Source organism: Sphingomonas palmae, assembly GCF_900109565.1.
GTDB lineage: Bacteria > Pseudomonadota > Alphaproteobacteria > Sphingomonadales > Sphingomonadaceae > Sphingomonas > Sphingomonas palmae.
The window spans coordinates 218,141-441,003 of the sequence record NZ_FNZZ01000003.1; the positions used below are offsets into that span (position 1 = coordinate 218,141).

The 222,863-nt window shown below is 67.6% G+C and carries 231 protein-coding genes, 1 tRNA gene and 1 pseudogene (2 of these 233 running past the window's edge); 158 read left to right on the plus strand and 75 right to left on the minus strand.

Annotated features, from left to right (window positions below; all coding sequences use genetic code 11):
* The 3 genes in view from sdhA to sdhC are tightly spaced (each overlapping or abutting the next) and all read right to left on the minus strand, a layout consistent with a single transcriptional unit that may run on beyond the window.
* On the minus strand, window positions 1-1,634 hold the 5' portion of the coding sequence (gene sdhA / locus BMW51_RS08930) for a succinate dehydrogenase flavoprotein subunit (RefSeq protein ID WP_093005575.1). 166 nt of this gene lie to the left of the window's left edge; 1,634 of the gene's 1,800 nt are visible here — the first part of the coding sequence; the start codon lies at window positions 1,632-1,634; its stop codon lies off the left edge, out of view.
* Window positions 1,634-2,011, minus strand: a complete 378-nt coding sequence (gene sdhD, locus BMW51_RS08935) for a succinate dehydrogenase, hydrophobic membrane anchor protein (protein ID WP_093005577.1) — start codon at window positions 2,009-2,011, stop codon at window positions 1,634-1,636. The genes sdhA and sdhD overlap by 1 nt, the downstream gene beginning before the upstream one ends.
* Window positions 2,011-2,445, minus strand: a complete 435-nt coding sequence (sdhC, locus tag BMW51_RS08940) for a succinate dehydrogenase, cytochrome b556 subunit (RefSeq protein WP_093005579.1) — start codon at window positions 2,443-2,445, stop codon at window positions 2,011-2,013. Before sdhC ends, sdhD begins: the two co-directional genes overlap by 1 nt.
* Before the next feature lie 113 nt (window positions 2,446-2,558).
* On the opposite strand from sdhC, the gene BMW51_RS08945 reads away from it, so the two are divergent.
* The 3 genes from BMW51_RS08945 to BMW51_RS08955 are packed head-to-tail and all read left to right on the plus strand — an operon-like array spanning window position 2,559 to window position 5,623.
* Window positions 2,559-3,935 carry a methyl-accepting chemotaxis protein gene (locus BMW51_RS08945; protein WP_093005581.1) on the plus strand — a complete coding sequence of 459 codons (1,377 nt, stop codon included), beginning with the start codon at window positions 2,559-2,561 and terminating at the stop codon, window positions 3,933-3,935.
* A 52-nt stretch (window positions 3,936-3,987) separates the two neighbouring features.
* Complete coding sequence (locus BMW51_RS08950) at window positions 3,988-4,686, plus strand: SDR family NAD(P)-dependent oxidoreductase (protein ID WP_093005583.1); 699 nt, start codon at window positions 3,988-3,990, stop codon at window positions 4,684-4,686.
* A complete protein-coding gene (locus BMW51_RS08955; RefSeq protein WP_093005585.1) occupies window positions 4,676-5,623 on the plus strand; it encodes a 50S ribosomal protein L11 methyltransferase in 948 nt (315 codons plus the stop codon). The genes BMW51_RS08950 and BMW51_RS08955 overlap by 11 nt, the downstream gene beginning before the upstream one ends.
* 6 nt (window positions 5,624-5,629) lie before the next feature.
* Here BMW51_RS08955 and BMW51_RS08960 read toward each other — a convergent pair whose 3' ends face one another.
* The 3 genes from BMW51_RS08960 to BMW51_RS08970 form a co-directional block, all read right to left on the minus strand.
* Entirely contained in the window at window positions 5,630-6,232 is a 603-nt protein-coding gene (locus BMW51_RS08960) for a DedA family protein (RefSeq protein WP_093005587.1), read from the minus strand.
* A gap of 45 nt (window positions 6,233-6,277) precedes the next feature.
* Window positions 6,278-7,243 (minus strand): glutathione synthase, encoded by a 966-nt coding sequence (gshB, locus tag BMW51_RS08965; RefSeq protein WP_093005991.1) that lies wholly within the window; start codon window positions 7,241-7,243, stop codon window positions 6,278-6,280.
* A 189-nt stretch (window positions 7,244-7,432) separates the two neighbouring features.
* On the minus strand, window positions 7,433-7,813 hold the full coding sequence (locus tag BMW51_RS08970) for a YraN family protein (RefSeq protein WP_093005588.1): 381 nt from the start codon (window positions 7,811-7,813) through the stop codon (window positions 7,433-7,435).
* Window positions 7,814-7,937: 124 nt separating this feature from the next.
* Here BMW51_RS08970 and BMW51_RS16340 point away from each other — a divergent pair, with 124 nt between their 5' ends.
* Entirely contained in the window at window positions 7,938-9,701 is a 1,764-nt protein-coding gene (locus tag BMW51_RS16340; protein WP_093005590.1) for a methyl-accepting chemotaxis protein, read from the plus strand.
* A gap of 25 nt (window positions 9,702-9,726) precedes the next feature.
* Here the strand turns inward: BMW51_RS16340 and rsmI are convergent, their stop codons facing one another.
* Window positions 9,727-10,575, minus strand: a complete 849-nt coding sequence (rsmI, locus tag BMW51_RS08980) for a 16S rRNA (cytidine(1402)-2'-O)-methyltransferase (RefSeq protein WP_093005592.1) — start codon at window positions 10,573-10,575, stop codon at window positions 9,727-9,729.
* Here rsmI and BMW51_RS08985 point away from each other — a divergent pair.
* Entirely contained in the window at window positions 10,574-11,782 is a 1,209-nt protein-coding gene (locus tag BMW51_RS08985) for a penicillin-binding protein activator (protein ID WP_093005594.1), read from the plus strand. The genes rsmI and BMW51_RS08985 overlap by 2 nt on opposite strands.
* Window positions 11,783-11,801: 19 nt before the next feature.
* On the opposite strand, the gene hemW is transcribed toward BMW51_RS08985, so the two are convergent.
* The gene (hemW, locus tag BMW51_RS08990) at window positions 11,802-12,992 is read right to left on the minus strand and encodes a radical SAM family heme chaperone HemW (protein WP_093005596.1); all 1,191 of its coding nucleotides are present in this window, start codon (window positions 12,990-12,992) and stop codon (window positions 11,802-11,804) included.
* A gap of 11 nt (window positions 12,993-13,003) precedes the next feature.
* On the opposite strand from hemW, the gene BMW51_RS08995 reads away from it, so the two are divergent.
* On the plus strand, window positions 13,004-13,570 hold the full coding sequence (locus tag BMW51_RS08995) for a CAP domain-containing protein (protein WP_093005598.1): 567 nt from the start codon (window positions 13,004-13,006) through the stop codon (window positions 13,568-13,570).
* 62 nt (window positions 13,571-13,632) lie between these two features.
* On the plus strand, window positions 13,633-15,120 hold the full coding sequence (locus tag BMW51_RS09000) for an aminotransferase class I/II-fold pyridoxal phosphate-dependent enzyme (protein WP_093005600.1): 1,488 nt from the start codon (window positions 13,633-13,635) through the stop codon (window positions 15,118-15,120).
* Window positions 15,121-15,122: 2 nt separating this feature from the next.
* Here BMW51_RS09000 and BMW51_RS16080 read toward each other — a convergent pair whose 3' ends face one another.
* The 4 genes from BMW51_RS16080 to rph form a co-directional block, all read right to left on the minus strand.
* The gene (locus BMW51_RS16080) at window positions 15,123-15,278 is read right to left on the minus strand and encodes a hypothetical protein (protein WP_177171607.1); all 156 of its coding nucleotides are present in this window, start codon (window positions 15,276-15,278) and stop codon (window positions 15,123-15,125) included.
* A 61-nt stretch (window positions 15,279-15,339) separates the two neighbouring features.
* Window positions 15,340-16,293 (minus strand): hypothetical protein, encoded by a 954-nt coding sequence (locus tag BMW51_RS09005; protein WP_143051841.1) that lies wholly within the window; start codon window positions 16,291-16,293, stop codon window positions 15,340-15,342.
* Window positions 16,294-16,419: 126 nt separating this feature from the next.
* Window positions 16,420-17,046 (minus strand): RdgB/HAM1 family non-canonical purine NTP pyrophosphatase, encoded by a 627-nt coding sequence (gene rdgB / locus BMW51_RS09010; RefSeq protein ID WP_093005604.1) that lies wholly within the window; start codon window positions 17,044-17,046, stop codon window positions 16,420-16,422.
* Window positions 17,043-17,756, minus strand: a complete 714-nt coding sequence (rph, locus tag BMW51_RS09015; RefSeq protein WP_093005606.1) for a ribonuclease PH — start codon at window positions 17,754-17,756, stop codon at window positions 17,043-17,045. The genes rdgB and rph overlap by 4 nt, the downstream gene beginning before the upstream one ends.
* Before the next feature lie 113 nt (window positions 17,757-17,869).
* Between rph and BMW51_RS09020 the strand changes: the two genes are divergently transcribed.
* From BMW51_RS09020 to BMW51_RS09040, 5 genes are all read left to right on the plus strand, one after another.
* Window positions 17,870-18,364 (plus strand): DUF6438 domain-containing protein, encoded by a 495-nt coding sequence (locus BMW51_RS09020; RefSeq protein ID WP_143051842.1) that lies wholly within the window; start codon window positions 17,870-17,872, stop codon window positions 18,362-18,364.
* Between the two features lie 43 nt (window positions 18,365-18,407).
* Window positions 18,408-19,451 (plus strand): heat-inducible transcriptional repressor HrcA, encoded by a 1,044-nt coding sequence (gene hrcA, locus BMW51_RS09025; protein ID WP_093005993.1) that lies wholly within the window; start codon window positions 18,408-18,410, stop codon window positions 19,449-19,451.
* A gap of 33 nt (window positions 19,452-19,484) precedes the next feature.
* The gene (gene grpE / locus BMW51_RS09030; RefSeq protein ID WP_093005610.1) at window positions 19,485-20,030 is read left to right on the plus strand and encodes a nucleotide exchange factor GrpE; all 546 of its coding nucleotides are present in this window, start codon (window positions 19,485-19,487) and stop codon (window positions 20,028-20,030) included.
* Between the two features lie 106 nt (window positions 20,031-20,136).
* A complete protein-coding gene (locus BMW51_RS09035) occupies window positions 20,137-21,360 on the plus strand; it encodes a threonine synthase (RefSeq protein WP_093005612.1) in 1,224 nt (407 codons plus the stop codon).
* Window positions 21,361-21,424: 64 nt separating this feature from the next.
* The gene (locus tag BMW51_RS09040) at window positions 21,425-23,203 is read left to right on the plus strand and encodes an aspartyl protease family protein (RefSeq protein WP_093005614.1); all 1,779 of its coding nucleotides are present in this window, start codon (window positions 21,425-21,427) and stop codon (window positions 23,201-23,203) included.
* A 13-nt stretch (window positions 23,204-23,216) separates the two neighbouring features.
* On the opposite strand, the gene BMW51_RS09045 is transcribed toward BMW51_RS09040, so the two are convergent.
* Both BMW51_RS09045 and BMW51_RS09050 read right to left on the minus strand, forming a co-directional pair.
* Window positions 23,217-24,215 (minus strand): Gfo/Idh/MocA family protein, encoded by a 999-nt coding sequence (locus BMW51_RS09045; protein WP_093005616.1) that lies wholly within the window; start codon window positions 24,213-24,215, stop codon window positions 23,217-23,219.
* Window positions 24,208-25,173 carry an MDR/zinc-dependent alcohol dehydrogenase-like family protein gene (locus BMW51_RS09050; RefSeq protein WP_218139381.1) on the minus strand — a complete coding sequence of 322 codons (966 nt, stop codon included), beginning with the start codon at window positions 25,171-25,173 and terminating at the stop codon, window positions 24,208-24,210. The genes BMW51_RS09045 and BMW51_RS09050 overlap by 8 nt, the downstream gene beginning before the upstream one ends.
* 253 nt (window positions 25,174-25,426) lie before the next feature.
* Between BMW51_RS09050 and BMW51_RS09055 the strand changes: the two genes are divergently transcribed.
* The 3 genes from BMW51_RS09055 to BMW51_RS09065 all read left to right on the plus strand — a co-directional run bounded on the left by BMW51_RS09055 (window position 25,427) and on the right by BMW51_RS09065 (window position 27,392).
* The gene (locus BMW51_RS09055) at window positions 25,427-26,548 is read left to right on the plus strand and encodes a PAS domain-containing protein (RefSeq protein ID WP_245708376.1); all 1,122 of its coding nucleotides are present in this window, start codon (window positions 25,427-25,429) and stop codon (window positions 26,546-26,548) included.
* Window positions 26,545-26,997: a response regulator gene (locus BMW51_RS09060; protein ID WP_093005620.1), complete on the plus strand. Its 453-nt coding sequence runs from the start codon at window positions 26,545-26,547 to the stop codon at window positions 26,995-26,997. The genes BMW51_RS09055 and BMW51_RS09060 overlap by 4 nt, the downstream gene beginning before the upstream one ends.
* Before the next feature lie 101 nt (window positions 26,998-27,098).
* Window positions 27,099-27,392 (plus strand): CsbD family protein, encoded by a 294-nt coding sequence (locus BMW51_RS09065; protein ID WP_093005622.1) that lies wholly within the window; start codon window positions 27,099-27,101, stop codon window positions 27,390-27,392.
* 47 nt (window positions 27,393-27,439) lie between these two features.
* On the opposite strand, the gene BMW51_RS09070 is transcribed toward BMW51_RS09065, so the two are convergent.
* Window positions 27,440-27,991: a photosystem reaction center subunit H gene (locus BMW51_RS09070; RefSeq protein WP_093005624.1), complete on the minus strand. Its 552-nt coding sequence runs from the start codon at window positions 27,989-27,991 to the stop codon at window positions 27,440-27,442.
* A gap of 11 nt (window positions 27,992-28,002) precedes the next feature.
* Complete coding sequence (locus BMW51_RS09075; protein ID WP_093005997.1) at window positions 28,003-29,823, minus strand: YhjD/YihY/BrkB family envelope integrity protein; 1,821 nt, start codon at window positions 29,821-29,823, stop codon at window positions 28,003-28,005.
* A gap of 232 nt (window positions 29,824-30,055) precedes the next feature.
* On the opposite strand from BMW51_RS09075, the gene BMW51_RS09080 reads away from it, so the two are divergent.
* From BMW51_RS09080 to trhO, 7 genes are all read left to right on the plus strand, one after another.
* Window positions 30,056-30,352: a hypothetical protein gene (locus BMW51_RS09080; RefSeq protein WP_143051843.1), complete on the plus strand. Its 297-nt coding sequence runs from the start codon at window positions 30,056-30,058 to the stop codon at window positions 30,350-30,352.
* A gap of 65 nt (window positions 30,353-30,417) precedes the next feature.
* Window positions 30,418-30,690: a DUF1488 family protein gene (locus tag BMW51_RS09085; protein ID WP_093005628.1), complete on the plus strand. Its 273-nt coding sequence runs from the start codon at window positions 30,418-30,420 to the stop codon at window positions 30,688-30,690.
* Between the two features lie 39 nt (window positions 30,691-30,729).
* On the plus strand, window positions 30,730-30,894 hold the full coding sequence (locus tag BMW51_RS16085) for a hypothetical protein (RefSeq protein ID WP_177171608.1): 165 nt from the start codon (window positions 30,730-30,732) through the stop codon (window positions 30,892-30,894).
* Window positions 30,895-30,998: 104 nt separating this feature from the next.
* The gene (locus BMW51_RS16090; protein ID WP_177171609.1) at window positions 30,999-31,253 is read left to right on the plus strand and encodes a hypothetical protein; all 255 of its coding nucleotides are present in this window, start codon (window positions 30,999-31,001) and stop codon (window positions 31,251-31,253) included.
* A 239-nt stretch (window positions 31,254-31,492) separates the two neighbouring features.
* Window positions 31,493-33,916 carry a DUF3772 domain-containing protein gene (locus tag BMW51_RS09095; RefSeq protein WP_093005999.1) on the plus strand — a complete coding sequence of 808 codons (2,424 nt, stop codon included), beginning with the start codon at window positions 31,493-31,495 and terminating at the stop codon, window positions 33,914-33,916.
* Between the two features lie 41 nt (window positions 33,917-33,957).
* Window positions 33,958-37,386: an amidohydrolase family protein gene (locus BMW51_RS09100; RefSeq protein WP_093005633.1), complete on the plus strand. Its 3,429-nt coding sequence runs from the start codon at window positions 33,958-33,960 to the stop codon at window positions 37,384-37,386.
* A 66-nt stretch (window positions 37,387-37,452) separates the two neighbouring features.
* Window positions 37,453-38,271, plus strand: coding sequence for an oxygen-dependent tRNA uridine(34) hydroxylase TrhO (gene trhO, locus BMW51_RS09105; RefSeq protein WP_093005635.1), 819 nt, complete (start codon window positions 37,453-37,455; stop codon window positions 38,269-38,271).
* Between the two features lie 44 nt (window positions 38,272-38,315).
* On the opposite strand, the gene BMW51_RS09110 is transcribed toward trhO, so the two are convergent.
* From BMW51_RS09110 to BMW51_RS09120, 3 genes are all read right to left on the minus strand, one after another.
* The gene (locus BMW51_RS09110) at window positions 38,316-38,933 is read right to left on the minus strand and encodes a glutathione S-transferase family protein (protein ID WP_093005637.1); all 618 of its coding nucleotides are present in this window, start codon (window positions 38,931-38,933) and stop codon (window positions 38,316-38,318) included.
* The gene (gene yghU, locus BMW51_RS09115) at window positions 38,933-39,802 is read right to left on the minus strand and encodes a glutathione-dependent disulfide-bond oxidoreductase (protein WP_093005640.1); all 870 of its coding nucleotides are present in this window, start codon (window positions 39,800-39,802) and stop codon (window positions 38,933-38,935) included. The genes BMW51_RS09110 and yghU overlap by 1 nt, the downstream gene beginning before the upstream one ends.
* Before the next feature lie 78 nt (window positions 39,803-39,880).
* Window positions 39,881-41,743, minus strand: a complete 1,863-nt coding sequence (locus BMW51_RS09120) for an ABC-F family ATP-binding cassette domain-containing protein (protein WP_093005642.1) — start codon at window positions 41,741-41,743, stop codon at window positions 39,881-39,883.
* Between the two features lie 88 nt (window positions 41,744-41,831).
* On the opposite strand from BMW51_RS09120, the gene uvrC reads away from it, so the two are divergent.
* From uvrC to leuB, 5 genes are read left to right on the plus strand one after another with little or no spacing between them, the layout of a single operon-like run.
* The gene (gene uvrC, locus BMW51_RS09125) at window positions 41,832-43,748 is read left to right on the plus strand and encodes an excinuclease ABC subunit UvrC (protein WP_093005644.1); all 1,917 of its coding nucleotides are present in this window, start codon (window positions 41,832-41,834) and stop codon (window positions 43,746-43,748) included.
* 51 nt (window positions 43,749-43,799) lie between these two features.
* On the plus strand, window positions 43,800-44,753 hold the full coding sequence (locus BMW51_RS09130) for a polysaccharide deacetylase family protein (RefSeq protein ID WP_177171610.1): 954 nt from the start codon (window positions 43,800-43,802) through the stop codon (window positions 44,751-44,753).
* Complete coding sequence (locus BMW51_RS09135) at window positions 44,750-45,631, plus strand: GNAT family N-acetyltransferase (RefSeq protein WP_245708378.1); 882 nt, start codon at window positions 44,750-44,752, stop codon at window positions 45,629-45,631. Before BMW51_RS09130 ends, BMW51_RS09135 begins: the two co-directional genes overlap by 4 nt.
* A gap of 58 nt (window positions 45,632-45,689) precedes the next feature.
* Entirely contained in the window at window positions 45,690-46,421 is a 732-nt protein-coding gene (gene recO / locus BMW51_RS09140) for a DNA repair protein RecO (protein ID WP_093005647.1), read from the plus strand.
* A gap of 28 nt (window positions 46,422-46,449) precedes the next feature.
* Window positions 46,450-47,499 carry a 3-isopropylmalate dehydrogenase gene (leuB, locus tag BMW51_RS09145; protein ID WP_093005649.1) on the plus strand — a complete coding sequence of 350 codons (1,050 nt, stop codon included), beginning with the start codon at window positions 46,450-46,452 and terminating at the stop codon, window positions 47,497-47,499.
* A gap of 16 nt (window positions 47,500-47,515) precedes the next feature.
* Here leuB and BMW51_RS09150 read toward each other — a convergent pair whose 3' ends face one another.
* Window positions 47,516-48,763, minus strand: coding sequence for a glycosyltransferase family 39 protein (locus BMW51_RS09150; protein ID WP_245708379.1), 1,248 nt, complete (start codon window positions 48,761-48,763; stop codon window positions 47,516-47,518).
* Window positions 48,764-48,861: 98 nt separating this feature from the next.
* On the opposite strand from BMW51_RS09150, the gene BMW51_RS09155 reads away from it, so the two are divergent.
* From BMW51_RS09155 to BMW51_RS09165, 3 genes are read left to right on the plus strand one after another with little or no spacing between them, the layout of a single operon-like run.
* Window positions 48,862-50,067 carry a trans-sulfuration enzyme family protein gene (locus tag BMW51_RS09155; RefSeq protein ID WP_093005653.1) on the plus strand — a complete coding sequence of 402 codons (1,206 nt, stop codon included), beginning with the start codon at window positions 48,862-48,864 and terminating at the stop codon, window positions 50,065-50,067.
* An 11-nt stretch (window positions 50,068-50,078) separates the two neighbouring features.
* Window positions 50,079-50,477: a Co2+/Mg2+ efflux protein ApaG gene (gene apaG / locus BMW51_RS09160; RefSeq protein WP_093006003.1), complete on the plus strand. Its 399-nt coding sequence runs from the start codon at window positions 50,079-50,081 to the stop codon at window positions 50,475-50,477.
* Window positions 50,474-51,265, plus strand: a complete 792-nt coding sequence (locus BMW51_RS09165; RefSeq protein WP_093005655.1) for a LysR family transcriptional regulator — start codon at window positions 50,474-50,476, stop codon at window positions 51,263-51,265. The genes apaG and BMW51_RS09165 overlap by 4 nt, the downstream gene beginning before the upstream one ends.
* Before the next feature lie 38 nt (window positions 51,266-51,303).
* Here BMW51_RS09165 and BMW51_RS09170 read toward each other — a convergent pair whose 3' ends face one another.
* Window positions 51,304-51,681 (minus strand): hypothetical protein, encoded by a 378-nt coding sequence (locus tag BMW51_RS09170; protein WP_177171611.1) that lies wholly within the window; start codon window positions 51,679-51,681, stop codon window positions 51,304-51,306.
* A gap of 76 nt (window positions 51,682-51,757) precedes the next feature.
* Window positions 51,758-52,609, minus strand: coding sequence for an ABC transporter permease (locus BMW51_RS09175; protein ID WP_093005657.1), 852 nt, complete (start codon window positions 52,607-52,609; stop codon window positions 51,758-51,760).
* 62 nt (window positions 52,610-52,671) lie between these two features.
* Between BMW51_RS09175 and BMW51_RS09180 the strand changes: the two genes are divergently transcribed.
* From BMW51_RS09180 to BMW51_RS09190, 3 genes are all read left to right on the plus strand, one after another.
* Window positions 52,672-53,400, plus strand: a complete 729-nt coding sequence (locus BMW51_RS09180) for a GcrA family cell cycle regulator (protein WP_093005659.1) — start codon at window positions 52,672-52,674, stop codon at window positions 53,398-53,400.
* Between the two features lie 164 nt (window positions 53,401-53,564).
* Complete coding sequence (locus BMW51_RS09185) at window positions 53,565-54,005, plus strand: TadE/TadG family type IV pilus assembly protein (RefSeq protein ID WP_093005661.1); 441 nt, start codon at window positions 53,565-53,567, stop codon at window positions 54,003-54,005.
* Between the two features lie 2 nt (window positions 54,006-54,007).
* Entirely contained in the window at window positions 54,008-55,645 is a 1,638-nt protein-coding gene (locus tag BMW51_RS09190; RefSeq protein ID WP_245708410.1) for a pilus assembly protein TadG-related protein, read from the plus strand.
* Window positions 55,646-55,689: 44 nt separating this feature from the next.
* On the opposite strand, the gene BMW51_RS09195 is transcribed toward BMW51_RS09190, so the two are convergent.
* A complete protein-coding gene (locus tag BMW51_RS09195) occupies window positions 55,690-56,562 on the minus strand; it encodes an outer membrane protein (protein WP_093005665.1) in 873 nt (290 codons plus the stop codon).
* Between the two features lie 117 nt (window positions 56,563-56,679).
* On the opposite strand from BMW51_RS09195, the gene parE reads away from it, so the two are divergent.
* Both parE and BMW51_RS09205 read left to right on the plus strand, forming a co-directional pair.
* Entirely contained in the window at window positions 56,680-58,674 is a 1,995-nt protein-coding gene (gene parE / locus BMW51_RS09200) for a DNA topoisomerase IV subunit B (protein WP_093005667.1), read from the plus strand.
* 122 nt (window positions 58,675-58,796) lie between these two features.
* Window positions 58,797-59,972 (plus strand): MlaA family lipoprotein, encoded by a 1,176-nt coding sequence (locus tag BMW51_RS09205; RefSeq protein ID WP_245708380.1) that lies wholly within the window; start codon window positions 58,797-58,799, stop codon window positions 59,970-59,972.
* A 48-nt stretch (window positions 59,973-60,020) separates the two neighbouring features.
* Here BMW51_RS09205 and BMW51_RS09210 read toward each other — a convergent pair whose 3' ends face one another.
* Together BMW51_RS09210 and BMW51_RS09215 are read right to left on the minus strand one after the other, a co-directional pair.
* The gene (locus BMW51_RS09210; RefSeq protein ID WP_093006009.1) at window positions 60,021-61,997 is read right to left on the minus strand and encodes an OPT family oligopeptide transporter; all 1,977 of its coding nucleotides are present in this window, start codon (window positions 61,995-61,997) and stop codon (window positions 60,021-60,023) included.
* A 48-nt stretch (window positions 61,998-62,045) separates the two neighbouring features.
* Window positions 62,046-62,441, minus strand: a complete 396-nt coding sequence (locus BMW51_RS09215) for a (R)-mandelonitrile lyase (RefSeq protein ID WP_093005669.1) — start codon at window positions 62,439-62,441, stop codon at window positions 62,046-62,048.
* 114 nt (window positions 62,442-62,555) lie between these two features.
* On the opposite strand from BMW51_RS09215, the gene BMW51_RS09220 reads away from it, so the two are divergent.
* Window positions 62,556-63,842 (plus strand): homoserine dehydrogenase, encoded by a 1,287-nt coding sequence (locus BMW51_RS09220; protein ID WP_093006011.1) that lies wholly within the window; start codon window positions 62,556-62,558, stop codon window positions 63,840-63,842.
* Between the two features lie 92 nt (window positions 63,843-63,934).
* Here the strand turns inward: BMW51_RS09220 and ctrA are convergent, their stop codons facing one another.
* From ctrA to BMW51_RS09255, 8 genes are all read right to left on the minus strand, one after another.
* A complete protein-coding gene (gene ctrA / locus BMW51_RS09225; protein WP_026325804.1) occupies window positions 63,935-64,636 on the minus strand; it encodes a response regulator transcription factor CtrA in 702 nt (233 codons plus the stop codon).
* Window positions 64,637-64,755: 119 nt separating this feature from the next.
* A complete protein-coding gene (locus BMW51_RS09230) occupies window positions 64,756-65,856 on the minus strand; it encodes an AI-2E family transporter (protein WP_093005671.1) in 1,101 nt (366 codons plus the stop codon).
* 79 nt (window positions 65,857-65,935) lie between these two features.
* On the minus strand, window positions 65,936-67,408 hold the full coding sequence (locus tag BMW51_RS09235) for a hypothetical protein (protein WP_245708381.1): 1,473 nt from the start codon (window positions 67,406-67,408) through the stop codon (window positions 65,936-65,938).
* Window positions 67,409-67,483: 75 nt separating this feature from the next.
* The gene (gene lpdA / locus BMW51_RS09240; RefSeq protein ID WP_093005673.1) at window positions 67,484-68,872 is read right to left on the minus strand and encodes a dihydrolipoyl dehydrogenase; all 1,389 of its coding nucleotides are present in this window, start codon (window positions 68,870-68,872) and stop codon (window positions 67,484-67,486) included.
* A 3-nt stretch (window positions 68,873-68,875) separates the two neighbouring features.
* A complete protein-coding gene (locus BMW51_RS15875; protein ID WP_143051844.1) occupies window positions 68,876-69,187 on the minus strand; it encodes a hypothetical protein in 312 nt (103 codons plus the stop codon).
* Window positions 69,188-69,198: 11 nt separating this feature from the next.
* Window positions 69,199-69,585 carry an acyl-CoA thioesterase gene (locus BMW51_RS09245; protein ID WP_093005675.1) on the minus strand — a complete coding sequence of 129 codons (387 nt, stop codon included), beginning with the start codon at window positions 69,583-69,585 and terminating at the stop codon, window positions 69,199-69,201.
* The gene (locus BMW51_RS09250) at window positions 69,582-69,794 is read right to left on the minus strand and encodes a hypothetical protein (RefSeq protein WP_093005677.1); all 213 of its coding nucleotides are present in this window, start codon (window positions 69,792-69,794) and stop codon (window positions 69,582-69,584) included. The genes BMW51_RS09245 and BMW51_RS09250 overlap by 4 nt, the downstream gene beginning before the upstream one ends.
* Window positions 69,795-69,805: 11 nt before the next feature.
* The gene (locus BMW51_RS09255; RefSeq protein ID WP_093005679.1) at window positions 69,806-71,173 is read right to left on the minus strand and encodes a pyruvate dehydrogenase complex dihydrolipoamide acetyltransferase; all 1,368 of its coding nucleotides are present in this window, start codon (window positions 71,171-71,173) and stop codon (window positions 69,806-69,808) included.
* Window positions 71,174-71,314: 141 nt separating this feature from the next.
* Between BMW51_RS09255 and BMW51_RS09260 the strand changes: the two genes are divergently transcribed.
* Complete coding sequence (locus tag BMW51_RS09260) at window positions 71,315-71,767, plus strand: universal stress protein (RefSeq protein WP_019515993.1); 453 nt, start codon at window positions 71,315-71,317, stop codon at window positions 71,765-71,767.
* Window positions 71,768-71,824: 57 nt separating this feature from the next.
* Window positions 71,825-73,129: a M20/M25/M40 family metallo-hydrolase gene (locus BMW51_RS09265; RefSeq protein WP_093006015.1), complete on the plus strand. Its 1,305-nt coding sequence runs from the start codon at window positions 71,825-71,827 to the stop codon at window positions 73,127-73,129.
* An 89-nt stretch (window positions 73,130-73,218) separates the two neighbouring features.
* On the opposite strand, the gene BMW51_RS16255 is transcribed toward BMW51_RS09265, so the two are convergent.
* Together BMW51_RS16255 and BMW51_RS09275 are read right to left on the minus strand one after the other, a co-directional pair.
* A complete protein-coding gene (locus BMW51_RS16255) occupies window positions 73,219-74,421 on the minus strand; it encodes an RcnB family protein (protein WP_245708383.1) in 1,203 nt (400 codons plus the stop codon).
* Window positions 74,422-74,565: 144 nt separating this feature from the next.
* Complete coding sequence (locus BMW51_RS09275; protein WP_093005681.1) at window positions 74,566-75,060, minus strand: GAF domain-containing protein; 495 nt, start codon at window positions 75,058-75,060, stop codon at window positions 74,566-74,568.
* 98 nt (window positions 75,061-75,158) lie between these two features.
* Between BMW51_RS09275 and BMW51_RS09280 the strand changes: the two genes are divergently transcribed.
* On the plus strand, window positions 75,159-76,373 hold the full coding sequence (locus BMW51_RS09280; protein WP_093005683.1) for a hypothetical protein: 1,215 nt from the start codon (window positions 75,159-75,161) through the stop codon (window positions 76,371-76,373).
* A gap of 3 nt (window positions 76,374-76,376) precedes the next feature.
* Here BMW51_RS09280 and arfB read toward each other — a convergent pair whose 3' ends face one another.
* Both arfB and BMW51_RS09290 read right to left on the minus strand, forming a co-directional pair.
* Window positions 76,377-76,775, minus strand: coding sequence for an alternative ribosome rescue aminoacyl-tRNA hydrolase ArfB (arfB, locus tag BMW51_RS09285; protein ID WP_093005685.1), 399 nt, complete (start codon window positions 76,773-76,775; stop codon window positions 76,377-76,379).
* The gene (locus BMW51_RS09290) at window positions 76,768-77,418 is read right to left on the minus strand and encodes an RluA family pseudouridine synthase (protein ID WP_093005687.1); all 651 of its coding nucleotides are present in this window, start codon (window positions 77,416-77,418) and stop codon (window positions 76,768-76,770) included. Before BMW51_RS09290 ends, arfB begins: the two co-directional genes overlap by 8 nt.
* A gap of 3 nt (window positions 77,419-77,421) precedes the next feature.
* Here BMW51_RS09290 and BMW51_RS09295 point away from each other — a divergent pair, with 3 nt between their 5' ends.
* Both BMW51_RS09295 and BMW51_RS09300 read left to right on the plus strand, forming a co-directional pair.
* Complete coding sequence (locus BMW51_RS09295; RefSeq protein WP_245708384.1) at window positions 77,422-78,201, plus strand: M15 family metallopeptidase; 780 nt, start codon at window positions 77,422-77,424, stop codon at window positions 78,199-78,201.
* A gap of 102 nt (window positions 78,202-78,303) precedes the next feature.
* Entirely contained in the window at window positions 78,304-78,591 is a 288-nt protein-coding gene (locus tag BMW51_RS09300) for a hypothetical protein (RefSeq protein ID WP_143051846.1), read from the plus strand.
* Between the two features lie 96 nt (window positions 78,592-78,687).
* Here the strand turns inward: BMW51_RS09300 and wrbA are convergent, their stop codons facing one another.
* Window positions 78,688-79,287 (minus strand): NAD(P)H:quinone oxidoreductase, encoded by a 600-nt coding sequence (wrbA, locus tag BMW51_RS09305; RefSeq protein ID WP_093005693.1) that lies wholly within the window; start codon window positions 79,285-79,287, stop codon window positions 78,688-78,690.
* A gap of 81 nt (window positions 79,288-79,368) precedes the next feature.
* The gene (locus BMW51_RS09310; protein WP_093005695.1) at window positions 79,369-80,091 is read right to left on the minus strand and encodes a pirin family protein; all 723 of its coding nucleotides are present in this window, start codon (window positions 80,089-80,091) and stop codon (window positions 79,369-79,371) included.
* 94 nt (window positions 80,092-80,185) lie between these two features.
* On the opposite strand from BMW51_RS09310, the gene BMW51_RS09315 reads away from it, so the two are divergent.
* On the plus strand, window positions 80,186-81,073 hold the full coding sequence (locus tag BMW51_RS09315) for a LysR family transcriptional regulator (protein WP_093005697.1): 888 nt from the start codon (window positions 80,186-80,188) through the stop codon (window positions 81,071-81,073).
* Here the strand turns inward: BMW51_RS09315 and BMW51_RS09320 are convergent.
* Window positions 81,070-81,741, minus strand: a complete 672-nt coding sequence (locus tag BMW51_RS09320; RefSeq protein WP_093005699.1) for an HPP family protein — start codon at window positions 81,739-81,741, stop codon at window positions 81,070-81,072. The genes BMW51_RS09315 and BMW51_RS09320 overlap by 4 nt on opposite strands.
* A gap of 100 nt (window positions 81,742-81,841) precedes the next feature.
* On the opposite strand from BMW51_RS09320, the gene BMW51_RS09325 reads away from it, so the two are divergent.
* Both BMW51_RS09325 and BMW51_RS09330 read left to right on the plus strand, forming a co-directional pair.
* Window positions 81,842-82,198: a DUF3140 domain-containing protein gene (locus BMW51_RS09325; protein ID WP_093005701.1), complete on the plus strand. Its 357-nt coding sequence runs from the start codon at window positions 81,842-81,844 to the stop codon at window positions 82,196-82,198.
* 52 nt (window positions 82,199-82,250) lie between these two features.
* Entirely contained in the window at window positions 82,251-83,270 is a 1,020-nt protein-coding gene (locus BMW51_RS09330; RefSeq protein ID WP_218139382.1) for an alpha/beta fold hydrolase, read from the plus strand.
* Here BMW51_RS09330 and BMW51_RS09335 read toward each other — a convergent pair.
* Window positions 83,224-83,763, minus strand: a complete 540-nt coding sequence (locus tag BMW51_RS09335; protein ID WP_093005703.1) for a hypothetical protein — start codon at window positions 83,761-83,763, stop codon at window positions 83,224-83,226. The genes BMW51_RS09330 and BMW51_RS09335 overlap by 47 nt on opposite strands.
* A 277-nt stretch (window positions 83,764-84,040) precedes the next feature.
* On the opposite strand from BMW51_RS09335, the gene rpsL reads away from it, so the two are divergent.
* From rpsL to BMW51_RS09470, 27 genes are all read left to right on the plus strand, one after another.
* Window positions 84,041-84,412, plus strand: a complete 372-nt coding sequence (gene rpsL / locus BMW51_RS09340) for a 30S ribosomal protein S12 (protein ID WP_022691828.1) — start codon at window positions 84,041-84,043, stop codon at window positions 84,410-84,412.
* 45 nt (window positions 84,413-84,457) lie between these two features.
* Window positions 84,458-84,928, plus strand: a complete 471-nt coding sequence (rpsG, locus tag BMW51_RS09345) for a 30S ribosomal protein S7 (protein ID WP_019516008.1) — start codon at window positions 84,458-84,460, stop codon at window positions 84,926-84,928.
* A 203-nt stretch (window positions 84,929-85,131) separates the two neighbouring features.
* Window positions 85,132-87,225 carry an elongation factor G gene (gene fusA, locus BMW51_RS09350; RefSeq protein WP_093005705.1) on the plus strand — a complete coding sequence of 698 codons (2,094 nt, stop codon included), beginning with the start codon at window positions 85,132-85,134 and terminating at the stop codon, window positions 87,223-87,225.
* 219 nt (window positions 87,226-87,444) lie between these two features.
* The gene (tuf, locus tag BMW51_RS09355; RefSeq protein ID WP_093005707.1) at window positions 87,445-88,641 is read left to right on the plus strand and encodes an elongation factor Tu; all 1,197 of its coding nucleotides are present in this window, start codon (window positions 87,445-87,447) and stop codon (window positions 88,639-88,641) included.
* Between the two features lie 205 nt (window positions 88,642-88,846).
* On the plus strand, window positions 88,847-89,155 hold the full coding sequence (gene rpsJ, locus BMW51_RS09360) for a 30S ribosomal protein S10 (protein WP_055983317.1): 309 nt from the start codon (window positions 88,847-88,849) through the stop codon (window positions 89,153-89,155).
* 295 nt (window positions 89,156-89,450) lie between these two features.
* The gene (gene rplC, locus BMW51_RS09365) at window positions 89,451-90,203 is read left to right on the plus strand and encodes a 50S ribosomal protein L3 (protein WP_093005709.1); all 753 of its coding nucleotides are present in this window, start codon (window positions 89,451-89,453) and stop codon (window positions 90,201-90,203) included.
* 2 nt (window positions 90,204-90,205) lie between these two features.
* Window positions 90,206-90,820 (plus strand): 50S ribosomal protein L4, encoded by a 615-nt coding sequence (gene rplD, locus BMW51_RS09370; RefSeq protein WP_093005711.1) that lies wholly within the window; start codon window positions 90,206-90,208, stop codon window positions 90,818-90,820.
* Window positions 90,813-91,127, plus strand: coding sequence for a 50S ribosomal protein L23 (locus BMW51_RS09375; protein WP_019516014.1), 315 nt, complete (start codon window positions 90,813-90,815; stop codon window positions 91,125-91,127). Before rplD ends, BMW51_RS09375 begins: the two co-directional genes overlap by 8 nt.
* A 1-nt stretch (window position 91,128) precedes the next feature.
* On the plus strand, window positions 91,129-91,962 hold the full coding sequence (rplB, locus tag BMW51_RS09380) for a 50S ribosomal protein L2 (protein ID WP_019516015.1): 834 nt from the start codon (window positions 91,129-91,131) through the stop codon (window positions 91,960-91,962).
* A complete protein-coding gene (rpsS, locus tag BMW51_RS09385) occupies window positions 91,962-92,237 on the plus strand; it encodes a 30S ribosomal protein S19 (protein WP_019516016.1) in 276 nt (91 codons plus the stop codon). Before rplB ends, rpsS begins: the two co-directional genes overlap by 1 nt.
* Window positions 92,237-92,614 (plus strand): 50S ribosomal protein L22, encoded by a 378-nt coding sequence (gene rplV / locus BMW51_RS09390; protein ID WP_019516017.1) that lies wholly within the window; start codon window positions 92,237-92,239, stop codon window positions 92,612-92,614. The genes rpsS and rplV overlap by 1 nt, the downstream gene beginning before the upstream one ends.
* Window positions 92,614-93,321 carry a 30S ribosomal protein S3 gene (gene rpsC / locus BMW51_RS09395; RefSeq protein WP_019516018.1) on the plus strand — a complete coding sequence of 236 codons (708 nt, stop codon included), beginning with the start codon at window positions 92,614-92,616 and terminating at the stop codon, window positions 93,319-93,321. Before rplV ends, rpsC begins: the two co-directional genes overlap by 1 nt.
* Window positions 93,322-93,336: 15 nt before the next feature.
* Window positions 93,337-93,771, plus strand: coding sequence for a 50S ribosomal protein L16 (gene rplP, locus BMW51_RS09400; RefSeq protein WP_019516019.1), 435 nt, complete (start codon window positions 93,337-93,339; stop codon window positions 93,769-93,771).
* A gap of 1 nt (window position 93,772) precedes the next feature.
* The gene (gene rpmC, locus BMW51_RS09405) at window positions 93,773-93,985 is read left to right on the plus strand and encodes a 50S ribosomal protein L29 (protein WP_019516020.1); all 213 of its coding nucleotides are present in this window, start codon (window positions 93,773-93,775) and stop codon (window positions 93,983-93,985) included.
* A gap of 13 nt (window positions 93,986-93,998) precedes the next feature.
* Window positions 93,999-94,271, plus strand: coding sequence for a 30S ribosomal protein S17 (rpsQ, locus tag BMW51_RS09410; RefSeq protein WP_019516021.1), 273 nt, complete (start codon window positions 93,999-94,001; stop codon window positions 94,269-94,271).
* Between the two features lie 251 nt (window positions 94,272-94,522).
* Window positions 94,523-94,891 carry a 50S ribosomal protein L14 gene (rplN, locus tag BMW51_RS09415; protein WP_019516022.1) on the plus strand — a complete coding sequence of 123 codons (369 nt, stop codon included), beginning with the start codon at window positions 94,523-94,525 and terminating at the stop codon, window positions 94,889-94,891.
* Entirely contained in the window at window positions 94,891-95,214 is a 324-nt protein-coding gene (gene rplX, locus BMW51_RS09420; RefSeq protein WP_245708388.1) for a 50S ribosomal protein L24, read from the plus strand. Before rplN ends, rplX begins: the two co-directional genes overlap by 1 nt.
* On the plus strand, window positions 95,207-95,794 hold the full coding sequence (rplE, locus tag BMW51_RS09425) for a 50S ribosomal protein L5 (protein ID WP_026325811.1): 588 nt from the start codon (window positions 95,207-95,209) through the stop codon (window positions 95,792-95,794). The genes rplX and rplE overlap by 8 nt, the downstream gene beginning before the upstream one ends.
* An 18-nt stretch (window positions 95,795-95,812) precedes the next feature.
* The gene (gene rpsN, locus BMW51_RS09430; protein ID WP_026325812.1) at window positions 95,813-96,118 is read left to right on the plus strand and encodes a 30S ribosomal protein S14; all 306 of its coding nucleotides are present in this window, start codon (window positions 95,813-95,815) and stop codon (window positions 96,116-96,118) included.
* A gap of 11 nt (window positions 96,119-96,129) precedes the next feature.
* The gene (gene rpsH / locus BMW51_RS09435) at window positions 96,130-96,525 is read left to right on the plus strand and encodes a 30S ribosomal protein S8 (RefSeq protein ID WP_093005713.1); all 396 of its coding nucleotides are present in this window, start codon (window positions 96,130-96,132) and stop codon (window positions 96,523-96,525) included.
* Complete coding sequence (rplF, locus tag BMW51_RS09440; protein ID WP_093005715.1) at window positions 96,525-97,058, plus strand: 50S ribosomal protein L6; 534 nt, start codon at window positions 96,525-96,527, stop codon at window positions 97,056-97,058. The genes rpsH and rplF overlap by 1 nt, the downstream gene beginning before the upstream one ends.
* Window positions 97,055-97,411, plus strand: coding sequence for a 50S ribosomal protein L18 (rplR, locus tag BMW51_RS09445; protein ID WP_093005717.1), 357 nt, complete (start codon window positions 97,055-97,057; stop codon window positions 97,409-97,411). The genes rplF and rplR overlap by 4 nt, the downstream gene beginning before the upstream one ends.
* A gap of 3 nt (window positions 97,412-97,414) precedes the next feature.
* Window positions 97,415-98,224 (plus strand): 30S ribosomal protein S5, encoded by an 810-nt coding sequence (gene rpsE / locus BMW51_RS09450; RefSeq protein WP_093005719.1) that lies wholly within the window; start codon window positions 97,415-97,417, stop codon window positions 98,222-98,224.
* A 6-nt stretch (window positions 98,225-98,230) separates the two neighbouring features.
* Complete coding sequence (gene rpmD, locus BMW51_RS09455) at window positions 98,231-98,410, plus strand: 50S ribosomal protein L30 (RefSeq protein WP_093005721.1); 180 nt, start codon at window positions 98,231-98,233, stop codon at window positions 98,408-98,410.
* Between the two features lie 98 nt (window positions 98,411-98,508).
* A complete protein-coding gene (gene rplO, locus BMW51_RS09460; protein ID WP_093005723.1) occupies window positions 98,509-99,027 on the plus strand; it encodes a 50S ribosomal protein L15 in 519 nt (172 codons plus the stop codon).
* A 185-nt stretch (window positions 99,028-99,212) separates the two neighbouring features.
* Window positions 99,213-100,577 (plus strand): preprotein translocase subunit SecY, encoded by a 1,365-nt coding sequence (gene secY, locus BMW51_RS09465; RefSeq protein ID WP_026325813.1) that lies wholly within the window; start codon window positions 99,213-99,215, stop codon window positions 100,575-100,577.
* A 45-nt stretch (window positions 100,578-100,622) separates the two neighbouring features.
* Complete coding sequence (locus BMW51_RS09470) at window positions 100,623-101,270, plus strand: adenylate kinase (protein WP_093006023.1); 648 nt, start codon at window positions 100,623-100,625, stop codon at window positions 101,268-101,270.
* On the opposite strand, the gene BMW51_RS16095 is transcribed toward BMW51_RS09470, so the two are convergent.
* Entirely contained in the window at window positions 101,257-101,400 is a 144-nt protein-coding gene (locus BMW51_RS16095; protein WP_177171612.1) for a hypothetical protein, read from the minus strand. The genes BMW51_RS09470 and BMW51_RS16095 overlap by 14 nt on opposite strands.
* Before the next feature lie 301 nt (window positions 101,401-101,701).
* Here BMW51_RS16095 and BMW51_RS09475 point away from each other — a divergent pair, with 301 nt between their 5' ends.
* The 15 genes from BMW51_RS09475 to BMW51_RS09545 all read left to right on the plus strand — a co-directional run bounded on the left by BMW51_RS09475 (window position 101,702) and on the right by BMW51_RS09545 (window position 114,029).
* Window positions 101,702-101,935, plus strand: a complete 234-nt coding sequence (locus BMW51_RS09475) for a hypothetical protein (protein ID WP_093005725.1) — start codon at window positions 101,702-101,704, stop codon at window positions 101,933-101,935.
* Window positions 101,936-102,109: 174 nt separating this feature from the next.
* On the plus strand, window positions 102,110-102,478 hold the full coding sequence (gene rpsM, locus BMW51_RS09480; protein ID WP_019516036.1) for a 30S ribosomal protein S13: 369 nt from the start codon (window positions 102,110-102,112) through the stop codon (window positions 102,476-102,478).
* A gap of 121 nt (window positions 102,479-102,599) precedes the next feature.
* Window positions 102,600-102,989, plus strand: coding sequence for a 30S ribosomal protein S11 (rpsK, locus tag BMW51_RS09485; RefSeq protein ID WP_019516037.1), 390 nt, complete (start codon window positions 102,600-102,602; stop codon window positions 102,987-102,989).
* 91 nt (window positions 102,990-103,080) lie between these two features.
* On the plus strand, window positions 103,081-104,145 hold the full coding sequence (locus BMW51_RS09490; protein ID WP_093005727.1) for a DNA-directed RNA polymerase subunit alpha: 1,065 nt from the start codon (window positions 103,081-103,083) through the stop codon (window positions 104,143-104,145).
* A 214-nt stretch (window positions 104,146-104,359) separates the two neighbouring features.
* On the plus strand, window positions 104,360-104,779 hold the full coding sequence (rplQ, locus tag BMW51_RS09495; RefSeq protein ID WP_093005729.1) for a 50S ribosomal protein L17: 420 nt from the start codon (window positions 104,360-104,362) through the stop codon (window positions 104,777-104,779).
* A 159-nt stretch (window positions 104,780-104,938) separates the two neighbouring features.
* The gene (locus BMW51_RS09500; RefSeq protein WP_093005731.1) at window positions 104,939-105,568 is read left to right on the plus strand and encodes a LysE family translocator; all 630 of its coding nucleotides are present in this window, start codon (window positions 104,939-104,941) and stop codon (window positions 105,566-105,568) included.
* 167 nt (window positions 105,569-105,735) lie between these two features.
* Window positions 105,736-107,292: a glutamine-hydrolyzing GMP synthase gene (gene guaA / locus BMW51_RS09505; RefSeq protein ID WP_093005733.1), complete on the plus strand. Its 1,557-nt coding sequence runs from the start codon at window positions 105,736-105,738 to the stop codon at window positions 107,290-107,292.
* A 68-nt stretch (window positions 107,293-107,360) separates the two neighbouring features.
* Window positions 107,361-108,227: a subclass B3 metallo-beta-lactamase gene (gene bla / locus BMW51_RS09510; RefSeq protein WP_177171613.1), complete on the plus strand. Its 867-nt coding sequence runs from the start codon at window positions 107,361-107,363 to the stop codon at window positions 108,225-108,227.
* Window positions 108,224-108,577, plus strand: a complete 354-nt coding sequence (locus BMW51_RS09515; RefSeq protein WP_093005737.1) for an ArsC family reductase — start codon at window positions 108,224-108,226, stop codon at window positions 108,575-108,577. The genes bla and BMW51_RS09515 overlap by 4 nt, the downstream gene beginning before the upstream one ends.
* Before the next feature lie 50 nt (window positions 108,578-108,627).
* The gene (locus tag BMW51_RS09520) at window positions 108,628-109,062 is read left to right on the plus strand and encodes a hypothetical protein (RefSeq protein ID WP_093005739.1); all 435 of its coding nucleotides are present in this window, start codon (window positions 108,628-108,630) and stop codon (window positions 109,060-109,062) included.
* Window positions 109,063-109,084: 22 nt separating this feature from the next.
* Window positions 109,085-109,963: a 3-methyl-2-oxobutanoate hydroxymethyltransferase gene (gene panB, locus BMW51_RS09525; RefSeq protein WP_093005741.1), complete on the plus strand. Its 879-nt coding sequence runs from the start codon at window positions 109,085-109,087 to the stop codon at window positions 109,961-109,963.
* A gap of 84 nt (window positions 109,964-110,047) precedes the next feature.
* Window positions 110,048-110,758: a tetratricopeptide repeat protein gene (locus tag BMW51_RS09530; RefSeq protein WP_093006025.1), complete on the plus strand. Its 711-nt coding sequence runs from the start codon at window positions 110,048-110,050 to the stop codon at window positions 110,756-110,758.
* Complete coding sequence (locus tag BMW51_RS09535; RefSeq protein WP_245708390.1) at window positions 110,755-112,092, plus strand: outer membrane protein assembly factor BamB family protein; 1,338 nt, start codon at window positions 110,755-110,757, stop codon at window positions 112,090-112,092. The genes BMW51_RS09530 and BMW51_RS09535 overlap by 4 nt, the downstream gene beginning before the upstream one ends.
* Before the next feature lie 60 nt (window positions 112,093-112,152).
* Window positions 112,153-113,520 carry a ribosome biogenesis GTPase Der gene (der, locus tag BMW51_RS09540; protein ID WP_093005743.1) on the plus strand — a complete coding sequence of 456 codons (1,368 nt, stop codon included), beginning with the start codon at window positions 112,153-112,155 and terminating at the stop codon, window positions 113,518-113,520.
* Window positions 113,521-113,618: 98 nt separating this feature from the next.
* Window positions 113,619-114,029, plus strand: a complete 411-nt coding sequence (locus BMW51_RS09545) for an Hpt domain-containing protein (RefSeq protein ID WP_093005745.1) — start codon at window positions 113,619-113,621, stop codon at window positions 114,027-114,029.
* On the opposite strand, the gene BMW51_RS09550 is transcribed toward BMW51_RS09545, so the two are convergent.
* From BMW51_RS09550 to aroQ, 8 genes are all read right to left on the minus strand, one after another.
* Window positions 114,026-115,231: a DUF418 domain-containing protein gene (locus BMW51_RS09550; protein WP_425440982.1), complete on the minus strand. Its 1,206-nt coding sequence runs from the start codon at window positions 115,229-115,231 to the stop codon at window positions 114,026-114,028. The genes BMW51_RS09545 and BMW51_RS09550 overlap by 4 nt on opposite strands.
* Window positions 115,232-115,242: 11 nt before the next feature.
* Window positions 115,243-116,040: an enoyl-CoA hydratase/isomerase family protein gene (locus tag BMW51_RS09555; RefSeq protein WP_093005747.1), complete on the minus strand. Its 798-nt coding sequence runs from the start codon at window positions 116,038-116,040 to the stop codon at window positions 115,243-115,245.
* 64 nt (window positions 116,041-116,104) lie between these two features.
* Complete coding sequence (gene purL / locus BMW51_RS09560; RefSeq protein WP_093006031.1) at window positions 116,105-118,321, minus strand: phosphoribosylformylglycinamidine synthase subunit PurL; 2,217 nt, start codon at window positions 118,319-118,321, stop codon at window positions 116,105-116,107.
* A gap of 72 nt (window positions 118,322-118,393) precedes the next feature.
* Window positions 118,394-119,839, minus strand: a complete 1,446-nt coding sequence (locus BMW51_RS09565) for a phospholipase D-like domain-containing protein (RefSeq protein ID WP_093005749.1) — start codon at window positions 119,837-119,839, stop codon at window positions 118,394-118,396.
* The gene (locus BMW51_RS09570; RefSeq protein WP_093005751.1) at window positions 119,836-120,156 is read right to left on the minus strand and encodes an arsenate reductase family protein; all 321 of its coding nucleotides are present in this window, start codon (window positions 120,154-120,156) and stop codon (window positions 119,836-119,838) included. Before BMW51_RS09570 ends, BMW51_RS09565 begins: the two co-directional genes overlap by 4 nt.
* A 140-nt stretch (window positions 120,157-120,296) precedes the next feature.
* Window positions 120,297-121,649, minus strand: a complete 1,353-nt coding sequence (accC, locus tag BMW51_RS09575; RefSeq protein WP_093005753.1) for an acetyl-CoA carboxylase biotin carboxylase subunit — start codon at window positions 121,647-121,649, stop codon at window positions 120,297-120,299.
* Window positions 121,650-121,655: 6 nt separating this feature from the next.
* On the minus strand, window positions 121,656-122,141 hold the full coding sequence (gene accB, locus BMW51_RS09580) for an acetyl-CoA carboxylase biotin carboxyl carrier protein (protein WP_093006033.1): 486 nt from the start codon (window positions 122,139-122,141) through the stop codon (window positions 121,656-121,658).
* A 43-nt stretch (window positions 122,142-122,184) separates the two neighbouring features.
* On the minus strand, window positions 122,185-122,631 hold the full coding sequence (aroQ, locus tag BMW51_RS09585) for a type II 3-dehydroquinate dehydratase (protein ID WP_093005755.1): 447 nt from the start codon (window positions 122,629-122,631) through the stop codon (window positions 122,185-122,187).
* 182 nt (window positions 122,632-122,813) lie between these two features.
* Between aroQ and thiS the strand changes: the two genes are divergently transcribed.
* Both thiS and BMW51_RS09595 read left to right on the plus strand, forming a co-directional pair.
* Entirely contained in the window at window positions 122,814-123,851 is a 1,038-nt protein-coding gene (gene thiS, locus BMW51_RS09590; RefSeq protein ID WP_093005757.1) for a sulfur carrier protein ThiS, read from the plus strand.
* Window positions 123,852-123,936: 85 nt separating this feature from the next.
* Complete coding sequence (locus tag BMW51_RS09595) at window positions 123,937-124,119, plus strand: CsbD family protein (protein ID WP_093005759.1); 183 nt, start codon at window positions 123,937-123,939, stop codon at window positions 124,117-124,119.
* Window positions 124,120-124,204: 85 nt separating this feature from the next.
* On the opposite strand, the gene BMW51_RS09600 is transcribed toward BMW51_RS09595, so the two are convergent.
* Window positions 124,205-125,866 (minus strand): thiamine pyrophosphate-binding protein, encoded by a 1,662-nt coding sequence (locus BMW51_RS09600; RefSeq protein ID WP_093005761.1) that lies wholly within the window; start codon window positions 125,864-125,866, stop codon window positions 124,205-124,207.
* Between the two features lie 93 nt (window positions 125,867-125,959).
* Here BMW51_RS09600 and BMW51_RS09605 point away from each other — a divergent pair, with 93 nt between their 5' ends.
* From BMW51_RS09605 to BMW51_RS09690, 19 genes are all read left to right on the plus strand, one after another.
* Window positions 125,960-126,880: an SMP-30/gluconolactonase/LRE family protein gene (locus BMW51_RS09605; protein WP_093005763.1), complete on the plus strand. Its 921-nt coding sequence runs from the start codon at window positions 125,960-125,962 to the stop codon at window positions 126,878-126,880.
* A gap of 43 nt (window positions 126,881-126,923) precedes the next feature.
* The gene (locus BMW51_RS09610; RefSeq protein WP_093005765.1) at window positions 126,924-127,595 is read left to right on the plus strand and encodes an HAD-IA family hydrolase; all 672 of its coding nucleotides are present in this window, start codon (window positions 126,924-126,926) and stop codon (window positions 127,593-127,595) included.
* A gap of 56 nt (window positions 127,596-127,651) precedes the next feature.
* Window positions 127,652-128,380, plus strand: coding sequence for a CoA transferase subunit A (locus tag BMW51_RS09615; RefSeq protein WP_093005767.1), 729 nt, complete (start codon window positions 127,652-127,654; stop codon window positions 128,378-128,380).
* A 4-nt stretch (window positions 128,381-128,384) separates the two neighbouring features.
* Window positions 128,385-129,338 carry an HAD family acid phosphatase gene (locus BMW51_RS09620; RefSeq protein ID WP_093005769.1) on the plus strand — a complete coding sequence of 318 codons (954 nt, stop codon included), beginning with the start codon at window positions 128,385-128,387 and terminating at the stop codon, window positions 129,336-129,338.
* Window positions 129,338-129,985 (plus strand): CoA transferase subunit B, encoded by a 648-nt coding sequence (locus BMW51_RS09625; protein WP_093005771.1) that lies wholly within the window; start codon window positions 129,338-129,340, stop codon window positions 129,983-129,985. Before BMW51_RS09620 ends, BMW51_RS09625 begins: the two co-directional genes overlap by 1 nt.
* Before the next feature lie 16 nt (window positions 129,986-130,001).
* Window positions 130,002-130,904, plus strand: a complete 903-nt coding sequence (locus BMW51_RS09630; RefSeq protein WP_093005773.1) for an alpha/beta hydrolase — start codon at window positions 130,002-130,004, stop codon at window positions 130,902-130,904.
* Between the two features lie 70 nt (window positions 130,905-130,974).
* Window positions 130,975-132,402 (plus strand): 3-isopropylmalate dehydratase large subunit, encoded by a 1,428-nt coding sequence (gene leuC / locus BMW51_RS09635; RefSeq protein ID WP_093005775.1) that lies wholly within the window; start codon window positions 130,975-130,977, stop codon window positions 132,400-132,402.
* Between the two features lie 23 nt (window positions 132,403-132,425).
* Window positions 132,426-132,548 (plus strand): hypothetical protein, encoded by a 123-nt coding sequence (locus BMW51_RS16345; protein WP_281243246.1) that lies wholly within the window; start codon window positions 132,426-132,428, stop codon window positions 132,546-132,548.
* Between the two features lie 4 nt (window positions 132,549-132,552).
* Window positions 132,553-133,182, plus strand: a complete 630-nt coding sequence (leuD, locus tag BMW51_RS09640; protein WP_093005777.1) for a 3-isopropylmalate dehydratase small subunit — start codon at window positions 132,553-132,555, stop codon at window positions 133,180-133,182.
* Window positions 133,145-134,146: an NADPH:quinone oxidoreductase family protein gene (locus BMW51_RS09645; RefSeq protein ID WP_093005779.1), complete on the plus strand. Its 1,002-nt coding sequence runs from the start codon at window positions 133,145-133,147 to the stop codon at window positions 134,144-134,146. The genes leuD and BMW51_RS09645 overlap by 38 nt, the downstream gene beginning before the upstream one ends.
* 87 nt (window positions 134,147-134,233) lie before the next feature.
* Window positions 134,234-134,557 carry a DUF1476 domain-containing protein gene (locus tag BMW51_RS09650; RefSeq protein ID WP_093005781.1) on the plus strand — a complete coding sequence of 108 codons (324 nt, stop codon included), beginning with the start codon at window positions 134,234-134,236 and terminating at the stop codon, window positions 134,555-134,557.
* Between the two features lie 5 nt (window positions 134,558-134,562).
* The gene (locus BMW51_RS09655; protein ID WP_093005783.1) at window positions 134,563-134,796 is read left to right on the plus strand and encodes a BolA/IbaG family iron-sulfur metabolism protein; all 234 of its coding nucleotides are present in this window, start codon (window positions 134,563-134,565) and stop codon (window positions 134,794-134,796) included.
* A gap of 42 nt (window positions 134,797-134,838) precedes the next feature.
* Entirely contained in the window at window positions 134,839-135,165 is a 327-nt protein-coding gene (grxD, locus tag BMW51_RS09660; protein WP_093005785.1) for a Grx4 family monothiol glutaredoxin, read from the plus strand.
* A gap of 322 nt (window positions 135,166-135,487) precedes the next feature.
* Window positions 135,488-135,856 (plus strand): BlaI/MecI/CopY family transcriptional regulator, encoded by a 369-nt coding sequence (locus tag BMW51_RS09665; protein ID WP_093006035.1) that lies wholly within the window; start codon window positions 135,488-135,490, stop codon window positions 135,854-135,856.
* Window positions 135,853-137,559: a M56 family metallopeptidase gene (locus BMW51_RS16350; RefSeq protein ID WP_093005787.1), complete on the plus strand. Its 1,707-nt coding sequence runs from the start codon at window positions 135,853-135,855 to the stop codon at window positions 137,557-137,559. Before BMW51_RS09665 ends, BMW51_RS16350 begins: the two co-directional genes overlap by 4 nt.
* Before the next feature lie 71 nt (window positions 137,560-137,630).
* Window positions 137,631-138,497, plus strand: coding sequence for an MBL fold metallo-hydrolase (locus tag BMW51_RS09675; protein ID WP_093005789.1), 867 nt, complete (start codon window positions 137,631-137,633; stop codon window positions 138,495-138,497).
* The gene (locus tag BMW51_RS09680) at window positions 138,494-139,189 is read left to right on the plus strand and encodes a DUF4230 domain-containing protein (RefSeq protein ID WP_093005791.1); all 696 of its coding nucleotides are present in this window, start codon (window positions 138,494-138,496) and stop codon (window positions 139,187-139,189) included. Before BMW51_RS09675 ends, BMW51_RS09680 begins: the two co-directional genes overlap by 4 nt.
* A 63-nt stretch (window positions 139,190-139,252) precedes the next feature.
* On the plus strand, window positions 139,253-140,251 hold the full coding sequence (nadA, locus tag BMW51_RS09685) for a quinolinate synthase NadA (protein ID WP_093005793.1): 999 nt from the start codon (window positions 139,253-139,255) through the stop codon (window positions 140,249-140,251).
* 51 nt (window positions 140,252-140,302) lie between these two features.
* Window positions 140,303-140,608 (plus strand): excalibur calcium-binding domain-containing protein, encoded by a 306-nt coding sequence (locus BMW51_RS09690; RefSeq protein WP_093005795.1) that lies wholly within the window; start codon window positions 140,303-140,305, stop codon window positions 140,606-140,608.
* Between the two features lie 12 nt (window positions 140,609-140,620).
* On the opposite strand, the gene ppk2 is transcribed toward BMW51_RS09690, so the two are convergent.
* A complete protein-coding gene (ppk2, locus tag BMW51_RS09695; RefSeq protein WP_093005797.1) occupies window positions 140,621-141,370 on the minus strand; it encodes a polyphosphate kinase 2 in 750 nt (249 codons plus the stop codon).
* A 71-nt stretch (window positions 141,371-141,441) separates the two neighbouring features.
* On the opposite strand from ppk2, the gene BMW51_RS09700 reads away from it, so the two are divergent.
* Genes BMW51_RS09700 through BMW51_RS09710 form a run of 3 tightly spaced genes read left to right on the plus strand, consistent with a single transcriptional unit; the run spans window position 141,442 to window position 144,715 of the window.
* Window positions 141,442-143,523: a prolyl oligopeptidase family serine peptidase gene (locus tag BMW51_RS09700; RefSeq protein ID WP_093005799.1), complete on the plus strand. Its 2,082-nt coding sequence runs from the start codon at window positions 141,442-141,444 to the stop codon at window positions 143,521-143,523.
* A gap of 47 nt (window positions 143,524-143,570) precedes the next feature.
* Window positions 143,571-144,347: a metallophosphoesterase family protein gene (locus tag BMW51_RS09705; RefSeq protein WP_093005801.1), complete on the plus strand. Its 777-nt coding sequence runs from the start codon at window positions 143,571-143,573 to the stop codon at window positions 144,345-144,347.
* A complete protein-coding gene (locus BMW51_RS09710) occupies window positions 144,347-144,715 on the plus strand; it encodes a hypothetical protein (protein WP_093005803.1) in 369 nt (122 codons plus the stop codon). Before BMW51_RS09705 ends, BMW51_RS09710 begins: the two co-directional genes overlap by 1 nt.
* A gap of 17 nt (window positions 144,716-144,732) precedes the next feature.
* On the opposite strand, the gene BMW51_RS09715 is transcribed toward BMW51_RS09710, so the two are convergent.
* The 4 genes from BMW51_RS09715 to BMW51_RS15890 all read right to left on the minus strand — a co-directional run bounded on the left by BMW51_RS09715 (window position 144,733) and on the right by BMW51_RS15890 (window position 156,715).
* Window positions 144,733-147,159: a TonB-dependent receptor gene (locus BMW51_RS09715; RefSeq protein ID WP_093005805.1), complete on the minus strand. Its 2,427-nt coding sequence runs from the start codon at window positions 147,157-147,159 to the stop codon at window positions 144,733-144,735.
* 381 nt (window positions 147,160-147,540) lie between these two features.
* The gene (rpoC, locus tag BMW51_RS09720; RefSeq protein WP_093005807.1) at window positions 147,541-151,830 is read right to left on the minus strand and encodes a DNA-directed RNA polymerase subunit beta'; all 4,290 of its coding nucleotides are present in this window, start codon (window positions 151,828-151,830) and stop codon (window positions 147,541-147,543) included.
* An 83-nt stretch (window positions 151,831-151,913) separates the two neighbouring features.
* Window positions 151,914-156,095 carry a DNA-directed RNA polymerase subunit beta gene (rpoB, locus tag BMW51_RS09725; protein WP_093005809.1) on the minus strand — a complete coding sequence of 1,394 codons (4,182 nt, stop codon included), beginning with the start codon at window positions 156,093-156,095 and terminating at the stop codon, window positions 151,914-151,916.
* A gap of 299 nt (window positions 156,096-156,394) precedes the next feature.
* Window positions 156,395-156,715: a hypothetical protein gene (locus tag BMW51_RS15890; RefSeq protein WP_143051847.1), complete on the minus strand. Its 321-nt coding sequence runs from the start codon at window positions 156,713-156,715 to the stop codon at window positions 156,395-156,397.
* A 163-nt stretch (window positions 156,716-156,878) separates the two neighbouring features.
* Here BMW51_RS15890 and BMW51_RS09735 point away from each other — a divergent pair, with 163 nt between their 5' ends.
* Entirely contained in the window at window positions 156,879-157,697 is an 819-nt protein-coding gene (locus BMW51_RS09735; RefSeq protein WP_093005811.1) for a hypothetical protein, read from the plus strand.
* A 238-nt stretch (window positions 157,698-157,935) separates the two neighbouring features.
* Here BMW51_RS09735 and rplL read toward each other — a convergent pair whose 3' ends face one another.
* Together rplL and rplJ are read right to left on the minus strand one after the other, a co-directional pair.
* A complete protein-coding gene (gene rplL / locus BMW51_RS09740) occupies window positions 157,936-158,316 on the minus strand; it encodes a 50S ribosomal protein L7/L12 (RefSeq protein ID WP_093005813.1) in 381 nt (126 codons plus the stop codon).
* Window positions 158,317-158,382: 66 nt separating this feature from the next.
* Window positions 158,383-158,898 (minus strand): 50S ribosomal protein L10, encoded by a 516-nt coding sequence (rplJ, locus tag BMW51_RS09745; RefSeq protein WP_026325829.1) that lies wholly within the window; start codon window positions 158,896-158,898, stop codon window positions 158,383-158,385.
* A 429-nt stretch (window positions 158,899-159,327) separates the two neighbouring features.
* Between rplJ and BMW51_RS09750 the strand changes: the two genes are divergently transcribed.
* Together BMW51_RS09750 and BMW51_RS16355 are read left to right on the plus strand one after the other, a co-directional pair.
* Window positions 159,328-161,853, plus strand: a complete 2,526-nt coding sequence (locus tag BMW51_RS09750; protein ID WP_093005815.1) for a PhoX family protein — start codon at window positions 159,328-159,330, stop codon at window positions 161,851-161,853.
* 178 nt (window positions 161,854-162,031) lie between these two features.
* Window positions 162,032-162,166: a hypothetical protein gene (locus BMW51_RS16355; protein WP_019516093.1), complete on the plus strand. Its 135-nt coding sequence runs from the start codon at window positions 162,032-162,034 to the stop codon at window positions 162,164-162,166.
* A 30-nt stretch (window positions 162,167-162,196) separates the two neighbouring features.
* Here BMW51_RS16355 and BMW51_RS09755 read toward each other — a convergent pair whose 3' ends face one another.
* From BMW51_RS09755 to BMW51_RS09765, 3 genes are all read right to left on the minus strand, one after another.
* Complete coding sequence (locus BMW51_RS09755; protein WP_093005817.1) at window positions 162,197-162,895, minus strand: energy transducer TonB; 699 nt, start codon at window positions 162,893-162,895, stop codon at window positions 162,197-162,199.
* Between the two features lie 114 nt (window positions 162,896-163,009).
* Window positions 163,010-164,209, minus strand: a complete 1,200-nt coding sequence (locus BMW51_RS09760) for an alpha-hydroxy-acid oxidizing protein (protein WP_245708392.1) — start codon at window positions 164,207-164,209, stop codon at window positions 163,010-163,012.
* A 42-nt stretch (window positions 164,210-164,251) separates the two neighbouring features.
* Complete coding sequence (locus BMW51_RS09765; RefSeq protein ID WP_093005819.1) at window positions 164,252-165,586, minus strand: OmpP1/FadL family transporter; 1,335 nt, start codon at window positions 165,584-165,586, stop codon at window positions 164,252-164,254.
* A 267-nt stretch (window positions 165,587-165,853) separates the two neighbouring features.
* Here BMW51_RS09765 and BMW51_RS09770 point away from each other — a divergent pair, with 267 nt between their 5' ends.
* On the plus strand, window positions 165,854-169,303 hold the full coding sequence (locus BMW51_RS09770) for an autotransporter domain-containing protein (protein WP_093005821.1): 3,450 nt from the start codon (window positions 165,854-165,856) through the stop codon (window positions 169,301-169,303).
* Between the two features lie 368 nt (window positions 169,304-169,671).
* Here BMW51_RS09770 and rplA read toward each other — a convergent pair whose 3' ends face one another.
* The 4 genes from rplA to secE form a co-directional block, all read right to left on the minus strand.
* Window positions 169,672-170,364: a 50S ribosomal protein L1 gene (gene rplA, locus BMW51_RS09775; protein ID WP_093005823.1), complete on the minus strand. Its 693-nt coding sequence runs from the start codon at window positions 170,362-170,364 to the stop codon at window positions 169,672-169,674.
* Between the two features lie 4 nt (window positions 170,365-170,368).
* Window positions 170,369-170,800, minus strand: coding sequence for a 50S ribosomal protein L11 (gene rplK, locus BMW51_RS09780; RefSeq protein WP_093005825.1), 432 nt, complete (start codon window positions 170,798-170,800; stop codon window positions 170,369-170,371).
* A gap of 205 nt (window positions 170,801-171,005) precedes the next feature.
* Window positions 171,006-171,542, minus strand: a complete 537-nt coding sequence (gene nusG / locus BMW51_RS09785; RefSeq protein ID WP_019516099.1) for a transcription termination/antitermination protein NusG — start codon at window positions 171,540-171,542, stop codon at window positions 171,006-171,008.
* Between the two features lie 20 nt (window positions 171,543-171,562).
* Window positions 171,563-171,760, minus strand: coding sequence for a preprotein translocase subunit SecE (gene secE / locus BMW51_RS09790; protein ID WP_093006039.1), 198 nt, complete (start codon window positions 171,758-171,760; stop codon window positions 171,563-171,565).
* Window positions 171,761-171,979: 219 nt separating this feature from the next.
* On the opposite strand from secE, the gene BMW51_RS09795 reads away from it, so the two are divergent.
* Entirely contained in the window at window positions 171,980-172,390 is a 411-nt protein-coding gene (locus tag BMW51_RS09795; RefSeq protein ID WP_093005827.1) for an acyl-CoA thioesterase, read from the plus strand.
* 72 nt (window positions 172,391-172,462) lie between these two features.
* Complete coding sequence (locus BMW51_RS09800; RefSeq protein WP_093005829.1) at window positions 172,463-172,717, plus strand: hypothetical protein; 255 nt, start codon at window positions 172,463-172,465, stop codon at window positions 172,715-172,717.
* A 29-nt stretch (window positions 172,718-172,746) separates the two neighbouring features.
* Here the strand turns inward: BMW51_RS09800 and BMW51_RS09805 are convergent.
* The 3 genes from BMW51_RS09805 to BMW51_RS09815 form a co-directional block, all read right to left on the minus strand.
* Window positions 172,747-172,823 (minus strand) — tRNA-Trp (locus tag BMW51_RS09805).
* A gap of 56 nt (window positions 172,824-172,879) precedes the next feature.
* On the minus strand, window positions 172,880-175,228 hold the full coding sequence (locus BMW51_RS09810) for a putative bifunctional diguanylate cyclase/phosphodiesterase (RefSeq protein ID WP_093005831.1): 2,349 nt from the start codon (window positions 175,226-175,228) through the stop codon (window positions 172,880-172,882).
* 80 nt (window positions 175,229-175,308) lie between these two features.
* Window positions 175,309-177,048 (minus strand): fatty acyl-AMP ligase, encoded by a 1,740-nt coding sequence (locus BMW51_RS09815; protein ID WP_093005833.1) that lies wholly within the window; start codon window positions 177,046-177,048, stop codon window positions 175,309-175,311.
* Between the two features lie 113 nt (window positions 177,049-177,161).
* Between BMW51_RS09815 and BMW51_RS09820 the strand changes: the two genes are divergently transcribed.
* The 4 genes and pseudogenes from BMW51_RS09820 to BMW51_RS09835 all read left to right on the plus strand — a co-directional run.
* Window positions 177,162-177,746, plus strand: a complete 585-nt coding sequence (locus tag BMW51_RS09820) for a regulatory protein RecX (protein WP_425440983.1) — start codon at window positions 177,162-177,164, stop codon at window positions 177,744-177,746.
* Window positions 177,747-177,822: 76 nt separating this feature from the next.
* Window positions 177,823-178,398, plus strand: a complete 576-nt coding sequence (locus tag BMW51_RS09825; RefSeq protein WP_093005835.1) for a cold-shock protein — start codon at window positions 177,823-177,825, stop codon at window positions 178,396-178,398.
* A gap of 39 nt (window positions 178,399-178,437) precedes the next feature.
* Window positions 178,438-178,833, plus strand: a complete 396-nt coding sequence (locus tag BMW51_RS09830) for an NADH:ubiquinone oxidoreductase subunit NDUFA12 (RefSeq protein ID WP_093005837.1) — start codon at window positions 178,438-178,440, stop codon at window positions 178,831-178,833.
* A gap of 224 nt (window positions 178,834-179,057) precedes the next feature.
* Window positions 179,058-179,291 (plus strand): annotated as a pseudogene (locus BMW51_RS09835) (DUF2155 domain-containing protein); the annotation flags it as partial.
* Window positions 179,292-179,326: 35 nt separating this feature from the next.
* On the opposite strand, the gene aat reads toward BMW51_RS09835, so the two are convergent.
* The 3 genes from aat to BMW51_RS09850 are packed head-to-tail and all read right to left on the minus strand — an operon-like array spanning window position 179,327 to window position 181,198.
* Window positions 179,327-180,049 carry a leucyl/phenylalanyl-tRNA--protein transferase gene (gene aat / locus BMW51_RS09840; RefSeq protein ID WP_093005839.1) on the minus strand — a complete coding sequence of 241 codons (723 nt, stop codon included), beginning with the start codon at window positions 180,047-180,049 and terminating at the stop codon, window positions 179,327-179,329.
* On the minus strand, window positions 180,049-180,756 hold the full coding sequence (locus BMW51_RS09845; protein WP_093005841.1) for a ParA family protein: 708 nt from the start codon (window positions 180,754-180,756) through the stop codon (window positions 180,049-180,051). The genes aat and BMW51_RS09845 overlap by 1 nt, the downstream gene beginning before the upstream one ends.
* 55 nt (window positions 180,757-180,811) lie before the next feature.
* Entirely contained in the window at window positions 180,812-181,198 is a 387-nt protein-coding gene (locus BMW51_RS09850) for a hypothetical protein (RefSeq protein ID WP_093005843.1), read from the minus strand.
* Window positions 181,199-181,375: 177 nt separating this feature from the next.
* Here BMW51_RS09850 and BMW51_RS09855 point away from each other — a divergent pair, with 177 nt between their 5' ends.
* From BMW51_RS09855 to BMW51_RS09950, 20 genes are all read left to right on the plus strand, one after another.
* Window positions 181,376-182,353, plus strand: coding sequence for a cysteine synthase A (locus tag BMW51_RS09855; RefSeq protein ID WP_093005845.1), 978 nt, complete (start codon window positions 181,376-181,378; stop codon window positions 182,351-182,353).
* A gap of 46 nt (window positions 182,354-182,399) precedes the next feature.
* Entirely contained in the window at window positions 182,400-182,687 is a 288-nt protein-coding gene (locus tag BMW51_RS09860) for a hypothetical protein (RefSeq protein WP_093005847.1), read from the plus strand.
* A 346-nt stretch (window positions 182,688-183,033) separates the two neighbouring features.
* The gene (locus BMW51_RS09865) at window positions 183,034-183,534 is read left to right on the plus strand and encodes a division/cell wall cluster transcriptional repressor MraZ (RefSeq protein ID WP_093006043.1); all 501 of its coding nucleotides are present in this window, start codon (window positions 183,034-183,036) and stop codon (window positions 183,532-183,534) included.
* 32 nt (window positions 183,535-183,566) lie between these two features.
* The gene (rsmH, locus tag BMW51_RS09870; protein ID WP_093006045.1) at window positions 183,567-184,517 is read left to right on the plus strand and encodes a 16S rRNA (cytosine(1402)-N(4))-methyltransferase RsmH; all 951 of its coding nucleotides are present in this window, start codon (window positions 183,567-183,569) and stop codon (window positions 184,515-184,517) included.
* A complete protein-coding gene (locus BMW51_RS09875) occupies window positions 184,511-185,197 on the plus strand; it encodes a hypothetical protein (RefSeq protein WP_093005849.1) in 687 nt (228 codons plus the stop codon). Before rsmH ends, BMW51_RS09875 begins: the two co-directional genes overlap by 7 nt.
* Complete coding sequence (locus tag BMW51_RS09880; protein WP_093005851.1) at window positions 185,194-186,909, plus strand: peptidoglycan D,D-transpeptidase FtsI family protein; 1,716 nt, start codon at window positions 185,194-185,196, stop codon at window positions 186,907-186,909. The genes BMW51_RS09875 and BMW51_RS09880 overlap by 4 nt, the downstream gene beginning before the upstream one ends.
* A gap of 63 nt (window positions 186,910-186,972) precedes the next feature.
* Complete coding sequence (locus tag BMW51_RS09885; RefSeq protein ID WP_093005853.1) at window positions 186,973-188,400, plus strand: UDP-N-acetylmuramoyl-L-alanyl-D-glutamate--2,6-diaminopimelate ligase; 1,428 nt, start codon at window positions 186,973-186,975, stop codon at window positions 188,398-188,400.
* Window positions 188,397-189,767, plus strand: a complete 1,371-nt coding sequence (locus tag BMW51_RS09890; protein ID WP_093005855.1) for a UDP-N-acetylmuramoyl-tripeptide--D-alanyl-D-alanine ligase — start codon at window positions 188,397-188,399, stop codon at window positions 189,765-189,767. Before BMW51_RS09885 ends, BMW51_RS09890 begins: the two co-directional genes overlap by 4 nt.
* Complete coding sequence (gene mraY / locus BMW51_RS09895; RefSeq protein ID WP_093005857.1) at window positions 189,768-190,838, plus strand: phospho-N-acetylmuramoyl-pentapeptide-transferase; 1,071 nt, start codon at window positions 189,768-189,770, stop codon at window positions 190,836-190,838.
* Window positions 190,835-192,109: a UDP-N-acetylmuramoyl-L-alanine--D-glutamate ligase gene (gene murD, locus BMW51_RS09900; RefSeq protein ID WP_093005859.1), complete on the plus strand. Its 1,275-nt coding sequence runs from the start codon at window positions 190,835-190,837 to the stop codon at window positions 192,107-192,109. The genes mraY and murD overlap by 4 nt, the downstream gene beginning before the upstream one ends.
* A gap of 51 nt (window positions 192,110-192,160) precedes the next feature.
* Complete coding sequence (locus BMW51_RS09905) at window positions 192,161-193,375, plus strand: FtsW/RodA/SpoVE family cell cycle protein (protein WP_093005861.1); 1,215 nt, start codon at window positions 192,161-192,163, stop codon at window positions 193,373-193,375.
* The gene (gene murG / locus BMW51_RS09910; protein WP_093005863.1) at window positions 193,372-194,517 is read left to right on the plus strand and encodes an undecaprenyldiphospho-muramoylpentapeptide beta-N-acetylglucosaminyltransferase; all 1,146 of its coding nucleotides are present in this window, start codon (window positions 193,372-193,374) and stop codon (window positions 194,515-194,517) included. Before BMW51_RS09905 ends, murG begins: the two co-directional genes overlap by 4 nt.
* A complete protein-coding gene (gene murC, locus BMW51_RS09915; protein WP_093005865.1) occupies window positions 194,514-195,929 on the plus strand; it encodes a UDP-N-acetylmuramate--L-alanine ligase in 1,416 nt (471 codons plus the stop codon). The genes murG and murC overlap by 4 nt, the downstream gene beginning before the upstream one ends.
* A 68-nt stretch (window positions 195,930-195,997) precedes the next feature.
* The gene (gene murB, locus BMW51_RS09920) at window positions 195,998-196,954 is read left to right on the plus strand and encodes a UDP-N-acetylmuramate dehydrogenase (protein WP_425440985.1); all 957 of its coding nucleotides are present in this window, start codon (window positions 195,998-196,000) and stop codon (window positions 196,952-196,954) included.
* Complete coding sequence (locus BMW51_RS09925; protein WP_177171615.1) at window positions 196,951-197,919, plus strand: D-alanine--D-alanine ligase; 969 nt, start codon at window positions 196,951-196,953, stop codon at window positions 197,917-197,919. The genes murB and BMW51_RS09925 overlap by 4 nt, the downstream gene beginning before the upstream one ends.
* Complete coding sequence (locus BMW51_RS09930; protein ID WP_093005869.1) at window positions 197,916-198,845, plus strand: cell division protein FtsQ/DivIB; 930 nt, start codon at window positions 197,916-197,918, stop codon at window positions 198,843-198,845. The genes BMW51_RS09925 and BMW51_RS09930 overlap by 4 nt, the downstream gene beginning before the upstream one ends.
* Window positions 198,846-198,870: 25 nt before the next feature.
* Entirely contained in the window at window positions 198,871-200,130 is a 1,260-nt protein-coding gene (ftsA, locus tag BMW51_RS09935) for a cell division protein FtsA (protein ID WP_093006049.1), read from the plus strand.
* Window positions 200,131-200,247: 117 nt separating this feature from the next.
* Window positions 200,248-201,846: a cell division protein FtsZ gene (gene ftsZ, locus BMW51_RS09940; protein WP_093005871.1), complete on the plus strand. Its 1,599-nt coding sequence runs from the start codon at window positions 200,248-200,250 to the stop codon at window positions 201,844-201,846.
* A 149-nt stretch (window positions 201,847-201,995) separates the two neighbouring features.
* Entirely contained in the window at window positions 201,996-204,269 is a 2,274-nt protein-coding gene (locus BMW51_RS09945) for an SPOR domain-containing protein (RefSeq protein ID WP_093005873.1), read from the plus strand.
* A gap of 40 nt (window positions 204,270-204,309) precedes the next feature.
* Window positions 204,310-205,476, plus strand: a complete 1,167-nt coding sequence (locus BMW51_RS09950; RefSeq protein ID WP_093005875.1) for a deoxyguanosinetriphosphate triphosphohydrolase — start codon at window positions 204,310-204,312, stop codon at window positions 205,474-205,476.
* A gap of 66 nt (window positions 205,477-205,542) precedes the next feature.
* Here BMW51_RS09950 and BMW51_RS09955 read toward each other — a convergent pair whose 3' ends face one another.
* A complete protein-coding gene (locus BMW51_RS09955) occupies window positions 205,543-205,833 on the minus strand; it encodes a hypothetical protein (protein WP_093005877.1) in 291 nt (96 codons plus the stop codon).
* Window positions 205,834-206,007: 174 nt separating this feature from the next.
* On the opposite strand from BMW51_RS09955, the gene argS reads away from it, so the two are divergent.
* The 8 genes from argS to tatC are packed head-to-tail and all read left to right on the plus strand — an operon-like array spanning window position 206,008 to window position 212,337.
* Window positions 206,008-207,735, plus strand: coding sequence for an arginine--tRNA ligase (gene argS, locus BMW51_RS09960; RefSeq protein WP_093005879.1), 1,728 nt, complete (start codon window positions 206,008-206,010; stop codon window positions 207,733-207,735).
* Window positions 207,735-208,463 carry an SPOR domain-containing protein gene (locus tag BMW51_RS09965; protein WP_093005881.1) on the plus strand — a complete coding sequence of 243 codons (729 nt, stop codon included), beginning with the start codon at window positions 207,735-207,737 and terminating at the stop codon, window positions 208,461-208,463. Before argS ends, BMW51_RS09965 begins: the two co-directional genes overlap by 1 nt.
* Window positions 208,464-208,523: 60 nt before the next feature.
* Window positions 208,524-209,525, plus strand: a complete 1,002-nt coding sequence (nagZ, locus tag BMW51_RS09970) for a beta-N-acetylhexosaminidase (RefSeq protein WP_093005883.1) — start codon at window positions 208,524-208,526, stop codon at window positions 209,523-209,525.
* An 11-nt stretch (window positions 209,526-209,536) separates the two neighbouring features.
* Complete coding sequence (locus BMW51_RS09975; protein WP_093005885.1) at window positions 209,537-210,265, plus strand: segregation and condensation protein A; 729 nt, start codon at window positions 209,537-209,539, stop codon at window positions 210,263-210,265.
* Window positions 210,262-210,837 carry an SMC-Scp complex subunit ScpB gene (scpB, locus tag BMW51_RS09980; protein ID WP_093005887.1) on the plus strand — a complete coding sequence of 192 codons (576 nt, stop codon included), beginning with the start codon at window positions 210,262-210,264 and terminating at the stop codon, window positions 210,835-210,837. Before BMW51_RS09975 ends, scpB begins: the two co-directional genes overlap by 4 nt.
* 26 nt (window positions 210,838-210,863) lie before the next feature.
* Complete coding sequence (locus BMW51_RS09985; protein ID WP_093005889.1) at window positions 210,864-211,100, plus strand: twin-arginine translocase TatA/TatE family subunit; 237 nt, start codon at window positions 210,864-210,866, stop codon at window positions 211,098-211,100.
* Between the two features lie 29 nt (window positions 211,101-211,129).
* Window positions 211,130-211,576, plus strand: a complete 447-nt coding sequence (tatB, locus tag BMW51_RS09990; protein ID WP_093005891.1) for a Sec-independent protein translocase protein TatB — start codon at window positions 211,130-211,132, stop codon at window positions 211,574-211,576.
* Complete coding sequence (tatC, locus tag BMW51_RS09995; protein ID WP_093005893.1) at window positions 211,573-212,337, plus strand: twin-arginine translocase subunit TatC; 765 nt, start codon at window positions 211,573-211,575, stop codon at window positions 212,335-212,337. The genes tatB and tatC overlap by 4 nt, the downstream gene beginning before the upstream one ends.
* A gap of 141 nt (window positions 212,338-212,478) precedes the next feature.
* Here the strand turns inward: tatC and BMW51_RS10000 are convergent, their stop codons facing one another.
* From BMW51_RS10000 to BMW51_RS16100, 3 genes are all read right to left on the minus strand, one after another.
* A complete protein-coding gene (locus BMW51_RS10000; RefSeq protein ID WP_093005895.1) occupies window positions 212,479-212,613 on the minus strand; it encodes an entericidin A/B family lipoprotein in 135 nt (44 codons plus the stop codon).
* 326 nt (window positions 212,614-212,939) lie between these two features.
* Window positions 212,940-214,526: a sensor histidine kinase gene (locus tag BMW51_RS10005; RefSeq protein ID WP_093005897.1), complete on the minus strand. Its 1,587-nt coding sequence runs from the start codon at window positions 214,524-214,526 to the stop codon at window positions 212,940-212,942.
* Between the two features lie 7 nt (window positions 214,527-214,533).
* Window positions 214,534-214,692: a NepR family anti-sigma factor gene (locus tag BMW51_RS16100; protein WP_177171616.1), complete on the minus strand. Its 159-nt coding sequence runs from the start codon at window positions 214,690-214,692 to the stop codon at window positions 214,534-214,536.
* Between the two features lie 235 nt (window positions 214,693-214,927).
* On the opposite strand from BMW51_RS16100, the gene BMW51_RS10010 reads away from it, so the two are divergent.
* From BMW51_RS10010 to BMW51_RS10050, 10 genes are all read left to right on the plus strand, one after another.
* Window positions 214,928-215,722, plus strand: a complete 795-nt coding sequence (locus tag BMW51_RS10010) for a response regulator (protein WP_093005899.1) — start codon at window positions 214,928-214,930, stop codon at window positions 215,720-215,722.
* Window positions 215,723-215,794: 72 nt separating this feature from the next.
* The gene (locus tag BMW51_RS16105; protein ID WP_177171617.1) at window positions 215,795-215,932 is read left to right on the plus strand and encodes a hypothetical protein; all 138 of its coding nucleotides are present in this window, start codon (window positions 215,795-215,797) and stop codon (window positions 215,930-215,932) included.
* A 107-nt stretch (window positions 215,933-216,039) separates the two neighbouring features.
* Window positions 216,040-216,681: a sigma-70 family RNA polymerase sigma factor gene (locus BMW51_RS10015; protein WP_093006051.1), complete on the plus strand. Its 642-nt coding sequence runs from the start codon at window positions 216,040-216,042 to the stop codon at window positions 216,679-216,681.
* 187 nt (window positions 216,682-216,868) lie between these two features.
* Window positions 216,869-219,502, plus strand: coding sequence for a bifunctional [glutamine synthetase] adenylyltransferase/[glutamine synthetase]-adenylyl-L-tyrosine phosphorylase (locus BMW51_RS10020; RefSeq protein WP_093006053.1), 2,634 nt, complete (start codon window positions 216,869-216,871; stop codon window positions 219,500-219,502).
* Window positions 219,495-219,941 carry a peroxiredoxin gene (locus tag BMW51_RS10025; RefSeq protein ID WP_093005901.1) on the plus strand — a complete coding sequence of 149 codons (447 nt, stop codon included), beginning with the start codon at window positions 219,495-219,497 and terminating at the stop codon, window positions 219,939-219,941. The genes BMW51_RS10020 and BMW51_RS10025 overlap by 8 nt, the downstream gene beginning before the upstream one ends.
* Window positions 219,938-220,732, plus strand: a complete 795-nt coding sequence (locus BMW51_RS10030; RefSeq protein ID WP_093005903.1) for a ferritin-like domain-containing protein — start codon at window positions 219,938-219,940, stop codon at window positions 220,730-220,732. Before BMW51_RS10025 ends, BMW51_RS10030 begins: the two co-directional genes overlap by 4 nt.
* Window positions 220,733-220,856: 124 nt before the next feature.
* On the plus strand, window positions 220,857-221,585 hold the full coding sequence (locus BMW51_RS10035) for a M23 family metallopeptidase (protein ID WP_093005905.1): 729 nt from the start codon (window positions 220,857-220,859) through the stop codon (window positions 221,583-221,585).
* A 102-nt stretch (window positions 221,586-221,687) separates the two neighbouring features.
* Window positions 221,688-222,026, plus strand: coding sequence for an iron-sulfur cluster insertion protein ErpA (erpA, locus tag BMW51_RS10040; RefSeq protein WP_093006055.1), 339 nt, complete (start codon window positions 221,688-221,690; stop codon window positions 222,024-222,026).
* A gap of 11 nt (window positions 222,027-222,037) precedes the next feature.
* Window positions 222,038-222,808: an exodeoxyribonuclease III gene (xth, locus tag BMW51_RS10045; RefSeq protein WP_093005907.1), complete on the plus strand. Its 771-nt coding sequence runs from the start codon at window positions 222,038-222,040 to the stop codon at window positions 222,806-222,808.
* Window positions 222,805-222,863 carry the beginning of a transporter gene (locus BMW51_RS10050; RefSeq protein ID WP_177171618.1) on the plus strand. 760 nt of this gene lie beyond the right edge of the window, so 59 of the gene's 819 nt are visible here — the first part of the coding sequence; it begins with the start codon at window positions 222,805-222,807; its stop codon lies off the right edge, out of view. Before xth ends, BMW51_RS10050 begins: the two co-directional genes overlap by 4 nt.

Consider the following 222,863-nt stretch of genomic DNA (forward strand, 5'->3'; position numbering starts at 1 on the left):
TCGTGCATGTGCGCGCCGCGCGACTCCTTGCGATTGTCGGCCGAGCGCATCGTGACGACCGCCTGCGACAGCAGATTGTCGAGCTCGAGCGTCTCGACCAAGTCGGTGTTCCAGATCAGCGAGCGGTCCTTGACCGACACGTCGCCGATTGAGGAATAGACCTGATCGATCTTCTCGACACCCTCGGCAAGCAGCGCGGTGTCGCGGAACACCGCGCAATGCTTCTGCATCGTCTGCTGCATCTCGCGACGGATATGCGCGGTCGGCGTCGAGCCGGCGGCGTTGCGGAACGTGTCGAGGCGGGTCAGCGCCATCTCCTCCGACCCCTTCGGCAGCGGATTGTGCGTCGTGTTGGGCTTGAGGATATCCTTGATCCGCAGACCCGTCGCGCGGCCGAACACGACCAAATCGATCAGGCTGTTCGAGCCGAGGCGGTTGGCGCCGTGGACTGAGACGCACGCCGCCTCGCCGACCGCGAACAGGCCTGGTACGACCGCGTCGGGGTTGCCGTCGCGAAGGTTGACGACCTCACCGTGATAGTTGGTCGGGATGCCGCCCATGTTGTAGTGAACCGTCGGCGTCACGGGCAGCGGCTGGCGAGTCAGGTCGACGCCGGCGAAGATCTTGCCCGTCTCGGTGATGCCGGGCAGCCGCTCGTGCAGCACCTTGGGATCGATGTGATCGAGGTGAAGGTAGATGTGGTCGCCGTTCGGGCCGACACCGCGACCTTCGCGCATCTCCGCCGCCATCGAGCGCGCGACGACGTCGCGGCTGGCGAGGTCTTTCGCGCTCGGCGCATAGCGCTCCATGAAGCGCTCACCCTCGGAGTTGGTGAGGTAGCCGCCTTCGCCGCGCGCGCCCTCGGTGATGAGCACGCCCGCGCCGTAGATGCCGGTCGGGTGGAACTGCACGAACTCCATGTCCTGCAGGGGCAGGCCGGCGCGCAGCACCATCGCGTTGCCGTCGCCGGTGCAGGTGTGCGCCGAGGTCGCGGAGAAATAGCAGCGTCCGTAGCCGCCAGTCGCCAGCACGACATTGTGCGCGCGGAAACGGTGGATCGAGCCGTCTTCCATGCACAGCGCGATCACGCCGCGGCAGACGCCGTTTTCCATGATCAGGTCGAGCGCGAAATATTCGACGTAGAAGTCGGCGTCGTACTTCAGCGACTGCTGGTACAGCGCGTGAAGCATCGCGTGGCCGGTACGGTCGGCGGCGGCGCAGGTGCGCTGCACCGGCGGACCTTCGCCCATGTTCTGCATGTGACCGCCGAACGGACGCTGGTAGATCGTGCCGTTGTCGTTGCGGCTGAACGGCACACCCGCGTGCTCAAGCTCGTACACCGCCTGCGGTGCCTCGCGCACCATATACTCGATCGCGTCCTGGTCGCCGAGCCAGTCGGAGCCCTTGACCGTGTCGAACATGTGCCACGACCAATGGTCGGGTGAGTTGTTGCCGAGGCTGGCGGCGATGCCGCCCTGCGCGGCAACGGTGTGGCTGCGCGTCGGGAACACCTTGGTGATGCAGGCGGTCTTCAAACCGCTTTCCGCGATGCCCATCGTGGCGCGCAGGCCCGAGCCGCCCGCGCCGACGACGACGGCGTCATAGGTATGGTCGATGATCTGATAGGCAGCCATTACTGCGCGGCTCCGAAGGCGATCTTGAGAATGGAGAAGATGGCGACACCGGCAATCGCGGCGGCGTAGACGTTGAGCAGCACAATCGCGACAAAGCGGCTCTGCATCCGCGCGTAATCCTCGATCGCGACCTGCAGCCCCAGGCGGAAGTGGTACACGACCGAGACGACCAGCAGCAGCATCGGGATCGCCGCCCAGGCCGAGCCGAGCCACAGCCGGACGGTTGCGAAATCATAGGCCGGCAGCATCGCCAGCGAGGCGAGCAGCCACACCATCAGCAGCAGGTTGGTGCCAGCGGTCAGTTTTTGATGCCACCAGTGGTGCACGCCCTCGTGCGCGCTGCCGTAGCCGCGGACGCGGCCGAGTTCAGTGCTCATTACTTCAACCCCAGCCAGAGCCAGAACAGGATCGTCATCACGATCGAGAAGACGAAGGTCATTCGCGCGAACAGCTGGTTGGTCTTGAGCTCGAACGCCGCACCCGTGTCCATCACGAGGTGGCGGATGCCGCTCGCCATGTGCTGGAACACCGACCAGGTCAGCCCGATGCCGACGACGTAGCCGACGATGTTCAGGTGCCCGTTCGAGGTGGTGAACACGTCGCGGAAGGTCGCATACGCACTCTCACCCGCTGCGATCGCGGCGAGGAACCACACCAGCAGGATCGCGCCCACCGTCGCCATCACCGCGCCGGTCGCACGGTGCGTGATCGAGGTCAGCATCGCGGGGCTGAAACGGTAGTGGAATTGCATCGGGCCCGTGAAGAGGTGCGGGCTCCTCGGGCGGGATCGGGGGGCGGGTCGGCTGGCCAACGTCGGTTCCTTTCAACTGCATGCCCTTAACCGCCATGCCGCGCGATGCAAGGGTGGTGGCACGTCCGGCACGTCTAACGCGGCATTAACCGGTTGGCGGTACACGCAAGGCCATGACCTTCATGACGCAGCGCCCCGTGCCGACCGATCTGCCGACACCCGGTTCGATCGCGGCGAAACTGGATCTGGCCGCGCGGTTCCGCGTGTTCGATGCCGATGGCCGGCTGGCGACGATGAGCCGCACGACGTGGGAGGCGATCGCGCCCGACGTGGTAGCGATCTCGACCGCTTACTGGCACCAATGGCTGCGCTGTTTCGAGAGCGGCAAGGTGTGGGCGCCGCATGATACCGAGCGAATGATCGAGCTCGGCTGCGCGTTCCTCGAAAGCCGCTTCCTGCGCACGCGCGAGCGCGCCTGGGTCGAATCGATCGAGCGATCGGTCGCGTCGGCCTATGCCGCCGACGTGACGCCAATGGCACTACTGTCGATGATCAGCGCGAGCGACCGTGCCGCGCTCGACAGCCTGATGAGCCGCGTGCCGCAGGGTGACGCGCGGCTGGCCGAGCTGGTCGACACGCTGATGCGGCTGTCGGCTCTTGAGGGCGAAATCACGGTCGAACTTTACAACGCCTATCGCGAGCATAGCGCGCAGGTCGCGCGCGACCGGCTGGCGGTCGAATTTCGTGACGGCATCGCGGTGACGGTCGAGGCGGCGACGCAGAACGGCGACGGGCTGCGCCAGCAGGCGGCGGGCGCGTCGGCCTCGGCGCGCGGCATGCTGGGCAAGGCGAGCGAAGTCGCAGCCGCCGCCGAGCAATCGGCGGTCGCGATGCGTGATGCTGCATCGACTGCGGCCGGGCTGATCCGCGCGATCGAGGACGCCCGCGTCGAGGTGGAGGCCGCGGCCGAGATCGCGACCAAGGCAGGGCGGCAGGCGGGCGACGCGGTCAGCGTCTCCGAAGCGCTGAGTGAGCATGCGAAGTCGATCGAGTCGATCCTGGGGCTGATCCGCGACATCGCGGGACAGACCAATCTGCTTGCATTGAACGCCACGATCGAGGCGGCGCGCGCAGGTGATGCCGGGCGCGGCTTCGCGGTGGTGGCGCAGGAGGTGAAAAGCCTTGCCAACCAGACCGCGCGCGCCACCGACGATATCGCGGGCAAGATCGCGGCGATCCAGACCGCGACGCGCACCACGGTCGATACCTCCGCCTCAATCCGCACCACCGTGCTGGAGGTGCAGGACTCGGCCACGCGCATTCGCCACGCGATGGAAGCACAGGCGCATACCGTCACCGCGATCACCGCCGCGGTCGACGAGACCGCGCTCGCCGCCGATTCGATGTCGCACACGATCGCGGCGATCCGATCGGACACCGAGGGTGTGGCGAGCGAGATCGACGCGTTGCAGGACGAGTTCGCGCACGTTGGCGCCCGGCTGGAAGCGCTGCGCGGGTCGGCGGAGGAGTTCGCGCGCAGCGTCGCCTGAGGCGCCCGCCCGGCGTTGCTGCGCGCGGCGAGGCGCCGTACAGCCGCGGTCAATGAGCAATATTCTTCTCACCGGATCGAGCCGCGGCATCGGCGCGGCGATCGCCGAAGCGCTGACGAGTGCGGGCCATCAGGTCGTCGGACATGGCACCGCGAGCGGCGTGCCCGCTGACTTCGCCGATCCGAAAGCGCCAGACCAATTGTGGGACACCGCGCTCGAGCGGCTGGACGGGCGCATCGACGTGCTGATCAACAATGCCGGCGTGTTCGAGGCCAATCCGCTCGACAGCGCGGACGACGCGTGGCTTTCGGGGTGGGAGCGGACGATGCAGGTCAATCTGACCGCCTCCGCCATCCTGTGCCGTCGCGCTGTCCTGCACTGGCGGGAGAGTGGACATGGCGGGCGAATCGTCAATGTCGCCAGCCGCGCCGCCTATCGCGGCGACAGCCCGGCGCACTGGCATTATGCCGCGTCGAAGGCCGGTATGGTGGCGATGACCAAGACGATCGCGCGGGGTTATGCCGGTGAGGGCATTCTGGCGTTTGCGATCTGCCCGGGGTTCACGATGACCGGGATGGCGGAGGACTATCTCGCCAGCCGCGGCGGGGACAAGCTTCTCGCCGACATTCCGCTCGGCCGCGTCGCATCGCCCGAGGAGGTCGCGGAGACTGCGCGCTGGCTCGCGATCGATGCGCCGGCATCGATGACAGGCGCTGTGATCGACGTGAACGGGGCGAGCTATGTCCGCTGAAACGATTGACAGCTGGCGCGTCACGCTGCCGTGCACCCGCGCCGAGGCCGAGGCGATCGACGCCGCCGACGACCTGACGATCGACGCGGTGCTGATGACGACCGAGGAGGTCGAGGACGACCGCGAGCACTGGCGGCTCGACGCTTATTGCGAGCACGAGCCCGACGCCGCGATGATCGCGGCGCTTGTCGCGCTGGTGCCGAGTGCGGCGGGCGCGAAGCCGGTCATCGAGCCGCTGACCGCGCAGGATTGGGTGACGATGAGCCAGGCGGGGCTCGAGCCGATCCGCGAGGGCCGCTTCGTGGTGCACACCAGCGCGCACCCGATCGCGCCGCTCGAGGGTGGCCGCGCGTTCCTGATCGACGCCGGGCAGGCGTTCGGGACCGGGCACCATGCGACGACCGCGGGGTGTCTGGCGATGCTCGACGGGTTGGCGGATAAGACGTTCGACAACGTGATCGATCTGGGCACCGGCACGGGCCTGCTCGCTTTCGCGGCACAGCATCTGTGGCCGGCGGCGGCGATCACCGCGACCGACATCGATCCGGCAGCGATCGTGGTGACCGAACAAAATGCGGCGGCGAACGGCGTGTCGGGGCTGCGGCTGGTGGTCGCGGACGGCGCGTTGAGCGATGTGATCGCGACCCATGCACCCTATGATCTGGTGATCGCCAACATCCTGGCCGGGCCGCTGATCTCGATGGCGCCGGAGGTGGCGGCGATCGCTGAACCGGGCGCGGCGATCGTGCTGGCTGGACTGCTGGAAACGCAGCGTGCCGAAGTGGTCGCGGCGTTTGAGGCGTGCGGTTGCGTGCTGGAGGCAGTCGACCGGCGCGGCGACTGGACGATCCTGCGGCTGCGCGGCGGCGAGGTGCGCTACGTGCCGACCAAGCCGATCGATCCCAAGGGGCGCGACGGCTGGGCCCTCGACCTGTAGCGCGCCTCAACCACCGCGCGGGTGCCAGGTGAACACGCGGTAGAGGTAGACCAGCACCGCGACGACCATCAGCACGATGCCGACCGGCCCGACATATTTGTCGAGCTCGGCGTAGCGGGTGCCGAGGTAATAGCCCGCGCCGCCCAGGATCACGTTCCAGATCGCCGAGCCTAGAAAGGTCCACAACATGAAGCGCCACAACGGCATGGCGGTCATGCCGGCGGGCAGCGAGATTAGCGTGCGGAAGGTCGGCATAAAGCGGAAAACGAAGACCACCCAGCCGCCCTGCCGCTGAAAGAAGGTGTGGATGCGCTCTACGTCTTCCCACTCGAGCGTCAGCCAGCGGCCATGCCGCTCGACGAAGGGGCGGAAGCGCGCGTAGCCCAAGCGCCGGCCGACCTCGTACCAGAACAAGTTGCCGATCGTGGTGCCGGCGGTGCCCCACAGCACCAGCGGCACCATCGCCATCTGACCGCGCGCGACCGCGATCCCGCCCAGCCCCATGATGACTTCCGACGGGATCGGCGGAAAGATGTTTTCCAGCGCCATCAGGAGGAAGATGCCGAGGTAACCGCCCCAGGCGATCCAGTCGAGGATGAGGTCGGTCACGGGTGGCAGCGTTCGGTCATGCGGTCGGGCAACGGCCGCGCGGCGTCAGCGTTCCGCCACCCGCCGCTCGATCGCGTCCCAGATCATGCCGGCCACATCGGTGCCGTCGAACCGCTCGATCGCGACGATCCCGGTCGGCGAGGTCACGTTGATCTCGGTCAGCCACTCGCCGCCGATCACGTCGATGCCGACGAAGATCAGCCCGCGGCGCTTCAACTCAGGGCCGAGGATGTCACAAATCTCGCGCTCGCGCGCCGTGAGTTCGGTCTTCTCGGCCGAGCCGCCGACCGCGAGGTTGGAGCGGATCTCGCCCGCACCGGGCAAGCGGTTGATCGCGCCCGCGACCTCGCCGTCGACCAGCACGATCCGCTTGTCGCCCTTCGCCACGTCGGGGAGGAACGCCTGCACCATGTGCGGTTCGCGCCAGGTCTGGTTGAAGATTTCGAACAGGGCGGACAGGTTGAGGCCGTTTTCCTCGACCTTGAAGATTGCCTTGCCGCCGTTGCCGTGAAGCGGCTTGACCACGATCTGGCCATGCTGGCTGAGAAACGCGCGCGCTTCCTCCAGGCTGCGGGTGACGAGCGTCGGCGGCATGAAGCGCGCATAGTCGAGCACGAATACCTTCTCGGGCGCGTTGCGGACGCTCGCGGGATCGTTGACGACGAGCGTGCGGTCGGCGATCCGCTCGAGTAGGTGGGTGGCGGTGATGTAGCCGAGGTCGAACGGCGGGTCCTGCCGCATCAGCACCGCGTCTGCCTCGTCGCCGAGGTCGAGGCTGACGGGATCGCCGAAGCAATAATGGTCGCGTGCGCCCGGTGTGCTCGGCGGCTGTACGGTGACCGGGTGCGCCTTCGCCCACAGCCGACCGTCCGACCAGTTGAGGTCCTCCGCCTGGTAATGGAACAGGCGGTGCCCGCGCGCCTGCGCGGAGAGCATCAGCGCGAAGGTTGAGTCGCCCGCGACGTTGATCTGGTCGAGCGGGTCCATCTGGACAGCGACGGTGAGCGACATGGTTCCTCCGGACAGCGTATCCATGCCGACCTAGGCGCGGGGTGGTCGATTGTCACCCGCGTGGATGAGTGAGGCGTGGAAGGTCACTAAAGTCACACCCCTACGCATGTGCGCGCGAGGGCGGCGCAACCTTTGCGGCCGTTATGGGCGACCTAGGCATGGTGTGGCCGTGTAGGAAAGGCGTCCGGCTTAGCCGATCCAGGCATTCTCGATGTGGCGCGGGCGCGAGCCGGGGGCGAGCAGGATCACGTCGACGCGAATGTCGTCGCCCGGCCCGGCGTAGCGCGGCATCAGCAACTCCGCCGCCGCCGCGACGCGCGCGAGCCGGCGCTGGTCGATCGCGTGGTCGAGCTCGGCGGCGGTACGGCGCATCTTTACCTCGACGAAGGCGACTAGATCGCCGCGTCGCGCAACCAGGTCGACCTCGCCCGCGGGAGTGCGCACGCGGCGGTCGAGAATGCGCCAGCCCTTCAACCGCAGCCACCATGCCGCCAGTCGCTCACCGCGCCGCCCGCTTGTCTCCGCCGCGCGGCGCTGATCCGGAGAGCGGGTGGGAGCGGGACGGGACATGCGACAGGGGTGCACGACACCTTGGTGGGCTGCAAGGCGGATGATGCCGATCGATCGTCGCAGGGTGTCACGGCCCGGCTGGCATGTCACACGCAGTTAAGAACGCGCGTCTACCCGGCCCAACATGTTCACGCGCGATCACCTGCACTGGCATCGTACCTTGGCGGCCAAGCTGCTGGCACCGATCGCGATCATGCTGCTGGTCGTGCTTGTCCTCGGACTGGCAGGATCGGCGGCGCGACAGCGGATCGTGGCCGCGCATCGCAATGTCGAGGCGCGGCAGAAGGTCCGGGTCGAGTTGATCGAGATTCGGTCGCTAAGCCGTTCGCTGCAGCGCGATGCGCTCAATCTGATCGTCGAGCCCGTACCGGCCGAACGCGCCGTCATCACCGACAAGGTCACGAGCCGACTGCGCGAGATGGGGCGCGCGCTTCGACGTCTCGGCGCAGATAAAAACTTCGCGGGCGGCGAACGAAGGACCTTTATCGCGGAGCAGCGAGCCGTGATGGCGCTGTTGCACCAGTCCGCCGCACTCGCCACCCAAGGTCGGCGAGCGGACGCGCTCACCCGTTTCCGTGCGCAGGTGCGCCCCGCCGAGCGCCGCGCATCGCAGCTGGCCGACCGGCTGGTGTCCGAACAGGCGCGGGTGGTCGACGAGCAGCTGGCGCTCGCGCGCGCAATCGAACGCCGCGAAACCGTGATGGGTCTCGCCACCAGCGTGCTGCTCTTCATCTTCGCGGCGGCCGTGACGCTGGTGGTGGTGCGGCGGCTGGTGTCACAACCGCTGCGCGACATCGAGGATGCGATGACCCGCCTGGCGGCGGGAGAAGCCGAAGGGTCAACGCCGCACGGCGACCGCGATGACGAGATTGGACGTATGGCCCGCGCAATCGAGGTATTCCGCGCCGCCGCCCGGCATCAGGACGATCTGCGCGCGATGCACGCCGCGCAGCTGGAACGCGCGCTTGCGGCGGAGCGCGGGCAGCGCACGCTCGATCAGGTGCAGGCGGTACGCGATCGGCGATTGGCCGCTGCGGCTAAAGTGCTGGAGCGCGATACGGCGGTGACGTTCGCCGACAGTCGCGCCGCCGCTGCCTCGCTGCACATCGCGGCAAAGACGCTTGCCGACGTGTCGGCATCGACGCGGGCCGAACTTGACCAGGTCAAGGCGGCGACCAGCCGCGTGACCACAGGGGCTGCCGACATCGCGGCGGCGACCGATCACTTCATGACCGACTTGGATCGATCGCGAACGGCGACACGCGACGCGGCGAGCGAGGGCCGCGCCGCGGCGGAGCAGGTCGACGCACTGGTCGAGCAGATGCGCCGCGTGGCGGATGACGGTGAGCGTGTCGCGACCGCGATCGACCTGGTCGGCGATATCGCGCGGCAGACCGATCTGCTGGCGTTGAACGCCTCGATCGAGGCGGCGCGTGCCGGAGCGGCGGGGCGCGGCTTTGCGGTGGTCGCGAACGAGGTCAAGGCGTTGGCGCTTGAGGCTGCGCGCGTGACGACCGAGATCGGCCGACGTGTCGAGGGGATGCGGGCGGCGACCGGAGAGGCTGGCGATAGCCTGCGGATCGTTGGTGCGATAGTTGTACGGCTGGCGGAGCAATCGGCCACGCTCGCCGATGAAATCGACGTGCAGACCGAGCAGGGTAGCATCATCAGCCACAATGTCGCGGGCACGGCAGCCGATCTGGACCTGATCGCGTCGCGCGTGTCCGATGCCGCTGTTGGTGCGGCGAAGGTCGATCAGCTATCGAACCAGCTTGGTCACGACGCGAGCGGGATCGCCGCGCGCACGGAGCGACTTGGCACGGCGCTGGAGCGGTTCTTTGCCGACCTGAATCAACTCGACGCGCAGGGGACATGCGAGAAGTCGTGAACGCGGCGCGCGTCGCGACGGCCGGCTAGCGTTCGCCCTTCAGCTCCAGCGCGCGGGCGTAGAGTGCCTTGCGGTCGAGGCCGAGCGCTCGGGCAACCTCGCCCGCTGCCTTCGCGGCGGGGAGGCGGGTGAGCGCCTCGACCAGCGCGGCATCGCCGTCGTCGGCGCTGGCCGGGGCGGGTGGCTCGGGCGGGGCAACGACGACGACGATCTCACCCTTGGGCGGCGCATCGGCGTAGCGTGCGGCGAGGGTAGAGAGGCGGCCGGTGACGGCTTCCTCGAACTTCTTGGTGATCTCGCGCGCGACGGCAGCCTCGCGGTCGCCGAGACCTTCGGCGAGTGCGGACAGGCAGGCGGAAAGGCGCGGGCCGCTCTCATAGAGAACGAGCGTAGCGCGCACGGCGGCGACTTCGGCGATCGCCTCGGCGCGGGCGTGCTGCTTGGAGGGCAGAAAGCCGAGGAACAGGAAGCGGTCGGTCGGCAGTGCGGCGAGCGTCAGCGCGGCGATCGCGGCGCACGGACCCGGGATTGTCACCACCGCATGGCCCGCGGCGCGCGCGTCGCGCACCAGCTTGTAGCCGGGATCGGAGATGAGCGGCGTGCCCGCGTCCGAGACGAGCGCGACCGCCTCGGTCGCCATGCGCGCGATCAGCCCGGGGCGCATCCCTTCCGCATTATGGTCGTGATAGGGGATCATCGGGCGCTTGACCCCGATGTGGCGCAGAAGGCCCGCGGTGACGCGCGTGTCCTCGACCGCGACCGCGTCGGCGCGCGACAGGATGTCGGCCGCGCGCGGGGAAAGGTCAGCGAGATTGCCGATCGGCGTCGCCACGATGTACAGGCCGGGGGATAGAGGTTCCACGAGGGGTGTCATGGCAGAATCGAAGCGGGGGCCGCAACCGACACGCGCGGTTTCGAAACTGGTCGCGCTGGCGGCGGCGTTGTTGTTGTCCGCCTGCGCCACGGTGGTCCCGCGCGGTGCAACGCCGGCGCCGGATCGCGCACCGGTGCAGAAGCCGCGTCCGTCACGTGGCTCGGACACGGGCGGCGTCATCGCGGGCGTGCCGCAGGATGCCGAACGCAACCGCGTGGCGCTGCTGGTGCCGCTGTCGGGCAGCAACGCGGGCGTCGGGCGCAGCATCGCCAATGCGACGCAGCTGGCGCTGCTCGATGCGCGCAGCCAGCAGGTGCGGATCACCAACTATGACACCGCGACCGGCGCGGCGGCGGCGGCGAACCGCGCGATTGCGGAGGGCGCGCAGCTGATCCTCGGCCCGCTGCTCGCCGATGACGTGCGCGCGGTGACGCCGATCGCCAGGCGCGCGGGCGTGCCGGTGATCTCTTTTTCCAACGACGTCAGCGTCGCGGGTAACGGCACCTATGTGATGGGCTATGCGCCGAACCAGTCGATCGAGCGCGTGGTCGCCTTCGCGCGCAGTCAGGGCGTGCAGAACTTTGGTGGGCTGGTGCCAAACGCGCTGTACGGATCACGCGCGTCGACCGTGTTCCTGCGCGCGGTCGAGCAGGCAGGCGGGCGCGTCGTGTCGCTGCAGACCTATGATCGTGCGCCGTCGGCCGTTGCGCAGGCGGTGACGCGGATGAACAAGGACGCGCCGTTCGACGCGGTGATGATCGCGGACGGCGGCAGCACCGCGGCGGTGGCGGCACCCTTGCTCAAGCGCGCGAGCCCATCGACACGGCTGCTCGGCACCGAATTGTGGAACTCCGACCGCGCGGTGGCGACGCAGGCGGCGCTGAACGGCGCATGGTTCGCGAGCGTGCCAAACAATCTGTACCGTCAGTACGCGCAGAACTACCGCGCGCGGTTCAGCGCGGCGCCGTACCGCTTGTCGAGCCTGGGTTACGACGCGGTGCTGCTGGTGGTGCGGATCTCGCGCGACTGGCGCGTCGGCAGCGCGTTTCCGCAGAACCGGTTGCGTGACGCGGACGGCTTCGCCGGAATCGACGGCGCGTTCCGCTTCGGTCGCGACGGTGTCGCCGAGCGCGCGCTGGAGGTGCAGGAGGTGCGCGGCGGCACAACGGTGACGGTCTCGCCCGCGCCGACGCGGTTCGACGATTAAGGACAGCGCGGCGGCCGGATCAGGCCGCCGCCGCCTCGTCGGCGCGCACCACGCGCGGCAGGATCGCGTCGAGCAGCAGCATGCCCGCCGGCGTGACGGTCAGGTGATCGCCGTTCAGCCGGATCAGATCGGGTAGCTGCGCCACCGCCCGGCGGTCGATCAGCGCGTCGATCGGCAATCCGGTGCGGCGGGTGATGCGGGCGAGGTCGACGCCTTCCGCCAGCCGCAGCCCCATCAGCAGCGCCTCCGACGCGCGGGTGCCGGGGGCGAGCGGCTCCTCGACCTCAATGCCGTGGCGGTTGCGGTCGACGGCGGTGAGCCAGTTCTCCGGCTTGCGGCGGCGCTGCGTCGCGTGGTTGCCTCGGCGACCGTGTGCGCCCGGACCGACGCCGGCGTAATCGCGGTAGCGCCAGTAGGCGAGATTGTGGCGGCTCTCCGCGCCGGTGCGCGCGTGGTTCGACACCTCGTAGGCGGGGATGCCCGCGTCGGCGGTGATCGCGCGGGTGAGTTCGAACAGGTCGGCGGCGGTGTCCGCGTCGGGGATGACGAGGCGACCGGCCGCGGCCTCGGTCGCGAAGCGCGTGCCGGGTTCGATCGTTAGCTGGTAGAGCGACAGGTGTTCGGTGCCGAACGCGAGCGCGCGGCGCAGCTCGGCCTCCCACGCGTCGATTGGCTGGTCGGGGCGGGCATAGATCAGGTCGAAGCTGACGCGCGCGAAATTGGCTTGAGCAGTCTCGAGTGCGCCGAGACCCTCCGCCACATCGTGCGCGCGCCCGAGAAAGTGGAGCGCGCGGTCGTCGAGCGCCTGCAAGCCGAGCGAGACGCGGTTGACGCCGGCGGCGGCGAGATCGGCGAAGCGCGCCGCCTCGACCGACGACGGGTTCGCCTCCAGCGTGATCTCGAGGTCGTCCTCGGGCGTCCAGGCGGCGGTCGCAGTATCGATGATCGCGGCAACGGTCGCGGGTGGCATCAGCGAGGGCGTGCCGCCGCCGAAGAAGATCGAGCCGAGCCGGCGTCCAGGCAGCGCAGCGACCTCGTAGGCGAGATCGAGCAGCAAGGCGTCACGCCAGCGTGCCTGGTCGACGGTCTCGCGCACGTGGCTGTTGAAGTCGCAATAAGGGCATTTGGAGACGCAGAACGGCCAGTGGACGTAGAGCGCGAGCGGTTCGTCCTCGCTCATTAAGGAGGTAGCAGGATTGTCGGGCGTCATGCCGCGCCCATATGGCGGCGATGACGCCGAAACGCCACGCTGCGCTGCTCGCCCTGCTGTTGTCGGCGTGTTCTGCCGGGAACAGTGCACCCGCGCCCGAGCGGGTGGTGGAGCCGATGACGCGCAGCGCGCCGGCCGAGCGGGGAGGCGCGCTGCTCAAGCGCGTCATGCTCTCGCGCCACAATGCGGCGCGTGCCGAACTCGGGCTGGCGCCGCTGATGTGGGACGAGGCGCTTGGGCGTGACGCGCGCGCCTATGCCGGGCAGATGGCGCAGAGCGGCCGCTTCGCGCATGCCGACCAACACGGGCAGGGCGAGAATTTGTTCACCGGCACGCGCGGCGCTTATTCCTACGCCGAGATGATCGACCTGTGGCTGGCGGAGCGTCGCGATTTCGTCAACGCACCGACGCCGGGGTTCAGCCGCACCGGGCGCGCGGGCGATGTGGCGCATTACACGCAGATCGTGTGGCGCGGCACGCGCGCGGTCGGCTGCGCGCTGGCGGCGAACGCGAGGGACGACTTCCTCGTATGCCGGTACTCGCCCCCTGGGAACGTCGTCGGCGAGCGCGCTTACTGATTTATTTTCATGACATAGGTGGAATGGTAGGACACGCGGGGACAAGGCAGCGTTCCTGCCGCATGGATCAGACCCAGGCACCCATTCTCGACGCGTTGCAGCAGATCGAGCGTCGCAAGGTTCACGGTTTCGGCGCGCCGGGGCATCATCAAGGCGCCGCGCTACCGCGCGATCTCGCCAAGGTGCTGGGCAAGCGCGTGTTCGAGGCCGACGTGATCACACCCAAGGGGCTGGACGACCGAACCGAGGGCGAACACGTGCTGCAGCGCGCGCACGAGATCGCGGCGGAGGCTTGGGCTGCGGATTTCTGCCGCTTCGTGACGGGCGGGTCGACGCAAAGCCTGCATACCGCGCTCGCCGCGGTCGCCGGGCCGGGCGACACCGTGCTTGTCGCCGCCAACGTCCACAAGGCAGAGCGCGCGCACGTGCTGGCGGTCGGATTGAAGGCTGAGATCGTCCCGGTGATGATCGACGACGCGTTCGACATCGAGCACGGCGTCGCGCCCGAGGCACTGACCGCGGCGCTCGACGCGAACCCCGATGCGAAGGCCTTCGTCGTCGTCTCGCCGACCTATTTCGGGGTGACGAGCGACATCGGCGCGCTGTCGGCGATCTGCCACGCGCGCAGCGTGCCGCTGATCTGCGACGCGGCGTGGGGTGGCGCGTTCGCCTTCTGCGAGGCGCTGCCCGACGACGCGCTGACCAAGGACGCCGATGTCGCGGTCTACAGCGTCCACAAGACAATGGGTGCGCTGACGCAAGGGTCCGCGCTGCTGGCCCAGGGCGAACTTGTCGACCGGCAGCGGTTGTGGATGGCGTACGAACTGTTCGAGACGACCAGCCCGTCGGTGCCGATCCTGGCCAGCCTGGATGTGGCGCGGCGCGAGCATGCGCTGCACGGCGAGGCGATCTGGGGCAAGACGCTGGAGCGCGCGGCCGACCTTCGGCGACGGCTGAACAAGATCAAGGGCGTGCGCGTGTTCGGTCGCGGCGACCTGCCTGCGGGCAGCGATCTCGACGAGACCAAGGTGCTGATCGACGTGAGCGCGCTGGGTGCGTCGGGTTACGCGATCGACGATTGGCTTAACCAGGAATATCGTGTCAGCGTCGGATTGTCCGACGCGCGGCATCTGCTCGCGATCGTCGCGCCGGGCACGACGACCGCCGACGTGCGCGCGCTCGCCCGTGGGCTGGCGGCGTGCGCGAAGGGGTTGCGCAAGGGCACGCTGTCGCTCGCACCCACCGGCGATGCGCTGCCGATTAGCGCGCTGGGCGTCGAGATGGCGTTAGAGGCGGGCGAAGCGCTGTTCGGTGCGGCCGAGCAGGTGCCGCTGGCTGAGGCCGAGGGTCGGATCGCAGCCGAGATGATCGCACCCGCACCGCCGGGCGTGCCGCGGCTGGTGCCGGGGCAGCGGATCAGCGCGGCGCATGTCAAATGGCTGAGCGCCAACCGTGACGCGGGCGCTTTCTTCCTCGACCCGATCGACCCGAGCGAGCGGATGATCCGGGTGATGGCGGAAGCAGCGCCGCAGGCGCTCGCCGCCGAGTGAGATCAGCCCGCGCGGCGGCGCGCGCGCTGAACCGAGCGGCAGGTCCAGGCGAGCGAGGCGAGGATAACGAGCGGCATGCCCGCGTGCGGTATGATCTGGCCGATGGCAAAGCCTCCTAGCGCGATTACTGTGACGGACAGGTGAGTGCGAGCGGACACGAGGCTTTGCTTTGCTGGTCCAACGCCGCGATCAAGCGGAGATTGCCGGCAACATCGGCACTCACGGCAGCGCCGGCTTCGAGCCATGCCCGGCTCCGATCCAGTATATGCCGTCGTAAGCGTCGTCGCGGTCAATCCCCTCGACAGGATAGAGCGACATAAAGGGAGGTCGGCGCAGATCGACCTTGCTCGTATACGGGTGAATACCGCATTCGGTCGCGTCGGATGGCAGGGGTTTGCCGTCGTCGAACTTTACGCCCGCTTTCAGTTGGCAGTTCCATGCAGTGCCGCTCGCCGACTTCATGTCGAGTGACACGATCTGGTCTGCGGGCGCGAGTGCCAGCGCCATCGGTTTGAACGCCCGCGCGCCATTGCCGAACTCGTTCTTCCGCGCATGCAGATTGCCGGTCAGCACCAGCACGTAATCGTAGCGACTTGCCGCAGCCGCGTTGCGGATGTTCTCGGCCTGGGCGGCTTCATGCCCGCCCTGACCCGGCAACGACTTGAACCGCTCGCGCTGAGCAGCATCCTTGGCGCCGTTGAACGCGACGATGCTGATCTTTTTCCCGTGGCTTTTCAGCGCGTGGAGCCGGGTCAAGAGGCGGAACATCGCTTCGCTGGCGACGCCGTCATCGCGCCCCTTCCATCCCGCTGCCAGCAATGCGGGGCCGAACTGTTGTGGCGGCAGCAGCCACGCAGCTTGAAAGGCGGGATCGTCGGATGAGTCATATTCGACCGCGACGAGGATGCGTTTGCCGCGCGCGGCAAGAGCGCAGGCGACATTGCCGAAGAAGGTCGGTGCTTCTTCGGTGCCATGACTTTCGCCGAAGATGACGTATCTCGGGGCGCGTTGCGCGATCGCAGCCCATCCGGCCGGCATCGAGCAGGATGGCTTGGCATCGGAGGCTTGTGGAGGTTGCTTCTGCCGTCCCGCCGCAGGCAGCGGGATAGCGCCAGACACGGCAAGCGCGGTAAGACAAGCGACAGCCATTCGGCCGACCGTACGTGACTTCATCGCTGGCCTCGGGAGTTATGACCCACGCAGCTTAGGCCTTGCGGGCTGGTCAGCACCAGCGTCGAAAACGTCCAATTCTGGCAGGTCGGCGCGGTGAACCTGTCGCGCCGCCAGCCCGAAGTCGCGTCAGAACACCGCCGCGACCATCTGCCGGAACGCGTCGCCGCGGTGGCTGATCTCGTTTTTGGCGGGCTCGTCCATCTCGCCAAAGGTTTGCTCGTGGCCCTCGGGCACGAAGACGGGGTCGTAGCCATGACCCTTGTCGCCCCTAGGCGGCCAGACGAGTGTGCCGTCGACGCGGCCTTCGAACCATTCGACGTGGCCGTCGGGCCAGGCGAGCGCCAGCGCGCAGACGAAATGCGCGTCGCGGGGCGGATCGTCCTGCGCGGCGAGCTTGTCCTCGATCAGCCGCATGGCATGGCCGAAATCCTTGTTCTCACCGCCCCAGCGCGCGGAGAAGATGCCCGGATCGCCGCCCAGCGAATCGACGCACAACCCGCTGTCGTCGGCGAGCGCGGGGAGGCCCGACAGGTCGGCGGCGGCGCGCGCCTTCAGCTCCGCGTTCATGACGAAGGTGGTGCCGGTCTCCTCCGGTTCGGGCAGGTCGAGCGCGCCCGCCGAGATGACCTCGAGCCCGCGGCCCTCCAGCAGCGCGGCGATCTCGCGCACCTTGCCGGCGTTGTGGCTGGCGATCACCAGCTTGCCGGGCTGGAGCTTGCGGATCGCCTGCGGTTCCTTGCCCTCGCCGCTCATTGTGTGGCGCGGTCCTGCGCCGCGAAGATTTCGGTGCAGCCGATGCGCGCGAGGCGGAGCAGCCTTAGCAGCGCTTCCTCGTCGTAGTTGGCGTGTTCGGCGGTCGCCTGCGCTTCGGCGATGTTGCCGTTGCCGAGCAGGACGAAATTGCCGTCGGCGTCGGCGTTCGAATCCTCGTCGTAATCGAGGTCGAGCACCGGCTGGCCCTGGTAGATGCCGCACGATACCGCGGCGACCTTCTGCGTGATCGGGTCGGCGGCGAGTTTCCCTTGCGCCATCAGCGTGTTGACCGCGAGGCGGAGTGCCACCCACGCGCCCGAGATCGCGGCGGTGCGTGTGCCGCCGTCGGCCTGGATCACGTCGCAGTCGAGCGTGATCTGCCGCTCGCCCAGAAGCTTCATGTCGGTGACCGCGCGCAAGCTACGCCCGATCAGCCGCTGGATTTCCTGCGTACGACCCGACTGCTTGCCCTTCGCTGCCTCGCGGCTGCCACGGGTGTGCGTGGCGCGGGGGAGCATGCCGTATTCGGCAGTGACCCAGCCCTGGCCCTTGCCGCGCAAGAACGGCGGCACGCGCTCCTCGACGCTCGCCGTGACGAGCACGCGCGTGTCGCCGAAGCCGATCAGCACGGACCCTTCGGCGTGGCGGGTGAAATGAGGCTCGATCGTGATGGCGCGCATCTGGTCGGGCGCACGGCCGCTGGGACGCATGGGAACTCCTCGGGGTAAATCGTTGATGATGGCCGTAGCGGGTGGCGGGGGGTGACGCCAGAGCGGGCAGGCGTGTTCATGGCGGTGACACGATCGCGGCGGTAGGTGGGCGCATGCGAACCATGCTTCCACTCGCCGTCGCCGCGTTGACCTTGTCGGCCTGCGCCACCACGCGAACCGCGGCGCCCGCTCCCGCACCCGCCGCGGCCCTGCGTATCACCTATGACACGGGCGCGTGCTTCGGCACCTGTCCGGTCTATTCGGTTACGGTCGACACGGGCAGCGGAGCGGGCGAGTTCATCGGGACGCAGCACACCGCGGCGACGGGGATCACACGCTTTCAGGCAGCGCAGGCGCAGGCGCAGGCGTTCGCCGATGCCGTGGCGGAATTGCGCAAGATCGACGGCGAGGGGATCGTTCCCGGTTCCCCGCGCTGCAGCACGTTGGCGAGCGACATGCCAAGCGTGACGGTGACGTGGCAGGCAGGCAGCGAGCGCACGGTCAAGCGAGTCGATTACGGCTGCTTCGATGCGGCGAACAAGGCGCTGTTCGCACGGCTGCGCGCCGCACCGGGGCTGCTGCCGATCGCTGCCCTGATCGGGAAATAGCCGCGGCTTGTCGGCGGGCGGCGGGCGTGCCTACATTCCGTCTATGAGTGCGACCCCGCCGATCGCCGAACTGTCCGACCGCGCGCGCGACATCTTCCGCCGCGTCGTTGACGGCTATTTGCACGACGGGCAGCCGGTGGGATCGAAAACGCTGGCGCAGGCCGGGCTCAACCTGTCGCCCGCCTCGATCCGCGGGGTGCTGGCGCAACTGGAGGCGATGGGGCTGCTCGCCGCGCCGCACACCAGCGCGGGGCGGATGCCGACCGAGCGCGGGTTGCGCCTGTTCGTCGACGGCATGATGCAGGCGACCGAGCCGAGCGCGGAGGAGCGCGCGCAGATCGAGGCGCGCGCGGCCAATCGCGGGCCGGTCGAGGAAGCGTTGGCGGCGACCACCGCGGCGCTATCGGGGCTGTCGGCGTGCGCGGGGCTGGTGATGGTGCCCAAGCGCGAGGCGGTGCTGCGCTCGATCGGGTTCGTGCCGTTAGGACAGGCGCAGGCGCTCGCCGTGCTGGTGGCGGAGGACGGCGGGGTCGAGAACCGCGTCGTCGACCTGCCGCCCGGCGTCGCCGCGTCGGCGCTGGTCGAAGCGGGCAATTACATGACCGCGACGCTCGGTGGGCTGACGCTCGCGCAAGCCCGCGCGCGGATCGAGCACGAGCTGGGCGAGGGGCAGAGCGCGCTCGATGCCGCGGCGCGCACGCTGGTCGAGCGCGGCCTCGCGGTGTGGAGCGAGGATGGCGCCCGGCGATCGGTGCTGATCGTGCGCGGGCAGGGACGTTTGCTCGACGATGCGGCCGCGGCCGATTTGGAGCGGGTGCGCGAACTGCTCGACGACCTGGAAGGCAAGCAGGAGGTGGCGGCGCTGCTGGGTGCGGCGAGTGCGGGGGATGCGACGCGCATCTTCATCGGCGCGGAGAACAAGCTCTTTGCGCTCTCGGGCTCGTCGGTGATCGCGAAACCGTTCCGCGGGCATGACGGGCGCGTCGTCGGCGTTGTCGGCGTGATCGGGCCTACGCGGTTGAACTACGCGCGGATCGTGCCGATAGTGGATTTCACCGCGGCGACGCTCGCCCGCCTGATGGGTTGAGCGAAGCCGGCAGCTATTACAACAGGGGCAACAATGGCCGACGAGACGACCGAAGACCTGCGCGAACAGACTGCCGAGGCAGCACCCGAGCTGGCCGAGCACGACGGACAGGCCGCGCGCATCACCGAACTGGAAGAGCAGCTGGCCGCCGCGCAGCAGGAAACGCTGTACGCGCGCGCCGACATCCAGAACGTGCGCCGCCGCGCGGAGAAGGACGCCGCCGACGCGCGCGCCTATGCCGCGACCAATTTCGCGCGCGACGTGCTGTCGGTTGCGGACAACCTGGAGCGCGGGCTCGCCGCCATTCCCGCCGAATTGCGCGAGGACGACAAGTTCAAGGGGCTGGTCACCGGGCTTGAGGCGACGGGCCGCGAGCTGGAAAAGGTGTTCGAGCGCAACGGCATCACGCGCATCGTCGCAATGGGCGAGACGCTCGACCCCAACAAGCATCAGGCGATGATGGAAATGCCGAGCGACCAGGCGCCGGGCACGATCGTGCAGGAGATGCAGTCGGGCTGGATGATCAAGGATCGCCTGCTGCGCCCGGCACTCGTCGCGGTGGCGAAGAAGCCGGACTGATCCTTCGCGTTTCGATGAGGTGACGGGGCGGGGACGATGTCTCCGCCCCTTGTCGTTTCGGCAGCAGGCATTGTCTCGGGGCGCGGGCGCTCTAGAACCTGCGCCCATGAACGAGAATCTGACCGCCGATCGCCCGACTTTCGTCACGCATCTCGAATGTTCGATGACGGGGGAGCGGTATGAGGCTGACCGGCTCCACAATCTGTCGCGCGTCGGTCGACCGCTGCTGGTGCGCTACGACCTCGACGCCGTGGGTGCTTCATTGTCGCGCGACCAGCTCGCCGCGCGCGAGACCGACCTGTGGCGCTGGCGCGAGCTGCTGCCGGTGCGTCACACGCGTGATATCGTCAGCCTGGGCGAGATCGAGACGCCGCTGATCCCGGTGCCGAAGAGCGGCGGCGCCAAGGTGCTGGTCAAGGACGAGGGACGGCTGCCGACCGGCAGCTTCAAGGCGCGCGGTCTCGTCATGGCGGTGGCGATGGCGAAGGAACTGGGCGTGACCCGCATCGCGATGCCGACCAACGGCAACGCGGGCGCGGCGCTCGCCGCCTACGCGACGCGCTGCGGGATCGAGACGATCGTCTTCTGCCCCGAGGACACGCCCGAGATCAACGTGCGCGAGATTCAGGCGCAGGGCGGGCGGGTGTGGCGCGTCAACGGCTTGATCGACGATTGCGGCGCGATTGTGGGGAAGGGCGCAGGCGAGGGACGCTGGTTCGACTTCTCGACGTTGAAGGAACCGTACCGGATCGAGGGTAAGAAGACGATGGGGTTGGAGCTCGCCGCGCAACTCGGTTGGCGGCTTCCAAGCGCGATCTTCTACCCGACCGGCGGCGGCACGGGCCTGATCGGGATGTGGAAGGCGTTTGACGAGCTCGAGCGGCTGGGCTGGATCGGGTCGGAGCGCCCGCGGATGTACGCGGTGCAGGCGTCGGGTTGCGCGCCGATCGTGCGCGCGTTCGAGGCGGGCGAGGAGCACGCCGAGCGCTGGGAAGACGCACACACCGTGGCGGCGGGCATCCGAGTACCGCGCGCGGTCGGCGACTTCCTGATCCTGCGCGCGGTGCGCGAGAGCGGGGGCAAGGCGCTGGGGGTCGGTGATCCTGCGATTCTCAAGGCAGTCGACGAATGCGCGCGGCGCGACGGATTGCTGCTGTGCCCCGAAGGCGGCGCGACGCTGGCGGCGTACAAGCAGGCGCTCAAGGACGGCGAGGTCGACGAGGACGAGGAAGTCGTGCTGTTCAACTGCGCGACCGGGCTGAAATATCCGATGCCCGAGGCGCCCAATTGGCTCGACCGCCACGGTGCGATCGACTTCGATCAATTGTAATGTTCCACCAATTGCGCCGTCACGTGGCGGCGCTAGGCTCATGCCCATAATAGGGTGAGGGCGTATGGGGCGGAACAGGGTAGCAGGCGTCGCGATCGGGATGCTGGCAGGTGTCGCGGGGGCGACGATCCCTGCGCTGGCGTCGGCCGAGTGCAAGGTCGCGGTCGCGGCCGAATTGCCGGTGACGATGGCGGGCAGGCGCCCGATGGTGACCGCGAAGTTCGGCGACAAGACGGCGCGCTTCATTCTCGACAGCGGCGCCTTCTACAGCACGCTGTCGCTCGCCTCCGCGCAGGAATTCGGGTTGAGGGTGGTCGACCTGCCGTTCCTGCACGTGCGCGGCGTGGGTGGATCGGCGAATGCGGGCGCTGCCACCGCGACCAACTTCTCGATCGCGGGCATTCCGCTGCGCAAGGTCGATTTCGTGGTGGCGGGCAGCGACACCGGCTCGGCCGGGTTGATCGGGCAGAACATTCTGGGCGTGCTCGACGTCGAATACGACCTGCCGCACGGCGTCGTCCGGCTGATCGAGACCAGGGGCTGCGGCAGCACCAACCTCGCCTACTGGGCGAACGGGCGGCCGGTCAGCGCGCTTAAACTGATCGGGCGCAGCGACGGCATGTTCAAGCCGCACACCGTCGGCAAGATCCAGATCAACGGCGGCGACGTCAACGCGACCTTCGACACCGGCGCGGAATCCTCGCTGCTGTCGCGCTCGGTCGCCAGGCGGTTGGGCGTGACCCCCGATAGCGCCGGGGTGACGAGCGTCGGATTCGGCACCGGTATCGGACGGCGCGGTGTGCAGACGTGGCGGGCGCCGTTCACTAATATCGACATCGGCGGCGAGAAGCTTAACCGCCCGACCATCAACATCGCCGACATGGACATGGGCGACACCGACATGCTGGTCGGGATCGACTTCTTCCTGACGCACCGCGTGTTCGTGTCGAACGCGACCAAGACGATGTTCTTCACCTACGAGGGCGGGCCGCTGTTCGGGCAGAACCCCAGGCGTGCGGTGACCGACACGGGGTCGGTGATCGACCTGTCCGATCGCTCGCCCGCGCCGACCGACGCGGCGGGGTTCAGCCGACGGGGTGCCGCATTTGCCTCGAACGGGAAGCGCGCGGCGGCGCTGGCCGATTTCGACAAGGCGATCGCGATGGCGCCGGGTGAGGGGCATTATTACTATCAGCGCGCGATGCTGCGGCTGTCGGGTGACCGCGCCGAGTTCCTGCAAGGGCGCGGGGACCTCGATCGCGCGATCACGCTGGCGCCGAACGATGCCGAGGCGCGGCTGACGCGCGCGGCGGTGCGGATCAGGGCCGGCGAGCGTGCCGGCGCGCTGGAGGATGTGCGCGCCGCCGACCGCGTGCTGGCGCCATCGGCCGACCAGCGGCTGCGCGTGGCGACGATGCTGACCGAGCTCGGCCAGCCGGAGGAAGCGGTCGGCAATCTCGATCGCTGGTTGAAGAGCCATCCCGAGGACAGCAGCCGCGCCACCGCCTTCAACGGCCGCTGTTGGGCGCGCGCGGTCGCGAACACCGCGCTTGACGAGGCACTGGCGGACTGCGACCGCGCGTTGAAGCTGCGCCCGAATGCGGCGACGTACCTCGACAGCCGCGCGCTCGTCTATCTGCGGCAGGGCGCGTGGGCGCGCGCAATCGCGGACTACGACGAGGTGGTCAAGCGCGAGCCGGCGAACGCCTGGTCACGTTACGCGCGCGCGGTGGCGCTGAAACGCAGCGGCGATACGACGCGGGGCGACGCGGAGCGCGCCGCCGCGCTCAAGCTGGAACCGCACGTCGAGGCGCGCGCGAAGCGGTACAATCTGATCTACTAGTTCGCGCCCGCGGTCACCTGCCCGCGTAGATGCGGTCGAGTGCGCGCGCCGTTGTGACGAACTCGTGCGCCTGCGCGTCGAAGCGCGGGTTCTCGGCCAAGCGACGCGCCCAGTCGATCGCGGCGCGGCCGCCCCATTCCTCCGGCGGGCTGGCAATGACGTGCGCCTGCGTGCCGGTGTTGTGGGTGGTGGTGAAATCGTAGAACGAACCGCCGACGTTGCGCATCGTCGCGCCGCCGTTCGTGCCGTAGAAACTTGCCTCGATCACTGCGTCCTGCCCGGCGTTGAGCCGCCACGAACAGGCGAGGCGGACCGCCACGTCACTGTCGAGCGTCAGGGTCGCGACCGCGTAATCCTCGACCGTGTCGCGCGCCGCCAGCGGTTCTCCGCCCGCGAACAGCGACGACGACACCGAGCGTACGTCCTGTCCGGTCAGCCACATGGCCAAGTCAACGAGGTGGATGCCGAGATCCATCACGCAGCCGCCACCCGATTGCGCGCGGTCGTAGAACCACGGTTTGTCGGGGCCGTAGGCATTGTGGAACACCAGATCGACCGCGAACAGCCGGCCGAGCGCGCCGCCGCGGACCAGTTCGGCAATCTTTTCCATGCCGCTCGTGAAGCGGTACGACAGGTCGACGCCGAGCAGTCGGTCGGCATCGCGCGCGGCGGCGACGACGCGCTCGTTCTCGGCCGCGTCGCGCCCGAGTGGTTTCTGGCAGAACACCGCCTTGCCTGCCTCCAGCGCCCGGATCGACTGCGCGGCGTGGAGTGCGCTGGGACTGGCGATGACCACGCCGTCGAGATCGAGCGCGAGCATTGCGTCGAGGTCGGCGACGACCCGCGCATGGGGCGCGAGCACGGCCGCATCGCGGATCATGTCGGGCGAGGGGTCGCTGATCGCCGCAGCCTCGACCAGCCCGGTGCCGAGCATCGCCTCCATGCGGTGACGGCCGATCCAGCCGACGCCCAGAAAGCCGAGGCGTGGGCGGCGGGTGACGGCCTCACTCATAGGTCACCAGCGCCTTGACAAAGCCCGCGGGCTTGTCGCGGGTCGCCACGATCGCGTCGGCGACCTGCGACAGCGGATAGCGGTGTGTCAGAAGGGCTGCGAGGTCGATCTGCCCCGACGCGACCGCTTGAATCGCTTCCTCGACGCCGCGGCGCTGGACGGCGGGGTCGCGCTCGTGCGCGTTGACGACGTCGATCCCTTTCCAGTTCCAGTCCTGCATGTTGACCTGCCGCGGGCCGTCCTGGTGATAGCCCGCGACAACCAGCCGCCCGCCGAACCCGACCAGCGCGGTCGCGAGGTCGAGCGGCCACTGCTTGCCCACCGCCTCGATCACGCGCTCGCACATCGCTTCACCGGTCAGGCGCTTGACCTCGTCGATGATCGCCCAGTGATCGTGCATCGGGATCGTCTCGGCCGCGCCGAAGCGTCGCGCGAGGTCGAGCGACTCCTCGCGGCGCGAGATCGCGATGACGCGCGCGCCTGCGTCGGTGGCGAGCTTCGTCAGCACGGCGCCTAAGAAGCCGATGCCGATGATCGCGACGGTCTGTCCGGCGCGGAGGTCGGAGCGACGGAAGATGTTCATCGCGCAGCCGAGCGGCTCGCCGGGGAACGGCTGGTCGCCGAGCGATGCGGGCAGCTTCACTACCATGTCGGCGGGTGCGACGTCGTAGTGCGCGAAGCTGTGACCGGCGAGAAAGGCGACGCGGTCGCCGGGCGCGAGGTCGCCCACGCCGTCGCCGAGCGCATCGACCACGCCCCAGCCTTCATGCCCCATACCGCCGGGCGCACCGGGGAAGGTCGACCACGGCTGCCCCTCGAACGGTTCGACGTTCGACGCGCATACGCCGCACCCCTCCAGCCGAATGCGGACCTCGCCCGCGCCGGGTGTCGGCAGGTCGACGTCGGCGATCGTCATCTCTCCGGGCGCGGTCAATACCGCGGCCTGCATCGTCGTCATTCGCAGCTCCTGTGGCGCGTCGCGAGTGGATGATCGCAGGCGCGCGTGTCGCCGCCGCGATGCCCGTTCGGGCGTGCCGCGTCCAGCCGCCACGAATATTGCCAAATCAGCAAGGTAGCCGGACCGTTCGCGAGGGCATGCGCGTTGGGCGCGGAAACTTGGCTTGGCAGCGAAGCTGGCGCATAGGTACATTAACCCAGGTTGGTGGTTCGTGCGGCTCGCATGTGCAATCGCGACGGGTGCGGGGGAAATGATGGATCAACGCGACAACTGGCACCTGACCGACATGGTCGAGCACGAGAGCGGGCGTGGCGACCCCTTCGCTGCCGCCGTGCGCGCGACGCGAATGCCGATGATCATTACCGATCCGCGGCAGGACGATAATCCGATCGTGTTCTGCAACGAGGCATTCCAGACGCTGTCGGGGTACGATCGCAGCGAGATCATCGGCACCAACTGCCGCTTCTTGCAGGGCCCCGACACCGATCGCGAAAAGGTCGCGGAGGTGCGCGCCGCGATCGAGGCGGGAACCGATGTCGCGGTCGACCTGCTCAACTATCGCAAGGACGGCTCGACCTTCTGGAACGCGCTCTACGTCAGCCCGGTGCGCAACCGCGACGGCGAGATCGAGTTCTTCTTCGCCAGCCAGATGGATGTCAGCGACCGCGTCGAGGCGCAGGAGCGGATTGCGCGGCAGAAAGCCGAGGTCGAGCGCGAGGTCGAGGCGCGCACCGCCGACCTGAAGGCTGCGCTCGACGACAAGACGCTGCTGCTCCACGAGGTCGATCACCGCGTGAAGAACAACCTGACGATGATCGGGTCGCTGCTGCGGTTGCAGGCGCGCGGGATCTCGGATGAGGACATCCTCGCTCGGCTCAACTCCATGCTGGAGCGGATCGACGCGCTGGCGAGCGTGCATCGCCGTTTGTACCAGTCGGACGACGTGACGCGATTCGACGCGGGCGCGTTCGCGCTCAACCTGGCGACCGACGTGGTGGGTGCGAGCGGGCGGACCGAGATCGACGTGAAGTCGGATGTGGCCGCGATCGACATTTCGTCGACCAATGCCTCGGCCTTGGGACTGGTGCTGAACGAGATCGTGACCAATGCGGTCAAGCACGGCTTCGCCGACGGGCGCGGCGGCACGCTGAGCGTCCACGCGTACGCGGACGGTGACACCGGCGTGATCGCGATCGCGGACGACGGTCCCGGCTTCGATGCCGCCAACACGCCCGAGGATGGCCTCGGCCGCGTGCTGATCCGGCGGCTGTCGCGGCAGATCGGTGCGCAGGTCGACTGGTCCTCGGCTGAACCCGGTGCGCGCGTGACGATCCGCTTCCCGCTCGATCAGGGTCACGTAGGTGCGGTCGCTTGATCCGCCTCAAACGCCCGTTCCGTGTCCTGATCGTCGAGGACGAAGCGCTGCTCGCGATGGATATCGAGGCGCTGGTGGAAGATGCCGGCCATACGGTTGTCGGTGAGGCGGCGTCGCTGCACGAAGTCGAGGCGCTCGGTATCGAGGCCGCGCCCGATCTGGCCTTCGTCGACCTGCAGCTGGCGCATGACACCAACGGGCTCGACGCCGCGCGGCTTATCCACGCGAGGTGGGCGCAGGCAGCGGTGATCTTCGTCACCGCGAACCCCAAGAAGATTCCGGAAGACTTTGCGGGTGCGCACGGCGTGATCCCCAAACCCTTCTCGCGCGCCGGGCTGACCGCCGCGCTCAGGTATATCGAGGAAGGGTTGAGCGATCCGCCGCCGACCAGCCCGATACCGGCGAGCTTCATCGCCTCTCCCGCATTTGCCGCGACCTGGGACGCCTGAGTCATCATCCTTCGCGCGCGGATGAACCGAAGCGCCTGTTCGTCGTTACCGCCAACCTGAGGCGCATGCGCCCACGGGTTCCAACGACGAGGAGATACGAGATGAACACCGACGAGCTGAAGGGCACCGGCAACGACGTCAAGGGCCAGGTCAAGGAAGCGTTCGGCAACGCGACCGGGGATCAGGACACCAAGGCGTCGGGCATCGCCGATCAGGTGACGGGTTCGGTGCAGAAGACCGTCGGCGCCGCGAAGGAAGCGGTGGCGGACAACGTCGCGCCGCTCGCCGGACAGGCGAAGGGCTTTGCCAAGCAGCGCCCGTTCGCGACTGCCGCGCTGGTCGGCGTCGTCGGGCTGGCGCTCCTCAACACGCTGCGCGGCAAGAAGGCGGCGTGATCGGGCAGGGCGCGCAGACGATGGTCCGCGCGCCCGCTCACCCATTCTTACCTGGTATGCGCGAGCGAGAGCTGCGTGAGTGCCGATGCATCCAGATCGGTCTCCAGCGCAGTATCGCGTACCCGCACCTGATCGCGCGGCAGACGACGTAGCGTTTCGCCCACACCCGCTACGCCGCCCTCGCGCACGATGAAGAAGTCGATCGTGCCGCCGGCGCACGTCGCGAGCGCGTCGACGCTGTGCGCGATGACCTGACCATCGGCTCCTTTCACCGGCAGTCCGTCGATCTGCGAGATCGAGAACAATGGTTCGGGCGCTACCCGCACGCTGCGCGCCCGCTCGGCATCGGCCGCGTCGCTGAACTTGGCGCGGCGGCCCAGCCAGCGCCAGACGCCGAACACGTCCACCACCCCTAGGAAGATGTTCGACCACAGCAGCTGCGTCTGCCCGGTTTCCAGACCCACCACGATCCACGCGATCGCGCCGAGCGTGAACACGACGAAGCCCCATCCGGTCACGCGCGCGCCGAGATTGGACGCGGTCATCAGCGCAGCGACGCAGGTGGCAGCGAGAGCGACCCAGCCAGCGATGTCCTCCATCGGCCTGTCTCCTACCTGGCCAGCGGCGAGCGGCGATAATCGCGCAGGATATGTTCAACGTCGTCGTAGATTGCGCGCGCGCCTGCGCGGTTCAGCACCTGATCGGTGAACCCGCCCGAGCGGACCGCGACCGTGGCGATGCCGCACTTCGCGGCGGCGGACACGTCATAGGGCGTGTCGCCGACGACGCGGGCCGCGGCGGGTGCGACGCCGAGCTTCTTGACCGCCGCAGCGAAGATGTCGGGCGCGGGCTTGGTCGTGTCCGCATCTTCCTTGCTGGTCGCGGCCGACACGATGTCGCGGACGCCGAGCAGGTCGAGGTAGTGGTCCAGCTCCCCCTTGCTGGCAGACGATGCGAGCGCGACCTTCTGCCCTTGGCCGGCGACGTGACGCAGCAGGTCGGCGGCGCCGGGAAAGGCGCGGACACGGTCGAGATAGCGCGACTTAAAGATGTCACCGTGCCGCGCGGACAACGCTTCCTTTTCCGCGTCGCTCACGTCGGGGATCAGCGCGGGGATGAGCAGGTCGCCGCCCTTGCCGATCTGACCGTGGATGTGCGCCGGCGCGATCTCATAGCCGTGTTCGTGAAAGGCGTGGCTCCACGCCCAGACATGATAATCGTTGCTGTCGACCAGCGTGCCGTCGATGTCGAAGATCACCGCCTCGACCGGCGGCTCGCCAGCGCGCCGCGATGCCCAGGCGAGCAGTCCCGCGCCCGCGAGCAGCGCCGCGCCGGGCAGCGCACGTCCTTCGCGCCGCAGCAGAGCGAGACCGAGCGTCGCGCCGATGCTGGGTGTGACGCCGACCTTCTCGAGCCCGGCGAGCCGGGCCGCGCGCGTGGTCGCGCGCGCGGCGGCATAGTCGGTGAGGCCGCTGGTGGAGCGTTCGTCCGCATCGCTCGGGGACGCAGCACGCACTTCCTCCGGCACGGCTTTCCCGGCGACGTGATCGGCGACCCACGCGCCGCGCTCTCCGATAGGGCGGTTGCTGCTCGTGGTGTCGCGCGCGGTCTGATGCTCCAGCTCGGAATTCAGTTCGGCGCCGAACAGCAGGATGTACGCCGACAGATACATCCACGTCAGCAGCACGACCACGGTACCGATCGACCCGTAGGTGGCGTCGTAATTGCCGAAATTGGCGACGTAGATGCCGAACCCGATCGTCAGCACCAGCCACAGCAGCGCGGCGAGCAGCGATCCGGGCGTCAGCCAGGTCCAGCGCGCGTGGCGGCGATCGGGGCCGTAGCGGTAGAGCGTCGCAGCCCCCGCCGATCCCGCGGCGGCGAGCAGCAGGTAGGTCACGATCTTGCCCAGGATCGCCACCCAGTCGGGAAGCGTCGGCAGCAAAGTCTGCAGGAAGCCGAGTACTGTCACTGAAACCATTGCCAGGATCGCGACGAGCACCGCGCAGGCGGTGATGCCGAGCGCCAGCAGCGTGACCTGGATGAAGCCGCGCGTCTCCTCTTCCTCATAGGCGATGTTGAGCGCGGTGACGACGGCGCCGGCGGCGTTGCGCGCGCCGAACAGGGCGATGGCGAGCGCGAGGAGCAGGCCAAACCCCTTTTTGCCATCGGACGTTTGGACGACGTTGAGCAACTGCTCGCCGATCAACCGCGCCGCCTGTTCGGGCAGGACGGAGGTCAGCGTCGTCATGTTGCTGGTCACCGTCTGCGGATCGGCGACGAGGCCGTAGGTCAGCACGATCGCGCCGAGTAGCGGGACGAGTGCCAGAAAGCCGTAGAAGGCGACGCCGGCGGCGATCAGCCCGACATTGTCGTTGCTCGTTTCCTGCCACGTGCGAAAGCCGACCTGCTTCCACGCGCCCCAGGGCATTTGCCACGGCGAGCGCGCGTCCGTTCCGTTGCCTCGTACGACCGCGCTGTCCCGCGTGGTTTCATTGTGCTGCACGCCGCTGTTCGCCCCCTGCTGCCTTCTTTTGTGATCCAGAGAACCGCTGCTTCGCGCGCACGTTCCGGGGTTGATCGGGGTTAAGCTGTTCGCGCGATTGGGGAACCGACGCGTTGTCGCACGCGCTTGACCGGAAAGTAACAGCGAGGAGGTGCGCGTGTCCGAAGCAAGCTGGAGTGGTGGCGGAACGATCGAGTGGACAATGAGCGCGTCGCTTGAGGACGTGACGCGCGGCGGCGAGCAGGTGCCCGAGGTGACCAGCCTGGCGCGTGCGGTCCGCGCGTGGCAGGCGCTGCCCGAGGAACAGCGCGCCGATGCGGTGCTGACCGCCGAGCGGCCGGTGACGTTGCCGGGCGAACTGCCCGCCGACCGCTACGTCGGTGAGGCGATCGGACGGATTGCGGCGCAACTGCCGGAGGACGCGACGGACGACGAAGGCGCCACGGCCGCCTGACCGGCGCGGAACACCCGTGCGCGACGAGGCTTGTACCCCCTGCTGAGCAGATCATGAGGTAGAAGATGGCAGCGAGCCAGTTGGAGATCGATCATTCGAGCATCCTCGACAACATCGACGGCGAGCAGGTGGAGTTCACCGCCGAGGTTGACGCCGAGGAATATGAGTTCGCGGTGCAGTACGACGTGCTGGAGGCGCTGAGCGGCGACCGCCCCGACGGCGACGCGGCCGACACGTTCCAGCGCTTCATCGACCAGATCAGCGACGCCGCCTTGTCGGCGCTGTCGCGCAACAACGATCAGGCGACGATCATTGTCAGCGAGAACGATCTCGAGTGAGCGGGCGTGCGACGATCAAGAGCGTGAAAGGAGAAGGCGATGAGCGAGAGCGAACAGAACGAGCGCGACATGGACGCATTCAAGAAGGCGGCGGAGAAGAGCTCCGAGGCGGGGATTGCTGATGAAACCGCAGCGCTGGACGACGCGATGGTGCCGACCGAAGACGGCGCGGCGGCAAAGGACAGCGAGGCACACCCGAGCTGACCGCGGCTGCGCAAGCGTGACAGCCTGATGGTTGTCACGCTCTCGCGCTCTGAGCACGCGGAGTAAGACTGATTAGGGTGTCGGAAATCTTACCGTGAGCGAGCGTGCGTGGCCACTTCACGCGACAAGTCGACCTGATCGAGGCGGCGGAGAAGGTCGTCGAAGGCATTATCGCGAGGCACGGGGAAGTGGCGCGTGAAGCTGGTGCCCAGCACGTCAAGGTCGCGCTGCGTCAGCAATCCAACAGAGACGATCTTGTCAGCCACAATCATTCTCCCGCTGGAGGAACGGACTGCGAGCCTTTTGGTGCCGTCTACGGTGGCGAGGTGCGGAAAAATCCCGACTTTGTCGCGCTTTAACATGGGTTAGTCACGGGCGACCAAGGCCGGGTTTTCTCGCGTCACTCAGTCTGATTGCGATCTAGCTTGAGCAGAAAGCCTCGTATCTTGGCGAGCGAGTGACCGACAATGCTCCGTTACAGGTCGAACCGCCGTTCGAATTATTCATCCGCGGAGCACGGCTCGCCCCGACGAGCTTGGGTAAACCGTCGACCGCTGCGTGCTTCACAAGAGCGCGTGCACGTGGGTACGGGATGACCATGTCACCGAAACTTCTTTCCCGATTGCTGCGCGCGCTGGCTGCGGTGCTGCTGCTGGCCGGCGTACCTGCGGCGGCGCAGACGACCTCGGTCGCGGCGTTGAGCGATCAGCTGGCGAAGGCCGAGCGCGACGTGGCGACCGTCGACCGCGCGCTCGACGCGCGTGTCGACGACGAGCAGCGCGACGAATTGCGCACCAAGGCGCTGGCGGCGAAAGACTCCGCGACCGACGCGGCGGCCCGGTTGCAGGAGCAGCTGACGCTCGTCGACGCCAAGGTGGCGCAGCTCGGCACGCCCGCGGCGGGGACGAGCGAGGCGGGCGACATCCGCGCGCAGCGGTCCGCATTGCAACGGCAGCATAGCGCGCTCGATTCGGCGGTGAAGCGCGGGCGGTTGCTGGGCGTCACCGCGCAGCAGCTGATCGACGAGATCGCGCAGGGGCAGGCGGCGCAGTTCGGCGAGCGCCTGTCCGCGCACAGTCCGTCGCCGCTGTCGCCGACATTCTGGCGCGCGGTGCTGCTGTCCGCGCCGCGCGACCTGCGTCGCATCGGCGCGACCGTAACGAGCGGCATCGTGCAGGCGCGCACCCAGTCGCGCGGCAGCGTGCCGTGGCAGGCACTCGCCGGGGCGCTCGTCTTCGTCGCGCTGTTGGGGCCAGGCCGGCTGGCGCTCCGCCGCGTCGGGCAGCGCTTCCTGATCGAGGGGGCGCCGGGCCACCGCGTGCGCCGCTCAGGTTACGCGATCTGGCGGATCGCGGTCGGTACGCTGACCCCATTGTGTGCGGCCTTCGCGCTGGTGCAGGGCATACGTTGGGCAAGGCTGGAGGCGGCGAGCTGGACCCCGGTGTTCGATGGGCTGATCGCGGCGATGACCTTTGCCGGGCTGACCTTGTCGGCGACCGGCGCGCTGCTGATGCGCAACCAGTCGTCGTGGCGCGTGGCGGCGATCAGCGACACGACGGCGACGCGGCTGCGGCCGTTCTCGATCCTGCTGGCGGCGCTGTCGTTCGCGACCATCATGGTCGACACGTTCAACCGCGCGGTGAATGCGAGCGGCGCGGCGCGGGTGGCGTCGCAGGTGGCGGAAGCGTCGCTGCACCTGATGCTGCTCGCCGCGACCCTGCTGGCGCTCGGGCGGCTGCGCGCCGAGCAGGCCAACGACGAGCAGGGGCAGACGACGCGCGCGGGGCTGGGCGCGGTGACGCTGCTCGCCTGGGGGATCGTGCTGGTCGCGGGGGTCGGGCTGCTGTTCGGCTATGTCGGGTTCAGCCTGTTCATGGTGCAGCTGGTCGCGTGGGGGGCGGTGCTGGGGTCGGCGACCTACCTGCTGATGACCGCGATCGACGATATCGCGACCAGCCTGTTCAAGCGCAGCAGCGTGACCGGGCGGACGCTGGTGCGCGCGCTCGGCCTGCGCGGCAGCAGCGTCGATCAGTTCGGGGTGCTGCTGTCGGGTGTGCTGCGCCTGATCGTCGCGGTGACCGCGTTCGGGCTGCTGTTGTCGCCGTTCGGCGCGGGCAACGGCGTCACCTCGCTGCTCGGGCGCGTGTCGACGCTGGCGCAGGGGGTTGAGATCGGCGGCGTGTCGGTGTCGCCGGGCACGATCGTGCGCGGGCTGGTGGTGCTGTTCGTCGGGCTGGCGCTGGTGCGCGCGTTCATGGGCTGGCTGGAAGGGCGCTACCTGCCCGCGACCGACCTGGACGGGTCAGGGCAGAATTCGGTTCGGCTGGTTGCGCGCTACGTCGGGATCGCGCTGGCGGTGATCTGGGCGCTCGCGTCGCTCGGCATCGGGATGGAGCGGATCGCGCTGCTGTTGTCCGCCTTGTCGGTTGGCATCGGGTTCGGCCTGCAGGCGATCACGTCCAACTTCGTGTCGGGGCTGATCCTGCTCGCCGAGCGACCGATCAAGATCGGCGACCTCGTGCGCGTCGGCACCGATGAGGGCGACGTGAAGCGGATCAGCGTGCGCTCGACCGAGATCGAACTCGCCGACCATTCGACGTTGATCGTGCCCAATTCGGAGCTCATCACCAAGTCGGTGCTCAACAAGACGCTGGCGAGCCCGCTCGGGCGCATCCAGATCCAGTTCTCGGTCCCGCTCGGCACGCAGGTTACTCGGGTGCGCGAGCTGGTGCTGGAGAGTTTTGCCGCCGAGCCAGCGGTGCTGGACGACCCCGCGCCGTCCGCGTTCGTCGACTCGATCGCGGACGGGCGCATCCTGTTCAACTGCTTCGCGCACGTGGCGACGCCGCGCGCGGCGTACGGTGCGCGCTCGGCCGTGTTCATGGCGCTGCTGGAGCGCTTTCACGACGAGGGGGTCGACATCGGCACGGTGCCGCAGCGATTGGAGATGGTCGCCGCGCCGACGCCGGCGGACGATCGTCCGGAGAAGAAGCGCGGCGCGCCGGAAACAGGTGACGTATGAGACCAATCGGCTAGAAGGGCGGCAAAAGAGGGGATCGTTTCATGACCTACCGTGCCGCCACCGCCGTCGCCTTGTGCCTGATGGCGGCCCAGCTCTCCGCTCAGGTCGCGCCAACCAATGCGCCGACGCCGATCGAGCGGACGCAGGCGCCCGAAAATCAGATCACGCAGCCCGATCCCGAGGTGGTCACCGACCGTCCGCCGGTCGCGCCGCCGGCGACCCCCGCGCCCAACGCCAACGCGCGAACGATCGCCACTGCGCCGGCGAAGGCGCCCAAGTGGGACGTGAATGCGCCGCCGGGCATGCGCACGCGCGAAGTGGCGATCAACACCGATAACGGCAGCTGGATGAACGTCGACGTGTCGCCCGATGGCCGCACGATCGCGTTCGACATGCTGGGCGACATCTACACCATGCCGATCGCCGGCGGCACGCAAACGCGGATCGCGCAGGGGCTGGCGTACGAGCATCAGCCGCGCTTCTCCCCTGACGGTCGGCGGATCGCGTTCACGTCCGATCGCGGCGGTGGCGACAACATCTGGGTGATGAACGTCGACGGCAGCGACAAAAGGCAGGTAACGAAGGAGGACTTCCGACTGCTCAACCAGCCGTCGTGGAGCCCGGACGGGCGCTTCATCGCGGCGAAGAAGCATTTCACTACCGGTCGCTCGCTCGGCACCGGCGAGGTGTGGCTGTACCACGTGTCGGGTGGCGGCGGGGTGCAGCTGGTCAAGCGCAAGAGCGAGCAGCTGCAGAAGGAGCTGGGCGAGCCGATCTACGCGCCCGACGGCAAGAGCATCTTCTACACCCGCAACGTGACGCCGGGGCCGATCTTCGAATACGCGCAGAACTCGCGCACCGACCTGTTCAACATCGAACGTTACGACATCGATAGCGGCAAAGTAACGACGGCGGTCTCCGGCGTCGGCGGGTCGGTGCGCCCGACACCGTCGCGCGACGGCAAAAGGATCGCGTTCGTGCGGCGCGAGAACAACAAGACTAAGCTGTGGGTCAAGGACCTGGCGACCGGCGTCGAGCGCGTTGTTTACGGCGATCTCGACCGCGACGTGCAGGAAACCTGGGCGGTGACCGGCGTCTACCCCAACATGGCGTGGACGCCCGACGACGCGTCGATCCTGATCTGGGCGGGTGGGCATATCCAGCGCGTCGCGGTGGATGGCTCGAGCGCGCGCGTGGTGCCGTTCCGGGTCAACGACACGCGCGTGGTGATCGACGCGACTCACCCGCAGGTCGAGGTCTCGCCCGACCGCATCCAGACCAAGATGCCGCGTTGGGCGAGCGTGTCGCCCGACGGACGTCAGGTTGTGTTCGAGACGTTGGGGAAGCTGTACGTCAAGCCGATGGCGGGCGGCACCGCGCGGCGACTGACCCGCGCCACCGACGAGTTCGAGCTGTGGCCGAGCTGGTCGCGCGACGGCAAGCAGATCGTCTTCGTCGGCTGGACCGATGCCGGGCTGGGGCAGGTCAAGACGGTCGCGGCGGGCGGCGGTTCGGCGAAGGTCGTGACGACCGCGGCGGGGCTGTATCGGCGGCCGCATTTCTCGCCCGATGCCAAGGTAATCGTGTTCGAGCAGGGTGAGGGCGGCGGGCTGACCGCGGCGCGCGGACCCGGTGGATCGGGCGCGTACCGGGTCGCAGCGATCGGCGGCGCGCCGGTCAGGATCGCGGAGGGCGCGGCCGAGCCTCAGTTCGGCGACCGGAACGACCGCGTGTTCCTGCTGACCAGCGAGAAGGACAAGCGCCAGCTCGTCAGCACCGACCTGAACGGCGAGGCCAAGCGGGTGCACGCGCAGGGCGAGCTGGTCAGCGATTATCAGGTGTCGCCGACGGGCGAGTTCGTCGCGTTCAAGCAGAATTACCAGGCGTTCGTGATGCCGCTGATGCCCGGTACGCAGGGGGTGGAGACCGACAAGAAGGCCGGGCCGCTGCCCGTCACACAGGTGAGCGCGGACGGTGCCGACTTCATCAACTGGTCGAACGACGGACAGGCGCTGCACTGGAGCACCGGGCCGACGCTCTACACCGCGCAGGTGAACGCTTTGTTTGCGCAGGCGCCCGCGGGTGAGAATGCGCCGAAGTTCGCCGCCCCTCGCACCGGCGTGTCGCTGTCGATGGACGTGCCCGCGGCGAAGCCCACGGGCACGGTCGCGCTGACCGGCGCGCGCGTCGTGACGATGGCGCGCGCGGATGGCGGGATCATCGACGATGCGACGATCCTGATCCGCGGCGACCGCATCGTCGCAGTCGGCCCGCGTGCCTCGGTCACGATCCCGGCTGGTACCAAGACGATCGACGTGGCGGGCAAGACGATCATTCCCGGGCTGGTCGACGCGCACGCGCACGGCCCGCAGGGTGACGACGAACTCGTGCCGCAGCAGAACTGGAACGCGATGGCGAACCTGGCACTCGGCACCACGACGATCCACGATCCGTCGTCGCGCTCGGCCGAAATCTTCCCCGCCGCCGAGATGCAGCGCGCGGGGCTGATCCTGGCACCGCGTATCTTCTCGACGGGCGAGATCATCTACGGCGCGAAGTCGCCCGATGTGTACGCGGAGATCAACAGCTACGACGACGCGCTTGCCGACGTGCGCCGGTTGAAGGCGCAGGGTGCGCACAGCGTCAAGAATTACAACCAGCCGCGGCGCGAGCAGCGCCAGATGGTGGTCGCCGCCGCGCAGGCCGAGGGGATGGAGGTCGTGCCCGAGGGCGGGTCGCTGTTCACGCAAGACGTGACGCTGATCCAGGACGGCAATTCGACCGTCGAGCACAACATTCCGCTCGAGCATTTCTACGACGATCTGATTCAGCTGTGGACGCAGACGAAGACCAATTACACGCCGACGCTGGTCGTCACCTATGGCGGGCCGGCGGGCGATCCGTACTGGCGCGCGCATACCGACGTGTGGCGTCACCCGATCCTGTCGCGTCACGCGCCGCAAGGCCTGCTCGCGGCGCAGAATGCACGGCGTGAACTGGCACCCGAGGAGGATTACGTCGACGGCGAGAGCGCGCGCGAGGCGAAGAAGCTCGCCGACAAGGGCGTGCAGGTCTCGATCGGCGCGCACGGGCAGCAGCCGGGGCTGGGCGCGCATTGGGAGATGTGGAGCTTTGCCAAGGGCGGCTGGTCGCCGATCGAAGCACTGCGCGCCGGCACGATCGCGGCCGCGACCTCGCTCGGCTACCAGAAGGACGTCGGGTCGCTGGAGCCGGGCAAGCTCGCCGACCTGGTCGTGCTCGACGCCGATCCGACGGTGAACATCCGCAATACCGACAAGGTATCGCGCGTGATGCTGGGCGGGCATCTGTACGATGCCGCGACGCTCAACGAGGTCGGGACGGGCACTCGCCAGCGGATGCCCTACTGGTTCGAGGGTGCGAACGGCGCGGGCGGTACGGGCACGCGAATGACGACTGGGCACGGCTACGGCGACGCCGATCAGGATTGATCTGACGCTTGGGGCTTCGATCTGCTAGGGGCACGCGCGAGCCTGCGTGCCCCCAAGTGGATGAGAATGACCGAGACTTCGCCCGCCCCGCCGATCCTCGTCGCGGCGCTGTATCAATTTACGCGTTTTGACGACGTGGCGGCGATCAAGGCGGCGCTGCTGCCGCTGTGTGAGGCGGCGAGGGTGCGCGGATCGCTGCTGCTCGCCGACGAGGGGCTGAACGGAACGATTGCCGGCAGCGATGGCGGCATTGCCGCGGTGCTGGCGCATCTGCGCGCATTGCCGGGCTGCGCGGCGCTGGAGGTCAAATTCTCGCGCACGGACGCGATGCCGTTCGGGCGGATGAAGGTGCGCTTGAAGCGCGAGATCGTGACGATGGGGCAGCCCGACCTCGATCCGCTCGGCGGCGTCGGTGCGTACGTGGAGCCGGCGGACTGGAACGCGCTGATCGACGATCCCGACACGATCGTGATCGACACGCGCAACAATTACGAGGTGGCGCTCGGCAGCTTCGCGGGCGCGATCGATCCGGGTACGCGCAGCTTCCGCGACTTTCCGGCGTGGTTCCGCGGACGGCGCGAGGCGTTGGCGGGCGAGGGACGTGCGCCCAGGATCGCGATGTTCTGCACCGGTGGTATTCGGTGTGAGAAGGCGACTGCGTTCGTGCGGGCGGAAGGTTTCGAGGAGGTGTTCCACCTGAAGGGCGGCATCCTCAACTATCTGGAACAGGTGCCCGAGGCGGAGACGCGCTGGCAGGGCGAGTGTTTCGTGTTCGACGAGCGCGTCAGCGTGACGCACGACCTGTCGCCGACGCACCGCGCGATGTGCAAGCTGTGCCAGCGGCCGGTCGGAGCCGACGGATGCGCGTGCGGAGCCGCGGTCTAGAGCGACCCGGTCTCCCCGGAGCAGCTCGGGGTGACGGGTAGGCGCTACACGCCCGCGCTCGCTGCCGGACGCTCGCGCATCGCGTCCATCCAGCGCGCGACATGCACGTGCTCGGGTGCGGGCGCGAATTTGACCATGCGTGCGAAGTCGATGCCGGTGAAGGCGACCACGTCGGCGATCGTCACGCGATCGGCGGCGATGAACGCGCTTTCGGCCAGTCGGCGGTCGAACACCTTCATCGCGCGTGTCGCGACGGCCGTGTTGCTCTCCGCGATCGCGGGCACCTGCGTCTCGATCGCGGCGAGCGCGGGGTGACCGTGACGCACCGACATCATGAGCGGCGTCGCGAGCAGCATCTCGGCGCGGCGCATCCACATCTCGATCACCGCCGTCTCGCGCGGGTCGCGGCCGAACAGGTTCGGCTCGGGATAGACGCTCTCGAGATAGCGGCAGATCGCGATCGACTCGGTGATCGTCGTCTCGTCGTCGATCTCGAGCGCGGGGACATTGGCTAGGCCGGCGCGGGCGAGATAATCGGGGGTGCGGTGCTCTCCGGCGAAGATGTCGGTCTGGACGATCTCGATGTCCTCGATCCCCTTTTCCGCCATCACCCAGCGGACGCGGCGCGGATTGGGCGCGCGGCGGCTGTCGTAGAGGCGCATCAGGCTTTCTCCCCGATCTTGTCCTGCGTTTTCGTGTCGAAGTCGCTCGCGTCGTGGCGCTCGTGAAGCTGGCTGGCGGGGTCGCCCATGACGCGGTTGACCATGCGGCCGCGCTTCACCGCCGGGCGCGCGGCGATCTGGTCAGTCCAGCGCAGGACGTTCTTATACTCGTGCACCTGTAGGAAGGTGCCGGCGTCATAGACCAGCCCCTTCACCAGCGCGCCGTACCACGGCCAGATCGCCATGTCGGCGATGGTGTAGTCTGCGCCGGCAATGTACTCGCTCTCGCCCAGACGGCGGTCGAGCACGTCGAGCTGGCGCTTCACCTCCATCGCGTAGCGATCGATCGCATACTCGATCTTGGTCGGCGCATAGGCGTAGAAGTGGCCGAAGCCGCCGCCGAGTAGTGGGCCTGCGCCCATCTGCCAGAACAGCCACGACAGGCATTCCGCACGCGCGGCGGGTTCGGTGGGGAGGAACGCGCCGAACTTCTCGGCGAGGTAGACGAGGATCGAGCCAGATTCGAACACGCGAACGGGCGTGTTGCCACTGCGGTCGACCAGCGCGGGAATCTTCGAATTGGGGTTGGCGGCGACGAAACCGCTGCCGAACTGGTCGCCCTCGGTGATGCGGATCAGCCAGGCGTCGTACTCGGCGCCCGCGTGGCCGGCGGCGAGCAGTTCCTCCAGCATCACCGTGACCTTCACCCCGTTGGGCGTGGCGAGCGAGTATAGTTGCAGCGGGTGGCGCCCGACCGGCAGCTCCTTGTCGTGCGTCGCGCCCGCGGTCGGGCGGTTGATGTTGGCAAAACGCCCGCCGTTTTCCTTGTTCCAGGTCCAGATCTCGGGCGGCGTATAGGTCTCAGTCACGGCTGCATCCTCTCAGACGACGTTCGCCCGAGACTAGCCGCGCGTGCGGCGCGGGTCCAATCGCCCGCGCGCCGCCGATCAGGCCGCGATCGCCTCCAGCTGCTCGCTCAGTTCGAGCCAGCTCTGTTCGGAAGCGTCGATCTGCTCCTGCACGCTTGCGCGGCGCTTCATCAGCTCGGTCATGCTGAGCTTAGCGAGCGGGCCTTGCGCGGTCGAGGGATCGAACATCGCGCGGTCGAGCGCGCTGCGCTGCTCGGTCAGCTTGGCGAGCGCGGCCTCGGCGTCGCGTGCCTGCTTGCGCAACGCCTTGTCTTGTTCGCGCTGTTCGGCCTGCTTGCGCGCGTCGGCCTTCGCCTTGGCCTTGGACTGCTTGCCCGAGCCGTCGCCCGACAGGATCAGCTTGATATAATCCTCGATCGCGCCGTCGAAATCGCGCGCGGTGCCGCCGTCCACCAGCACGAGCCGGTCGGCGGTCATCTCAAGCATGTGGCGGTCGTGGCTGACGATCACGACCGCGCCGGTGTAGCCGTTCAGCGCCTGGATCAGTGCCTCGCGCGCGTCGACGTCCAAGTGGTTGGTCGGCTCGTCGAGGATCAACAGGTGCGGCGCGTCGCGGGTGATGAGCGCGAGCGCGAGCCGCGCGCGCTCGCCGCCTGAGAGCTTGCCGACCTTGGTGATCGCCTTGTCGCCCTGGAACCCGAAGCGGCCGAGCTGCGCGCGCACCGCCGAGGGCGACGAGCCCTCCATCAGCGACGACATGTGCTGGAGCGGGGTCTCGTCGCGGTCGAGTTCCTCGACCTGATACTGGGTGAAATAGCCGACGCGCATCTTGCCGCTCGCCTGCATCGCGCCCTCCATCGGGGTGAGCTGCGCGGCGAGCAGGCGGGCGAGGGTGGTCTTGCCGTTGCCGTTGCGCCCGAGCAGCGCGACGCGCTCGTCGGGGTCGATGCGCAGGTTCAATCGCTTGAGGATCGGCGTCTCGTTGTAGCCGACGGTGGCGAGGTCGAGCGTGATGAGTGGCGGGCGCAGGGCGGTCGGATCGGGGAAGTCGAACGACAAGGACGGATCGTCGAGCACCTCGGCGATCGGCTGCATCCGCGCCAGTGCCTTGACGCGCGACTGTGCCTGTTTCGCGGTGGAGGCGCGGGCGGAGTTGCGCGCGACGAACTCCTTCAATTTCTCGCGCTCGGCCATCTGCTTCTCGCGCGCGGCGGCCTGCTGCGCCTGCCGTTCGGCACGCTGGCGCTCGAACGCGTCGTAACCGCCGGGGTAGAGCGTCAGCTTGCCGCGATCGAGGTGGAGGATGTGGTCGACGACGTTGTTGAGGAAGTCGCGCTCGTGGCTGACGACGACGATCGTTGCCTGGTAGGATTTGAGGAAATCCTCCAGCCACAGCACCGCTTCGAGGTCGAGGTGGTTCGACGGCTCGTCGAGCAGCAGCAGGTCGGGAGCGGAGAACAGCAGGGAGGCGAGCGCGACGCGCATCCGCCAGCCGCCCGAGAAACTCTCGAGCGGGCGATTCTGCATCTCCTCGTCGAAGCCGAGCCCGACGAGGATGCGCGAGGCGCGCGCGGGCGCCGACCAGGCGTCGATCGCCATCAATCGCTCGTGAATGTCGCCGAGCCGGTCCATGTCCTCCATGTTCTCGCTCTCGGCGAGGAGCGCGGTGCGCTCGACATCGGCGGCGAGCACGGTCTCGATCGGGGTGGAGTCGCCGCCGGGCGCCTCCTGCGCGATGTAACCCAGCCGCGCGCCGCGCGGCATGTCGGCGCTACCGGTGTCTGGCTCGAGCATTCCCGCGATCACGCGCACCAGCGTCGACTTGCCCGCACCGTTGCGGCCGATCAGCCCGATGCGCCCGCGTGGCGGCAGCGCGGCGGTGGCGCGATCGAGGATCGTCCGCCCGCCGAGGCGAACGGTGATGTCGGAAAGATTGAGCATGCGCGCGCGCTTAGCAGATGCAGCATCGGATTTCGAGCCGGTTGCCACCTGGTTGCCGGAGACTCCGCGTTTACCTAGATGGGCTGGCATGTCAGGCTACGGCCCTCCCGAACGATTCAACGAAGAAGCCGCCACCTTCACAATCCGCGGCAGCGACGCGCCCGACCTTCAGGCGGGCGTGGCGGCGATCCGTAATGTGCTGAAGACGTTGCCGCTGAAACCCGGCGTCTACCGGATGCAGGACGCGAAGGGTGAGGTGCTGTACGTCGGCAAGGCGCGCGCGCTGAAGAACCGCGTCGGCAATTACGTCCAGATCGAGCGGCTGAGCAAACGCATCCAGCGGATGGTGTCGCAGACGCGGTCTATGACGATCGTGACGACCAACAACGAGGCCGAGGCGCTGCTGCTCGAGGCGCAGCTGATCAAGCGTTATCGCCCGCCGTACAACGTGCTGCTGCGCGATGATAAGTCGTTCCCGTTCATCCTGCTGCGCGCCGACCACGATTTTCCGCGGGTGCAGAAGCATCGCGGGGCGAGGAAGGCGAAGGGCGATTATTACGGCCCATTCGCGAGCGCGGGGAGTGTCAACAACACGCTGAATGCGTTGCAGAAGCTGTTCCTGCTCAGGAGCTGCACCGACGGCTTCTTCAAGACGCGCGATCGGCCGTGCCTGCTGTACCAGATCAAGCGTTGCTCGGCGCCGTGCGTCGGACGGATCGATCCCTCGGGTTACCGCGAGCTGGTCAGCGACGCGAAGAAGTTTCTCGCCGGCAAGACCACCGACGTGCAGGCGAAGCTCGGCGCGCAGATGCAGGCCGCGGCGGAGAACATGGACTTCGAGCTCGCCGCAGTGCTGCGCGACCGGTTGAAGGCGTTGACCTTCATACAAGGAACGCAATTCATCAACGCCGAGGGCGTGGGCGACGCCGATATCTTCGCGCTCGCCTGCCTTGAGGGCGTGATCGGCATCCAGGCCTTCTTCATCCGCGGCGGTCAGAATTGGGGCCACCGCAGCTTCTTCCCCTCGCACACCGCTGAGGTGAGCGAGGAAGAGGTGCTGCAGCTGTTCCTGATGCAATTCTACGAAGAGGTGCCGCCCGCGCGGACGATCTTCGTCGATCGCGACCTGCCCGAGGCGGCACTGCTGATGGAGGCGCTGTCCGAGCAGGCGAAGCGCAAGGTCGAGATCACGGTGCCGCAGCGCGGCACGCGGCGACGGCTGCTCGACCAGGCATCGCGCAATGCCAAGGAAGCATTGGAACGCAGGCTGGCGGAGAGCACGACGCAGTCGAAGCTCAACCGCGAGGTCGCCGACCTGTTCGAACTGGCCGAGCCGCCCGAGCGGATCGAGGTGTACGACAACAGCCACATTCAGGGGACGAATGCAGTCGGCGCGATGGTGGTCGCGGGGCCGGAAGGGTTCCGCAAGGGCCAGTATCGCAAGTTCAACATCAAGCAGGCCGCGACCGACGACGACTTCGCGATGATGCGCGAGGTGCTCACGCGCCGCTTCTCGCGCGCGCTGGAGGAGGACCCCGACCGCGACTCGGGCGAGTGGCCCGATCTTGTGCTGCTCGACGGCGGACGCGGGCAGTTGAACGCGGCCAAGGCGGTGCTGGAGGATCTCGGTATCGAGGACGTGTGCCTCGTCGGCGTCGCCAAGGGACCGCACCACGGCCGCGAGGGGCGAGAGGTGTTCCACCTGATGGACGGGCGCGAGCTGACCTTGCCGGTCAACGCGCCGGTGCTGTTCTACCTGCAACGGCTGCGCGACGAGGTGCACCGCTACGTCATCGGCGCACACCGCGCGAAGCGTGCCAAGGCGATCGGCGCGAGCCCGCTCGACGAGGTGCCGGGCATCGGCCCCGCGCGCAAGAAGGCGCTGTTGATGCATTTCGGCACCGGCCGCGCGGTCAGGAACGCCAGCCTGGAGGATCTGCAGAAAGCGCCGGGCGTATCGGCCAGCGTCGCGCAGACGGTATACGACTTCTACCACGCGCATTAGGTCGGCGTCGCGTAAGCGCCGCGTTTACGTCTGCCGGGTACAGCGGTCGCCATGCCGGCCGTGTTCCTGACCATCGATACCGAGTTCGCGTGGCGCCATCATGCCGCCGGGCTCGACGCCGCGACGATCCACGCGCGGTCGGTTGAGCCCGCGGGGGTGGGTCTGACGTGGCAGCTCGGCGTACTGGCGCGGGCGGGATTAAAGGCGACCTTCTTCGTCGATCCGTTGCCGGCGCTGATCTACGGCCACGAATGGGCCGCTCGGATGGTCGAGCCGGTGCTGGCGGCGGGGCAGGAGGTGCAGCTGCACTGCCACCCCAATTGGATCGGCGCGGTCGCGGGCGATCGCGGCGCGGCGCACGGCGCGTTCGAGCTGATCGACCTGTCGGCGGATCGGCAGCGCGAAGTGTTGGCGCGCGCGATCGAACTGCTGGTCGCAGCGGGAGCGCCGCGTCCGGTGGCGTTTCGCGCCGGCAGCTATTCGGCCAATGACGACACATTGTGCGCGCTCGCGGCGCTCGGGCTATCGTACGACAGCAGCCACAACGGCGCGCATCATCCTTGGCCTAGCGCGATCACGCTGCCACCGGCGCAGATCGCGCCGGTCGTGCGCCGCGGCGTGATCGAGGTGCCGGTGACGGTGATCGAGGACAAGCCCGGCTGCTGGCGCAATTTTCAGATCTGCGCGCTGTCGACGCGTGAGATGCGTGCGGCGCTCGACCATGCGATCGTGAACGACCATGCCGCGGTGACGATCGTGGGGCACAGTTTCGAGCTGGCAACGCGCGCCGGCACCGCGCCCAACCGCGTCCATGTTCACCGGTTCGAGGTCTTGTGCGCGATGCTGGCGGAGCGGCAGGACGCCGCGCCGACGTGCCACTTCGCAGATCGCCCCGCGCTGCCGCTGGGGCGCGCCGACCGCCCGCTCGCGCCCGACGCGCTGCGGCTGCGCTGGCGGCAGGCGGAGCAATTGTGGTCGACGCTGGTGGCGGAACGCGCGGCGTGAGCGCGAGTGCGCTCAAGCTTACGGTCGGCGCGCGCACGCTGGTCAGCTTCCCGCGCCGGCTGGTGCGGGTGGCGTGGTCGCTGGAGCAGGTGCTGGCGGGTACGAGGCCGGCGCTTCCGTTGCTGGCGCAGGCGGACGACGGCTATCTGGTCACGTCGGTGCCCCACACGGTGCAGCTGGAAGCGGACGGGTTGCGCTTCGTACGGCAGCGCTACACGCGCTACTATGTCAACCTGGCGGGCGGGCGTGAGGCGTGGCTGACGGCGCTATCGGGGCAGGCGCGATCGGGGTTGAAGCGCAAGGCGAAGAAGCTGGCGGCGGCGAACGGCGGCATGCTCGACGTGCGGGGCTATCGCTTCCCTGAGGAGATGGCGGCGTTTCACCCGCTGGCGCGCGCGGTGTCGAAAACGACCTATCAGGAGCGGCTGCTGGGATCGGGTCTGCCCGAGGACGCGGATGCGCTGATCGCCGCATCGCGCGCCGACCAGGCGCGCGCGTGGCTGCTGTTTCTGGGCGATGCGCCGATTGCCTATCTGTGGTGCGGCGCGGACGGCGACACGCTGCGCTACGACTACGTCGGGCACGATCCCGCGCACCAGGCGCTGTCGCCCGGCAGCGTGTTGATGGCGGCGGCGCTGGACGACCTGTTCGCCGATCGCTTCCGCTGGTTCGACTTCACCGAAGGCGAGGGTCAGCACAAGCGCGGGCTGGCGAGCGGCGGGGTTGCCTGCCGCGACGAACTGCTGCTGCGCGCGACGATCGCCAATCGTGCGGCGGTCATGGCGGTCGGCGGCTTCGATGCGGCGATGGTAGTAGCGAAACGCTGGAGCGAGGCGCCCGCGTTGAAGCGCTTCGCGCAGCACGTGCGGCGGGCCTAGCATCACTCAGGTAATCGCGCCCGATGACCGCGGGCGACGTGTCTCCTATCTTGCGTCCATGCACCTCGTCGCCGACGCCATCGTCCTGTCCGTGCGCGCGCACGGCGAGCATGGGGCGGTGGTGCGCGCCTTCACCCGCGAGTCGGGCGTGTGGCCGGGCTACGTCCGTGGTGGACATTCGCGACGGCTGCGACCGCTCCTGCAACCCGCCAACCTCGTGCGGGCCGAGTGGCGTGCGCGTACCGACGAGCAACTACCCGCGCTGACGGTCGAGCTGATCCACAGCCGCGCGCCGATGTACGCGGAAGCCTTGCCTACCGCCGCGCTCGAATGGCTCGCCGCACTGACTGCCGCCGCGCTGCCCGAGGCGCAAGCCTATCCGCGGCTGCACGATGCATTGTCGGGCGTGCTCGACGCGGTTGAGGCGGCGCCGAGTGCGAAGGGCTGGGCCGGGGCGCTGGCGCGCTACGAATTGCTGCTGCTCGCCGAACTGGGCTTCGGGCTCGACCTGTCGGCGTGTGTCGCGACCGGCGTCATCGACGATCTCGCCTTCGTCAGCCCGAAGAGCGGCGCGGCAGTCAGCCGCGTGGCGGCGAGCGGGTATGAGGCGCGACTGCTGCGCCTGCCGCGGTTCCTCGTCGACGGCGGCGAGGCGGGATGGGACGAGGTGGCCGACGCGCTGGCGATCACCGGCCATTTTCTGGAGCGCGATGTACTGGTCGATCGCCGGCGCGAGGCGATGGCGGCGCGCGACCGGCTGGTCGACCGGTTGAAAAGGGCGGTTGCCTGACCGGGCAGGGCTTGCCATTCGGGCGCGCATGAGCACGCCCCTGATTGCGATCCTCGCCGGCGACGGCATTGGCCCTGAAGTCACCGCCGAGGCACGCCGCGTGCTCGAAGCGCTGGACCTCGATCTGGCGTTTGAGGAGGCGCCGGTCGGCGGCGCGGCGTACCGGGCGCACGGTCATCCGCTGCCGCCCGAGACGCTCGACCTCGCGCGGCGCGCCGACGCGATCCTGTTCGGCGCGGTCGGCGATCCCGCGTTCGACGCGCTGGAGCGCGCCTTTCGGCCCGAGCAGGCGATCCTGGGGTTGCGGAAGGAATTGGGGACCTTCGCCAATCTGCGACCGGCAAAGATCTTCGCAGGGCTGGAAGATGCCTCGACGCTCAAGCCCGAGATCGCACGCGCGATCGACCTGGTGATCGTGCGCGAGCTGAACGGCGACGTCTATTTCGGCGAGAAGAGCCGGCGGACGACCGCGGCGGGTCTGCGCGAGGGCCACGACCTGATGCGCTACGACGAGGACGAGGTGCGCCGCATCGCGCGCGTCGGGTTCGAGACCGCGGCCAAGCGGCGCGGCAAATTGTGCTCGGTCGACAAGGCCAATGTGCTGGAAACCTCGCAATTGTGGCGCGACGTGGTGATCGAGGTCGCAGGTGATTATCCGCAAGTCGAACTCAGCCACATGTACGTCGACAATGCCGCGATGCAGCTGGTGCGCAATCCGGGCGCGTTCGACACGATCGTGACGGGCAATCTGTTCGGCGACATCCTGTCGGATCAGGCGAGCATGTGCGTCGGTTCGATCGGCATGCTGCCGTCGGCCTCGCTGGATGCGGCGGGCAAGGGATTGTATGAGCCGATCCACGGCTCAGCCCCCGACATCGCCGGGCAGGGGAGGGCGAACCCGTGCGCGGCGATCCTGTCGGCGGCGATGCTGCTGCGTCACTCGCTGAACGAGGCTCAAGCGGCGGACCGGGTCGAGGCGGCGGTGGCAGCGGCGCTGCGCACGGGCGTGCACACACCCGATCTGGGCGGAGACGCCTCAACACAGGCGATGGGCGACGCGGTGCTGGCGGCGCTCTAGACCCAGCTGGCGAGCGCTAGACCCAGCTGGAAAACCACGTCCAGCGGCGGAACGCGCCCGCGTCGGTCAGCGGCTCTGCGCACAAGACCGGCAGGAAATAGACCAGCAGCGCGAAGCAGACGAGCAGGTAGAGCTCGTCCCAGCCGCGCAAGCTGGTGCGCCAATGGTCGAGCGCGACCGCCAGTGCGACGACCAGGAAGATGCCGCTGGGAAAATAATAATAATAGAAGCCGAGCGATTTCGGGATCAGCGCCCAGATCAGCAGGCTGGCGACCCACAACAGGGCGGGCGCGAGCAGCTGCGCCGAGTTGGTCTTTACCCAGGCCCAGAACAGCGTCGCCACGGCCACGAGCCCGCCCCACATGATTGCGGGATTGCCGATCATCCAGATGCCGCGCTGTACGCCGTCAACAGGTTCGTACAGGTACCAGATCGGACGCTGCATCAGCGGCCAGGTGTACCAGTTTGACTGATAGGTGTGCGGCGGCAGCACCTGCGTCTGGCGCGCGTACATCTCGAGCTGAAATGGGATCAGCCGCGACCAAATCATCGGATCGCTGGTGTAGAAGAATGCGGGCGCGAAGGTCAGCAGGTAGGTGCCGACCGACACGATGCCGAGCAGCGCGATCGCCACGACCGGGTTCAGCCCGCGCCACCGTTCCGGGTGACCGTGCCGCAACCGGAGATAAGCGACCGCGGCAAAGGCGACGTACGGCCCCGCGGTCCACTTGCACGCTGTGGCGAGCCCGAGAAGCGCAGCGCCCGCGCACCACCGCGCATGGACGTGACCCCGGGTCGGCGCGCGCGCGGACCACGCCAGCACGACGATGCCCCACAACAGGAATGCGGCCAGAAACGTGTCGAGCATCGCGATCCGCGCCTGGACGAACACGGTGAACGACATAAACGCGAGCGCCGCGCCGATCAGGCTGGCACGCACGCGCCCCGTCAGCAGTTGCACCAGCGCGAAGACGCCCGCGACCGTCGCCGCCCCCGCGACCGTCGAGGCGAAGCGCCAGCCGAACGGAACGTCGCCGAACCACGCCATTGAAAGCGCGATCAGCTCCTTGGCGAGCAGCGGATGCTCGATGTTGGTCGGGCCCGACAGATCCCGCATCGCGCGCGCTGCGGGGACGTAGTGCACCTCGTCGAACACCAGCTTGTTCGGCACGCCGAGCCGGACGAGGAAGATCAGCTCGCTCACCAGCGCAACCAGCGCACCGGCCAGCATGGGGCGTTTCAGGAAAGCGGTTCGTTCGGCCACGTTGCATCTCTCGACTGCGCACGCGCGGGAGGCAAGGGGCAGGAGCCAAGGGATGCCGGGGGTTGAGTCAGGCCCGGCGCGGGGGCAAAGCGGATGGCATGAAGCGTCGCACTGGCCAGGACCGTTCAATCACCCAGACCTGGCGTCCCGCCACGCAGGCGATCCGCGGCGGCACCGCACGGTCGGAATGGGGCGAGACGAGCGAAGCGCTGTTCCTCACCTCCGGCTATAGCTACGACCGTGCGGAGGACGCCGCCGCGCGCTTTGCGGGCGAGCAGGCTGGCATGACCTATTCGCGGTTGCAGAACCCGACGGTCGAGATGCTGGAAGAGCGCATCGCGCTGCTGGAGGGCGCGGAGGCGTGCCGGACGATGGCGACCGGCATGGCGGCGATGACCGCGGTGCTGTTGTGCCAGCTCGAACAGGGGGATCACGTCGTTGCGGGGCGCGCCGCGTTCGGCTCGTGCCGCTGGTTGGCCGACACGCTGCTGCCCAAGTTCGGCATTCAGACGACGATCGTCGACGCGCGCGATCCGCAGCAATTTATTGACGCGGTGCGCCCTGAGACCAAGGTCTTCTTCTTCGAAACGCCCGCCAATCCGACGATGGACGTGGTCGACCTGCGCGCTGTGTGCGCCATCGCGCGCGAGCGCGGCATCCGCAGCGTGGTCGACAATGCCTTCGCGACGCCGGCGCTGCAGCGCCCGATGGAGCTGGGCGCGGACGTGACCGCTTATTCCGCGACCAAGATGATGGACGGGCAGGGACGCGTGCTGGCGGGCGCGGTGTGCGGCAGCGCCGACTTCATCAACAACACGCTGTTGCCGTTCACGCGCAATACCGGGCCGACGCTGTCGGCGTTCAACGCCTGGGTGGTGCTGAAGGGGTTGGAGACGCTCGATCTGCGCATCCGGCGGCAGTCCCAATCCTCGGTGAAGGTGGGCGAGTTCTTGGAGAAGCGCGTGCCGCGTATCCTTCACCCCGGCCTTGCCAGCCACCCGCAGCACGCGCTGGCGATGAGTCAGATGGAGGCGGCGGGCCCGATCTTCGCGTTCGAGGTCGCCGACCGCGCGCAGGCGCACGGGCTGCTCAATTCGCTGACGCTGATCGACATCTCGAACAACATCGGCGACTCGCGCTCGCTGATGACGCATCCGGCCTCGACCACCCACTATGGCGTCGCTGAGGAAAAACGGCTCGAGATGGGCGTGACCGACGGGCTGCTGCGGTTGAACGTCGGGCTGGAGGACCCGCGCGACCTGATCGACGACCTCGATCAGGCGCTCTCGCAGGTCGGCCTGTGACCGCGCCATCGGTGAAGGCGCTGTTCGACGTGGCCGAGACGACGCGCGGGGTGACCGTGCGCGTATCGGTCAGCTATCTCGCCGAACAGTCGGAGCCGGCGCGCGGGCGCTGGTTCTGGGCCTATCACATCCGCATCGAGAATGACGGCGCTGGCGCGGTGCAGCTGCTGACGCGTCACTGGATCATCACTGACGGGCGCGGCGCGCGTCACTCGGTCGAGGGAGAGGGCGTCGTCGGCGAGCAGCCGCTGATCGCCGCCGGCGCCAGCTACGATTACGTGTCGGGCTGCCCGCTCTCCACCACGACGGGCGCGATGCAGGGCAGCTACCGCATGGTCGACGAGGACGGGGCGACGTTCGATGTCGTGATCCCGAGGTTCGCGCTCCACGCGCCCGCGGTGGCGCAGTGAAGCGGACGCATCTGCCGCTCAACGGTCTGCGCGTCCTTGATGCCGCGGCGCGCCACCTGTCGTTTACCCGCGCGGCGGACGAACTGGCGGTCACGCCGGCCGCGGTCGGGCAGCAGGTGCGCGCGCTGGAAGATACGTTAGGCGTGGTGCTGTTCCGACGCACGACCAAGGGGCTGGAGCTGACCGATGAGGCAGCAGCGGGTCTTGGCCCCTTGCGCGCGGCATTCCTCCAATTCGAGGACGCGGTGCGCGCGATGCAGGCGGGGCAATCGTCCAAGTCGCTGACGATCGCGGCACCGCGCGACCTGACCGAGAAATGGCTGCTGCCGCGCCTCGCCGAGATCGCGGGGAGCGATCCCGACCTGCGTTTCTCTCTGGTGGTGGCGGACGAGGGGCTGGATTTCACCGAGGCCAACCTCGACCTCGCGATCCGCTGGGGCGAGGGACCGGGCGCACACGAGGGTGAGGCGATCGAGAGCGACGGGCTGGTCACGGTGGAGCGGCCGGGCGGTGGCGCCGATACGCTGATTGCGTGGCCCGGCTCACCCGACGAGGTGGCGACGCCGATCATCCGTGTCGGTGACGCCGGGTTGGCGATCGATGCGGCAGCGGCGGGGCTGGGGCGCGCGATCGTGCCCGAACTGCTCGCAGCGCGTGACGTGGACGAGGGGCGGGTCGCGATCGTCGGGGCGGCGGAACCGTCGCGGCTCGGCTACTGGCTGGTGGCGCCGACCCCGCAATGGCGACAGAAAAAGGTGCAGGCGCTGGTCGAGGCCTTGGCCGGATAGGTGGTGGCAGGGGCGGCGTGACCCGCCCCCGCGTCGCATCACTTCTTGCGCGCGCGTTTGGGCGCCGCGGCGGCTTCCTTGTCCTCTTCCTCGTCGTGCTCTTCCTCGCCCGCTTCGGTCAGCGCCTCGCCGAGGGCCTTGAGCTTGTCCTGCGACTTGTCGGCCTTGTCCGCGATCTTGGTCGTGGCGGCGCCCAGGCGGTGGAGCAGCGCATGGACACGGTCGGCGTCGGGCGTGTCTTTCTCCAACTGCTTGCGCAGCGAGGCAAGGTCGCGCAGGATACCCTTCGCGCCTGACACGTCGCTGTCGGCGAGCGCGGCTTCCCAATCCTCGATCATGTCGGCGCCCTTGGCGGGCTTGGTCGATTCCAGTCCGCGATTGATCGCGTTCATCGTTCCAGCAAATTTGACGGCCATGTGACGAACTCTCCTAGCGGGCGGGTGCCCGCGCGTGGAAACGAGAGCGCCCGGCTAAGTGTCCGTCCCGACTCGATTAGTTCTTCAATTTCCAGCCGCGGCGCAGCAGCGTGTAGCAGAGCACACCCATCGCCACGTCGATCGCGAGAATGACGACGCTGCCGAGCATGACGGGCGAATCGGCGGTGCCGAGGAACCCGTAACGAAAGCCCGAGATGACGTAGAAGAACGGATTCACGTGGCTGAACGCGCGGAACGCGGGGGCCAGGTGATCGACCGAGTAGAAGGTGCCCGACAACAGCGTCAGCGGCGCGATGACGAAGTTGGTGACCGCAGCCGCGTGATCGAACTTCTCCGCCCAGATCGAGGTCAGCACGCCCGCGAGGCTGAGGAACAAGGCGCCGAGCAGCCCGAACCACAATACTGCGAGCGGATGCTGCGGCGTGACGTGGACATCCGGCCAGAGCGACATTGCCAGCCATACCGCCGTGCCGACGCAGAAGGCGCGCGTGACCGCACCCCCCGTCAGCGCGGCGAGCAGTTCTCCGGTCGAGAGCGGTGGTTGCAGATAGTCGACGATCGTGCCCTGAATCTTGCCGACCAGCAGCGAGAAGCTGGCATTGGCGAAGGCGTTCTGCATCATGCCCATGATGATCAGGCCGGGTGCGACAAAGTCGGCGAACGGCACAACGGTGCCGCCGACGCGCACGGGCGCGCGCGCGCCGTTCGCAACTGTGAAGATGACGAGGAACAGCAGGGTCGTAATCGCCGGCGCCCACACGGTCTGGAGCTGCACCTTGAAGAAACGGCGCACCTCCTTCACATAGAGGGTTCGCAGGCCGCCCCAGTTCACGTTCCGGATGACCGGGACACCCGGTGCGTTCCTGACTGCCGATTGGACTTGGCCGATTGGGGGCTGGCTGCTCATGGCTCTGGCGGGTAACCGTTGCCGACAGCACCCGCAACCGGCACGCTTGAGGGATTACACGAATGTCCTGGACCGACGAGCGCATCGACACGCTCAAGACCATGTGGGAAGCCGGCCAGACCGCGAGCCAGATTGCCGAAGCGCTGGGCGGGGTCAGCCGCAATGCCGTGATCGGCAAGGCGCACCGACTGGGACTGCAGTCGCGCCCGTCGCCCGTGGTCAGCAAGGAGGAAGCGCGCGCGCAGGTTGCCGCAGCGCAGGATGCTGCCTCGATGACCGATACGGTTCCCGAGGTCGCCGAAGCTGAGACGGTCGTCATCGCCGAGCCGGAGCCGGTGATCGCGCCCGCGCCGCCGCCCGCGCCCGAGCCGGTAGTCGATGAAGACGAGGTTGAGGAAGAAGCGGAGCCCGTTGCAGCGGCGCCGGCGGCGCGCGAGCGTCCAGTCGAATCGCAGCAGCCGATCCTCCGCTCGGTCGGCCCCGGCGGCTTTGTTCGCCAGTCGCCCGGTGAGCAGCAGGCGCCGAGCACCCCTGCGCCGCCGCGCCGGCTGGTCCCAGCGCGCACCGCGCCCGAATATGCCGACAAGACCTCGCTGCTCGATCTGAGCGACAAGGTCTGCAAATGGCCGCTCGGTCACCCGGGCGAGCCGGACTTCCACTTCTGCGGCGAGAAGGTGAACCCCGGTTTTCCCTATTGCGTCACGCATTGCGGCCACGCGTATCAGGCGCAGCTGCCGCGCCGTGATCGCCGCGCGCCGCCGCTGCCCTTCGGTGGTCCGCGCATGCGCTGATCGGCGCGTAACCCCCGTACTTTCCGAAGGGTCGGTCCAATCCGGTGGGATGGGCCGACCCTTTGTTGTTCAGACATTTGTGTAAATGCCGTGTTCGGTGAGCCAATGTGCGGTGCCGAACCGCTACCATCGGTGCGCCATACCTAACCCGAAAGGGTTAGGTCATGGTGGGAATATTCCCTCGCTTCACGGGTCGGTCGCAGTCGCGGCTGGTCGGCCAACGACGTGGCGCGGTGCTGGTCGAGTTCGCGCTGGTGCTGCCGATTCTGATCACGCTGGTGATGGGGGTCTTGTGCTACGGCCAGTATATCTGGCTCGCGCACAGCGTGCAGGCGGCCGCGAACGATGCGGCGCGCGCGATCGTCGCCGGGGTCACCCCGGCCGAGCGTCTCACCCTGGCGCAGGCGGCGGTCGCCAATGACATCGCGAACATCGCCGAGTTGAAGAGCGACAAGGTGGCGATCGCGATCGATGAAGCGGGCGCCCGCGCGACGATCAGATTGCGCGTCGACGCGCGCGCGCTGACGTTGCTGTCGACCGGCATCGTGCCGCTGCCCGAGCCGGTGATCGAGCGGCGTGCGGTGGTGTCGCTGGCGGTCCTGTGACGATGCGCTGCCCCTCGCTGTTACGAAGCGCGCGCGGCGGGGTGGGCGTGTTCGTCGCCTGCGCGATGCCGCTGCTGATCGGTTTCGCGGCATTCGCGGTCGATCTGGGCACCGCGCAGCTCGACGCGCGCCGATTGCAGGGGATCGCCGACAGCGCCGCGCTGGCCGCTGCCAGTGCTCCCAGAGATGCCGACAATGTGGCGCGGGACCTGGTCACGGCGAGCTGGGGCACCGCGACCGTCGCTCGCGTGACCACCGGCCGTTACCGCGCCGACGCAACGGTGCCGGTGGCGCAACGCTTCACCGCCGCGGCGGACGGCGACGCGGTGCGGGTCGAGCTCAGCGCGCGCTCGCCCACCTTCTTCGCGCGCATCTTCGGCTACGACTCGCTGCCGATCACGCGCGCGGCGACGGCGCAGCGGCGCGCGGTGGCGAGCTTCTCGGTCGGCTCGCGCCTCGCGGCGATCGACGGCGGGGTCGTCAACGCGCTCCTATCCGCGCTGACCGGGCGAACAGTGTCGCTCGGCGTACTCGATCACCGCGCACTCGTGGAGGCGAGAGTCGACATCTTTCAGCTGCTCGACCGCCTGCGATTGCGCGCCAACCTGTCGGTCAACGATTACGGCGACCTGCTCGCCGCCGACGTGCGGGTGACGGACCTGTTCGGTGCGCTGGGCGACACGCTGAAGGCGACGGGTCAGGAGGCGGCGGCCGACGCGGTCGGGCGCGTTGGCGCGGCGCTGGGCGGGCAGACGATCAGGCTCGGCACGCTGATCGACCCGGGTCCGCTCGCCACGCAGGGGGTCGGCAGCAGCGGCGTGGCGCGGGTGCCGGTGCTGCCGTTCATGACCGCGCTGCTGGAGGCGGGCGGAGCGCGGCGGCTGGCGCTAGACCTCGGAGCCGGTGTTCCCGGCGTTGCGTCGGCGAAGGTGAGCGTCGCAATCGGTGAGCGCGCGCAATCCTCGCCGTGGCTCGCCATCACCGACACGGGCGATACCGTGATCCGCACCGCGCAGGCGCGGATCTACGCGCGCCTCCGGGTCGCACCGACATTGCTGCCCGGCCTGTCGAGCCTCGCCTCGATCGATCTGCCCCTGTTCGTCGAGGCGGCAGGGGCGGAGGCGCGGTTGAAGAAGATCGACTGCGCCGCGCCGATGCGGGCGGTGACGTTGGAGGGCCGGGTCGATCCGGTGCAGGCGGCGATCGGCACAATTGACGAGGCGAAGCTCGCCGACTTCTCCAAACCGATCACGCCGACGACCGCGCGTCTCGTCGACACGCTGCTGGTCGACGTGACGGGTAGCAGCCGCGTCTCGCTGGGCGCGGCGGAGCCTTGGCAGGCGAGACGTTTTACGCAGGACATGATCGACACCGGCGCGGTTGAGACGATCCGGTCGAGCACCCCGCTGCAGGGGATCGCGACCTCGCTGATCGCGCAGGCATCGCTAAAGGTGACATTGATCGGGCTGCCGCTGCCGATCGACCCGCTGCTGCGCGCGGTCGGCGGCATCCTGTCGGGGATCGCCGCGCCGCTCGACACGCTGCTGATAGCGGTGACGGGAACGTTGGGGCTCGGCATCGGCGAGGGCGATTTGCAGGTGAATGGCCTGCGATGCGGGAATGCGGTGTTGGTCGGCTGAGCCGAGACGGGCCGGCGCGCGAACGCCGGCCCGTGTACGTCGGATCAGAAGCGGAACGCCGCCGTCGCGCGCATCGAATGCCAGCGGAACTTGCTGTCGCTGCGGGCGAAATCGGTGCCGCCGGTGTTGGGCGCGAGAATGAAGGGATTGCTCGCGGGCGTGGTACCGGTCGATCCGGCGCGAACGCGGTACGCGTCGTCCTGATACTGGTGGTACATATATTCGAGCCCGATCGAAAAGTTGTTCCCGATCCGCTGCTCGACGCCGCCGCCGCCCTGGATGCCGAACTGGTTGCGCTTGCCGCGCTCGGAGAAGGCGTTGGCGGTGTTGGTGGTGGTGAACTCACGGTCGATCCGCGCGTAGCCCGGGCCGAAGGTGCCGTAGAACAGCGTCGAATCGTTGGGCGTGTAGCCGGCGCGCGCACGGATGCCCGCCTCCCACTGCAGATCGCGCGTCATCACGTAATTGGCGGGCGTGGTTGAGAAGCCGGACACGCTGTCGCTGATCTCGCTCTTGCCGAACTCACCCACGACGCCGACGACGAAGCGGCCCATCTGCTGGTCGAGGCCAATACGCCCGTAATACGCCCAGCCGTCCTTGTCGTTGCGGCAGCCCGCGCCTGCCGGCAGCGTCGGTGCGGCGGTCGAGGTGCGACCCGGCGCGTTGGCGCTGATCGCGCGACCGTTGCAGAAGCCTGGCGAGAAGGCATTCGCGCCCGCGGCGGTCGTGACCGTGTCGCCGAAGCGGCCGTCGAGATTGCGATCGAACAGTATCGACGATCCGCGATCGTTGCCCTGAACGTCGTAGCCGCCGGCCGCGCCGACGTAGATGCCGCTGAAGCCGGTGGTGACTTCCTGCGCGACGGCGGGCGTGGCGGCGAGCAGCGCGGCCGCGCCGGCGAGTAGCTTGATCTTCATTAGAACCTCCCGTGAACTCGGGCGCCGAACGGACCGATATGGCAATATGTTGCGTGACGTTTGGTTGCTGGCTTGTGCCCCTTCTGTTCGCGTCGGCGCTGGGGTATAGCGGCTCGCATGGCCGACGATCTCTTTGCCTCTTCGACCGCTAGTGTCGGCAGCTACGATGCGTCATCGATCGAAGTGCTGGAAGGGCTGGAGCCGGTACGTCGGCGCCCCGGCATGTACGTCGGCGGCACCGACGAGCGCGCGCTGCACCATCTCGCCGCCGAGGTGCTCGATAATGCGATGGACGAGGCCGTCGCGGGGCACGCGACGCGAATCGAGGTGACGCTGGAGCCGGGCAACCGGCTGACTATCACCGATAACGGTCGCGGCATCCCGGTCGATCCGCACCCGAAGTTCCCCGACAAATCGGCGCTGGAGGTGATCCTGTCGACGCTCCACTCGGGCGGCAAGTTCGCCGGCAAGGCGTACGCGACCAGCGGCGGCCTGCACGGCGTCGGTGTGTCGGTGGTCAACGCGCTGTCGGCGGAGACGGTGGTCGAGGTCGCGCGCGAGCGGCAGCTGTATCGTCAGCGGTTCAGCCGCGGGCAGACGGTCGGCGTGCTGGAGCATGTCGGTGCGGCGCCCAACCGGCGTGGTACCAGCGTCTCGTTCGTGCCCGATCACGAGATTTTCGGACCCGAGCTGAACTTCAAGCCGGCGCGGCTCTACAAGCTGGCGCGGTCGAAGGCGTATCTGTTCGCGGGCGTCGAGATCCGCTGGAAATGTGCCGCGTCGCTCATTTCCGACGATACGCCGGCGGAGGCGGTGTTCCAGTTTCCGGGCGGCCTCGCCGACCATCTGCGCGAACAGCTGGGCGGGCGCGAGTGCGCCACCGCCGACGCGTTCGCGGGCACGCAGGACTTCGCCGATGCGCCCGACGGCACCAAGATGGGCAAGGTCGAGTGGGCGGTCGCCTGGCCGCTGTGGAGCGAGGGCAGCTACAGCTGGTATTGCAACACGATCCCGACCCCCGATGGCGGCACGCACGAGCAGGGATTGCGCCAGGCGCTGGTCCGCGGGCTGCGCGCCTTCGGCGAGCTGGTCAACAACAAGCGCGCGAAGGAGCTGACCGCCGACGACGTGATGGTCGGCAGCGAGCTGATGCTGTCGGTGTTCATCCGCGATCCCCAATTCCAGAGCCAGACCAAGGACCGGTTGACCTCACCCGAGGCCGCAGGGCTGGTCGAGAAGGCGGTGCGCGACCATTTCGACCATTGGCTCGGCCACAACATGGAGCGCGGTCGCGCGCTGCTGTCCTACGTGCTTGAACGGATGGACGAGCGGCTCCGGCGCAAGCAGGAGCGCGAGGTCAAGCGCAAGACCGCGACCAGCGCGCGGAAGCTGCGCCTGCCGGGCAAGCTGACCGACTGCTCGGCCGATGCGCCCGCGGGCACTGAACTCTTCATCGTCGAGGGCGACTCGGCCGGCGGCAGCGCGAAGCAGGCGCGCGACCGCAAGACGCAGGCAATTCTGCCGATCCGCGGCAAGATCCTGAACGTCGCCAGCGCCACCAGTGCCAAGATCCTCGCCAATCAGGAGATCGCCGATCTCGGCCTCGCGCTCGGCTGCGGGACGCGAAAGGACTGCGTGGCGGACAACCTGCGGTATGAAAAGGTCATCATCATGACCGACGCCGACGTCGATGGCGCGCATATCGCGACGCTGCTGATGACGTTCTTTTTCCAGGAAATGCCGGATATCGTGCGGCGCGGGCACCTCTACCTCGCGCAACCGCCGCTCTACCGGCTGACGCACGGCGCGAAGAGCCTGTACGCGCGCGACGACGCTCACCGCGCCGAGCTGGAGCGGACCGCGTTTCGCGGCAAAAAGGTCGAGGTCGCGCGCTTCAAGGGACTGGGCGAGATGAACCCGGGGCAGCTGCGCGAGACGACGATGGATCCCGCCTCACGCGCGCTGATCCGCATCACGCTGCCGCAGGAATATGAGGAACGCGCGGGTGTGAAGGACCTGGTCGACCGGTTGATGGGAACCAATCCCGCGCACCGCTTCGCGTTCATTCAGGAGAATGCGGCGCGGATGGACGAGGAAGCGATCGACGCCTGACGTTCGCACGCGGCTGAGTCGAGGCCAGTTGTGCGTCGCAACGCGCCTTTGTACTAGCCGACCTTCGCGGTGTCGCCGCGGCCGTCGATCGGCCGCGTGGGGCGGATGCTAGGAGCCGACGATTGAGCCTGTTGCTTTGGACCAGCGTATCGGTCGCCGCGATGACGCCGTCGGCGTTCGAGACCGCGCTGTTCGCCGATCAGCCGCCGGTTGCTGCGAGCGCGGTTGGTGCATCGGCGGCACCGCCCTCCGCCTCGGAGACCATGAGCCAGGAAGCCGCGCAGGACACGGCGACTCTCCCGGAGCAGGAGATCGTGCCGCCGCCGGTCGTTCGCACGCTGCCGCCGGCCAGTGAAGGCGAACCGGTGCCGGGCAGCGACATCGTCGTCACCGGAGAGCGTCGTGGCCTCGCGCCCGACCCGCTCCGCTCGGTCAACGAAACCGCGTTCAAGGCGACGCAGGCGGTGGACGACGCGATCACCGGCCCCGCTGCGCGCGCGTACAAGAAGACGCTGCCGCGCGAGGTTCGCAAGGGCATCCACAACTTCCTGTACAACTTTCGCGAGCCGGTCGTGTTCGTGAACTTCCTGCTGCAGCACAAGATCGGCAAGGCGGCGGAAACCTTCGCGCGCTTCGCGATCAACACGACCGCGGGCGTCGCGGGCATCTTCGACGTTGCCAAGAAGAAGCCGTTCAAGCTGCCGCGGCGTAGCAACGGATTTGCTAATACGCTCGGCTTCTACGGCGTGCCGAACGGCCCGTTCCTGTTCCTGCCGATCACGGGTCCCACGACGCTGCGTGACCTGTTCGGCGGCGCGATCGACCGGCTGATCCTGCCGTTCACCTACGGCAGTCGCGTGACCAAGCCAGCGTTCGTCATCCCCTTCGCGACGCTGAGTGTGCTCGATCACCGGTCGGAATTCGACGGCACGCTGAAGAAGCTGCACGACAATGCCGCCGACCCTTACGCCAATTCGCGCACCTTCTACCTGCAACGCCGCCAGGCCGAGATCGACGCGTTGAAGCGCGGCGAGCCGCTGGTCGGCGGAATGACCGAGCCGCCCGAGGACGTCGACGAGCGCGGACGCCCGATCCGCGCCGACGAGCGCGAGATCACGCCACCGCCAGTCGTGCCGACGATCTCGACTTCGCCGCCCTCTGCCGCGGCTCCGGCAAGCGACACAGGCGCCGCATCTCCGGCTACCGCAGCGGCCAACGACAATGCTGGCAAGTCGACCAATCAAGGTGACATCGCCGCTGCACTCGAAGCCGCACCGGATCGCGCGCCAGCGGCGTGAGGCACTGCCGCGCGGCGGGCCCGGTCCGCTAGCGTTGAGGGCGTTGACTCACGCAGCCTCGCGCCGGGTTCCGCGGTAGAGCCACCACACCAGCGTCAGGAACAGGATTGTTCCGCCGACCAGCGCGATGTGGGTGAAGGCCGGGCCGACCACCGCCAGCGGCGCATCGCTGCCCGTCGCCGCGACGATGCCGGCGAACACGACCTGCCACAGGCTTTCACCCACGATCATGCCCGTCGCGACCAGCACGCCCAGCCGGCGCGCGAACTCCGCGTCGCGCGTGCGATCGGCCCAGCGATCGTAGAGGTGGCCGACGACGGCGCCGATCGTCACGGGCAGGATCACCGCCATCGGCAGGTAAATGCCGATCCCGACCGCGAGTGGCGGCAGCCTCAGCCGACCCGCGCGTCCGAGCAGGCCGTCGAGCGCGATGAAGATCACGCCCGCCACCGCGCCCCAGCCGAGCATCGACCAATTGAGATTGCCGCCCAGCACGCCCTGCGCCAGCGCCGAGATCAGCCCGGCTTGCGGTGCGGCGAGCGCGTTGGGACCGGCGCCGGGCGCGCCGGCAAAACCGAAGGCGGTCTGGAGCAGGTCGAGCACCGGTGCGATCACGATCGAGCCGAAGATGACGCCGATCACCAGCGCGACCTGCTGCTTCCACGGCGTTGCGCCGACGAGCTGCCCGGTCTTCAGGTCCTGCAGATTGTCATTGGCGATCGTCGCAATGCCGAAGACGATGCCGGTCACGATCAGCGCGTAGGCGACCAGCGCCTGCGTCTGTTCGGGTGCGCCGCCGCGCCCGACCAGACCGACGAGCAGCAGCGACGCGGCGAGCACCGCGAGGATGCCGATCCCCGACACTGGCGAGTTGGACGCGCCGATCAGCCCCGCCATGTACCCGGTCACCGCCGCGATCATCAGCCCGACGACAACGACGAACACGAGCGCGCCCGCGATCAGCAGCAGCGCCGATCCGGCCAGTGGTCCGCCCGCCAGCACGCTCCACAGCAGCCACGCGATCGGCACGAGGATCGCGACCGCACCTCCCGCGACGATGCCGATTGGCAGATCGCGCTCCTCCAACGCCAGCGTCTCGCCGCCCGCGCGCGCGGCACTGGCGGCGAGTGCGCTGCGGATGCCGCCGACGACCGGCCCCGCGATCTTGAGCAGCGTCCAGATCGCCGCCACGCCGATCACGCCCGCACCGAAGAAGCGCACGTCGTCGCGAAAGATCGTGCCGGCCCATTCCTCGACCCCGACCGACAAGGGGTGCTGTGCGGTGAGGAACGGCAGCAGGATGAACCAGCCGGTGATCAGTCCGGCGAGCTGTGCGAGGCCAACCGACAGTCCGACGAGATGCCCGACCCCGAACAGCGCGAACGACAGCCCACCCGCGATCCCCGTCGCGCCCGAACCGACGCGGAACCAGGTCGCGGCCTCTGCGGCAGCGAGCTTCATCTGTGTCAGGATCGCGAACAGCGCCGAGACGATCGATCCGCGCACCAGCACGCGCAGGCCGGCCTCGCTCTCCTTCGCACCCGTCTGCGTGTTCGACCCCGCCTGCAACACCTCCGCCGCGGCGCGTCCCTCGGGATAGGGCAGGTCGTCGCCCACCACGAGCGCGCGGCGCAGCGGTACCGAGAACATCACACCCAGGATGCCGCCGGTCGCGGTGATCGCGCTCGTCGTCCAGAACGGGAATCCGCTCCACCAGCCGATCATCACCAGACCCGGCAGCACGAACACGATCGCGGCGAGCGTGCCTGCGGCCGAGGCGATCGTCTGCACAATATTGTTCTCGAGCATGTTGCTGCCCGGCAGGAAGCGCAGCACCGCCATCGAGATCACCGCGGCGGGGATCGAGGTCGCGAAGGTCAGCCCCACCTTCAACCCCAGATAGGCGTTGGCGGCGGTGAACAGCAGCGTGATGACGCCGCCGAGCACAATGCCGCGCACGGTCAGCTCGGGCAGTCCGCCGATTGCGGCGGAGGCGGGTGAGGGCGCGACAGTCGGTTGGGTCATGCCGCCGTCATCGCGGTCGCAGCGCCGCAACGCAACCGCGCGCGTGGCTCAGCGCGCATAATCCGCGTCGCTGACCGGCTCCAGCCACGTCACCGCACTGCCGTCCAGACTTTCCTGGATCGCGATGTGCGACATCGCGGTGTCAGCGCTCGCGCCGTGCCAGTGGCGCTCGTCGGGCGCGAAGCGAACGACATCGCCGGCGCGGATTTCCGCGCGCGGCTCGCCCTCGCGCTGCACCCAGCCACGTCCGAAGGTGACGATCAGCGTCTGGCCGAGCGGGTGCGTGTGCCAGTTGGTCCGCGCGCTAGGCTCGAACGTCACGTGCGCGCCCGCGACGCGCGAGGGCGCTTCCGCTGGGAACAACGAGTCAATGCGCACGGTCCCGGTGAACCACTCGGCCGGGCCCTTGCTCGACGGATTGCTGCCACCCTCGATGATCTGCATGTCGACGCCTCGCGCTTGTTTCGCGGCCAACGAACGCTTGCCGGGCCGAAAGGTGCGCCTGCTCGACACTCAGGCGGCACTCGCTTAGTCGCGGGACCGAGAAGGGGTGAGATGATGGCGGATGCGTTGAAGGTCGCGCTGGCGGGGCTCGGCACGGTTGGTGGCGGCGTGATCCGGCTGCTGGACGAGAACCGCGATCTGATCGCCAGGCGTGCGGGTCGTCCGATCGAGGTCGTCGCGGTGTCGGCGCGCGACCGCAGCAAGGATCGCGGGCTCGACCTGTCGCAGCTCGCCTGGGTCGATGATACGACACAGCTGGCACACGCCGACGCCGACGTGGTGGTCGAGCTGGTCGGCGGGGCGGACGGACCTGCACTGGCGCTGGCGCGTGCGACGCTGGCCGCGGGCAAGGGCTTCGTCACCGCGAACAAGGCGATGCTCGCGCACCACGGGCTCGAACTGGGCGCAGCGGCCGAACAGGCGGGCGTGCCGCTGAAGTTCGAGGCCGCGGTCGCGGGCGGCATTCCGGTCATCAAGGGGCTGCGCGAGGGCGCGGCCGCAAACGCGATCGGGCGCGTGACCGGCATCCTGAACGGCACGTGCAACTTCATCCTCAGCCGCATGGAGGCGGAAAGCCGCGACTTCGCCGACGTGCTCGCCGAGGCGCAGGCGCTGGGCTTCGCCGAGGCCGATCCCTCGTTCGACATCGACGGCGTGGATGCCGCGCACAAATTGTCGATCTTGGCGAGTATCGCGTTCGGCACGCGTCCGGCGTTCCCGAACGTCCAGGTGAGCGGCATCCGCCACGTCCTCGCCGCCGACATCGCGGAGGCCGCGGCGCTCGGCTACCGCGTGCGGCTGGTCGGCGTCGCCGAGGCGGGGGCAGGCGGGCTATTCCAGCGCGTCCACGCGCATCTGGTGCCCGCCGATCACCCGCTGGCGCACGTCACCGGCGCGACCAACGCCGTGGTGGCGGAGGGCAATTACGTCGGCCGGCTGCTGTTCCAGGGGGCGGGCGCGGGGGCCGGGCCGACCGCGAGCGCTGTGGTCGCCGACCTGATCGACATCGCCCGCGGCGAGTTCGGCACCGCCTTCGCGATGCCGGTCGATGCGCTCGCCGCGGCCGAGCCGGCCGATAGCGGTGAGCGGCGCGGGCGTGCCTATCTGCGCTTCGCGGTCGCGGACCGCGTCGGCGTGCTGGCGGAGATCGCTGCGGCGATGCGCGACGCGGGCGTCTCAATCGAGAGCCTGATCCAGCGCGGCGCCAATCCGGGCGGCGACGTGCTGGTCGCGATCGTCACGCACGAGGGTCCAGAACGCTGCGTCGCTTCGGCGCTGGAGCGGCTGCGCGGATCACAGAGCCTGACCGGCGAGCCGCTGTGGATGCATATCCTCGGCTGAGACTGGCCGATCAAAACGTAGAAGGCCGCGGCGTCCCCCCTGGAAGCCGCGGCCTTCGTGTCCGAATACGCCGGAACAAATTGGTAGAAGGGTCAGGCGACCTCGGCGGTTGCGACCTCGTCGGGCTCGCGCAGCACGTAGCCGCGACCCCAAACGGTCTCGATGTAATTTTCCCCATCGCACGCCATGCTTAGCTTCTTGCGCAACTTGCAGATGAACACGTCGATGATCTTGAGTTCGGGCTCGTCCATCCCGCCATAGAGATGATTGAGGAACATCTCCTTGGTCAGCGTGGTGCCCTTGCGAAGCGAGAGCAGCTCGAGCATCGCATATTCCTTGCCGGTCAGGTGCACGCGCGCGCCGTCCACTTCGACCGTCTTCGCGTCCAGATTGACCGCAAGCTTGCCGGTGCGGATGACCGACTGTGAGTGACCCTTCGAGCGGCGGACCACCGCGTGGATGCGCGCGATCAGTTCCTCGCGGTGGAACGGCTTGGTTACGTAATCGTCGGCGCCGAAGCCGAACGAACGTACCTTCGAGTCCATCTCGTTTACGCCCGACAGGATCAGCACCGGCGTCGACACGCGCGCGACGCGCAGCTTTTTCAGCACGTCATAGCCGTGCATGTCGGGCAGGTTTAGGTCGAGCAGAATGATGTCGTAATCGTACAGCTTGCCCAGATCCAAGCCTTCCTCGCCTAGGTCGGTCGAGTAGACGTTGAATCCTTCGGTCGAGAGCATCAGCTCGATCGCCTTGGCAGTGGTCGGCTCGTCTTCGATCAAGAGTACGCGCATCTGCTGTTCCCCGGTTTTCAGACCCGCGCCGCCGCCCTGTTCGGGGTGCTGGTCTGCCAGATAAATTAACTATCCGGCTTCTGAACGCAAAAGGTTAATTCGCGCTTAAGCGCGCTCGTTCATTCATCTTTTTCGCGGCGCGTCGGGAAACGAGGTTTGCCAAGGGCCGTGAACAGACGTCGCTCGCGCGTGGTCGGAATGTCCTCGCCCAGCATTTCGCGCAAATAAAGGCTGCGTATCAGCGTGAAGGCGACCACCAGAATGCCGCCCGAGAAGAACAGTCCGAACAGGCCGAATACTGCGCCCGTGCCGATGATCGCGAACAGGCTGAGCGCGGGCGGGATCGAGACGACGCGGCTGGTGACAAACGGCGTGACGAAATTGGTCTGGATGACGCGAACCGCCGCGAACACGACCAGCGCCCAGATCAGCTGATCGGTGCCCGCGGTCGCGGCAAGGCCAAGCGCCGGCAGCATCGCGCCGAGCGGACCGACATAGGGGATGAACTCGCTGATCCCAGTTAGCAGACCCAGCAGCGCGGGCGAGGGGACGCCCGCGATCCACAGGCCGATGCCGACCATCAGGCCCATCGCAGTCATCTGGATCAGCTGCGCGCGCAGCCACAGCAGCAGCGTCGAGCCGACATCGCCGAGCGCATCCTCCGCCGCGGCGCGCTTGGTCGGCGGCACCAGCAGCAGCGCGCCGCGCTCGTACACCTTGGGGTCGACCGCGAAAAAGATCGCGCCGAACAGTACCAGCACCGCGTTCAGCAGCAGCTCGCCCGCGCCGCGCGCGAGGCTGCCGATGTCCTGCGCGACGCGGCTGCCGGCGAAGGCGGCGCGCGCAGCGTCGGCGACCTTCGCACCGACGGGCGACTGAGACATATAGTCCTGCAGCTTCTGGATTAGCCCCGGCAGCGAGACGACGAGCGTGTTGACCTGCTGCCGGAACTCGACGCCGAACAGCCACCCGAGTAGCCCGAGGAAGCCGAGGACGGAGGCGACGCCGAGTCCTAGCGCGACCTTGGGCCGCGCCTTCAGGTGCGTTTCGTACAGTTCGGCGATCGCGTGAATAACGATCGCGATCAGCATCGAACCGAAGGCGAGGATCAGCAGGTGTCGGGCTAGGTACAGCGCGGCGATGACGGCGACGATCGCGATGAGCCACAATACGCGCCGGATGAAGCGGGCGTCATCGGCGTCGGGGCTCAGCCGGTTCATGCGGCGCAGGGAGATCGTTGCATCCCCGGCACAACGTGCGTTCGCGTGAAAAGTGACGGCGTGAACACGCGAAAACGAATCAGTCCGGCAGCAGCGCGATCGCTCCCGCATCCCACGTCAGCATCGCCTGATAGGTTGCGGGCGCGGCGGGCAGCAAGGCGCGTGCCGCGACGCCGGGCAGGATAACGGCGAATGCGACCATGCAGGCGATTACGACTCCGCGTCGGCCCATCTCTGGCCTTGGCGCGACGAAGGCGGCGACTCCAGTCGCGAGCATCGGCCATAGGTGATAACGCAGGTCGGACGCGATCGACACGAACATAAAGCTCGCCTCCAGCGCGATGGCGGAGGCGAGAAGGCCGAGCGCGAGGCGGTGTCTGGCGCTACCGATCAGCGTAGCAACGGGCGTGGAAGCGATGGCGACCGCGAGAAGCACCGCGGCGGCGAGCCAAGCAATGGGCCAGCCGAGCGGCGTTTCGGCAAGTGCCGCTGCGAGGCGCTGCCACTGCGCGGCGGTGCGACCCGGAGGCACGAGTCCGAGATCGTTCGGCTCGTCGTCGGTCGGCGGGGCAGCGCTGGGCAAGCCGGCGGGTACGAGCCAGCGCTCGGTCACGTTCCAGTGCGACAGCCGCTGCTCGGCGTAAGCGAGCGGGTGGTGCAGCACCGCGCTTGCCAGTCGCACGTACAATTGACGACTCGGAAGCGCGTTCAGCGGTGCGATCACGTCGGCACAGTGCGACGGCTCGCCGAGGGGGTCCCAGAAGAAGGGCGACACGCAGCGGCGTTGGCGAAGCTGCGCGACCTGGGAAGGCGACAGGCCGGTGTCGGACGTCGCATCACTGCGCGCAGCGATGCCGGCGAGGTCGAACAGCGGCTGCGTCTTCTCGACCCCGCTCTGCGCCGAGCCGATCAGTCGGTGGTTGATCGTTCCCGAGCCTGCGAGCACCGCGGCGGTGATCGCGACGGTGATGATCGCGCGCCTGACGATGCCGCCAGTCGGCGCAAGGGCTGCGATCATCGGCGCGAGTGCGAATACGGCGTTCGCCCTCAACAGCAGTGCGTAGAGGAGCAGCAGCGCGGCGATCGCCACGGCCGCGATCGGCAGCGGTCGACCGCGTAGCTGGAATGCGGCGACGAGGCCGGTGGCCGCAAGCGCGGTCGCGATCATCTGCGCGTCCTTGAGCACGACGACCTGCCAGCCGAGAAACAAGGGTGATGTGCCCAGCGCCAGCACGCCCGCCTGCCGCCATCTATCGGGCAGCGCAGCGGCGATCAGGCCGAGTCCGGTCCAGTAGAGCGCCACCTGCACCGCGAACATCGGTGCGGTGCCGCGGCCGAGCGGATGGAGCCACGTCCACAGCTGCACCATTGCGGGCGGATGCCAGTCGTCGAACGCGCCCGACAGCACCTGGCCGAACTGCGCGACGGTGTCATATTGCGCGTAGCCCGGCGCGAAGACCAGCAGCGTCGCGAGCGCGAGCAGCGCGGCGACGATCAGCGGCGGCCTGGCCAGCGAAGCAGCGGAAGCGGGCGGCATGACAGCGCGGATCATCGCCGCTTCACCCCGCAGCGTCCAGCGCTGCTCGCGTGAGGGGGGCACCCGCATCGCGGCAGGTGCCCCGACACGTCAGATGTGGATCGGGCGCCCGTAGGCGGCGAGCACGCTCTCGTGCATCATCTCGCTAAGCGTCGGATGCGCGAACACTGTTTCCTGCAACTCGGCCTCGGTCGTCTCGAGCTGCCGCGCGATGACATAGCCCTGGATCAGCTCGGTCACTTCCGCTCCGACCATGTGTGCGCCGAGCAGTTCGCCCGTCTTCGCGTCGAACACCGTCTTTACGAAGCCGTCCGCCTCGCCGAGCGCGATCGCCTTGCCGTTGCCGATGAAGGGGAACTTGCCGACCTTCACGTCGCGGCCGCTTTCCTTCGCCTTCGCCTCGGTCAGGCCGACGCTTGCCACCTGCGGGCGCGAATAGGTGCAGCCGGGGATGTTCCAGGTCTCGAACGGGTGCGGCTTCTCGCCCGCGATCGCTTCGACGCAGACGATGCCCTCGTGGCTCGCCTTATGCGCCAGCCACGGCGCGCCGGTGACGTCGCCGATCGCGTACACGCCCTCGACGTTGGTGCGGCCGTAACCGTCGACCTTGATCTGGCCGCGCTCGGTCGTGACGCCCAATTCCTCGAGTCCCAAATTCTCGGTGTTAGGGACGATACCGATCGCGACGATGACGTGGCTGTAGTCCTCCGTCACGGACTTGCCGTCCTTGCCCTTGATCGTCGCCTTCACGCCGCTCGCCGACGTGTCGATCTTCTCGACGCCGGCGCCGGTAACGATGCGGATACCTTCCTTGGTCAGCCGCTTCTCCATGAAGGCGCTGACTTCCTCGTCCTCGACCGGCAGGATGCGCGGCAGCATCTCGACCACGGTCACCTCGGCGCCCATGTCGTTGTAGAAGCTGGCGAACTCGATCCCGATCGCGCCCGATCCGATGACCAGCAGCTTGGTCGGCATGACCTCGGGTACCATCGCGTGGCGATAGGTCCAGATGCGCTTGCCATCGGCCTTGGCAAAGGGAAGGTCGCGCGCGCGCGCGCCGGTCGCGATCATAATGTGACGGGCGGTCAGCTCGGTCGTCTTGTCGCCCTGCGTGACCGTCAGCTTGCCTTTACCTGTCAGCTTGCCGACGCCCTCGTGCACCGCGATCTTGTGCTTCTTCATCAGGCCCTTGACGCCGGCGTTCAGCTGCCCCGCGACCTTACGGCTGCGCTCCACGATCTTGCCGAGGTCGAAGCCGATGTTGTCGGCCTTTAACCCGTAGTCGGCGGCATGGGTCATATAGTGATAGACCTCCGACGTGCGCAGCAGCGCCTTGGTCGGGATGCAGCCCCAGTTGAGGCAGATGCCGCCCAACCGCTCGCGCTCGACGATCGCGACCTTCATGCCAAGCTGCGACGCGCGGATCGCGGACACGTAACCGCCCGGACCCGAGCCGAGCACGATGAGGTCGTAGTTCATCTCTTAACCTTTTCGCTGAAACTGTCCACCAACGACCATCGCCATCAGCACTGTAGGAACGGCAAATGTAATCGCTCCTGAGAATGTTCTGATGATGGCCCAAGGCCGATCAGTGATTTCTTTGTAGACAGCTAGCGCCTGTAATTTCTGCGCCGCAGTCAAAGCGGGATCTTTTAGAAGCGCGATCACGTCAGAAATTTGTGCTTTATCCAACGTGACTGCTTGAAAGACGGCGCCTGCTGCTGCGCCCAGCAGGGCGGTCGCAACTGGCACAACGACTTGATACAGAATCTTGTCGCGTTTGCTTTCAAGCATGGGCGTTCCCTTTAAGCGTCCACGGGTCGCGGGCGGCGGTCGCGGTCGATCGCGACGAAGGTGAAATGCGCTTCGGTCACCTTGCGGGTCGTCTCGCGGTGGCGGTCGCGCGCGTGCGCCTCGACCGCGATGGTGAGCGAGGTGCGCCCGACCTTGACGACGTCGGCGAACACGCTGACCTCGTCGCCGACGTGGACGGGGGCGTGGAACTTCATGCCCTCCATCGCGATCGTGACCGCGCGGCCCTTGGCACGGCGCGCGGCGACGAGGCCGGCGGCCGAGTCCATCAGGCTCATCAGCCAGCCGCCAAAGATGTCGCCGTAGGCGTTGGTGTCCGCGGGCATGGCGGTGACGCGCATCGCAGGGTCGCGGAATGCCGCACTGGTTGCGTCACTCATCCGCGCACCCTCCACACCTCGCGCGCGCTCAGCACGCCCATCGCCAGCATCGTAGCCGCGCCGACCAGCCAGATCGTCCAGTAGCCCTGCGGATAGCTCCACGCCGCGCCCCAGAAGACGAGCGCGGTGATGCCGAGGCCGAGCGCGCCCCAGGCGATCTCGCGGATCACCGGATCGATCTCCAGCGGGGTGACGTGGCCGCGCGTCATCGCAGCGCCGCTCAGGCGAGCATGCCGAGCGGGTTCTCGACCAACTGCTTGAACGTCTGCATCAGCTCGGCGCCGTCCGCGCCGTCGATCGCGCGGTGGTCGAAGCTACCCGTCGCCGACATGATCGTGGCGACGCCGAGCGAGCCGTCCTCCATCACCCACGCGCGCTTCTCGCCCGCGCCGATCGCCAGGATCATGCCCTGCGGCGGGTTGATGACCGCCTCGAACTGCTTGATCCCGAACATGCCCATGTTGCTGATCGACGCGGTGCCGCCGGTGAACTCCTCCGGCTTCAGCTTCTTGTCGCGTGCGCGTGCGGCAAGATCCTTCATCCGGGTCGAGATGCTCGACAGGCTGGCCGTGTCCGCCTCGGTGATGACGGGGGTGATCAGCCCCTCGGGCGTCGACACCGCGACTGAGATGTCGGCGCGCTTGAAGCTGACGAGCTCGTTCGGCGTGAACATGACGTTGCACTTCGGCACCTGGATCAGCGCGGCGGCGAGCGCCTTGATCATTAGGTCGTTGACCGACAGCTTGACCCCGCGCGCCGACAGGCTGGTGTTCAGGTCACCACGCAAGCTGAGCAATTTGTCGAGGCGCACGTCGACCGTCAGGTAGATGTGCGGCACCTGCTGCTTCGACTCGGTCAGGCGACGCGCGATCGTCTTCCGCATGTTGCTGAGCTTGGTGGTCTCGTGCGGCACGTCGGGTATCTGCGGTGCCGCCGCGGGCGCAGGAGCGCTGCCGCCTGCGGTCGGCGCGGGCTGCGACGCCTCGGCCTTGGGCGCAGGCGCGGCGCCCGGCTTCGCCTGCTCGACGTCGGCCTTGACGATGCGCCCGTTGGGGCCGCTGCCGGTCAGCTGCGAAAGGTCGAGGCCCTTGTCGGCGGCGATGCGGCGCGCGAGCGGGCTCGCCTTGACGCGGTCGCCGTCGTTCTGCGCGGGGGCAGCAGTGCCGGGCTTCGGCTCGTCCTTCGCGACCTGCGCATCCGCCGGCTTGCCATGATCGCGGTCGTCCTCAGGCGCGGGCCGTGCCTCGCTCCCGGTCTTGTTCGGGTCCTTGGGCGAGGGATGCGCCTCGCTCTCCTTCGCCGCGGGCTGGGGCGTCGACTCGCCCGATACGCTGCCCGCATCCTCGCCATCTTCGGCGAGCAGCGCGATTACCGCGCCCACCTTCACGCCGTCGGTCCCCTCGGGTACGGCGATCTTCGCAATCGTGCCCTCGTCGACCGCCTCGAACTCCATCGTCGCCTTGTCGGTCTCGATCTCGGCCATGATGTCGCCCGAGCGCACCGTGTCGCCTTCCTTCACCAGCCATTTGGCGAGCGTGCCTTCCTCCATCGTCGGGGAAAGGGCAGGCATCTTGATCTCGATCGGCATGGCAAACCTTTGCACGAATGCTTTCCTGGGGATGCGCGCGTCTCTCGCCCCCCGGCACCGTAGCGTCAAGCCCGCGGCGTGATCGGCATCGCTTGGCGGCTCTTCGAAAGCCTAGTAGATCGGGGGAAGAAAGGCCTTGCCATGCGCATCTACCTGACCGTGATCGACGACACGCCCGAGGCGCAGATCGCGCTGCGCTTCGCCGCCAGGCGCGCGGTGAAGACGGGCGGCGGGGTCGAGATACTGGCATTGATCCCGCCGCAGGAGTTCATCGCTTTCGGCGGCGTCCAGGCGACGATCGAGGACGATCAGCGCCGCCATGCCGAGGGGCTGGTGCAGCGTGCGGCGGGCACGCTGCTGGAGGAATCGGGTTTGCGCCCGTCGCTGACGGTGCGCAGCGGCGACGGGCCCAAGGTGATCCGCGAGCTGATCGCCGCCAATCCGCAGATCGCGGCATTGGTGCTGGGCGCGGCGGCGAGCGGCGCGCCGGGCGAGCTGGTCGGGCATTTCGCCGCCGATGTCGGCAGCCTGTCGGTGCCGCTGATGATCGTGCCCGGCGGGCTCGACCGCGAGGCGATCGACCGCCTGAGTTGACCGGCGTGCGATCACAGCGGCTTGAGCGCGGACGCGTTCGCGGTCACAAACGGCGCCATGAACCGCTCGCTCCTGCTCGCCGCGCTCCCGCTCGCTGTCATTCATCCTGCCGCCGCGGCTCCGCGCGAGGCGCCGTCGAAGGAGCGGATGCGCGCGACAGTCGAGAAGCTCGTCTCGTTCGGCACGCGCCACTCGCTGTCGTCAGCGACCGATCCGGTGCGGGGGATCGGCGCGGCGCGTAACTGGACCGCAGGCCAGTTCGCCGCGCTGTCGCGTGAGTGCGGCGGCTGCATCACGACCGAGCGTCTGTCGCGCCGCTTCATCGGTCCGCGCGCGCCGGACGGCGTTGTGATCGAGGACGTGCTCGGCATTCAGCCGGGTAGCGAGCCGGGGCGCTACGTCATCGTCGGCGCGCACATCGACAGCCGCGTCACCGACGTGATGAACGTGACCAGCGACGCACCGGGGGCGAACGACGACGCGTCGGGCGTCGCGCTGGTGCTGGAGGCGGCGCGCATCCTGTCAAAGCATAAGTTCAAGGCGACGATCGTCTACGCGGTCTTCTCGGGCGAGGAGCAGGGGCTGTGGGGCGCAACCTTGCTCGCCGACACCGCCAAGGCGCGCGGATGGCAGATCGACGCGATGCTCAACAACGACATCGTCGGCAATTCGGTCGGGCAGGGCGGCGTGGTCGATGCGAACCGCGTGCGTGTCTTTTCCGAGGGCATCCGCTCAAGCGAGTCGCTCGCCGAGGACATGGAGCGCCGCGCGATCGGCGGCGAGGACGATGGGCCCAGCCGCGCGCTCGCCAAGGCGATCGACGGTATCGCCGACGCGCTGCCGGGCAAGTTCGACGTGATGCTCGATCGCCGTCCCGATCGCTTCGGGCGCGGCGGGGACCACGAACCGTTCCTGAAGCTCGGCTATCCCGCGGTCCGCTTCTCGGTCGGGGCGGAGAATTGGGACCGTCAGCATCAGGACGTGCGCACCGAGAACGGACGCGTCTTCGCGGACACGATCGACGGCATGGACTTCGACTATCTCGCCAAGGTGACCGCGATCAACGTTGCGACGATCGCGCGGCTGGCGGCGGCGCCCGCTGCGCCGGCGAGTGCGTCGATCGCGGGCGCGCTGACCCGTGACACGACCGTGAAATGGGCGGCGGTGCCGGGGGCACAATCCTACCGCGTGCGCTGGCGTGCGAACGACCGGCAGGCGTGGAGCGACGAGCGCGTCGTGACGGGTGCGACGACGACGCTATTGAAGAACGTGCCGGTCGACGATCATTTCGTCGGCGTCAGCGCGGTCGGGGCCGACGGCGCGGAGAGCCTGGTGACGTTCGCAGGGCGCGATCGTGGCTAGGGTTGGGCCTGCATACCGGTACCGGATACGACAACGCCGCCCCGTCGTGATCGGCGGGACGGCGTCGTGATTACCTCGCTGTCAGTGCGTCAGCAGTTGCACTTGCCCTTGTAGCGATAGCCCTTGGCGTGGCCGTAGGACGCGTCCTCGTACACTTCCTCCTCGACTACGTTCGCGTTCGAGCCGCCGCTGACGGTCACCGTCGTGATCGTTGTACCGGGGTAATACCAGCCGTTGGCGTAGTAGCCGACCGACCCGACGGTGCTCGACGTCGTCACGACCGTGCCGTTACCGGCCACGACCGAGGGCGCCGGATAGGCGATCTGCGGTCCGGGGCCGTAGCCGGGGGGCGGGGGATAGCCGGCGCCGGCGGTCGCGTAACGCGTCACACCCGAGTAGGTGGTGCCGGCATAGTCGCCGCCGTAGCGGCCCTCCTGATAGGCGACGACCGGGGCGCCCTGTCCGGCGTAGCCGCCGGGCGCCGGGTAAGGGGCGCCGTAATCGGGGCCGACCGCCGGCGCGACGGGAACGCGTCCGGCGCGATCGTTGCGGTCGATCTCGCGCCCGACCAGCGCGCCTGCACCCGCGCCGATCGCGGTGCCGAGCAGGCGGTTGCCGCGTCCGGCGATGACGTTCCCGGCAACACCGCCCGCAACCCCGCCAATCACCGCGCCGCCAAGACCATTGTCGCGGTCGCGCGTCGCGTAACCGCCATAGGCCGCACCATAGCCGTTGTCGTACGCGTCACCGCGATAGGTATAGTCGACGCCCTGTCCATCGAACCGATCCCAGCCGATCCCGCCGACGCTGTCGTAGACCGAGCCGCGACCGTCGACGAGCACCGCGTCGTCGTAATAGCGCGACCAGCTATAGCCGACGGGCGGCGCGTACAGGCCGTAGGTCGACCAGTCGTTGACGTACCAGTTGGGCGAGACCCAGTAGCTCGGCAGCACGAAGCCGCGCACCGGCCGGCGATAGGCGCCCCAGCCGCCCGGCGCGCGCATGCCGCCCCACCAGCGATTGTTGATGTGACCGCCCCAGCGCGGCCGACAGCCGCCCAGGCACGAGTTGCCGCCGATCGGACGCGGGCCGTTCCAGCCGCCGGGACGATGTCCGTTCCAGCCACCCGGCCGCGGCGCATTCCACCCGCCGGGTTTCGGCCCGTTCCAGCCGCCGGGTCGGGGAGCATTCCAGCTGCCCGGACGTACGGGCGCCATTCCGCCGCGCGGACCCGCATGGGCGGGCACGGCCATGACGGTGGCGGCGGTGGCGGCGATCATCAGCATGCGCATGGCCGTTCATTCCCCTGTAAGGTGCGTTGCGCGATCGAACGCGCTTCACGTTTACCGGTTGCTTACCAAGCGCCAGATCGTCTCGCCACTGCAACGACCGTCCCGAAGTGGTGCAGCCGCGCAGGTAGACATCAACCCTGTTCGTTAGGAGATCGCGCCCGCGATCCGCGGCGCGAGCAGCGCCATCAACCGCTCGCATCCCACCGTGTCCTCTTCGTCGAAGCGGCCGGGCAAAGGACTGTCGAGATCGAGCACCCCGATCAGCCGGTCGTCGTGCACGATCGGCACGACCAACTCGGACGCACTCGCCGCATCGCAGGCGATATGGCCGGGGAAGGCGTGCACGTCGTCGACGCGCTGCGTCGTCCGCGTCGCCGCCGCAGTGCCGCACACGCCCGCACCCATCGCGATACGGATGCACGCCGCCTTGCCCTGAAACGGACCCAGAACAAGTCCGCCGTCGACCATGCGGTAGAAGCCCGACCAGTTGAGATCGGGCAGATACTGCCAGATCAGCGCCGCGGCATTCGCCATGTTGGCGACCGCATCGGGCTCGTCAGCGGTCAGCGCGTCAAGCGCGGCGAACAGGTCGTGGTAGAGCTCGTCCTTGGAGCCGGCGGACACGTCAAAGGCATACATGGCGCGCGATGTAGAAGCGCGGTGGGGGAGATGCCAGCGGCTGCGGGCAGGAAGGAACGGCACTGGCGTTCCCGCAGGGCGCTCCGTAGCATTCCGCCATGACGCTTCTTCGCACCCGCGTTCCGCTGCTCGCGCTCACCGCATCGCTCACGCTCGGCATGGGCCCGCCGACCGACATCACCGAGGTCACGCTGCTTCCGGCGCAAATAGTGGCTCAGGCCGACGTGCCCGGCATGAAGAGCAAGCTGGAGGACCTAGCGAGCGTGGATCCGGTGACGCCTTTACCAGCGAGCGCCAGGGACTCGATGCAGAGCATGGGCGCTATTCAGGCGTTGAGTCTGTTCGGCCGCGAAGACCTCGTCGCGGAGCAGAGTAGTAATTATCCCGCGAACGGATGCGCGGCGCTGACCGGCGTGGGCGAAGTGATGGGCGAGATCACCCGCCGTGCACGGCAGACAAGCATCGTCATCATCAATGAAAGCCATGAGCGCTCTGAGCATCGCGGCTTCACCGCGGAGGTCGCAGCGCGATTGCGTCCGCTCGGCTACAGCATCTTCGCGGCGGAGACATTCTCGAACCCCGAACCGGGTCAACAACGCTTCCTGCCGTCGTTCATGACGCGACCGGCGCAGTCCTACCTTGAGGACGGGGGTGGGTATTACACGGCAGAGGCTGGTTATGGCAGGCTGACGAGGCGTGCAAAGGCACTCGGCTATCAACTGCTGCCGTACGAGATTACCTTTGACAAGGTGAAGACGATCAAAGGTCGACGCGACGAGCAGGTTGCGGTGCGTGAAAAGGAAGAGGCGACCAATCTGGCCGCGATCATCAAGGCGCATCCAGGTGCGAAGTTGCTCGTTCACGTCGGTTATTCGCACGCAGCCGAAGTGCCGCAGGAGAGGGGCAACCGCTACATGGCGGCGCGGTTGAAGGCGAAAACCGGCATCGATCCGCTGACGATCTCACAGACGACCTGCCGTGGTGGGGGCGCAGAGCGCCGGCTCGCTGCGTTGCCGGCGGACGAGCCGGCGGGCACCTTCGATCTCGTCGTTGATCACCCAAGCGCTACCTTCGTGCGCGGGCGACCAACGTGGCGGCAGCGCGCGGGCGACCGCGCTGTGACAATCCCGGCGATGCTCCGGCCCAGGTCGGGTTGGCGGGTGATCGAGGCACGGCCGGTCGGTGAGCCGATTACTTCCGTGCCGCTCGACCGTGTGGCGATCCGTGCGGGCGAGGATGTCGCGCTGATGCTGCCGCCCGGTCGCTATCAGCTGCGCGCGATCGACGTGCCGTACGTCAAGCCAGCGGCGTGAGGCTCAGTCGAGCCGTACCTTGCCGCGGCCGGCCTTGACCGCGCTGCGGCCCTTCTTCTCGTCGACGCGGCGGGCCTTGGCGGCGCGGGTCGGCTTGGTCTTGACCCGGCGAGCCTCACGCTTCTCGGCTTCCGCGAGCAGCTCCGCCAGACGCTGGCGCGCGTCCTGCCGATTCGCCTCCTGCGTCCGATAACGGCGCGCAACGAGCACCAGCGTCCCGCTCGCGGTCAGGCGACTGCCTGCCAGCACCTTCAGACGGCGGTAGGTCTCGGGAGAGAGGCCGAGGCGGAACACGTCGACGCGCAACTGGCACGCGGTCGCGACCTTGTTGACGTTCTGTCCGCCCGGCCCCGTCGCGGCGAGGAAGCGCTCGTCCAGCGCGTCCTCGGGTATCTCAACCATCGAAGCCCAGCGCGCGGAAGCGGTCGGGCCAGGGTGCGGCCGCGACGATCGGCTCCTTCGTTCCGCGCGGTACCGTCAGCGCGGCGGCGTGCAGCATCGTGCCGCCCTTGTGCGCGACACCGTAGGTCGGATCGCCCGTCACGGGTAGGCCGAGCCCTTCGAGCGCGTGGACGCGGATCTGGTGCGTGCGGCCGGTCTCAGGCCGGAACTCGACCAGCGCGCGGCCATCGTGCGTGCCAAGGAGCGTCCAGGCGGTACGCGCGGCTTTGCCCTTCGCGTCACCCGTCATCCACCAGCCGCGTTCTGCGGTCGAGCGCTTGGCGAGCGGCAGGTCGATCGTGCCGTCGCTACCCTCCGGCACGCCGTCGAGGATCGCGAGATAGCGCTTCTCGACCGTGCCGGCCTCGAACGCCTGCTGGAACCGCGCGTGCGCCTTGGGGTTGCGCGACAGGAGCAGACAGCCGCTGGTGTCGCGGTCGAGCCGGTGGACGGGTTGCGGCCAGCGCTGAAACCCGAAGGTCAGGGAGTTGAGGTGATTTTCAAGGCTGATCGCACCATCGCGCGGCCGATCGACGGGAAGCCCGGCAGGCTTGTCGATCACCAGCGCCTCGCCATCCAGAAACAATACGCGTTCACCAAGCATGGTGTGCGCTCTGCCATCGCGCGCGCGCGGCGGCTAGTGCTGGCGGTGTCGGCGCTGGTAACCGCGGTGCCGGCGGGCGCGGAGGTGTGTAGCGGCACACCGCCCGCGATTGCCAGCGACGGGCGCGTGCTGAGTCATCTTCCCTACGGTGATGCGCCGCCGAGCGAGCTGACCGCAGTGCCCGCTGATCTGGCTGTAAGAGGGTGCACGCTGCGACGCGACGTGCTGCCCGATCTCGACCGGCTGCTGCGTGCGGCGGCGACCGATCCGGCGGTCGGCGGGCGTATTCTGGCCCTGTCGTGCCACCGCTCGCTGACGCGGCAGGGCGGGGTCTTCTGTCGCGAGCCCGCGACGGAGGCCGACACGCGCGCGGTGTCGGTCGCGCCGCCGGGGCATAGCGAGCACGCGACGGGCTACGCGCTCGATTTCGCGTTCCGCCCGCGCGTGAACGACTGCCCCGATGCGGAGGCGTGCATCGCCGCCACGCCTGCGTTCCGCTGGTTGCGCGCCAACGCACCGCTTTACGGCTTCGAAATGTCGTTCCCGGTCAGCAACGCGCAGGGTGTGAAATGGGAGCCGTGGCATTGGCGCTGGGTTGGGACCAGTGTGGCCGAACCAGGTGCCGCGCGAGCACGGCTACTGTTCGCGACCGCGCGACGGCGTTTCCCCGCGTCGCCCGGCGTCGACACGGCGATCGAGGTCGCGACCGTGCCGCCGCCACCGATCTACCTGTCGCTGCCGGCCTTTACCGATCCGCGAGCCAAGCGGCGGCGACGTCGCTGATCGAAGGAGAAGAGCAGGGGCGGTGACGACGCGTAAGAAACAACGGGTCGACATACCGATTGAAAGATGAAAAGGTAACCTAAGCTGACACAGGAGGCATGAATGCGTAAGGTTCTGCTCGCGGCCGCTCTCTCGACGCTCGGATGTGGTCCGGCGATGGCACAGGTTATTGCCTCACCGCCGGAGTCGTTCCCGAACAGCACCACGATGCCTCCGCAGGTCGCCTTCAACTTGTACAAGACCAGCATGCTGAAACTGCGCGATGAGGCCCGCGCGCTTCAGCAAGCGGACGGCGGCACGCTCACGCCGGAACATGACGCCGAGATACAGCGGAAGATCGACCGCACGACGATCACCTTTCATCGGCGTGTGGGCGGTTTGCCGTTCTAATGAGAATAGCTTGATTTTAAACGTTACCGCGCCTGATTAGGCTGGGGCCGAACGTGTAGGAGGAGCGAGTCGCCCCGCTCCTCCCGTGCTGACATTTTACTTAAGCTTGGCGGCAAGCTCGGCAATGCGCTTGCCCTGATATCGCGCACCATCGAGCTCCTTGGCATGCGGCTGGCGGCTGCCGTCGCCGTCGGCGATCGTCGAGGCGCCATAGGGTGTGCCGCCCAGTACCTCGGTCACGCCCATCTGACCCTTGAAGCCGTAATCCAGCCCGACGATCGTCATGCCGTGATGGAGCAGGTTGGTCAGGATCGAGAACAGCGTGGTCTCCTGTCCGCCGTGCTGGCTGGCGGTCGAGGTGAATGCACCACCGATCTTGCCGACCAGCGCGCCACGCATCCACAATCCGCCGGTCGTGTCCCAGAACGCGGCCATCTGGCTCGGCATACGGCCGTAGCGGGTGGGCGCGCCGACGATGATCGCGTCGTAGGCGGCGAGCGCGTCGGGACCTTCGATTTCGGGATGTGCGGTGTCGGTCTTGAACCCGGCCGCCTCGACGACCTGCGGCGGCGCGGTCTCCGCCACGCGGCGGATATCGACCTCGGCCCCGCCGGCGCGGGCACCCTCCGCGACCGCGTCGGCCATCTGCTCGATGTGGCCGTAGGAGGAGTAATAGAGAACGAGGACTTTGGTCATGGCGTCTTCCTTGATGCAGGTTGGTTGACCCGTCCCGGGCACAATGCCGGGAAGGCAGTTCGGTTCAGTCGAAGCAGTCAGTTAGAGCGAGTCGACGAGCACGAGTTCGGCATCATCTAGCGCGGTGATCGTCACCGTCTGCCCGCCGCCGAGCGCGATGCCGTCGCGCGCTTCGTAGCGCTCACCGGCGATCTCGATCGCGCCCGTGGCAGGCACGAGATAGGCGTGCCGGCCCGCGTCGACCTGGTGCGTCACCTGCTCGCCCGCCTTCACGGTCGCCGCCAGCACGCGCGCTTCCGCACGGATCGGCAGCGCGTCACCGTCGTCGGCGAAACCGCTGGCGAGCGTCACGAACTTTCCCGAGCGATCGTCCTTGGGAAAGGGCTTCGCGCCCCACGACGGGCTGCCGCCAGTGCGTGTCGGCTCGATCCAGATCTGGAACAGCGTCGTCGGCTCCGACTCAAGGTTGTACTCGGCGTGGCGCACGCCCGAGCCCGCGCTCATCACCTGCACGTCGCCTGCCGCGGTGCGACCGGTGTTGCCGAGCGAGTCTTTGTGCGTGATCGCGCCCGAGCGGACGTAGGTGATGATCTCCATGTCGCGGTGCGGATGCGGCGGGAAGCCGGTGTTCGGCGCGATCGTGTCGTCGTTCCACACGCGGATCGCGCCCCAGCTCATGCGGTTCGGATCGTAGTAATTGGCGAAGGAGAAATGGTGCCGCGCATCGAGCCAGCCGTGATCGGCGTGGCCGAGCGAGGCAAAGGGGCGGCGTTCGATGCGGGTCGCGACTGCGGTATCGGTCATGTTGGCCTCCGTTGTTGCAGCAGAGATAGTCCGGCCGCCGACGCGCGAAAACGGAAACGATTGAAACGGATCGTTTCAGACGGTACCGGGGCTCATGCGCTTACCCGATCTGGAAGCCTGGGCGATTTTCGCCGCGGTGGCGGAACATCGCTCGTTCAGCGGCGCGGCCGACGCGATCGGGCTGAGCAAGGCCACCGTGTCGAAGGCGGTGTCGCGGCTGGAGGCACAGCTGGGGCAATCGCTGTTCCACCGCACCTCGCGCCGACTCGCGCTGACCGAGGCGGGGCGCCCGCTTGCCGAGCGCGCGGCGCGGATGGTGGCTGAGGCGCGCGGCGCGGAGGAACTGGCGCACGATGCCGCAGCGGCGCCGGTTGGGCGCGTACGACTGGCGGCACCGGCGTCGTTCGGCATTCGCAACGTCGCCCCGCTCGTCGCCGAGTTCCTGGCGGCACATCCCGGGATCGAGATCGAACTGCACCTGTCCGACGCGCGCGTCGACATCGTCGCCGAAGGCTTCGACGTTGCGCTCAGGATCGCCGACTTGCCCGATTCGTCGCTGCGTGCACGACGCCTGTGCACGGTCGCGGCGCATCTGGTCGCTGCGCCATCGTACCTGGCGGCGCACGGCACACCGACGCACCCCGCGCAGCTCGGCGAGCATCGCCTGCTCGGCTATACCAACATAACCGGGCCGTGGCGCTTTCGTGGACCCGGCGGCGCGGACGTGTCGGTCAAGGCCGAAGGGCCGCTGTCAGCGAACTCCGGGGATGCACTGGTGGCGGCGCTGGTCGCCGGGCTCGGCATCGCGCGGCTGCCGGCCTTTATCCTGGGTGATACGCTGACGAGCGGAAAGGTGGTGCCGATCCTGCCCGAGTGGACCCCGCCCGGCGTCGCGCTCCACCTGCTCACCCCGCCGAGCGCACTTCGGCCTGCTCGGGTCGAGGCGCTCATCGCATTTCTGGCGGAGCGGCTGCGCGATTAGCCACGGCTGCGCTGCGCGGCGTGCGCGGCGACGGTGCGGAACAACAGGTCGAGGTCCTCGCGCGACACGTCGAACGTTTCGCCCAAATCCTCTAGCGCGCGGTCGATGTCCTCGGGGTGCGGCACGCCAAGTGCGGGCGTGACATGCCCGGCGGCGGGGACGGGCCGGTGCGGGTAGCTGTGGCCCGACAGGCGGTGGAACAGCACGCCTGCCCCCGCCAGCACGACCGCGTTCGCCGCGACGGGAACGAAGGCGAAGGCCCAGCCTTGCGCCTGAACCGCGCTGCCGCCCAGCACTGCGAGCAACGAGGCTGCGCCGCCCGGCGGGTGGAGCGAACGGGTGAGCGACATCAGCGCGATCGCGCCGCCGACCGCGAGACCGGCCGCGAGCGCGGGATATGGTACGACGCGCGTGACCGCGATGCCGACCAGCGCGGACAGCAGGTTGCCGCCGATCACCGGCCACGGCTGCGCCAGCGGGCTCGCCGGCACCGCGAACACCAGCACGGCCGACGCGCCCATCGGCGCGACCAGCAGCAGCGAGACGCTGTGCGGCAGCAACGCGGTGCAGATCGCTGCCGTAAGCGCGATCCCGACCAGTGCGCCGGCAGCGGCGATCATCCGGTCGCGCAGGTTCGCGCCGGCGAGGATGGGTTTGAACGAGGCCATATGTCGCGCGCTATGCAATGCCGCGCCCCGGCACAATCCGCGCCCGCGCCGAAACCGCGAACGGCGGAGCGGCGTTGGCGCGCTCAAAGGAGAGTGCGTGATGGCCGAGACGTCCGACGACCAGCAGAAGATCTACGAGGAGTTCAACGACGCGGTGAACATGACCCCGGCCGAGCTGGAGAAGTTCCTCGACACCGACGACAGCAAGCGTGTCGGCTGGAAGGGCGAGGACGGGCAGGGTTCGGGTGAGAGCGTCGGACACAAGGCGGGCAAGCGCATCGTCGAGATCAAGCGCAAGAAGAAGGCCGATTTGACCGACGACGATTACAAGCACATGAAGAAGGTCACCGGCTACGTCCACCGCCACCTGGCGCAGGGTGGTCCGGCGAAGGACAAGGAAGATTCCAACTGGCGCTACTCGCTGATGAACTGGGGGCACGATCCGGAGAAGGGCTGACGCGCGCCGCGCAATGGTTGATAACGCGTCCGTCACGATGACGGAGCCGCGCATGTCTCGACCTATCCACCGCTTGCTCGCGCTCGGGCCGCTCGTTGCCACGGTAGCTGCGGCACCCGCTGAGCGCGTGCCCGATTATGGCGCGCGGCTGGAACGGTTCGCCTATCCGTTCCCGGTCAGCATGTTTCCGCTCACCGTGCTCGGCGAGGCGGCCGAGATGGCGTATATGGATCTGGTACCGCCGCGCCCGAACGGCCGCGCGATCGTGCTGCTGCACGGCAAGAATTTCTGCGGCGCGACGTGGGAGGCGACCGCCCGCGCGCTGGTAAATGCGGGGTACCGCGTGGTCATCCCGGACCAGCTCGGCTTCTGCAAATCGTCGAAGCCGCGCGCGGCACAGTACAGTTTCGAAGGGCTGGCCAGCAACACCGACAGGCTGCTGAAATCGCTGGGGATCACGCACGCGACGATCGTGGGTCATTCGATGGGCGGCATGCTCGCGATGCGCTACGCGATCATGTTTCCCGCCGCGGTCGACCGGCTGGTGCTGGTCAATCCGCTCGGCCTGCGCGACCGGTCGGAGGACGGATTGCCGTACACCGACGTCGATACCTTGTGGGCGGGTGAGCGGCGCACGACCCCGGCGTCGATCAAGGCGTATCAGCTCGAGAACTATTATCACGGGCAGTGGCGCCCGGCGTACGACCGTTGGGTCGCGATGCAGGCGGGGATGTACGCGGGGACAGGGCGCGATCAGGTCGCGCTCGCGCAGGCGAAAACTGCTGAGATGATCAAGACGCAGCCGGTCGCGCACGAACTCTACCGCATCAAGGCGCCGACGACGCTGATGATCGGCACGCTTGACAAGACTGCGTTCGGCCGCGCGCAGATGCCCGCGTCGCTCCGCAGCTTTCTTCAGGCGATCCCGCAGATCGCGCCCGAGGCAGCGCGCAAGATCCCGCGCGCCCGCTTGTTGAAGCTCGACGGCCTCGGTCACTCGCCGCAGGTCGAGGACCCGGCGCAGTTCAATCGTGCATTGCTGGGCGTGCTGAGCGAAGCGGCGAATAGGTGAGGGTAGAGGCGGCGCGGGCGGGGATAAAGCGGCGGTGGCCCGGCTGATTGTCGTTCGCCGCGCGCGGGTGCGGCGCTCGGGCCGACGCGAACCAACAGCTCAGCGCGACCGTCAAACCCGTCAGCGGCGACCAGGGTACGGCAACGAGCGCGAGCAAGCCCGCCGCGCGCAGCAGCTCGTCGGCGCTGCGGCGTCGCTCGCAGGCCCAGGCAGCGGACGCAGCCATCGCGCCGACGAGGAGCGCGAGCCACGGTCCGGTGATCTCGGCCGGGTAGCCGGCCAGCGCGTGCGGATTGATCCAGCCGACTCCCGCTGCCGACCAGGCCAGACTCCCGACGATCGCAGACCAGATAGCGCCAGCACGATACGCGCGCGCCAACGACAGCGGCGCAAGCACCCATGCCATCGGCGTCACCGCGCCGCCGACAGCGAGCAGCAGCGCGGCGGTGCCGGCGTGACGGCGATCTCGCCCGCGACGAGCGGAGAATGTCATCGGGATTAATGGATAACCGTGCACGACGGCTGCGATGCCATGCCGCTGGTTGTCGCGGCGTTAAGGGCGAGCCTGCGGCGCCGGCATTGACGCTGCCATCGCTCGTGCGTATAGGCGCCGACGTCCGACAGGAGGCGACTCCGCGCCGGGCAAGCTTGAACATTGCTGGATGCTTGAAGGACCGCGAGGGCCGTTATCGGCTGCTCCCAGGTCCTTTTCGTATTCCAAGTGCTGTTATGGCTCCAGCAAAGTAACCTATGGAAAGGTGAAGGCTTCAATGCCGACGATCAACCAGCTGGTCCGCAAGGGCCGCGACCCGCAGAAGGCCAAGTCGAAGGTCCCTGCGATGGAGCAGAACCCGCAGAAGCGCGGCGTCTGCACCCGTGTTTACACCACGACCCCGAAGAAGCCGAACTCGGCGCTGCGCAAGGTGGCCAAGGTCCGCCTGACCAACCAGCGCGAAGTCATCAGCTACATCCCGGGCGAAGGCCATAACCTGCAGGAGCACTCGGTGGTGCTGATCCGCGGCGGGCGTGTGCGCGATCTTCCCGGCGTGCGCTACCACGTGCTGCGCGGCGTGCTCGACACGCAGGGCGTCAAGGACCGCAAGCAGTCGCGGTCGAAGTACGGTGCGAAGCGGCCGAAGTAATTCGGCCCCGCCGTTTCTTTTACAGCTGTTTGAAAGGTCTTCCTCATGGCGCGTCGTCGTCGTCCAGAAAAGCGTGAAATCCTGCCCGATCCCAAGTTCGGTGACATCACGCTGTCCAAGTTCATGAATTCGGTGATGCTCGACGGCAAGAAGTCCGTCGCAGAGGGCATCGTCTATGGTGCGATGGAAACCGTCGAGACCCGCGCGAAGCGCGAGCCGATCGGCGTGTTCCACGACGCGCTGAACAACATCAAGCCGGGTATCGAGGTCCGTTCGCGCCGCGTCGGCGGTGCGACCTACCAGGTGCCCGTCGAGGTTCGTCCCGAGCGCGCTCAGGCGCTGGCGATCCGCTGGCTGATCGCGGCCGCACGTGCGCGCAGCGAGAACACGATGGCCGCGCGCCTGTCGGGTGAGCTGCTCGACGCGTCGAACAACCGTGGTAACGCGGTGAAGAAGCGCGAAGACACGCACCGCATGGCGGAAGCGAACCGCGCGTTCAGCCACTACCGCTGGTAAGTGGTTGCGAACGCTGGCCCGACGGTTGGCGTTCGCGATAACATAGACTATATCGGTTGAGCGGGTTCGCCCGCACTCCCGATCGCTGTTCCCTCCACGCGGAGGTGTAGGGCCGAGCTTGGACAAGCTCGGCCCGAACGGCTAGGGGGCGACCTCGCAAACGTTGGCATCGCCGGGCTGATCCGGCACAGGAGTGAAGCATCATGGCCCGCAGCCATCCGCTCGAACTTTATCGTAATATCGGCATCATGGCGCACATTGATGCCGGCAAGACGACGACGACCGAGCGCATCCTTTATTACACCGGCAAGTCCTACAAGATCGGCGAAGTGCACGAAGGCACCGCGACGATGGACTGGATGGAGCAGGAGCAGGAGCGCGGCATCACGATCACGTCGGCCGCGACGACGTGCAAGTGGCGCGCCGAAGAGGGCAAGGGCCCCGAGCACCTGATCAACATCATCGACACGCCGGGCCACGTCGACTTCACGATCGAAGTGGAGCGTTCGCTGCGCGTCCTCGACGGCGCGGTCGCGTGCTTCGACGGCGTCGCCGGCGTCGAGCCGCAGTCGGAAACCGTGTGGCGTCAGGCCGACAAGTACGGCGTGCCGCGCATGTGCTTCGTCAACAAGCTCGACCGTACCGGTGCCGATTTCTACTTCTGCGTGCAGTCGATCATCGATCGTCTGGGTGCGAAGCCCGCGGTGCTGTACCTGCCGATCGGCATCGAGGGTCAGTTCAAGGGTCTGGTCGACCTAGTTGAGAACCGCGCGATCATCTGGCTCGAAGAGTCGCTGGGCGCGAAGTTCGAGTATCAGGACATTCCCGCCGACCTTGCCGACAAGGCCGCGAAGTATCGCAGCGACCTAATCGAGCTCGCGGTCGAGCAGGACGACGACGCGATGGAGGCGTATCTTGAGGGCAACGAGCCCGACACCGCCACGCTCAAGAAGCTGATCCGCAAGGGTACGCTCAACATGTCGTTCGTGCCGGTCGTCTGCGGCTCGGCCTTCAAGAACAAGGGCGTGCAGCCGCTGCTCGACGCGGTGGTCGATTATCTGCCGAGCCCGCTCGACGTGCCGGCGATCAAGGGCGTCAAGCTCGACGGCGAAACGCCGGACGAGCGTCCGTCCTCGGACGAGGCACCGTTCTCGGCGCTGGCGTTCAAGATCATGAACGATCCGTTCGTCGGCTCGCTCACCTTCGCTCGCATCTACTCGGGCGTCCTCACCAAGGGTGGTTACCTGAATTCGGTGAAGGATAAGAAGGAGAAGATCGGTCGTATGCTCCTGATGCACGCGAACTCGCGTGAGGACATCGACGAGGCACGCGCGGGCGACATCGTCGCGATCGCGGGTCTCAAGGAGACGACGACCGGCGACACGCTGTGCGATCCGGCGCACCCGATCATCCTCGAGCGGATGGAATTCCCCGAGCCCGTGATCGAGCTGTCGGTGGAGCCGAAGACCAAGGCCGACCAGGAGAAGATGGGCATCGCGCTCAACCGCCTGGCCGCCGAGGATCCTTCGTTCCGCGTCTCGACCGATCACGAATCGGGTCAGACCATCATCAAGGGAATGGGCGAGCTCCACCTCGAGATCCTGGTCGATCGCATGAAGCGCGAGTTCAAGGTCGAGGCGAACGTCGGCGCCCCGCAGGTCGCCTATCGCGAGTATCTGAAGAAGCCGGTCGACATCGACTACACGCACAAGAAGCAGTCGGGTGGTACCGGCCAGTTCGGACGCGTGAAGGTCAAGCTGACACCGGGCGAGCGCGGCCAGGGGATCGTCTTCAAGGACGAGATCAAGGGCGGCAACATTCCGCGCGAGTACATCCCCGCGATCGAGAAGGGCTTCCGCGAGACCGCGGCGACCGGTTCGCTGGTCGGCTTCCCGATCATCGACTTCGACATCACGCTGTACGACGGCGCGTACCACGACGTCGACTCGTCGGCGCTGGCGTTCGAAATCACCGCGCGCGGTGCGATGCGTGAGGCGGCGCAGAAGGCCGGCATCACGCTGCTTGAGCCGGTGATGCGTGTCGAGGTCGTGACGCCCGAGGATTACCTCGGCGACGTGATCGGCGACATGAACAGCCGTCGCGGCCAGATCCAGGGCACCGACACGCGCGGCAACGCTCAGACGGTTGAGGCGATGGTCCCGCTGGCGAACATGTTCGGCTATGTGAACGCGCTCCGCTCGTTCACGCAGGGCCGCGCCAGCTACTCGATGCAGTTCTCGCACTACGACGAAGTGCCGCAGAACGTCGCCGACGAGGTGAAGGCCAAGCTCGCCTAAGGTGCACGGGAGCAGGGCAACCTGCTCCCGAGACACCGCAGGCCGGGCGACCTCGGGCCCGCCCGAGGATCGACGACGCGGAATTCACTTCCGCGTCGCCCCGCGACTGGGAACATCCCGGCCAAGGGGTTTGCGCAACACGAATTCAGCCGCTATGGGGCCGCCTTCACCGCGGGTCCTGCGTGCGGCTCCAGTGACATCCAAGAAGGTAGGGAAACAATGGCTAAGGCTAAGTTTGAGCGGACCAAGCCGCACCTGAACATCGGCACCATCGGTCACGTCGACCACGGCAAGACCTCGCTGACGGCGGCGATCACGAAGGTGCTGGCGGAGAACGTTGCGGGTAACGCAGCGGTCGACTTCGCGAACATCGACAAGGCTCCGGAAGAGCGCGAGCGCGGCATCACGATCTCGACCGCGCACGTCGAGTACGAGACGGCGAACCGCCACTACGCGCACGTCGACTGCCCGGGTCACGCCGACTACGTGAAGAACATGATCACCGGTGCCGCCCAGATGGACGGCGCGATCCTGGTTGTGTCGGCGACCGACGGCCCGATGCCGCAGACCCGCGAGCACATCCTGCTCGCGCGCCAGGTCGGCGTGCCGGCGATGGTCGTGTTCATGAACAAGGTCGATCTGGTCGACGACGAGGAAATCCTCGAGCTCGTCGAGCTGGAAATCCGCGAGCTGCTGAGCTCGTACGAGTTCCCGGGCGACGACATTCCGATCATCAAGGGTTCGGCCACCTGCGCGCTGTCGGGTTCGGACCAGAAGCTCGGCACCGACGCGGTGATGGAGCTGATGAAGAACGTCGACGAGTACATCCCGCAGCCCGAGCGTCCGCTCGACAAGCCGTTCATGATGCCGATCGAGGACGTGTTCTCGATCTCGGGTCGCGGCACCGTCGTGACCGGCCGCGTCGAGACCGGCGTGGTGAAGGTTGGCGAGGAAGTCGAGATCGTCGGTATCCACCCGACCGTCCGCAAGACCACCGTCACGGGCGTCGAGATGTTCCGCAAGCTGCTCGACCAGGGCCAGGCCGGCGACAACGTCGGTGCGCTGATCCGCGGTGTGGCGCGGGACGAGGTGGAGCGCGGCCAGGTGCTGTGCAAGCCGGGCTCGATCAAGCCGCACACCGACTTCGCGTCGGAAGTGTACGTGCTGTCGAAGGACGAGGGTGGCCGTCACACGCCGTTCTTCGCCAACTATCGTCCGCAGTTCTACTTCCGCACGACCGACGTGACCGGCACCGTCGAGCTGCCCGAGGGCACCGAGATGGTGATGCCGGGCGACAACGTTGCTCTCGGCATCAAGCTGATCGCGCCGATCGCGATGGACGTCGGCCAGCGCTTCACCATTCGCGAGGGCGGTCGTACCGTCGGCGCAGGGGTTGTCAGCTCGATCGACAAGTAATATAGGCGCCAGCCTTACGGAGGTCGGTGGTTCTACCACCGGCCATCAGCAAGCGGCCCGCACCGGCGACGGTGCGGGCCGTTCGCTTTTAAGTAGGAACACCCTCACGCCGCGGCTCCGTCCGACGTGATCGTGTTCAGTCGCAAGCGTATCAAACCAGCAAGAGCCGCTCGCCGCGGCCCGCTCTTTCGCATCGGTAGGGAACATGGACACCAACATCCGCATCCGCCTGAAGGCATTCGATCACCGCGTGCTCGACCAGGCGACCGGCGACATCGCCGACACCGCGCGCCGCACCGGTGCGCTGATCCGTGGCCCGATCCCGCTTCCGACCCGCATCGAGAAGTTCACCGTCAACCGCGGTCCGCACATCGACAAGAAGAGCCGTGAGCAGTTCGAGGTGCGCACCTACAAGCGCATGCTCGACATCGTGCAGCCGACCCCGCAGACCGTCGACGCGCTGATGAAGCTCGACCTCGCGGCCGGTGTTGACGTCGAGATCAAGCTGGCCTAATGCGCCGGCTCCCGCGGTTGACGCCAGCTTGGTGAGTCCCGCGGGTTTGTCGTTTTCGTCTCGCACGATCGCGACCGTGACAACCCCGCTCTGGCTGGGTTCGCCACAACGTTGAGATACCGCCGGCGGCAACGCCTCCGGGACAGCGTCTCCCGTCACGTTCCTGCAAAGGAGCGACCAGCCCGGGACGGGGGCACGCTTCGCTTATCCGGGCTGACCCGTCGTCCTCGTAAGAGGGCGGCACAAGCACCTTCGGGATGGGCCCGCGGGTGCCTCTGTCTAGGAGCAAAAGATCATGCGCACTGGCGTGATCGCGAAGAAAATGGGCATGACGCGCCTGTTCCAGGATGATGGCCGGCACGTGCCCGTCACCGTCCTGCAACTCGAAGGTTTGCAGGTCATCGCCCGTCGCGAGATGGATCGTGACGGCTACACCGCCGTCCAGCTTGGCGCAGGCAGCGCCAAGGCAAAGAACGTCGCCAAGCCGCAGCGCGGCCACTTCGGCAAGGCCGAAGTCGAGCCGAAGGCGGTCGTTGCCGAGTTCCGCGTGACCGAGGACAACCTCCTCGACGTCGGCGCCGAGCTGTCGGCCGATCACTATGTCGCCGGCCAGTACGTCGACATCCAGGGTCGTACGCAGGGCAAGGGTTTCGCCGGCGCGATGAAGCGCTGGAACTTTGGCGGTCTGCGCGCCACGCACGGCGTGTCGGTCAGCCACCGCTCGCACGGTTCGACGGGTAATCGTCAGGATCCGGGTCGCGTCTTCAAGAACAAGAAGATGGCCGGTCACATGGGCGACAAGAACCGCACGCAGCAGAACCTCGAGATCGTCGGCACCGACGTCGAGCGCGGCCTGATCTTCGTCAAGGGCTCGGTGCCTGGCTCGAAGGGCGGCTGGCTGTTCGTCAAGGACGCGGTCAAGCTGCCGCGCCACGAGACTGCACCGTTCCCGGCCAGCCTGAAGCAGGCTGCCACCAACAACACCGCCGCTGACACGCCGGTCGAGACCTCGACCGACGCGCAGGCGACCGACGGCCAGGAGGGCTGAACGTGAAGGTCAAGGTTTCCTCCTTTGCCGGCACCGATGCGAGCGAGATCGAGCTCAACGACGAGGTCTTCGGCCTCGATCCGCGTGCCGACATCCTGCACCGCGTCGTGACCTGGCAGCTCGAGAAGCGTCGTGCGACCGCGCGCGGCACCCGTGAGCGCGCCGACGTTGCCCGCTCGGGCAAGAAGTTTGGTCGCCAGAAGGGCGGCGGTACGGCTCGTCACGGCGATCGCCGCGCTCCGGTGTTCATCGGCGGTGGTAAGGCGCACGGCGCTCGCGTTCGTGACTTCAATCCCGGTCTGAACAAGAAGGTTCGCGCGCTGGGTCTGAAGATGGCGCTGTCGAGCCACGCCAGGAATGGTTCGCTGATCGTGCTGGACGGCTTCACCGTCGCCAAGACGACCGAGCTCAAGGGCCATTTCGCGACGCTCAATACCGGCAAGCGCACGCTCGTCATCGACGGCGACGCCGGCGAGGGCTTCCGCGCCGGTCGCAACCTGGTCGGCGTCGACATGCTCCCCGCAGTGGGCGCGAACGTCTACGACATCATCAAGGCTGACACGCTGGTCCTGACCCGCGCGGCGGTCGAGAAGCTGGAGGCTCGCTTCAATGGCTAAGCAGGCAAAGGCGATCGACAACCGTCACTATGACGTGATTGTCGCGCCGCACATCACGGAGAAGGCGACCCTTCTCTCCGAGCAGAACGCCGTCGTGTTCAAGGTCGCCAACAAGGCGACCAAGCCGGAGATCAAGGCAGCGGTCGAGGCTCTGTTCGACGTGTCCGTGAAGAGCGTGAACACGATCGTGCAGAAGGGCAAGACCAAGCGTTGGAAGGGTGCGCCCTACCAGCGGTCTGACATGAAGAAGGCGATCGTCACCCTCACCGAGGGTCAGTCGATCGACGTCACCGAGGGGGCCAAGTAAGATGGCACTCAAGCATTATAACCCGACGTCGCCCGCGCAGCGCGGCCTCATCCTCGTCGACAAGTCGTCGCTGTGGAAGGGCAAGCCCGTCAAGGCGCTGACCGAGGGCAAGAACAAGACCGGCGGCCGCAACAACAAGGGCCACGTGACCAGCCGCGGTATCGCGGGCGGCCACAAGCAGAAGTATCGCTTCATCGACTTCAAGCGTCGCAAGTGGGACGCCGAGGGCACGGTCGAGCGGCTCGAGTACGATCCCAACCGCACCGCGTTCATCGCGCTGGTGTCGTACGCGGACGGCGAGCAGGCTTACATCATCGCGCCGCAGCGTCTTGCGGTCGGTGACAAGGTGATTGCGGCGAAGAAGACCGACACCAAGCCCGGCAATGCGATGGAGATCGGCCAGGTCCCCGTCGGCACCATCGTTCACAACGTGGAGATGAAGCCGAACAAGGGTGGGCAGATCGCGCGCTCGGCCGGCACCTACGTGCAGGTCGTCGGTCGCGACCGCGGCATGGTGATCGTGCGCCTGAACTCGGGCGAGCAGCGCTACATCCGTGCCGAGTGCATGGCGACCGTTGGCGCGGTGTCAAATCCGGACAACCAGAACACGAACCTCGGCAAGGCTGGTCGTTCGCGCTGGATGGGTTCGCGTCCGCTGACGCGCGGTGTTGCAAAGAACCCGGTCGACCACCCGCACGGCGGTGGTGAAGGCCGGACCTCGGGCGGCCGTCATCCGGTCACGCCGTGGGGCAAGCCGACCAAGGGTGCGCGCACCCGCCACAACAAGTCTACGGACAAGATGATCATCCGTAGCCGTCACGCGAGGAAGAAGTAATGGCGCGCTCCGTCTGGAAGGGCCCGTTCGTCGAACTGAGCCTTCTCAAGAAGGCCGAAGCCGCGCAGGACGCGGGTGGCCGCGCGCCGATCAAGACCTGGTCGCGCCGTTCCACCATCCTGCCGCAGTTCGTCGGTCTGACGTTCACCGTCTACAATGGCCGCAAGTTCGTGCCCGTCTCGATCAACGAGGACATGGTCGGCATGAAGCTCGGCGAGTTCGCGCCGACCCGGTATTTCCCGGGTCACGCGGCTGACAAGAAGGGCAAGCGCTGATGTCGAAGCCAGCATCCCCTCGCAAGGTCGGCGACAAGGAGGCCTTGTCGGTCGGCACGCAGATCCGCGGATCGGCGCAGAAGCTCAACCTGGTCGCGGGCCTGATCCGTGGCCGCAAGGTCAGCGACGCGCTGAACATCCTGCAGTTCTCGACCAAGGCAATGGCGGTTGACGCGCGCAAGGTGCTCGCTTCCGCGATCGCCAACGCCGAGAACAACCACAACCTCGACGTTGACGCGCTCGTCGTCGCCGAGGCGTCGGTCGGCAAGTCGATCACCATGAAGCGGTTCGCCACGCGCGGCCGCGGCAAGTCCACCCGCATCCTGAAGCCGTTCTCGCGGCTGCGGATCGTCGTGCGCGAGCAGGAAGAAGCCTAATGGGTCACAAGAGCAACCCGATCGGTCTGCGCCTGCAGATCAACCGCACCTGGGACAGCCGCTGGTTCGCGGAAGGCCAGGACTATGGTCGCCTGCTGCTGGAGGATCTGAAGATCCGCCAGTACATCATGGACACGCTGCCGCAGGCGGCGATCTCCAAGGTGGTGATCGAGCGTCCGGCCAAGCTGTGCCGCATCTCCGTCTTCGCCGCGCGCCCCGGCGTGATCATCGGCAAGAAGGGGTCGGACATCGAGAAGCTTCGCAAGAAGCTCGGCACGATGACCGCCTCGGACGTGTCGCTGAACATCGTCGAAATCCGCAAGCCCGAGGTCGACGCCAAGCTCGTTGCGCAGGGCATCGCCGACCAGCTCGAGCGTCGTATCGCCTTCCGCCGCGCCATGAAGCGCGCGGTGCAGTCGGCAATGCGCCTGGGTGCCGACGGCATCCGCGTCGCGTGCGGTGGTCGCCTGGGCGGCGCCGAGATCGCGCGTTCGGAGAGCTATCGTGAGGGCCGGGTGCCGCTGCACACGCTGCGCGCCAACCTCGACTATGCCGAAGCGCAGGCGCACACCGCTTACGGTGTTTGCGGCGTCAAGGTGTGGGTGTTCAAGGGCGAGATCCTGGGCCACGATCCGATGGCGCAGGACCGGCTGATGATGGAGGCTCAGACCTCCGGCGTGCGCCCGGCGCGCGACGATCGCCGCTAAGGTACTGGACAGGACATGCTGCAACCAAAGCGCACCAAGTTCCGCAAGGCGTTCAAGGGCCGCATCCACGGCGACGCCAAGGGCGGCACGGCTCTGAACTTCGGCTCCTATGGGCTGAAGGCAATGGAGCCGGAACGCATCACCGCGCGTCAGATCGAGGCGGCTCGCCGCGCGATCACGCGCCACATCAAGCGCCAGGGCCGTCTCTGGATCCGCATCTTCCCGGACGTTCCCGTCTCGTCGAAGCCGGCCGAAGTCCGCATGGGCTCGGGCAAGGGTTCGCCGGAGTTCTGGGCCGCCCGCGTCAAGCCGGGCCGGATCCTGTTCGAGCTCGACGGCGTCGAGGGCAAGATCGCCGCGGAAGCATTCGAGCGCGCCGCGATGAAGCTGCCGATCAAGACCAAGGTCGTGGCGCGTCTGGGCGACACGTCGCACCTGGGAGGCGAGTGAGATGGCTAAGGGTAAGACCAAGACCGATTTCGTTGGCCAGACCGACGACCAGCTCGGCGAGAGCCTGGGCCAGCTGAAGCGCGAGCAGTTCAACCTGCGCTTCCAGGCAGCGACCAACCAGCTCGAGAAGCCGAGCCGCGTTCGCGAGGTCCGCAAGGATATCGCGCGCATCAAGACCCAGCAGGCGCAGCGCAACGCTGCCGCTGGCAAGTAAGAGGACGAGAGACATGCCGAAGCGCGTGCTGACCGGGGTGATCGTCTCGGACAAGGGCGAGAAGACGGTGGTCGTCAACGTGGAGCGCAAGGTCAAGCACCCGCTCTACGGCAAGATCATCCGCCGTTCGAAGAAGTACCACGCCCACGACGAGGCGAACGAGTACAAGCAGGGCGAGACCGTGCGCATCGAAGAGACGGCGCCGATGTCGAAGCTCAAGAACTGGAAGGTGGTCGAGCGGGTCAACACCCACGCGACGCCGGAACGGGTCGACGTCGACGCATAAAGCGTCGGGCGTGCGAGTCCTTCCATTGTTTCGTGCAGGGTCTGCCTGATCGCAGAGACCACATGAGCGGCGGAGGGGGCGACGTAGCGACACTGGTGCAGGTTCCGCAGCGGACTTGCGTTTCGTCGCCGGGGCGGTTACCGGACCGCTCCCCCTGGTGCAGCACCGTGCAAACGGTCGCCCGCGCCGGGGGTCGTTATTTTAGGCGGGGTTGGGTCGGTATCCACCCCATTGGATAAGGACACGGATCAATGATCCAGATGCAGTCGAACCTCGACGTCGCTGACAACAGCGGCGCGAAGCGCGTGCAGTGCATCAAGGTGCTGGGCGGCTCCAAGCGTCGCACGGCCGGCGTGGGCGACATCATCGTCGTCTCCGTCAAGGAAGCACAGCCGCGCGGTCGCGTGAAGAAGGGCGACGTTCACCGCGCCGTCATCGTGCGCACCGCCAAGGACATCCGCCGCGCCGATGGCTCGGTTATCCGCTTCGACGGCAATGCCGCGGTGCTGGTCAACAAGAACGAGGAGCCGATCGGCACCCGTATCTTCGGGCCGGTGGTGCGCGAGCTGCGCGGGCGTGGCCACATGAAGGTCATCAGCCTGGCGCCGGAGGTGCTGTGATGAGCAACACGAAGATGAAGATCAAGAAGGGCGATCAGGTCATCGTCCTGTCGGGCAAGGACAAGGGCAAGACCGGCACGGTCACGCTCGCCATGCCGCGCGACCAGAAGGTCGTCGTGGGCGGCGTCAACGTCGCGACCCGTCACCGCAAGCCGAGCCAGGCGCAGCCGCAGGGCGGCCTGGAGCGCGTTGAGGCACCGCTGCACGTCTCCAAGGTCGCTCACGTGACCGCCGACGGCAAGCCGACGCGCGTGCGCTACGAGACGCAGGACGGCAAGAAGGTCCGCGTTTCGGTCAAGACCGGGAGCAAGATCGATGGCTGATTATAAGCCCCGCATGAAGTCGATGTACGACGACTCGATCGCGAAGGCGATGACCGAGAAGTTCGGGTACAAGAACGTGCTCGAGGTTCCGCGGATCGAGAAGATCGTGCTTAACATGGGCGTCGGTGAGGCGACCCAGGACAAGAAGAAGGTCGAGCAGGCAGCCTCCGAGATGGAGCTGATCGCTGGCCAGAAGCCTGTCATCACCAAGGCGAAGAAGTCGATCGCGCAATTCAAGCTGCGTGAAGGCATGCCGATCGGCGTCAAGGTGACGCTGCGTCGCGAGCGCATGTACGAGTTCCTTGACCGTTTCATCACGATCGCGCTGCCGCGCGTTCGCGATTTCCGTGGTCTGAACCCGAAGAGCTTCGACGGTCGCGGCAACTACGCCTGCGGCATCAAGGAGCAGATCGTGTTCCCCGAGATCAATTATGACCGCATCGACAAGGTGCGCGGCATGGACGTGATCGTGACGACCAGCGCGAAGACCGACGAGGAGGCGCGCGAGCTCCTCCGTTTGTTCGGCTTCCCGTTCCCGCAGGCCGAGGACGAGGCCGATGCGCCGCGTCAGGCCGCGTAACAAAGAGAGCTTAAGTCCATGGCGAAACTGAGTTCCGTGAACAAGAACGAGCGTCGCAAGAAGCTCGTCAAGCAATATGCCCCGAAGTTCGCAAAGCTGAAGGCGATTGCCAACGACGAGTCGCTCGACGAGACCGAGCGTCTCATTGCGCGCCTCAAGATGTCCGAGCTGCCGCGTAACGCGAACCCGACCCGTATCCGCAATCGCTGCGAGATCACCGGGCGCCCGCGCGCTTATTACCGCAAGTTCCGTCTCGCACGTGTGATGCTGCGCGATCTGGCCAACAAGGGCCTGATCCCGGGTCTCACGAAGTCGAGCTGGTAAGGACACGACAGATGGCAGTGACCGATCCCCTGGGTGACCTGCTCACCCGCATCCGCAACGGCCAGCGCGCGCGCAAGGACAGTGTCCTCTCGCCCGCCAGCAAGCTGCGGACCCGCGTGCTCGACGTGCTCCAGCGCGAAGGCTACATTCGTGGCTACAGCGAAGAAGAGATGGGCCCCGCCAAGGGCGTCCGCATCGAGCTCAAGTATTTCGAAGGCCAGCCCGCGATCAAGCACGTGGCGCGCGTCTCGAAGCCCGGCCGCCGGGTCTACTCGGGTAGCCAGGAGCTTCCCCGCGTGATGAACGGTCTGGGCATCACCATCGTCTCGACGCCGCGCGGCGTGCTCTCGGATGCCGAGGCGCGCGAGCAGAACGTCGGTGGCGAAGTGCTGGCGGAGGTGTTCTGATGAGCCGCATCGGAAAGAAAGCAGTGTCGGTTCCGGCCGGCGTGACCGCCGATATCGCCGGTCGCGTGCTGAGCGTGAAGGGCCCCAAGGGCACTTTGACCATGCCGCTCGCCGACGAGATCACCTATGACGTCCAGCAGGACGGCATTTCGGTGCAGCCGGCGAACGACACCAAGCGCGCCCGCGCGTTCTGGGGCATGCAGCGCACGCTGGTGCAGAACCTGGTGACGGGCGTGACCACGGGCTTCTCGAAGAAGCTGGTAATCACCGGCGTCGGCTACCGCGCTGCGGCGCAGGGTCGTAACCTGAAGCTGCAGCTCGGCTACAGCCACGACGTCAATATCGACGTGCCCGAGGGCATCGAGGTGAAGACGCCGGACGCCACCACCGTCGAGATCAGCGGTTCGGACAAGCAGAAGGTGGGTCAGCTCGCCGCCGAGATCCGCCGCTGGCGCAAGCCGGAGCCGTACAAGGGCAAGGGCATCAAGTACGACGGCGAGTTCATCTTCCGTAAGGAAGGAAAGAAGAAGTGACCAAGGGCCTTTCGCTTTTCGAGAAGCGGCGTCGCCGCAACCGCGCCGCGCTGCGCGCGCGGGCGGGCACGCGTCCGCGCCTGTCGGTTCACCGTTCGGGTAAGCACATCTACGCGCAGGTCATCGACGACGAGGCCGGCCGCACGGTGGCTTCGGCCTCGACGCTGGAGCAGGACGCGCGCGGTACCTCGGGTGCCAACGTGTCGGCTGCGACCGAGGTCGGTCGTCGCGTGGCCGAGAAGGCCAAGGCGGCGGGCGTGACGCAGGTCGTGTTCGATCGTGGCGGCTTCCTGTTTCACGGCCGGGTGAAGGCGTTGGCGGAAGCCGCGCGCGAAGCCGGACTGGAGTTCTAAGACATGGCTGACGACAACAACCAGACGGCAGGCGAGCCGATGGCGGCAACCGTGCCGCAGGACGCCGGCCAGAGCGCGGGCACCAACGGTGGTGGCCAGGGTGGCGGCGGCTTCGGTGGCGGTCAGGGCGGCGGCTATCGCGGCGGCCAGGGAGGCGGTCGTGGCGGCCCCGGTGGCGGTCGCGGTCGCGGGGGCCCGGGCGGCAATCGCGGTGGTCGCGATGGCGGTCGCGGTGGTCGTCGTGACGATCGTCGCGGCGGGCAGGACGATGGCGGCGAGGAGCTGATCGAGAAGCTCGTCCACATCAACCGCGTGTCGAAGACGGTAAAGGGCGGCAAGCGCTTCGGCTTCGCGGCACTCGTCGTCGTCGGCGACGGTAAGGGCCGCGTCGGCTTCGGGCACGGCAAGGCGCGCGAGGTGCCGGAGGCAATCTCGAAGGCGACTGCGTCGGCGAAGAAGAAGATGCTGCGCGTTCCGCTCAAGGAAGGTCGCACGCTTCATCACGACGGCAACGGTCACTTCGGTGCCGGTCGCGTCACCGTCCGCTCGGCGCCGCAGGGCACCGGGATCATCGCGGGTGGCCCGATGCGCGCCATCTTCGAGAGCCTGGGTGTCCACGACGTCGTGACCAAGTCGGTCGGCACGTCGAACCCGTACAACATGATCCGCGCGACGTTCGAGGCACTGGGCGAGCAGACTTCGCCCAAGGCCGTTGCACAGCGCCGCGGCAAGAAGATCGCGGACCTGCTCGGTCGCGGCGCCGGCGCTGACGCGCAGACCGCCGAGGCCGATGCCGCGGCGATCACGGAGTAACGATCAATGGCTACCATCAAGGTCAAGCAGACCGGTTCGCCGATCCGCCGCACCAAGGATCAGCGCGCGACGCTGATCGGTCTCGGCCTCAACAAGATGCACAAGGTCGCGGAGCTGCAGGACAGCCCCGAGGTCCGCGGGATGATCCGCAAGGTGCACCACATGGTCGAGGTGCAGGAGGGCTGAGCCTTCTTCACCTTTACCGGTGACAGATACGGGGAAGGGGGCTAAGCGGCCCCCTTCCTTTTCCTTTAGCGCGACAAAAGCGAAAGCGAGTGCATATCATGAAGCTCAACGAACTCCGCGACAACGAAGGTGCCCGCAAGTCCCGCATGCGCGTGGGTCGTGGTATCGGCTCGGGCAAGGGCAAGACCGGCGGCCGCGGCGTCAAGGGTCAGAAGAGCCGCGAAGGCGTGTCGATCGCCGGCTTCGAGGGCGGTCAGATGCCGCTTCACATGCGTTTGCCAAAGCGTGGCTTTAACAACATCTTCGCCAAGGATTACGCCGAGGTAAACCTGGGCGCGATCGAGAAGGCGATCGCGTCGGGCAAGCTGACCGGCACCGACATCGATCACGCAGCGCTCAAGGCGGCGGGCCTCGCCCGCGGTGGGAAGGACGGCGTGCGTCTGCTCGGCAAGGGCACGCTGTCGTCGAAGCTGAACTTCACCGTGGCGGGCGTCTCGGCGTCGGCGCGTGAGGCGGTCGAGAAGGCCGGCGGCTCGGTCACCGTGCCCGAGATCGTTCCGGCCGCGGACAAGGCCAAGGCCAAGCACCGCACCGGTCGCGCGGCACCGCGCGCCTGATTGTAACTGTGGCGCGTCGGCCACAACGCCGACGCGTGCACGGTGTGATCAAACCCGTACCATTAGACAGGGCGAGTAATACGCCTATATGAGCGGCGGGGGCGGGTTGACGCTTCCCGCCGCTTTTGTTTGGTGCGCGCGACGCGCTCGCGCGACCAGTTCCGTTTCCAGGATTCGCGAAAACGATGGCATCCGTAGCCAACAACATGGCCTCCAGCATCAGCCTCGCGAAATTCGCGCAGGCGACCGACCTGAAGAAGCGTCTGTGGTTCACGATCGGCGCGCTGATCGTCTTCCGCCTGCTCAGCTACGTGCCCTTGCCGGGCGTCGACGCGACCGCGCTCGGCCTGCTCGCCGATCAGACCAAGGGTGGCGTGCTCGACTTCTTCAACACCTTCTCGGGTGGTTCGCTCAGCCGCATGTCGCTGATTGCGCTCGGCGTGATGCCGTACATTACCGCCTCGATCGTGGTGCAGCTGGCGACCTCGCTGTCGCCGCAGCTCGCCGCGATCAAGAAGGAAGGCGAAAGCGGTCGCAAGAAGCTGAACCAGTACACCCGCTACGGCACCGTCGCGCTGACCGCGGTGCAGGGCTATTTCATCGCGGTCGGGCTCGAGACGCTGGGCGCGAACTCGGGCATTCAGGCGGTGGTCGAGCCTGGCATGCTGTTCCGCATCAACGCGGTGGTGTCGCTGATCGGCGGCACGATGTTCCTGATGTGGATCGGCGAGCAGATCACCAGCCGGGGCATCGGTAACGGCGTGTCGCTGATCATCATGGCGGGCATCGTGGCGCACCTGCCGACCACGATCGTCAACCTGCTGGAGGGTGGCCGCTCGGGGTCGATGAGCGCGTTCGTGCTGATCGCGATCATTGCGGTGGTCGTCGGGCTCGTGCTGCTGATCTGCTTCATGGAGCGCGCGCAGCGTCGCATCCTGATCCAATATCCCAAGCGGCAAACGCAGCGCGGGATGCAGGCCGACCGCAGCCACCTGCCGCTCAAGATCAACACCGCTGGCGTGATCCCGCCGATCTTCGCCTCGTCGCTGCTGCTGATGCCGCTGACGATCACGCAGTTCGCGGGCAACCGCGTCAAGGGCGACAGCTGGTGGGGTGACGCGATCATCAGCCTCAACCAGTATCTGCAGCACGGTGCGCCGCTCTACATGGCGCTCTACGCCGCAGGCATCATCTTCTTCTCGTTCTTCTACACCGCGGTCGTCTTCAACCCGGAAGAGACGGCAGAGAATCTGAAGCGCTACGGCGGGTTTATTCCCGGCATCCGTCCGGGGAAGAATACCGAAACGTATTTCGACTACGTGCTGACCCGCATCACCGTGATCGGAGCGGCGTACCTGACCTTCATCTGCGTCGTGCCGGAATATCTCGTCTCGGCATTGTCGATCCCGTTCTATCTCGGCGGCACCAGCCTGCTGATCGTCGTCAACGTGACGATGGACACGGTGACGCAGATCCAGTCGCACCTGCTGGCACACCAGTATGGCGACCTGATCAAGAAGTCGAAGCTGAAGGGCGCGCGTCGCCGCTGATCAGCGGTGACGTCGAGTCTGAGCGAAAACGGGGAGATCGCGCGCGTGAACATCATCCTGCTGGGGCCGCCGGGTGCGGGCAAGGGCACGCAGTCGGAGCGGCTGGTCGCCGAGCACAACATGGTGCAGCTCTCGACCGGCGACATGCTGCGCGCCGCGGTTAAGGCGGGCACCCCGGTCGGCGTTCAGGCCAAGGCAGTGATGGACGCGGGCGAGCTCGTGTCCGACGCGATCGTGTCCGCACTCATCGGCGAGCGGATGGACGCGGGCACCGGCGCGGGTGCGATCTTTGACGGTTATCCGCGTACCGCGGCGCAGGCGGACGCGCTCGATCTGCTGCTTGCCGAGCGCGGACAGACGCTCGACCACGTCATCGAGCTCGAGGTGAACGAGGACGCGCTCGTCGAGCGTATCGTCGGCCGCTTCACCTGCGCCAACTGCGGCGCCGGCTATCACGACACGTTCAAGCAGCCGTGCGAGGCGGGGGTGTGCGACGTGTGCGGATCGACCGAGTTCAAGCGTCGCCCCGACGACAACGAGCAGACCGTACGCACCCGCATGGCCGAGTATCGCGCCAAGACCGCGCCGATCATCCCTATCTACGAGGCGCGCGGACTCGTCCGCCGCGTCGACGGCATGGCGGACATTGCGGTCGTGACCGCCTCCATCGAGGCGATCCTCAACGCAGATTGATCCGCGCCGCGACGACGATCGCGGCGCTGCCCACCAGGATCATCGATACGGCCGTGCCGAGCGCGACGAGTCCGCGCGGCGTGAGCTCTATCCTCGCGCGCACCTGACTGCTGCCGATCCGCGCGCGCACCGTTGCTAGCTGTCGTGACATGCCGGTTGAACGCCGGCACGCACCATCCGTGTCCAAGACGACATGACGAAGAGTTCATGCGCGGGTCACCGCCGTCGCACCTGCGCGCGGGTAGAGAAGGGGCATCGGATCGCCGAACGCGATATCGGGCACCACCCCCGCCTGATACTCCCGCGGCTCTGACTACCCGCCGCCCACACTCCCGGTGGCGTCGGGTTCGCCGGCGAGGGCCTTGCGCTCTCGCCGGCGCTTTTACGTCCGCTGCTCGACAAGTGTCATGCGGCGCGTAAGGGGGATGCGTATGGACGCTCTAACCCTGTTCGGCTTCGCGGCGGTGCTGTTCATGCTCGTCTGCTACATGCTGGAGGACCGCGCGCCGTTCTGGACCTTGCTGTTCGCGCTCGGCTGCGTGGCGAGCGGCGTGTACGGGTTCCTGCAGGGTGCGTGGCCGTTCGCGATGGTGGAAATCATCTGGACCGTCGTCGCGTTGCAGCGCTGGGTAAAACTAAAACGACGCGCGGAACCACGCGCTTGACTCGGCGTTTGCGCGCGCCTAACTGAACGACCTTCCGATAGACCGGTCCCGGTGGCGCTTCGTTGCGTGCGCCGCGCTTTTGCGTAAGGGCGGGTCGACCCGGAAGTGCAATGCGACGAGATGGGGCGCGTGGCAGCCATGCCGCACCCCGTGGAGCACAGGAGAACGAATTTCATGGCACGTATCGCGGGTGTCAACATCCCGACCAACAAGCGCGTGATCATCGCGCTGACCTACATCCACGGCATCGGCCCGGCACACGCCAAGGCGTTGACGACCAAGCTGAACATCGCGGACGACCGCCGTGTGCAGGACCTGACCGATCAGGAAGTGTTGCAGATCCGCGAGGCGATCGACGCCGACTACACCGTCGAGGGTGATCTTCGTCGCGAGACTGCGATGAACATCAAGCGTCTGATGGATCTCGCCTGCTACCGCGGCCTGCGTCACCGCAAGGGTCTGCCGGTTCGCGGCCAGCGCACGCACACCAACGCGCGCACCCGCAAGGGCAAGGCAAAGCCGATCGCCGGCAAGAAGAAGTAAATCGTCCGGGGGACGATTTACTCCGCCGGAGGCAGGCATCCCGGCAGCGCAACCTCTGCTTGCGCACCGGTTGATGGGCACGCCGCCGGCGTCACTTGGAATTTAGGTCAGGAACTACCACATGGCTCAGGCACCGCAGCGCATTCGTCGGCGCGAGCGCAAGAACATCACCGCGGGCGTCGCGCACGTGAACGCCAGCTTCAACAACACCATGATCACCATCACCGACGCGCAGGGCAATGCGATCAGCTGGTCTTCGGCCGGCATGATGGGGTTCAAGGGCTCGCGCAAGTCGACTCCGTACGCGGCGCAGGTCGCGGCCGAGGACGCGGGCAAGAAGGCCGCCGAGCACGGCGTACGCACGCTTGAGGTCGAGGTGAAGGGTCCGGGTTCGGGCCGCGAGTCGGCGCTGCGCGCGCTGCAGGCGGTCGGCTTCCAGATCACGTCGATCCGCGACGTGACCTCGATCCCGCACAACGGCGTGCGCCCGTCGAAGCGTCGCCGCGTCTGATGCTCTCGCGCCGCCGCTGACGAGCGGCTGCGTATCTTACCAGGCGGTGTCGCGTGCGCACGCGCTCCGCCCAACCCCAGGGGACGAGATCTTGTCTGTCAACGCAAAGAACTGGCAGGAACTGAAGAAGCCCAGCGGCCTCGAGAAGAAGAGCGGCGACGGGAAGCGCAAGGCGACGTTCATCGCCGAACCACTCGAGCGCGGCTTCGGCCTGACGCTCGGCAACGCGCTGCGGCGCGTGCTGCTGTCGAGCCTGCAGGGCGCGGCGGTGACCTCGATCAAGATCGAGAACGTGCTGCACGAGTTCAGCTCGCTCGCCGGCGTTCGCGAGGACGTGACGGACATCGTCCTGAACGTGAAGCAGATCGCGATCCGCATGCAGGGCGAAGGCCCGAAGCGGCTTCAGCTGTCCGCCACCGGTCCGGCCGAGGTGAAGGCGGGCGACATCGCGGTGTCGGGCGACATCGAGGTGATGAACCCCGAGCTGGTGATTTGCCACCTCGACGAGGGCGCGACGCTCAACATGGAGCTGACCGCCGACACGGGTAAGGGTTACGTCGCGGCGACTGCCAACCGCCCGGCCGACGCGCCGATCGGGCTGATCCCGGTCGACGCGCTCTACTCGCCGGTGCGCCAGGTGTCGTACAAGGTCGATCCGACCCGCGTCGGGCAGGATCTCGACTATGACAAGCTGACGCTGACGATCGAGACCGATGGCACCGTCACGCCCGAGGACGCGGTAGGCTACGCCGGGCGCATCCTGCAGGACCAGCTGGCGCTGTTCGTCCACTTCGACGATTCGTCGGTGACGCGTTCTGCACCGATCGGCGTCGCGGCGCCGGCGGCGAGCACGGGCGAGGTTGCGGGCGACACCGCGCAGATCAACCGTTACCTGCTCAAGAAGGTCGACGAGCTCGAACTGTCGGTCCGCTCGGCCAACTGCCTCAAGAACGACAACATCATCTATATCGGCGATCTGGTCGGCAAGACCGAGGCCGAGATGCTGCGCACGCCGAACTTCGGCCGCAAGTCGCTCAACGAGATCAAGGAGGTGCTCTCGAGCATGGGGCTGCGCCTCGGCATGGAGATCCCCGGCTGGCCGCCCGAGAATATCGAGGAGATGGCCAAGAAGCTCGAGCAGGAGATTATGGGCTAAGCCGCATCGGATTAGCGTTGCTAACCCGAAGTCGGCGCCAGCCCGGCCGGCGGATCGGCCCAGCCGATCCGACCGACGACGCGGAATTCACTTCCGCGTCCCGGCCGCACTCAAAGGGCTCCCTATCAGGAGCGACGGACATCAGGTGGCCCACCGTCCCACCAGGCCCGGGGTACCTCACACGGCCCCCTGACGAACGAGAAGGAAGCACATCATGCGTCACCGTGTAGGCGGTCGTAAACTCCAGCGTACCTCGGCCCACCGCCAGGCGCTGTTCCGCAACATGTCGGCCGCGCTGATCAAGCACGAGCAGATCACCACCACGCTTGCCAAGGCGAAGGAGCTTCGCCCGTACGTCGAAAAGCTGGTGACGCTGGGCAAGAAGGGCGGCCTGTCGAACCGTCGTCTGGCGCACGCGCGCCTGCTCGACGACGCGCAGCTGCAGAAGCTGTTCGACACGCTGGCGACCCGCTACGCGTCGCGCAACGGCGGTTACACCCGCGTCATCAAGGCCGGCATCCGCGCCTCGGACGCGTCGCCGATGGCGGTCATCGAGTTCGTCGATCGCGACGTGTCGGCCAAGGGCCAGGACTCGGGTCCGGTCATGGCTGACGAGAATTTTGACGCCGCATAAGCGCACGTGAGTAGCGCAAGCTAGTCACGAGACGCTAAAGGCCGGCCAGCGGCGCACTGCGCCGACTGACGGCGCGGCTCTGCCGCGGCGGGGCCGAAGACACAAGGAGCCGCTCCAGCAATGGGGCGGCTCTTCTCGTATCGAAACAGAAGGTTCGAGATGACGCTTCACACCTGGTGGCTGTTCGTCGTCGCGGTGTTCCTGCTGTGCGGCACGCCTGGTCCCAACATGCTCCACATCCTGTCACGCAGCGTCGAGGTCGGGGTGCGCCGGACGACCTTCGCGATGGCGGGGTGCCTGTCGGCGATGCTGATCGTCCTCGCCGCCGCCGCGACCGGGCTGACGACGCTGCTGCGCGCGATCCCTGGCGCGTTTGACGTGCTGCGCTACGTTGGTGTCGCCTATCTGATCTATCTCGGCATCAAGGCGTGGCGAGCCAAGGAGGCGCCGCTCGATGTCGGCACGGGCACGCTGCCGCGCACGGTGTCGAAGCGCGCGCTGTTCCGCGGCGGCTTCGCGATCGGCATCAGCAATCCCAAGCTGATCCTGTTCGCTGCGGCATTCCTGCCGCAGTTCGTCTCGCGCAGCGTGCCCGAGGGACCGCAGTTCGCGATTCTGGTCGTCACGTTCGTCGCGATGGAATGCCTGTGGTACGGCGTCTACGCGCTCGGCGGACGTTCGCTGTCACGCTACATGGCGCGTCCGCGTGTGCGACGCGTGTTCGATCGCGCGACCGGGGCGATCTTCGTCGCATTCGGCGCTGCACTGTTCACCGCGCGGTTGGCGTAGCGGCGGACCGATCAGGGCTGTCCTACACCTCCTGACCGCGTCATTGCTCCTCGCATTGCCTCTCATTCGTATAATCCCGCAGGTGCGCCCGCCCGCACGCGCACCTGCGTTAAGGTGTGACCTCTGCGACCTTTCACGTGAGCCGCGCAGTCGCTACACGCGCGCGGATGGAGCATCCTGACAGTATCCTCATCGTCGATTTCGGCAGCCAGGTGACCCAGCTGATCGCGCGCCGCGTGCGCGAGGCGGGTGTCTACAGCGAGGTCGCGCCGTTTAATTCCGCCGCGGAAGCGTTCGAGCGGATGCAGCCGAAGGGCATCATCCTGTCGGGCGGCCCTTCGTCGGTGACGCTGGAGCACAGCCCGCGCGCGCCGCAGCACCTGTTTGAGGCAGGCGTCCCGATCCTGGGCATCTGCTACGGCCAGCAGCTGATGAGCACGCAGCTTGGCGGCAATGTTGTGATCTCGGGCGACGGCGGCGAGTTCGGCCACGCGATGCTCGACGTGAAGGCCGAGTGCGCCTTGTTCGACGGCTTGTGGGAGGTCGGCTCGCGCCACCAGGTGTGGATGAGCCACGGCGACAAGGTCGACGCGCTGCCCCCCGGCTTCGTGCCCGTCGCGACATCAGAGGGCGCGCCGTTCGCGATGGTCGCCGACGAGGAGCGCCGCTTCTACGGCGTGCAGTTCCACCCGGAGGTGGTTCACACTCCGGACGGTGCCAAGCTGATCGCCAATTTCGCGCGCCACGTCTGCGGCCTCGCCGGCGACTGGACGATGGCGGAGTTCCGCGAGACCAAGATCGCCGAGATCCGCGAGCAGGTCGGCAGTGGCCGCGTCATCTGCGGCCTGTCGGGCGGCGTCGACTCGGCAGTCGCGGCAGTGCTGATCCACGAGGCGATCGGCGACCAGCTGACCTGCGTCTTCGTCGATCACGGACTGATGCGCAGCGGCGAGGCCGAGCAGGTCGTGTCGCTGTTCCGCGGCGCATACAACATCCCGCTGATCCACGTGAACGCCGAAGACCTGTTCATGGGCGGGCTTGCCGGCGTCACCGATCCCGAGGCCAAGCGCAAGTTCATCGGCAAGACCTTCATCGAGGTGTTCGAGGATGAGGCGAAGAAGATTGGCGGTGCCGATTTCCTCGCGCAGGGCACGCTCTACCCCGACGTGATCGAGAGCGTCAGCTTCACCGGAGGTCCCTCGGTGACGATCAAGAGCCACCACAATGTAGGCGGCCTGCCCGAACGCATGAACATGAAGCTGGTCGAGCCGCTGCGCGAGCTCTTCAAGGACGAAGTCCGCGCACTCGGTCGCGAGCTGGGGCTGCCCGAGCACTTCGTTGGGCGCCACCCGTTCCCTGGGCCGGGCCTCGCGATCCGCATCCCCGGCGAGGTGACCAAGGAACGCTGCGATATCCTGCGCAAGGCGGACGCGATCTACCTCGAGGAAATCCGCAATGCCGGGCTCTATGACGCGATCTGGCAGGCGTTCGCGGTGCTGCTGCCGGTGCGCTCGGTCGGCGTGATGGGCGACGGGCGCACCTACGATTCGGTGCTGGCGCTGCGTGCGGTCACCTCGACCGATGGCATGACCGCGCAGGCATTCGAGTTTCCCGGCGGCTTCCTCGCGCGCGTGTCGACGCGGATCGTCAACGAGGTGAGGGGGGTCAACCGCGTGACCTACGATTACACCTCCAAGCCGCCCGGCACGATCGAGTGGGAATGAACCGGAAAACGCGAGCAGCCGGGGGCTGCTCGCCCGGTTCATTCGGTCGTGCAAGCTACCGCAGGCGTATGAGCGCAACAGCGGTGAAGAACCTGCTGCGCCGCGCCGTGATTGCTGGAACAACGCTCGCCGTACCCACGCTCGCTTCCGCCGCGACTCCGAACCCGCCCGCCTGGACGCGACCCGCTTCGCCGATCCACCTCGTCGGCCCGATCTGGTACGTCGGCACCGAAGGGCTCGCCAGCTACCTCATCAGAACGCGCGACGGCGCGATCCTGCTCGACGCGACGATGGCGGAGAATGTGCCCGCGATCGAGCGCAACATCCGCGCGGTCGGCCTGTCGCTCGACCGGGTCAGGCTGCTGCTGGTCAGCCACGCGCACTTCGACCACGCGGCGGGCGACGCCGCGATGGCGCACGACACGGGCGCGCGAGTGATCGCGGGGGTGGGCGATGTCGCCGCGCTGGAGAGCGGCATCCCGCCGGGTGAGACGAGTTACGGCGTTATCCGCTTTCCCGCGGTCAAGGTCGCTCGTGCCGTACGCGATGGCGAGCGCGTGACGCTTGGCGGTGTCACGCTGCGCGCGATCGCGACGCCGGGGCACACGCCGGGCTGCACCAGCTGGTCGGCTCGCGTCGTCGAGCGCGGGCGTCCGCTGACGGTGCTGTTCCCGTGCAGCGTCTCGGTCGCGGGCAACCGCCTGATCGGCAATCGTCGCTATCCCGGCATCGTCGCAGACCTACGCGCGAGCATCGCGCGACTTGCACGGGAACCGACCAACGTCGTGCTGCCGTTCCACCCCGAACAGGCCGACGTGCGCCGGCGCGCGGCCGAGCATCGACTGGTCGCACCGGCGCTGCTTCCCGCGCTGATGCGGACCGCGAGCACCGATTTCGAGCGCGAGCTGGCGCGGCAGGCGAAAGAGGCTCGATGACCGCTCCTGTCACGATGTACGGCATCCCCAATTGCGACACGATCAAGAAGGCGCGCGCCTGGCTCGTCGAGCACGATGTGACCTTCATCTTTCACGATTACCGAAAGGATGGTCTCGACCGCGCGCTCCTCGACGAGCTGATCGACCGTGTCGGTTGGGAGGTGCTGCTCAACCGCGCGGGAACCACCTTCTGCAAGCTGCCGGAGGAAGACCGCGCCGAGCTGGACCGTGAACGCGCGACCGCGCTGATGCTGGCGCAGCCCGGCATGATCAAGCGACCGGTGCTCGTGGCCGGAGGAATGACGGAGGTCGGCTTCAAGCCGGATCGCTACGCCGCGCTGTTCGGCTGATTGCGTCGCTCGTCCGAAACGCGCACGATGCGCGGTGAAGGGGAGGGCAGATGAACGATCGATCGACCCGTTCGACGGCGTGGTTCCGCGGCGCCGCCGTCGTGCTGTTGCTTTGGGGCTTTGCGGGCTGCTTCGCCTGCATACAGCAGTTCCGACTCGGCGCCGACGCGATGGGTCCCGCGAGCGATTACGACCGCGCGCTCTACGCATCGCTGCCGGTGTGGTACAATGCGGTCTACGCGGTCGCGGTCGGCTGCGGGCTGTTCGCCGCGATCGCCCTGCTGGCGCGATCGGTGCTGGCGGTACCGCTCGCCTGCCTGTCGCTCGCCGGCGTGCTGATCCAATTCGGCTGGCTGTTCGCAACCAGCGACATCATCCGTCACAAGGGCGCGGGCGTCGTCGCCTTTCCGCTGTTCATCGTCGCGGTCGCCGCCTTCGCCGTCTGGCTCGCGCGCCTCGCGCGTGCGCGCGGCTGGATCAGGTGAGCGGGCGGGCCTAAGAGGGCGCATGTCCACGACCTTCACCATCGACACATCGACCAGCCGCGCGACACCCGTCGCCGCACCGATGAAGCGGCTGACCGTGCCGGCGCTGCGCGCGCGCAAGGCGGCGATCGCCGCGGGCAAGGGCGAGCCGCTCGTCATGCTGACCGCGTACACGGTGCGGATGGCGCAGCTGCTCGACCCGCATTGCGACATGCTGCTGGTCGGGGACAGCCTGGGGCAGGTGATCTACGGCTTGCCCTCGACCGTGCCGGTGACGCTCGCGATGATGGCGGCGCACGGCGCGGCAGTGGTGCGCGGCAGCTACCATTCGGTCGTCGTCATCGACATGCCGTTCGGCAGTTACGAGGCATCGCCGCAGCAGGCGTTCGAGAGCGCGGCTTACCTGCTTAAGGAAACGGGCGCCGCCGCGGTCAAGCTGGAGGGCGGCGCCGCGATGGCGCCGACCGTCGCCTTCCTGTCGGAGCGCGGCATTCCGGTGGTGGGCCACGTCGGGCTGACGCCGCAGGCGGTCAACGCGCTCGGCGGCTACGGCGCGCGCGGCCGCTCGGACGCGGAGGCGGAGAAGATCGTCTCGGATGCTGAGAGCATCGCTGCGGCGGGCGCTTTCGCGGTGGTGATCGAGGGGGTCGTGGAGCCGATCGCGCAGGCGATTACGCGCAAGATCGCGGTGCCGACGATCGGGATCGGTGCCTCGTCCGACTGCGACGGGCAGGTGCTGGTCGCGGAGGACATGCTCGGGCTGTTCGAGCGCACGCCGCGCTTCGTCAAACGCTACGGCGACATGGCGGGCTACGTCGCCGAACGCGTCGAAACCTATGCCGCCGAAGTACGCGCGCGCAGCTTTCCCACGGCCGACCAGACCTACGCGCCGAAGGCGTGAGGAGGGGGCGGCAGCGGCGCCTCTTTCGTTTCGCACTGCGCCGGGTTAAGGCCGCGCGACTTTTTCGAGCATGTGGAGCAAGACGTGGCCCTGACGCCGCAGAATAACGAGGCGTTCCTGCGCGAAGTCGACGAGGAATATCGTCGCGAGCAGATGATCGGGGTGTGGCAACGCTACGGTCGCTGGATCGTGGTGGCCGTCGTCGCTTTGCTGGTCGCCTTCGCCGGCTTCCTGTTCTGGCAGCACCGCGAGCGCGTCGCGGCGGAGAAGGAAGGCGAGACGCTTCAGACCGCCTACGATTACCTCGGTGCCAACGACTTCAAGGGCGCGGCCAAGCCGCTCGCCGAGCTCGCCCAGTCGAGCAGCGACGGGTACCGTACGCTGGCCTTGTTCTCGCAGGCCGACGTGCTGCTGGCGAAAAACGATCTGAAAGGCGCTTCGGCCAAGTTCGCCGGGGTCGCCAATGACACGAGCGTCGCCAAGCCGTTTCGCGATTTGGCACTGATCCGTCAGACCGCGGCCGAATATGACACGCTCAAGCCCGACGTGGTGATCCAGCGGCTGGCTCCGCTCGCCGTGCAGGGCAACGCCTTCATGGGCAGCGCGGGCGAGATGGTGGGCGCGGCCTACCTCGCGCAGGGCAAGCGCGATCTAGCCGGGCAGACGTTCGCGCGGATCGCGCGCGACAAGACGGTGCCTCAGTCGCTGCGTCAACGTGCGGTTCAGATGGCGGGTGTATTGGGCGTGGACGCACTGCCGCAGGATATTGCGGCCAGCAGGGGCATGACGGAATGAAGCTTGGCAAGGCGGCGCGCGTCGCGTTCGGCCCCATGACGCTCGGCATCGCGCTGACGCTGGGCGGCTGCGGCGTGTTCAAGGGCGCGCCCAAGAAGACGCCGACGGTCGGCAACCGCGTGTCGATCCTCACCTCGGAGAACCGGGCAGAGGTCGATCCCTCGCTCGCCAGTGTCCAGGTGCTGTTGCCGACGCCGGAGGTGAACACCGACTGGTCGCAGTCGGGTGGCAGCGCCGACAAGTCGATGGGGCATCTGGCGCTCGCTGCCTCGCCGACGCGCGCGTGGACCGCGCAGATCGACGGCGGCTCGAACCGTCAGCGGCTGGGCGCCGCCCCGGTTGTCGCCGACAACAAGCTGTTCGTGGTCGACGTCGACGCCACGCTCCACGCCTTCGCCGCCGACACAGGGGCGAAGCTGTGGACCGCCGCGGTGCCCGAAGGCGACAACAACCGCGCCGCGCGCTTCGGCGGTGGTGCTAGCTACGACGACGGCAAGGTCTACGCGACCGACGGGCTGGGTGACGTGGTCGCGTTCAACGCCGCCGACGGCAAGCTGATCTGGCGTGCCAAGCCGGGCGGCCCGTTGCGCGGCGCACCGACGATCGCGAACGGCCAGGTCTATGTGCTCAGCCAGGACAATCAGATCTTCGCGCTCGGCCAGGCCGACGGCAAGGTCGTGTGGACGCAGAGCGCCAGCCTTGAGTCTCAGGGACTGTTCGGTGTCGCTGCTCCCGCGGCGAGCGCGGGCACGATCGTTGCCGGCTTCTCCTCGGGCGAGCTGAACGCCTATCGCTACGAGAACGGCCGCAACTTGTGGCAGGACGCGCTGTCGCGCACCGCGATTTCGACCTCGGTGTCAAGCCTCGCCGACATCAACGCCGACGCGGTGATCGAGGACGGTCGCGTCTACGCGATCGGTGAGGGCGGTCGCATGGTCTCGCTCGACCTCGGCACCGGTCAGCGGTTGTGGGAGCAGAATTTCGCCGGGATCTCGACGCCGTGGCTCGCGGGTGAGTGGCTGTTCGTCGTCACCGACGATGCGCGCGTCGTCAGCCTCTCGCGCGCCAACGGCAAGGTCCGCTGGATCGGGCAGCTACCCGCGTTCAAGAACGAGAAGAAGCGTGAGAATGCCTACACCTGGTTCGGCCCGGTGCTGGCGGGCGAGCGGCTGTGGCTGACCAACTCGCGCGGGCAACTCGTTGCGGTCTCGCCGGCGGACGGCAGCCAGCAGACGGTGATCGAGGCGGGCGACGCTTTCTCGCTGCCGCCGATCGTTGCCAACAAGACGCTCTACGTGCTCGACGACAAGGGTGAGCTCTCGGCCTATCGCTGAGACGCCGCTGACAGCAGTCAGGTGACGGGGACGACATGATGCGCTAGGCGTCGGCGCATCATGTCCCGTTTACCTGTGGTCGCGATCGTCGGCCGTCCCAACGTCGGCAAGTCGACGCTGTTCAATCGCCTCGTCGGCAAGAAGCTCGCGCTGGTCGACGATCGTCCGGGCGTGACGCGCGACCGTCGTGAGGGCGACGCGAGCCTGCTCGGGCTCGATTTCCGCATCATCGATACCGCGGGCTACGAGGACGAGGACCCCGACACACTGCCCGGCCGCATGCGTCGCCAGACGCAGGCTGCGGTCGATGGCGCCGACGTGGCATTGTTCCTGATCGACTCGCGCGCCGGCATCGTCCCGCTCGACGAGGAGATCGCGCGCTGGCTGCGCGGTGCCGACACGCCGATCGTGCTGGTCGCCAACAAGGTCGAGGGGCGCAGCGGCGAGCAGGGCGTGCTCGAATCGCTCGCGCTCGGCTTCGGCGATCCGGTGCAGATGTCGGCCGAGCATGGCGAGGGTGTCGCCGATCTGTTCGAGGCGCTGCGCCCCTTTATCGAGCGCGAGGACGACGCGTTCGAGGAGGAAGAGGAGGATGAGAGCCCCGACGCGCCGCTCAAGCTCGCGATCGTCGGACGGCCCAACGCGGGCAAGTCGACGCTGATCAACCGCATGCTGGGCGAAGACCGCATGATCACGGGGCCCGAGGCGGGGATCACGCGCGATTCGATCGCGGTCGATTGGGAATGGCTCGGCAGCCCGATGGGGCCGCGCAAGGTGCGGCTGATCGATACCGCCGGCATGCGCAAGCGCGCCAAGGTGCAGGACAAGCTGGAGAAATTGTCGGTTGCCGACGCGCTCCACGCAGTCGATTTCGCCGAGGTCGTCGTCCTGCTGCTCGACGCGACGCTGGGGCTCGAATCGCAGGATCTGCGCATCGCCGACCGCGTGCTGGAGGAAGGCCGCGCGCTTGTCATCGCGCTCAACAAATGGGACGTGTCGGAAGAGCCGTCGAAGACCTTCAACGGCGTCAAGGCGGCGCTCGAAGAGGGGCTGGCGCAGGTGAAGGGCGTGCCGCTGCTGACCGTGTCGGCGGCGACCGGCAAGGGGATCGACCAGCTGATCGCCGCTGCCTTCGAGACGCGTGACGCCTGGTCGCACCGCGTCGGCACGGGCGAGCTCAACCGCTGGTTCGAGCGCGCGGTCGAGGCGAACCCGCCGCCCGCGCCCGGCGGCAAGCGGATCAAGCTACGCTACATCACGCAGGCGAAAACCCGCCCGCCCGGCTTCATCCTGTTCGGCACGCGCGTCGACCAGCTGCCGATGAGCTACCAGCGCTACCTCATCAACGGCATCCGCCGCGAACTCGGTTTCGGCGCGGTGCCCGTCCGAATGACGCTGCGCGCGCCGAAGAACCCTTTCGACAGTTGACGCAATTGTAGGAAAGCGCAGGCACGTCCTTACCCTCCGTTTACCCTCGCGGCGTTAGGGTCGCCGCACGACGGTTCGAAAGTGCGAAGGGGGCAAGCGTGTCGTTCGAAGGGGGTGTGCTGGTCGACCGTGCGGCGCTGGCGCGCGCGCGTGCCGAGCTCGGCGGCGAGTTCGCGCGCATTCTGGGCTATTTCCGTGAAGACGGGTTGAAGTCGCTCGATGCGATCGAGGCGGCATCGCGCGACGAGAATGCGACCGCGATGATCCTGCCCGCCCACACGTTGAAGGGCGAGGCGGGACAGTTCGGCGCCTATCCGCTCGCAGCACTCGCCGAGAAGCTGGAAACGCTCGCGCGCGAGTGCGTCGAATGGCACACCAGCCCGGTCGAATGCGTGCCAGACGTGCTGGAACTTCGTCCGCTGTTCGAGGCGACGCTCGCACTGCTCGAGCGCGAGGCGGCGGCGACTCCGCTGCGCCGCGCAGGCGGCTTCGGTCGGCGCCTGAGCTAGACGCGCAGCGGCGCCGGGCGGCCGTGCACCAGACTGCGCCACAGCCACTCCAATGGTCCGTAACTATAGCGGGCGAGCCACGCCGGTGACCACAGGAGCATGAGCGCCCAGACCGCGGGCACGATCGCGTAAAGCCACGCGCGACCGATCGTGGCGAACAGCCCCAAGCCCCAGCCGGTGAAGATCAGGTCCATCAGCACCGTGGTGCCGAGGTAATTGCTGAACGCCATCCGCCCCGTCGCGGCGACGCGCGTGGTCAGTCGACCGCCGGGGCGCAGCAGCACCATGACGAGCGCGGCATAGCCGACATAGCCGATCGTGCGGAACGGTTCGCTCAGCACCAATGCGCCGGTGTAGACCCAGCGCTGATCGAAGCCGGTCGCCATCGTGTGCCACCCGATCGCGGCATAGCCGAGCAGGGACACCGGCACGCAGACCCACGCCACGCGTATGTAAGCCGCACGCGACCATTCACCCCTCACGAACCCCGACCGAAGCCCCGCCATGCCGAGCAGCATCGCGCTGAGCGTCTCCGCGCCGCCGATCGGTAGGAAGGTAAGCGGATCGAGCGCGTGCTGCCATCGCCACGCCGCGGCCGCACCGAAGCTGCCGCGCATCGCCGCGATCTGTTCGAGCAGTTCGGCGCGGGGCGGTACGCCGAACGCGCTTGCGAAACCGTTCCACAGCGCCACGTCGGCGGGGGTCGCGCGAGCGGCGGCGGCGAACAGCGCCGTCGCCGTCGCCGCATTGAGCAGGATCGAGGCGAGCAATAGCGCGAGCGAGAGCAGCGCGAGTGCGCGCGCGCTCTGCCGGCAGAAGAACAATGCGATGACGCCGACCAGCGCGTAATGCGCCAGGATGTCGCCCCACCAGAGCAGGTAGAGGTGCAGGCAACCGAACACGAACAGCCAGAACATGCGCCGCAGGTGCAGTGCGGCGCCGTTCCCGCCGCCGGCGTCAGCCCGCTCGATGACCAGCAGCATCGAGGCGCCGAACAGGAAGGAGAACAGTCCGCGAAACCGCCCTTCGACGAAGATGAAGTTGAGAAACCACGCCGTCTTTTCCGCCGCGTCCGATCCGCCCCAGGCGAGCGGCGAGAAATACGCCGCCTCGGGCAGGCCGAACGCGACGATGTTGGCGAGCAGAATGCCCATTACCGCGACGCCGCGGATGACGTCGAGCGACTCGAACCGTGCGCGCACCTCCATGTGCATCAGCTGCCGGTGAATGCTGCCGGGCGCTTCTCGAGGAACGAGCGCATGCCTTCCTGAAAGTCGTCGGATGCGAACAAGGGCAGCAGTTGCAGGTAGACGTGCTGGACGTGCGTCTCGAATGTCTCGTTCAGCCCCATGCGCATCATCCGCTTCGATGCCTGTACCGCCAAAGGCGCGTTGGCGGCGATTTCGCGCGCGATCCGCTCGGCGTGCGGCAATACCTCGCCATCGGGCACGACGTGGTTGACCAGCCCGAGCGCGAGGCTCTCCGCCGCACCAAGTGTCCGCCCGGTAAAGATCAGCTCCGCCGCCTTCGCCCAGCCGATCATTCGCGGCAGCAGCCAGGTGCCACCCGACTCGGGGACGATGCCGCGCTTGACGAAGGCGGGCGCGAGCTTTGCGCCCTCGGCCATGACGCGGATGTCGCACCCGATCGCCAGGTCCATGCCATAGCCGGCGGCCGAGCCGTTCAATGCGCAGATCACCGGCTTGTCCATCGCGAACAGCACCGTCGGCGGCGCGCGGCGCAGGTCGATCGTCGGCGGGTGCCTCGTGCCGCTCGCGCCGATGCCGTCGCCGCCCACCGCCTCGTTCAGGTCGAGCCCGGCGCAGAACGCGCGCCCCGTACCGGTCAGGATGACGACACGCACCGCCGCGTCCTCGTTCGCGCGCGTCAGCAAGGCCGCGACCCGATCGAGCATCGCGTGCGAGATCGTGTTCATCCGCTCCGGCCGGTCGAGCGTCAGCGTCGCAACGCCGTCCGCCACCGCGTAGCGCACATCCCGGTCGTCACTCATCGGCTCATCCTCCCCATTTTCCCGCCAATGTGCGGCAGACCGGGGCGGAGGTACAGCGCGAGGTTCAGAGCGCGGCTTCGGTCGCCATCAGCCTGGGGAAGAAATCCTCGTGCGCGCGGCGCAGATCGGCGAGCGAGACGGCGTGGTCACCGTCGCTAAGCTCGAAGATCACGCGCGTGCCGATCGCGCGGCCGAGCGGCTCGGCCTCGACACCGGCATCGAGCGCGGACTGGAGGAAATCGAGCAATGCGTGGTCGTGGACGGTCGCGACATAGACGCCCTGGTCCTCCGCGAACAGCGACGCGGCGGTGTCGAACGGCAGCGCACGGTCGATCATCGCGCCGATGTTGCCCGCAAGCGCCATCTCCGCGATCGTGACCGCGAGGCCACCGTCGGAGACGTCGTGCACCGCGGAAAGCTGTCCCGCGTCGATTGCGCGGCGGACGAAATCGCCGGTGCGGCGCTCCGCATCAAGGTCGACGCGCGGCGGTGGGCCTTCCTCGCGACCATGCACCTCGCGCAGCCACAGCGACTGGCCCAGGTCGCCACGACGACGACCGATGACGATGATGATGTCGCCCGGCTGCTTGAACGCAATCGTCGCGCTCTTGTCCCACGCCTTCAGCAGCCCGACGCCGCCGATCGCGGGCGTGGGCAGGATCGCCGAACCGCCGCCGGTCGCCTTCGACTCGTTGTAGAGGCTGACATTGCCCGACACGATCGGGAAGTCGAGTGCGCGGCACGCCTCGCTCATTCCTTCGAGGCAGCCGACGATCTGCCCCATGATCTCGGACCGCTGCGGATTGGCGAAGTTGAGGCAGTTGGTGACCGCCAGCGGCGTCGCGCCGACCGCGGTCAGGTTGCGCCACGCCTCGGCGACGGCCTGCTTTCCGCCCTCGACCGGGTCGGCGTAGCAGTAGCGCGGGGTGCAATCGGTAGTCATGGCGAGCGCCTTGTCCGTCCCGTGGACGCGCACCACCGCGGCGTCGCCGCCGGGACGCTGGACCGTGTCGGCGCCGACCATGTGGTCGTACTGCTCCCAGATCCAGCGGCGCGAGGCGATGTCGGGCGAGCCCATCAGCGCGAGCAGGTCGGCAGCGGGATCGCGGCACTCGGGCAAGTTCACGAGCGCCTTCGCGGGCGGGGTTGGAAGGTGCGGGCGATCATAGAGCGGCGCATCGTCGGCGAGCGGACCGAGCGGGATGTCGCACACCGTCTCGCCGTGCCATTTCAGCACCATGCGACCGGTGTCGGTCACGTGGCCGATGACGGCGAAGTCGAGCTCCCATTTCTCGAAGATCGCTTGCGCGAACGCCTCGCGGCCGGGTTTCAGCACCATGAGCATCCGCTCCTGGCTTTCCGACAGCATCATCTCGTACGGGGTCATGCCCGTTTCGCGCTGCGGCACGTCGTCCATGATCAGCTCGATGCCGACGCCGCCCTTCGATGCCATCTCGACCGACGACGAGGTGAGACCTGCCGCGCCCATGTCCTGGATCGCGACGATCGCGTCCGACGCCATCAACTCGAGGCACGCCTCGATCAGCAGCTTCTCGGTGAACGGATCGCCGACCTGGACGGTCGGGCGCTTCGCATCGGCATCCTCGCCGAAATCGGCCGAGGCCATCGTCGCGCCGTGGATGCCGTCGCGTCCGGTCTTCGAGCCGACGTAGACGATCGGATTGCCGACGCCGGATGCGGCCGAGTAGAAGATCTTGTCGGTATCCGCGACGCCCACCGTCATCGCGTTGACCAGGATGTTCCCGTCATAGGCCGGGTGGAAGTTCACCTCGCCGCCGACAGTCGGCACGCCGACGCAATTGCCGTAGCCGCCGATGCCGTGGACCACGCCCGAGATCAGGTGGCGCATCTTGGGGTGATCGGGACGACCGAAGCGCAGCGCGTTCAGGTTCGCGACCGGGCGCGCGCCCATCGTGAACACGTCGCGCAGGATGCCGCCGACGCCGGTCGCCGCGCCCTGATACGGCTCGATGTACGACGGATGGTTGTGCGACTCCATCTTGAAGATCGCGGCCTGACCGTCACCGATGTCGATCACGCCCGCATTCTCGCCCGGACCGCAGATCACCCACGGTGCCTCGGTCGGCAGCTTTTTCAGGTGGATACGGCTCGACTTGTACGAGCAATGCTCGCTCCACATCACCGAGAAGATGCCGAGTTCGACCAGGTTCGGCTCACGCCCGAGCGCGCCTAGCACGCGGTCGTATTCTTCGGGCGACAGGCCGTGCTCGGCAACGATCTCGGGCGTGATAGCGGTCATGTGCGCGCGCATAGCGGGGGAGACGCGTCGATACCAGCAGCCAAGCGCCCGCATCGTGAGGGGAAGCCTTGCCTACCGCCGGTGACGATGATGGTGGCGATGCCGCCGGTGCTTCAACCGACGCAGCAGCCCGCGCTTCTCGAATGCCTCGAACATCTCGGCCGGGCCTTCCGGGTCGAGCACCTCGTTCTCGGCCAGCCACGCCTCGACGCCGTTCAGATCGGGCACCTCGTACGGGATCAGCGTCTTGCCTTCGCCACGCAGCCGCTCGATGGTGGCGATCAGCCCGTCGCGCTTCACGCCCTCGCTAACCTCAGCGATCTCGACGGCCAAATGCTCGGCGAGCAGGTCGTCGCGAATCGCGGCAATGCGCGTACCCTCGTCCGCGATCGTCACGTCGCACTCGGTATCGAGCCGCAGCGAGCGGTTGTTGAAGTTCGACGAACCGATCCGGATCACGTCGTCGTCGATCACCAGCACCTTGGCATGGCAGTAGATGCCAGTGCCGTCGGTCGTGACCGGATGGTACAGGCGAAAACGCCCGGCATGGTCGCGGTGCTGCAATTCGGTGACCAGCCGCGCGCGCGCGGTGTCCATCGCGATCGGCTCCAGCCAGCCTTGCGCGCTCGTCGGATTGATGACGACGATTTCGGGCGGATCGCGCTCCTCCAGCCGCTTCGCGATCGCCTCCGCGATCCGGCGTGAGGCGAAATACTGGCTCTCGGCGTAGATGCGCCGTTTCGCCCGCGCGATCAGGTGGAGGTATAATTCCTCGATCTCGTGGATTTCCTCCTGACCCTCGTGGAGCGGCTGCGAACGCGAGATCGCGACGTCGACGTCGGTGAATTCGACCGGCAGACTCTCGGGCCAGCACTCGCTGGTGGCAGAGGGAGCGGGAATGTCGCCGCCACCGGCGATCTTCCAGCGCGCGCGACACAGGTCGCCGAGCGCGCGCGCGACCGGACCCTGCAGCGCGGTCGTCACGTCGTGCCACGGCTTGTACGAAAAACCGTTGGGCGAGCGGCGCCGCTCGTCGTCCTCGACGTGGTCGCGCGTGTCCCAGCGCTCGTCGGTCATGTCGATACCGCCGCAGAACGCCATGCAATCGTCAATCACGACAATCTTCTGGTGCTGCGACGCGGCGGTCGGATGATGCCCGTCGAGTTTCAGGTGGATGCGCTTCTCGCGGAAACGCCAACGCGTCAGCATCCACAGGGTACGCCCGCGGAACAGCGTCTTGATCGCGCCCTTGTCCCAGCGAAGGATAAAGACCTGGAGCGTCGGCGTGCGCTTCACCAACCAGTCGATGAAGTCGCCCACCGTCGTCGGCGCCTCGGGATGATCGTCCGAATAAGCGAGCGTAATGCGCGCGTCGAAGTCCCAGCCCACCAGCATGATCTGCTGCTTGGCATTCAGCATCGCCTCGCGCGCGACGCGGAAATAGGCGTCGGCGTCGATGATGACGGCGGCACGGTTCGCACGCTCGACCCGCCAGCGCGTCTTCTCAGGCAGGGTCACAGTATCTCCCGGATCGCAGCTGGCGGACGGCCGAGCCGCACGCCACGTTCGGTTTCAACCAGCGGCCGCTCAATCGTGACGGGATCGCGCACCATCAGGTCGAGCGCGGCATCGTCGTCGGTGACCGGCGGGGCGTCCCGGCGCAGGCCATCGCGCGGCGCGATACCGGCGCGCGCATAGAGGCGGGCAAGCTCGTCACGTGTCGGCGGATGCTTCAGATATTCGACCACCGAAACCTCGACCCCTGCCTCGCGCAGCAACGCCAGCGCCTCGCGCGACTTGGAACAGCGCGGATTATGGAGGATCGTCGCCTTCATCGCCAAGCCTTCTGCATGAGGCCTTCTACCGCTTGGCTTGGACTGGTCTAGTGCACGACTGGCCGCGGCGATCAGAACAAGAAAAAGCCGGGGCAAGCTCAACGACTTGCCCCGGCGATATTCTTTCTCGTTGATGCAAGTTAGCCGCCTTGCCGCGCCAGCCAGTCCTCCAGCCACTTGATCGTATAGTCGCCCGACTGGAACTCGGGATCGTCGAGCAGCGCCTGGTGGAGCGGGATGGTGGTCTTCATCCCTTCAATGACGAACTCCTCCAGCGCGCGGCGCAGGCGGCGCAATGCGCCCTGTCGCGTGGTGCCGTAGACGATCAGCTTGGCGATCATGCTGTCGTAGTAGGGCGGCACCTTGTAGCCCGCGTACAGCCCCGAATCGACGCGGACGTGCATGCCGCCCGGCGCGTGGTACTGCTTTACGAGGCCGGGGGAGGGCGCGAAGGTGCGCGGGTCCTCGGCATTGATGCGGCACTCGATCGCGTGGCCGCGGAACACGACGTCTTCCTGCCGGAGTGTCAGCGGCTCACCCTCGGCGATGCGAATCTGCTCGCGTACCAGATCGAGCCCGGTGATCGCCTCCGTCACCGGATGCTCCACCTGCAAACGGGTGTTCATCTCGATGAAATAGAACTCGCCGTTCTCCCACAGGAACTCGATCGTCCCAGCACCGCGATAGCCCATGTCGGCCATTGCGCGGGCACAGATGCCGCCCATCCGCGCGCGCTCCTCGGGCGTGATGACTGGGGAAGGCGCTTCCTCCAGCACCTTCTGGTGCCGACGCTGGAGCGAGCAGTCGCGCTCGCCCAGGTGGATTGCATTGCCCTTGCCGTCGCCGAAGATCTGGAACTCGATGTGGCGCGGGTTGCCAAGATACTTTTCGATATAGACGGTGGCGTCGCCGAACGCGGCCTTCGCCTCGCTGCCTGCCTGCGCCATCAGCGTCTCAAGCTGGTCGGGCGAGGTGCAGACCTTCATGCCGCGACCACCGCCGCCCGACGCCGCCTTGATGATGACCGGATAGCCGGCGCGCTCGGCGATCGCCTTCGCCTCATCCACGTCGCTGACCGCGCCGTCGGAGCCCGGCACGAGCGGCAGGCCGAGCGCGCCCGCGGTGCGCTTCGCCTCGATCTTGTCGCCCATCGTGCGGATGTGCTCGGGCTTCGGCCCCACGAAGATCAGGTTATGCAGCTCGACGATCTCGGCGAACTTGGCGTTCTCGCTGAGGAAACCGTAGCCCGGATGGATCGCATCGGCGCCCGAGATTTCGGCGGCCGAGATGATGTTGGGGATGTTTAGGTAGCTCTCGGCGGCGGACGGCGGGCCGATGCAGATCGCCTCGTCGGCCAATCGCACGTGCATCGCGTCAGCGTCGGCGGTGGAATGCACCGCGACCGTCTTGATCCCCATTTCGTGGCACGCGCGGTGGATGCGCAGCGCGATCTCGCCGCGGTTGGCGATCAGCAGCTTCTTGATCTGCGGCACAGGCGCTTACTCGACCACCACGAGCGGCTGGTCGAACTCGACCGGCTGTCCGTTCTCGACCAGCACCGCCTTGACCGTACCAGCCGAAGGCGCGGTGATCGGGTTCATCACCTTCATCGCCTCCACGATCAGCAAAGTGTCGCCGGCGGCAACGCTCTGCCCGACGCTCGCGAACGGCTTCGCGCCCGGCTCGGCGGCGAGATAAACGGTGCCGACCATCGGCGAGCGGACTGCGTTCGCATCGCTGGGCGCGGACGGCCCGGCATTGTCGACCTGCGGCGCGGCGGCGGCGGGTGCAGCCGCCGGTGCGGGCGCGGCGGCGTAATGCATCGGCGCGGCGGCGACCTGCGCGGCCTTGCGCGCGACGCGGATCTTGCGATCGCCGTCCTCGACCTCGATCTCGGTCAGCTGCGTGGTGTCGAGCAGCTCGGCGAGCTGGCGCACGAGGTTCACGTCGACCTGCATCGCGCCACCACCATTTGCTTCGTTCATGTCGGCCATCAGCCTTGATTCCCCTTCAAGGGCGCGCGCTGTGTCAGAACTGTGCCGCCGCTTCAAGCGCGAGGGCGTAGGATAGCGCGCCGAATCCCGCAATGGTTCCGCGTGCGGCACGACCGACGAACGAGGTGTGGCGGAATTCCTCGCGCGCGTGCGGGTTGGACAGATGCACCTCGATCACGGGCGTGCGGATCGCCTTGATCGCGTCGTGGAGCGCGATCGAGGTGTGGGTGAACGCGCCCGCGTTCAGGATCACCGCGCGCGCGTCGTACGCTTGCGCCTCGTGCAGCCAGTCGACCAGATGCCCTTCGTGGTTCGACTGCCGCATGTCGATGTTGAGGTCGAGCTCGCGGGCGCGATCCTCAAGCCGCCCGGCGATGTCGTCGAGCGTGTCGTGACCATAGATCTCCGGCTCGCGCGTGCCCAGCAGGTTGAGGCTGGGGCCGTTCAGGACGAACACGGTGGTGTTATCGGGTGCAGGCATCGGCGAGCGGCTTTCTTGAACACCGGCGGCGCCGGGACTAGGTGGCTGGTCGTCACCTCTCTAGCCCGCTCGCCCGTCGCTTGTCGAAGGGCCGCGCTTCGTTCCGCCGGGAAGACGAGGCACGGGGCTGGCGATCACGCAACCCGCAATGGACGGGGGCGCGCGCCCTCGAAGCGACCACCATGCCCCATTCCGACGGAACCGTCTCGATTGTCGTCAACGGCGAGCACAAGCGCGTCAAGGCGGGGCTGACGATCGCTGACCTGGCCGAGCAGCTGGGGCTGGTGCCCGAGAAGGTGGCGGTCGAGCGCAACCTGGAGATCGTGCCGCGCTCGACGCTTGCGCAAGTCTGCGTCGAGGACGGCGACGAGCTGGAAATTGTCCACTTTGTTGGTGGTGGCGACCATTCGGTCGCGGGGGCCGGCGGCGGCGACCACACGCGCCCGGTGGCCGACGACACCTGGACCGTCGCCGGCAAGACGTTCCGATCGCGCCTGATCGTCGGTACGGGCAAGTACAAGGACTTCGCGCAGAACGCCGCCGCGCTCGAGGCGTCGGGGGCGGAGATCGTCACCGTCGCCGTGCGCCGCGTCAACGTCAGCGATCCGAAGGCGCCGATGCTGACCGACTTCATCGATCCCAAGCGCGTCACCTACCTGCCCAACACTGCCGGCTGCTTCACCGCCGACGACGCGATCCGCACGCTGAGGCTCGCGCGCGAGGCGGGCGGTTGGGACCTCGTCAAGCTCGAGGTGCTGGGCGAGGCGCGCACGCTCTACCCCGACATGCGCGAGACGTTGAAGGCGACCGAGGTGCTGGTGCGCGAGGGATTCAAGCCGATGGTCTATTGCGTCGACGATCCGATTGCGGCGAAGCAGCTCGAGGAAGCGGGCGCGGTCGCGATTATGCCGCTCGGCGCGCCGATCGGGTCGGGGCTTGGCATCCAGAACCGCGTCACGATCCGCCTGATCGTCGAGGGTGCCAAGGTGCCGGTGCTGGTCGATGCGGGCGTCGGTTGTGCCTCCGACGCGACCGTGGCGATGGAACTCGGCTGCGATGGCATCCTCATGAACACGGCGATCGCCGAGGCGAAAGACCCGATTCTGATGGCCGCGGCGATGAAGTCGGCGGTCGAGGCGGGGCGGATGAGCTACCGTGCCGGGCGCATGGGGCAGCGTCGCTACGCCGACCCGTCGAGCCCGCTCGCGGGACTGATCTGAATCAGACCGGACGCGGAACAACCCTCATGGATCCTCGTTTCTTCTTCACCGGGTTCAATCAGCCTGAAACGAAGGAGTAATCGCGATGGGTGAACTGACCGACAAGATCAAGGGCGGCGTCAACGAGGCGATTGGCAAGGCCAAGGAAGCGCTCGGCGAGCACAACAACGACGCCAGCCTGAAGGCCGAAGGCGAGGCGCAGCAGGCGAAGGGCAAGGGCGAGCAGATGAAAGGCAGCGTCAAGGGCGCGCTGGGCGACAACATCTGATCTCAACCGGCTTTACAGTCGACAAGGGCCGTTCCGCGTTGCGGAGCGGCCCTTTTGTTTGCCCGAGCGCGTCCACGCTCCTGCATTAGCGGTTGCGGATCGCCTCGAGTGTCGTGGCAGCGGTGATGACCTCCACGTCGGTCTTCAGGTGCAGCAGTCGCACGCCACCCTGCGCCATCGCGCGGTCTAACGCGGGCGCGAAATCAGCGGTCTTCTCCACCGTCTCCGCCCAGCAGCCATAAGCGCGTGCGAGCGCGGCGAAGTCGGGGTTGTGGAGCCGCGTCGCCGATACGCGGCGTGGGAACTCGCGCTCCTGGTGCATGCGGATTGTGCCGTAAGCGCTGTTGTCGACCACGACGACCAGCAGCGACGCGTCGTGCTGCACCGCGGTCGCCAGTTCCTGCCCGTTCATCAGGAAATCGCCGTCGCCCGCGACCGCGACCACCGTCCGCCCGGGCCGGCGCAGGCTTGCCGCGACTGCGGCTGGCACGCCGTAGCCCATCGCCCCGCTGGTGGGCGCAAGCTGCGTCCCCGGCCCGGCGTAGCGCCAGTAGCGGTGCCACCAGCCCGAGAAATTGCCTGCGCCGTTGCAGATGATCGTGTCGGCGGGCAGGCTCTCGCGCATCGTCGCAACGCATGGACCGAGGTCGAGTGTAATGCCGTCGCGTGGCTTGGGTGTCGTCCACGCCTCATAATCCGCGCGCGCCTCAACGGCACTCGGATGCGCCGGACCATCGATCGTCAGCAGCGCCTCGGCGAACTCGGCCATGCCGGCGCAGATCGCGAGATCGGTGCGATAGGTCATGCCGAGCTCGTTCGCGTCGGGATGGACGTGGGCCAGCCGCTGCCCCGGATGCTCGGGCGTGACGAGCGTGTAGCCATCGGTTGTCGCCTCACCCAGCCGCGGGCCTACGACCAGCAGCAGGTCGGCGTCCTTCACCCGCGCGACCAGTTTCGGGTTGGGACCGTAGCCCAGATTGCCCGCATAGGCCGGGCACTCGTTGGGCACCGCGTCCTGCCGGCGGAACGCGGCCACCAGTGGCACGCCGGTGCGGTCCGCCCAGGCGGCGATATCCTCGGCCGCGCGCTCGTCCCAGCCCGCGCCGCCGATTACCGCCACCGGCCGCTCGGCGGTGGCGAGCAGGTCGGCGAGTTGCGCCATGACGCTAACATCCGGCGCCTGCGCCGCGCGCTCGACCCGCGGCCGGTCGACCGCTTCGACCCGGTCGAGCAGCATGTCCTCGGGTAACGCGAGCACGACCGGGCCGGGGCGCCCGTTCATCGCGACCGAATAGGCGCGCGCGACGTACTCGGGGATGCGGCGCGCGTCGTCGATCCGCGCCGCCCATTTGGCGACGCTGCCGAACATGGCCTCGAAATTGATCTCCTGAAACGCCTCGCGGTCGCGCGTGCCGCGGTCGACGTCGCCGACGAACAGGATCATCGGCTGCGAGTCTTGCCGGGCGACGTGAACACCGATGCTGGCGTTCGTCGCGCCGGGGCCGCGCGTCACGAATGCGATGCCGGGGCGATGCGTCAGCGCGCCATCCGCGCAGGCCATGAATGCGACTCCGCCCTCCTGCCGGCACACCACCGTCTGGATTGCGGGCACGTCGACCAGCGCGTCGAGCACCGCGAGGAAACTTTCACCCGGCACGGTGAAAATCCGCTCGCACCCTTGTGCAACCAGCTGGTCGACGAGGATGCGCCCCCCGGTCCTCATGGTCTCGGTCGTGTTGCTCTGCATGTCTGCTGCCTAGCCCGGCCGGCGTTGCAGCGGCAAGCGCTTGCGCTCGGCGTCGCGCTGTCCGATCCTTCGCGGCGTAAAGAGGAGAGGATTATGGCGGCGTTCGAGCTGGTGGCGGATGGGTTGCGCTTTCCGGAGGGGCCGGTCGTTATGCCCGATAGCAGCATCATCCTGGTCGAGATCGAAGCCGGGCGCATCACGCGCGTGACGCCTGACGGTCGCAAGGAGGTGGTGGCGACGCCCGGCGGCGGCCCCAACGGTCTCGCGCTCGGCCCCGACGGCATGCTCTATTGCTGCAACAACGGCGGGTTCCATTATGTCGAGAGCAACGGCATGCTCGCACCCCACGGCATCGCGGCGAATTATTCGGGCGGGCGGATCGAGCGGATCGATCCAGCGACCGGTCGCGTCGAGGTGCTGTACCGATCGGGCGATCACGGCGTCACCCTGCGTGGCCCCAACGACATCGTGTTCGACGCGCACGGCGGATTCTGGTTCACCGATCACGGCAAGATTGACTATGCCAAACGCTGCCACGACGTCGTCGGCATCTTCTACGCCAAGGCAGACGGCAGCTTCGTCGAGGAAGTGATCTTTCCGTCGATGAATCCGAACGGCATCGGCCTGTCGCCAGACGGCAACACGCTCTACGCTGCCGAAACGTACACCTGCCGACTGATGAGGTTCAACGTGACCGCGCCCGGCAAGGTCGCGCCCGACGCAGGACCGGGCGGTCCCGGCATCCCGCTCTACCGCCCGGCCGGGTACAAGTTCTTCGACTCACTGGGAATAGAGTCTTCGGGGAACATCTGCGTCGCAACGATCGGCGAGTGCGGCATCAGCGTCGTCTCGCCCGCCGGCGAGCTTGTCGAGTTCGTCGCCACGGATGACGTCTTCACCACCAATATTGCGTTCGGCGGCGCGGACATGATGGACGCGTACATCACCCTGTCGGGTACCGGACGGCTGGTGAAGACGCGCTGGGCGCGGCCGGGATTGAAGCTGCAACACTGACCCGCGTGGACAAGCGCCGCGTGACCGGCGATGAGCGCGGCGAATGATAAAGGGGGTAGGGCAGGTGCGCGACACGGTGATCTTCGATTTCGGCGGCGTCATCACATCGTCGCCCTTTGAGGCGTTCGCGCGGATGGAGCGAGAGCGCGGGCTGCCGGAGAATCTCATTCGTCGCATCAACGCGACCGATCCCGACAGCAACGCCTGGGCGCGGTTCGAGCGCGCGGAGATCGACGCGGCTGGCTTTGACGCCGCCTTTGCCGAGGAAGCGCGCGTGCTGGGGCACGAGTTGCGCGGCGACGACGTGCTGGCGCTGCTCGCGGGCGACATCCGGCCGCGGATGGTCCACGCGCTCGATTGGTTGAAGCACAACGGCTATCACCTCGGCTGCATCACCAACAACGTGCCCGCGGGCGAGGGCGCGGGGATGTCGCGGAACGCGGAGAAAGCGGCGCTTGTCGCCGACGTACTCGAACGCTTCGATCACGTGATCGAGTCGAGCAAGGTCGGCCTGCGCAAGCCCGACCCGAAGATCTACCGCATGATGCTCGATACGCTCGGCAAGGCGGCGGACCAGTGCGTCTACCTCGACGACCTCGGCATCAACTGCAAACCCGCCGCGGCGATGGGGATGGTCGCGATCAAGGTGGAGGGCGAGGGCCAGGCACTCGACGATCTGGCGCACGCGCTCGGCGTCATGCCGGGGTCGTTCTGACGTGTTGACCGGCTCGCCCGCGGATCGGTAAGCGGCCAGACGAGAGAGAGGCTGTGATGAAGAAGCTTTATCCGGATGCGGCGGCGGCGCTCGACGGTCTGCTGTTCGACGGCATGACGATCTGTGCCGGCGGGTTCGGCCTGTGCGGCGTGCCCGAGCGGCTGATCGACGCGATCCGCGACGCGGGAACGCGCGATCTGACGATCGCCAGCAACAACGCCGGGATCGACGGCGAGGGGCTCGGCAAGCTGCTGCGCACGCGCCAGGTCAAGAAAATGATCTCGAGCTACGTCGGCGAGAACAAGGAGTTCGAGCGCCAGTATCTGTCGGGCGAACTCGAGGTCGAGTTCTGCCCGCAAGGAACGCTCGCCGAACGCTGCCGCGCGGGCGGCGCGGGCATCCCCGGCTTCTACACCAAGACCGGCGTCGGCACGCTGGTGGCCGAGGGCAAGGAAGTGAAGTCGTTCGACGGAGAGGATTACATCCTTGAACGCGGCATCCGCGCCGACATCTCGATCATCAAGGGCTGGAAGGCGGACGAGAGCGGCAACCTCATCTTCCGCAAGACCGCGCGCAACTTCAACCAGCCGATGGCGACCGCGGGGCGCGTCTGCGTCGCTGAGGTCGAGGAAGTCGTGCCGGTCGGCACGCTCGATCCCGATCACATCCACCTGCCCGGCATCTACGTGAAGCGGATGATCGTCGGTGCGCCCTACGACAAGAAGATTGAGTTCCGACTGACCCGGCCACGTGCGCAAGCGAGCGCGGCAGGGTCGGAGGTCTGAGGCGATGGCCCGCACGCTGATCGTGCTGATGGCGGCGGCGACCGCGCTCGCGGGATGCGCGACGCAGCAACGCATAGACGTGCCTTTACCCAGCATGCCGCCGATGATCGCATCGGCGCCGCCACCCGGGATGGCATACCTCTACGGCTCGGCCGAGGCGGATGCATTGAGCGAGCAGGCATATAACGGCATGCTCGGCTACGTCCGCGCGCTGCTCGATCGCACTCGCGACGCGCGCGGGCGCCTGCCGCACCAGCGAGCGGCGGGCACGCTGCCGCGCTGGCCGGCGAGTGCCTCGGCGGTGCTGGCGTCCGGATCGACCGCAGCGGTGCCGCAGCCGACGTCGTGCGGCGCGCTGCCCCCTGCGGTGGTGCTCGACATGGACGAGACGACGGTCCTGAACCTCGGCTACGAATATAACGACGCGCAAACCGGGCAGGCATATGATGCCAAGCGCTGGGATGCGTGGGAACGCGGCGGCGCGGACAAGGTCGTTGCGGTACCCGGCGCGGTGGCGGCGTTCCGGCAACTGCGCGCGGCGGGCGTCGCGGTCGTCATCAACACCAACCGCAATGCCGCGAACGCCGCCGATACCGCACGCGCGCTCGCGGGCGCAGGGCTCGGCACCTTCGAGCACGGCACGACGCTTTGGTTGAGGGGCGACGCAGACGGCAAGTCGGGCAAGGACGGCCGTCGCCAGGCGATTGCCGAGAGGTACTGCGTGCTGGCGCAGATGGGCGACCAGCTCGGCGACTTCGCCGACTTCTTCAACCCGCCAGGACCGGCCCCCGCCTCGGGGCGGCGCCTTCTGCCCAGCACCAGCCGTCTCGTCGCGCGCTGGGGCGCGGGATGGTTCGTCCTGCCCAACCCCGTCTACGGCACCGGCCTCGGCTCGGGCTGGGACGACACCTTTCCCGCGGACCGCCGCTGGAGCCAGACGCCCGAAGGAGTGAAGTGATGGCAAATTCTAAGGGCTGGGACCGCAACGGCATGGCCGCGCGCGCGGCGAAGGAACTGCAGGACGGCTTCTACGTCAACCTCGGCATCGGCATCCCGACTTTGGTCGCGAACAATATTCCCGACGGCATGACGGTGACGCTCCAGTCGGAGAACGGGATGCTCGGCATCGGTCCTTTCCCGTACGAGGGCGAGGAGGACGCTGACCTGATCAACGCGGGCAAGCAGACGATCAGCGAACTGCCGCAATCGGCCTATTTCGGATCGGAGCAGAGCTTCGCGATGATCCGCGGCGGGCACATCGACCTGACCGTGCTCGGCGCGATGGAGGTGGCGGAGAACGGTGACATCGCCAACTGGATGATTCCGGGCAAGATGATCAAGGGCATGGGCGGCGCGATGGACCTCGTTGCGGGCGTCAAGAAGATCATCGTCGTGATGGAGCATACCTCCAAGGACGGTTCGCCCAAGTTCATCGCCTCGTGCTCGCTGCCACTGACGGGCAAGAACGTCGTCGATATGATCGTGACCGATCTGGCGGTGTTCCAGCGCCCCGATCACCAGTCGCCGTTCCGCCTGATCGAACTCGCGCCCGGCATCACCGCGGACGAGGTCGCGGCGAAGACGACGGCGAGCTACGTTTCCTGATCAAGGCCGCGCGAAGATGATCTGGCGCTGGCTGGCAGGCGCGCTCGCGGCGCTGCTGCTGTCCGCGGGCGCGATCTACCTGTTCGTGCCTGCGCCGCGCGTGCTGAGCTGGCTCGACCGCGCAATGGGTGGCGGGCGCGGCGTCGAACTGGTCGGCGACGCGGTACCGTTTGGCAGCAACCGCCAGACTCTCGACGTGTGGCGCCCGACCGAGCCCGCGGCGGGCAAGCGGCCGGTGCTCGTCTTCATCTACGGTGGCGGCTGGGCGAACGGTGACCGCCGCAGCTACGCCTTTGCCGCGCGGGCATTCGCCCGCGCCGGCTTCGTCGTTGTCGTGCCCGATTATCGCAAGGTGCCGCAGGTACGTTTCCCCGCGTTCGTACAGGACGGCGCGGCGGCGGTGCACTGGGTTCGCGATCACGTCGCCGATTACGGCGGCGATCCGGCGCGCGTCGCGCTCGCGGGTCACTCGGCCGGCGCGTACAACGCCGTCATGCTCGCGCTCGACCAGCGCTGGCTGCTTGCAGAGGGCGTCGACCCGCACATCGTCAAGGCAGCGGTCGGCCTGAGCGGGCCGTACGACTTCTACCCCTTCGACAAGCCACGCTCGCGCGAGGCGATGCTGGGCGTCACCGATCCGATGGCGACGCAGCCGGTCACCTTCGCGAGGCGCGACGCCCCGCCGCTGCTGCTCGTCACCAGCAGCCGCGACACGCAGGTGCGACCGTACAACGCCTATCAACTGTTCGAGCGCGTCAAGGCAGCAGGTGGCCGTGCGAAGCTGGTCGAGCATGATGGGCTGACCCACGAGAACGTCGTCATGGCGCTGTCGGTGCCGTTTCGTCGACTAGCGCCAGTGCTGGATGAGAGCGTCGCCTTCATAGACGCCGCCTTGAACCCATCGACTGCGACGAAATAAAACAAGCGTTCCTTCCCCCTCCCGCATTGTTTCCTTTCGCGGCGGGCGCTTCTTGGTTAAGGCGCGCGCGATGTCACACCAACCACGCACGTTGTATGAAAAGGTCTGGGACGCTCACGTCGTGGAGCGTCGCGACGACGGCTCCTGCCTCATCTACATCGACCGCCACCTCGTCCACGAAGTCACCAGTCCGCAGGCGTTCGAGGGGCTTCGCAGCAACGGTCGCCGCGTCCGCCGCCCCGACCTGACGCTCGCCGTCCCCGACCACAATCTGCCGACCACCGCCCGCGTCGACGCGGCCGGGCGCGAACTGCCGATCGCCGATCGCGACAGCGCCGAGCAGCTCGACGCGCTGCGCACCAACGTCGCCGAGTTCGGCGTGCCGTACATCGACGCGCTCGCGGCGGAGCAGGGGATCGTCCACGTCGTCGGACCGGAGCAGGGCTTCACGCTGCCCGGCACCACGGTCGTCTGCGGCGACAGCCACACCTCGGCGCATGGTGCACTTGGCGCGCTCGCGTTTGGCATCGGCACCAGCGAGGTCGAGCACGTGCTCGCGACACAGACGCTAATCCTGTCGCCGTCAAAGACGATGGAGGTGCGCGTCGACGGCACGCTCGGCTTCGGCGTGTCGGCGAAGGACGTGGTGCTGTCGATCATCGGTCGCATCGGCGCGGCGGGCGGCACCGGCTACGTGATCGAGTTCACTGGCGAGGTAATCCGCAACCTGTCGGTCGAAGGGCGGCTGACGATCGCCAACATGAGCATCGAGGGCGGCGCACGCGCCGGCATGATCGCGCCCGACGAGACGACCTTCGCCTATCTGAAAGGCCGCGCGATGGCGCCGGCGGGCACCGATTGGGACCGCGCGGTCGAATGGTGGCGCACGCTGCCGAGCGACGCGGGCGCGCGCTACGATCGCACCGTCACCCTGTCGGCGAGCGACATCGCACCCGCGCTCACCTGGGGCACCAGCCCCGAGGACGTGGTCGCGATCACCGGCGTCGTGCCCGAGCCCGAGAGCTTCGCCGATCCGTCGAAGCAGGCCGCCGCGCGCAAGTCGCTCGATTATATGGGACTGAAGCCGGGCACGCGGATGCAGGACGTGGCGGTCCAGCACGTCTTCATCGGCAGCTGCACCAACAGCCGGATCGAGGACCTGCGCGCCGCCGCGCAGGTGGCGAGCGGCCGGCGTGTCGCCGATGGCGTCCGCGCGATGGTCGTGCCGGGCTCGGGCCTCGTCAAGCGGCAGGCCGAGGCAGAGGGGCTCGACCGTGTCTTCGCCGAAGCCGGATTCGAGTGGCGCGAGCCTGGCTGCTCGATGTGCCTGGCGATGAACCCGGACAAGGTGCCGCCGGGCGAGCGCTGCGCCTCCACCTCCAACCGAAATTTCGTCGGGCGGCAGGGTCCCGGTGCGCGCACGCATCTGCTAAGCCCCGCGATGGCGGCGGCGGCGGCGGTCAGCGGTCGGTTAACCGACGTGCGCGACCTGATCTGAATAACGACAACAGGGGCAAAACTATGAAGATTGTTCTGGCACTTCTCGTTGCAGGCGCGGCGGTGAGCGGCGTCGCGGCCTATGCGGCAGTCGGCAAAGTGAGCGTGGGCGCGAACACGCCGCGCCCCGTCAAGCCGGCGCGCTGACGCGATGGAGCCGGTGACGCGCGTCGCGGGGACGGCCTATCCCTGGGGGCAGAAAAACGTCGACACCGACGTCATCATTCCCGCGCACTGGCTCAAGACGATCAAGCGCTCGGGGCTGGGGCGCGGCGCGTTCGAGGTCGTGCGCGCGCAGCCCGGTAACATCTTCGACGATCCGCGTTATGCCGGCAGCCCGATCCTGATCGCGGGCGATAATTTCGGCTGTGGGTCGAGCCGCGAGCACGCCGCTTGGGCGCTCGCCGACATGGGCGTGCGCGCGGTCATCGCGCCTAGTTTCTCCGACATCTTCTCCGGCAATGCATTCAAGAACGGCATCGTCACCGTCGTGCTGCCGCAGGAGGCGATCGACCGACTGATCGCGGTGGCGCAGGATGGGGAGATCACCGTCGATCTCGAGACAATGACGGTTACCACGCCCTACCAGGACCGCTTTCCGTTCACGCTCGATCCCTTTCGTCGCCGTTGCCTGATCGAAGGGCTGGACGAGGTCGGCTTGACGCTGGCAAAAGATACCGCGATTTCGAAATTCGAGGAGGCGATGCATCGGCAGCGCCCCTGGATCAAGGATAGGAGCGGAAATGCGGGCATTGCTGTCGAGGGCGCCGGGCGGACCTGAAACTCTGGAGATCGGCGAGCTGCCCGATCCCTCGGTCGGTGAGGGGCAGGTGGTCGTCGTGATCAAGGCGTGCGCGATCAACTTCCCCGACGTGCTCGTCATCGAGGACAAGTACCAGATGCGCCCACCGCGCCCGTTCGCGCCGGGCGGCGAGGTGTCGGGCGTGGTCGAGCAGGTCGGCGCGGGCGTGACCCGCTTCAAGGTCGGCGACCGCGTCATGGGCAACACCAGCATGGGTGGCCTAAGCGAGAAGGCGCTGTTCGCCGAAGACGCGCTTTATCCGGTGCCCGAGGAACGCAGCTTCGAGGAAGCCGCCGCTTTGCTGCTGACCTATGGTACGACGATCCACGCGCTGGTCGATCGCGGCCACATCAAGCAAGGCGACAACCTGCTCGTGCTCGGGGCCGCGGGCGGGGTCGGCCTCGCTGCGGTCGAGCTCGGCAAGGCGTTCGGCGCGCGCGTGATCGGCGCGGTGTCGAGCGAGGAGAAAGCGCAGGCAGTGCGTGACGCGGGCGCGGACGACGTGATCGTCTACGGCCGCGGACCGTTCGGGAAAGACGAGTCGAAGGCGCTGGCCGAACAGTTCAAGGAAAAGGGCGGCAAGGCGGGTTTCCAGCTGATCTACGACGCGGTCGGCGGCGATTATGCCGAGCCCGCGCTGCGCTCGATCGGATGGGAAGGGCGCTACCTCGTCATCGGCTTCCCCGCCGGCATCCCCAAGCTGCCGCTCAACCTGACTTTGTTGAAGAGCTGCGACGTCTGCGGCGTGTTCTGGGGCGCATTCGCCGCGCGCAATCCCGAAGCCAACCGCGCCAACATCCAGCAGCTGTTCGACTTGTGGAAGGACGGCCGCATCGCACCGCGCGTGACGGAGGTGTTCCCGCTCGAACAGGGTGGCGACGCGATCGCCAAGATGGCGGCGCGGCAGGCGATCGGAAAGCTGGTCGTCCGCGTCGCCGACTGACGCCTTGGTGTTTCGGGTCGGTGGCAGCCCCGTTGCACGCGTCGTCGCCGCGCTCTATCCCGGCGGCAACGAGCAACGGGAGCTGCCATGACCACCTTCGACGATCGCGAGCGCGCGTTCGAGAGCAAGTTCGCGCGCGACGAGGAGATGGCGTTCCGCGTCACCGCCCGGCGCAATCGCCTGGTCGGGCAATGGGCCGCCGCGCTGATGAAGCTGACGCCCGAGGAAACCGACGCTTACGCCAAGTCGGTCGTTCAGGCCGATTTCGAGGAAGCGGGTGATGAGGACGTTGTGCGCAAGCTGCTGGGCGACCTTACCGCGGCAGGAGTCGACGTCGACGAGGCGCAGGTGCGTCAGGCGCTGACCCAGGAAACGGTCGAGGCGCGTCGCCAGCTCCTCAAGGCGGAGTAGACCCGATGCCGATGGAAGGCGACGAGATTGCCGCGCTGATCCGCGCCGGCATCCCCGACGCGGAGGTCGAGATGACCGATCTGGCGGGCGACAAGGATCACTGGTCCGCGCGCGTCACCAGCGCGTCGTTCGCCGGCATGCCGCGCGTGCGCCAGCATCAGGCAGTGTACGCGGCGCTGGGCGGGCGTATGGGCGGCGTGCTCCACGCCTTGCAGCTCACCACCGCCATACCGAAGTAGAGCCGGCATCGCGCCGACCAGCGCTCAACAGGATCGAAAATCATGACCGACGACACCAACGCCCGCATCGACGCCGTGGTGAAGAACAATCACGTGGTGTTGTTCATGAAGGGCACGCCGCTGTTCCCGCAATGCGGCTTCTCCAGCCGCGCGATCGCGATCCTGGAACGGCTGGGCGTTGAGTTCGAGAGCGTCGACGTGCTGCAGGATCAGGGCATCCGTCAGGGCATCAAAGCCTATTCGGATTGGCCGACGATCCCGCAGCTCTACGTCGACGGCGAGTTCGTCGGCGGATCGGACATCATGATGGAAATGTACGAGAGCGGCGAACTGGGCGAGCTGTTCGCTGGCAAGACCGCGGCGGAGTAATCGAGTCAGCCCGAGGCGCGTCGCTGCGGCGGCGCGCTCACGTTGATCGCAGGTGGCGTCGAAACCGGGTTGGACGGGCGCCGCGAGATCGAGAAAGCGACAGCCCGCCCAGCTGAAGCGCCAATGCGCTCGGTAGCGTCATTCGTGTTGCAGGCGACGTGCCAGCCGCTTGAACCCAAGCTCTTCCGCCGACTGCGATGGTTAAGTGGCCTTCGCTTGCCCCGCTGGCTGTAAAACCCACCGACACCTCATCCGCGATGTTGACAACAGATGTAGTCGATGCAACAAGACTACGTCTGTAAGCGGAAGAAGGATGGCGCAGATGGCCGAGCGGATCAGTGATGCCGAACACGCGGTCATGGAGGTGCTGTGGGATGAGAGCCCGCTCACCGCACAGGACGTGACTGAGCGGGTCGATCCGAACCGCGCCTGGAGTGCCGCCACGGTGAAAACGCTGCTCGGCCGCTTGCTCGGCAAGGGCGCAGTGCAGCACGAAGTCGACGGACGCCGCTACCTATACTCGCCGGCGGTGGCACGCGAAGATTACGTCGCGGGCGAGTCGCGCAAGCTGATCGACCGGCTGTTCGGCGGCAAGCTGACCCCGCTGGTCGCGCACTTGGCCGAGCGCGACGAGCTGTCGCGACAGGACATCGCGGAGATCGAGGCGCTGCTGAAGGCGCTGAAACAATGATCGCGCTCGCCATCGAGGCGCTGGCGGCGTCGACCGCGCTGATGCTGCTGGTGCTCGCGCTGCGCGGGTCCGTTCGCCGCGCGTTCGGAGCGGAACTGGCCTATCTGCTCTGGCTGCTGCCGGTGTTGCGGTTGGTCCTGCCGCCGCTGCCGAGCGGGTGGAGCCCGCTGGGTGCCGCGCCGATCGCGAGCGTCGGTGAGCAGGCGGCAGTGCTGATGGCACCAATCGCCCCCGTTGACACGATTGCAGCCGCGGTGCCGGCGGCGCACTCGGGAGGCGTGGCGGCGTGGTTTGCGCTTCTCTGGGGTGCGGGCGCGCTCGCGATCCTAACCGTGCACTTGGTGCAATATGCACGCTTCCGCGCCCGCGTTCTCGGCGGCGCAGCGGCGATCGCGCGTGTCGGCTCGGTCGAGGTGGTCGAGAGCGCGGGCGCGAGCGGACCGCTCGCCTTCGGGTTGATCCGCCGGATTGTCGCTTTCCCTCGCGACTTCGCCGAGCGCTACGACGCCGACGAGCGCGAACTCGCGCTGGCGCACGAAATCGGTCACCACCGCCGCGGCGATCTGTGGGCGAATTGGGTTGCGCTGGGGATGCTGGCGCTGCACTGGTTCAATCCGGTCGCATGGATCGCGTTCCGCGCCTTTCGCGCCGATCAGGAGATGGCGAACGACGCCGGCGTGCTCGCCCGAGCAGGGGCCGCGCAGCGTCACGCCTATGGTTGCGCCATCGTCAAGGCGGCGCACGGGCGCGCGCTGACGCCCGCATGCCACCTCAACACCGTCAATGATCTGAAAGGTCGATTGCGGATGTTGGCGCGCACGCGCGTGTCGGGGCGGCGCGTGGCTGCGGGTGGTGCGGGGCTCGCGCTGGTCGCGGGCGCCGGTCTCGTCGTGACCGCGTCGGGCATGCCTGCCGCCGCGCGAGTACGCGTCGGTGTCGAGCAGGTAACGGGCGTGCGGCTCGACGAGCTCGATCGCACCTTCGCCGAGGTGATGGCGCCGATTACGCAAGCACGCTCGACACGTCAGGTCTCGCACGCGACGCACAAGGTGACGATCGTGGAGGATGGCCGCACCACCGTGCTGACGGGGGACGAGGCGGCCGCTTACGCCGCCGCGCATCCGGTGCCGCTCACCCCCGTACCTCCGACGCCGCCTATACCGCCCGTGCCGGGCAGCCCCGCGCAGCCGCCGCAGCCGCCCGCCGTTCCGCTGCCGCCTTCGGTGCCGACCGCGGTCAGCATCAGCCGCGCGGCATGCGCTGACAGCGCCACGCTCGTCGCCCGCTCCGCCAGCGGTCACCAGGTCGTCGTCTGCGATACCGGTAGCGAAGGCTATGCCTCGAACGTCCGTCGCGAGGCGCTGGCGGCGTCGCGCGACGCACAGCGCGAAGCACTGGAGGCACGTCGCGAGGGTCTGCGCGCCCGGATCGAAGCTCAGCGCGAGGCGGCTCAGGCTCGTGCCGAGGCGCAGCAGGAAGCCACACAGGCGCGTATCGAAGCGCAACGCGACGCCGCAGAGGCGCGGGTGGAGGCGATGCGTGAAACGCGCTCCTCCCTGCACTCGGCACTGTCCAGCCTCGCGACGACGCGCGCCAGCCTGGCCGCCGACCCCGCGTTGACCGGCAGCGATCGCACCAGGGCGCTGCGTCAGGTCGACCAGGCGCTCGCCAACGTGAAGGCGCAGCTGGCGAGCGCCGACTGACGCGCGACGATCGGCACAGGGGAGGGGCGGCGGCTTGCGTCGCCGCGTCCGACCCGCCATCTGCGTGCGCGATGGATGCTACGCCGCCGCCTGTCGGGCTCGCGATCAAGCTCGAACCGCTCGTCACGCGCGTGCTCGCGCCGAACGCGTCGGCCTACACCTTTACCGGCACGCAGACGCATCTGGTCGGTCAGCGCGACCTCGCCGTGATCGATCCGGGGCCGGCGGACGACGCGCACCACGCCGCGCTGCTGCGCGCGATCCGAGGCCGTCCGGTGCGCGCAATCCTCATCACGCATCATCACCGCGATCACAGCCCGGGTGCGCGGCGGCTGGCGGCGGAAACGGGCGCGCCGATCATCGGATCGGCCCCGTTCGCGATACACGACGACGAACCGCGCGCCGACGCGGCGTTCGATCCCGATTACGCACCCGACCGCGTGCTCGCCGAGGGCGAGCGGGTCGGCGGCGATGGCTGGACGCTGGAGGCGATCGCCACGCCTGGCCACACCAGCAACCATCTCGCCTTCGCGTTGCCCGAGACAAAGGCGCTCTTCTCGGGCGATCACGTAATGGGCTGGGCGACCAGCGTCGTCTCGCCGCCCGACGGCGACATGGGCGACTATATGGCGAGCCTGGAAAAGCTGCTCGCGCGCGACGACCGCGTCTATTATCCCTGCCACGGGCTCGAGATCGATCGCCCGCAGCGACTGGTGCGCGGCATGCTCGGGCATCGCAAGCAGCGCGAGGGGCAGATCATGCGGCTGCTCGGCGAAGAGGCGCGAACCATCCCGGCGATGGTCGAGAAGATGTACGTCGGGCTCGACCACCGGCTGCGCGGCGCCGCCGAGCGCTCGGTACTGGCGCATCTGATCGATCTTGCCCGGCGCGGCCTGGTCCGCGACGAGGGCGACTGCTGGAGTGTGGCGGCGGCATGAACAACATCGTCAAGACAGCGATCGGCCTCGCGGTCGCGGCCGCGATCCTGCTGGTCGCGGTGGCCGGCTATCGCCGCTACACCGACGATTACACCGTCTCCACCGACGAGAACGGCCTCGCCGTCGCGCGCGTCGTCACCGGGCGGCTCTACGGCAGCAGCGACCTGCGCGTCAGCCGCCTATCGGGTATTGTGCAGGCGACCGCCGCGACCAGCCGGCTATGGGGCTGGCTGAAGTCGACGCGCGTCGTGAAGGCGCCGTACGAGGTCGACTATTTCGTCGAACTGCAATCGCTGTCACCGCGCGACTTCCGCTACGATGAGGCGAACCGGCGCCTGCTCGTGGAGGTGCCCGACGTCGTGGTCGGACGCGCCAATGTCGACGAGGCGAACGTGACGGTCGACCAGACCAGCGGCGTGATCGTCTCGCGCGACGCAATGGCCGAGCTGCAGCGCCGCGTGTCGGCGACGGCGACGCGCGTGGTTGCGGCGAAGGCGCGCGAACCGCAGAACATGACCAAGGCGCGCGAGAACGGCCGGGTCGCGCTCGAACGGCTGTTCGGCGGCACGCTCGCCGCCGCGGGATTGCCGGTCAGCGTCGAGGTGCGTTTCCAGGGCGAGCCGCGTCCCGGTGACGCGACGCAGTGGGACCTGACCCGCAGCCTGGAGGAAGTGCTCGGCAACGCTGCGTGACGCGGGGCTGACCACGACGCGAATGACTTGATCGCGCGCACGCGCCGGGCCACATCGCCGCGCATGGAACAGCCGACCAACCTCGCGGGTCTCGATCTGCGCGCCGAAATCGACCGCCTTCGCCGCGAGCGCAACGCGGTCATCCTCGCGCATTATTACCAGAAGCCCGAGATACAGGATCTGGCCGATTTCGTCGGTGACAGCCTCGACCTCAGCCGCAAGGCCGCGGACACCGACGCCGACGTGATCGCCTTCTGCGGCGTCCGCTTCATGGCCGAAACCGCGAAGATCCTCAGCCCGCAGAAAACGGTGGTGCTCCCCGACATGGATGCGGGCTGCAGCCTGGAGGACAGCTGCCCGCCCGAACAATTCGCGGCGTTTCGTGCGCAACACCCCGACGCGATCGCGCTCACCTACATCAACTGCTCGGCCGAGGTGAAAGGCTTGTCCGATGTCATCGTGACGAGCAGTTCGGCCGAGAAGATCCTGAGCCAGATACCGGCCGACCAGCCGATCATCTTCGGCCCCGACCGTAATCTCGGCGGCTATCTCGCGCGCAAGACCGGGCGCGACCTGATCCTGTGGCCGGGCGTGTGCATCGTGCACGAGGCGTTCAGCGAGACCGAGCTCCTGAAATTGAAGGCGCAGCACCCCGGCGCTCCGGTCGCGGCGCATCCGGAATGCCCCGCGGTGATCCTCGATCACGCCGATTACGTCGGCTCGACCCGCGGCATCCTCGATTACGCGATGGCGATGCCGGGCGACACGCTGATCGTCGCGACCGAGCCGCACATCATCCACCAGATGGAAAAGGCGCTGCCGAACAAGACGTTCATCGGTGCGCCGGGCGCCGACGGGAACTGCAACTGCAATATCTGCCCGTACATGGCGCTCAATACGATGGAGAAGCTCTACGTCGCCCTGCGCGACCTGACGCCCCGGATCGAGATCGAGGAAGACCTTCGCCTGCGTGCCAAGAAGAGCCTCGATGCGATGCTCGCGATGGCGAGCGGGTCGGTCGGATTGGGTGACCTGGGTCCGGTGCGCGTCACCGGCGACTGAGTGGCAGCGACGCTTACCATTCGTTCACGGCCAGTAGCTAACGTCCGCTCCATGTCGGAGCACAGCGTTGCGCAGATTGCCGCGGTCCTGATCGGGGCGAGCGTGTTTGGCACGATCGTGGGTGTCGGATCGACGATGACGACCATGCCAGAACGCAAGGAGGTCGCATCGGCGGTCAGCGATGTCGCGGTCGCCGCGGGGATGAAGCGCGCGCGCGAGCCGCAGCCGGGCGATCATTGGGGCGGATGCAACGACGCGCGCGCCGCCGGCACGGCGCCGATCTACCGCGACGAACCCGGCTACCGCGAGAACATGGATGGCGACGGCGACGGGATCGCGTGCGAGCCAATCCGCTGACGGGCGCGCCTCCTATTTCGCCAGCCGCCCGTCCTTCAATGCGTCCAACTCGAAGGTAAACAGCACGTCGCCGTCCGGCTGCTTGATGTCGTGTGCCACCTCTTCGGGTGCGATCGCGTGGAGCAGGTGGCGGATCACCGCCTTGTGCGCCGCCGGCTTGTCGTCGCCGCGCACGCACGTCCACGGTGCCCAAACGCTGTGCGTCCGCTCCAGCATCGTGTCGCGGGCGGCGGTGTAATCGTCCCACTTCTCCTGCGCGACCGCGTCAAGCGCGGATACCTTCAGTGCCTTCAACGGATCGGTACAACGCTTCTCCAGCCGTCGCGCCTGCTCGTCCTTGTCGATGTCGAGCCACAGCTTGACCAGCTTGATCCCGTTCTCGACCAGCATGCGCTCGAAATCGGGCACGTCGCGCAGGAACTGCGCCTGCTCGGCATGGCTGGAGAAGCCGTTGACCACCTCGACGCCCGCGCGATTGTACCAGCTTCGATTGAAGATCACGAGCTCGCCCGCCGCCGGCAAGTGCGCGACGTAGCGCTGAAAATACCATTGCGACTGCTCGCGATCGCTGGGCTTGGGCAGCGCGACCACGCGCGTGTTGCGGACCGACAGATGCTTGGTGATCGCCTTGATCGTGCCGTCCTTGCCCGCGGTGTCGCGCCCTTCGAGCACGACCACGGCACGCTCGCCGCTCTCCGCCATCGCCATCTGCATGCGGACGAGCTCCAGCTGCAGTTTGTGATCGTGCTTGGCTTTGCCCACTGGTCCTCCGCTCGCTTCACCGCCGCGACACGCCGGTTGAGCGGGTGCGGCAGGAAGGCTACGCTTCGCCCATGAAATCGCTCCTTCCGCTCGTCTCGCTTCTCGCTGTTGCCGCGGCACCTGCTGCCGACCCTTATGCCTGGCTCGAAGATATCGAGGGCGCCCGCGCGCTCGGCCAGGTCAAGGCGTGGAACGCGGAGACGGAGCAGCTGCTCACCCGCGACCCCCGCTACGAACAGGACCGAGCGCGCGCCAAGGCGATCCTCGACGACGAGGCGCAGATCGCCGAGCCCGAGAGCATCCTGGGTACCCAGGTCACCAACCTGTGGCGCGACGCGGCGCACCCGCGCGGGCTGTGGCGCGTGGCGAGCCTCGCCAGCTACACCGCCGGCAAGCCCGAGTGGCGCACGCTCATCGACGTCGACGCGCTCGGCCGGCAAGAGGGTAAGAGCTGGGTCTGGCACGGCGCGCAGTGCCTGGAGCCCGACTACACCCGCTGCATGGTCGCACTCAGCCCCGGCGGCACCGACGCGCAAGTGGTGCGCGAATTCGACCTGAAGACCGGCGCGTTCGTGCCCGGCGGCTTCTTCCTCCCCGAGGCCAAGAGCCGCTACACCTGGATCGACCGCGATCACCTGCTCGTCGCGAGCGACTGGGGCGCGGGATCGCTGACCGTCTCGGGCTATCCGCGGATTGCCAAGGTATGGACGCGCGGCACGCCCATCACGGCGGCGAAGACGGTGCACGAGGCGCCCGCGTCGATCGTCGGGCTGGAGATCAGCGCACCCGTCGACGCGAAGCAGCGCTGGCCGATGATCGCGGTCAACACCACCTTTTTCCAGAGCGATTACATCGTGCGGATGCCCGACGGCCGCTTCGTGCCCTTGACGCTGCCGCAGGGTGCCGACGTGCGCGACGTGATCGATGGCCGCGCGATCGTGTCGTACAGCAAGCCGGCGAACGGCTTCGACGCCGGCGTGCTCGTCGCCTACTCGCTCGCCGACGCGGCAGCCGGGCGTCGCATGGCGCCCGAGCTCGTCATGGCCCCGACGAAGAGCCAGGCGGTCGAGGAAGTCAGCGCGACCGACAATGTGCTGTGGGTCAAGGTGCTCGACGACGTGTCGGGCAAGCTGATCGCGCTGCGTCGCGGCGCTGATGGCCACTGGTCGCAGCGCGCGATGCCGCTCGCCGCCAACAGCACGATCCACATCACCGGCAGCTCGGGCGCGCGCGACACCGCGTTCGCGACCGTTGAGGGGATGCTGACCCCGCCGACGCTCTACGCGGTCGGTGCCGACGCGAAGATCACCTCGGTCCAGTCGCTGCCGCCAAAGTTCGACGCGAGCAAATATACGGTGGCGCAGCATTTCGCGACCTCGAAGGACGGCACGCGCGTGCCGTATTTCCTGGTCACGAAGAAAGGTGCGGCGCAGCCCGCACCCGCGCTGATCCATGCCTATGGCGGGTTCCGCAACGCGCAGACGCCGACCTATCTCACCGACCAGCCGTACCGCGCCGGGCCGCTGGCGCTGTTCTGGGTCGAGCAGGGCAACGCCTTCGTCCTCGCCAATATCCGCGGCGGCGGCGAGTATGGCCCGCGCTGGCATCAGGCGGGCCTGCGCGAAAAGCGGCAGAACGTGTTCGACGACCTGCACGCGGTCGCCGAAGACCTCGTCAAGACGGGGGTGAGCGCGCCCAAGAAGATCGCGATCTCGGGCCGCTCGAACGGCGGTCTGCTGGTCGGCGTCGCGATGGAGCAGCGCCCCGACCTGTACGGCGCGGTGATCGCGGGGTCGCCGCTCGAGGACATGCGGCGCTACTCGCACCTGTCCGCCGGCGCATCGTGGATCGACGAGTATGGCGATCCCGACAAGCCCGCCGACTGGGCGTTCATCAGCAAATATTCGCCCTACCAGAATGTGCGTACGGGCGTACGCTACCCGCCGGTGCTGTTCTACGGTTCGACCAAGGACGACCGCGTTCATCCGGGCCACGCGCGCAAGCTCGCCGCGCTGCTCAAGGCGAATGGCAATACCGTCTACTTCCACGAATATCTCGAAGGCGGGCACTCGGTCGGCGCCGATCACGCCGAGGACGCGCGCCGCGCGGCCCTGCTCGACGCGTTCCTGCGCCGCGAGCTGATGGGCAAATAGGCACCCACCGGCCGCTCGCGCGTTGTGAGCGGCCAAAGGGAGGCAAAATGACCAAGCTGTTCCACGTCAGCGACGTGCATTTCGGCGCCGAGGACCCGGCCGCGATCGCCTGGTTCGGCGAGCGTGTCGCCGCGGAGAGGCCCGACGCCGTCATCATGACCGGCGACCTGACGATGCGCGCGAAGCCGAAGGAGTTCCGCGCCGGTGGCGACTGGCTGCGCTCGCTCGGCGTGCCGGTAACGCTAGAGGTCGGCAATCACGACATTCCTTACTACTGGGATCCGATCCGCCGGCTGTTCTCGCCTTATTCGCGCTACGCCGCGGTCGAGAAGATGATCGAGCGTCCGCTCGACATCGCCGGGATCGCAGTCATCCCGCTCAAGACCACCGCGCGCGCGCAATGGCGCTGGAACTGGTCCAAGGGTCGCGTCAGTCCGGGTTCGCTCCGCCGTGCGCTGTCGCTGATCGCGGGCGTGCCAAAGGATCACCTGATCATCGTCGCCGGTCACCATCCGCTGATCGAGGGGCCGACCAAGGGCACGGCAAAGACCAAATACGGCGATCAGGCACTTGTCGCACTAGCTGAGGCGGGCGCCGAGGTGGTGCTGTCGGGCCATGTGCACGATCCCTTCGACGTACCTTACACCCACGCCGGCCGCACCGTTCGGCTGATCGGCGCGGGGACGCTGTCGAAGCGCGTCCGCCACTCGCCCCCCGCTTTCAACGAACTGCGGGTCGAGGGGCAGCAGATCACCACAATCGTGCGCACGATGGAGGGAGACCGGACGCTCACACTCGGCGAACCGGTGCGCGAGCCAGCGTGATGCGGCGGCTGCTCGTCTTTACGATCCTGCTGGTCGCCGCCGCACCCGTCGACAAAGCCGGGGTGACGCGGGGCGACAGGGCGGGACCGTCACGTGCCGACCGGCGCCTCAGGGCGGATGTATTGAAGGGCATGCAGCGCTATTCGGTGGCGGCATACCGCTGCGCGCGGCTCGACCGGGTGCAGGCGCAGTCGCTGCCCACGCGCTTCCGCACCGGCGCGCCCGTCTACCGCCGCGGCGGGCATTGGGAGGAATGGTCCGCTCGCGCCTGTGGCCAGCGACGTACCTTCCTGGTGGCGATGTGGCCGAGCCGTCGCGGCGGGATCGACTTCACCATCGAGCCGCAGCGCTTGCCCAAGCGCCGCTGACGCTCAGCGCCAAAAACTCAGCGCCTCAGCCGCAGCGTCGCGCCGATCGTGCGCGGATCGCTGGGGGTCGCCAGGATCAGCCCCGAATTGCCCGCCTGCACGGTCACGTTCTGCACATAGTCGCTGTCGAACAGGTTGCGGGCGAACAACGCCACCTCCAACCCGTCGGCGAAGCGATAGCCAATGTTGGCGTTGGTCAGGTTGTAGCCGCGAATATAGGTGAAGCGCGACAGGCTCGGGTCCCCGCTGTAGCCGCTGCGCGATGCGGTATCGACGTGAAGGAACACCGATCCGCTGCCGACCGGCTGCTCGATGTCTGCGCCCGCCGTGGCGGCGAAGCGCGGCAGCGACGCGAGCCGCCGTCCGGTCAGGCTGCACCGCGTCGTCGCCGCGGTCTGCAGCTCTAGCGGGCAGGGACCGGCGGGATAGTCGCTATATTCGCCGTCGGCGTAGGCTACGCCAGCGCGCAGCGACACGCCCGGCAGCACCAGCGCGGTCGCGTCGGCCTCGATCCCCTTCACCGTCACCTCGGGAATGTTCGACAAATACCCGCGCAACTGCGCGGTCTGCGTCACCGAGTTTTCGACCACCGTCGCCTGGAAGTCGCGCACCCGGGTGTAGAAGCCGTCGATGTTGAACACGAGCCGCCGGCCGAACGCCTGCGTCTTCAGGCCTAACTCGTAGGTCTCGTTGCGCTCGGGCCTGACTACCGCCGTCGCGAGCACCGGGCGGTTGTTGCTGTCGAGCGGCAGCCCCGACATGTTGATCCCACCCGATTTGAACCCGCGCGCGTAGCTGACGTAGCCGAGCACGCCGTTAGTGATGTCGACCGCGATGTTGCCGCGGCCCGACAGGCTGCCGTCGCTGTCGTGCGCGGAATAGGATTGCGGGCGCAGGATGTTGAGCCGTGCGTTTGCGAGCGCGGGGATCGACGTGGCGGGACCCTCCGACACGGTCGTGTCGTAGAAACCGTCCTTGTTCTCGTGCGTGTAGCGCAAGCCCGCGGTCAGCGTGACACGGTCGACGACGCGCCAGTTCACCTCCCCAAATGCGGCATAGCTGGTGCTGCGGAATTCGGTGCGCCCATCCTGACCGTAGCCGTCCAGCAGGTTTTCCGGTACCGTGATCGACGTCGTATTCGTGGCGCTCGTCGGCACGCTCTCCCCGATCAGCCAGCCGGCGCCTGCGGGTCCGTAAATGCTGATCGGCCGCCCGGTGATCTTCTGCGAGAAGGCGTAGAGGCCAACGACATAGCCCAGCCGCCGCTCACCGTTTGATGCCAGCCGAAGCTCCTGGCTGAACTGGTCCTGCCGTGACGGGATGTGCTGGCTCAGCTGGATCGGCAGCCCGATATAGTCGCGGTCGTTCTCCGCGTCCCAGTTCCAGAACCGCCACGCGGTGACCGAGGTGACCGTCGCTGGTCCGATGTTCCAGTCGGTGATCGACGACACGCCGCCCTCGTTGGTGTCGGTGCCGAGTGGCCCGTCAATGTCGGTCACGCGGTCACGGTAGTCGAGCGAGGGGAGGGTGTAGCCGAACTGCCGCGCCAGCGCCGGAAACTGGCGGCTTGCCGCGCGCAGGCTGCTGCCGACGACGTACGGCACCTGCGTACAGCAATAGGCCTGAAAGTTGGTGAAATCGGCCGACAGCTTCATCTGCACGCGATCGTCGGGCTTGAACAGCAACTGCCCGCGCACCGCCTGTGTGCCCAGCGTATTGGCAACGCGTCCGGTGCGAACGTTGTCGATCACGCCATCGCGCCGCGTCGACACAGCCGACAGGCGATAGGCGACCATGTCGCTGATCGGACCCGAGATCCAGCCTTTTGCCTGAACGAAATTGTAGCTGCCATAGGACAGCTCGGCGAAACCCCCGGGCGTGAAGCTCGGCGCGCGTGTCGTGATGTTGATCGCGCCCGCGGTCGTGTTCTTGCCAAACAACGTGCCCTGCGGTCCGCGCAGTTCCTCGACCTGCGCCACGTCGGCGAAGTCGAACGCCGCGGTTGCCGGGCGCGCGTGATAGACCTGGTCGACGTAGAAGCCGACGCCCGATTCAAGCCCGTCGTTCGCCTGGCTGACCGCGACGACGCTGGAGCCGAGCCCGCGGATCGTGAACGCGGTGTTACGCGGATTGGCGGAGGAATAATTGAGGCTTGGGATCAGCGTCGTCAGTGCCTGCGTGTTTACTGCATAAGCCTGGTCAAGCAACGTGCCGCCAACGACCGACAGCGCGGTCGGAATACGCTGCGCATCTTCGGCCCGACGCCGCGCGGTGACGATGACGCTGGGCAGGGCGGCTGCATCGCCGTCGGACTCGGCCGCACCGGTAGCGGTGGTCGGCGCTACGTCGATGGTGGGCGTGGAAACCGGTTCGGCCGTCTGCGCCGTCGCCGGCAGTGCAAGCGTGGCAAGCGCGACCGAAGTCAGCAACGATGCGAAGGTCATGAAAACGGCCCCTTTGGCGTACCGGCAGCGACTTGAGGCTGTCCGGTGCAAGGGCGTTCATGTCGTTATGTCCAATTGAATACAACAGATATATTCGAGCGGATATAACTTGTTCGGCGTGGACTACTCCTCCCTTGGTGCGCTGTGCAGCGCCGTCGCTTCTGTCATCCCGAACTTGGCCCGGAGTTACGCTCGATCCGAGACGAGGCGAAGGAGCGGAACTCAGGGTGAAGCGCGGCGGGGCCCCGGCAAGAGGCACGTCGAGTCTCGTGAAAAGGGCAGGTGCCTCTGAGCGGCGCAAGTCTGAGCGATCGCGCCAAAACGAAACCGCCGCCCGGTTGCCCGGACGGCGGCTCCTGTTTCACGTCGTGACCGGAACGATCAGTCGTTCAGATACTCACCCGCATCGGCGTCGGTGCCGGTGCCCGATGGCACGACCTCGGCGAGCGGATCGCTGCCGGTGCCGGTGTCGTCGCGCGGGCTGCGCGCGTCCTCGGCGGCCTTGACCTGCGAGGCGGTGCCCGCTGCGATCATCGCCTCCTGCAACTTGCGCTGCTGGACACGCAGCGCCGCATCGCGCGACGAGGCCGCGACACGCAGGCGGTTCATACCCGCACCGGTGCCCGCCGGGATCAGGCGACCGACGATCACGTTCTCCTTCAGGCCCATCAGCGTGTCCTGCTTGCCCTGGACTGCCGCCTCGGTGAGGACGCGGGTGGTCTCCTGGAACGACGCGGCCGAGATGAACGAACGCGTCTGCAGGCTCGCCTTGGTGATGCCGAGCAGCACGGGCTTGCCCTGCGCCGGCGCCTGACCCTTCTCGAGCTTGGCGTTGATCGCGTCCATTTCCTCGCGATCGACCTGCTCGCCCGCCAGCAGCGTGGTGTCGCCACCCTCGGTGATCTCGACCTTCTGCAGCATCTGACGAACGATCGTCTCGATGTGCTTGTCGTTGATCTTCACGCCCTGCAGTCGATAGACCTCCTGGATCTCCGACACGAGGTATTCTGCCAGCGGCTCGATGCCGAGCACCTCCAGAATATCGTGCGGATCAGGCGAGCCGCCTATCAAATTGTCGCCGCGCTTGACGTAGTCGCCTTCCTGAACGTCGATCACCTTCGACTTCGGGATCAGATACTCGACGACCTCGCCACCATCCTCGGGCTGGATGCCGATCTTGCGCTTCGCCTTGTAGTCCTTGCCGAACACGACGCGGCCGGAGACCTTGGCGATGATCGCATTCTCCTTCGGCTTGCGCGCCTCGAACAGCTCGGCGACGCGAGGCAGACCGCCGGTGATGTCGCGGGTCTTGGCGGACTCGCGGGCGACACGGGCGAGCACGTCACCCGCCTGCACCGTCGCATTGTCCTCGACCGACAACACCGCACCCGGCGCCAGCATGTAGCGCGCGGCTTCACCCGAACCCTCGTCGAGCAAGGTCATGCGCGGACGCAGATCCTCCTTCGACTTGGTGCTGGCGCGGTGCTCGGTGACGACGCGCTGGGCGATGCCCGTCGCTTCGTCGACCTGCTCGGTCAGCGTCTTGCCCTCGACCAGATCCTGGAACTTCACCGTACCGCCGGTCTCGGTGATGACCGGCATGGTGAACGGATCCCACTCGGCCATGCGGTCGCCCTTCGACACGATGTGACCGTCGTCGAACATGACGTACGCACCGTAGGGGATGCGATCGACCGACAGTTCGCGGCCGTCCATGTCCTTGATCACGATCTCGCCCGAACGGCTCAGCACCACGCGGCGGCCGCGCTGGTCGACGATCACGCGCAGGTCGCGGTATTCCGCGGTGCCGTCTGCGTGCGCCTCCAGGTTGCTCGTCTCGTTCAGCTGTGCCGCACCGCCGATGTGGAAGGTGCGCATCGTCAGCTGCGTGCCCGGCTCACCGATCGACTGCGCGGCGATGACGCCGACCGCCTCACCGATGTTGACCGGCGTACCACGCGCCAAGTCGCGGCCGTAGCACTTGCCGCACACGCCGATCTTGCTCTCGCAAACCAGCGGCGAGCGGATCTTCATGCCCTGCACGCCCATCGCCTCGATCTGCGCGACCATCGGCTCGTCAAGCAACGTGCCGACCGGGATGACGACCTTGCCATCCTTGTCGACCACGTCCTCGGCCGTGGTGCGGCCCAGGATACGCTCGCCGAGCGACGCGATCGTGCTGCCGCCCTGAACGATCGCCTTCATCTCCAGCGCACGCTCGGTGCCGCAGTCGAGCTCGACGATCGTGCAGTCCTGCGACACGTCAACCAGACGGCGGGTCAGGTAGCCTGAGTTCGCCGTCTTGAGCGCGGTGTCGGCCAGACCCTTGCGCGCGCCGTGGGTCGAGTTGAAGTATTCAAGGACGGTCAGGCCTTCCTTGAAGTTCGAGATGATCGGCGTTTCGATGATCTCGCCCGACGGCTTGGCCATCAGCCCGCGCATACCCGCCAGCTGCTTGATCTGCGCCTGCGAACCACGCGCACCAGAGTGGGCCATCATGTAGATGGAGTTGATCGGCTTCTCGCGGCCCGCGTTCGCACCCGCGTCGTCACCATAGTGACGCACGGCCTTGATCTCGTTCATCATCGAGTTCGCGACCTGGTCACCGCAGCGCGACCACGCGTCGATCACCTTGTTGTACTTCTCCTGCTGCGTGATCAGGCCGTCCTGATACTGCTGCTCGAAGTCCTTCACCTGATCGCGCGTCTCGTCGACCAACGCGTCCTTGTCAGGCGCGATGATCATGTCGTCCTTGCCGAACGAGATGCCGGCCTTGAACGCGTGACGGAAACCGAGCGCCATGATCGCGTCGGCGAACAGCACCGTCTCCTTCTGGCCGGTGTGACGATACACCTCGTCGATCACGTCGCCGACGTCCTTCTTCGTCAGCAGGCGGTTGACCGTGTCGAACGGCACCTTGTGGCTCTTCGGCAGCGTCTCGCCCAGCAGCATGCGGCCCGGCGTCGTCTCGAAGCGCTTGAGGTACTGCTTGCCGTCCTCGTCGGTCTGCGGAACGCGGCTGATGACCTTGGTGTGGAGCGTCACCGCACCCGAGTCGAGCGCCTGGTGCACCTCGGCCATGTCGGACAGAAGCATGCCTTCGCCCGGCTCCTTCTCCTTCATCATGGAGAGGTAATACAGGCCCAGCACCATGTCCTGCGACGGCACGATGATCGGCTTGCCGTTGGCGGGCGACAGGATGTTGTTGGTCGACATCATCAGCACGCGCGCTTCCAGCTGCGCCTCGAGGCTCAGCGGAACGTGCACGGCCATCTGGTCACCGTCGAAGTCGGCGTTGAACGCCGAGCAGACCAGAGGATGGAGCTGAATCGCCTTGCCCTCGATCAGCACCGGCTCGAACGCCTGGATGCCCAGACGGTGGAGCGTCGGCGCGCGGTTCAGCATGACCGGGTGCTCGCGGATCACCTCGTCCAGGATGTCCCAGACTTCCTTGCGCTCCTTCTCGACCCACTTCTTCGCCTGCTTGAGCGTCATGCTCAGGCCCTTGGCGTCGAGGCGCGCGTAGATGAACGGCTTGAACAGCTCGAGCGCCATCTTCTTGGGCAGGCCGCACTGGTGCAGCTTGAGCTCCGGACCCGTCACGATGACCGAACGGCCCGAATAGTCGACGCGCTTGCCGAGCAGGTTCTGACGGAAGCGGCCCTGCTTGCCCTTGAGCATGTCAGACAGCGACTTCAATGGACGCTTGTTGGCGCCCGTGATCGTGCGACCGCGACGACCGTTGTCGAACAGCGCGTCGACCGCCTCCTGCAGCATGCGCTTCTCGTTGCGGACGATGATGTCCGGCGCGCGCAGCTCCATCAGCCGCTTGAGGCGGTTGTTGCGGTTGATGACGCGGCGATAGAGGTCGTTCAGGTCCGATGTCGCAAACCGGCCACCGTCCAGCGGCACCAGCGGGCGCAGCTCGGGCGGGATGACCGGCACGACTTCGAGGATCATCCATTCGGGACGATTGCCCGACTCGAGGAAGCTCTCGACGACCTTGAGGCGCTTGATGATCTTCTTGGGCTTGAGCTCCGACTTGGTGGTGGCCAGCTCTTCGAGCAGCGCGACCTTCTCGCCCTCGAGATCAAGGTTCTCGAGCATGACGCGCACAGCCTCGGCGCCGATGCCGGCCGAGAAGGCGTCCTCGCCATACTCGTCCTGCGCCTCGAGCAGCTCATCCTCGGTCAGCAGCTGGAACTTCTCGAGCGGGGTCAGGCCCGGCTCGATCACGATGTACGCCTCGAAGTACAGCACGCGCTCGAGCTGCTTCAACTGCATGTCGAGCAGCAGGCCGATGCGGCTCGGCAGCGACTTCAAGAACCAGATGTGCGCGACCGGCGCGGCGAGCTCGATATGGCCCATCCGCTCGCGGCGGACCTTCGACACGGTGACTTCGACACCGCACTTCTCGCACACGATGCCCTTGTACTTCATGCGCTTGTACTTGCCGCACAGGCACTCGTAGTCCTTGATCGGACCGAAGATGCGCGCGCAGAACAGGCCGTCACGCTCGGGCTTGAACGTGCGGTAGTTGATCGTTTCCGGCTTCTTGATCTCGCCGAACGACCACGAGCGGATGCGATCGGGCGATGCGATGCCGATCTGGATCTGGTCGAAGGTTTCCGGCTTCGCGAGCGGATTGGCGAAATTGGTCAGTTCGTTCATGATTTCGTCCCTCTAGGGGTAAGCTGTCCAGGCGGGAGGGAGGGCGAGCGACGGTTCAGGAAACCACCGCTCGCACGCTCCTGTTACTCCGCGGCCTCGGCCATGCCGTCGTCCTCGGACTCTTCCATCGACTTCAGGTCGACGTTGAGGCCCAGCGAGCGCATTTCCTTGACCAGCACGTTGAAGCTCTCGGGAATGCCGGCCTCGAACGTATCGTCACCCTTGACGATCGCCTCGTAGACCTTGGTGCGGCCGACCACGTCGTCCGACTTCACCGTCAGCATTTCCTGCAGCGTGTAGGCGGCGCCGTAGGCCTGGAGCGCCCAGACCTCCATCTCGCCGAACCGCTGCCCGCCGAACTGCGCCTTGCCGCCCAGCGGCTGCTGGGTGACCAACGAGTACGGCCCGATCGAACGTGCGTGGATCTTGTCGTCGACCAAGTGGTGGAGCTTGAGCATGTAGATGATGCCCACGGTCACCTTGCGGTCGAACTTGTCGCCGGTGCGCCCGTCGAACAGGTCCGACTGACCCGACGAGTCGAGCCCTGCCAGCGCCAGCATGTCCGACACGTCCTTCTCGATCGCGCCGTCGAACACCGGAGTGCCCATCGGAACGCCACCGCGCAGGTTCTGCGCCAGCTCGACGATCTCCTCACCCGAGCGGGCGCGAATGTCGTCGAGATAGTGCTCGCCGTAGACTTCCTCCAGCCGCGCCTTGACCGCGTCGGGCATCGCGCCCGCCGCCGCGTCAGGGTTCGCTTCACGCCAGTCATCGAGCTGCTGCGCGATTTGCTGACCGAGGCCGCGTGCGGCCCAGCCCAGATGCGTCTCGAAGATCTGCCCGACGTTCATGCGGCTCGGCACGCCCAGCGGGTTGAGGACGAGGTCGACCGGCGTCCCGTCGGCGAGGAACGGCATGTCCTCCGCCGGCAGGATGCGGCTGATAACGCCCTTGTTGCCGTGACGTCCGGCCATCTTGTCGCCCGGCTGCAACTTGCGCTTCACCGCGACGAACACCTTGACCATCTTGAGCACGCCCGGCGGCAGCTCGTCACCGCGCTCCAGCTTCTCGCGGCGATCCTCGAACTTGTCGCGAATACGCTTGGCCGCCTCGTCGTACTGGCCCTTCACGGCTTCCAGGTTAGCCTGAACGGCGTCGTCCTGAACCGCGAACTTCCACCACTCGTGGCGGTCGACGGAGTCGAGCAGGTCCATATCGATGGTCGAGCCCTTCTTGACACCCTTCGGCGCCGCGGTCGCGACCTGGTCCAGCAGCATCTCGCGCAACCGGCTCCACGTCGCACGATTGAGGATCGTGCGCTCGTCGTCCGAGTCCTTCTTCAGGCGCTCGATCTCCTCGCGCTCGATCGCCATCGCGCGCTCGTCCTTGTCGATGCCGTGACGATTGAAGACGCGCACGTCGACGATCGTGCCGGCAACGCCGGGTGGGAGGCGCAGCGAGGTGTCGCGCACATCCGACGCCTTCTCGCCGAAGATCGCGCGGAGCAGCTTCTCTTCCGGCGTCATCGGGCTCTCGCCCTTGGGCGTGATCTTGCCGACCAGAATGTCGCCCGGCTCGACCTCGGCACCGACGTACACGATGCCCGCCTCGTCGAGGTTGCGCAGCGCTTCCTCACCGACATTGGGAATATCGCGCGTGATGTCCTCGGGCCCGAGCTTCGTGTCGCGGGCCATCACCTCGAACTCGTCGATGTGGATCGACGTGAACACGTCGTCCTTCACGATCCGCTCGGAGATGAGGATCGAGTCCTCGTAATTGTACCCGTTCCACGGCATGAATGCGACCAGCGCGTTGCGGCCCAGCGCCAGCTCGCCGAACTCGGTCGAAGGACCATCGGCCAGCACGTCGCCCGCCTTCACCACGTCGCCCACCTTCACCAGTGGACGCTGGTTGATGCAGGTCGACTGGTTCGAACGCTGGAACTTCATCAGCGTGTAGATGTCGACGCCGCTCTCATTCGCGTCGACCTCACCGGTTGCGCGAATGACGATGCGGGCCGCATCGACCTGATCGACCACGCCGGCGCGCTTGGCCGAGATCGCGGCGCCCGAATCACGCGCCACCGTCTCTTCCATGCCGGTGCCGACGAACGGCGCCTCGGCCTTGACCAGCGGCACCGCCTGGCGCTGCATGTTCGAGCCCATCAGCGCGCGGTTCGCGTCGTCGTTCTCCAAGAACGGGATCAGCGAGGCCGCGACCGACACGAGCTGCTTGGGGCTGACGTCCATCAGCGTCACCGTCTCGGGCAGCGCCATCAGGAACTCGCCCGCCTGACGCGCGGAGACCAGCTCCTCGGCGAACGAACCGTCCTCGTTCAGCTCGGCCGACGCCTGCGCGACGGTGTGCTTCTGCTCCTCCATTGCCGACAGATAGACGACCTCGTTGGTCACCCGGCCGTCGACGATCTTGCGGTACGGCGTCTCGATGAAGCCGTACTTGTTGACGCGCGCGAAGGTCGACAGCGAGTTGATCAGACCGATGTTCGGGCCTTCCGGCGTCTCGATCGGGCAGATGCGGCCATAGTGCGTCGGGTGAACGTCGCGAACTTCGAAGCCCGCGCGCTCACGCGTCAGACCGCCCGGCCCGAGTGCCGAAACGCGACGCTTGTGCGTCACTTCGGACAGCGGGTTGGTCTGGTCCATGAACTGCGACAGCTGCGACGAACCGAAGAACTCGCGCACCGCGGCGACCGCGGGCTTGGCGTTGATCAGGTCGTTGGGCATCACGGTCGAGACGTCGACCGACGACATGCGCTCCTTGACCGCACGCTCCATGCGCAGCAGCCCGACGCGGTACTGGTTCTCGAGCAGCTCGCCCACCGACCGCACACGGCGGTTGCCGAGGTTGTCGATGTCGTCGATCTCGCCCTTGCCGTCCTTCAGGTCGACAAGCGTCTTGACGACCGCCAGGATGTCCTCGGTGCGCAGCGTCGTCACCGTGTCCTCGGCGTCGAGGTCGAGTCGCATGTTGAGCTTCACGCGGCCGACCGCCGACAAATCGTAGCGGTCGGGATCGAAGAAGAGCCCTGCGAACAGCGACTCCGCCGTCTCGAGCGTCGGCGGCTCGCCGGGGCGCATCACGCGGTAGATGTCCGACAGCGCCTGCTCACGCTCCTCGGCCTTGTCGGCCTTGAGCGTATTCCGGATCCACGGACCCGTCGTGACATGGTCGATGTCGAGCAGCTCGACGCGGTCGAGCCCGGCCTTGTCCAGCTTCTCCATGCTGTCAGGGCCGATCTCGTCACCGGCCTCGACGTAGATCTCACCCGTCTGCTCGTTGATGAGGTCATAGGCCGAGTAGCGACCGTAGATTTCCTCAGTCGGGATCAGCAGCGTCTCGAGACCATCCTTCGCCGCCTTGTTGGCGGCGCGCGGGGTGATCTTGGTGCCGGCCGCGAAGATCACTTCGCCCGACTTCGCGTCGACGATGTCGAACGACGGCTTCACGCCGCGCCAGTTCTCGGCCGCGAACGGGATCTGCCAGCCACCCTGACCGCGCACGAAGGTAACGCGGTTGTAGAAGTGGTTGAGAATTTCCTCGGAGTTGAGGCCGAGCGCATACAGCAGCGCCGTCACCGGCAGCTTGCGCTTGCGGTCGATACGGACGTTGACGATGTCCTTGGCGTCGAACTCGAAATCGAGCCACGAGCCACGATAGGGGATCACGCGCGCCGCGAACAGGAACTTGCCCGACGCGTGCGTCTTGCCGCGGTCATGGTCGAACAGGACGCCTGGGCTACGGTGCATCTGGCTGACGATCACGCGCTCGGTGCCGTTGATGAAGAACGTGCCGTTCTCCGTCATCAGCGGCATGTCGCCCATGTAGACGTCCTGCTCCTTGATATCGAGCACCGAGCGGGTCTCCGTATCCGGATCCACCTCGAACACGATCAGGCGCAGCGTGACGCGCATCGGCGCGGCATAGGTGATGCCGCGCTGGCGGCATTCCTCGACGTCGAACTTCGGCGGCTCGAGCTCGTAATTGACGAAGTCCAGCTCGGCGGTGCCCGCGAAATCGCGGATCGGGAACACCGACCGCAGCGTCTTCTCCAGACCCGAGACGTAGCCGATCGACGCGTCGGAGCGAAGGAACTGCTCGTAGCTCTCGCGCTGCACCTCGATCAGGTTCGGCATCTGCACCACTTCGTGGATGTTGCCGAACACCTTGCGGATGCGGCGCTTGCGCGTCCCGCCGGTGGTGTCGCCCGAGCGGGCGGTGCCCGCGTCGATCGCCTTGGTTGCCATGTTGAGCGTTGCCTCGTCAGCCGATAAAATCACGAAGCGCAAAGAACGGCGAAAGGCCGCACGTCTGGTCCCGTGAGGGAGACGGCAGCCTCAAGCGTCCTGTATCCAGCATCTCTATCCGTACGAGGCACTGCGCGACGGCGCCCCATGTCCCGAAATGCTGGAAGAGTTCGCGATATAGGGCAGGGGTGCCGCCCCGTCAATGAACGGCGGCCGCCACAAACGTCGATCGCCCGCGAACGATCCCGCCGCGTCGCTACCTCCGATCGGCGCGGGTACGAGCATCGTCGCTTTGTACGTCACCCGAAACGGTTGACCTCCACCGCATTCGCGCTAGCGCCACGCATCATGATCGTTCCGCGTCGTACCCGCGTCTCGCCAGCGCGCCTTTCGCTCGCCCTGTTGCTCCTGACGAGCGCGCCCGCGGCTCTGGCGCAATCCTCCACGCCGGCGGCGACCCCGACCTTGTCGCTGCCGCCGATCACCTTCTCGCTGCCCTCGGGCACGCCGACGCCCACCGCGACGCCCGAGCCGACCGCGACGCCCAGCCCGACACCGCGTCCGACGCCGTCCCCGCGCGCTACGCCTAGCCCCCGTGCAACGCCCGCGGCGCGCGCCACTCCGACGCCGCGCGCTACGCCGACAGCGCGCGCAACGCCGATCGTGCGCGCTAGTGAGACCCCGACGCCTACGCCGTCCCCCTCTCAGCTTCCCGAGCCCGCACCCACTGCGTCGCCCACGATCGCAGCGCCCGCTCCAACCCCAGTCCGGAGCGCGACGCCCGTGCTCGGCACACCCACGCCACCGGTCAGCGACGAAGGTAGCGATTACGGCTGGCTCTGGTTCGTCGGGCTAGCGGCGCTCGCCGGCGCGGGATGGTGGTGGTGGCAGCGCCGCGCTTCTTCCGCACAGGCGCACCCGATCGAAGCCGTTGATGCCGCCCCGGGCGATGCCGAGCCCGTCGCTACGGCGCCGGTTGCAGCCGAACCGGTTACGCCCGTTGCGGCTGCCGCTGCTGCCACGGCACCGCGCATGCTGACACGGCGCACTGCCGCCGCGGCGACCCAGCCCGCCCCGGAGAGCGCTCCGCAACCGCGTGCCTGGATCGAGCTGGAGCTTCGCGCGCGCCGCGCCGGCGTCAATCTGGTTACCGCAACCGCCGACGTGGAGATCGTCGTGCGAAACCGCGGTGAGGTCGAGGCGCGCAACATCCGCCTCGACGCGCGCCTCACCAGCGCGCGCGCGGATCAGGACGCGGAACTCGGCCAAATCTTCGCGCAGACTGCCGGTCGGCCGGCGGCGACGCCGTTCGCCCTCGCGCCCGGCGCCGAGCGGGTAGTGCGCGCGCTCGTGACGCTGCCGCGCGACAACATCAACGTCCTCACCGCTGCCGATCGTCCGATGTTCGTGCCGGTCGTGACGCTCAACGCGCGCTACGTACCGAGGGAGAACGCGGCGGGCGAGGGGCAGACCGCGCAGGCGTTCGCGCTCGGGATCGAGCGCGCGGGCGCGGCGAAGCTGGCGCCGTTCTGGCTCGATGGCCCTGCGCGGATGTTCGAGACGGTGGCGGCGCGCCCGCACGCGCTTGCGGTATCGAGCTGAGCTTTAGCGCTCCAAAAGCGACATCAAGCCGGCGGTGCGATGCAGGAAGCCTGAGCGGCGCTGATGTTCGCTTTGTAGGCAAAAGAAAAAGGGCGGCACCGCGTTAGCGGGCCGCCCTTTTCTTGTGGCCGCGGCGTCATGGAAGTGAATTCCATGACGTCGACGCTCGGCGGAGCCGAGCCCGGCCGGCCTTGCGGCATGGAAGGGTTGGCCTGCCAACCCCGCCCGCCGCTGCGGCTTACTTCAGCTCGACGGTCGCGCCGGCTTCTTCCAGCTGCTTCTTGACCTTCTCGGCCTCGTCCTTGCTCACGCCTTCCTTGACGGGCTTCGGCGCGCCTTCGACCAGCGCCTTCGCCTCGGTCAGGCCCAGGCCGGTGATCGCGCGGACTTCCTTGATGACGTTGATCTTCTTGCCACCGTCGCCGGTCAGGATCACGTCGAACTCGGTCTTCTCTTCCGCCGCCGGCGCACCAGCGCCGCCGCCGCCGGCTGCCGGAGCCGCTGCAACCGCTGCTGCGGCCGAGACGCCCCACTTCTCTTCGAGCATCTTCGAGAGCTCAGCGGCCTCGAGGACGGTCAGTTCGCTCAGCTGGTCAACCAGCGCGTTCAGGTCTGCCATGATACTTTTCCCATTTGCGGGGACGTGTCGTCCCGTTCGTCAACAAAATGAACTTGCCCGAAGAACTCAGGCGGCTTCCTTCTCGGCGTAAGCCGACAGGACGCGCGCGATCTGAGCCGCGGGTGCCTGCGCGATCGTCGCCAGCTTCGTGGCGGGTGCCACGACGAGGCCGATGATCTTGGCGCGCAGCTCGTCGAGCGAGGGCAGCGTCGCCAATGCCTGTACGCCGGCCAGGTCGAGCGCGGTTGCGCCCATCGCGCCGCCGACGATCTCGAACTTGTCGGTCGTCTTGGCGAAATCGACCGCGACCTTCGCCGCCGCGACCGGATCGACCGAGGTGGCGAGGCCGACCGGACCGGTCAGCATGTCGCCGATCGAGCCATAGTCGGTGCCGTCGAGCGCGATTCTGGCAAGCTTGTTCTTCGAGACCTTGTATACCGCGCCGGCATCCCGCATCCGGTTGCGCAAGTCGGTCGACTGCGCGACCGTCATGCCGAGGTTGCGGGTGACAACCACCACGCCAACCTCGGAGAAGGTGCTGTTCAGCTCGGCAACGGCTGCGCTTTTCTGCGCACGATCCATGCCATTCTCCACGTTCATGAACGTGCTGCCGAAGCCGCACGCCCGGTTGCTTTTCCCGCCCGCGCCGAATGGCACGAACGGTGTGTCCGACGATGGGGAAGGGGATGCCCGCTAGGGAGCAGCATCGCGGGCGGCACATGACCGAACCGGAGGCGTTCAAATCCTGTTTCCCCGTCTCGGCGGGAAATTAAGCCGCGGCAGATCCGCGGCACCCACTGTCTTGGACGGATGAGCCGAACGGGGCGAGCCCCACGCGGTTCGAGCGCGCCTTTAGCAGAAACTGGCACTGGCACAAGGGGCCTGCGCGCTGTCGCACAACTGCAACGCGGGCGTCATCGATCGATCATCGAACTGCCACCGCTCTGTCGCGTGCACCCGCCAAAGGCGTGGCGAAGCGCCGTGGGAGTGGCGCGATCCGGGGGATTTCACATGACCGACCTGAGCCTGACCATCGGCTACGACGACGGCGACATCGATACCAACGCCAGCGGCAATCCGCACCTGAACGAAATCGTTCAGCAGCGCTATTCGCGGCGCCAGACGCTGCTCGGCGGGCTGTCGGCGATGACCACGGCCGCGTTCGGCTCGGTGCTCTTGTCGGCGTGCGGCGGCGACGAGCTCGATGATCCCGGCGTGGTGGTGAGTGCGGGCGAGTCGATCACGACGACGGCGGGCAAGACGGTGACGCTGAACGGCGTGGCCGGCAACAACGCGACCACGTCGGGCTTCACGCAGGTGAGCGGCCCGACGGTGACGCTCAGCACCGCGGGCGGGGTCACGACCTTCGTCGCACCGGCCGTGTCGGCCGCGACCGCTCTCGTGTTCCGCTTCTCGGCCAGCGGAAAGAACGGCCAGACCAGCAGCGCGGATACGACCGTCACGGTCAATCCCGCAACGCTCGCCTTTACCGCGGTGTCGAAGAATTTGAACGACGTCGTGACCGTGCCGGAGGGCTATTCGGTCGCGGTGCTCTACCGCCTGGGCGATCCGATCGCGTCCACCGTCGGCGTCTACGCCAACGACGGGCAGGACACGAATTTCGCGCAGCGCGCCGGCGACCACCACGATGGGATGAGCTTCTTCGGCCTCGGCGCGACCGGCAGCGCGCCCGACGCGAACAACAACACGCGCGGCATGCTGGTGCTCAACCACGAGAACATCACCCAGGCCTATCTCCATCAGGCGGGCGCCACCACCGTTGCGGGCCGCCGTCCCGAGGCGGAGGCGATCAAGGAGATCGAGGCGCACGGCGTCTCGGCGATCGAGGTCACGCGCGCGAGCGGTGGCGCGTGGAGCTACGTCCAGTCATCCGCGCTCAACCGCCGCGTCACCCCCAACACGCCGATCGTCATCAACGGACCGGTGCGCGGCAACGCGCAGCTGCGCACGCTCTACTCGGCCGACGCGACCGCGGGACGCGGCACGATCAACAATTGCGCCAACGGCCAGATGCCGTGGAACACCTACCTGACCAACGAGGAGAATTGGGCCGGCTATTTCCGGCGTACCGCCGGTGACGCCGCTGTCCGAACCGCCGCGGGTCTTGCCAAGCAGAACGTCTCGCTCGCGCGCTACGGCGTGCGCGAGGGGGCGAGCGGTAACTACGGCTGGTCGACCGTCCAGCCCTCGACCGCGGGCGACACGCGCTTCGCCAAGTGGAACGCGACCGCGACTGCGGGTGTGGCAGCGGACGGCAGCGCCGATTTCCGCAACGAGCCGTTCCAGTACGGTTGGGTGGTCGAGATCGACCCGTTCAACCCGACCGCCGCGCCGCGCAAGCGCACCGCGCTCGGCCGCATGAACCACGAGGGCTGCTGGCCCGGCCGCACGATCGCCGGCACGCGCCCGGCCTTCTACATGGGCGACGACGCGCAGAACGAGTATATCTACAAGTTCGTGTCGAACGCCGCCTGGGCGGACGCCGACGCGAGCAACGCCGACCGGCTCGCGATCGGTGACAAATATCTCGACACCGGCACGCTCTACGTCGCACGCTTCAACGCGGATGGTTCGGGCCAGTGGCTGCCGCTTGTCTTCGGGCAGAACGGGCTGACCAGCGCCAGCACCGTCTACCCCTTCGCCGATCAAGCCGACGTGCTGATCAACACGCGCCTCGCCGCCGACGTGCTCGGTGCGACCAAGATGAATCGCCCGGAATGGACCGCGGTCAATCCGGTCAACGGCGAGATGTACTGCACGCTGACCAACAATTCGTCGCGCACGCCCGCGACAACCGACGCCGCCAACCCGCGCGCCTATACCGATCCCAAGCTGCCGCAGGGCGATGTCGTCAACGCCGATCCGCCCACCTCGTCACAGGCGACGCGCGGCAACGCCAATGGCCATGTCATCCGCGTGCGCGAGAATGGCGACACGACGGAGGCGACCGCCTTCACCTGGGACGTATACGCCTTCGGATCGGGCGCCGACCTCGACCGCACCAACATCAACCTGTCGGGGCTCGACGCGACGAACGACTTCTCCTCCCCCGACGGGCTCTGGTTCGGGCGCAACACCAACGTGACCGGTCAGGTCGCGCCGGTACTGTGGATTCAGACCGATGACGGCGCCTACACCGACGTGACCAACTGCATGATGCTCGCCGCACTGCCGGGCCGCGTCGGCGACGGCGGCACGCGCACGGTCAACAACACGCTGACCACCGCGGCGGGGGTGACCACCACCAGCACCACAACGACGCGGATCGGCGCGGCGCCGGGCGCGAACCTGAAGCGTTTTCTGGTGGGTCCGAAGGAGTGCGAGATCACCGGCATTACCTCGACTCCCGACGGTCGTTCGCTGTTCGTCAACATCCAGCATCCCGGTGAGAACGGCAACGCCGGCAACATCACGTCGAGCTGGCCGGCGTCGCAGACCGGGCAGGGCGGCAGCAGCCGTCCGCGCTCGGCGACCATCGTCATCACCAAGAACGACGGTGGCATCGTCGGCATCTGAGCGACACAGGGAGGGCGTCGCCTCGGGCGTCCTCCCAATCGACTTTATGTCAGAACGGTGACGTAAGCGGCCGACCCGGCCGCGCCTTTGACATGGCCGTTCATCAGGCGTACACCATCGGAACGGACCGGGAGACCCCGGACAGGTGGCCCCGGCTCCGTTTTGGAGAGGACGCCACATGACCACGATCAAGCAAGTCCAGCACACCGGCGGCATCGCTGCCGCGGCCCTCGGCCTGTCGGCCGCCGCGATCATCTTCGCGCAGGCGACCGCCAGCGCGATGGTCTTCCTGGGTGAACTGCTGATCCGATGACGCGTCGTCTGCTGGTTCACACCGACCCGATCACTCCAGCCACCAACGCTGCCGCCAGCCGCGCCGCTCGCTGATCGGCTGTCCGTACGCGGAAAGCGCCGGCGCGTAGCGGAAGCGCGCCTCGATCAGCCGGCAGGTGACCGCATCTAATGCCGCGTTGCCGCTCGTCTCCGTCACCGCGCAGTCGCTTGCGCGCCCATCCGCCCCGACGGTGAACGCGACCGTGACGCTGCCGGCTACCCGTGCCGCGCGAGCCTCCTTCGGATAATCGCGCGAGGTGATCGCGCCCACGATCAGGCGCGCGCGCCTGCCGCCTGTACCGGAGCCGTTGCCGCTCCCTCCGCCACCCGCGGCTGAGCCGCCTTCTCCCGCGCCCGTTCCGCTGCCCGTTGCCGCACTGCCGCCGATCGCGGCGGTGCCCTGCTGCGGCTCGGCGGCGGCGACCTCTGACACGGGGGGCGGAATGACCGCGGCCGGCACGACGACGGCGCTGCGTTCCGCTTTGGCACCTGTCAGACCGTTCGGCCTCTCTCTCGCGGGTGAAGGGTCATGCCGTGGTTGGACGTGCGGTGGCACAGGCGGCGGCACGACATCGAACGTCGCGAGCGATGGGCCGGGTGCGCTCCTCGGCATCGGCTGCGGCGCGGTCAGGATCAGCCACAGCAATCCGGCATGCAGCGCGACCACCGCACCGGCGCTGATCGCCCGCTCGCGTCGCTTCGCCGTCATGCTAGCAGGATTAGCGCACCCGTCCGCGGCCGCGTAGCGTATGCGACGGAATCAACGGCCAATGCGGTGTGCAAGAGGTTGTTACTCCGCGGAATCGCTCCGGTCTGACCGCAATCAACGATCGGTCCTGATCGCCCCCGCCGCGCGCACCGCCGACAGCGTCGGCAGGCCGTTGACCGCCATCAGCAGATCGGCCTCCGCCAGGATCGCGCGCAGCACGTGCGCGCACCCTTCGGCACCGCCCAGTGCCAGCCCGTAGCTGTACGGGCGCCCGACGCCGACCAGATCGGCACCGAGCGCAACCGCCTTGATCACGTCGGTGCCCGAACGGATGCCGCTGTCGAACAGCACCGGCACGCGCCCCGCGACCGCATCCGCGACCGCCGGCAGCATGTCGATCGCCGCGATCCCGCCGTTCGCCTGCCGCCCGCCGTGATTGGACACGTAGACCCCGTCAGCCCCGGTATCGATCGCGCGGCGGGCATCGTCGGGGTGGCAGATCCCCTTCAACACGATCGGCAGCGTGGTCAGCGATTTCAGCCACGCCATGTCATCCCACGTCAGCACCTTGCCGAAGGTCGCGCCCCAGGTGCCGATCGCAGCGCGAAGGTCCTCTTCGGGCGGTTTCGCGAGCAGGCGGCGAAAGGCCGGGTCGCTGAAATAGTTCTGCAGCACGTGGCCGCGTAATTGCGGAAAGTTCGACACGTTCAGGTCGCGCGGGCGCCAGCCGGTCACCCACGTATCGAGCGTGACGACGATCGCCTTGTACCCGGCGTCTTGCGCGCGCGACACGACGCTCGCCGCCACGTCCTTGTCCCGCGGCGTGTAGAGCTGGAACATTGCCGGCGTGGTCCCGCAGGCTGCGTGCACGTCCTCCAGCGTGTCGTTCGACAGCGTCGACGCAGTCAGCGGAACGCCGGTCGCCGCACTCGCGCGTGCGGCGGCCAAGTCGCCGTGGCCATCCTGCGTGCAGATGCCCGTCACCCCGATCGGCGCCATGAACAGCGGCGAGGCGAGCGTCATTCCGAACGCCCGCGTCGACAGGTCGCGCGCCGTGCAATCGACCATCATCCGCGGCACCATGCCCCAGTGGCGGAACGCGCGCGCATTCTCGTCCTGCGTCCACTCGTCGCCGCAACCACCCTGGACGTAGTTCAGCACCGACGGCGGCATCGCCGCCTCCGCGCGCGTCTTCAACGTTGCGAAATCGACCGGCCAGGTCGGCTGCACGCCCGACAGCCCGGCGTAGTAGATCGCGTTCTGGAAATCGCCGAAATGCGCCACGCTGACCTCTCCTGATTTGAAGAGCAGCATGGCGCAGCGGTGCGGCTCTTGTCGAGCCGCACCGTCGTCTCGTCAAAAGGTGAAGCGCCCACCCAGCGACAACACCACGGCGTGCGCGTCCTCCAGTCGGCCGCTTGTCCTGATTGGCGTTTCCGCACCCGTCCCGACGAAGGCGGCGGTCACGCGGTCGATCGTCTCGTTCTCGAAGTCGACATAGTTCGCCGCAGCGTCGATCCCGAACCGCGGCGTCACCTGGAAGGAGAGGCCTCCGCCGTAGTTCCAGCGGTTGGCGTCGGGCACGCGCGGGTCGCGTTCGCCGTCGCGCGTCGGCGTGATCGCGCGCTGCACGCCCGCGCGCAGCGTCAGCTTGGGCGACACGGCATAGTCGAGCCCACCGGCGTAGCTCCACGTGTTGCGATAATTCTCGGGGATGGCGGTGTTGAGCGGCGCGCCCAGCCGGATCGCGTCGAACTTGTCCCAGGTATAGCGCACCACCTGCGCGTTGAGCGTCAGCGCACCGCCCGCGCGCTGGCGTACGCCCAGGATGATCTGCGCCGGCGTGTAGAAGCGCGCCTTGACCCCGGACAACTCGGTGTTCGATCCGGCGAGCGGACCGACGAGGCCGCTGATCGTCAGGTCGCCCTTCAGCGTGTGCTTGATTGCCGACTTGTAGCTGAAGCCTACCGTGGTGTGCGCGTTGTGCATCTGGAACCCGGCGCTCCAGCCGAGGTCCCAGCCATCGCCCTCCAGCTTCTGGCTGCCGTCGGGCAGCGAGGCGAGCACGTTGGGAAGTGCGTTGCTGAGGCTCGCGTCGGTATATTCGACGTTCGCCGCACCGCCTACGCGCAACCAGTCGGTCACGGCGACCGCAATGCCCGGCTGGATGTCGATCGTCAGCAGGTGCGTGCGGTCCGCGCCGTAGCGCGCCCAGCTGCCCGTCTCGTAATTGGTGGTGAAGCTGTACGGAGAGGTGACCGCCACGCCCAGAGCCACCCGGTCGTTCAGCGGCAGCGCGAACGCGCCCGACGGCAGCACGCCGTTGTTGATCGGGTCGCGCGACACCGCGTTGCCGCCGACCGGGGCGAACGTCTGTGCCGGCAGGCCGGGCAGCGAAGGCCGGCGGATCAGCGTCCCGTTATCGACCACCTTGCCCTTGGGTAGAATGGCAGCTGCGCTGACGGTCGCTTCCGCATCGGTGCTGCCCGCGATCGCCGCCGGGTTCCACCACAAGGACGCGGCACCCGTGTCCGCCACCTCGCCCGAAAAGGCACGACCCGCACCGCGGGCGGACTGTTCCTGCAGATAGAATGCCTGCGCCTGCGCGGCACCCGCGAACGCGGTCGAGGCGAGTACGGCCGCCGCGGAGGTGGTTAGATGGACGAACGAAACGTGAAAACGCGGGAACATGCGCGCGAACTCTCCTGGGCATGGCGATCGCGATGGAACGCCGGGGCAGGTCCGCTACCGAACAAAGGTCAGTGTTACAAACCTTTTCCGGCGGCATTGGCGCGGTTTGGGTTGAGCAACATCGAGAAACCGCGGTGTGTCGTCCCGGCAACACTCTCGAATGACAACGCTTGCACATCCGAAAGCAGTCGTAATCGTCTTGTCACCCCAGCAACATTGCTTCAAGCTGCGGAGAACAGGGTAAAAGTTTCAGTGGGGGAGTTTCTCATGAACAATCGTGCCACCAAGCGTGCCATGTCGGCGCGGCAGATCGCGCTGCTCGCGACCTCAGCATTGGCCACCTTCGGCACACCGGCACTTGCCGAGGGCACGCCCGATTTCATGATGAACGTGGCGCAGGGGATCGGTGCCGTCCCTGCGGGCGACATGATGGTCGAGCATTCGCCGCAGGTCGTGATCTCCGAACCCGGCACGCCGACCACCGCGCGCGACACCAACGACGTGACCGGCGTCGGTCAGATGATCATCGACCAGAAAAACGGCTTTTTGGGGCTGTGCACCGGCACGCTGATCAACCCGCGCACGGTGATCTTCGCCGCGCACTGCGTCAACGAGAGTCCGCAGGGTACCGCGATGAACCCTTGGGGTTACGGCACCGGTGCGGGGCAGCTGCCGATCGGTTTCGGGTTCAAGGCGGACAATCTGGCAGGCATCCGCTCGTGGTTCCTGGCCGGCACCAATCAGTACAAGACCAGCGTCGGCAATGCCTTCTACAACGTCAACCAGGTTATCTATAATCCGCAGTCGCTGTCGCTCGGCCTCGCGAACAACTTCCTCCAGGCCGACGTGGCGCTCGCCTCGCTCGACACGCCGGCGCGCAACGTCCCGACCTGGACCATCCTTCTCTCGCAATTGCCGGCCCCCGGCACGATCACCAGCGCGAGCGGTACCGGCTATCACGTGATCGAGGCAGGCTATGGCCGCAACGGCATCGGCACCAGCGGCGACAGCGGCGGCATCGACTATCGCCGACGCGTGGCCGAGAACTTCATCGGCATCCTGGGGTCGCTCGACGACATCGATTCGTTCCTGTTCGGCTCGCCCAGCGGGTTGACGCAGAACCTGTACCAGACCGATTTCGACGATCCCAAGCGCGGACTGCCAGGCGCCAACGCGTACGACTTCAACATCTTCAAGGACAACGCGTTACCGAAGGAAGGCATCACCGCGGGTGGTGACTCGGGCGGTCCGCTGATCCTCGACAAGACGTTCAGCAAGCCGACCGTGATCGGCGTGCTGTCGGGCGGCTCGCGCTATTTCAACGCGCAGCCGAGCAGCTCGTACGGCACGTCGTCCTTCTATCAGCCCTTGTACCTCTTCTGGGACTATATCGCAGCGAACAACCCGTATCGCTACGTCGCGGCGAAGGCGGGCGACGGCGACTGGTTCGACGCCAGCCACTGGGTCACGACGCTAGACCCCGCTTATCAGATCATCGTCAACGGGCAGCTGGTGAACGGCATCCCGACCGCACCGGGTGACGGCATCAACGGCACGTCGGGCAAGTTCGGCCAGATCTGCTATCAGCAGGGACGCTCGGACGAGTGTCTCGACATCGGCACCAACACCTATCTGGTCAACGGTCGTCCGGTCCCCACTGACACCGTTGTGACCGGTGGTGCGACGCTCGCCAACAACAAGAGCGTTGCGTCGTTCGCCGACGGGCTGACCTCGATCAACGAAGCGCAAGGAGCAGGCGACGCGCAGGCAATCGCCGCAGCGGCGGCGGCGCTGCCGACTGCGACGCTGGCCAACGGTCTGCCCGGCGCGACCAATTTTGTGCCCAACAACGTCGACCCGGATGCAGCAACGCGGCGCAACGCGCGCTACTTCGACGTCACGCTGTCGAATGCGGGAACGACCACGCTGTCGGGCACCGCGACCGTCGACCGGTTCACGATCAACAACCAGGCCAAGCTGACGGTCGCGACCGGCGGCTCTTTGACGTCGCTGATGGAGTTCAACCAGTTCGGTGGTCTGGTCACCGCCAACGGCACGATCAATTCGGTCGGCGATTACTTCCTGCTCTCGGGCGGGCTGACCGGCACCGGCCGGATCAACGCGCCGTACCTGACCAGCCTGCTCGGCATGATCGCACCCGGTACGCAGGGGACGGTCGGCACGCTGACGATCGGCGGCAACGCCGTCCTGTCGAGCGGCAATCTACTGATGGTGGACATCGCGGGCAACAACACCTCCGACCGCTTAGCAGTGGTCGCCAACGGGACCAGCACCGGTCAGGCGAGCATCGGCGGACGAGTGCTGTTCTCGCCGATCGCGGGTTCGACGATCCGCTTCGGTGACGTATACACCATCCTGACCGCGCAGGGCGGGATCACCGGCACCTTCGCTACCCCGTCGGCACTGAGCGCGATCCTGACGCCGCAGTTCGTCTATTCCGCGACCACGGTGCAAGCGCGCATCACCGCGGGCCGCTACGCCGATGTCGTCGCCGCGACGCCGATCCAGACCGCCTACGCGCGCCTGCTCGATCAGAACCGCGCCACCAACTACGCCGCGCTGTCGGGCATCTACGGGCCGCTCGACCTTCAGAACGCAGCGACGATCCGGTCGAATCTCGAGGGTCTCGCACCGCGCGCGGAGACGACCAAGCGCGCGCTCGGTACCGTTGCGCTCGATAACATGGGCCGGTTCTACCGCGATCGTCTGGCGCAGATGGACCTGGGCAACGGCCTCGGCGGAACACTCGCGATGACGGGCAAGCCGCTGCAGTTCGCCTCGCTCGCCGCTTCCGACCTGCCGATGACCGGCGCGCAACTCGCCGCCACCGACAGCCCGCAGACGACGCTGCAGACGGGCGTGCTGCCGGAGTCGGTCAGCGCGTTCGTCGCCGGCGGCTACCTCGACGGCAGCAGCCGCGCTGCGCCGAACGCGATCCCGTTCGCGGGGCGCGACCAGTTCGATGGCTGGTACGCCGCGGGTGGCATCGAAACCGAGATCGGCGACAACGGCGCGCTCGGCTTCGGCCTGTCGTACACCAATGTCTCCGGTGACCAGCAGTTCGGGCAGCGCGCCAAGGGCGAGCTGTGGCAGGGCACGCTGTACGGCAAGCTCGAAGCGCCGACGGGTCTGTTCCTCGACACGCAGGTGTCGGCGGGCGTGTTCCAGGCACGCACGCGTCGCAATGTGTCGTTCGTCGGGACCGACTACACGCTGCGCTCGCGCGACAATGCCTTTGCCTTCACCTCCGAAGTCGGCGTCGGCAAGAACTTCAACCTCGGCACGTTGAAGGTCGGACCGCGGCTGTCGGCTCGCGCGAGCCAGATCGACTTCACCCCGACCGTCGAGCGCGGCGGGCCGGTCGGCCTGTTCCTTGACCGGCAGAAGTATGACAGCTTCCAAGGCCGCGCCGGTCTGGCGTTGTCGGGTGGAGCGCGGATCAAGCCGTACGTCAGCGCCTATTACGTCCACGACTTCCAGGATCATCCGGGATCGTTCGGGGCGAACTTCGTCGGCGGCGTCGGGCCAAGCGCGATTTTCGCGCTGCCGGGTCAGGACAAGAACTGGGGCGAGGTGAGCGGCGGCATCTCGGTCGGCGGAGAGCGGGTCGAACTGTCGGTCGGCGCCGACACGACGTTCGAGCGCTCGGACGTGCGGAACCAGTCCTACCGCGCCGCGGTGAAGGTGCGCTTTTGATCGAATAGGGACCGCGGCTCCGGCCGTGGCCTTCATGACAGGCGCCGGGTCACGATCGTGGCCCGGCGTTGTCGTATGTGGCTTACACCGCTTGCGTTCAGCCCGATCCCGCCCGTTGCGGTGTAACCCTGCTGCGTTGAAGACGTGCGTAGGTAGCGACCCGCACATCATTTTCCGTCAACGGTACGGCGGCGCGTCGCCCGTACCATTCTCGCGTCGCCACTCGTCTCCGCTTGCGACGAAGGTAGGCCGCAACAGAAGAGCGCGCCTTGCGCCTCAATCAACGCACAACGGCAGGCAGGCTCAACAGAAAGGGGCCCGGAAGCGTGTGCTTCCGAGCCCCATCTGATCAGCGATAACTGCAGCGCTTATGCGCCGGCGATCTCCGCCACGTCGACCTTGATCCCAGGGCCCATCGAGGAGCTGACGGCAACCTTCTTGACGTACTTGCCCTTGGCGCCCGACGGCTTGGCCTTGACCACCGCGTCGACCAGCGCGTCGAAGTTGCGACGCAGGTCTTCCTGCGCGAACGACGCCTTGCCGATGCCGGAGTGGATGATACCGGCCTTCTCGACGCGGTACTCGACCTGACCGCCCTTGGCCGCCTTGACGGCTTCGGCGACGTTCATCGTGACCGTGCCCAGCTTCGGGTTCGGCATCAGGCCCTTCGGACCCAGCACCTTACCCAGACGGCCGACAACGCCCATCATGTCGGGGGTCGCGATGCAGCGATCGAACTCGATCTTGCCGCCCTGGATTTCCTCCATCAGGTCCTCGGCGCCGACGACGTCGGCACCGGCCGCACGTGCCTCGTCGGCCTTGGGGCCGCGCGCGAACACGCCGACGCGCACCGTCTTGCCGGTGCCGGCCGGCAGCGTCACGACGCCGCGGACCATCTGGTCGGCGTGACGCGGGTCGACGCCCAGGTTCAGCGCGACCTCGATCGTCTCGTCGAACTTCGACGTGGCGTTGGTCTTCGCCAAACCGATCGCCTCATCGACGCCGTGCAGCTTCTCGGCGTCGATCGTCCAGGTCTTCTGCTTCTTGGTCAGCTTGCTCACGTGCTCAGCCCTCCACTACTTCGAGGCCCATCGCGCGGGCCGAGCCTTCGATGATCTTCGTCGCCGCCTCGATGTCGTTGGCGTTCAGATCCTTCATCTTGGTCTGCGCAACCTCGACCAGCGCCGAGCGCTTGATCTTTCCGGCCGACACCTTGCCCGGCTCCTTCGAGCCCGACTTCAGGTTCGCCGCCTTCTTAATCAGGAAGGTCGCCGGCGGCGTCTTGGTGACGAACGAGAACGAGCGGTCGGCGTAGACGGTGATGACGGTGGGGAGGGGCGAACCCTTTTCCATGTCGCCGGTCTGCGCGTTGAACGCCTTGCAGAACTCCATGATGTTGACGCCGCGCTGACCCAGCGCCGGGCCGATCGGCGGCGACGGGTTCGCGGAGCCCGCGGGCACCTGCAGCTTGATGTAACCTGTGATCTTTTTCGCCATGTCACTCTCTTCAGTTTAGCGGTGATAGCGGCGCCTGAAAGGTGCCTCCCGCGGGCTTGTCACTGGCCGGCGGGGCCGACCGGGTGATTTGTTGTTGCCTCCCGAACGTGGAGGCCGACACGGGGGTTGATCCCGTGTCGTCAGTCCTCGGCGGTGCCGAGGCTGGCCGGCGCTGGTCGTCTCGCGACTAGCGTGCGACCGACGCTTACTTGCTGCGCTCGACCTGGTCGAATTCCAGCTCGACCGGCGTGGATCGACCGAAGATCGACACCGACACCTTGACGCGGCTGCGGTCGAAATCGAGTTCCTCGACCGTGCCGTTGAAGCTCGCGAACGGACCTTCGAGCACCTTGACCGCGTCGCCGATCTCGTAATCGACCTTGACCTTCTGCTTCGGCGCGGCGGCTGCTTCCTCCTTGGAGTTGAGCATGCGCGCGGCCTCCGCTTCCGAGATCGCCTGCGGCTTGCCCGACGAACCGAGGAAACCCGTCACCTTGGGCGTGTTGCGCACCAGGTGGTAGACGTCGTCGGTCATCGCCAGCTTGGCGAGCACGTAGCCCGGCATGAACTTGCGCTCGACCGCGATCTTCTTGCCGCGACGTGCCTCGGTCACCGTCTCGGTCGGGACCTCGATCTGCTCGACCAGCTGCTCCAGGCCAAGGCGCTGCGCCTCCGCCATGATCGAGTCGCGAACCTTGCCCTCGAAACCCGAGTAAGCGTGGATGATGTACCAGCGTGACATCGTGTTGTGCGTTCCGCCCTTTACTTGGCCAGGCTCAACAACGCTTTGACGATCGCGTTGAACACCGAATCTACCCCGAGGAAGAACAGCGCCAGGATCGTGGTCATGATGACGACCATCACGCCTGTCATCACCGTCTCGCGGCCCGTGGGCCACACCACCTTCGCGGTTTCGGCGCGAACCTGGTTGATGAATTCGATCAGGGTCGTCTTCGCCACGCGTGTTGAACCTTCGATATCGCCCGGCATAAGCTTTCCACCGCTGCCTTGCTCAAGGTAGCGGTGAAGAACCGTCCGTGCTGTCGGATGTGTGCGGGACTTAGCGAAAGGGCCGTGCAAACACAAGGGCAGCCGTTCAGCGGCGCACGCGAACAAAGGTTGGTACAGTTCCGGCCGTTAGCATTGGCCATCACCTGTCCCTCAGCCTATATCGTACGCGTGACCAGCGCGGCCCCCTATCGCTTTCCGATCGGCATCGATCCGGCCGACATCGACTTCATGGGGCACGTCAACAACGCCAGCTACCTGAAGTGGGTGCAGGCGGCGGTGATCGACCATTGGCGTGCGCTAGCCCCAGCCGAGGCGGTGGCGCAGCACCTGTGGGTCGCGCTCAAGCACGAGATCACCTACCTCAAGCCTACGTTCTTAGGCGACGACGTGGTGGCAACCGTCGTTCTTGAGAAGGTACAGGGGGTGCGCGCCTTCTATGAGACGGTGATCCGCCGCGGTGAGGACGTGCTGGCCGAGGTGAAGTCGAGTTGGTGCTGCCTGGACGCGGAAACGCTGCGCCCTGCGCGGCTGGCACGCGAGATCGTGCAGCATTTCTTTCCGGCAGACGCCAAGGCCTGAACCGCCGCGGGCACCTTCGGGTGCGATCGACGTTTCGGTTGCGGATCGAACAGCGTCAGCGAAGAGGCCAACATGCACATCACGCGTCTGCCCTTGGGAGAGACCGCCCCCGCCGAAGCCGACTGCATCTCGATCGAACGGCGTCCGGACGGGCGCTTTTCGCTGAACGCCACCGCACTGATGGCGTGCGGCGACACCGACGAAGTCGAGTCGGTGTCGATGATAGGAAGCGAGCCATACGACCGCTACGACGACGCCGAAGCAGCGGGGCTCGCGTGGGCGGCCGAACATTGCGCGGGCGAGGTATACGTCAGCGCCCTCGACTGAGCCGCTATGATCGTTTGCGCTGTGGGAAGTGGCAGGGGAGCTCGGACTCGAACCGAGGGCCTTCGGTTTTGGAGACCGACGCTCTAACCAACTGAGCTACACCCCTGTGCGGCTGCGGCTATTGTCGGAACGGCGCGGTTTCGTCAACCGCTGATCGGTCACTCAGGCCGCGCGTGCCTTAGCGAGATTGCGCCGGATCATGTCGCGCGCTTCCGCCACCGGGACCGCGCGACCGAAGTAATGCCCCTGGATGTTGGTGCAGCCGAGTTCGCGCACCAACGCCAGTTCCGCCTCGGTCTCGACCCCTTCGGCGATCGTGCTCATGCCCAGGCTGCGCGCGAGTGCGACGACCGCGCGGATGATCGCGAGCGGTTCGGCAACCCCTTGCGCAGCGGAGGCGACGAAGCTGCGATCGATCTTGATCGAGGAGAAGCGCGTACGGCTGAGATAACCGAGCGACGAATAGCCGGTGCCGAAATCATCGAGGCTCAGTCTCACGCCCAGGTCGAGCACCTGTTCAAGCACGCGGGCAGCGCCCGTACCCTCACGCATGAATACGCCCTCGGTCACCTCCAGTTCGAGGCGCTGCGGCGACAAGCGGCTCTGCGCCAGTGCGGAGGCGATCACGGTGACGAAGTTCGGGTTGGTCAATTGCTCGGGCGACACGTTCACCGCAATTCGCAGGTCGCCGGGCCAGCGCGCGGCCTCCTCGCAAGCCGTGCGCGCGACCCACTCGCCGATCGGGGCGATCAGTCGCGTTTCCTCCGCAATCGCGATGAACTTGTCGGGACCGACCGGTCCCAGACGCGGGTGGTCCCAGCGCAGCAACGCCTCGAACCCGCGCAGGCGACCCGTGCCCGCGTCGACCACGGGTTGGTAGTGAAGCGACAACTGCCCGTGTTCCAGCGCCTGGCGCAGCTCGAGCTCCAGTATGCGGCGCTCTTCGGCATCGGCGTGAAGCTGCGGCTCGTATGCGTGGAACACGCCACCTCCACGATCCTTGGATCGGTAGAGCGCCAGATCGGCGGAGCGGATCAGCGTCTCCGCGGTCCGCCCGTCGCGCGGGCTGGTGGCGACGCCAACCGAAGCGCCGATGTACAAGGTATGTTGGTCGACCTCGTACGGGCGTGAGAGCGTATCGATGATCGTGCGCGCCAGTCGCTCGATGCGCTGCGGGTCCGACGCATCGCGCACCACCACCGCGAACTCGTCGCCGCCCAGCCGCCCGATCAGTTCGTTGTCGCTCATCAACTGCGCCAGCCGCTCCGACACGCGACCGAGCAGCCGGTCGCCGACCGGGTGGCCAAGCGTGTCGTTGACCGCCTTGAAGCGATCGAGATCGATCATCATGAACGCGGCGCGCGCACGCCAGCGCTCGGCGTCGGTCAGCGCGCGCGACAGCGCCTCGTTGACGTGCAGGCGATTGGGCAGGCCGGTCAACGTGTCGAAACGCGCCATGCGGTTGATCCGGTCGGCCGAGGCGCGCTGCTCGGTCACGTCCGATCCGACGCCGCGGAAGCCGAGGAAAGCACCCTGCGCATCGTAGCGCGGACTGGCGGCGATCTCCCACCAGCGCTCTTCGCCGTCGATGACGACTGGAAGCGCGAGATCGCGGAAGCTCTCGCGCTGCTTCAATTTCTCGGCCAGGTCTCGCAGTCCGGTGGAAAAGTTGCCGCCCTCCCACGTCGGTCCGGCGAGTACCTGGAGCAGGGGCAAGCCGTTCATCGCCTCGGGCCGCAGACGGCAGGCATCGGCGAAGCGCCACCCGGCGTGAACGATGCGGCGCGACGCGTCGATCTCCCACAGCCAGTCGGCACGTGCGTTCTCGAACTCGCGCAGCAGCAGGCTGACAGTCTCGTCGCGGTCGGCGAGCGCAACCTCGGCGAGAAGCCGCGCGGTAAAGGCGCGTCCGCGCGTGTACGTCGCGATCATCAGCATGGCCGCGAAGGCTGCGGCTGCGGTCAGCGCGAGATGGGCGTGCGCGAATGCGAGGGGCACCGTCAGCGCCGTCCCCAGCACGCCGACGAAGGTCAACGCCGCCAACAGCATCGGCGTTAGCGCGAGCGCGGTTGCGACCATTATCGCCGCCGCGACCATCCACAGCGTGATCGTGGCTGACGATCCGACATCGTGGGTGAGGAAAAGGGCAGGGACACTCCAGAGAGCTGCGAGCAGCGCGCTCTCCAGCGCCGCAGTGACAGCATGCGTCCGCGTCGAAGCAATGGTGTGGGTGACCGCTCGCCACTGCCGCAACGTGACCGCGCCGGCGCCGCCCAGGAGCGCCACGATCCAGCCCGCCAGCATCCACGGCACGGCGACCGGAAGCAGCGACAGCGTGACGATCGCGGCAGCGCCTAGGTGACCCACGAGTAGCAGCGGCACCTGTTGTCGTGCCTGATGTAGCTGCGCAGCACGCACGCGCGTCCAAACGCGCGCGTCATCGCCCTCGCGCCAGCCGAGCAGGACGCCCGGACTGATCGGCGGCGAGGACGAGGGGGCAGGCGGGCTCACGTCTTCACCGTAAGCCGCTGCGGGTTGATTAAAGGTTTAGGCCTGCGCGAAAATGCCGGTCGTCATCGATGTGCCGGCGTTCACGCTGCGATGTCGTACGGCTTGATCTCGCCTGCCAGATACAGATTGCGCGCCTTCGCCCGGCTTAGTTTGCCCGAGCTGGTCCGTGGCAGCGTACGAGGCGGAATCAGTTCCACGACGCAGTTCATGCCAGTGACCGAGCGGACGCGGTCGCGGATCTCGTCGCGCAGCCGCGTGCGCTCGGTATCGTCGGAGCTGCGGCATTGCACCAGCACCGCGGGCGTTTCCTCGCCGCCCGGCGTCGTGATCGCGAAGGCGGCGATGTCGCCGGCCTTGAACCCGGGAAGCTGTTCCACCGCCCATTCAATGTCTTGCGGCCAATGGTTGCGACCATTGATGATGATCATGTCCTTGGCACGACCGACAATGTAGATGTAGCCGTTCGACAGATAGGCCATGTCGCCGGTGTCGAGCCACCCGTCGACCATGCACGCGTCGGTCGCGGCCTGGTCGCGGAAATAGCCGACCATCACCGAGGGGCCACGGCACCACAATTTGCCGATCGCGCCGTTGGGCAGCGGCGTGCCGTCCTCCTCGCGCACCTCGACCTCCATGTCGCGCACCGGCTTGCCGCAGTTGACGATTGCCCGATAGCGTTGAGGGCGATCTTCGCCGTGGCTCATCCCCGACAGCTCGGTTTCCTCGACCAGCTCGACACGGATGCCCTCGCCCGGCGGCATCAGCGACACCGCCAGCGTCGCCTCGGCCAGGCCGTAGCTCGGCAGGAAGGCGCCCGCGTTGAAGCCCGCGCTGTGGAATGCGTCGACGAACGCCTGCATCACGTCGGGACGGATCATGTCCGCACCGTTGCCCGCAACCCGCCAGCGCGACAGGTTGAACCGGTCCGACGCCTTGGTCTGGCTGGAAATGCGCCGCGCGCAGATGTCGTAGCCGAAGGTCGGCGAGTAGGAGAGCGTCGTACCGGTGTTGCGGCTGATCAGGTCGAGCCACGACAGCGGACGACGCGCAAAATCCTCGGTCTTGAGGTAATCGGTCGAGACCTGGTTCGCCATCGGCGACAGGAAGCAGCCGACCAGTCCCATGTCATGGTACCACGGCAGCCACGACACGCAGCGGTCGGTGTCGACGATCTCCATCCCGTGCGCGTGCGCGGCGAGGTTACTGAGCAGCGCGCGGTGCGTGATCGCGACCCCGTGCGGGAACCGGGTCGAGCCGCTGGAATACTGCAGGTAGCAGATGTCGTTGCCGGTGGCGGTCGGAAGCGGTGCCTCGAGCGCGGGACGTGAGAGCAGCTCGCTCCAGTCGACGCCCGCCACGCCCTCTGCCTCCGCCGCCGCGCCCGCCATCTGTTCTAGCTCGGCGGGGTAGATCAGCATGCGCGGGTCGCAGCTCGACAGCTGATTGCGCAGCTGGTCGATGTACGAATCGCGCCCGCCGAACGAGGTCGGCAACGGCAACGGCACCGGCCACGCGCCCGCGAGCACGGTACCGAAGAACAATTGCGCAAATTCTGCGCTCGTCTCAGCCACCAGCGCGACCCGGTCACCCGGCGCGATGCCGGCCGCGATCAACCGGTAGGCGGCCGCGCGCGCGTCGTCGCGCAGTTGCGCATACGGATAGACACGCACCAGCGTCGCACGCGCGTCGTGGAAGTTCAGTCCGCGTTTGCCTTGCGCCGCATAATCCAGCGCTTCGCTCAGCGTGCCGAAATTGGAGAACCGGCGCGGCAAGGCGTCGGCAGTCGGGGTCGGCTGGAGTGGGGCGAGGTCACTGGTCATTCACGTCGGTCCTGTCGCGGCGCATCGCGCTCGTGCATGGATCAAGGGCGGCATCGTACGGGCAGTCAAACCCGCGCTTCCAACCTCCGACCCTAGTGTGGCACAATCAAGGCGTGAGCGGGTCATGGCGGAACAGGGCAGGGAAGAGCGGCACAGGCGGCGCAGCTGATCGCGGTGAACGGCGCGAGCGCCGCGTACCACCGCCGCTTGACCAGGCCGCGCTGGAGGCACTGGCGCTGCGCTATGTCGAGCGGTTCGCGACGACGCAGGGTAAGCTGAGCGACTATCTGCGTCGCAAGATACGCGAGCGCGGATGGCAGGGCGAGCCGATCGAGGTCGGCGCAATCGCGACGCGCTTCGCCGAGCTCGGCTACATCAACGACCGCGGCTACGCCGAGATGAAGACGGCCTCGCTCGTTCGCCGCGGCTACGGCGAACGCCGCATCACCGCCGCGCTTCATGCCGCGCGCATCGGCGCGGCCGACGCCGAGGAGGCAGTGGATCAGGTACGCGACGGCGCGTTCGACCACGCGCTTGCCTTCGCGCGCCGCAAGCGGATCGGCCCGTTCGCATCCGCGCCGGCCAACGAGGATCAGCGGCGCAAGCAGCTGGCCGCGATGGTGCGGGCGGGGCACTCGTTCGCTTTATCCGCCAAAATCTTGCGCATGACCGAGCCGGAGGATGCCGTCGACGATTGACGCGCGCGGCAATTCGACCAATCATTGTGCGGCGCATGATGAACGCTGCGCACCAAAACGGGAGTTTGGATCAACGGTGCCGGAACAAGCGGCCTTGGCCGACGGCGGGGAAGAACGCGCACGCGTGCTCGGCGACGATGCCGAGGCGCGGGCGGTGTCCGGTACGTTGAAATGGTTCGATGCGACCCGTGGTTTCGGCTTCCTGGTCGCGGACGATCCCGCGATTGGCGACGTGCTGATCCACTTTTCGGTATTGCAGCAGCACGGTCGCCGCACCCTGCCCGAGGGTGCGCGGATGGAGGTGTCGGCGGTGCGGCGCGCGCGCGGATACCAGGCGAGTGAAGTCCATGTGATCGACGTGGCGGCGGCGGCAACTGCCGTGCGCGACCGCGACCGCGACCGGATCGATCCCGAGGCGCTGCTGGACGACGCGGACGATTGGCAGGACGTCGCGGTCAAGTGGTTCAACCGGTTGAAGGGCTATGGCTTCCTAGTCCGCGTCGATGAACCGGGTGACATCTTTGTTCACATGGAAACGCTTCGCCGCGCCGGGGTGGCGGAGGTCGAGCCCGATCAGCCGCTGCGCGCCCGCATCGTCGACGGGCGCAAGGGGCCATTGGCGGTCGCGGTCGCCGCGCCGCCGAGCGAATAGCCGTTTACCCCGCCCCGGTGCGGAGTTAAGCGGGGCGCGATGGGCATCAATCTCAATCCGTTCACCTGGTGGAATGGCGCAACGATCGGCACCATGATCTACGGCCTGCGCGGCAAGCGTCAGGTCGGCGAGGATGGTCTGGGCAATACCTATTGGGAAGGTGGCACCACGCCGCAGGGAACGACGCGCCGCTGGGTGATCTACAAGGGCGCGAACGACACCAGCCGCGTGCCGCCCGACTGGTTCAGCTGGCTGCATCACCAGATCGCCGACGTGCCGGACCAGTCGCTGCCCGCGCCGCGCCAGTGGCAGAAGCCTGCCGTTCCCAACATGACCGGCACCGCGTTCGCCTATCGGCCCGCGGGCGCGCTGGAGAAGGGCGGGCATCGCGCATCCGCCACGGGTGATTACGAGGCGTGGAGCCCCGACGCGTGAACCGCGCGGCCGCGATCGGCGGCCTGGTGGTGCTCGCGGCCGGCGCCGGCGCGGCATGGTACGGGTTCGATCACCTGTCCGGTCGCGACGCAGCGCCTGCACAGGAGCGGGTGACACGCGCGGTGCCCGCGGCGGCTCGCCCAGTGCCGAGCGCTGCTGCAGCCCACAGCTCGGAGGTGGTTGACACCGATAGCGGCACGCCGGTCGACGCCGGGACGACGCCGATGGCGCAGCGCGTCGCGGTGATCGGCCTGCTCAACAAGCGTAACGGCGTCAGCCGCGACCTTACATTGAAGCCCGGACAGGCGGTCCGCGTCGGCGACGTGATCGTGCGCCTGTCGGCGTGCGAGCAGACCGCGCCGTGGGAGCAGCAGGCATTGACCGGCGCGTTCGTGCAGCTGGACGTGCAGAACATCGATCGCCGCTGGCAGCGCGTCTTCTCAGGCTGGCTCTACAAGGAGCGGCCGCAGCTGAACGTCGTGCTGCATCCAGTCTACGACGTCTGGACCAAGAGCTGCGCGATGAGCTTTCCCGGTACGACGCCGGCCGCGGCGCCATCGCCCGCGGCGTCGGCCAAACGGTCGAGCGCGCCGAAGTCGCCGTCCCGGGCCGCGGCGGAAGCGGATGACTCGTCTGAGCCGCCGAGTGCGGTTGCCAGCAACGCCATATAGTCGGCACGACTGATCTCCACCGCGCCCAGCGTGGCGAGGTGCTGCGTCATGAATTGACAGTCTAGCAGTGTGTACCCGCCCGCCCGCAGGCGCGCGACGAGTGCGGCGATCGCAACCTTGGACGCGTTGGTCGCGCGGCTGACCATGCTCTCGCCGAAGAAGGCGCGCCCGATCGCCAGGCCGTACAGGCCGCCGACCAGTTCATCGCTCGACCAGCATTCGACCGAATGCGCGTGACCCATTTCGTGCAGCCGGATGAAGGCGTGCTCGATCGAGCGATTGATCCACGTTTCCGGGCGGTCATTGGCGCTCTCGGCGCACAGGCGCAGTACCTGTCCGAACGCGCGGTCGGCGGTGACGCGGAAACGATCGGCGACCACGACCTTGCGCAGCGAGCGCGACAGGTGAAAGCCGTCCAGCGGCAGGATCGCGCGACGGCGCGGTTCCACCCAGTAGACGCTACGCGCATCGCGGCTGTCCGCCATCGGAAAGACGCCAACTGAATAGGCGCCGAGCACGATGGCAGGGTCGAGCGGTTCGAACATCAGGCGAGACGTTTCTCGATCCTCTTCCACAAATCGGCGACGGCGAGGGCGGCGGGGCTGCGCGGTGCGACATGCCCGACCGGTCGACGCCGCGTTGCCGCACTCTCCACCACGCTTGCCATCGGAATGACCGGCCAGTCGGGATGGCGGGTTAGCGCCTCCGCGTGCAGCGCGCGGCGGCGGTCGACCATGACGTGGACCGGCATGGTGCGCGTGCGTCCGCCGAGGTGACGGTCGACCTCTTCCCAAGCGCGCTCTGACAAGGCGGAGGGGACGACGGGCACGACGATCAGGTCGGCGGCGCGCGCGACCTGGTCCGCGGTCTCGGTCAGGCCGGGCGGGCAGTCGAGCACGACGCGGTCGTGATCGCCCAGTTCGCCGAGCAGCCGCGCGAGCCGCCGCTTCTTGGCCAAAGCCCTGAACAGGTGGTTGAGGTCACGCAGCGACGCGTCGGCGGGGAGCAGGTCGAGCCGCTCGGTTGTAGTTACCCGGATCAGACGTGATGGCGAGATATGGCGCGAGAAGACCGCGTGCGCGCGCTCGCCACCACCGTCCTCACCCAACATCCAGCTCGACGCGGCCTGCGGGTCGAGGTCCCACAACAAGGTGCGCCGCGACGACAGCGTCGCGGCGCACCATGCGAGATTGACGGCGAGCGTGGATTTGCCGACGCCGCCTTTCAGGGAGTAGATCGCGATCGTCGCCATCGATGCGCTAGGCTAGGCCCGGCGCGGCTCGGTGACAAGCGAACGTTGCGAGCGCTCAGGCGTGGCAGGACAGCGCCGACTTGCCCGGCTGGGTCAGCGTGATCTCGGTCGTGTCGCCGGTCATCGACCAGCCACCGTCCGCAGTCAGCGGCTTGCCTGCCTCATCCGCCTTCAGCATGACGGGCGAGCCATCCTTCTTGGTGCGCACCACCGCCTGCTTGTCGCCCTGGAAGAAGGTGACGTAGACCAGGCTGCTGTCCTTGCAGCGCATCGTCTTGTCGGCCTTGATCGCGGGCGGCAGCTCAACGGGCGCTGCCTTGGCGAGGTTCGCGGCCATCGGATCGGGGTTGGCATCGACCACTTCGGGCGAGGACGATGAGTTACAGCCGGCAAGAGCGAACAGCGAAGCGGCAACGGCGGGGAGGAGGAGGCGGTTTACCATAGCGCGGCGGCGCTTCGCGCATGCGGCATGATAGGTCAAGGTCCGTGCCGCGCTGCGACATAATTATTCAAACTTCGGTGCGGTGCCGCAGGATGGCCGAGGAAGAGTGGGGGCGCTTCGCGTCACCCAAGCCATGCTTGCTTGCGACGGGCGCGGCAAACCACCTATGTGGTTGCGATGGATACGACCCCGAATACCCTGGCCCTGATCGGCAACACTCCCCTCGTTCGCCTGGCTGGCCCCAGCGCAGCGACCGGTTGCGACATCTTCGGGAAGTGCGAGTTCACCAATCCGGGCGCAAGTGTCAAAGACCGTGCCGCGCTGTCGATTGTCGAGGACGCCGAGGCGCGTGGAATGCTGGCGCCCGGCGGCACGATCGTGGAGGGGACGGCGGGCAACACCGGGATCGGGCTGGCGCTGGTCGCCAACGCGAAGGGCTATCGCACGATCATCGTCATGCCCGACACGCAGTCGAAGGAGAAGATGGACACACTCCGCGCGCTCGGCGCCGAGCTGGTGACCGTGCCGGCCGCACCTTATTCCTCGCCGTGCCATTTCGTGCACACCTCGCGCCGGATCGCGGAGGAAACGCCGGGGGCAATCTGGGCCAACCAGTTCGACAATATCGCCAATCGCCGCGCGCACATCACCGGCACGGCCGAGGAGATCTGGGCGCAGATGGACGGCCGAGTCGACGGTTTCACCTGTGCGGCCGGCACCGGCGGCACGATCGCGGGCGTAGGGCTGGGTTTGAAGGCCAAGGACGAGCGCGTCTGTATCGCGCTCAGCGACCCGCACGGCGCGGCGCTGTACGAATATTACGCGCACGGTGAGCTGCGGTCGGAGGGATCGTCCGTCGCCGAGGGGATCGGGCAGGGCCGGATCACCGCCAATTTGGAAGGTGCGCCGATCGATACGCAGTTTCGCATCTCCGATCAGGAGGGGTTCGACTGGGTCGACCGGCTGCTGCGCGACGAGGGGCTGTGCCTTGGGCTGTCGTCGGGAATCAACGTGGCCGGTGCGGTGCGACTGGCACGGCACCTGGGTCCCGGCCAGCGCGTCGCGACGATCCTGTGCGACACCGGTTTCCGCTATCTGTCGACGCTCTACGATCCGGCGTGGCTCGAAGCCAAGGGGCTGCACCGCGCCGCATGACGCGGTTCGACAGGCGCGCGGTGATCCGTTATCATCGCGCGGTCGAATGAAGCAGCAACCGAACCCCCGTTATCTGGCCGATCAGGCTCGGCAGCGCGTGCGCGTCGGCATGATCGGTTTGGCTGCGGTCGTGCTACTGATCGGGCTGGCGAGCGCGATCTTCTCGACTGTGTCGCGCGAGCGACCGGTGTCGCCCGCTGCTGGTGTAGGCGCGGACGTGATCGCGCGAGCGGGAGCACCCGCCGCGGCGCCGACGGCCGGCAACGAACCGCTGGCCGAGCTTGGCGTCACGCCCAGCATCGCCAACAGTGCAGCGGCGAACGACCCACGCTGAGGCCGAAGCGGCGGTTCGCGACCAGCACTTTGGCTCACCCTGTTGCAGCTAAATTTGGGTACGCACGCTGACCTAATTACCAAGTGAATAACGTGCGTTAGAGAAGCAGCGCAAGAACAAACCATAAACGAAAATAGACGTGTGACTTCCTGATCACGTCATTCCAAAGTCTTACGTAAATTCCCCGAATTTCCCCGGAAATCCCTTCCGCTCCCAATCAGACTGCGCTACATCAATTCTCGACATTGGGGGCAGCACCAACGTTGTAGACAGACAGGCTTGAGCGTCTGGCGGCGAGGGTCGCTCGGCGGGCAGCGCGGTCTTGTACCCCGAGTGCGAGGTGAGCGTGGCCGAACGGGTGGACTATCAGGGAAAGGGGCTCGGTCTTGTCGATGACAAGGGCCGTGTCGCGATTCCGAATAGCCTGCGCGCCGCGCTCGCGAAGAACAGCCCGCGCGACGACGGCAAAGACGGCGGCACCGTCATCATCGCCGCGCACCCGCATTATCGCTGTCTGATCGCCTACGATCCCGGCTTCGTGCCGATCCACAAGGCGAAGCTCGAAGCGCGCGAGGCGGCGGGCGAGCTGAAGGATGGCCGCACCGACTGGAACATCCTCGACCGCGCCGGCGCTGCCGAGCCGCTGCCGTTCGACGGGTCGGGCCGTTTCATCATGCCCGCGTTCGAACGGCGTTACGCGCGGATCGGCGGCGCCGCGGTGTTCCTGGGTTCGTTCAACTGGGTCACGATCTGGTCGCCCGCGCTGCTGCTGGAAACTGACGACGTCGATCCGTTCATCCGCGAGTTCGTCGAGTTCACCTGCGAGGAAAAGGGCATTGCCCTGTGACCGACGACGTGACTGACCGCGTGACGGGCGACGTGAGCCGCCAATCCCCGCACATCCCCGTTCTGCTCGACGAGGCGATCGCAGCACTCGCCCCCGCCCCGGGCGAGCGTCACGTCGATGCGACCTTCGGTGCCGGCGGCTACACGCGCGCACTGCTCGCCGCCGGCGCCGAGGTGATCGCGTTCGATCGCGACCCCGATGCGATTGCCGCGGGTCGTGCGCTCGAGGCGGCCGAGTCGCGCCTGACGCTGATCGCCGGCGACTTCTCGACGATGGAGCAGGCGCTGGCGGAGCACGGCAAGCTGCCCGTCGACGGCGTGACGATGGATATCGGCGTCTCCTCGATGCAGCTCGATCAGGCGGCGCGCGGCTTCTCGTTTCAGGCCGACGGTCCGCTCGATATGCGGATGAGCCAGGATGGGCCGAGTGCGGCCGATTTCCTCAACACGGCCGACGAGGAAGAAATCGCCAATGTGCTCTACCGCTACGGCGACGAGCCGAAGTCGCGTCGCGTCGCGCGCGCCGTCGTCGCGGCGCGTCCGCTCACAACGACCGCGCAGTTCGCAACCGTCGTTCGCCGCGCGCTCGGCCATCGTCCGCACGAGAAGAAGGACCCGGCGACCCGCGCGTTCCAGGCGGTGCGGATCCACGTCAATCGCGAGCTGGACGAACTGGCCGATGGGCTCGCCGCCGCCGAGCGCGTGCTGGCACCGGGCGGTCGTTTGGCGGTGGTCAGCTTTCACAGTCTGGAAGATCGTATGGTGAAGCGGTTCCTGCGCGAGCGCGGCGGTGCTGCGCCGGCGGGATCGCGTCACTTGCCGATGGCGGCGTCGCCGCTGCCCGCGGCGTTCGACAATCTGTCCCGCGCGATTCGCGCAGGTGAGGCGGAGCTGGCGGCGAACCCGCGCGCTCGTTCCGCGACCTTGCGTGCCGCGCGGCGTACCGCGGCATCTGTTCAGCGTGGTGGAGACGTATCGTGGTAGCATTGTACCGCTTGAAAGGGCTCGGGTGGCTGTCGAGCTGCGCGCTAGTCGCGATCGGCTTTTACCTCGTCTCGTCGCAGGTCGCGGCCGAGCGAAAGCGGTTGCAGCAGGTCGATGTGAAGATCGCGAGCGCCGAGCGCGACATCCGCGCGCTGGAAACCGAGTTCGACGTGCGCGCCAACCTGGTCCAGCTGGAACGCTGGAACGGCAACACGCTGGCGCTGACCGTACCGACCACGCAGCAGTTCGTTCGCGACGAGACCACGCTTGCCAGCCTTTCACCGCGCGACATGACGCCGCTGCAGCCTGGGCAGTCGGGCGGGGTGCAGACCGCATCGCTGATCGTCCCGTCTTCGCCGCTGACCGTTGCTCCGCCCGCAGCGACCAGCAACGCCGCGCCGACCATCGTCAAGGCCGTGATCAACAAGCCCGTCAGCGCGCCCCGCTACGACGCGGTACGTATCGCGCAGGTCGTGCCGGCAACGCCGGCGGCGCGTCCGGCCTCCGCGGTGGCGGCCGCGCGCGTGCTGATCCGGCAGGCGATCGCGCACGCGGACGAACGACCGCGTGTCGATCGCAACGTCCGATCGGTCGCGATGGTCGACAATTCGCTGCTGAGTGCCGGAACGCTCGGCGATCTGGCGAGCGGCGCGCGCGCGGAGCGGAGCCGCTTGCGGTGACCACGCTGGTCGCCCGCCCGATCCGCCAGACCAGAAACATCGATCAGCGCCACGCGCTGGTCGCGACGCAGCATATGCGCCTCATGGTGCTGATGCTGCTGTTCGCCGTCGGCGTGCTTGCGGTGATCGCGCGGCTGTTCCTGCTGGGCGTGCTGTCGAGCGGCGGCGAGGATGTCGCCAACACGCTGACCGCGCCGCGCGGCGACATCGTCGATCGCAACGGTCAGCCGCTGGCGCGCACAATCGACGCGTGGACGATCGCGGTGCACCCGCGCAAGCTGATCGGCAACCCGACCGAGATCGCGCAGCGGCTGGCCGACCTGATGCCCGACCGCGGCAACCAGGCGTGGTTCTACGCGCAGCTGACGAAGCGTTCGAGCTTCGCCTATCTCAATCGCCGCGCCAGCCCCGCGCTGGTCGAGGCAGTGAACGCGATCGGCGAGCCAGGCATCGTGTTCGAGCGTGAGACGCAGCGGCTCTATCCGCAGAGCTCGCTCGCCGCGCACGTGCTCGGCTTCATCAGCAACGGCACCGGCATGAGCGGGATCGAGCGCGCGCTCAACGAGCGGCTGACCAACCCCGCGACCGAGGCGAAGCCGGTACAGCTGTCGATCGACAGCCGCGCGCAGGCGGCGATGGAGAGCGAGCTCGGCCGCGCGATGACGACCTTCTCCGCGCGCGGCGGCGGCGGCATCGTGCTCGACGTCGCGACTGGCGAGGTGATCGCGATGGTGTCGCTGCCAACGTTCAACCCGAATCGCGTCGGGCGCGCGGGAACCGACGAGCTGCGCAACATCACGACGCAGAGCGTGTTCGAGCTCGGCTCGACCTTCAAGCCGATCACGATGGCGACTGCGATCGAGAACGGCGTCGTGACCTCGATGGAGCGGCGGTTCGACGCGACACACCCGCTACAGGTCGGTCGCTTCACGATCCACGACGAGCGCGGCGATCCCAAGCGCTGGCTCAACATGGCCGAAACGCTGATCTATTCCTCCAACGTCGCCACCGCGCGCGTCGCCGACGAGGTCGGGCCGGCGCGGATGCAGGCGATGTTCAAGAAGCTTGGCTTCGATACCCCGCCCGACATCGAATTGCGCGAGAAGGGCCGTCCGCTGCTGCCCAGCTACTGGGCGCGCACCACGACGATGACGACCGCCTACGGCCACGGCATCGCGGTGACGCCGCTGCACCTCGCCAGCGCTTACGCCGCGCTGGTCAACGGCGGCACGTGGCGCCCCGCGACGCTGCTGAGGGTCGCACCCGGTCATCAGGTCGCGGGACGGCGCGTCATCAGCGAGGCGACGAGCGCGCGGATGCGTCAGATGCTGCGGTTGGTCGTGATGCGCGGCACCGGGCGCAAGGGCGACGCGCCGGGCTACCGCGTCGGCGGCAAGACCGGCACCGCCGAGGCGGCGGTCGCGGGCGGGTACGACCGGTCGCGCAACGTCGCGACCTTCGCCGCCGCCTTCCCGATGGACGCGCCGCGCTACGTCGTCGTCGCGATGCTCGACTCGCCGCTCGGCACCAAGGAAACGTACGGCTGGAAGACCGCGGCGTGGAATGCGGCACCGGTGGTGGGACGCACGATCGCGCGGATCGGCGCGATGCTGGGCGTGACGCCCGACGATCACCGCGACGTTGACGTGTCTGACATTCTGCCGACATTGTGGCAGGACCCCTCGCGCGCGCCGACCAGCGGCGGCCAGTGACGGGGCAACGGGCAGGCGGGAGCCGAGGATTGCACGGGTTTGAACGATAAAGGGGTCGGTTGAATGAAATTGTCGGCCGTGATCGACCAGGCCGGCGAGGCGGGTGACGCGACCGTCACCGGCTTCGCGATCGACCATCGCAAGGTCGCGCCGGGCACGATCTTCGGTGCGTTCGAGGGCGCGCGCGTGAACGGCGAGGACTTCATCCCCGCCGCCATCGAGGCGGGCGCCGTGGCGGTGGTCGCGCGACCCGAAGCGCGGGTCGAGGGCGCGCTCCACATCGCCGATCACTCGCCGCGCGAGTGTTTCGCCAAGCTCGCCGCGCGCTTCTTCGCGCCGTTCCCACAAGCAACCGTCGCGGTGACGGGTACGAACGGCAAGACCTCGACCGTCGAGATGACGCGGCAATTGTGGCGGATGGCGGGGCATCACGCCGCCTCGGTCGGCACGCTGGGCGTCACCACCGCCGACGAGCGCGTCGTGACCGGCTTGACCACGCCCGACGTGGTCACCTTCCTGTCAAACGCCGCCGGGCTGGCGCGCGAGGGCGTGACGCACCTGGCATTCGAGGCATCGAGCCACGGATTGAGCCAGTACCGCACCGAAGGATTGCGCGTCGCTGCGGCGGCGTTCACCAACCTGAGTCGCGATCACCTCGACTATCACGGTGACATGGCGGCGTATTTCACCGCCAAGTTGCGACTGTTCTCCGAGGTGCTCAGCCCCGATGGTGTCGCGGTCGTCTGGGCGGACGATCCGCAGTCGGAGCGTGTGATCGATCTCGCGCGAGAGCGCGGCAACCGCGTGATGGCGGTGGGCGAGCACGGCGACGACTTGCGCCTCGTCTCGCGCGCGCCGACGCTGCTGGGGCAGGGGCTGGTGATCGCGACCGCGGACGGCGCCGAGCACCGCGTCAACCTGCCGCTGATCGGCGGATATCAGGCGGCGAACGCACTGGTCGCGGCGGCGCTGGTGATCGCGACGGGTGGCGACCTCGAGGCGACGATCAAGGGGCTCGCCCGCTTGCAGCCGGTGCGCGGACGCCTCGAGCGGGCGGCGATCGCAAAGTCGGGCGCGCCGATCTACGTCGACTACGCGCACACGCCCGACGCGCTCGAAGCCGCGATCGCGGCTTTGCGTCCGCACGTCGCCGGACGGCTGATCCTCGTCTTCGGTGCGGGCGGGGACCGCGACCGGGGCAAGCGCGTGCCGATGGGCAGGGTGGCTGCTATTGAGGCCGACGTGGTGATCGTGACCGACGACAATCCGCGCGGCGAGGATGCCGCGGCGATCCGGCGCGACGTGCTGGAGGGGGCGGTGGGCGCAACCGAGATCGGCGATCGCCGCGCGGCGATCGCGCACGCGGTCGAGATCGCGCGCGCCGACGACATCGTGCTGATTGCCGGCAAGGGTCACGAGCAGGGCCAGATCGTCGGCGACATGGTGCTGCCGTTCGACGACGTGGCGGTCGCGCGCGAGGTCGCGGCATGAGCCTGTGGACCGCCGCCGAGATCGCTGCCGCCACGAAGGGCCGCGCGACCGCCGATTTCGTGGTTGACGGGGTCGCGTTCGACTCGCGTGAGGTCGGCCCCGGCGACCTGTTTATCGCGCTGACTGGGGACACAACCGACGGCCACTGCTTCCTCGATCAGGCGTTCGCGCAAGGGGCGGCGGGTGCGCTCGTGTCGCGTGAGACGCAGCAGCCGTCGGTTGAGGTGGCTGACACGTTCGCCGCGCTGGAGGATCTCGGCCGCGCCGCGCGCGCGCGGGTCTCGGGCAAGGTAATCGGCGTTACCGGCTCGGTCGGCAAGACCTCGACCAAGGAGGCGCTGTTCGCCGCGCTCGATCGTTCGCCGGCCGCAAAGGCGCATCGCTCGGTCAAGAGCTATAACAACCACACCGGCGTGCCGCTGAGCCTCGCACGCATGCCGCGCGACAGCGACTATGCGGTGCTGGAAATGGGCATGAACCACCCCGGCGAACTCGCGCATCTGACGACGCTGGTGCGCCCGCACGTCGCGCTGGTTACCGCGATCGCGCCCGCACATACCGAGTTCTTCCCACACGAGGCCGCGATTGCGGATGCGAAGGGTGAGATCTTCCAGGGACTGGAGCCGGGCGGGGTCGCGATCGTGCCGCACGACAGCCCGCACCGCGACCGCCTGATCGCCGCGGCCAAGCCCTATGCCGCCCGGATCGTCACCTTCGGGCTCGACCGCGCGGCGGACGTGCACGCGTTGGAGATGGCGCGGACGAGCAACGGCGGCACCTTCGTCACCGCGCGCGTCGGCGAGCACGAACTGAGCCTGACCGTGTCGCAGGCGGGCGCGCACTGGGTGTCGAACGCACTGGCAGTGCTCGCCGCGGTCGACGCGGTCGGCGGCGATCTGGCGCTCGCCGGGCTCGCACTGGCGGAACTCGGCGGCCTCGCCGGGCGCGGTGCGCGGCGTGAGATCGCGGTGGGCGAAGGAAGCGCGCTGCTGATCGACGAGAGCTACAACGCCAACCCCGCCTCAGTCGCCGCGACGCTGGCGGTGCTGGGTGATCAGCCGGGCCGGCACGTCGCGGTGCTGGGCGAGATGCGCGAGCTGGGGGCCAAGAGCGCCGACTATCACGCTGGCCTAGCGCCAGCGGTGATCGCCGCGCGCGTCGAGGCGGCCGTGCTGGTCGGCGAAGCGATGCGTCCGCTCGCGCAAGCGCTTGAGGGAACGGTCGATTTCGTTCATGTGCCCGACGCCGCTGCCGCGCTGGAACACGTGTCGCGTGTGATCGCGCCGGGCGATGCGGTACTCGTGAAGGGGTCGAACGGGGTGGGACTGGCGCGCGTTGTCGCGGGCCTGTCGAACGGGGTTAATTGAGTGCTCTACTGGATCGCGCAGCACCTCGGCTTTCCGGGTCTGCTCAACCTCATCCGCTACCAGTCGTTCCGGACCGGCGCGGCGGTCGCGACCGCGCTGTTGATCGGGCTGATCATCGGGCCGAAGTTCATCGGCTGGCTGCGTGTGCGCCAGGGCAAGGGGCAGCCGATCCGCGCCGACGGCCCGCAGACGCACCTCGCCAAGCGCGGGACGCCGACGATGGGCGGGCTGATGATCCTGACCAGCGTGTCGCTCGCGATGCTGTTGTGGATGGACCTGCGCAATCCATTCGTATGGGCGTGCGCGTTCGTCACGCTCGGCTTCGGCGCGATCGGGTTCCTCGACGATTACGATAAGGTGCGGAAGGCGAGCACCGCGGGTGTCCCCGGACGCGTGCGGCTGCTGCTTGAGTTCCTGATCGCCGGGGTCGCCGCGTGGATCATCATGCAGGAGAACGGCTCGGGGCTCTTCCTGCCGTTTACCAACCGCTATTACATCGACCTCGGATACTTCTACCCGATCTTCGCCGCGTTCGTGATCGTGTCGTTCGGCAATGCGGTGAACCTGACCGACGGGCTCGATGGCCTCGCGACGATGCCCGTCATCATCGCCTCCGTCGCGTTCATGGTGATCGTCTATCTAGCGGGCAACGTGAAGTTCGCCGATTACCTGGGCATCCCGCACGTGCCGCGCGCGGGTGAACTCGCGATCTTCTGCGGTGCGGTGGTCGGCGCCGGCCTCGCGTTCCTGTGGTACAATGCGCCCCCCGCCGCCGTCTTCATGGGCGACACCGGCAGCCTGGCGCTCGGCGGCGCGCTGGGCACGATGGCGGTGGTCGCGCACCACGAGATCGTGCTCGGCATTATCGGCGGGCTGTTCGTGGTCGAGGCGCTTTCGGTCATCATCCAGGTGTTCGTCTACAAGCGAACGGGCAAGCGCGTGTTTCGCATGGCGCCGATCCACCACCATTTCGAGCAGCTCGGCTGGAGCGAGCCGACCGTCGTGATCCGCTTCTGGATCATCAGCCTGGTGCTGGCGCTCGCCGGCCTGTCGACGCTGAAACTGCGGTGATCGTCGCGCGCGTCTGGGCGGGCAAGCGGTACGCCGTGCTCGGGCTCGCGCGCTCGGGCGCGGCGACGGTGCGCGCGCTGGTCGCGGCCGGCGCCGAGGTGGTCGCGTGGGACAGCGACGAGAGCAAGCGTAAAGGTCTGGCGGGCGTAGAGATGTCCGATCTCGACACGCTCGACCTCGCAGGGTTCGACGCGTTAGTGGTCTCGCCCGGCGTTCCGCTCAACACGCACCCGCTTGCCGCCAAGGCGCGGGCGGTGGGGGTCCCGATCGTGGGCGACATTGAGTTGTTCGCGCAGGCGCGCGCCGAGCTGCCGCCGCACAAGGTTGTCGGCATCACCGGCACCAATGGCAAGTCGACCACCACCGCGCTCGTCCGCCACATCTGTGAGGTGGCAGGATTGCCCGTGCTAATGGGCGGCAATATCGGGCTGCCGATTCTGGGGCAGGAGCCGCTGCCCGAAGGTGGCGTCTACGTGCTGGAACTGTCGAGCTACCAGATCGACCTAACCGAGACGCTCGACTGCGATGTTGCGGTGCTGCTCAACGTCACGCCCGATCATCTCGACCGCTACGACGGGTTCGAGGCCTATGCGGCGTCGAAGGCGCGGTTGTTCGCGATGCAGTCGGCGGAGCATAATGCGATCGTTGGCACCGGCGATGCCGCGTCGCTGAAGATCACAGGGGAAATCGGAGGCCGGGCGACTCAGCTGGACGCCGCCGACGTGACCGACCAGTCGCGCTGGCCTGCGCTGCAGGGACCGCACAACGCGCAGAACGCCGCCGCCGCGGTCGCAGTCGCACGTGCGCTCGGTATCGCGAATGACGTGATCGAACAGGCGCTCGCCAGCTTCACCGGGCTGCCGCACCGCATGGAGCGGGTCGCGACCTTGAACGGTGTCACCTGGTACGACGACAGCAAGGCGACCAATCCCGAGAGCACCGCGCCTGCGCTCGCGGCCTTCCCGCGCGTCCACTGGATCGTCGGCGGGCGCGCGAAGGGTGACGACCTCGACGCCTGCATGGTCCATCTGAGCCACGTGGCGCGCGCCTATACGATCGGCGAGGCGGGTCCGCGCTTCGCCGCCCTGCTGCGCTCGCACGTGCCCGTCGCCGAGGTCGAGACGCTGGAACGCGCGGTGAAGCTCGCCGCGCAGGAGGCGGAGCGTGGCGAGGTCGTGCTGCTGTCGCCCGCCGCGGCCTCGTTCGACCAGTTCCGCGATTACGAGCATCGTGGCCGCGCCTTCCGCGAAGCGGTCGAGGCGCTCGCATGACGGGGGCGGCATGATGCGCAGATCGGGTTTGTACGGCGTAGGGGCGCGGCCATGAACGACATGCAGGCGATCAGGCGTGGACGGTTGCAGGGGCGCGGCGGGCGCGGCGATCCGTCGCCGCTCGGCACGTGGTTCTGGGACATCGACCGCGTGCTGCTTCTGCTGGCGTTGTTCCTGATCGCGATCGGGTTGATCGCGGTCGCCGCCGGGTCGCCCGCCACTGCGGTGCGCTATTCGGGCGAGCACGTGAAGTTCACGCCGCTGCATTATTTCTGGCGTCAGGTGATCTGGGTCGCGGTCGCGCTGCCGGTGCTGTTCGGCGTCTCGATGCTGCCCGTCACGCTTGCCCGGCGCATGTCGCTGGTCGGCGCAGGGATCTGCGTCGCACTGCTTGCGGTCACGCCGTTCGTCGGCATGACCGTTAACGGCGCGCGGCGGTGGATCGGCTTCGGCTTCGCGCAGTTCCAGCCGTCCGAGTTCCTCAAACCGTTCTTCGTCGTAACGGTGGCCTATCTGCTGTCGCTGAAGGCGCGTGACGAGGAGCTGCCCGCGACGGTCATCACCGCCGGGTTGACCGGGCTGGTCGCGCTGCTGCTGATGATGCAGCCCGATTTCGGGCAGACGATCATCTTCTGCTCGATCTGGCTCGCGCTGATCGTGATCGCGGGAACGCCGACGCGCACGATCATCGGGCTGTTGGCGATGGTGCCGGTGGGACTGGTCGCGGCTTATGTCTTCTACGGCACCGCGCGCGCGCGCATCGATGCGTTCCTGTTCCCCGGCATCGAGGGCGAGGGTGCCGCGGACCATTTCCAAACCAACGCCGCGCATAACACGCTGACCGCGGGCGGATGGTTCGGCACCGGTCCGGGCGGCGGCACCGCCAAGTTCGGTCTGCCCGAGGCGCATACCGACTATATCTTCTCCGTCATCGGCGAGGAATTCGGGCTGATCGCGTGCATGATCGTCGCGCTCGTGTTTCTCGCGATCGTCGTGCGCGTGTTCGTCAAGCTGCTGGACGAGCAGGACAGTTTCAAGCTGCTCGCCGCCTCGGGTCTGGCGGTACAGTTCGGCGCGCAGGCGCTGGTCTCGATGGCGGTCAACACCGGGCTTGCCCCGTCGAAGGGCATGACGTTGCCGTTCATCAGCTACGGCGGGTCGTCGATGGTCGCTTTGTCGATCGGGATGGGCTTGCTCCTGGCGTTCACCCGGCGCAACCCGTTCCTGATGCGTAGTCCTTACATCAACCGCTGGAACGCCGCGTGACGCGCGCGCGCTCGTTCGTCCTCGCCGCCGGCGGTACCGGCGGCCACATGGTTCCGGCCGCCGCGCTCGCGGCCGAACTGATGCGCCGCGGCCACCGCGTCGCGCTGGTCAGCGACGCACGCGGCGTTCGCTTCCCCGGCCTGTTCGACGGCGTCGAGACGCACGTCATCCCGGCGGGGCGCTTCGCCGGCGGACCGCTCGGCTGGGCGAAGGCGGCGCGGCAGATGGTCGAGGGACGCCGCACCGCGCGCGAGCTGTATCGCTCGCTTAAGCCCGCCGCTGTCGTGGGCTTCGGTGGCTACCCCGCGTTCCCGGCGCTATCCGCGGCGTTCGCGGGTCGCATTCCGACCGCGGTGCACGAGCAGAATGCGGTGCTCGGCCGCGTCAATCGCCTCGTCGCGCGCCGCGTCGACGCGATCGCGACGAGCTATTCGGCGACCGAGCGGCTGAAACCCGCCTACGCGAACAAGGTACACCTTGTCGGCAATCCGGTCCGCGAGGCGGTGCTCGCACTGCGCAGCCGTCCCTATCCGCTGCTGGAGGAGGACGGCATCTTTCGCGTGCTGGTTACGGGCGGCAGCCAGGGTGCGAGCGTGCTGAGCCAGGTCGTGCCCGACGGCCTCGCCATGCTGCCGGTCGCATTCCGCCGCCGCTTGCAGGTGACGCATCAGGCGCGGATCGAAGACATCGACGCTGCGCGCGAGAAATACGCCGCGCTCGACATCGCGGCCGACCTCGCGACCTATCTGCCCGACATGCCCGAACAGCTCGCCTGGGCGCATCTCGTCATCGCGCGCGCGGGCGCGTCGACGATCGCTGAGCTGACCGCCGCCGGGCGTCCCGCGATCCTAGTGCCGCTGCCGGGCGCGACCGACGACCACCAGACCGCCAACGCGCGTGCGATCACCGAGGCGGGCGGCGCACGCACGATCCCGCAGCCGCGCTTTACCCCGACCGAGCTTGCCAAGCAGATGCAGAAGCTGGGGCTCGATCCGTCGGCGCTGGAGAATGCGGCAGGCCGCGCGCGTGCCTGCGGAATGCCCGACGCGGTCAGCGACATGGCCGATCTGGTCGAAAGCCTCGATGCGCCGCGCGCGCCGGTCCACGTCGGGCGGGTGCAGCAGAAGGAGGCGTTTGCGTGAAGGGCGTCGCGACCGACATCGGCACGATCCACTTCGTCGGGATCGGCGGCATCGGCATGTCGGGCATCGCCGAGGTGATGCACAACCTCGGCTACTCGGTGCAGGGCAGCGACGTGTCGGAAGGATACGTCGTCGAGGGGCTTCGCGCGCGCGGCATTCAGGTCACAATCGGACACGCGGCCGAGAACGTCGCCGACGCCGCCGTGGTCGTCACCTCCACCGCGGTGAAGCGCGGTAATCCCGAGGTGGAGGCCGCGCTCGACCGCCGGGTCCCCGTCGTGCGCCGCGCCGAGATGCTCGCCGAACTGATGCGGCTGAAATCCACCGTCGCGGTGGCGGGCACGCACGGCAAGACGACGACCACCTCGATGGTCGCGGCGCTGCTCGACGCGGGCGGGGTCGACCCGACCGTCATCAACGGCGGGATCATCAACAGCTACGGCTCGAACGCCCGTCTGGGTGCGTCGGACTGGATGGTGGTCGAGGCGGACGAGAGCGACGGCAGCTTCCTGCGATTGGACGGCACGATCGCGGTCGTCACCAATATCGATCCCGAGCACCTCGACCATTACGGCAGTTTCGAGCGCGCCAAGGACGCCTATGTCGAGTTCGTCGAGAATGTGCCCTTCTACGGCGCGGCACTGCTCTGCCTCGATCATCCGGAGGTGCAGGCGCTGATCCCGCGCGTGCGCGACCGGCGCATCGTCACCTATGGTTTCGCGGCCTCCGCCGACGTGCGCGGCGTCAACGTGTCGCCCTATCCCGGCGGAAATCGGTTCGAGGCACTGATCCGAGCGCGCGATGGCGCGACGCGGTCGATCGAGGGGATCGACCTGCCGATGCCCGGTCGTCACAACGTGCAGAACGCGCTCGCCGCGATCGGCGTCGCGCTAGAGCTCGGCATCGACGACGCGACGATCGGGCGCGGGTTCGAGAAGTTCGGGGGGGTCAAACGGCGCTTCACCAAGGTCGGCGAGGTGCCAACCGGCGAGGGCGTCGCGACGATCATCGACGATTACGGTCACCACCCGGTCGAGATCCGCGCGGTGCTCGCCGCCGCGCGCGAGTCGGCGCAGGGACGCGTGATCGCGGTGATCCAGCCGCACCGCTACTCGCGCCTCGGCAATCTGATGGAGGACTTCCAAGGCGCGTTCAACGACGCCGACGCGGTCTACGTCACGCCGGTCTACGCTGCGGGCGAGACGCCGGTCGATGGCATCGACGCCGACGCGCTGGTCGCCGGCTTGCGCCGCCGCGGGCACCGCGACGTGCAGACAGTCGCCGACGCCGACGCGCTCGCCGAGGCGCTGGCGAGCGAAGTGCGCGGTGGCGATCAGGTGATCTGCCTGGGTGCGGGCGACATCACCAAATGGGCCGCCGGACTCGCCCCTGCGATCGAGGCGCGCCGGTGAGCGTAGCGGACGACATCCTCCCCGGCACGGGGAGGGGGACCAGCGAAGTTGGTGGAGGGGGTTCGCCTCTGGTGGCATCGCCTGCGGCTAGCCCCCTCCACCACCAGCCTGCGGCTGGCGGTCCCCCTCCCCATTCTGGGGAGGATAGTAAGGTACGCGGTCGTTTGACGCCGCGTGCGCCGCTCGCGCCGCTCGTCTGGTTCAAGGCCGGCGGGGCGGCGGAGTGGCTGTTCGAGCCAGCCGACGCCGACGATCTCGCCGCATTCCTGCGCGACCTCGACGCCGCGGTGCCGGTGATGGCGCTGGGGCTCGGCAGCAACCTGATCGTGCGCGACGGCGGCGTGCCCGGTGTGGTGATCAGGCTGGGCAAGCCGTTTGCGCGCGTCGAGGCATTGGACGCGACCGGCTTGCGTTGCGGCGGCGGGGCGAGCGGCATTCTCGTGTCCTCGACCGCGCGTGACGCGGGGATCGCGGGGGTCGAGTTCCTGCGTTCGATTCCTGGTACGGTCGGTGGCTTCGTGCGAATGAACGGCGGCGCTTACGGACGCGAGGTCAAGGACGTGCTGGTCGAGGCCGAGGTGGTGCTGCGCTCGGGCGAGCGGCGCACGCTGTCGCTCGGCGATCTTGGCTACACCTACCGCCACAGCGCGCTGCCGGACGGCGCGGTGGTGATCGCCGCGACCTTCCGCGGCACACCCGGTGAGCCCGCGGCGATACAGGCCGAGATGGACCGCATCGCCGCCGCGCGCGAGGCGTCGCAGCCGCTCAGGTCGAAGACCGGTGGCTCGACCTTCAAGAACCCGGACGGGCACAAAGCGTGGGCATTGGTCGATCAGGCCGGGTTTCGGGGCAGGCGTCGCGGGGACGCGCAGGTCAGCGACAAGCACACCAATTTCCTGCTCAACGTCGGGCAGGCGACCAGCGCCGACATCGAGGCGCTAGGCGAGGAAGTGCGCGCGGCGGTGAAGGCGAACAGCGGCGTGACGCTCGAATGGGAGATACAGCGGGTGGGCGTGCAGGCATGAGCGAGGCGTTGCACATCGCGGTGCTGATGGGCGGTTGGTCGGCCGAGCGGGAGGTGTCGCTCTCGTCAGGCGCGGGCGTCGCGGAGGCACTCGAGTCGCTCGGACATCGCGTGACGCGCATCGACATGGCGCGTGACGTGGCGGCGCGTTTGGCCGAAGCCAATGCTGACCTCGTCTTCAACGCGCTCCACGGCACCCCCGGCGAGGACGGCAGCGTGCAGGGACTGATGGACCTGATGGGCCTCACCTACACGCATAGCGGGATGGCGACCTCGGTCATCGCGATCGACAAGGTGCTGACCAAGCAGGCGCTGGTCCCGCACGGTATCCCGATGCCCGGCGGGCGGATCGTGAAGTCGGCGGAGGTGTTCGAGGCCGACCCGCTCGCACGGCCCTATGTGCTCAAACCCGTCAACGAAGGCTCGTCGGTGGGCGTCGCGATCGTGACGGATCAGGGCAATTTCGGGAACCCGATCGCGCGCGACGCGAAAGGTCCGTGGGCCGAGTTCGACGAACTGCTCGCCGAGCCATATGTGCGCGGACGCGAGCTGACGACCGCGGTGCTGGGCGGGGACGACGGTCCGCGTGCGCTGGGCGTTACCGAACTCAGGCCCAAGTCGGGTTGGTACGACTACGATGCCAAATACACCGACGGGATGACCGAGCACCTGTTCCCGGCGCCGATCCCCGATGAGATCACGACCGCGTGCATGGCGCTGGCGGTCGACGCGCATCGCCTGCTCGGCTGCCGCGGCGCGAGCCGGTCAGACTTCCGCTGGGACGACGAGCGCGGCGTCGACGGACTGTTCCTGCTGGAGGTCAACACACAGCCGGGCATGACGCCGCTCAGCCTCGTGCCCGAACAGGCGCGACACACGGGCATGAGCTACCCCGAACTCGTCCAGGCGATCGTCGACGAGGCGCTGCGCGATGCGCGCGAGCGTTCGGGCAAGCGCGCGCCATGAGCCGTACGATCCGCCGCGAGCCCGCCGGAGGTCCGCGTCGCACCGTCAACCGCCGCAAGCCCGCGCCGAAGAAGACGTTCGCGCAGCGCTTGGTGGCGAAGCTGCCGATCAACGAGGCGTTCGTGCGCCGTGCGGTCACCTGGACTCTGCTGGGCGCGGGCGGCGCGGCGGCGATCGCGGTCGCGTCGTGGATCGGTATTCCGTCGGCAATCGGCATCGGGATCGCGGAGACCGCGGCGCAGGCGGGATTGCGCGTCGAGCAGGTCGACATCACCGGCCTGAAGCGCATGGACCGCGAGACGGTCTATGCGGTCGCGCTTGAGCAGCCATCGCGCGCCATGCTGCGGCTCGATCTCGAGGCGGTACGGCAGCGGCTGCTCGCCTATGGCTGGATCGAGGACGCGTACGTATCGCGGCGGCTGCCCGACCGGCTGCTGATCCACGTGACCGAGCGTGAGCCGGCCGCGGTGTGGCAGGATAACGGCCAATTGACGCTGATCGATGCCACCGGGCGGCTGCTCGCCCCGGTCGACCGCGCCAACATGCCCAATTTGCCGCTCGTCATCGGCCCCGGCGCGGATCGGCAGGAGCCGGCGTACCAGGCGCTGCTGGCGGCGGCACCGGCGCTTCGGCGACGCGTCAAGGCAGCGGCCTGGGTCGGTAATCGCCGCTGGGATCTGACGTTCGACAGCGGCGAGACGCTGGCGCTGCCGCAGGAGGGGGCGCAGGCGGCGCTGGTCAGGTTCGCGGACATGGAACGCGCCAGTCCGCTGCTCGGCAAGGGGTGGTTGCGGTTCGACATGCGCGATCCGGCAAAGCTGGTTGCGCGCAAGCCGGGGCAGGATGCGCGCGCGGCGCAGGCGGTCGACGCGCCGGAAGCGTCCGAGGCGCGCGCGGCGCATCCGCTCGCCGCCGGCGACGTGTGAGGCGGGAAAACAGGGGGCAGGGCAGATGGCGAAACCGGCACCGGAAGGACTGATCACCGCGCTCGACATCGGGTCGTCGAAGGTGTCGGCGATGATCGCGCAGAAGGGCGACGGCGGCGAACTGGTCGTGCTCGGCACCGGCCAACGCGAGAGCCGCGGCGTCAAGCGCGGTTATATCGCCGACATGGGCGCGACCGAGGTCGCGGTGCGCGAGGCGGTCGAGCAGGCCGAGCGCGTCGCGGGCGTCGCGATCGAGAATGTGTGGGCGGGCTTCTCCGCTGGCGGCCTCGTCAGCGACGAGGCGTTCATCGAGGCGGAGCTGGGCGGCACGCGGATCGAGCAGGCCGACATCGACGCGTTGTTGCAGGAAGGGCGCCAGGCGATCGATCCGCAGGGGCGCATGGTGCTGCACGCGCAACCGGCGCTCTACACGCTCGACGGGCTGAACGGCGTCAAGAAGCCGCTCGGGCTCCACGCCGACCGGCTGGGCGTCCACATCCACGTCATCGCCGCCGACGGCTCGCCGGTGCGCAACCTCGACCTGTGCGTCCGTTCGGCGCACCTGGAGGTCAAGTCGATCATCGCCGCACCGGTTGCGACCGGGCTTGCCTGCCTGACGCAGGAGGAGCGCGACCTGGGCGTCGCGCTGGTCGAGATCGGCGCGGGCATCACCAACGTGTCGCTGTTCGCGGGCGAGATGCTGGTGGGCTTGAAGTCGATCGCGATCGGCGGCGCCGACATCACCGACGACATCGCCTCCGCGTTCGGCACGACGCGGCTGCAGGCCGAGCGGATCAAGTGCTTCCACGGTTCCGCCAATGCGTCGCCGCGCGACAATCACGAGATGGTGACGATTCGTGAGCGCAGCGAGGCGGAGGACAATGATTCGCTCCAGATCACCAAGGCGGCGCTAATCGCGGTGATCCGCCAACGGCTGGAAGTGCTGATGAACGAGGTGCAGGCCGCGTTGAAGGAATTGCGGTTCGAAGGGCCGGTCGGGCGGCAGGTCGTCATCACCGGCGGCGGTGCGGAGTTGAAGGGCATCGCCGACTATGCGCAGCAACTGCTCGGCCGCTCGGTGCGCGTCGGGCGTCCGCGCGGGTTGACCAACCTGCCCGAGGCGCACTCGGGACCGGGCTTCGCGACGCTCGCGGGCCTCGCCTATTTCGCCGCGGCCGATCCGATCGACCTGCGCGGCGTCGCGCCCAGGCAGCAGACGGTGCACCGCAGCAAGGGCTGGCGCGGCTTGCGTCGCTTGATCCAGGCGGCAAGAGCGAATTATTAGTACCATTTCCCGATTTGGGTGGGTTTTCGCTGGTACGTTGGCCGCCCATGTGAAAAATACCTCAACGCCCCGTTCACAATCGTAACAGCGGGGGCTTGTGACCGGAGTAAACAGGCGATGAGCATCGAATTCATTGCGCCCGACGTCGACGATCTGACGCCGCGCATCACCGTTGTCGGCGTGGGCGGCGCGGGCGGCAACGCGATCGCGAACATGATGCGCGCGGACGTGCAGGGCGTGAACTTCCTCGTCGCCAACACCGACGCGCAGGCGCTGCGCTCGTCGGAGGCGGAGCAGAAGATCCAGCTCGGCACCAAGATCACTGGCGGTCTTGGTGCAGGCGCGCGGCCCGAAATCGGCCGTGCGGCGGCGGAGGAGTCGATCGACGATCTGTCGCGGCTGCTCGAGGGTAGCCACATGTGCTTCATCGCCGCCGGCATGGGCGGCGGCACCGGTACGGGTGCCGCCCCCGTCATCGCCAAGGCGGCGCGCGACATGGGCATCCTGACCGTCGGCGTCGTCACCAAGCCGTTCAGCTTCGAGGGCAATCGCCGCGGCAAGTCGGCCGACGCGGGCATCGAGGAGCTGCAGAAGTTCGTCGACACGCTGATCGTCATTCCCAACCAGAACCTGTTCCTGGTCGCCAATGCCAACACGACGTTCAAGCAGGCGTTCGAGATGGCGGACGAGGTGCTGCAGCAAGGCGTGCGCGGCATCACCGATCTGATGGTCATGCCCGGCCTCATTAACCTCGACTTCGCCGACGTCCGCTCGGTGATGCAGGAGATGGGCAAGGCGATGATGGGCACGGGCGAGGCCGACGGCGACGACCGCGCGATCATCGCCGCGCAGAAGGCGATCGCCAACCCGCTGCTCGACGGCGTGTCGATGCAGGGTGCGAAGGGCGTCATCGTTTCGATCACCGGCGGCGAGGACATGCGCCTGCTCGAGGTCGACGAGGCGGCCAATCACATCCGCGAGCTGGTCGATCCCGACGCCAACATCATCTGGGGCTCGGCGTTCAATCCCGATTTGGAGGGCAAGATCCGCGTCTCGGTCGTCGCGACCGGCATCGAGAGCGCGGGTGCGCCCGACAAGCCCGGCAGCACCGCCGCCGCGCCGACGCAGAGCGAGCCTGCGCGCCCGTTCAGCTTCTCGGCGCCGCGTCGCGCCGAGCCGGCGGCTGCCGCTACTCCCGCGCCCGCGCCCGCGCCGGCTGCTCCGCAGCAGAGCTACGCGGCGACACCGGCGCCGAGCCATAGCGCGCCGCAGCAAGCGTATCAGGCAGCACCTGCACCGGCACCCGCCCCGGCTGCACCGCGTAGTTACGAGCAGCAGCAGCCTGCCGCCGCTCCGACGCCGGAGCGCGACGCGCTCGCGCAGGGTGTCATGCCGCAGAGCCAGGTCGACACCGCATCGAACGCGAGCGACGACGAATTGCTGCTCGGTTCTGAGGCGATCCTGCCCGAGCAGGGCAACGCGCCGCAGCCAGCCGCATCGCAGGATGGCGGCGATCAGGGCGCGCCGCGTCGTCGCTTCCTGGCACCCGATGGTGCCGAAGAAGCGCCGCCGCAGCCGCGCGTGAAGCTGGGTGGCACGCTGTTCGAACGGATGCAGAACGCGACGCGCGGGGCGCCGCGCACGGGTGGCGACGCGCCGAGCGACACGCCGGGCACCGACCTGCCGCGCTTCCTGCACCGTCAGAACAACCAGTAATACCTTCCGGCTGCCGCGTGCCTTGCGCCGCGGCAACCGGTTCGATCCGTCGTTTTCACGATATTCGTCGCCGCGGCGTCTCGTTTCGCCGCACGGCTTGATGCGCGTCATTGCCGCGCAAGGCTCCAGCGGCTCTAGCATTTCACGACATGCGTTTACCGATGCTTTATTCCGCGTCGCTGCTGCTCGCCGGCGTCGCGCTTCCGCTTCCGCTCGCCGCACAGGCGGTGGTGCAGCCGCTGCCGGGTACCACCGACGCCGACAAACTGGCCGATCTCGTTCGGCAGATCGGGCGCAACCCGCGTGACGTGAACGCGCTGGTCGATGCGGGTGACCTGTCGGCAAAGCTCGGCGACGCCACTGCCGCCGCCTCGCTCTACAAGCGCGCGTCGCAGGTCGATCCCAATAACGCGCGTGTCCAGGCGGGCATCGCGCGCATCCTCGTCAACGGGGAGCATCCGGGCGAGGCCTTGCGCTATTTCGCCCAGGCGGAACGCGCGGGTCTGTCGCCGACCACCTTCGCCGACGACCGCGGGCTCGCCTATGACCTGATCGGCGAGCAGGAGCGCGCACAGCGCGACTATCGCCAGGCGCTGGCACGGCCGGGTCAGGACAATGAGGACGAGGTGCGGCGCCGCTACGCGCTGTCGCTCGGCATCTCGGGCCGCAAGGACGAGGCGCTGGAGCAGATCGACGCGCTGCTGCGCAAGAGCGACCGCGGCGCGTGGCGCGCGCGCGCGTTCATTCTGGCGATGAACGGCGACGCGAGCGGCGCGAACAAGATCGCGACGACGATGATGCCGGCGGGGATGGCGGGCGGGCTCGCCGCGTTCTTCACGCGGCTGCCGACGCTGTCCCCCGCCGATCGCGCCTTCGCGGTCCATTTCGGCGAGGTGACCCCCACGCCCGAGCGGATGGCCGACGCGCGGCTGGTTCCGCCGCTGCCCGCGCTTGCGCCCGATCCGTACGCACGCAGCTCGGGTGTTCAGGTTGCGAGTCGAACGGCCGTTCCGCCGCGCACGAGCACGGAACGCCGACGCGGTCGCGAGTCGAAACCGCCCGTGACGATCGCGGCGCGCACGCCCCCGCGCGCCGAGCAGGTCGCCGCGGCGAGCCGCACGGTCCAGCCGCTGCCCGTCACCCAATCCGCGCCCGCCAGCCAGCCCTCGTCACCCGCGCCAATCGCAGCCGCACCGACGCAGGTCGCGCAGGCGCTTTCCGTCACGCGTCCCGGCTATGCGACGAGCCCGGCCGGCAGCACATCCGCACCGGTCGCGAGCCTCGCTGCGGCGGCCGAGACCCGCACGACTGTGCCCGCGGCGAGCGCTCCGGTCGCGGTCGCCAGCAGCGCGCCAGCGACCGCGCCGGTCACCACCGCGTCACAGGCCAATGCTGCGATCCGCGCGCAGGTGCCGGCATCCGCGCCTACGCAAGTCGCCGCAAACACGGTAGCCCCGCTGGCTCAGGTCAGCAGCGCCCCACTGCCTGCACCGGCGACGAACGTCGCGCTTAGCCCAGTGACAGGTGGCGAGCGCGCCGCGGCTCCGGCAAACAACGTAACGGCAGCGCCGGTCCAGCTCGCCTCCGCAACGACGACCGCGCCCGTTCCGACGCAGCCGACGGTTCAGCCGGTCCCATCCACGCCGTCGCGAATCGAGAATGAGGACACCATCCTCGCGCGGATCGTCGCCAACATCTCGATCCCCGCGTCGGAGCTCGGTGTCGCGCCGATGCCCGGCGCCGCGCCGCAACCGGGCGCGACTACCACGATCGACGAGGCGGCGGTCGCTGCCGAGAACAATCCTGTCGCAGTCGAGCGTCGGCGGGATCGCGTAGCGGCCACCAGCACGAGCACGCGGGCTCGCCGCGTCGCGCTGGTCGAGCCCACTGAAACCGCAGCCAAGCCGGACGCGCGCAAGGAGGCGGCGAGCACGGGTGCCGCACCGATTCGTTCGCGTCGTGGCAAGGTGACGCAGGAGGTGGCTGAGGCCGACGCGGTAGACGAAACCCCTGCTACGACCCGCCGCGGTGCCCGCAAGAAGGACGAGCCGAAGCTGACGCCGAAACAGGCGGCGGCAAAGGCGAAGGCGGATGCCAAGGCGCTCGCCGATGCGAAGGCGGAAGCGGCGGAGAAGAAGGCGGCGCGCGCGCAGCCCGAGCGTTACTGGGTCCAGGTCGCGGGCGGGGCTACGCAGGGCGACCTGCACAAGGCGTGGAAGAACGTACGCAGCAAATCGTCACTGCTCGCCAGCCGCGCCGGCTACACCACCCCGCTTCGCGCCACCAACCGCGTCGTGACCGGTCCGTTCAAGACGCAGGAGGAGGCGCAGGCGATGGTCAACAAGCTGTCGAAGGACGGCGTGTCGGCCTTCACCTTCACCAGCGAAGCGGGGCAGAAGATGACGAAGCTCGGCGATAAATGAGGGCTGGGCGGGAAGTGAGCCGCGCCTTCGTGACGGCCGCGTGAGCGAACTCGCCCCCTGGGCTTCGCGGCCCGAGCGCAGTCGCGGACGGCTGCACGAGGAACCGGGTGCGGCCGAGCGCGGCCCGCGCGACGCGTTCCAGCGTGACCGCGACCGGATCATCCACTCGATCAGCTTCCGCCGGCTGCGACACAAGACGCAGGTGTTCATGGCGCCGGACGGCGATCATTTCCGCGTGCGGCTGACGCACAGCATCGAGGTCGCGCAGATCGGCCGCACGATCGCGCGCGCGCTAGGCCTCAACGAGGATCTGACCGAGGCGCTCTGCCTAGCGCACGACATCGGACACCCCCCGTTCGGCCACGCCGGTGAGGATGCGCTCGAACGCGCGTTGGAGGGCCGCGGCGGGTTCGATCACAACGGGCACACGCTGCGCACGCTGATGACGTTGGAGCGTCCGTACCCCCGCTACGCCGGATTGAACCTGACGTGGGAGGCGCTCGAGGGCCTCGCCAAGCACAATGGTCCGGTTCTGGCGCCCGAATGGGCGCTGGCCGAGGTCGACGCGCAGACGGGACTCGAACTCAGCAGCTATGCGTCGCTGGAAGCGCAGGTTGCCGCGCTGGCCGACGATATCGCCTACGACAATCACGATATCGACGACGGGTTGCGGGCAGGGCTGCTGACGGTCGACCAGCTCTGCGCCGTGCCGCTCGTCGCGCGTGGGTGGGCGAGAGCGCGAGCCGCCTTCGCGGACCTGGACGACGAACGGCTGCACGGCGAGGTGATCCGCAGCCAGATCGGCGCGATGGTCAACGACCTGATTGCCGAGACGCGTGGGCGGATCGCTGCATCAGGCGTGCGGAGTGTCGAGGACGTGCGCGACGCCGGACGTGCGCTGGTCGGCTTCTCGGATCAAATGGCGGCGGACGAGCGTGCGCTGAAAGCGTTCATGTACGCCAACCTGTATCATCATCCGCGCCAGCTTGCGGCGGCGGCGGCGGCGGACCGCCTGATCGACGGATTGTTCGCGGCCTATCACGCCGATCCCGCGCTGTTGCCGGACGAGTGGCGCGTGCGCCTGCCCGATGCGGAGCCGCATTTGAGCCGCCACATCGCCGACTTCATCGCCGGTATGACCGATCGCTACGCCATCTCGCGCTACCGCGAGGTGGTCGGCCCGATCGACCTGCCCGACGGTTTCTGACGTCCATACGACAACGGCGCCCGCTCGCGAGAGCGGACGCCGTCGATGTCGGTCAGGGTCGAGCGTTCAGTTCGCGGCGGCGGCACTCGCCACGACGGCGCTGCGCGTGCGGAACGACACCGGATAGCCGTTGCTGGTGCCGCGCACGCGGTCGCCGTCGACCAGCAGGCGGAACTTCTCGTGGCTGTCGACCTCGTGCCCCTCGATCAGCGTCTTGCCGTTCTCGCGCGCGGTCTGCGTGTAGACGTAGGTGCGGCCCTCGTGCGTGAAGCGCTGCTGCGCCGGTTCGGCAGCGATGCCGACGGTCGAGATGAGCGCGGTGGCAGCGGCGGCGGCGATGAAGGCGATCTTGCGCATGTGTTGCTCCCGGTTGGTTGATGCCCGCGACGGGCCGGATGAGCACAAGCTATTTGTGCGGTGCAGCATGAGCAAATGACTTGATCGCCAATGCGATTGCAGCGCGTGCAACCTGCTGCGGTTCATGGGGACGCTTTTGCGTGCGCGCGCGCCTTGGTCTAAGACCCCGCCGCTATGACATTGTACGCCCGCTTCGCCGCCCACGTGGGCGACGCGCTCGACGCGCTCGTTTCCGCCGGAGAGCTGCCCGCCGATCTCGACCGCCGCAACGTGACGGTGGAGCCGCCGCGCGACCCCAGTCACGGCGACCTCGCCACCAACGCCGCGATGGTGCTCGCCAAGCCGGCGAAGACCAACCCGCGCCAGCTCGCCGAGAAGATTGCAGGCCAACTGGCGGCGCTACCCAGCGTCACCGCGGCCGAGGTCGCGGGACCGGGCTTCATCAACCTGCGCCTGTCCGACGACACGTGGCGCGACGAACTGCGCGCGGTCGCCGCGAGCGGTGCGGATTACGGTCGCTCCGCGGTGGGCGACGGGATCAGCGTCAACGTCGAATATGTGTCGGCCAACCCGACCGGTCCGATGCACATGGGGCATTGCCGCGGCGCGGTAGTGGGCGATTCGCTCGCCAACCTGCTCGCATTCGCCGGGCACCGGGTCATCCGCGAATACGTCATCAACGACGCGGGCAGCCAGGTCGACGTGCTCGCGCGCTCGGCACACATCCGCTACCGCGAGGCGCTGGGCGAGGATGTCGGTGCGATCCCCGAGGGGCTGTATCCGGGTGACTATCTCGTCCCGGTCGGACAGGCGCTCGCCGCCGAGTTCGGTGATCGCTACGCGTCGGCGCCGGAGGGCGACTGGCTGATCTTGTTCCGCACGCGCGCGGTCGACGCGATGATGGCACTGATCAAGGCCGATCTCGCGCTGCTCGGCATCCATCACGACGTGTTCGCGTCCGAGGCGGCGCTGCAGGCGGCGGGCAAGCCCGAGGAAGCCGAGGCGTGGCTGCGCGCGCGCGACCTGATCTACGACGGCGTGCTCGAGGCACCGAAGGGCGAGACGCCGGAGGATTGGGAGCCGGTCGAACTGCCGCTGTTCCGCTCGACCCGCTTCGGCGACGATCAGGATCGCCCGATCCGCAAATCGAATGGCAGCTGGACCTATTTCGGCGCCGACATGGCGTACCATTTTCAGAAGGCGCAATCGGCCGACCAGCTGATCGACATCTGGGGTGCCGACCACGCCGGCACGGTGAAGCGCATCCAGGCCGCGGTCGCCGCGCTGACCGAGGGCAAGACGCGCTTTGACATCAAGATCGTGCAGATGGTGCGGCTGCTGCGCGCCGGCGAACCGGTCAAGATGAGCAAGCGCGCGGGCAATTTCGTCACGCTCGCCGACGTGGTGCGCGAGGTCGGCAAGGACGTGGTGCGCTTCACCATGCTAACCCGGCGCGCCGACGCGCAGATGGATTTCGACTTCGCCAAGGTGGTCGAAGCGTCGAAGGACAATCCGGTCTTCTACGTCCAATACGCACACGCGCGCGTCGCCTCGCTGCATCGACGTGCGGCGGAGGCGGGGATCAGCGTGGAGGGCGCCGATTTGTCCCGGCTTGACACGGAGGACCTCGCGCTCGTGAAGCTCGCGGCGCAGTTTCCGCGGGTGGTCGAGACTGCGGCGGCAGCGCGCGAGCCGCACCGGATCGCCTTTTATCTCTACGACTTGGCGGCAGAGTTTCACGCCGCGTGGAACATCGGTAACGACCGTCCCGATCGCCGCTACCTGATCGCCGACGATCACGGTGTCACGGCTGCACGCCTGTCCTTGGCGGCGAGCATCGGACAGATTATTCGCAATGGCCTCTCCATCATGGGCGTGGAGGCGGTTTCGGAGATGCACTGATGGCGACCTCGGATCAGTTCGAGCGCGACGAGGACCGGCTGCCGTGGCTGGAAACGGTCGAACCCGACGAGCCGCAGCGCTCGGGCGGCGGACGCGTCGTGCTGCTGGTCCTGCTCGGCCTGCTGGTGCTGGGCGGCGTGATCTTCGGCCTGTACCGCTTGCAGACCGGACGCGGCGCGGACGGGTCGGGTGAACTGATCGCGGCGCAGGAAGGCGATTACAAGATCAAGCCCGACGATCCCGGCGGCTTGAAGGTCAACGGTGAGGGCGATGCCGCGATCGCCACCAGCGCAGGGGCGAACCCGAATGGCTCAATCGATCTGAAGGCGGTTCCAGAGGCGCCGATAAGCGGCACGCGTCGCCCGGCAACGCAGCCGACGCCGCGCAGCGGCACCACCTCGGCGAGCGTCGCGGTTCCGGCGGCGAGCGCGCCGCTGCGTGCACAGCGCCCGATGACCGCGCCGGTCGCGGCGGTGCCGGGTGCGGGATCGGGCGGCAGCCTGGTCCAGCTCGGCGCCTTCCCGAGCGAGGCGGCGGCGAACTCCGCCTGGAGCGCGGTCGCAAAGCGGTTCGGCTATGTCGCGCCGCTCGGCAAGGACGTGCAGAAGGCCGAGGTCAACGGCCGCACCGTCTATCGCCTGCGCGTCAACGCGGGTAGCGCCAATGCCGCCGCCGACATCTGCGGCCGGTTGAAGGTCGCGGGCGAGAGCTGCTTCGTCACCAGCTGAACTCGACCGGGCGAGCCGGGCGGGTTTCGCTGCCCCCGCGTTTGGCGTAACCGCTGCGGCATGAAGCCCGTCATCTTCGGCCTGTCGGGGCCGGTATTGTCCACCGACGAACGCGCCTTCTTCGCCGAGGCGCGACCCGCCGGCTACATCCTGTTCAAGCGCAACGTCGAGACGCGCGAGCAGCTTCGCGCGCTGACCGACAGCCTGCGCGAGCTCGAGGGGCGCGAGGATGTCGCGATCCTGATCGATCAGGAAGGCGGGCGCGTCGCGCGGCTGGGTCCGCCCGAATGGCCAAGCTTTCCCGCCGGGCCGGCGTTCGACGCGCTCTACGAACGCGCGCCGATGTCGGGGATCGAGGCCGCGCGCGCCAACGCGCACGCGCTCGGGCTGACGCTCGCCGAGGTGGGCGTCACCGTGAATTGCCTGCCGCTGCTCGATGTCGCGCGCGCCGACACGACCGAGGCGATCGCCAGCCGTGCCTACGGTCGCGAGCCGATGCGCGTCGCCGCGATGGGACGCGCGACGCTGGAGGGGCTGCGCGCGGGCGGCGTCGTCGGCGTCGTCAAGCACATGCCCGGGCACGGCCGCGCGCTCGCCGACTCGCACTATCACCTGCCGACCGTCACCGTCTCTGCCGAGGAGCTGGAAGAAGACCTGGCCCCGTTTCGCGCACTGGCGGGTGCGCCGATGGGGATGACCAGCCACGTCGTCTACCAGGCGTGGGACGCCGACCGCCCCGCGACGCTATCGTCGATCGTGATCGATCAGATCATCCGCGGTCGGATCGGGTTCGACGGCCTGCTGATGACCGACGACATCGACATGAAGGCGTTGTCGGGCACGCCGGCCGAGAAGGCTGCCGGCGCGATCGCGGCGGGGTGCGACGTGGTGCTCGACTGCTGGGCGCGGATGGACGAGATGCAGGCGATCGCCGCCGCGCTGCCCGACATCACGTCGCGCGGTCGCGAGCGGCTCGACGCGGCGATGTCGAGCGTGGGGGAACCCGCGGGCGACCTCGCCGCGCTGACCGCGAAGCGCGACGCGTTGCTGGCGCTCGCCTGAGCGCGGGACGGATGGCCGCGCCCGAGCAATTGCTGCTCGATCTCGACGGGTGGGAAGGGCCGCTCGACGTGCTGCTCGGCCTCGCGCGCGCGCAGAAGGTCGATCTCAAGCAGATCTCGATCCTGGCGCTGGTCGAGCAATATCTCGCCTACATCGAGCGTGCGCGGCGCACCAGGCTCGAACTCGCGGCCGATTATCTCGTCATGGCGGCGTGGCTGGCATATCTGAAAAGCGCGCTGCTGCTGCCGCGCGATCCCGAGGTGCAGCCCGATCCCGAGGAGCTGGCGCTGCGGCTGCAGCTGCGGCTGGAACGGCTCCAGGCGATGCGCGAGGCCGGCGCGCGATTGATGGCGCGCGATCGACTGGGTCGCGACGTATTCACGCGCGGCGCGCCCGAGGGGCTGCGGACGCTGCGGCACAGCAAGTGGACGGCCGGGCTCTTCGACCTGATCGCCGCCTATGGGCGGGTCAGCGCGCGCACGCGACCGGTCATGCATGTCGTGCAGGACCGAGAGGTGATGACGCTCGACGCCGCGCTGGAGCGGGTCGCGGCGATGGTCGGGTCGGACGTCGATTGGCAGGCGATCGGGCGATTTCTGCCCGAGATTGCGTCGGAGCAACTGCGACGCTCGGCGCTCGCCTCGTCATTCCTCGCCGCACTCGAGCTCGCGCGGCAGGGGCGGATCGAATTACGTCAGGCCGAACCCTTCGCGCCGCTCTACCTTCGTGCGACCGGATGAACCCGCCAAATGAGGACGTGCGCGCGGTGGAGGCGGTCCTGTTCGCGGCAACCGAGCCGCTGTCCCCCGACACGATCCGCGCGCATACGGGGGTTACGGACGTTCGGGCCGTGCTCGAGCGTCTCACGCAGGATTACGCCGGCCGCGGGGTCGAACTGGTCGAGCGTGGTGGGCGCTGGCATTTTCAGAGCGCGTCCGACCTGGCGCATCTGCTTCGCCGAAATCGTGAGGAGCAGCGTCGCCTCAGCCGCGCCGCGATCGAGACGCTGGCGATCGTCGCTTATCACGAACCCGTCAGCCGCGCTGACATCGAGGCGATCCGCGGTGTGCAGATCTCGCGCGGGACACTCGACGTGCTGATGGAAGCGGGCTGGATCCGCCCCGCCGGCCGACGCGAGGTGCCCGGGCGTCCGCTCACCTACGCGACCACGCCCGAGTTTCTCGCGCATTTCGGGCTCGCCTCGCGCCGCGACCTGCCCGGCATCGACGACCTGCGCGCCGCCGGGCTGCTTGATCCGGTTGATATCGCGCTCGAGCAGGTCGAGGTAGTAAAGCCGGGCGACGACGATTAGATAGAGCGCGAACAGGAGACCACGTCATGGGCAGTTTCAGCCTTCCGCATATCCTCGTCCTCGCGGTGATCGCGATCCTGCTGCTCGGTGGCGGGCGTTTTTCCGCCATGATGGGCGATGTCGCCAAGGGCGTGAAAAGCTTCAAGAAGGGCATGGCCGAGGAAGATGAGGATACGACCCGTCCCAAGCCGCGCATCGAGGCGCAGTCGTCGGCGCACCCGGCCTATGAGCGCGATGCCGAGCGCGTTCGCGAGGACCGCTGACTCGACCCGATCCAGTCCGGCCGCGCTGAATGTTCGATATCGCCCCGTCCGAATTCTTGCTGGTCGCGTTCATCGCGCTGGTGGTGATCGGCCCGAAGGACCTGCCGAAGGCGCTGCGCGTCGTTGGATACTGGGTCGGTCGCGCGCGTGCAGTGGGGCGGCAGTTCCGCTCCGGCTTCGACGAAATGGTCCGTGAGGCCGAACTCGCCGAGATGGAAAAGAAATGGAAGGCGGAGAACGAGCGGATCATGCGCGAGCATGCCAATCCGCTGGCTGATGCCGGTGATGGTGCCACCGCGCTGCCTGCCCCGGCCGGTGAGGAGGCCGCTCCGGTGATGGTCGCGCGGCCGCAGATGATCGAGCACCCGCGCGTTGTCGCCAGCGATGGCGACGCGGGCGCGAGCTCGGACCTAGCTGGAGCGCACGACGTATCGTCGCGCGAGAAGCCGGCACCGATCGACAAGGCGCAATCGTGAGCGAGGAACTGGACGATTCGCGCGCGCCGCTGCTCGACCATCTGCTCGAGCTGCGCCGTCGCCTGCTTTACTGCATTGCGGCGATCACCGTGGCGTTCTTCGTCTGCTGGTATTTCGCAGAGGATATTTTCGCCTTCCTGGTGCAGCCGCTGCTCCACGCGGGACAGAAGACCGTCATCTACACGCAGATTTTCGAGGCCTTCTTCGTTCAGGTGAAGGTCGCGTTCTTCTCCGCGATGATGCTGTCGTTCCCCGTCATCGCCAATCAATTGTGGCAATTCGTCGCGCCGGGCCTGTATCGCAAGGAAAAGCGCGCGTTGTTGCCGTTTCTGCTCGCGACGCCGGTGTTGTTCATCATGGGCGCGGCAATGGCCTATTACGTTGCGGTGCCGATGGCGCTGCATTTCCTGCTCGGCTACACCGGAATGATCGGCGGGGTTCAGCAACAGGCGCTGCCCGCGGTGGGCAACTATCTCTCGTTTATCATGCAGTTCCTGTTCGGCTTCGGCGCGGCGTTCTTGCTACCCGTGCTGCTGATGCTGCTGGAGCGGGCAGGGGTCGTGACCCGCAAGCAGTTGATCGCGGCGCGGCGCTACGCGATCGTCGCCGCCTTCGCGATCGCGGCCGTGCTGACGCCGCCCGATGTCGGATCGCAACTGCTGCTCGCGATTCCGCTGGTGATCCTTTACGAACTGGCGATCGTTGGGATCTGGTTCACCGAACGCCGGCGCGCGCGTGAGGCGGGGCAGGCGGCTGCCTGAACGTCACCGATGGCGAGCGCGCGTCGCGCGTCTTCACTCGTCCTCAGCCTAAGCTCTGATCTTCTTCTACAAGCTCTGATACGAAAAGGGCGGCCGACTTACGCCGACCGCCCATTCAGGCTCCGCTGAGAGCGCCTGCGCTTACTTCGCGTCGTCCGCGGTCTTCGCCACCGTCTGCCCGGCCGAGGATACGTCCTTGCCTGCGCCTTCGATGGTGTTGCACGCCCCGAGGGTCAGGGCACTGGCCAGGATAGCGGCGGCCACGATCTTACGCATTGAAACATCTCCTGCTCGGCTTGATGCCTAGCGGTTCAATGCGCGCATGGCGGGTTCGTTCCGCCTGCGTGTCGATCGTGAGGTGAAAGAAATAAGGCCCGAAAGCACCACCGGGGGGGGGAGGGGTTGATGCTTCCGGGCCTATGTCGTGGACCGCGAGAGCGGGGGGCGTTTAGTCGCGGTCCGGGATGTAGAACGTCACGTCGGTATAGCGGTTCCGCACCGATCCGGCTTTTTCTTAGACGACGAAAGATTGGCGTTGTTGCCCGAAAACGGGGAGGGCGTGAACTCGGCGACGGTTCTTTGCGAAGGGACGGGCGTACGCCTTAATCGCTGTCGATCGTAATGATCTTGACCTCGTACGCACCCGACAAAGGGTCGTGTTGCAGCGTCGAGCGTAGCTGGCGCGTCAGTCCCTCGATCACGCGCCCGAAGCGGTTTTTCAGGCCATCGCGCAGGCAATCGCTGTCGATCAGCGCACGCGAGGAGATGCGCAACATGGCGCGATCGGGTTCCGGACCGGCACGCAGCGTGATGCGGAATTGCGGCGAGGCATCACACGTCATCGCGAGTTCGACCAATTCGGTAATCAGGAACGCGACCGGGACCGCCACGTCCTGCGTGACGTAGAGTGGGTCGACCTCTAACGCGATGCCGATCTGGGTATGTTCGGGCGCGGTTGCGCGCAGGTTCGACGACAGCTCGCTGCAAACCGAGCGCATGCTGACGCCGCGGTTCTCTTCCATCTCCGCGAAGTGATAGCGGTGGACGACCGCCAGTGCGTCGACGCGCCGTTGGATCGAGCTGTACGCCTGCGACGCCTCGGGCGACTTCGCGCCGCGCGCGTGGAAGTTGATCAGGCTGGAGATGACCTGCAGGTTGTTCTTGACCCGGTGGTGCACCTCGCGCGTCAGCTTGGTCTGCCGCACCAGCCCTTCCGCCAGACCCGCCTCGTGGATGGCGACCGTGCGGCTGAGCGCGCGGAACGTGTCGCCCAGGTCGCGCAGTTCCTGGGCGGGAAGTGCGCGGTACAATGCCACATCGGGTTCGTCGCCGGGCTCGTAGGCCGCGATACTGCTGCGCAGCGAGCGTAGCGGGGCGATGAGCAGTCGGTCGACCACGAACCACGCGATCGCCGCCGCCGCCGCCCACATCAGCAGCGGCAGCGCGAGCGCGAGGATCAGCGGCGACCCGATCGGCGCGCTGCGCACCTGCATTTCGAGCACCAGATCGGCGATGCCGAGATCCTCGCGAATCGCCTCGCGCCGCTCGAAGGTCCGTTCGCGCAGCAGCGGTACGAGCGTGAGCCGGTCGTCTTCGTCGACCAGCGTGGCGCCGTAATCGGACGAGAAGCCGCTCGGTTGTCCAATCTTCGACAGGAACTTGCGGGGGAAGAAGGCGGCGGCGCTCAGACCGCGATCGTCACCGCTGACGCGCAGCACCAGCCCGCGATCCGCGATGAAGTGCGCGGTCGTGCCCGAAGACACCGGCTCCTTGTTGGTCCGCTGCGCACCGGGAAAGGCGCGTCCGCAAATCACGCGGCCACCGCCGTCGAGAATCGCGAACTCGGCCCCCGCGACGGATTGCTGGGCGAAGACACCCTGAACGCGGGCGCAGCTCGGAGCGTTGGCGGGATCAAGCGTCAGCGCGTCGAGCGCGACCCGGAGCGCGGTCATGTCGCCGACCAGCTCGATCGAGATCGAGCGGCTGCTCTCCGCCGCGGCGACGCGCAGGTGCGAGCGCAATTCCGTATCGGCGATCTGGGTGACCCGCAAGGTCGCGAACACCGCGATCAGCGCTAGCGGAAGCAGCGCAAGGCTCAGGATCAGGAACAGTTTGGCGCCGGTCGGCCAGCGCGCAAGATAATCTTGCCGCGCGTCCCGCGTGACGCCAGCGGCAGACACGTCGGTCATGGCACCGTCAGTCGAGCTTGCCGAGGAGTGACATCAGATCGTCGGGCACCGTCTCTTCGACGGTTTTCTGGTACACCGATCGCAGCGCCGAGCCCATGTCGCGGTTCTTCGACTGTGCCGCCGTGCTCTTCTTCGGCTTATCCGGCAGCTTCTTCTCGGACGTCAACGCATGCCCCCCAATCGCCCCCACGCGCCGGGAGGCTGGACGAAAGAAATAACTGTGACCCTTTGCACGCGTGTGTTCCCGCGTTGGAGCGATGAAACCAAACAGCTTCTCGATGGTTCCCGCTGCGAGTGACGAAAATCTCGAACCGGGGGCCAGCGTCCCGGGCGATTAAGTCGCGCGATTGAAACGGGCAAGCGCCGTCCGGCGTCCTTGTCCCAGGGAGGGCTTTCTACACATGTCGTTGGGTCAACAACTCGCTCCGCATCTGCCGTTTCTGCGCCGCTACGGCCGCGCGCTCACCGGCAGCCAGATGCAGGGCGACCGCTACGTTCGCGCCACGCTGGAGGCGATCGTCGCGGCTCCCGAGGAATTTCCGCGCGACGTCGATCCGCGCCTGGGCCTGTATCGCACCTTTCAGGCGATCTGGAACTCGGCACATATCGAAGACGACGTGGACGCAGGTGGCGTCGACGATTCGGAGGCGATCGCGCGCGCGCGTCTTGCACGCATGAGCCCGCTGTCGCGCCAGGCGCTGCTGCTGACCGCGATGGAGGGGTTCACCCCGGAGGACGCGGCCTATCTGATCGACGCCGACACGCAGCGCGTCGAGGAGCTGGTCAACGAAGCGCTGGCGGAGATCGAGAAGCAGACCCGCGCGCGCGTGATGATCATCGAGGACGAGCCAATCATCGCGATGGATATCGAGAGCATCGTGCGCGACCTTGGCCACGAGCTGACCGGTGTCGCCGTGACGCGCGACGAGGCGGTGGCGCTGGCGATGGAGGACCGCCCCGGTCTCGTGCTCGCCGACATCCAGCTGGCCGACGACAGTTCGGGGATCGATGCGGTCAAGGACATCCTGGCCGAGTTCAACGTGCCCGTGATCTTCATCACCGCCTTCCCCGAGCGTCTGCTGACGGGTGAGCGGCCCGAGCCGACGTTCCTGATCACCAAGCCGTTCCAGCGCTCGACCGTGAAGGCCGCGATCAGCCAGGCGCTGTTCTTCGACCAGAGCACCGTGCCCGCCTGAGCGCGCACGAAACATCGTCATGGTTCGTTCGTTCGATACGGACCCAAAACGGTTCAGCGGGGTTGAACGACCATGACGAATGACGACGGACGCGTTCACGTGGAAACCGATCAGGCGCGCGCAGCGTCGACCCCTGGCGTCGGGCGCTATGTCCTCGGCGCCTCGCTCGTGCTGATCATCGTGATCTTCGCCGCACTCCTTCTGTTCTGATTGGAGTCGACCGAATGTTCGTAGGGGTGGCAAAGCCGACCGACGGTGATTATCTTGGACAGGCGAACGTGCCCGGTGGCGGGGCGAAGCCTATGCAACGGAGCGGCATGACCCAATCCCCAGTGAGCGCGCCGGGCGCCGACGGCACGGCGCCCGTCGAGCACGTCTCGCTCTCCGATCCCGAGTTCAAGGCGCAGTTGGCGCAGGTGATTCCGCACCTGCGCGCCTTTGGTCGCTCCCTGTCGGGCAACCGCGATCTCGCCGACGATCTCGTGCAGGAAACGCTGCTGAAGGCATGGGCCGCGCGCAAGCGGTTCCAGGCCGGCACCAACATGCGCGCGTGGACGTTCATCATCCTGCGCAATCTGTTCCTGTCGCAGATGCGGCGCGCGCGCTTCAAGGGCGAGTGGGACGATCTGGTTGCCGACCGCGTGCTCGCAGCACCCGCGAGCCAGGACAAGCACGTCGAGCTAGCGGACATGCAGCGCGCGTTGATGCACTTGCCGCAACCGCAGCGCGAGGCGCTGATCCTCGTCGGCGCCGGTGGTTTCGCCTATGAGGAAGCGGCCGAAATTTGCAACGTGGCGGTCGGCACGATCAAGAGCCGCGTCGCGCGCGGGCGTGTGGCGCTGGAGGCGTTGCTGAGCGACGGTACGCTCAAGTCGCGTCGTGATCATGAGAGCGACAATGGCCGCTCCACGCTTGATTCGATCATGGGTGAAGTCGACGAACTCGCGCGCGAGCGGTAGGAGCACGTCAGTTTAGCGGCGGATCGTACGCAGCCAAAATCACGACCTCCCTAGATGTTCATACCACTCACGACGGCTGAGACTGCTTTGCCTGATCAGTAGCCTCTGTTCTCTGGCTAGCGTCACTTATGGTCTGTGACAGCCGTTGAGTTGACGCGCCGGTCACGCGTTGCGCTATGCGCTGCTGATGCACGCCTCAGCCGACGATGCCCGCACCCGCGCGATCGATCATTCGCCCTTCCTCGCCGGATTGATTGCGCGCGCCGACGCTGACGAGGCGCTGCTGGCCGACGCGGAGGCACTGCCTGTTTCGAAGCGCTTGCGCGTGGAGCGCCGCCGCGTCGCGTTAGAGGTGGCGCTCGGCGACCTAGCCGGCCGGCTCGACCTGACGGAGGTGACGAAGCAGCTGACGCACTTCGCCGATGCCAGCCTCGATACCGCGATCCGCTCCGCGATCACCGAACGTACGCCCGGCGCCCCGCCGCTCGGCTTTGCCGCACTAGCACTCGGCAAACAGGGTAGCTTCGAGCTCAATTATTCCTCCGACATCGATCCGATCCTGATCTACGATCCCGCGACGCTGCCGTGCCGGCCGCGCGAGGAGCCGGGCGACGCCGCCGTCCGCATCGCGCGTCGCGTGCTCGAATTGCTGCAAACGCGCGACGCTGACGGCTATGTCCTGCGCGTCGATCTGCGGTTGCGCCCGTCTCCGGAAGTCACGCCGCTCGCGGTGCCGGTCGACGCGGCGATCGCTTATTACGAGTCGCAGGCGCTGCCGTGGGAACGCGCCGCCTTTATCCGGGCGCGCGCCGCGGCCGGCGACGTGGCGCTGGGCCAGCGTTTCCTCGACACGATCCGTCCGTTCATCTGGCGCCGCAGCCTCGATTTCGGCGCGGTCGGTGAGATCCTCGACATCACCCGGCGCATCCGCGACCATCACGCGCAGGGTCAGTCATTCGGCCCCGGCTATGATCTCAAGCGGGGTAGGGGCGGCATCCGCGAGATCGAATTCTTCGCGCAGATACACCAGCTGATTCACGGCGGTCGCGATCCGGCCCTGCGCGCGCCCGCGACGCGCGACGCGCTGGCGGCGCTGGCGGCGGCCGGACGTATTCCCGAGGCGGATGCCGCGGCGCTGGCGGAGGCTTATACGCTGCTGCGCACGATCGAGCACCGCGTGCAGATGATCGACGATCGCCAGACGCACGCCTTGCCGAGCGGCACTGCGCTCGACCGGGTCGCGCGGCTGCACGGTCTGGCAGATGGCGGCGCGCTGCTCGACCTGCTGCGACCCCACGTGGCGCGCGTGGCCGCGACGTTCGACCAATTGGCGCCGACGACGCGCGGCGAACTGCCGCACGATGCGGTTGCGCTCGCCGAGCGGCTGCATGATGCGGGTTTCGTCGATGGCGCCGCGGTGGCCGCGCGGATCGGCGATTGGCGTGAGCGACGCTACCCGGCGCTGCGCAGCCCCGCGGCGCAGTCGGCGCTGGAGGCGGTGCTGCCAGAACTCGTCGGCGCGCTCGCCATAGCGCCGGTGCCGGACGCCGCGGTCGAGCGACTGGACCGCGTGATCGAGCGGTTGCCGAGTGCGATCAATTTCTTTCGGCTGCTGGAGGCGCAGCCCGCGCTCACCGCACTCGTCGCGCGGGTGCTCAGCCACGCGCCGACGTTGGCGGAAGAAATGACGCGGCGGACCGACCTGCTCGACGGATTGATCGACGCGAGCGCGCTCGATCGAGTCGGATCGGTTGATGAACTCGCGCGTACGATGCGGCGGGTCGAGGCGGGGGCCGATTACCAGACCTTGCTCGACCATGTCAGGCGCGTCGTGGGGGAGCAGCGTTTCGCGCTCGGCGTGCAACTGGTCGCTGCCGCCGCCGATCCGTTGCAGGTCGCCGCCGATTATTCCCGCGTCGCGGAGGCCGCCTTGTGCGTGCTGGCGGAGGCGACCGTCGCGGAGTTCGCGCGTGCGCACGGCCGCGTGCCGGGTAGCGAGCTGCTGATCCTGGCACTCGGCCGTTTTGGGGGTGGTGCGCTGACGCACGCGTCGGACCTAGATCTGATCTTTCTGTTCACCGGCGATTTCCTGGCCGAGTCTGACGGGGCGAAGCCGCTCGGTGCGACGCTATATTACAATCGCCTTGCGCAGCGGGTCGCGGCGGCGCTGTCGGTAGCGACCGCTGCGGGGCCGCTCTACAAGGTCGATACACGGCTGCGCCCCTCGGGTACGCAAGGTCCGCTCGCCGTCACGCTCGAGTCGTTCGCCCGCTACCAGCGCGAGTCGGCGTGGACGTGGGAGCATATGGCGCTCACGCGTGCGCGCCCCGTGTTCGGTTCTACCGACGCCCGCGCTGCGCTCGATGCCGTGATCGCCGACGTTCTGACGGGAGGTCGTACCGAGCGCGACATCGTCGCCGATGCCCGCACGATGCGCGCCGACATGGCGGCGCACAAGCCGCCGCAGGGGCCGCTCGATGCCAAGCTGCTGCCCGGTGGACTGGTCGACTTGGAGTTCACCACCCACGTCGTGCAGTTGGTGACGCGGAGCGGCTTCAGCCCCGATCTGGGCGAAGCGCTCGACCGGCTGATTGCCGCCGGCCGTGTCCCGGCCACGCTGCGTGACGCGCACGACCTGCTCACGCGGCTGCTCGTTACCGCGCGGCTGGTCGCCCCCGACGCGGCGGAGCCGAGCGCGGAGGCCACGCGGTCGCTGATCGCGCAGGCGCTGAAGCTGCCCGACTGGGCGGCGGTGCTTGCCAGCTTCGCCGCCGTACGCGAGGAGGTCGCGCGTTGCTGGCAGGAGTTGGTCGATGGATGAGTTACCCGATGTGGCGGCGACCGGCGTCGATGGACAACCGCTGCGGCTGCTCGACCTGCCGCGCCCGCTGGTGGTGTATTTCTATCCCAAGGACGACACGCCGGGCTGCACGCGCGAGGCGCAGGATTTCTCCGCGCTCGCCGACGATTTCGCGGCGGCGGGCGTGCACGTGCTCGGCGTATCGCGCGACAGCGTTGCCAAGCATGAGAAGTTCACCGCCAAGCACGACCTGCGGGTCGCGCTCGCCAGCGACCTTGACGGCCAGGTGACCGAGGCGTTCGGCGTGTGGGGCGAGAAGCAGATGTACGGGCGCACCTACATGGGGATCGAGCGTGCGACCTTCCTGTTCGACCGCGACGGCAAGCTGGCGGGCGAGTGGCGCAAGGTGAAGGTGCCGGGCCATGCCGTGGCCGTGCTCGAGGCTGCGCGTCAGCTTTGACCAGCGTTGCAGAAGCCTGTCGCGAAGTCCTGACAACATCCGCACCGGTCGCCAAACTGAAGGCGGCGAGGCGGGTCGCGCGCGCGTGGCGTAAAGGTACGCTCGACCACGCGTTCCACGTCGCCATGCCCGCCAAGCCCGCGTGGCCGCCGCGCCCCGAACTGCTGCCGCCTGGCAAGATGCCCAAGCGCGGCAAGGCCGGGTCGGAACGTGGACGCATCGCATTGCTCCACGCACTGGCGCACATCGAGTTCGTCGCAGTCGACCTTGCGTTCGACATGGCCGGGCGGTTCGGCGCCGGCTTCCCAAGCGCGTTCGTAGACGACTGGATTTCGGTCGGCGCGGACGAGGCGATGCATTTCGCACTGCTCGACCGCCGCCTGCGCGCGCTCGGTTCCTCTTACGGCGCGCTGCCCGCACATGCCGGTCTGTGGGAGACCGCGGCGCGGACCGCGGACGATCCGCTCGCGCGACTGGCGGTCGTGCCGATGGTGCTGGAGGCGCGCGGGCTGGACGTGACCCCGACGACGATCGCGCGGTTTCGTGCATCCGGCGACGAGGCGGGCGGGCGCATCCTGCAGCGCATCTACACCGACGAAATCCGTCACGTGCGATTCGGCACGAGGTGGTTCGAGTGGGCGTGCGCGGAGCAAGGGCTGACCCCGCCGACGCACTGGCGCGCGCTGATCGACCGGCATTTTCGCGGGCTCGTTCGGCCGCCGTTCAACGACTCGGCGCGCACCTTGGCCGGTCTGACGCGCGAATATTGGGGCGGGCTTGCCTCGGAATGACACAATGCGCCACAAAGCGGCCATCAGGACGGGCGGGGGTCCCTACCGATCCAGGTTCATTCACGCGGGCGGGCGCTGACCCTTTCGGGCGGGCGCGCGGCTGATCGATCGACGATGGGGTTTGATGATTAAGCTCGCTTTGTTGCCCGCCGCGGCGGTGACGGCCGCTGTCGGCCTGATGCTCTCGGGTGCCGCGAATGCCGAAGTACCCGCCGCCGCGCAGCCGGTTGCGGCTACCACTACCACCCACCACGTTCCCGCGGGCGGTCCATTGATCGGCGCGACCAGCCCCGAGGCACGCGGCGACATCGCTGCCGACGCGCAGTTCCGCTCGCTGTTCATGAGCTGGAAGAAGCTCGATGGTGGCAACACCGGCGCGATCGCGATTCCCTCGGTTCAGCCGGTATCGAGCCTGAAGTTCACCAGTAATTTCGGCATCCGCTCCGACCCGTTCCGCGGTACCGCCGCGATGCACGCCGGGGTCGATATTCCGGGTCCGATCGGTACCCCGATCTACGCCACCGCCGATGGCATCGTCAGCCACGCCGGACGACAGGGCGGTTACGGCAATCTGGTCGAGATCAACCACGGCAAGGGGATCGCGACGCGCTATGGCCATTTGTCACGCATCATCGTCGCCGACAATGCGCGCGTGAAGCGTGGGCAGATGATCGCGCTGATGGGGTCGACCGGCCGCTCGACCGGCTCGCACCTCCACTACGAAGTCCGCATCGATGGCCACGCGGTCAATCCGATCCCGTTCCTGACCACTGCCGATTACCTGCTCGCCGCGCAGGATCGCTCGGTCGGCGTGATCCCGGTGTCGACCAGCGGCCCGGCTCCGCAGGACTGAATCATTAGGGCCGTTTGAACCTCAACTTTCTCAACTTCGCCTCCGAATGAGGCATGGGCGGGGTCGGTTGCGGGTGCAGCCGACCCCGCTTACATGATGCGCATGGCAACGCTCGCATCCGACATCGCGCTGACCCCCGCCGCTGCGGCCCGCGTCTCCAGCATCGCCGCCAGGCAGGGCAAGCCCGCGATCCTGCGTCTCTCGGTCGAGGGCGGGGGGTGTTCGGGTTTCCAGTACAAGTTCGGTTTCGCCGACGCGCCTGATGCGACCGACACCGTTGCGGAAACCGACGGCGTTCGGCTGGTCGTCGACGATGTCAGCCTCGATCTCGTCCGCGGTTGCGCGGTCGATTACGTCGAGTCGCTCGGTGGCGCGTCGTTCCAGGTGAGCAATCCGAACGCCGCGTCAGGCTGCGGTTGCGGGACCAGCTTCTCGGTGTAAGGCTTCGTGGCGTGAAAATCGTCACCTACAACGTCAACGGGATCAAGGCGCGGCTTGAGCGTCTGGTCGAGTATCTGGCCGAGCAGCAGCCCGACGTGGTGTGTCTGCAGGAGCTGAAATCGTCCGACGAGACGTTCCCTGAGGCCGCGATCCGAGATGCCGGCTACGGCGCGGTATGGCACGGGCAAAAGGGATTTAACGGCGTCGCGGTGCTCGCACGCGGACAGGACCCGGTCGAGCGCCAGCGCGGGCTGGAGGGCGAGCCCGAAGACGATCACAGCCGATATTTGGAGTGCGAGGTCGACGGGTTGGTCGTCGCCTCGATCTACCTGCCCAACGGCAATCCGCAGCCGGGCCCCAAGTTCGACTACAAGCTGCGCTGGATCGACCGGCTGCGCGCGCGCGCGCAGGTGCTGCTTGACGCCGAGGTGCCGGCGGTGCTGGCGGGCGATTACAACGTCATCCCCAACGACGACGACACCTTCTCCGTCGCAGCGATGGCGAGCGACGCGCTGATGCAGCCGGAAAGCCGGCAGGGCTACCGCGCGCTGGTGGCACAGGGGTGGACCGATGCGCTGCGCAGCCGCCACCCGCGCGGCGGCGTGTGGACGTTCTGGGACTATCAGGCGGGGGCGTGGCAGCGTGACGCGGGGTTCCGCATCGATCACCTGCTGCTCAGCCCGGCGGTGGCCGACCGGTTGCAGGATGCAAACGTCGACAAGGCGTATCGCGGTCGTGAGAAGGCGAGCGACCATGCGCCGACGTGGGTGAAACTGGCGTGAGCCGGGTGCGCGGGCTGTTGCTGGCGGTGTGCGCCGGTGCGGCGGCATGGGCGGC

Bases quoted from the DNA above. Each gene is read 5' to 3' on its own strand.
- sdhD (WP_093005577.1), bottom strand. From the start codon at position 2,011: ATGAGCACTGAACTCGGCCGCGTCCGCGGCTACGGCAGCGCGCACGAG.
- BMW51_RS08945 (WP_093005581.1), top strand. From the start codon at position 2,559: ATGACCTTCATGACGCAGCGCCCCGTGCCGACCGATCTGCCGACACCC.
- BMW51_RS08950 (WP_093005583.1), top strand. From the start codon at position 3,988: ATGAGCAATATTCTTCTCACCGGATCGAGCCGCGGCATCGGCGCGGCG.
- BMW51_RS08955 (WP_093005585.1), top strand. From the start codon at position 4,676: ATGTCCGCTGAAACGATTGACAGCTGGCGCGTCACGCTGCCGTGCACC.
- gshB (WP_093005991.1), bottom strand. From the start codon at position 7,243: ATGTCGCTCACCGTCGCTGTCCAGATGGACCCGCTCGACCAGATCAAC.
- BMW51_RS08970 (WP_093005588.1), bottom strand. From the start codon at position 7,813: ATGTCCCGTCCCGCTCCCACCCGCTCTCCGGATCAGCGCCGCGCGGCG.
- BMW51_RS16340 (WP_093005590.1), top strand. From the start codon at position 7,938: ATGTTCACGCGCGATCACCTGCACTGGCATCGTACCTTGGCGGCCAAG.
- BMW51_RS08985 (WP_093005594.1), top strand. From the start codon at position 10,574: ATGGCAGAATCGAAGCGGGGGCCGCAACCGACACGCGCGGTTTCGAAA.
- rsmI (WP_093005592.1), bottom strand. From the start codon at position 10,575: ATGACACCCCTCGTGGAACCTCTATCCCCCGGCCTGTACATCGTGGCG.
- hemW (WP_093005596.1), bottom strand. From the start codon at position 12,992: ATGACGCCCGACAATCCTGCTACCTCCTTAATGAGCGAGGACGAACCG.
- BMW51_RS08995 (WP_093005598.1), top strand. From the start codon at position 13,004: ATGGCGGCGATGACGCCGAAACGCCACGCTGCGCTGCTCGCCCTGCTG.
- BMW51_RS09000 (WP_093005600.1), top strand. From the start codon at position 13,633: ATGGATCAGACCCAGGCACCCATTCTCGACGCGTTGCAGCAGATCGAG.
- BMW51_RS09005 (WP_143051841.1), bottom strand. From the start codon at position 16,293: ATGAAGTCACGTACGGTCGGCCGAATGGCTGTCGCTTGTCTTACCGCG.
- rdgB (WP_093005604.1), bottom strand. From the start codon at position 17,046: ATGAGCGGCGAGGGCAAGGAACCGCAGGCGATCCGCAAGCTCCAGCCC.
- rph (WP_093005606.1), bottom strand. From the start codon at position 17,756: ATGCGTCCCAGCGGCCGTGCGCCCGACCAGATGCGCGCCATCACGATC.
- BMW51_RS09020 (WP_143051842.1), top strand. From the start codon at position 17,870: ATGCGAACCATGCTTCCACTCGCCGTCGCCGCGTTGACCTTGTCGGCC.
- hrcA (WP_093005993.1), top strand. From the start codon at position 18,408: ATGAGTGCGACCCCGCCGATCGCCGAACTGTCCGACCGCGCGCGCGAC.
- grpE (WP_093005610.1), top strand. From the start codon at position 19,485: ATGGCCGACGAGACGACCGAAGACCTGCGCGAACAGACTGCCGAGGCA.
- BMW51_RS09035 (WP_093005612.1), top strand. From the start codon at position 20,137: ATGAACGAGAATCTGACCGCCGATCGCCCGACTTTCGTCACGCATCTC.
- BMW51_RS09040 (WP_093005614.1), top strand. From the start codon at position 21,425: ATGGGGCGGAACAGGGTAGCAGGCGTCGCGATCGGGATGCTGGCAGGT.
- BMW51_RS09045 (WP_093005616.1), bottom strand. From the start codon at position 24,215: ATGAGTGAGGCCGTCACCCGCCGCCCACGCCTCGGCTTTCTGGGCGTC.
- BMW51_RS09050 (WP_218139381.1), bottom strand. From the start codon at position 25,173: ATGACGACGATGCAGGCCGCGGTATTGACCGCGCCCGGAGAGATGACG.
- BMW51_RS09055 (WP_245708376.1), top strand. From the start codon at position 25,427: ATGGATCAACGCGACAACTGGCACCTGACCGACATGGTCGAGCACGAG.
- BMW51_RS09065 (WP_093005622.1), top strand. From the start codon at position 27,099: ATGAACACCGACGAGCTGAAGGGCACCGGCAACGACGTCAAGGGCCAG.
- BMW51_RS09070 (WP_093005624.1), bottom strand. From the start codon at position 27,991: ATGGAGGACATCGCTGGCTGGGTCGCTCTCGCTGCCACCTGCGTCGCT.
- BMW51_RS09075 (WP_093005997.1), bottom strand. From the start codon at position 29,823: ATGCCCTGGGGCGCGTGGAAGCAGGTCGGCTTTCGCACGTGGCAGGAA.
- BMW51_RS09085 (WP_093005628.1), top strand. From the start codon at position 30,418: ATGGCAGCGAGCCAGTTGGAGATCGATCATTCGAGCATCCTCGACAAC.
- BMW51_RS16085 (WP_177171608.1), top strand. From the start codon at position 30,730: ATGAGCGAGAGCGAACAGAACGAGCGCGACATGGACGCATTCAAGAAG.
- BMW51_RS09095 (WP_093005999.1), top strand. From the start codon at position 31,493: ATGTCACCGAAACTTCTTTCCCGATTGCTGCGCGCGCTGGCTGCGGTG.
- BMW51_RS09100 (WP_093005633.1), top strand. From the start codon at position 33,958: ATGACCTACCGTGCCGCCACCGCCGTCGCCTTGTGCCTGATGGCGGCC.
- trhO (WP_093005635.1), top strand. From the start codon at position 37,453: ATGACCGAGACTTCGCCCGCCCCGCCGATCCTCGTCGCGGCGCTGTAT.
- BMW51_RS09110 (WP_093005637.1), bottom strand. From the start codon at position 38,933: ATGCGCCTCTACGACAGCCGCCGCGCGCCCAATCCGCGCCGCGTCCGC.
- BMW51_RS09120 (WP_093005642.1), bottom strand. From the start codon at position 41,743: ATGCTCAATCTTTCCGACATCACCGTTCGCCTCGGCGGGCGGACGATC.
- uvrC (WP_093005644.1), top strand. From the start codon at position 41,832: ATGTCAGGCTACGGCCCTCCCGAACGATTCAACGAAGAAGCCGCCACC.
- BMW51_RS09130 (WP_177171610.1), top strand. From the start codon at position 43,800: ATGCCGGCCGTGTTCCTGACCATCGATACCGAGTTCGCGTGGCGCCAT.
- recO (WP_093005647.1), top strand. From the start codon at position 45,690: ATGCACCTCGTCGCCGACGCCATCGTCCTGTCCGTGCGCGCGCACGGC.
- leuB (WP_093005649.1), top strand. From the start codon at position 46,450: ATGAGCACGCCCCTGATTGCGATCCTCGCCGGCGACGGCATTGGCCCT.
- BMW51_RS09155 (WP_093005653.1), top strand. From the start codon at position 48,862: ATGAAGCGTCGCACTGGCCAGGACCGTTCAATCACCCAGACCTGGCGT.
- BMW51_RS09170 (WP_177171611.1), bottom strand. From the start codon at position 51,681: ATGGCCGTCAAATTTGCTGGAACGATGAACGCGATCAATCGCGGACTG.
- BMW51_RS09175 (WP_093005657.1), bottom strand. From the start codon at position 52,609: ATGAGCAGCCAGCCCCCAATCGGCCAAGTCCAATCGGCAGTCAGGAAC.
- BMW51_RS09180 (WP_093005659.1), top strand. From the start codon at position 52,672: ATGTCCTGGACCGACGAGCGCATCGACACGCTCAAGACCATGTGGGAA.
- BMW51_RS09185 (WP_093005661.1), top strand. From the start codon at position 53,565: ATGGTGGGAATATTCCCTCGCTTCACGGGTCGGTCGCAGTCGCGGCTG.
- BMW51_RS09190 (WP_245708410.1), top strand. From the start codon at position 54,008: ATGCGCTGCCCCTCGCTGTTACGAAGCGCGCGCGGCGGGGTGGGCGTG.
- BMW51_RS09195 (WP_093005665.1), bottom strand. From the start codon at position 56,562: ATGAAGATCAAGCTACTCGCCGGCGCGGCCGCGCTGCTCGCCGCCACG.
- parE (WP_093005667.1), top strand. From the start codon at position 56,680: ATGGCCGACGATCTCTTTGCCTCTTCGACCGCTAGTGTCGGCAGCTAC.
- BMW51_RS09210 (WP_093006009.1), bottom strand. From the start codon at position 61,997: ATGACCCAACCGACTGTCGCGCCCTCACCCGCCTCCGCCGCAATCGGC.
- BMW51_RS09215 (WP_093005669.1), bottom strand. From the start codon at position 62,441: ATGCAGATCATCGAGGGTGGCAGCAATCCGTCGAGCAAGGGCCCGGCC.
- BMW51_RS09220 (WP_093006011.1), top strand. From the start codon at position 62,556: ATGGCGGATGCGTTGAAGGTCGCGCTGGCGGGGCTCGGCACGGTTGGT.
- ctrA (WP_026325804.1), bottom strand. From the start codon at position 64,636: ATGCGCGTACTCTTGATCGAAGACGAGCCGACCACTGCCAAGGCGATC.
- BMW51_RS09230 (WP_093005671.1), bottom strand. From the start codon at position 65,856: ATGAACCGGCTGAGCCCCGACGCCGATGACGCCCGCTTCATCCGGCGC.
- BMW51_RS09235 (WP_245708381.1), bottom strand. From the start codon at position 67,408: ATGATCCGCGCTGTCATGCCGCCCGCTTCCGCTGCTTCGCTGGCCAGG.
- lpdA (WP_093005673.1), bottom strand. From the start codon at position 68,872: ATGAACTACGACCTCATCGTGCTCGGCTCGGGTCCGGGCGGTTACGTG.
- BMW51_RS15875 (WP_143051844.1), bottom strand. From the start codon at position 69,187: ATGCTTGAAAGCAAACGCGACAAGATTCTGTATCAAGTCGTTGTGCCA.
- BMW51_RS09245 (WP_093005675.1), bottom strand. From the start codon at position 69,585: ATGAGTGACGCAACCAGTGCGGCATTCCGCGACCCTGCGATGCGCGTC.
- BMW51_RS09250 (WP_093005677.1), bottom strand. From the start codon at position 69,794: ATGACGCGCGGCCACGTCACCCCGCTGGAGATCGATCCGGTGATCCGC.
- BMW51_RS09255 (WP_093005679.1), bottom strand. From the start codon at position 71,173: ATGCCGATCGAGATCAAGATGCCTGCCCTTTCCCCGACGATGGAGGAA.
- BMW51_RS09260 (WP_019515993.1), top strand. From the start codon at position 71,315: ATGCGCATCTACCTGACCGTGATCGACGACACGCCCGAGGCGCAGATC.
- BMW51_RS09265 (WP_093006015.1), top strand. From the start codon at position 71,825: ATGAACCGCTCGCTCCTGCTCGCCGCGCTCCCGCTCGCTGTCATTCAT.
- BMW51_RS16255 (WP_245708383.1), bottom strand. From the start codon at position 74,421: ATGCGCATGCTGATGATCGCCGCCACCGCCGCCACCGTCATGGCCGTG.
- BMW51_RS09275 (WP_093005681.1), bottom strand. From the start codon at position 75,060: ATGTATGCCTTTGACGTGTCCGCCGGCTCCAAGGACGAGCTCTACCAC.
- BMW51_RS09280 (WP_093005683.1), top strand. From the start codon at position 75,159: ATGACGCTTCTTCGCACCCGCGTTCCGCTGCTCGCGCTCACCGCATCG.
- arfB (WP_093005685.1), bottom strand. From the start codon at position 76,775: ATGGTTGAGATACCCGAGGACGCGCTGGACGAGCGCTTCCTCGCCGCG.
- BMW51_RS09290 (WP_093005687.1), bottom strand. From the start codon at position 77,418: ATGCTTGGTGAACGCGTATTGTTTCTGGATGGCGAGGCGCTGGTGATC.
- BMW51_RS09300 (WP_143051846.1), top strand. From the start codon at position 78,304: ATGCGTAAGGTTCTGCTCGCGGCCGCTCTCTCGACGCTCGGATGTGGT.
- wrbA (WP_093005693.1), bottom strand. From the start codon at position 79,287: ATGACCAAAGTCCTCGTTCTCTATTACTCCTCCTACGGCCACATCGAG.
- BMW51_RS09310 (WP_093005695.1), bottom strand. From the start codon at position 80,091: ATGACCGATACCGCAGTCGCGACCCGCATCGAACGCCGCCCCTTTGCC.
- BMW51_RS09315 (WP_093005697.1), top strand. From the start codon at position 80,186: ATGCGCTTACCCGATCTGGAAGCCTGGGCGATTTTCGCCGCGGTGGCG.
- BMW51_RS09320 (WP_093005699.1), bottom strand. From the start codon at position 81,741: ATGGCCTCGTTCAAACCCATCCTCGCCGGCGCGAACCTGCGCGACCGG.
- BMW51_RS09325 (WP_093005701.1), top strand. From the start codon at position 81,842: ATGGCCGAGACGTCCGACGACCAGCAGAAGATCTACGAGGAGTTCAAC.
- BMW51_RS09330 (WP_218139382.1), top strand. From the start codon at position 82,251: ATGTCTCGACCTATCCACCGCTTGCTCGCGCTCGGGCCGCTCGTTGCC.
- BMW51_RS09335 (WP_093005703.1), bottom strand. From the start codon at position 83,763: ATGACATTCTCCGCTCGTCGCGGGCGAGATCGCCGTCACGCCGGCACC.
- rpsL (WP_022691828.1), top strand. From the start codon at position 84,041: ATGCCGACGATCAACCAGCTGGTCCGCAAGGGCCGCGACCCGCAGAAG.
- rpsG (WP_019516008.1), top strand. From the start codon at position 84,458: ATGGCGCGTCGTCGTCGTCCAGAAAAGCGTGAAATCCTGCCCGATCCC.
- fusA (WP_093005705.1), top strand. From the start codon at position 85,132: ATGGCCCGCAGCCATCCGCTCGAACTTTATCGTAATATCGGCATCATG.
- tuf (WP_093005707.1), top strand. From the start codon at position 87,445: ATGGCTAAGGCTAAGTTTGAGCGGACCAAGCCGCACCTGAACATCGGC.
- rpsJ (WP_055983317.1), top strand. From the start codon at position 88,847: ATGGACACCAACATCCGCATCCGCCTGAAGGCATTCGATCACCGCGTG.
- rplC (WP_093005709.1), top strand. From the start codon at position 89,451: ATGCGCACTGGCGTGATCGCGAAGAAAATGGGCATGACGCGCCTGTTC.
- BMW51_RS09375 (WP_019516014.1), top strand. From the start codon at position 90,813: ATGGCTAAGCAGGCAAAGGCGATCGACAACCGTCACTATGACGTGATT.
- rplB (WP_019516015.1), top strand. From the start codon at position 91,129: ATGGCACTCAAGCATTATAACCCGACGTCGCCCGCGCAGCGCGGCCTC.
- rpsS (WP_019516016.1), top strand. From the start codon at position 91,962: ATGGCGCGCTCCGTCTGGAAGGGCCCGTTCGTCGAACTGAGCCTTCTC.
- rplV (WP_019516017.1), top strand. From the start codon at position 92,237: ATGTCGAAGCCAGCATCCCCTCGCAAGGTCGGCGACAAGGAGGCCTTG.
- rpsC (WP_019516018.1), top strand. From the start codon at position 92,614: ATGGGTCACAAGAGCAACCCGATCGGTCTGCGCCTGCAGATCAACCGC.
- rplP (WP_019516019.1), top strand. From the start codon at position 93,337: ATGCTGCAACCAAAGCGCACCAAGTTCCGCAAGGCGTTCAAGGGCCGC.
- rpmC (WP_019516020.1), top strand. From the start codon at position 93,773: ATGGCTAAGGGTAAGACCAAGACCGATTTCGTTGGCCAGACCGACGAC.
- rpsQ (WP_019516021.1), top strand. From the start codon at position 93,999: ATGCCGAAGCGCGTGCTGACCGGGGTGATCGTCTCGGACAAGGGCGAG.
- rplN (WP_019516022.1), top strand. From the start codon at position 94,523: ATGATCCAGATGCAGTCGAACCTCGACGTCGCTGACAACAGCGGCGCG.
- rplX (WP_245708388.1), top strand. From the start codon at position 94,891: ATGAGCAACACGAAGATGAAGATCAAGAAGGGCGATCAGGTCATCGTC.
- rplE (WP_026325811.1), top strand. From the start codon at position 95,207: ATGGCTGATTATAAGCCCCGCATGAAGTCGATGTACGACGACTCGATC.
- rpsN (WP_026325812.1), top strand. From the start codon at position 95,813: ATGGCGAAACTGAGTTCCGTGAACAAGAACGAGCGTCGCAAGAAGCTC.
- rpsH (WP_093005713.1), top strand. From the start codon at position 96,130: ATGGCAGTGACCGATCCCCTGGGTGACCTGCTCACCCGCATCCGCAAC.
- rplF (WP_093005715.1), top strand. From the start codon at position 96,525: ATGAGCCGCATCGGAAAGAAAGCAGTGTCGGTTCCGGCCGGCGTGACC.
- rpsE (WP_093005719.1), top strand. From the start codon at position 97,415: ATGGCTGACGACAACAACCAGACGGCAGGCGAGCCGATGGCGGCAACC.
- rpmD (WP_093005721.1), top strand. From the start codon at position 98,231: ATGGCTACCATCAAGGTCAAGCAGACCGGTTCGCCGATCCGCCGCACC.
- rplO (WP_093005723.1), top strand. From the start codon at position 98,509: ATGAAGCTCAACGAACTCCGCGACAACGAAGGTGCCCGCAAGTCCCGC.
- secY (WP_026325813.1), top strand. From the start codon at position 99,213: ATGGCATCCGTAGCCAACAACATGGCCTCCAGCATCAGCCTCGCGAAA.
- BMW51_RS09475 (WP_093005725.1), top strand. From the start codon at position 101,702: ATGGACGCTCTAACCCTGTTCGGCTTCGCGGCGGTGCTGTTCATGCTC.
- rpsM (WP_019516036.1), top strand. From the start codon at position 102,110: ATGGCACGTATCGCGGGTGTCAACATCCCGACCAACAAGCGCGTGATC.
- rpsK (WP_019516037.1), top strand. From the start codon at position 102,600: ATGGCTCAGGCACCGCAGCGCATTCGTCGGCGCGAGCGCAAGAACATC.
- rplQ (WP_093005729.1), top strand. From the start codon at position 104,360: ATGCGTCACCGTGTAGGCGGTCGTAAACTCCAGCGTACCTCGGCCCAC.
- BMW51_RS09500 (WP_093005731.1), top strand. From the start codon at position 104,939: ATGACGCTTCACACCTGGTGGCTGTTCGTCGTCGCGGTGTTCCTGCTG.
- guaA (WP_093005733.1), top strand. From the start codon at position 105,736: ATGGAGCATCCTGACAGTATCCTCATCGTCGATTTCGGCAGCCAGGTG.
- bla (WP_177171613.1), top strand. From the start codon at position 107,361: ATGAGCGCAACAGCGGTGAAGAACCTGCTGCGCCGCGCCGTGATTGCT.
- BMW51_RS09515 (WP_093005737.1), top strand. From the start codon at position 108,224: ATGACCGCTCCTGTCACGATGTACGGCATCCCCAATTGCGACACGATC.
- BMW51_RS09520 (WP_093005739.1), top strand. From the start codon at position 108,628: ATGAACGATCGATCGACCCGTTCGACGGCGTGGTTCCGCGGCGCCGCC.
- panB (WP_093005741.1), top strand. From the start codon at position 109,085: ATGTCCACGACCTTCACCATCGACACATCGACCAGCCGCGCGACACCC.
- BMW51_RS09535 (WP_245708390.1), top strand. From the start codon at position 110,755: ATGAAGCTTGGCAAGGCGGCGCGCGTCGCGTTCGGCCCCATGACGCTC.
- der (WP_093005743.1), top strand. From the start codon at position 112,153: ATGTCCCGTTTACCTGTGGTCGCGATCGTCGGCCGTCCCAACGTCGGC.
- BMW51_RS09555 (WP_093005747.1), bottom strand. From the start codon at position 116,040: ATGAGTGACGACCGGGATGTGCGCTACGCGGTGGCGGACGGCGTTGCG.
- purL (WP_093006031.1), bottom strand. From the start codon at position 118,321: ATGACCGCTATCACGCCCGAGATCGTTGCCGAGCACGGCCTGTCGCCC.
- BMW51_RS09570 (WP_093005751.1), bottom strand. From the start codon at position 120,156: ATGAAGGCGACGATCCTCCATAATCCGCGCTGTTCCAAGTCGCGCGAG.
- accB (WP_093006033.1), bottom strand. From the start codon at position 122,141: ATGAACGAAGCAAATGGTGGTGGCGCGATGCAGGTCGACGTGAACCTC.
- aroQ (WP_093005755.1), bottom strand. From the start codon at position 122,631: ATGCCTGCACCCGATAACACCACCGTGTTCGTCCTGAACGGCCCCAGC.
- thiS (WP_093005757.1), top strand. From the start codon at position 122,814: ATGCCCCATTCCGACGGAACCGTCTCGATTGTCGTCAACGGCGAGCAC.
- BMW51_RS09595 (WP_093005759.1), top strand. From the start codon at position 123,937: ATGGGTGAACTGACCGACAAGATCAAGGGCGGCGTCAACGAGGCGATT.
- BMW51_RS09600 (WP_093005761.1), bottom strand. From the start codon at position 125,866: ATGCAGAGCAACACGACCGAGACCATGAGGACCGGGGGGCGCATCCTC.
- BMW51_RS09605 (WP_093005763.1), top strand. From the start codon at position 125,960: ATGGCGGCGTTCGAGCTGGTGGCGGATGGGTTGCGCTTTCCGGAGGGG.
- BMW51_RS09610 (WP_093005765.1), top strand. From the start codon at position 126,924: ATGATAAAGGGGGTAGGGCAGGTGCGCGACACGGTGATCTTCGATTTC.
- BMW51_RS09615 (WP_093005767.1), top strand. From the start codon at position 127,652: ATGAAGAAGCTTTATCCGGATGCGGCGGCGGCGCTCGACGGTCTGCTG.
- BMW51_RS09620 (WP_093005769.1), top strand. From the start codon at position 128,385: ATGGCCCGCACGCTGATCGTGCTGATGGCGGCGGCGACCGCGCTCGCG.
- BMW51_RS09625 (WP_093005771.1), top strand. From the start codon at position 129,338: ATGGCAAATTCTAAGGGCTGGGACCGCAACGGCATGGCCGCGCGCGCG.
- BMW51_RS09630 (WP_093005773.1), top strand. From the start codon at position 130,002: ATGATCTGGCGCTGGCTGGCAGGCGCGCTCGCGGCGCTGCTGCTGTCC.
- leuC (WP_093005775.1), top strand. From the start codon at position 130,975: ATGTCACACCAACCACGCACGTTGTATGAAAAGGTCTGGGACGCTCAC.
- BMW51_RS16345 (WP_281243246.1), top strand. From the start codon at position 132,426: ATGAAGATTGTTCTGGCACTTCTCGTTGCAGGCGCGGCGGTGAGCGGC.
- leuD (WP_093005777.1), top strand. From the start codon at position 132,553: ATGGAGCCGGTGACGCGCGTCGCGGGGACGGCCTATCCCTGGGGGCAG.
- BMW51_RS09645 (WP_093005779.1), top strand. From the start codon at position 133,145: ATGCGGGCATTGCTGTCGAGGGCGCCGGGCGGACCTGAAACTCTGGAG.
- BMW51_RS09650 (WP_093005781.1), top strand. From the start codon at position 134,234: ATGACCACCTTCGACGATCGCGAGCGCGCGTTCGAGAGCAAGTTCGCG.
- BMW51_RS09655 (WP_093005783.1), top strand. From the start codon at position 134,563: ATGCCGATGGAAGGCGACGAGATTGCCGCGCTGATCCGCGCCGGCATC.
- grxD (WP_093005785.1), top strand. From the start codon at position 134,839: ATGACCGACGACACCAACGCCCGCATCGACGCCGTGGTGAAGAACAAT.
- BMW51_RS09665 (WP_093006035.1), top strand. From the start codon at position 135,488: ATGGCCGAGCGGATCAGTGATGCCGAACACGCGGTCATGGAGGTGCTG.
- BMW51_RS16350 (WP_093005787.1), top strand. From the start codon at position 135,853: ATGATCGCGCTCGCCATCGAGGCGCTGGCGGCGTCGACCGCGCTGATG.
- BMW51_RS09675 (WP_093005789.1), top strand. From the start codon at position 137,631: ATGGATGCTACGCCGCCGCCTGTCGGGCTCGCGATCAAGCTCGAACCG.
- BMW51_RS09680 (WP_093005791.1), top strand. From the start codon at position 138,494: ATGAACAACATCGTCAAGACAGCGATCGGCCTCGCGGTCGCGGCCGCG.
- nadA (WP_093005793.1), top strand. From the start codon at position 139,253: ATGGAACAGCCGACCAACCTCGCGGGTCTCGATCTGCGCGCCGAAATC.
- BMW51_RS09690 (WP_093005795.1), top strand. From the start codon at position 140,303: ATGTCGGAGCACAGCGTTGCGCAGATTGCCGCGGTCCTGATCGGGGCG.
- BMW51_RS09700 (WP_093005799.1), top strand. From the start codon at position 141,442: ATGAAATCGCTCCTTCCGCTCGTCTCGCTTCTCGCTGTTGCCGCGGCA.
- BMW51_RS09705 (WP_093005801.1), top strand. From the start codon at position 143,571: ATGACCAAGCTGTTCCACGTCAGCGACGTGCATTTCGGCGCCGAGGAC.
- BMW51_RS09710 (WP_093005803.1), top strand. From the start codon at position 144,347: ATGCGGCGGCTGCTCGTCTTTACGATCCTGCTGGTCGCCGCCGCACCC.
- BMW51_RS09715 (WP_093005805.1), bottom strand. From the start codon at position 147,159: ATGACCTTCGCATCGTTGCTGACTTCGGTCGCGCTTGCCACGCTTGCA.
- rpoC (WP_093005807.1), bottom strand. From the start codon at position 151,830: ATGAACGAACTGACCAATTTCGCCAATCCGCTCGCGAAGCCGGAAACC.
- rpoB (WP_093005809.1), bottom strand. From the start codon at position 156,095: ATGGCAACCAAGGCGATCGACGCGGGCACCGCCCGCTCGGGCGACACC.
- rplL (WP_093005813.1), bottom strand. From the start codon at position 158,316: ATGGCAGACCTGAACGCGCTGGTTGACCAGCTGAGCGAACTGACCGTC.
- rplJ (WP_026325829.1), bottom strand. From the start codon at position 158,898: ATGGATCGTGCGCAGAAAAGCGCAGCCGTTGCCGAGCTGAACAGCACC.
- BMW51_RS09750 (WP_093005815.1), top strand. From the start codon at position 159,328: ATGACCGACCTGAGCCTGACCATCGGCTACGACGACGGCGACATCGAT.
- BMW51_RS16355 (WP_019516093.1), top strand. From the start codon at position 162,032: ATGACCACGATCAAGCAAGTCCAGCACACCGGCGGCATCGCTGCCGCG.
- BMW51_RS09755 (WP_093005817.1), bottom strand. From the start codon at position 162,895: ATGACGGCGAAGCGACGCGAGCGGGCGATCAGCGCCGGTGCGGTGGTC.
- BMW51_RS09760 (WP_245708392.1), bottom strand. From the start codon at position 164,209: ATGCTGCTCTTCAAATCAGGAGAGGTCAGCGTGGCGCATTTCGGCGAT.
- BMW51_RS09765 (WP_093005819.1), bottom strand. From the start codon at position 165,586: ATGTTCCCGCGTTTTCACGTTTCGTTCGTCCATCTAACCACCTCCGCG.
- BMW51_RS09770 (WP_093005821.1), top strand. From the start codon at position 165,854: ATGAACAATCGTGCCACCAAGCGTGCCATGTCGGCGCGGCAGATCGCG.
- rplK (WP_093005825.1), bottom strand. From the start codon at position 170,800: ATGGCGAAAAAGATCACAGGTTACATCAAGCTGCAGGTGCCCGCGGGC.
- nusG (WP_019516099.1), bottom strand. From the start codon at position 171,542: ATGTCACGCTGGTACATCATCCACGCTTACTCGGGTTTCGAGGGCAAG.
- BMW51_RS09800 (WP_093005829.1), top strand. From the start codon at position 172,463: ATGCACATCACGCGTCTGCCCTTGGGAGAGACCGCCCCCGCCGAAGCC.
- BMW51_RS09815 (WP_093005833.1), bottom strand. From the start codon at position 177,048: ATGACCAGTGACCTCGCCCCACTCCAGCCGACCCCGACTGCCGACGCC.
- BMW51_RS09830 (WP_093005837.1), top strand. From the start codon at position 178,438: ATGGGCATCAATCTCAATCCGTTCACCTGGTGGAATGGCGCAACGATC.
- aat (WP_093005839.1), bottom strand. From the start codon at position 180,049: ATGTTCGAACCGCTCGACCCTGCCATCGTGCTCGGCGCCTATTCAGTT.
- BMW51_RS09845 (WP_093005841.1), bottom strand. From the start codon at position 180,756: ATGGCGACGATCGCGATCTACTCCCTGAAAGGCGGCGTCGGCAAATCC.
- BMW51_RS09850 (WP_093005843.1), bottom strand. From the start codon at position 181,198: ATGGTAAACCGCCTCCTCCTCCCCGCCGTTGCCGCTTCGCTGTTCGCT.
- BMW51_RS09855 (WP_093005845.1), top strand. From the start codon at position 181,376: ATGGATACGACCCCGAATACCCTGGCCCTGATCGGCAACACTCCCCTC.
- BMW51_RS09860 (WP_093005847.1), top strand. From the start codon at position 182,400: ATGAAGCAGCAACCGAACCCCCGTTATCTGGCCGATCAGGCTCGGCAG.
- BMW51_RS09885 (WP_093005853.1), top strand. From the start codon at position 186,973: ATGAAATTGTCGGCCGTGATCGACCAGGCCGGCGAGGCGGGTGACGCG.
- BMW51_RS09890 (WP_093005855.1), top strand. From the start codon at position 188,397: ATGAGCCTGTGGACCGCCGCCGAGATCGCTGCCGCCACGAAGGGCCGC.
- BMW51_RS09905 (WP_093005861.1), top strand. From the start codon at position 192,161: ATGAACGACATGCAGGCGATCAGGCGTGGACGGTTGCAGGGGCGCGGC.
- BMW51_RS09925 (WP_177171615.1), top strand. From the start codon at position 196,951: ATGAGCGAGGCGTTGCACATCGCGGTGCTGATGGGCGGTTGGTCGGCC.
- BMW51_RS09930 (WP_093005869.1), top strand. From the start codon at position 197,916: ATGAGCCGTACGATCCGCCGCGAGCCCGCCGGAGGTCCGCGTCGCACC.
- ftsA (WP_093006049.1), top strand. From the start codon at position 198,871: ATGGCGAAACCGGCACCGGAAGGACTGATCACCGCGCTCGACATCGGG.
- ftsZ (WP_093005871.1), top strand. From the start codon at position 200,248: ATGAGCATCGAATTCATTGCGCCCGACGTCGACGATCTGACGCCGCGC.
- BMW51_RS09945 (WP_093005873.1), top strand. From the start codon at position 201,996: ATGCGTTTACCGATGCTTTATTCCGCGTCGCTGCTGCTCGCCGGCGTC.
- BMW51_RS09955 (WP_093005877.1), bottom strand. From the start codon at position 205,833: ATGCGCAAGATCGCCTTCATCGCCGCCGCCGCTGCCACCGCGCTCATC.
- argS (WP_093005879.1), top strand. From the start codon at position 206,008: ATGACATTGTACGCCCGCTTCGCCGCCCACGTGGGCGACGCGCTCGAC.
- BMW51_RS09965 (WP_093005881.1), top strand. From the start codon at position 207,735: ATGGCGACCTCGGATCAGTTCGAGCGCGACGAGGACCGGCTGCCGTGG.
- nagZ (WP_093005883.1), top strand. From the start codon at position 208,524: ATGAAGCCCGTCATCTTCGGCCTGTCGGGGCCGGTATTGTCCACCGAC.
- BMW51_RS09975 (WP_093005885.1), top strand. From the start codon at position 209,537: ATGGCCGCGCCCGAGCAATTGCTGCTCGATCTCGACGGGTGGGAAGGG.
- scpB (WP_093005887.1), top strand. From the start codon at position 210,262: ATGAACCCGCCAAATGAGGACGTGCGCGCGGTGGAGGCGGTCCTGTTC.
- BMW51_RS09985 (WP_093005889.1), top strand. From the start codon at position 210,864: ATGGGCAGTTTCAGCCTTCCGCATATCCTCGTCCTCGCGGTGATCGCG.
- tatB (WP_093005891.1), top strand. From the start codon at position 211,130: ATGTTCGATATCGCCCCGTCCGAATTCTTGCTGGTCGCGTTCATCGCG.
- BMW51_RS10000 (WP_093005895.1), bottom strand. From the start codon at position 212,613: ATGCGTAAGATCGTGGCCGCCGCTATCCTGGCCAGTGCCCTGACCCTC.
- BMW51_RS10005 (WP_093005897.1), bottom strand. From the start codon at position 214,526: ATGACCGACGTGTCTGCCGCTGGCGTCACGCGGGACGCGCGGCAAGAT.
- BMW51_RS10010 (WP_093005899.1), top strand. From the start codon at position 214,928: ATGTCGTTGGGTCAACAACTCGCTCCGCATCTGCCGTTTCTGCGCCGC.
- BMW51_RS16105 (WP_177171617.1), top strand. From the start codon at position 215,795: ATGACGAATGACGACGGACGCGTTCACGTGGAAACCGATCAGGCGCGC.
- BMW51_RS10015 (WP_093006051.1), top strand. From the start codon at position 216,040: ATGACCCAATCCCCAGTGAGCGCGCCGGGCGCCGACGGCACGGCGCCC.
- BMW51_RS10020 (WP_093006053.1), top strand. From the start codon at position 216,869: ATGCACGCCTCAGCCGACGATGCCCGCACCCGCGCGATCGATCATTCG.
- BMW51_RS10025 (WP_093005901.1), top strand. From the start codon at position 219,495: ATGGATGAGTTACCCGATGTGGCGGCGACCGGCGTCGATGGACAACCG.
- BMW51_RS10035 (WP_093005905.1), top strand. From the start codon at position 220,857: ATGATTAAGCTCGCTTTGTTGCCCGCCGCGGCGGTGACGGCCGCTGTC.
- erpA (WP_093006055.1), top strand. From the start codon at position 221,688: ATGGCAACGCTCGCATCCGACATCGCGCTGACCCCCGCCGCTGCGGCC.